General features: G+C 41.6%; 169 protein-coding genes, 1 tRNA gene and 1 CRISPR repeat array (1 of these 171 cut by a window edge). Of the genes, 74 read left to right on the top strand and 96 right to left on the bottom strand.

The features are described 5' to 3' along the window. The first annotated feature begins 130 nt into the window (after nucleotides 1–130). Together glyQ and HWQ39_RS10785 are read left to right on the top strand one after the other, a co-directional pair. Nucleotides 131–1,054 carry a glycine--tRNA ligase subunit alpha gene (gene glyQ / locus HWQ39_RS10780; RefSeq protein WP_292844060.1) on the top strand — a complete coding sequence of 308 codons (924 nt, stop codon included), beginning with the start codon at nucleotides 131–133 and terminating at the stop codon, nucleotides 1,052–1,054. 233 nt (nucleotides 1,055–1,287) lie between these two features. Continuing rightward, the gene (locus HWQ39_RS10785) at nucleotides 1,288–3,642 is read left to right on the top strand and encodes a ComEC/Rec2 family competence protein (RefSeq protein WP_292844062.1); all 2,355 of its coding nucleotides are present in this window, start codon (nucleotides 1,288–1,290) and stop codon (nucleotides 3,640–3,642) included. Between the two features lie 154 nt (nucleotides 3,643–3,796). Here HWQ39_RS10785 and mreD read toward each other — a convergent pair whose 3' ends face one another. The 3 genes from mreD to HWQ39_RS10800 form a co-directional block, all read right to left on the bottom strand. Then, nucleotides 3,797–4,414: a rod shape-determining protein MreD gene (gene mreD / locus HWQ39_RS10790; RefSeq protein ID WP_292844064.1), complete on the bottom strand. Its 618-nt coding sequence runs from the start codon at nucleotides 4,412–4,414 to the stop codon at nucleotides 3,797–3,799. Nucleotides 4,415–4,440: 26 nt separating this feature from the next. After that, nucleotides 4,441–5,235, bottom strand: a complete 795-nt coding sequence (gene mreC, locus HWQ39_RS10795; RefSeq protein WP_179065880.1) for a rod shape-determining protein MreC — start codon at nucleotides 5,233–5,235, stop codon at nucleotides 4,441–4,443. Nucleotides 5,236–5,336: 101 nt separating this feature from the next. Then, nucleotides 5,337–6,344: a rod shape-determining protein gene (locus HWQ39_RS10800; RefSeq protein WP_292844404.1), complete on the bottom strand. Its 1,008-nt coding sequence runs from the start codon at nucleotides 6,342–6,344 to the stop codon at nucleotides 5,337–5,339. A 375-nt stretch (nucleotides 6,345–6,719) separates the two neighbouring features. Here HWQ39_RS10800 and HWQ39_RS10805 point away from each other — a divergent pair, with 375 nt between their 5' ends. Next, on the top strand, nucleotides 6,720–7,082 hold the full coding sequence (locus HWQ39_RS10805) for a single-stranded DNA-binding protein (protein WP_292844065.1): 363 nt from the start codon (nucleotides 6,720–6,722) through the stop codon (nucleotides 7,080–7,082). 147 nt (nucleotides 7,083–7,229) lie between these two features. Here the strand turns inward: HWQ39_RS10805 and HWQ39_RS10810 are convergent, their stop codons facing one another. Continuing rightward, entirely contained in the window at nucleotides 7,230–7,970 is a 741-nt protein-coding gene (locus HWQ39_RS10810; RefSeq protein WP_292844067.1) for an SIMPL domain-containing protein, read from the bottom strand. Between the two features lie 62 nt (nucleotides 7,971–8,032). Between HWQ39_RS10810 and HWQ39_RS10815 the strand changes: the two genes are divergently transcribed. The 6 genes from HWQ39_RS10815 to sds all read left to right on the top strand — a co-directional run bounded on the left by HWQ39_RS10815 (nucleotide 8,033) and on the right by sds (nucleotide 18,092). Then, nucleotides 8,033–8,218: a hypothetical protein gene (locus HWQ39_RS10815; RefSeq protein ID WP_292844069.1), complete on the top strand. Its 186-nt coding sequence runs from the start codon at nucleotides 8,033–8,035 to the stop codon at nucleotides 8,216–8,218. 113 nt (nucleotides 8,219–8,331) lie between these two features. After that, nucleotides 8,332–9,810 (top strand): cation:proton antiporter, encoded by a 1,479-nt coding sequence (locus tag HWQ39_RS10820; protein ID WP_292844071.1) that lies wholly within the window; start codon nucleotides 8,332–8,334, stop codon nucleotides 9,808–9,810. A 678-nt stretch (nucleotides 9,811–10,488) separates the two neighbouring features. Continuing rightward, nucleotides 10,489–12,369: an N-acetylmuramoyl-L-alanine amidase gene (locus tag HWQ39_RS10825; protein WP_292844073.1), complete on the top strand. Its 1,881-nt coding sequence runs from the start codon at nucleotides 10,489–10,491 to the stop codon at nucleotides 12,367–12,369. Nucleotides 12,370–12,808: 439 nt separating this feature from the next. After that, nucleotides 12,809–14,713, top strand: coding sequence for an N-acetylmuramoyl-L-alanine amidase (locus tag HWQ39_RS10830; RefSeq protein ID WP_292844075.1), 1,905 nt, complete (start codon nucleotides 12,809–12,811; stop codon nucleotides 14,711–14,713). 129 nt (nucleotides 14,714–14,842) lie between these two features. Further along, complete coding sequence (gene murI, locus HWQ39_RS10835) at nucleotides 14,843–15,709, top strand: glutamate racemase (protein WP_292844077.1); 867 nt, start codon at nucleotides 14,843–14,845, stop codon at nucleotides 15,707–15,709. Between the two features lie 1,411 nt (nucleotides 15,710–17,120). Beyond that, complete coding sequence (sds, locus tag HWQ39_RS10840; protein WP_292844079.1) at nucleotides 17,121–18,092, top strand: solanesyl diphosphate synthase; 972 nt, start codon at nucleotides 17,121–17,123, stop codon at nucleotides 18,090–18,092. 672 nt (nucleotides 18,093–18,764) lie between these two features. Here the strand turns inward: sds and HWQ39_RS10845 are convergent. Further along, the gene (locus tag HWQ39_RS10845; RefSeq protein ID WP_292844081.1) at nucleotides 18,765–19,238 is read right to left on the bottom strand and encodes a hypothetical protein; all 474 of its coding nucleotides are present in this window, start codon (nucleotides 19,236–19,238) and stop codon (nucleotides 18,765–18,767) included. 205 nt (nucleotides 19,239–19,443) lie between these two features. Here HWQ39_RS10845 and hetZ point away from each other — a divergent pair, with 205 nt between their 5' ends. From hetZ to HWQ39_RS10860, 3 genes are all read left to right on the top strand, one after another. Beyond that, nucleotides 19,444–20,649, top strand: coding sequence for a heterocyst differentiation protein HetZ (hetZ, locus tag HWQ39_RS10850; protein ID WP_292844082.1), 1,206 nt, complete (start codon nucleotides 19,444–19,446; stop codon nucleotides 20,647–20,649). Further along, nucleotides 20,642–21,619, top strand: a complete 978-nt coding sequence (locus HWQ39_RS10855) for a PatU (RefSeq protein ID WP_292844083.1) — start codon at nucleotides 20,642–20,644, stop codon at nucleotides 21,617–21,619. The genes hetZ and HWQ39_RS10855 overlap by 8 nt, the downstream gene beginning before the upstream one ends. A gap of 440 nt (nucleotides 21,620–22,059) precedes the next feature. Beyond that, nucleotides 22,060–24,372, top strand: coding sequence for a DUF3488 and DUF4129 domain-containing transglutaminase family protein (locus tag HWQ39_RS10860; protein WP_292844084.1), 2,313 nt, complete (start codon nucleotides 22,060–22,062; stop codon nucleotides 24,370–24,372). A gap of 112 nt (nucleotides 24,373–24,484) precedes the next feature. On the opposite strand, the gene HWQ39_RS10865 is transcribed toward HWQ39_RS10860, so the two are convergent. The 5 genes from HWQ39_RS10865 to HWQ39_RS10885 all read right to left on the bottom strand — a co-directional run bounded on the left by HWQ39_RS10865 (nucleotide 24,485) and on the right by HWQ39_RS10885 (nucleotide 28,409). Beyond that, on the bottom strand, nucleotides 24,485–25,282 hold the full coding sequence (locus HWQ39_RS10865) for an ABC-2 family transporter protein (protein WP_292844086.1): 798 nt from the start codon (nucleotides 25,280–25,282) through the stop codon (nucleotides 24,485–24,487). Between the two features lies 1 nt (nucleotide 25,283). Next, nucleotides 25,284–26,072, bottom strand: coding sequence for an ABC-2 family transporter protein (locus tag HWQ39_RS10870; RefSeq protein ID WP_292844088.1), 789 nt, complete (start codon nucleotides 26,070–26,072; stop codon nucleotides 25,284–25,286). A gap of 4 nt (nucleotides 26,073–26,076) precedes the next feature. Next, nucleotides 26,077–27,033 (bottom strand): ATP-binding cassette domain-containing protein, encoded by a 957-nt coding sequence (locus tag HWQ39_RS10875; protein WP_292844090.1) that lies wholly within the window; start codon nucleotides 27,031–27,033, stop codon nucleotides 26,077–26,079. A gap of 87 nt (nucleotides 27,034–27,120) precedes the next feature. Continuing rightward, nucleotides 27,121–27,648, bottom strand: coding sequence for a GNAT family N-acetyltransferase (locus HWQ39_RS10880; protein ID WP_292844091.1), 528 nt, complete (start codon nucleotides 27,646–27,648; stop codon nucleotides 27,121–27,123). A gap of 80 nt (nucleotides 27,649–27,728) precedes the next feature. Further along, complete coding sequence (locus HWQ39_RS10885) at nucleotides 27,729–28,409, bottom strand: uracil-DNA glycosylase (protein ID WP_292844093.1); 681 nt, start codon at nucleotides 28,407–28,409, stop codon at nucleotides 27,729–27,731. Nucleotides 28,410–28,601: 192 nt separating this feature from the next. Here HWQ39_RS10885 and HWQ39_RS10890 point away from each other — a divergent pair, with 192 nt between their 5' ends. Then, nucleotides 28,602–29,288 carry a phosphoribosyltransferase gene (locus HWQ39_RS10890; protein ID WP_292844095.1) on the top strand — a complete coding sequence of 229 codons (687 nt, stop codon included), beginning with the start codon at nucleotides 28,602–28,604 and terminating at the stop codon, nucleotides 29,286–29,288. A gap of 99 nt (nucleotides 29,289–29,387) precedes the next feature. On the opposite strand, the gene HWQ39_RS10895 is transcribed toward HWQ39_RS10890, so the two are convergent. From HWQ39_RS10895 to HWQ39_RS10905, 3 genes are all read right to left on the bottom strand, one after another. Beyond that, the gene (locus HWQ39_RS10895) at nucleotides 29,388–30,416 is read right to left on the bottom strand and encodes a tetratricopeptide repeat protein (RefSeq protein ID WP_292844097.1); all 1,029 of its coding nucleotides are present in this window, start codon (nucleotides 30,414–30,416) and stop codon (nucleotides 29,388–29,390) included. Between the two features lie 281 nt (nucleotides 30,417–30,697). Further along, nucleotides 30,698–31,168, bottom strand: a complete 471-nt coding sequence (locus HWQ39_RS10900; protein ID WP_292844099.1) for an NADAR family protein — start codon at nucleotides 31,166–31,168, stop codon at nucleotides 30,698–30,700. Between the two features lie 145 nt (nucleotides 31,169–31,313). After that, nucleotides 31,314–31,451, bottom strand: a complete 138-nt coding sequence (locus HWQ39_RS10905) for a hypothetical protein (protein WP_292844101.1) — start codon at nucleotides 31,449–31,451, stop codon at nucleotides 31,314–31,316. Between the two features lie 202 nt (nucleotides 31,452–31,653). On the opposite strand from HWQ39_RS10905, the gene HWQ39_RS10910 reads away from it, so the two are divergent. From HWQ39_RS10910 to HWQ39_RS10920, 3 genes are all read left to right on the top strand, one after another. Beyond that, a complete protein-coding gene (locus tag HWQ39_RS10910) occupies nucleotides 31,654–33,123 on the top strand; it encodes an efflux RND transporter periplasmic adaptor subunit (protein ID WP_292844103.1) in 1,470 nt (489 codons plus the stop codon). Nucleotides 33,124–33,329: 206 nt separating this feature from the next. After that, complete coding sequence (locus HWQ39_RS10915) at nucleotides 33,330–34,547, top strand: ABC transporter permease (RefSeq protein WP_292844105.1); 1,218 nt, start codon at nucleotides 33,330–33,332, stop codon at nucleotides 34,545–34,547. Between the two features lie 39 nt (nucleotides 34,548–34,586). Continuing rightward, nucleotides 34,587–34,997 carry a hypothetical protein gene (locus tag HWQ39_RS10920; protein ID WP_292844107.1) on the top strand — a complete coding sequence of 137 codons (411 nt, stop codon included), beginning with the start codon at nucleotides 34,587–34,589 and terminating at the stop codon, nucleotides 34,995–34,997. Nucleotides 34,998–35,135: 138 nt separating this feature from the next. On the opposite strand, the gene HWQ39_RS10925 is transcribed toward HWQ39_RS10920, so the two are convergent. The 3 genes from HWQ39_RS10925 to HWQ39_RS10935 all read right to left on the bottom strand — a co-directional run bounded on the left by HWQ39_RS10925 (nucleotide 35,136) and on the right by HWQ39_RS10935 (nucleotide 41,295). Then, complete coding sequence (locus HWQ39_RS10925) at nucleotides 35,136–35,306, bottom strand: DUF4351 domain-containing protein (protein WP_292844407.1); 171 nt, start codon at nucleotides 35,304–35,306, stop codon at nucleotides 35,136–35,138. Nucleotides 35,307–35,379: 73 nt separating this feature from the next. Beyond that, nucleotides 35,380–39,327, bottom strand: coding sequence for a DUF2157 domain-containing protein (locus HWQ39_RS10930; protein ID WP_292844109.1), 3,948 nt, complete (start codon nucleotides 39,325–39,327; stop codon nucleotides 35,380–35,382). 387 nt (nucleotides 39,328–39,714) lie between these two features. Further along, nucleotides 39,715–41,295, bottom strand: coding sequence for a glycosyltransferase family 39 protein (locus tag HWQ39_RS10935; RefSeq protein WP_292844111.1), 1,581 nt, complete (start codon nucleotides 41,293–41,295; stop codon nucleotides 39,715–39,717). 772 nt (nucleotides 41,296–42,067) lie between these two features. Here HWQ39_RS10935 and HWQ39_RS10940 point away from each other — a divergent pair. Then, on the top strand, nucleotides 42,068–43,036 hold the full coding sequence (locus tag HWQ39_RS10940; protein ID WP_292844113.1) for a TauD/TfdA family dioxygenase: 969 nt from the start codon (nucleotides 42,068–42,070) through the stop codon (nucleotides 43,034–43,036). Nucleotides 43,037–43,991: 955 nt separating this feature from the next. Further along, a complete protein-coding gene (locus tag HWQ39_RS10945; RefSeq protein WP_292844115.1) occupies nucleotides 43,992–47,018 on the top strand; it encodes an SMC family ATPase in 3,027 nt (1,008 codons plus the stop codon). A gap of 13 nt (nucleotides 47,019–47,031) precedes the next feature. On the opposite strand, the gene HWQ39_RS10950 is transcribed toward HWQ39_RS10945, so the two are convergent. The 12 genes from HWQ39_RS10950 to HWQ39_RS11005 all read right to left on the bottom strand — a co-directional run bounded on the left by HWQ39_RS10950 (nucleotide 47,032) and on the right by HWQ39_RS11005 (nucleotide 57,808). Further along, nucleotides 47,032–48,450: a peptidoglycan-binding protein gene (locus HWQ39_RS10950; RefSeq protein ID WP_292844117.1), complete on the bottom strand. Its 1,419-nt coding sequence runs from the start codon at nucleotides 48,448–48,450 to the stop codon at nucleotides 47,032–47,034. Between the two features lie 400 nt (nucleotides 48,451–48,850). Continuing rightward, nucleotides 48,851–49,372 carry an SH3 domain-containing protein gene (locus HWQ39_RS10955; RefSeq protein ID WP_292844119.1) on the bottom strand — a complete coding sequence of 174 codons (522 nt, stop codon included), beginning with the start codon at nucleotides 49,370–49,372 and terminating at the stop codon, nucleotides 48,851–48,853. A 355-nt stretch (nucleotides 49,373–49,727) separates the two neighbouring features. After that, nucleotides 49,728–51,239 (bottom strand): AAA family ATPase, encoded by a 1,512-nt coding sequence (locus HWQ39_RS10960; RefSeq protein WP_292844121.1) that lies wholly within the window; start codon nucleotides 51,237–51,239, stop codon nucleotides 49,728–49,730. Between the two features lie 183 nt (nucleotides 51,240–51,422). Continuing rightward, a complete protein-coding gene (locus HWQ39_RS10965) occupies nucleotides 51,423–52,502 on the bottom strand; it encodes an AAA family ATPase (RefSeq protein WP_366932260.1) in 1,080 nt (359 codons plus the stop codon). Then, nucleotides 52,503–53,399, bottom strand: a complete 897-nt coding sequence (locus HWQ39_RS10970; protein WP_292844123.1) for an AAA family ATPase — start codon at nucleotides 53,397–53,399, stop codon at nucleotides 52,503–52,505. Between the two features lie 188 nt (nucleotides 53,400–53,587). Further along, nucleotides 53,588–54,106, bottom strand: coding sequence for a DUF177 domain-containing protein (locus tag HWQ39_RS10975; protein ID WP_292844125.1), 519 nt, complete (start codon nucleotides 54,104–54,106; stop codon nucleotides 53,588–53,590). A gap of 209 nt (nucleotides 54,107–54,315) precedes the next feature. Next, a complete protein-coding gene (locus HWQ39_RS10980) occupies nucleotides 54,316–54,843 on the bottom strand; it encodes a R3H domain-containing nucleic acid-binding protein (RefSeq protein ID WP_292844127.1) in 528 nt (175 codons plus the stop codon). Beyond that, nucleotides 54,840–55,991 carry a membrane protein insertase YidC gene (gene yidC, locus HWQ39_RS10985; RefSeq protein ID WP_292844129.1) on the bottom strand — a complete coding sequence of 384 codons (1,152 nt, stop codon included), beginning with the start codon at nucleotides 55,989–55,991 and terminating at the stop codon, nucleotides 54,840–54,842. Before yidC ends, HWQ39_RS10980 begins: the two co-directional genes overlap by 4 nt. Before the next feature lie 188 nt (nucleotides 55,992–56,179). After that, nucleotides 56,180–56,572: a PH domain-containing protein gene (locus HWQ39_RS10990; RefSeq protein WP_292844131.1), complete on the bottom strand. Its 393-nt coding sequence runs from the start codon at nucleotides 56,570–56,572 to the stop codon at nucleotides 56,180–56,182. Then, nucleotides 56,559–56,981, bottom strand: coding sequence for a ribonuclease P protein component (gene rnpA, locus HWQ39_RS10995; RefSeq protein ID WP_292844133.1), 423 nt, complete (start codon nucleotides 56,979–56,981; stop codon nucleotides 56,559–56,561). The genes HWQ39_RS10990 and rnpA overlap by 14 nt, the downstream gene beginning before the upstream one ends. Nucleotides 56,982–57,006: 25 nt before the next feature. Beyond that, nucleotides 57,007–57,141 (bottom strand): 50S ribosomal protein L34, encoded by a 135-nt coding sequence (gene rpmH, locus HWQ39_RS11000; RefSeq protein ID WP_099102484.1) that lies wholly within the window; start codon nucleotides 57,139–57,141, stop codon nucleotides 57,007–57,009. A 154-nt stretch (nucleotides 57,142–57,295) separates the two neighbouring features. Then, on the bottom strand, nucleotides 57,296–57,808 hold the full coding sequence (locus tag HWQ39_RS11005; RefSeq protein WP_292844135.1) for a DUF2808 domain-containing protein: 513 nt from the start codon (nucleotides 57,806–57,808) through the stop codon (nucleotides 57,296–57,298). A gap of 767 nt (nucleotides 57,809–58,575) precedes the next feature. Here HWQ39_RS11005 and HWQ39_RS11010 point away from each other — a divergent pair. The 3 genes from HWQ39_RS11010 (at nucleotide 58,576) to HWQ39_RS11020 (ending at nucleotide 61,563) form a co-directional block, all read left to right on the top strand. Continuing rightward, nucleotides 58,576–59,748, top strand: a complete 1,173-nt coding sequence (locus HWQ39_RS11010; protein WP_292844136.1) for a Re/Si-specific NAD(P)(+) transhydrogenase subunit alpha — start codon at nucleotides 58,576–58,578, stop codon at nucleotides 59,746–59,748. Between the two features lie 118 nt (nucleotides 59,749–59,866). Beyond that, the gene (locus HWQ39_RS11015; protein ID WP_179066403.1) at nucleotides 59,867–60,160 is read left to right on the top strand and encodes an NAD(P) transhydrogenase subunit alpha; all 294 of its coding nucleotides are present in this window, start codon (nucleotides 59,867–59,869) and stop codon (nucleotides 60,158–60,160) included. Beyond that, nucleotides 60,157–61,563, top strand: a complete 1,407-nt coding sequence (locus HWQ39_RS11020; protein WP_292844138.1) for an NAD(P)(+) transhydrogenase (Re/Si-specific) subunit beta — start codon at nucleotides 60,157–60,159, stop codon at nucleotides 61,561–61,563. The genes HWQ39_RS11015 and HWQ39_RS11020 overlap by 4 nt, the downstream gene beginning before the upstream one ends. A gap of 116 nt (nucleotides 61,564–61,679) precedes the next feature. Here HWQ39_RS11020 and HWQ39_RS11025 read toward each other — a convergent pair whose 3' ends face one another. The 5 genes from HWQ39_RS11025 to HWQ39_RS11040 all read right to left on the bottom strand — a co-directional run bounded on the left by HWQ39_RS11025 (nucleotide 61,680) and on the right by HWQ39_RS11040 (nucleotide 63,467). Next, entirely contained in the window at nucleotides 61,680–62,069 is a 390-nt protein-coding gene (locus HWQ39_RS11025; protein ID WP_292844140.1) for a hypothetical protein, read from the bottom strand. Nucleotides 62,070–62,150: 81 nt separating this feature from the next. Further along, a complete protein-coding gene (locus tag HWQ39_RS11030) occupies nucleotides 62,151–62,489 on the bottom strand; it encodes a hypothetical protein (protein WP_292844142.1) in 339 nt (112 codons plus the stop codon). A gap of 405 nt (nucleotides 62,490–62,894) precedes the next feature. Next, on the bottom strand, nucleotides 62,895–63,137 hold the full coding sequence (locus HWQ39_RS11035; protein ID WP_366932255.1) for a type II toxin-antitoxin system PemK/MazF family toxin: 243 nt from the start codon (nucleotides 63,135–63,137) through the stop codon (nucleotides 62,895–62,897). Beyond that, complete coding sequence (locus HWQ39_RS34380) at nucleotides 63,134–63,247, bottom strand: type II toxin-antitoxin system PemK/MazF family toxin (protein WP_366932256.1); 114 nt, start codon at nucleotides 63,245–63,247, stop codon at nucleotides 63,134–63,136. The genes HWQ39_RS11035 and HWQ39_RS34380 overlap by 4 nt, the downstream gene beginning before the upstream one ends. A 22-nt stretch (nucleotides 63,248–63,269) precedes the next feature. Continuing rightward, on the bottom strand, nucleotides 63,270–63,467 hold the full coding sequence (locus tag HWQ39_RS11040; protein WP_292844144.1) for a hypothetical protein: 198 nt from the start codon (nucleotides 63,465–63,467) through the stop codon (nucleotides 63,270–63,272). A 943-nt stretch (nucleotides 63,468–64,410) separates the two neighbouring features. Between HWQ39_RS11040 and HWQ39_RS11045 the strand changes: the two genes are divergently transcribed. Both HWQ39_RS11045 and HWQ39_RS11050 read left to right on the top strand, forming a co-directional pair. Next, the gene (locus tag HWQ39_RS11045) at nucleotides 64,411–65,052 is read left to right on the top strand and encodes a hypothetical protein (protein ID WP_292844146.1); all 642 of its coding nucleotides are present in this window, start codon (nucleotides 64,411–64,413) and stop codon (nucleotides 65,050–65,052) included. A gap of 113 nt (nucleotides 65,053–65,165) precedes the next feature. After that, on the top strand, nucleotides 65,166–66,476 hold the full coding sequence (locus HWQ39_RS11050; RefSeq protein ID WP_292844148.1) for a hypothetical protein: 1,311 nt from the start codon (nucleotides 65,166–65,168) through the stop codon (nucleotides 66,474–66,476). A 158-nt stretch (nucleotides 66,477–66,634) separates the two neighbouring features. Here the strand turns inward: HWQ39_RS11050 and HWQ39_RS11055 are convergent, their stop codons facing one another. The 5 genes from HWQ39_RS11055 to HWQ39_RS11075 all read right to left on the bottom strand — a co-directional run bounded on the left by HWQ39_RS11055 (nucleotide 66,635) and on the right by HWQ39_RS11075 (nucleotide 72,278). Continuing rightward, complete coding sequence (locus HWQ39_RS11055; RefSeq protein WP_292844150.1) at nucleotides 66,635–67,429, bottom strand: superoxide dismutase; 795 nt, start codon at nucleotides 67,427–67,429, stop codon at nucleotides 66,635–66,637. Nucleotides 67,430–67,848: 419 nt separating this feature from the next. Continuing rightward, a complete protein-coding gene (locus HWQ39_RS11060) occupies nucleotides 67,849–68,412 on the bottom strand; it encodes a 3'-5' exonuclease (protein WP_292844413.1) in 564 nt (187 codons plus the stop codon). A 180-nt stretch (nucleotides 68,413–68,592) separates the two neighbouring features. Further along, nucleotides 68,593–69,027: a hypothetical protein gene (locus tag HWQ39_RS11065; protein WP_292844416.1), complete on the bottom strand. Its 435-nt coding sequence runs from the start codon at nucleotides 69,025–69,027 to the stop codon at nucleotides 68,593–68,595. Nucleotides 69,028–69,089: 62 nt separating this feature from the next. Continuing rightward, nucleotides 69,090–70,361 carry a response regulator gene (locus HWQ39_RS11070; protein WP_292844152.1) on the bottom strand — a complete coding sequence of 424 codons (1,272 nt, stop codon included), beginning with the start codon at nucleotides 70,359–70,361 and terminating at the stop codon, nucleotides 69,090–69,092. 30 nt (nucleotides 70,362–70,391) lie between these two features. Next, complete coding sequence (locus HWQ39_RS11075) at nucleotides 70,392–72,278, bottom strand: ATP-binding protein (protein ID WP_292844154.1); 1,887 nt, start codon at nucleotides 72,276–72,278, stop codon at nucleotides 70,392–70,394. A 258-nt stretch (nucleotides 72,279–72,536) separates the two neighbouring features. Here HWQ39_RS11075 and petN point away from each other — a divergent pair, with 258 nt between their 5' ends. The 3 genes from petN (at nucleotide 72,537) to HWQ39_RS11090 (ending at nucleotide 76,101) form a co-directional block, all read left to right on the top strand. Beyond that, on the top strand, nucleotides 72,537–72,626 hold the full coding sequence (gene petN / locus HWQ39_RS11080; protein ID WP_012408302.1) for a cytochrome b6-f complex subunit PetN: 90 nt from the start codon (nucleotides 72,537–72,539) through the stop codon (nucleotides 72,624–72,626). A 7-nt stretch (nucleotides 72,627–72,633) separates the two neighbouring features. Further along, on the top strand, nucleotides 72,634–72,795 hold the full coding sequence (locus HWQ39_RS11085) for a hypothetical protein (protein WP_292844156.1): 162 nt from the start codon (nucleotides 72,634–72,636) through the stop codon (nucleotides 72,793–72,795). 153 nt (nucleotides 72,796–72,948) lie between these two features. Beyond that, nucleotides 72,949–76,101 carry a GAF domain-containing protein gene (locus HWQ39_RS11090; protein ID WP_292844158.1) on the top strand — a complete coding sequence of 1,051 codons (3,153 nt, stop codon included), beginning with the start codon at nucleotides 72,949–72,951 and terminating at the stop codon, nucleotides 76,099–76,101. On the opposite strand, the gene HWQ39_RS11095 is transcribed toward HWQ39_RS11090, so the two are convergent. Next, nucleotides 76,098–77,540, bottom strand: coding sequence for an ATP-dependent DNA helicase RecQ (locus HWQ39_RS11095; RefSeq protein ID WP_292844160.1), 1,443 nt, complete (start codon nucleotides 77,538–77,540; stop codon nucleotides 76,098–76,100). The two genes, HWQ39_RS11090 and HWQ39_RS11095, sit on opposite strands and share 4 nt — an antisense overlap. 154 nt (nucleotides 77,541–77,694) lie before the next feature. Here HWQ39_RS11095 and HWQ39_RS11100 point away from each other — a divergent pair, with 154 nt between their 5' ends. The 3 genes from HWQ39_RS11100 (at nucleotide 77,695) to HWQ39_RS11110 (ending at nucleotide 82,080) form a co-directional block, all read left to right on the top strand. Then, entirely contained in the window at nucleotides 77,695–78,132 is a 438-nt protein-coding gene (locus HWQ39_RS11100) for a GNAT family N-acetyltransferase (protein WP_292844162.1), read from the top strand. A gap of 132 nt (nucleotides 78,133–78,264) precedes the next feature. Further along, complete coding sequence (locus HWQ39_RS11105) at nucleotides 78,265–80,721, top strand: HEAT repeat domain-containing protein (RefSeq protein WP_292844164.1); 2,457 nt, start codon at nucleotides 78,265–78,267, stop codon at nucleotides 80,719–80,721. 453 nt (nucleotides 80,722–81,174) lie between these two features. Beyond that, on the top strand, nucleotides 81,175–82,080 hold the full coding sequence (locus HWQ39_RS11110; protein ID WP_292844166.1) for an amino acid ABC transporter substrate-binding protein: 906 nt from the start codon (nucleotides 81,175–81,177) through the stop codon (nucleotides 82,078–82,080). A gap of 137 nt (nucleotides 82,081–82,217) precedes the next feature. Here HWQ39_RS11110 and HWQ39_RS11115 read toward each other — a convergent pair whose 3' ends face one another. Together HWQ39_RS11115 and HWQ39_RS11120 are read right to left on the bottom strand one after the other, a co-directional pair. After that, nucleotides 82,218–83,822 carry a 2-isopropylmalate synthase gene (locus tag HWQ39_RS11115; RefSeq protein WP_292844168.1) on the bottom strand — a complete coding sequence of 535 codons (1,605 nt, stop codon included), beginning with the start codon at nucleotides 83,820–83,822 and terminating at the stop codon, nucleotides 82,218–82,220. A 95-nt stretch (nucleotides 83,823–83,917) separates the two neighbouring features. Beyond that, nucleotides 83,918–84,439 (bottom strand): NYN domain-containing protein, encoded by a 522-nt coding sequence (locus HWQ39_RS11120; RefSeq protein ID WP_196517317.1) that lies wholly within the window; start codon nucleotides 84,437–84,439, stop codon nucleotides 83,918–83,920. A gap of 738 nt (nucleotides 84,440–85,177) precedes the next feature. Here HWQ39_RS11120 and HWQ39_RS11125 point away from each other — a divergent pair. After that, nucleotides 85,178–87,523: a CHASE2 domain-containing serine/threonine-protein kinase gene (locus HWQ39_RS11125; protein ID WP_292844170.1), complete on the top strand. Its 2,346-nt coding sequence runs from the start codon at nucleotides 85,178–85,180 to the stop codon at nucleotides 87,521–87,523. A gap of 241 nt (nucleotides 87,524–87,764) precedes the next feature. Here the strand turns inward: HWQ39_RS11125 and HWQ39_RS11130 are convergent, their stop codons facing one another. After that, nucleotides 87,765–88,049, bottom strand: a complete 285-nt coding sequence (locus tag HWQ39_RS11130) for a hypothetical protein (RefSeq protein WP_292844172.1) — start codon at nucleotides 88,047–88,049, stop codon at nucleotides 87,765–87,767. Between the two features lie 200 nt (nucleotides 88,050–88,249). Continuing rightward, a complete protein-coding gene (locus tag HWQ39_RS11135; protein ID WP_292844174.1) occupies nucleotides 88,250–88,762 on the bottom strand; it encodes an outer membrane beta-barrel protein in 513 nt (170 codons plus the stop codon). Nucleotides 88,763–89,239: 477 nt separating this feature from the next. Here HWQ39_RS11135 and HWQ39_RS11140 point away from each other — a divergent pair, with 477 nt between their 5' ends. Then, complete coding sequence (locus HWQ39_RS11140; protein ID WP_292844176.1) at nucleotides 89,240–89,974, top strand: hypothetical protein; 735 nt, start codon at nucleotides 89,240–89,242, stop codon at nucleotides 89,972–89,974. A gap of 19 nt (nucleotides 89,975–89,993) precedes the next feature. On the opposite strand, the gene murJ is transcribed toward HWQ39_RS11140, so the two are convergent. Further along, nucleotides 89,994–91,598, bottom strand: a complete 1,605-nt coding sequence (murJ, locus tag HWQ39_RS11145) for a murein biosynthesis integral membrane protein MurJ (protein ID WP_292844178.1) — start codon at nucleotides 91,596–91,598, stop codon at nucleotides 89,994–89,996. A 441-nt stretch (nucleotides 91,599–92,039) separates the two neighbouring features. Between murJ and HWQ39_RS11150 the strand changes: the two genes are divergently transcribed. Then, nucleotides 92,040–95,078: a GAF domain-containing protein gene (locus HWQ39_RS11150; protein ID WP_292844180.1), complete on the top strand. Its 3,039-nt coding sequence runs from the start codon at nucleotides 92,040–92,042 to the stop codon at nucleotides 95,076–95,078. Nucleotides 95,079–95,192: 114 nt separating this feature from the next. Here HWQ39_RS11150 and HWQ39_RS11155 read toward each other — a convergent pair whose 3' ends face one another. Both HWQ39_RS11155 and HWQ39_RS11160 read right to left on the bottom strand, forming a co-directional pair. Next, entirely contained in the window at nucleotides 95,193–95,699 is a 507-nt protein-coding gene (locus HWQ39_RS11155) for a pentapeptide repeat-containing protein (RefSeq protein WP_292844182.1), read from the bottom strand. Between the two features lie 133 nt (nucleotides 95,700–95,832). Then, on the bottom strand, nucleotides 95,833–97,350 hold the full coding sequence (locus HWQ39_RS11160; protein ID WP_292844184.1) for an LCP family protein: 1,518 nt from the start codon (nucleotides 97,348–97,350) through the stop codon (nucleotides 95,833–95,835). A gap of 115 nt (nucleotides 97,351–97,465) precedes the next feature. On the opposite strand from HWQ39_RS11160, the gene HWQ39_RS11165 reads away from it, so the two are divergent. The 5 genes from HWQ39_RS11165 (at nucleotide 97,466) to HWQ39_RS11185 (ending at nucleotide 102,907) form a co-directional block, all read left to right on the top strand. Next, nucleotides 97,466–98,530, top strand: a complete 1,065-nt coding sequence (locus tag HWQ39_RS11165; protein ID WP_292844186.1) for a mannose-1-phosphate guanylyltransferase — start codon at nucleotides 97,466–97,468, stop codon at nucleotides 98,528–98,530. A 114-nt stretch (nucleotides 98,531–98,644) separates the two neighbouring features. Further along, nucleotides 98,645–98,806 (top strand): membrane protein insertion efficiency factor YidD, encoded by a 162-nt coding sequence (gene yidD, locus HWQ39_RS11170; RefSeq protein ID WP_292844188.1) that lies wholly within the window; start codon nucleotides 98,645–98,647, stop codon nucleotides 98,804–98,806. A gap of 82 nt (nucleotides 98,807–98,888) precedes the next feature. Next, complete coding sequence (locus HWQ39_RS11175; protein ID WP_292844190.1) at nucleotides 98,889–100,535, top strand: AarF/ABC1/UbiB kinase family protein; 1,647 nt, start codon at nucleotides 98,889–98,891, stop codon at nucleotides 100,533–100,535. Nucleotides 100,536–101,057: 522 nt separating this feature from the next. Further along, nucleotides 101,058–102,041 carry an ATP-binding cassette domain-containing protein gene (locus HWQ39_RS11180; RefSeq protein WP_179066376.1) on the top strand — a complete coding sequence of 328 codons (984 nt, stop codon included), beginning with the start codon at nucleotides 101,058–101,060 and terminating at the stop codon, nucleotides 102,039–102,041. A 77-nt stretch (nucleotides 102,042–102,118) separates the two neighbouring features. Then, nucleotides 102,119–102,907 (top strand): ABC-2 family transporter protein, encoded by a 789-nt coding sequence (locus HWQ39_RS11185; protein WP_292844193.1) that lies wholly within the window; start codon nucleotides 102,119–102,121, stop codon nucleotides 102,905–102,907. Between the two features lie 61 nt (nucleotides 102,908–102,968). Here the strand turns inward: HWQ39_RS11185 and HWQ39_RS11190 are convergent, their stop codons facing one another. Together HWQ39_RS11190 and HWQ39_RS11195 are read right to left on the bottom strand one after the other, a co-directional pair. Beyond that, on the bottom strand, nucleotides 102,969–104,690 hold the full coding sequence (locus tag HWQ39_RS11190) for a serine/threonine-protein kinase (protein WP_292844195.1): 1,722 nt from the start codon (nucleotides 104,688–104,690) through the stop codon (nucleotides 102,969–102,971). Between the two features lie 132 nt (nucleotides 104,691–104,822). Then, the gene (locus HWQ39_RS11195; protein ID WP_292844419.1) at nucleotides 104,823–105,659 is read right to left on the bottom strand and encodes an alpha/beta hydrolase; all 837 of its coding nucleotides are present in this window, start codon (nucleotides 105,657–105,659) and stop codon (nucleotides 104,823–104,825) included. 234 nt (nucleotides 105,660–105,893) lie between these two features. Between HWQ39_RS11195 and HWQ39_RS11200 the strand changes: the two genes are divergently transcribed. From HWQ39_RS11200 to HWQ39_RS11210, 3 genes are all read left to right on the top strand, one after another. After that, the gene (locus HWQ39_RS11200; protein ID WP_292844197.1) at nucleotides 105,894–107,426 is read left to right on the top strand and encodes a SagB/ThcOx family dehydrogenase; all 1,533 of its coding nucleotides are present in this window, start codon (nucleotides 105,894–105,896) and stop codon (nucleotides 107,424–107,426) included. Between the two features lie 520 nt (nucleotides 107,427–107,946). Beyond that, a complete protein-coding gene (locus HWQ39_RS11205) occupies nucleotides 107,947–110,271 on the top strand; it encodes a PAS domain S-box protein (protein ID WP_292844199.1) in 2,325 nt (774 codons plus the stop codon). 10 nt (nucleotides 110,272–110,281) lie between these two features. Then, a complete protein-coding gene (locus HWQ39_RS11210) occupies nucleotides 110,282–111,805 on the top strand; it encodes an ATP-binding protein (RefSeq protein WP_292844201.1) in 1,524 nt (507 codons plus the stop codon). 8 nt (nucleotides 111,806–111,813) lie between these two features. Here the strand turns inward: HWQ39_RS11210 and HWQ39_RS11215 are convergent, their stop codons facing one another. Then, the gene (locus tag HWQ39_RS11215) at nucleotides 111,814–112,728 is read right to left on the bottom strand and encodes a rhodanese-related sulfurtransferase (protein WP_292844203.1); all 915 of its coding nucleotides are present in this window, start codon (nucleotides 112,726–112,728) and stop codon (nucleotides 111,814–111,816) included. A 71-nt stretch (nucleotides 112,729–112,799) separates the two neighbouring features. On the opposite strand from HWQ39_RS11215, the gene HWQ39_RS11220 reads away from it, so the two are divergent. Beyond that, nucleotides 112,800–112,872, top strand: a tRNA-Ala gene (locus tag HWQ39_RS11220). 178 nt (nucleotides 112,873–113,050) lie between these two features. On the opposite strand, the gene HWQ39_RS11225 is transcribed toward HWQ39_RS11220, so the two are convergent. The 5 genes from HWQ39_RS11225 to HWQ39_RS11245 form a co-directional block, all read right to left on the bottom strand. Further along, nucleotides 113,051–113,479: a hypothetical protein gene (locus HWQ39_RS11225; protein ID WP_292844205.1), complete on the bottom strand. Its 429-nt coding sequence runs from the start codon at nucleotides 113,477–113,479 to the stop codon at nucleotides 113,051–113,053. Nucleotides 113,480–113,756: 277 nt separating this feature from the next. Beyond that, entirely contained in the window at nucleotides 113,757–114,356 is a 600-nt protein-coding gene (locus HWQ39_RS11230) for a tRNA(His) guanylyltransferase Thg1 family protein (RefSeq protein ID WP_292844207.1), read from the bottom strand. Then, nucleotides 114,289–114,504 carry a tRNA(His) guanylyltransferase Thg1 family protein gene (locus HWQ39_RS11235; protein WP_292844422.1) on the bottom strand — a complete coding sequence of 72 codons (216 nt, stop codon included), beginning with the start codon at nucleotides 114,502–114,504 and terminating at the stop codon, nucleotides 114,289–114,291. Before HWQ39_RS11235 ends, HWQ39_RS11230 begins: the two co-directional genes overlap by 68 nt. Before the next feature lie 16 nt (nucleotides 114,505–114,520). Further along, nucleotides 114,521–114,970: an ATP-binding protein gene (locus HWQ39_RS11240; RefSeq protein WP_292844209.1), complete on the bottom strand. Its 450-nt coding sequence runs from the start codon at nucleotides 114,968–114,970 to the stop codon at nucleotides 114,521–114,523. Further along, nucleotides 114,949–115,107, bottom strand: coding sequence for a hypothetical protein (locus HWQ39_RS11245; RefSeq protein ID WP_292844211.1), 159 nt, complete (start codon nucleotides 115,105–115,107; stop codon nucleotides 114,949–114,951). The genes HWQ39_RS11240 and HWQ39_RS11245 overlap by 22 nt, the downstream gene beginning before the upstream one ends. A 1,416-nt stretch (nucleotides 115,108–116,523) precedes the next feature. Between HWQ39_RS11245 and sigC the strand changes: the two genes are divergently transcribed. Together sigC and HWQ39_RS11255 are read left to right on the top strand one after the other, a co-directional pair. Further along, nucleotides 116,524–117,774, top strand: coding sequence for an RNA polymerase sigma factor SigC (gene sigC / locus HWQ39_RS11250; RefSeq protein WP_292844213.1), 1,251 nt, complete (start codon nucleotides 116,524–116,526; stop codon nucleotides 117,772–117,774). A 419-nt stretch (nucleotides 117,775–118,193) separates the two neighbouring features. Beyond that, nucleotides 118,194–118,649, top strand: coding sequence for a Fur family transcriptional regulator (locus HWQ39_RS11255; protein WP_292844215.1), 456 nt, complete (start codon nucleotides 118,194–118,196; stop codon nucleotides 118,647–118,649). A gap of 132 nt (nucleotides 118,650–118,781) precedes the next feature. Here the strand turns inward: HWQ39_RS11255 and HWQ39_RS11260 are convergent, their stop codons facing one another. Beyond that, nucleotides 118,782–119,933 (bottom strand): peptidoglycan-binding protein, encoded by a 1,152-nt coding sequence (locus HWQ39_RS11260; protein ID WP_292844217.1) that lies wholly within the window; start codon nucleotides 119,931–119,933, stop codon nucleotides 118,782–118,784. A gap of 9 nt (nucleotides 119,934–119,942) precedes the next feature. Then, nucleotides 119,943–124,361 (bottom strand): cobaltochelatase subunit CobN, encoded by a 4,419-nt coding sequence (gene cobN / locus HWQ39_RS11265; protein WP_292844219.1) that lies wholly within the window; start codon nucleotides 124,359–124,361, stop codon nucleotides 119,943–119,945. A gap of 94 nt (nucleotides 124,362–124,455) precedes the next feature. Here cobN and HWQ39_RS11270 point away from each other — a divergent pair, with 94 nt between their 5' ends. Beyond that, a complete protein-coding gene (locus HWQ39_RS11270) occupies nucleotides 124,456–126,489 on the top strand; it encodes a GAF domain-containing sensor histidine kinase (protein WP_292844221.1) in 2,034 nt (677 codons plus the stop codon). 51 nt (nucleotides 126,490–126,540) lie between these two features. Here the strand turns inward: HWQ39_RS11270 and HWQ39_RS11275 are convergent, their stop codons facing one another. Continuing rightward, nucleotides 126,541–127,812 carry an MFS transporter gene (locus tag HWQ39_RS11275; protein WP_292844223.1) on the bottom strand — a complete coding sequence of 424 codons (1,272 nt, stop codon included), beginning with the start codon at nucleotides 127,810–127,812 and terminating at the stop codon, nucleotides 126,541–126,543. Between the two features lie 518 nt (nucleotides 127,813–128,330). On the opposite strand from HWQ39_RS11275, the gene HWQ39_RS11280 reads away from it, so the two are divergent. From HWQ39_RS11280 to HWQ39_RS11300, 5 genes are all read left to right on the top strand, one after another. Beyond that, nucleotides 128,331–129,881: a DUF3131 domain-containing protein gene (locus HWQ39_RS11280; protein WP_292844225.1), complete on the top strand. Its 1,551-nt coding sequence runs from the start codon at nucleotides 128,331–128,333 to the stop codon at nucleotides 129,879–129,881. Between the two features lie 321 nt (nucleotides 129,882–130,202). Then, nucleotides 130,203–132,992 (top strand): DUF3131 domain-containing protein, encoded by a 2,790-nt coding sequence (locus tag HWQ39_RS11285; RefSeq protein ID WP_366932257.1) that lies wholly within the window; start codon nucleotides 130,203–130,205, stop codon nucleotides 132,990–132,992. Nucleotides 132,993–133,402: 410 nt separating this feature from the next. After that, nucleotides 133,403–135,409, top strand: a complete 2,007-nt coding sequence (locus HWQ39_RS11290; protein WP_292844229.1) for a glycosyltransferase — start codon at nucleotides 133,403–133,405, stop codon at nucleotides 135,407–135,409. A 46-nt stretch (nucleotides 135,410–135,455) separates the two neighbouring features. Further along, entirely contained in the window at nucleotides 135,456–136,169 is a 714-nt protein-coding gene (locus tag HWQ39_RS11295) for a PIG-L deacetylase family protein (protein ID WP_292844231.1), read from the top strand. A 107-nt stretch (nucleotides 136,170–136,276) separates the two neighbouring features. Continuing rightward, entirely contained in the window at nucleotides 136,277–136,603 is a 327-nt protein-coding gene (locus tag HWQ39_RS11300) for an STAS domain-containing protein (RefSeq protein WP_292844233.1), read from the top strand. Between the two features lie 125 nt (nucleotides 136,604–136,728). On the opposite strand, the gene HWQ39_RS11305 is transcribed toward HWQ39_RS11300, so the two are convergent. Beyond that, nucleotides 136,729–137,919 (bottom strand): SpoIIE family protein phosphatase, encoded by a 1,191-nt coding sequence (locus HWQ39_RS11305; RefSeq protein ID WP_292844235.1) that lies wholly within the window; start codon nucleotides 137,917–137,919, stop codon nucleotides 136,729–136,731. A 150-nt stretch (nucleotides 137,920–138,069) separates the two neighbouring features. Here HWQ39_RS11305 and HWQ39_RS11310 point away from each other — a divergent pair, with 150 nt between their 5' ends. Then, nucleotides 138,070–138,486, top strand: a complete 417-nt coding sequence (locus HWQ39_RS11310; RefSeq protein WP_292844237.1) for an anti-sigma regulatory factor — start codon at nucleotides 138,070–138,072, stop codon at nucleotides 138,484–138,486. 8 nt (nucleotides 138,487–138,494) lie between these two features. On the opposite strand, the gene HWQ39_RS11315 is transcribed toward HWQ39_RS11310, so the two are convergent. The 6 genes from HWQ39_RS11315 to HWQ39_RS11340 all read right to left on the bottom strand — a co-directional run bounded on the left by HWQ39_RS11315 (nucleotide 138,495) and on the right by HWQ39_RS11340 (nucleotide 151,262). Then, nucleotides 138,495–140,870, bottom strand: coding sequence for an ATP-binding protein (locus tag HWQ39_RS11315; RefSeq protein ID WP_292844239.1), 2,376 nt, complete (start codon nucleotides 140,868–140,870; stop codon nucleotides 138,495–138,497). 85 nt (nucleotides 140,871–140,955) lie between these two features. Next, a complete protein-coding gene (locus tag HWQ39_RS11320; protein WP_292844241.1) occupies nucleotides 140,956–141,480 on the bottom strand; it encodes a Rab family GTPase in 525 nt (174 codons plus the stop codon). 50 nt (nucleotides 141,481–141,530) lie between these two features. After that, nucleotides 141,531–143,717, bottom strand: coding sequence for an OmpA family protein (locus HWQ39_RS11325; protein WP_292844243.1), 2,187 nt, complete (start codon nucleotides 143,715–143,717; stop codon nucleotides 141,531–141,533). A gap of 114 nt (nucleotides 143,718–143,831) precedes the next feature. Beyond that, complete coding sequence (locus tag HWQ39_RS11330; protein ID WP_292844245.1) at nucleotides 143,832–144,488, bottom strand: hypothetical protein; 657 nt, start codon at nucleotides 144,486–144,488, stop codon at nucleotides 143,832–143,834. A gap of 546 nt (nucleotides 144,489–145,034) precedes the next feature. Beyond that, on the bottom strand, nucleotides 145,035–149,726 hold the full coding sequence (locus HWQ39_RS11335; protein WP_292844247.1) for a response regulator: 4,692 nt from the start codon (nucleotides 149,724–149,726) through the stop codon (nucleotides 145,035–145,037). A 216-nt stretch (nucleotides 149,727–149,942) separates the two neighbouring features. Beyond that, nucleotides 149,943–151,262 carry a hypothetical protein gene (locus tag HWQ39_RS11340; protein ID WP_292844249.1) on the bottom strand — a complete coding sequence of 440 codons (1,320 nt, stop codon included), beginning with the start codon at nucleotides 151,260–151,262 and terminating at the stop codon, nucleotides 149,943–149,945. 337 nt (nucleotides 151,263–151,599) lie between these two features. Between HWQ39_RS11340 and HWQ39_RS11345 the strand changes: the two genes are divergently transcribed. Then, on the top strand, nucleotides 151,600–152,187 hold the full coding sequence (locus HWQ39_RS11345) for a Uma2 family endonuclease (RefSeq protein ID WP_292844251.1): 588 nt from the start codon (nucleotides 151,600–151,602) through the stop codon (nucleotides 152,185–152,187). A 2-nt stretch (nucleotides 152,188–152,189) separates the two neighbouring features. Here HWQ39_RS11345 and HWQ39_RS11350 read toward each other — a convergent pair whose 3' ends face one another. The 4 genes from HWQ39_RS11350 to HWQ39_RS11365 form a co-directional block, all read right to left on the bottom strand. Then, on the bottom strand, nucleotides 152,190–153,665 hold the full coding sequence (locus HWQ39_RS11350) for a hypothetical protein (RefSeq protein WP_292844253.1): 1,476 nt from the start codon (nucleotides 153,663–153,665) through the stop codon (nucleotides 152,190–152,192). Nucleotides 153,666–154,010: 345 nt separating this feature from the next. After that, nucleotides 154,011–155,738, bottom strand: a complete 1,728-nt coding sequence (locus HWQ39_RS11355; RefSeq protein WP_292844255.1) for a ShlB/FhaC/HecB family hemolysin secretion/activation protein — start codon at nucleotides 155,736–155,738, stop codon at nucleotides 154,011–154,013. Nucleotides 155,739–156,195: 457 nt separating this feature from the next. Next, the gene (locus tag HWQ39_RS11360; protein ID WP_292844257.1) at nucleotides 156,196–156,750 is read right to left on the bottom strand and encodes a hypothetical protein; all 555 of its coding nucleotides are present in this window, start codon (nucleotides 156,748–156,750) and stop codon (nucleotides 156,196–156,198) included. Nucleotides 156,751–157,001: 251 nt separating this feature from the next. Then, a complete protein-coding gene (locus tag HWQ39_RS11365; protein WP_292844259.1) occupies nucleotides 157,002–161,366 on the bottom strand; it encodes a filamentous hemagglutinin N-terminal domain-containing protein in 4,365 nt (1,454 codons plus the stop codon). 380 nt (nucleotides 161,367–161,746) lie between these two features. Between HWQ39_RS11365 and HWQ39_RS11370 the strand changes: the two genes are divergently transcribed. Together HWQ39_RS11370 and HWQ39_RS11375 are read left to right on the top strand one after the other, a co-directional pair. Then, nucleotides 161,747–164,593 carry a CHAT domain-containing protein gene (locus HWQ39_RS11370; protein ID WP_292844261.1) on the top strand — a complete coding sequence of 949 codons (2,847 nt, stop codon included), beginning with the start codon at nucleotides 161,747–161,749 and terminating at the stop codon, nucleotides 164,591–164,593. Further along, on the top strand, nucleotides 164,593–164,730 hold the full coding sequence (locus tag HWQ39_RS11375; RefSeq protein ID WP_292844263.1) for a hypothetical protein: 138 nt from the start codon (nucleotides 164,593–164,595) through the stop codon (nucleotides 164,728–164,730). Before HWQ39_RS11370 ends, HWQ39_RS11375 begins: the two co-directional genes overlap by 1 nt. An 86-nt stretch (nucleotides 164,731–164,816) precedes the next feature. Here HWQ39_RS11375 and HWQ39_RS34385 read toward each other — a convergent pair whose 3' ends face one another. The 5 genes from HWQ39_RS34385 to HWQ39_RS11400 form a co-directional block, all read right to left on the bottom strand. After that, on the bottom strand, nucleotides 164,817–165,350 hold the full coding sequence (locus HWQ39_RS34385; protein ID WP_366932261.1) for a hypothetical protein: 534 nt from the start codon (nucleotides 165,348–165,350) through the stop codon (nucleotides 164,817–164,819). A gap of 122 nt (nucleotides 165,351–165,472) precedes the next feature. Then, nucleotides 165,473–166,129 (bottom strand): DUF928 domain-containing protein, encoded by a 657-nt coding sequence (locus HWQ39_RS11385; protein ID WP_292844265.1) that lies wholly within the window; start codon nucleotides 166,127–166,129, stop codon nucleotides 165,473–165,475. Nucleotides 166,130–166,295: 166 nt separating this feature from the next. Further along, the gene (locus tag HWQ39_RS11390; protein ID WP_292844267.1) at nucleotides 166,296–168,176 is read right to left on the bottom strand and encodes a CHASE2 domain-containing protein; all 1,881 of its coding nucleotides are present in this window, start codon (nucleotides 168,174–168,176) and stop codon (nucleotides 166,296–166,298) included. Between the two features lie 31 nt (nucleotides 168,177–168,207). Then, a complete protein-coding gene (locus HWQ39_RS11395; protein ID WP_292844269.1) occupies nucleotides 168,208–168,918 on the bottom strand; it encodes a response regulator transcription factor in 711 nt (236 codons plus the stop codon). A 609-nt stretch (nucleotides 168,919–169,527) separates the two neighbouring features. Further along, nucleotides 169,528–170,247 carry a hypothetical protein gene (locus tag HWQ39_RS11400; protein ID WP_292844271.1) on the bottom strand — a complete coding sequence of 240 codons (720 nt, stop codon included), beginning with the start codon at nucleotides 170,245–170,247 and terminating at the stop codon, nucleotides 169,528–169,530. A gap of 557 nt (nucleotides 170,248–170,804) precedes the next feature. On the opposite strand from HWQ39_RS11400, the gene HWQ39_RS11405 reads away from it, so the two are divergent. Beyond that, nucleotides 170,805–171,170, top strand: a complete 366-nt coding sequence (locus HWQ39_RS11405; protein WP_292844274.1) for a DOPA 4,5-dioxygenase family protein — start codon at nucleotides 170,805–170,807, stop codon at nucleotides 171,168–171,170. Between the two features lie 342 nt (nucleotides 171,171–171,512). Here HWQ39_RS11405 and HWQ39_RS11410 read toward each other — a convergent pair whose 3' ends face one another. From HWQ39_RS11410 to HWQ39_RS11440, 7 genes are all read right to left on the bottom strand, one after another. After that, the gene (locus tag HWQ39_RS11410; RefSeq protein WP_292844277.1) at nucleotides 171,513–171,821 is read right to left on the bottom strand and encodes a hypothetical protein; all 309 of its coding nucleotides are present in this window, start codon (nucleotides 171,819–171,821) and stop codon (nucleotides 171,513–171,515) included. A 238-nt stretch (nucleotides 171,822–172,059) separates the two neighbouring features. After that, on the bottom strand, nucleotides 172,060–172,650 hold the full coding sequence (gene coaE, locus HWQ39_RS11415) for a dephospho-CoA kinase (protein WP_292844280.1): 591 nt from the start codon (nucleotides 172,648–172,650) through the stop codon (nucleotides 172,060–172,062). Nucleotides 172,651–172,788: 138 nt separating this feature from the next. Then, complete coding sequence (gene cobA / locus HWQ39_RS11420) at nucleotides 172,789–174,378, bottom strand: uroporphyrinogen-III C-methyltransferase (RefSeq protein WP_292844425.1); 1,590 nt, start codon at nucleotides 174,376–174,378, stop codon at nucleotides 172,789–172,791. 98 nt (nucleotides 174,379–174,476) lie between these two features. After that, on the bottom strand, nucleotides 174,477–175,706 hold the full coding sequence (locus HWQ39_RS11425; RefSeq protein WP_292844283.1) for a tetratricopeptide repeat protein: 1,230 nt from the start codon (nucleotides 175,704–175,706) through the stop codon (nucleotides 174,477–174,479). 848 nt (nucleotides 175,707–176,554) lie between these two features. Beyond that, on the bottom strand, nucleotides 176,555–177,028 hold the full coding sequence (locus HWQ39_RS11430; RefSeq protein ID WP_292844286.1) for a tetratricopeptide repeat protein: 474 nt from the start codon (nucleotides 177,026–177,028) through the stop codon (nucleotides 176,555–176,557). A 3-nt stretch (nucleotides 177,029–177,031) separates the two neighbouring features. Next, nucleotides 177,032–178,015, bottom strand: a complete 984-nt coding sequence (locus tag HWQ39_RS11435) for a homogentisate phytyltransferase (protein ID WP_292844289.1) — start codon at nucleotides 178,013–178,015, stop codon at nucleotides 177,032–177,034. A 563-nt stretch (nucleotides 178,016–178,578) separates the two neighbouring features. Beyond that, nucleotides 178,579–178,728: a nicotinate phosphoribosyltransferase gene (locus tag HWQ39_RS11440; protein WP_292844292.1), complete on the bottom strand. Its 150-nt coding sequence runs from the start codon at nucleotides 178,726–178,728 to the stop codon at nucleotides 178,579–178,581. Between the two features lie 451 nt (nucleotides 178,729–179,179). Here HWQ39_RS11440 and HWQ39_RS11445 point away from each other — a divergent pair, with 451 nt between their 5' ends. From HWQ39_RS11445 to HWQ39_RS11460, 4 genes are all read left to right on the top strand, one after another. Beyond that, nucleotides 179,180–180,586, top strand: a complete 1,407-nt coding sequence (locus HWQ39_RS11445) for a nicotinate phosphoribosyltransferase (protein ID WP_292844295.1) — start codon at nucleotides 179,180–179,182, stop codon at nucleotides 180,584–180,586. Between the two features lie 4 nt (nucleotides 180,587–180,590). After that, on the top strand, nucleotides 180,591–181,190 hold the full coding sequence (locus HWQ39_RS11450; RefSeq protein WP_292844428.1) for a nicotinate-nucleotide adenylyltransferase: 600 nt from the start codon (nucleotides 180,591–180,593) through the stop codon (nucleotides 181,188–181,190). Further along, entirely contained in the window at nucleotides 181,151–181,897 is a 747-nt protein-coding gene (locus HWQ39_RS11455; RefSeq protein WP_012411955.1) for an NUDIX domain-containing protein, read from the top strand. The genes HWQ39_RS11450 and HWQ39_RS11455 overlap by 40 nt, the downstream gene beginning before the upstream one ends. A 231-nt stretch (nucleotides 181,898–182,128) precedes the next feature. Next, nucleotides 182,129–183,883 (top strand): NAD+ synthase, encoded by a 1,755-nt coding sequence (locus HWQ39_RS11460; protein ID WP_292844298.1) that lies wholly within the window; start codon nucleotides 182,129–182,131, stop codon nucleotides 183,881–183,883. Nucleotides 183,884–183,975: 92 nt separating this feature from the next. Here the strand turns inward: HWQ39_RS11460 and HWQ39_RS11465 are convergent, their stop codons facing one another. From HWQ39_RS11465 to HWQ39_RS11475, 3 genes are all read right to left on the bottom strand, one after another. After that, a complete protein-coding gene (locus tag HWQ39_RS11465; RefSeq protein ID WP_292844301.1) occupies nucleotides 183,976–184,509 on the bottom strand; it encodes a DUF2085 domain-containing protein in 534 nt (177 codons plus the stop codon). Nucleotides 184,510–184,543: 34 nt separating this feature from the next. Continuing rightward, nucleotides 184,544–186,655, bottom strand: a complete 2,112-nt coding sequence (locus tag HWQ39_RS11470; RefSeq protein WP_292844304.1) for a TIGR00300 family protein — start codon at nucleotides 186,653–186,655, stop codon at nucleotides 184,544–184,546. Between the two features lie 397 nt (nucleotides 186,656–187,052). Beyond that, the gene (locus HWQ39_RS11475) at nucleotides 187,053–188,711 is read right to left on the bottom strand and encodes a DUF1565 domain-containing protein (RefSeq protein ID WP_292844307.1); all 1,659 of its coding nucleotides are present in this window, start codon (nucleotides 188,709–188,711) and stop codon (nucleotides 187,053–187,055) included. An 891-nt stretch (nucleotides 188,712–189,602) separates the two neighbouring features. On the opposite strand from HWQ39_RS11475, the gene HWQ39_RS11480 reads away from it, so the two are divergent. The 4 genes from HWQ39_RS11480 (at nucleotide 189,603) to HWQ39_RS11495 (ending at nucleotide 194,627) form a co-directional block, all read left to right on the top strand. Further along, nucleotides 189,603–189,971, top strand: coding sequence for a hypothetical protein (locus HWQ39_RS11480; protein ID WP_292844310.1), 369 nt, complete (start codon nucleotides 189,603–189,605; stop codon nucleotides 189,969–189,971). A gap of 671 nt (nucleotides 189,972–190,642) precedes the next feature. Continuing rightward, on the top strand, nucleotides 190,643–190,858 hold the full coding sequence (locus HWQ39_RS11485) for a hypothetical protein (RefSeq protein WP_292844312.1): 216 nt from the start codon (nucleotides 190,643–190,645) through the stop codon (nucleotides 190,856–190,858). A 135-nt stretch (nucleotides 190,859–190,993) separates the two neighbouring features. Then, nucleotides 190,994–193,180: a peptidase domain-containing ABC transporter gene (locus HWQ39_RS11490; protein ID WP_292844314.1), complete on the top strand. Its 2,187-nt coding sequence runs from the start codon at nucleotides 190,994–190,996 to the stop codon at nucleotides 193,178–193,180. 70 nt (nucleotides 193,181–193,250) lie between these two features. After that, nucleotides 193,251–194,627: an HlyD family efflux transporter periplasmic adaptor subunit gene (locus tag HWQ39_RS11495; RefSeq protein ID WP_292844317.1), complete on the top strand. Its 1,377-nt coding sequence runs from the start codon at nucleotides 193,251–193,253 to the stop codon at nucleotides 194,625–194,627. A gap of 62 nt (nucleotides 194,628–194,689) precedes the next feature. Here HWQ39_RS11495 and HWQ39_RS11500 read toward each other — a convergent pair whose 3' ends face one another. The 4 genes from HWQ39_RS11500 to HWQ39_RS11515 all read right to left on the bottom strand — a co-directional run bounded on the left by HWQ39_RS11500 (nucleotide 194,690) and on the right by HWQ39_RS11515 (nucleotide 200,198). Further along, nucleotides 194,690–194,905 carry a hypothetical protein gene (locus tag HWQ39_RS11500; RefSeq protein WP_366932259.1) on the bottom strand — a complete coding sequence of 72 codons (216 nt, stop codon included), beginning with the start codon at nucleotides 194,903–194,905 and terminating at the stop codon, nucleotides 194,690–194,692. Between the two features lie 332 nt (nucleotides 194,906–195,237). Beyond that, on the bottom strand, nucleotides 195,238–197,619 hold the full coding sequence (locus tag HWQ39_RS11505) for a phosphoketolase (RefSeq protein ID WP_292844320.1): 2,382 nt from the start codon (nucleotides 197,617–197,619) through the stop codon (nucleotides 195,238–195,240). A 430-nt stretch (nucleotides 197,620–198,049) separates the two neighbouring features. Next, nucleotides 198,050–198,793, bottom strand: a complete 744-nt coding sequence (rimM, locus tag HWQ39_RS11510; protein WP_292844323.1) for a ribosome maturation factor RimM — start codon at nucleotides 198,791–198,793, stop codon at nucleotides 198,050–198,052. Nucleotides 198,794–198,914: 121 nt separating this feature from the next. Then, on the bottom strand, nucleotides 198,915–200,198 hold the full coding sequence (locus HWQ39_RS11515; RefSeq protein ID WP_292844326.1) for a valine--pyruvate transaminase: 1,284 nt from the start codon (nucleotides 200,196–200,198) through the stop codon (nucleotides 198,915–198,917). A gap of 327 nt (nucleotides 200,199–200,525) precedes the next feature. Between HWQ39_RS11515 and HWQ39_RS11520 the strand changes: the two genes are divergently transcribed. Next, on the top strand, nucleotides 200,526–201,635 hold the full coding sequence (locus HWQ39_RS11520; protein WP_292844330.1) for an S-(hydroxymethyl)glutathione dehydrogenase/class III alcohol dehydrogenase: 1,110 nt from the start codon (nucleotides 200,526–200,528) through the stop codon (nucleotides 201,633–201,635). Nucleotides 201,636–202,874: 1,239 nt separating this feature from the next. On the opposite strand, the gene HWQ39_RS11525 is transcribed toward HWQ39_RS11520, so the two are convergent. Continuing rightward, nucleotides 202,875–204,554 (bottom strand): ATP-binding protein, encoded by a 1,680-nt coding sequence (locus HWQ39_RS11525; RefSeq protein ID WP_292844333.1) that lies wholly within the window; start codon nucleotides 204,552–204,554, stop codon nucleotides 202,875–202,877. A 438-nt stretch (nucleotides 204,555–204,992) separates the two neighbouring features. Beyond that, a complete protein-coding gene (locus HWQ39_RS11530; protein WP_292844336.1) occupies nucleotides 204,993–206,903 on the bottom strand; it encodes a GTPase family protein in 1,911 nt (636 codons plus the stop codon). A gap of 403 nt (nucleotides 206,904–207,306) precedes the next feature. Here HWQ39_RS11530 and HWQ39_RS11535 point away from each other — a divergent pair, with 403 nt between their 5' ends. After that, on the top strand, nucleotides 207,307–208,110 hold the full coding sequence (locus tag HWQ39_RS11535; protein ID WP_292844339.1) for a PEP-CTERM sorting domain-containing protein: 804 nt from the start codon (nucleotides 207,307–207,309) through the stop codon (nucleotides 208,108–208,110). Between the two features lie 605 nt (nucleotides 208,111–208,715). On the opposite strand, the gene ebsA is transcribed toward HWQ39_RS11535, so the two are convergent. Continuing rightward, nucleotides 208,716–209,090 (bottom strand): type IV pilus biogenesis protein EbsA, encoded by a 375-nt coding sequence (ebsA, locus tag HWQ39_RS11540; protein ID WP_289797664.1) that lies wholly within the window; start codon nucleotides 209,088–209,090, stop codon nucleotides 208,716–208,718. Between the two features lie 630 nt (nucleotides 209,091–209,720). Between ebsA and HWQ39_RS11545 the strand changes: the two genes are divergently transcribed. After that, nucleotides 209,721–211,127 carry a glycosyltransferase family 2 protein gene (locus HWQ39_RS11545; RefSeq protein WP_292844342.1) on the top strand — a complete coding sequence of 469 codons (1,407 nt, stop codon included), beginning with the start codon at nucleotides 209,721–209,723 and terminating at the stop codon, nucleotides 211,125–211,127. Between the two features lie 168 nt (nucleotides 211,128–211,295). Here the strand turns inward: HWQ39_RS11545 and dnaX are convergent, their stop codons facing one another. From dnaX to HWQ39_RS11565, 4 genes are all read right to left on the bottom strand, one after another. Next, nucleotides 211,296–214,757 (bottom strand): DNA polymerase III subunit gamma/tau, encoded by a 3,462-nt coding sequence (gene dnaX / locus HWQ39_RS11550; protein ID WP_292844345.1) that lies wholly within the window; start codon nucleotides 214,755–214,757, stop codon nucleotides 211,296–211,298. Between the two features lie 519 nt (nucleotides 214,758–215,276). Further along, a complete protein-coding gene (locus HWQ39_RS11555) occupies nucleotides 215,277–215,582 on the bottom strand; it encodes a hypothetical protein (RefSeq protein WP_292844348.1) in 306 nt (101 codons plus the stop codon). Nucleotides 215,583–215,861: 279 nt separating this feature from the next. Beyond that, on the bottom strand, nucleotides 215,862–218,084 hold the full coding sequence (locus tag HWQ39_RS11560) for an adenylate/guanylate cyclase domain-containing protein (RefSeq protein WP_292844351.1): 2,223 nt from the start codon (nucleotides 218,082–218,084) through the stop codon (nucleotides 215,862–215,864). An 82-nt stretch (nucleotides 218,085–218,166) separates the two neighbouring features. Further along, nucleotides 218,167–218,940: a DUF928 domain-containing protein gene (locus tag HWQ39_RS11565; protein ID WP_292844354.1), complete on the bottom strand. Its 774-nt coding sequence runs from the start codon at nucleotides 218,938–218,940 to the stop codon at nucleotides 218,167–218,169. Nucleotides 218,941–219,313: 373 nt separating this feature from the next. On the opposite strand from HWQ39_RS11565, the gene aroA reads away from it, so the two are divergent. Further along, complete coding sequence (aroA, locus tag HWQ39_RS11570) at nucleotides 219,314–220,594, top strand: 3-phosphoshikimate 1-carboxyvinyltransferase (RefSeq protein ID WP_292844357.1); 1,281 nt, start codon at nucleotides 219,314–219,316, stop codon at nucleotides 220,592–220,594. 365 nt (nucleotides 220,595–220,959) lie between these two features. Beyond that, entirely contained in the window at nucleotides 220,960–221,283 is a 324-nt protein-coding gene (locus tag HWQ39_RS11575; protein ID WP_179064500.1) for a hypothetical protein, read from the top strand. 357 nt (nucleotides 221,284–221,640) lie between these two features. After that, a CRISPR array of direct repeats spans nucleotides 221,641–221,895; the repeat unit is 38 nt; unit sequence ATTGCAATTAACTAAAATCCCTATTAGGGATTGAAACA. Nucleotides 221,896–221,950: 55 nt separating this feature from the next. On the opposite strand, the gene HWQ39_RS11580 is transcribed toward HWQ39_RS11575, so the two are convergent. After that, nucleotides 221,951–222,652: an SDR family NAD(P)-dependent oxidoreductase gene (locus HWQ39_RS11580; protein WP_292844362.1), complete on the bottom strand. Its 702-nt coding sequence runs from the start codon at nucleotides 222,650–222,652 to the stop codon at nucleotides 221,951–221,953. Between the two features lie 875 nt (nucleotides 222,653–223,527). Between HWQ39_RS11580 and HWQ39_RS11585 the strand changes: the two genes are divergently transcribed. The 6 genes from HWQ39_RS11585 (at nucleotide 223,528) to HWQ39_RS11610 (ending at nucleotide 228,597) form a co-directional block, all read left to right on the top strand. After that, on the top strand, nucleotides 223,528–224,022 hold the full coding sequence (locus HWQ39_RS11585) for a DUF2231 domain-containing protein (RefSeq protein WP_292844365.1): 495 nt from the start codon (nucleotides 223,528–223,530) through the stop codon (nucleotides 224,020–224,022). After that, complete coding sequence (locus tag HWQ39_RS11590) at nucleotides 224,019–224,624, top strand: DUF2231 domain-containing protein (RefSeq protein ID WP_292844368.1); 606 nt, start codon at nucleotides 224,019–224,021, stop codon at nucleotides 224,622–224,624. Before HWQ39_RS11585 ends, HWQ39_RS11590 begins: the two co-directional genes overlap by 4 nt. A 32-nt stretch (nucleotides 224,625–224,656) precedes the next feature. Further along, on the top strand, nucleotides 224,657–225,580 hold the full coding sequence (locus tag HWQ39_RS11595) for a cytochrome c oxidase subunit II (RefSeq protein ID WP_292844371.1): 924 nt from the start codon (nucleotides 224,657–224,659) through the stop codon (nucleotides 225,578–225,580). Beyond that, the gene (locus HWQ39_RS11600) at nucleotides 225,570–227,231 is read left to right on the top strand and encodes a cbb3-type cytochrome c oxidase subunit I (RefSeq protein ID WP_292844374.1); all 1,662 of its coding nucleotides are present in this window, start codon (nucleotides 225,570–225,572) and stop codon (nucleotides 227,229–227,231) included. The genes HWQ39_RS11595 and HWQ39_RS11600 overlap by 11 nt, the downstream gene beginning before the upstream one ends. Nucleotides 227,232–227,648: 417 nt before the next feature. After that, nucleotides 227,649–228,314, top strand: a complete 666-nt coding sequence (locus HWQ39_RS11605; protein ID WP_292844377.1) for a heme-copper oxidase subunit III — start codon at nucleotides 227,649–227,651, stop codon at nucleotides 228,312–228,314. A 37-nt stretch (nucleotides 228,315–228,351) separates the two neighbouring features. Continuing rightward, nucleotides 228,352–228,597: a hypothetical protein gene (locus HWQ39_RS11610; RefSeq protein WP_292844380.1), complete on the top strand. Its 246-nt coding sequence runs from the start codon at nucleotides 228,352–228,354 to the stop codon at nucleotides 228,595–228,597. A gap of 73 nt (nucleotides 228,598–228,670) precedes the next feature. Here the strand turns inward: HWQ39_RS11610 and HWQ39_RS11615 are convergent, their stop codons facing one another. Continuing rightward, a complete protein-coding gene (locus tag HWQ39_RS11615; RefSeq protein ID WP_292844383.1) occupies nucleotides 228,671–229,555 on the bottom strand; it encodes a pirin family protein in 885 nt (294 codons plus the stop codon). Between the two features lie 721 nt (nucleotides 229,556–230,276). Here HWQ39_RS11615 and HWQ39_RS11620 point away from each other — a divergent pair. Then, nucleotides 230,277–230,686: the 5' end (the start) of an NAD(P)/FAD-dependent oxidoreductase gene (locus HWQ39_RS11620; RefSeq protein ID WP_292844386.1), read on the top strand. Its footprint extends 958 nt past the window's final position; 410 of the gene's 1,368 nt are visible here — the first part of the coding sequence; it begins with the start codon at nucleotides 230,277–230,279; its stop codon lies off the right edge, out of view.

The following is a 230,686-nucleotide window of genomic DNA, read 5'->3' on the forward strand; positions in this document are numbered from 1 at the left end:
CAACTTCATTGTGTCAACTACTTTTTCCAAAATAATTTGGAAATGCTTTCATGTCTCCTGAAACTAGCTACAGTGTTGGGTTGTAGGCAACAATGGTTTATGCACTGTGTTAAGTAGGGAAGGGGGAAGCGTGAATTTTCAGTCAGTAATAGGTTTATTGCATCAGTTTTGGGGCGATCGCGGTTGTCTTATTGCCCAGCCATACGATATTGAGAAGGGGGCTGGTACTAAGAATCCTCAAACTTTTTTAAGGGCGTTGGGGCCGGAACCCTGGGCTGTGGCTTATGTTGAACCGTGTCGTCGCCCAACGGATGGGCGCTATGGCGAAAACCCCAACCGCTTCCAACACTATTATCAGTACCAAGTTTTGATTAAGCCGTCACCAGATAATATCCAGGAGATTTATCTTGATTCGTTAAGAGCTTTAGGTATTCGTCCTGAAGACCACGATATTCGGTTTGTAGAGGATAACTGGGAAGATGCGACGGTGGGAGCTTGGGGAACTGGATGGGAAGTATGGTTAGATGGAATGGAAGTTACTCAATTTACTTACTTCCAACAGTGTGGAGGAATTGATTGCCGTCCGGTGTCGATTGAGATTACTTATGGGTTAGAGCGGCTGACAATGTATCTCCAGCAGGTAGAAGCATTTACAAAGATCCAATGGACAGACAATATTACCTATGGAGATGTTTTCCTGCAAAGTGAGATTGAGCAGTGTACGTATAACTTTGAAGCTTCAAATCCTGAGTTGCTACTGACACTATTTAACTTATATGAGCAGGAAGCTACCCAATTGACGGAGCGAGGATTGGTCTTGCCTAGCTTAGATTATGTAATGAAGTGTTCGCACACGTTTAATCTGCTGGATGCTAGAGGTGTGATTTCGGTGACGGAGAGAACTCGCTATATTGCCAGGATTCGGCATTTGGCTAGGAAGGTGGCTCATTTATATGTTGAGCAAAGGGAGAAATTGGGTTTTCCGTTGCTTGAAGTCATGCCTGGGCAACTAGAAGTCACGGCTACACAGACAAAACCTGCCTCCGCAGGTTAAACCCCTGATTTTTGCATTCTTTAAGCTAAGTATATCTTTATGATGTGGCTGTTGCTAAAGGTCAAAAATCCCGTTAAATCTTGAGTCTAGAATATTAAAGCTACAAGGATAAGGCCCGCCTGTGCGGGCTTTGTTTGTATAAACTTGATGGACTATACTTCAGCACATTGCTACTTTATCTATATTTAAGTCAGCTGCAAATTACCGTTGCCAGGTGCTTTTACAAAAATCTTATGATTCAAACCAGTGGTGTAATTATTTGTCTTGGCTATATTTTTGGGTTGCTATTTACAGCAGTTCCTTGGGGTGGTATATGGATTTTGGTTTTGGGGATAGTGGGAGCAATTATTTTTAGAAGACGCACCAATTCACGGCAATTTGCTCAGAAAGCAGAAAATGCTGGAAGCAAAAATAAGGCAGTGCCGAACACTTGGCAAACTAGTCCCCATGCTCGAATATGGCTAGCTGCTGGCTTGGTGGGATTATTGGCAACTCTATATTTTCAATGGCGAGTACCGCAACCGGGTGTAAAAGATATTAGTCAATTCGTCCCGCTTGGAAATAGCAGCAATCAAGAACAACTTGTGATTGTACGCGGCGAAGTGGCCAGTAATCCCCGCTTGACTCGCAGTCAACGAGGACAATTTTGGTTAGAAGCGACTCAGTTAGATGAGGTCAAAAATGAAAAAGGTTCAGCGGGTGTTCCACAAGGTGTGTCAGGCAAATTATATGTGACAGTACCCATACTTCAAGCTACTGGGTTATACCCTAGTCAACAAATTGCTGTGACTGGGATTTTGTATAAACCAAAGGCGGCTTCCAATCCTGGTGGTTTTGACTTTCAGAAGTTTCTCAAGCAAGAAGGAACTTTTGCTGGTCTAATTGGGCGACAAATAAATGTTTTAGATCAGGAACGTAAATGGGGATGGTGGCAAATTCGGGAGCGAATTGTGCGATCGCAAGTTCGTTGGTTGGGTGTCCCAGAAGGGCCTCTTGTCAGTGCAATGGTTTTAGGTAGCAAAGCTGTTGATTTACCCTACGATATCCGCGACTTGTTTGTGCAAGCTGGATTGGCTCATGCTTTGGCAGCTTCCGGGTTCCAAACTTCCTTGATTTTAAGTGTGATCTTACAGTTAACCAGGCGGACAAAAAAAGGAACGCAATTTACCGTTGGTTTTTTGGCTTTAATCATTTTTCTGAGTTTAACAGGTTTTCAACCTGCGGTTCTCAGAGCCGTAATTATGGGTTTTGCGGCACTAGTTGGTTTGCTATTAAAAAGGAAGGTAAAACAGTTTGGATCGTTACTATTAGCGGCAACTCTGCTATTAGTATTTAATCCTCTATGGATTTGGGATTTAGGTTTTCAATTAAGTTTTTTAGCAACACTGGGATTAGTTGTTACAGTAACCCCACTAGTTAACCGCCTAGCATGGCTACCACCTGCGATCGCTTCTTTAATTGCCGTTCCTCTAGCTGCCACTATTTGGACTTTACCTGTGCAACTTTTTGTCTTTGGAGTTGTACCATCTTACAGTTTGTTCCTGAATGTGGTTAGTACTCCATTAATTTCGGTCATTAGCATAGGTGGAATTATCAGTGCGTTAGTAGGTTTAGTTTGGACTGAAGCCGGAAGCTTCCTGGCTGGCGTATTACATTACCCTACTGATTGGTTAATTAAACTAGTGGAATTTTTTAGCAAGTTGCCAGGAAATTCTGTTGCTGTGGGTAGTATATCTAGTTGGCAACTTTTGACAATTTATGTACTGATTCTATTGGTTTGGCTAGTGCCTTGGTGGCAGCGACGGTGGTGGTTTGCTAATGTGATTGCGATTGCTTTAGTATTCATTCCCCTTTGGCATTCTACAAATACATTATTTAGGATAACGGTATTAGAATCTGGTACGGAACCAATTGTAGTTGTTCAAGATAGAGGTAGTGTAACTGTAATTAATAGTGGAGATGAAGGTACAGGAAGCTTCACAATTCTACCGTTTTTACAACAACAGGGTGTAAATCAAATCAATTGGGCGATCGCAACTGATTTTCAAGGCAATGAAAGTAATGCCTGGTTTGAATTAATGCAACGTTTACCAATCAATAATTTTTATGAATATTCACCCAAAACAGATGATTCTATTACAACTCAGGCAATTCAACAGGAACTACAAAAACATCAAGGAATTTATCAATCTTTGGCAGTTGGTCAATCTGTGAAAGCTGGTTCGACAGTAGCACAATTAATCAACGACCAATTACCTATCTTACAATTGCAAATTTTAGACCAGAGTTGGTTATTAGTAGGTAACGTTAAATCTAAAGAGGTACAACAACTAGTTAAAAATGGAAGTTTACCTCACCCCCAAGTGCTTTGGTGTGCGCCTGAGTCATTGAAAGATTTAGTTATTGCCCTGCGACCACAAGTAGCGATCGCTTCTTCTGCTAACTTTGATCCAAAAACTTTATCTGAACTGAATCAAAGCCAAACCAAACTTTTTTTTACAGGAAGAGATGGGGCTATTCAATGGACGCCTAATGGTCAGTTTGAGGCATTTATTGAAGCAACAGAAAACAAGTCTTCTCTGTTATGAAAAAATAAAAAATGAATCCTCAATCAACTCTTAGGTGCGGTGACGTTATACGCCAGCACAACTTTGTTGTACGCGTAGACGTATTCCACCGCAGGCATCGCATAAATTGAGGGTTTACAAGCACGCATCAGTTGATAACCCGCAACTTAGGTTACTACTGCTCCAACAATTTTATTCGCTGCCACCAAAGATTTAGGGGATAATAAACCACCGGTGCCCATAAACTACTCAGAATGGCAGAAGCAAGAGCGACACGCTGGTAATATGTCCAAATATCTGTCACGTTACGCTCATGACCAAGCAAAGTTAATTGCAACCCAAAGATAGTTTCTGATAAAACTGCCATCACAAAAACAATTACAGCAATCGAAATAAAATCTTCTTCAATAAAACGCTGTTTTTGGAGTAGACCAGTTAAAACTCCCACTATACCTAAACTAAGGGCATGAGTAGGGTTAGGTGATGTCATTGAATCTTGAAGCAACCCTAGAACTATGCCTGCCAATGCTCCGGCAAACACCGTGCGCTTCACACTCCAAGCTACTACCCAAATTAACAGCCAATTAGGGCCAATTCCCAATAATTCCATACCTGGGAACCGAGTTGGCAATAATAGTAAACATAACAATACAGATCCAACCGTCACTATCCAACCCAACAACTGGCGTATACCGGGATGCCAACGAGCAAGCGGCTGGATTCGGAATTTCGATTTTCGCTCTGACGATTTTGGCTTTTTCTGCCTGCTACCACCAAATGCAGGAATCTTCATTTTTCTATGGATTTTTAAGGAAGAATTTACTTAGACTTTTGCGGCACTTGATTTGCCGACTCTTGGTTTTCCGGCTTGGGATAAACAGCTACCCAATCAAGAGAGCGGATTGGCGGAAAAAGCTCAATTTTCGCGACTGATGCTGGAAGTTTCTTTAAATCCAGCGACTTGATTCGTCCTACCGCCAAACCAGAGGGAAATTTCTGACTATAGGTAGACGTGGAAACTAAATCTCCTACCTTGACATTTGGAACTTTTTCATAAAACTCCAGCACTGCTTCGGCAGAAGAATCTCCTCGCAAAACGCCTTTAGCTGCCGTGCGGCTAACTGATACACCAACTTGACTTTTGAGGTCACTTATTAACAACACACGGCTAGTATTGGGAGTTACACTCTCCACCAAACCTACTAATCCGCCTTCTGCTTTGACTATGAAGCCTTCCTGAATGCCTACATTCGCACCGCGATTCAGGGTAACTTGTTGCCACCACTGGTCAGCACTACGTCCTACCACGCGTGCTGGAATTGGCCGTGATGCCAGTGGCTCTTTTTCTACATAGCCTAATAAATCTTGTAGCTTTGTCTTTTGACTTTCCAAATCTACTATACGGGTTTGCAATTCTAGTATCCGGGCATCTCTGAGACGTTCTTCTGGAGTTGGCCCTGACTGCAACATCTCTAACGGCCGGGTAATTGCCTGGTATGTCTCAAGCACCAACTCACCTTGAGTCTGTCGCAATATCCAAGCACTACCAACTACTAGAGCTAATAAACCGATTTGTAACCCTTTACGATCCCACCAACGCCGTATTGTCACCATATATACCTTTGTATATCTATACAAATTAAGTTCTACTTGGATTCTATTTATATAGAACCCAAATAGAACTCAAATAGAACTCAGGTCTGATATTTTTTTTGCTACATATTGCGAGAGCTTTCGGTAACAACTCGTTCTAACTGTTTAAAGTTTTCTAACACACGACCTGTTCCCAGCACAACACAGCTTAAAGGATCAGCAGCAATGTGGGTAATAATCCCTGTTTCATGGCTAATTAGGGTATCTATGCCTTTGAGCAAAGCACCGCCGCCAGCTAACATAATACCTCTGTCAATAATATCTGCTGCCAATTCTGGAGGTGTGCGTTCCAGTGTCCGCTTCACAGCTTCTATAATTACTGATAGCGGTTCCAACATGCTTTCACGGATTTCTGGGGATTTGATTGTTACAGTACGCGGTAGACCAGAAAGTAGGTGTAAACCTCGGACTTCCATCATCGCGTCATTATCATCGTTAGTGGGATAGGCAGAACCAAGCCGAATCTTGATTTCCTCGGCAGTACGTTCACCAATGACTAAGTTATGAACTTTCTTAATATACTGAATGATTGAATCAGTCAGTTCATCTCCAGCAATGCGAACTGATTCGCTGATGACTGTACCTTGAAGACTCAGCACCGCAACTTCTGTTGTGCCACCACCAATATCGATGATCATGTTGCCAGTAGGTTCAGCAACGGGTAATCCTGCACCAATCGCCGCGGCTACGGGTTCATCGATTAAATATACTTTTCTTGCTCCTGCTTGGTGAGCTGCATCCATCACAGCTCGCCTTTCTACTCCTGTGACACCACTGGGAATACCAATGACAATCCGGGGTAAGATTAAGGATCTACCTTCATTTACACGCTGAATAAAGCTTTTCAACATTAGCTCGGCGATATCGAAGTCAGCGATTACACCATCCCGCAAGGGACGGAGGGCAATCACATTTCCAGGTGTGCGACCGAGCATCTTTTTGGCTTCTTCTCCAACTGCTAGTGCTACCTTTTCGTTTACGTCGATAGCAACTACAGAAGGTTCTTGTAGTACAATACCTTTACCAGATACATAAACTAGAGTGTTTGCGGTACCGAGGTCGATACCCATATCCCATGATGTGCGAAAGTTCCTAAAAATACCCACGCGTCTGTAAGCCCCCTATGTGCGATACTTTTTGACTACAACGGTTAAGAGTTAATTTGTGTCGGATTCGATAAAGTTCGTATCCTGAGTTGAGTCAACTAGACTATATTTTTATATGATTCCCAGGAATATTTACTATGTCTCAAGCCCCGTATGTTTTGATATTCTCTGGTTAGATTAGTATATCCGTATATTTTTATGTGTTTCTCCATATAGTGTGTATAATTTTTCAAGTCAATTATATTGTTAACTGTTTAACACATTATTTTCAAGTCTTTCACAATTCGCTATGATGAAAGTCAGAATTTGTTAAGTACGTTTGTACTAAAAGGTAACGTAATGAGTATCAATGTTGTCAACCTCATTGGTCGTGTAGGCGGCGACCCAGAGATTAAGTATTTTGAGTCTGGTAGTGTGAAGTGTAGATTGACACTAGCAGTAAAAAGGCGATCGCGTAACAGCGATCAACCTGACTGGTTCGAGTTGGAACTATGGGGAAAGACAGCAGAGTTTGCCAAGAATTATGTACAAAAAGGTAAACAAATTGCCGTTAAAGGTTCCTTGAAGTTTGACGCTTGGAGCGATCGCCAAACAGGAATTAGCCGCTCTAAACCAGTTATTCTAGTAGATCAGGTGGACTTATTGGGTTCTAAGCAAGATGGAGACGGAGGAACGGGAGATATGTCTCCAGAACATTTTTAATTGGGTATTGGGCAAAACAGTTCCGAGTGCTGAGTAAAGAAATTAGATTTCCTACTCAGCACTCTTGAGGGACATTGGGCATTGATTATTAGTCCTTTGCCTTTACAAATGACAAAGGACTAATGACAAAGGACTAATGACCAATGACTAATAACTAATTTGCAGCGTTACCGATGCTTCTACTTGTTGTTCACCACCAATTACAGGGGTGGAAGCATCAGCTGACTTGGCAGCTTCAGCACGTAAAAACATGGGTGGTGGTGGCGCAGTGGCATTATTAACTTGAATGCTTACGATTTCTTTGGATTTAAAACCCAAGGCACTAAAAACGGCATCAGCTTGCTGCCGGGCGTCTTGAGTGGCTTCTTTTAATGCTTGTTTTTGAGCAGTTGCGATCGCTTCATCATTCGCCACAAAACTAATACCGTTAATTTGTGTTGCACCCGCTTTCACTGCATCATCCAATAATGTCCCAGCTTGTTCGGTAGGAATTCTAAAACTCACGGTGTTATTGGCAGCATAGCCTGTAATCTGCTGCACATTATTGGTATAGCTGTAAACTGGGTTGAGCCGGATACCAGTAGTTTGTAATTTTTCAACATTTTTGCTCTTTAAGAACGCAACTACAGCAGATGACCTCCGAGCGGCTTCTTGCTGTACTTCCTGTGCTGTTTTTCCTTGAATCTCTACTCCTAAACTGACTTGTGCCAGAGTTGTCGGAATTGTTTCTACTCCGCGACCACTGACACTAAGGGTTCGCCACAATTTATCTTTTTCTTGTGCGAATGCAGGTAGTACAAAAGTTGCACATACTAGCATTGCTAAAGGTAGTATTTTCCACAAGTTTCCAGATGGAAATCGAGAACCGGGTAAAGTGGCTCTAGTCATAATATTTGCACTCCTCAAAGTATCCACAGATGTTTTGAATAAACGTATGTAGCAATCTTCTGGTGGTTGTTGAGAGCCAACAGCCACCACAAGTTTTTCACAACTCAAGTGCGATCGCTAGATACGATTTGTATGTTCTTACTTTGACACTGCGATCGTCAAAAGCTGGAATGGTTACATTTTTTGAAACTAAAAAAATTACATTAGTGCAACACAGTGTAAATCAACTACTTATTCCAAATCAATGAAATGTTTACGTTGTATACCTTTGTGAATTTTTAATTTTGAATTCAGATTGCGTCTTTATAGGATGTTTTTCAGAAACGCGTCAGAATCAAAGAGAAGGATTTTCACAGAACCCATGCATTTGTTAGATCCAATCAACTTCTCTTTTCCTCTGCTGGCCAGCGCAACACAAGCCGCAGACAGTTCAATGGTAGTCGAAGCAGTGCTACTAAGCTTAGTAGTCATTTATCTCGCCAGCAAAGTTGGTGGAGAGTTATCAAACCAAGTGGGTTTGCCACCTGTCTTAGGCGAACTCGTAGGTGGTGTGGTAGTAGGCATCTCTGTTTTCCACCTTTTGGTGTTTCCAGAAGGCGGCACAGACAGTTCTAACTCTTTGATCGTGTCCTTCCTTCAAACCACTGCTGGTTTAACACCTGAAGCGACTCCAGCGGTTTTTGCAGCCCAGTCTGAGGTTGTTTCCGTTTTAGCCGAATTGGGTGTAATCATCCTGCTCTTTGAAATCGGCTTGGAGTCGAACTTAAAAGATTTAATGGCAGTTGGCATTCAAGCCACTGTCGTCGCAGTAGTGGGGGTAGCAGTACCCTTTGCCGCTGGGACTGTAGGACTAATGACTTTATTTGGTATTAGCGCTGTCCCGGCAATTTTTGCAGGGGCGGCTTTGACTGCTACTAGTATTGGCATGACTTCTAAGGTGCTGTCAGAATTGGGGCGACTCAATTCTAAAGAAGGACAGATTATTTTGGGTGCTGCCGTAATTGACGACGTTCTGGGAATCATCGTTTTAGCGGTAGTAGCTAGCCTAGCTAAAGATGGTGTGGTGGATGTAAGCAAAGTCATTTACTTGATTATTAGTGCCACTGGTTTTATTTTGGGAGCAATTCTACTAGGCAATGTTTTCAATAAATCCTTTGTAGCGATCGCCGATCAACTTAAAACCCGTGGTGGACTGGTAATACCAGCATTCATTTTCGCCTTTGCAATGGCATACCTTGCCGCCGTCATCCACTTAGAAGCAATTCTGGGAGCTTTTGCGGCGGGTTTAGTTCTAGAAGAGACAGATAAACGTAAAGAACTGCAAAAGCAAGTCTCTCCCATTGCCGATATATTAGTGCCAATTTTCTTTGTGACTGTTGGCGCAAAAACCGATTTGGGAGTTTTAAACCCAGCAATTCCCGAAAATCGCGAAGGTCTAATTATGGCAACCTTCCTGATTACAGTAGCCATTATCGGTAAAGTGATCACAGGTTTAAGCGTGTTTGGTCAACCAGGAATCAACCGTTTAGCGATCGGTGTAGGAATGATTCCCAGAGGCGAAGTTGGGTTAGTGTTTGCTGGTGTCGGCGCTGCCAGTGGCGCTCTCTCGAAACCATTAGGGGCAGCAATTATCATGATGGTTATCTTGACAACCTTTTTAGCTCCTCCCTTGTTAAGATTTGTATTTCCAGATCCAAAAACTGTGGAGGTAGGCTCAGAGCAACTAATTTTAGACGGTTCCTCTGGGACTTCGTTGGTAATTGAACCACTTCAACCAAGGGTGTCAGCATCAAATGATAGTGGCAATTTGGAAGTAACCCCTGATTCTAGCGATCGTTAATTATTGGGAATGGGGAATTGAGAAGAGGCAGAGGGGCAGGGTGCGGGGGGCGGAAGGGAAAACTTTTCTCCCTTGCTCCCTGCCTCCCTACTCCCCCATTGTGCAATGGAAACTTCTATCCCCAAATCTCCGTCGCGTGTGATTGTAGAATAATTGTTTGTTTCTAATTTTTACCAGCATTCAAAATGTTAGTTATTTCTAGTTTCCCTCGGCTTGTAAGCCGTTATCTGAATATTTTCCAGATAATTGGGGAGTAACACCCATAAATTTTGCTAGATCATCTGACAGTAATGGGAATTATTTACTCAGTGCATCGATGGCAACAAAAAACAAACACTTATCATTGAACAGCTATCAATTATCAGTTTTCTAGCTTGGTTAGGGAGTCAACCCCACCTCTACAGGTGGAAGGTTTCGTGTGGAGATTTATACCTAAAATTAAACTTGATAACTGATTTAAATGTGTATTAGAGCAGTTTTTAGGTATTTAGATCGCCATTGAGATGGGGAATGGGGAGTAGGGAGTGGTGTAGTTAAATTACTTGAAAAATGCTGTTAATAACAGCTTAAAAATCAAAAAAGGCATCAGAGGTCAAGTTTAGGTGGTGACGGTGTGATGATTTACCAATGAGTTGAAATATTGACGGCTCCCATGAACGTGAATTAGGAGAAATGATTGTGAAATTACACTGGTTACTACCCAGCACTATTGGAACTATCTTCATGCTATCGTCGCCGGTAATGGCAGCGAGACTTGAATCTTGGCGCTTTGATGCTAATCAAAACAGGCTAGAAATTAATACTGTCGGAACAGTTCAACCGCAAGCACAACTAATTTTCAACCCGACTCGGCTGGTAATTGATTTGCCAGGAACTACATTTGGGCGTCCGCAGCTAACCCAGCAGGTGGGCGGTGGAATTCGCTCGATCCGTGTTGGGCAGTTTGATATAGATACAACACGTATAGTTGTCGAACTGACTCCTGGTTACACGTTAGACCCCAAACGAGTACAATTTGTTGGTACAAGTGGCGATCGCTGGACGGTGCAATTACCTAGACCAGAAGTTGAGAGAGTAGCTTCATCTCCCAGAAGTGCTTACAGTGTAGTTACTCCGGATTCTGAACCTCAACCTAGTATTTCAAGGGTTGCTACTACTACGCGAGGGGCTACTCAAGTCGAGCATTTACAAGTAACAGGTGATGGGTTGTTCATTCGTACCAGTGGTGGTAATCCTCCAATTCAGGTAATTCGCAGCCGCGATCGCGCTACCATTTTTGTGGATATCTCTGGCGCATCTTTATCACCAAGTCTAGCGCAACGGAATAATATACCCGTCAACAAACATGGTATTAGCCGCGTCCAATTCACCTCATTGCAAACCCAACCTCCCGGTGTCCGCCTGACTTTGCGCGTAGATAAAAATAGCCCAGACTGGCGAGCAACTAATAGTAACGGCGGTGGTTTGGTAGTTTTACCTAATCGCGTTGTCACATTGCTTGGAAGTAATAATTCGGACAACCAATCAGAAGCTATTTCCTTTCCTAGTAGACCATCTGCCAATAACTCGCCAGCAACAATTGAGTCTGTGCAACTGGCTGATAATGGTACACAACTGCTAATTAGAGGCAACCAACCTTTATCCGCAACAGGAACTTGGGATAGATCCTCTGGTCTGTTCCGCGTCACTATCACTAATGCTAACCTAGCTCCCAGAGTCACAGGCCCTACTTTTGCTACCAATAGCCCCATTCTTCGGGTACGTCTGCAACCCCAAGCACCCAACACTGTTGTTGTTTTAATTCAACCAGCAGCCGGAATCCAACTTGGGCAACCCAGGCAAATCGACGGGCAGCTTTTGGCTCTACCAATACAAGGTTCTCGGCGAGTGGTTGCCCTCTCTGGAAGACCACCTTTTGCTTTACCTGGGCTACCACCGCCAAATCGTGGGCCATTCCCAGATCCAAACAACCCCAATCCCCAGCCCATAACACAACCACAGCGCCGAGTTACCAATGGGCGAGTGGTAGTTATTATTGACCCCGGACATGGCGGTAAAGATTCAGGAGCGCTTGGCATTGGGGGGGCACGTGAAAAGGATGTGATCTTGCCTATTGGTAAAAGACTTGCTGAGATTTTGCAGCAAAATGGCGTACAAGTAATTATGACGCGGGATTCTGACTATTTTGTTACTCTTCCGGGACGGGTGCAATTAGCAGAACGAGCTAACGCTGATGTGTTTGTTAGCATACATGCCAATTCAGCCGGTGCGAGTCGTCCCGATGTTAATGGCTTGGAAGTCTATTATTACGACAGTGGACTGGATCTAGCTCGCGTTGTCCGTAGTAGTATTCTGCAAAGTATTGGTACTCTCAAAGACAGGGGAGTGCGACGAGCCAGATTTTATGTCCTCAGAAAAAGTTCTATGCCCTCCATTCTCGTGGAAACGGGTTATATGACTGGTCGAGAGGATATGGCTAGACTGAGAACTTCAGCTTACCAAAATCAAATGGCAGAAGCGATCGCTCGTGGTGTTCTTCAGTATTTAAAGAGAAGATAAGTGATTTAGTCTAAATTTCTAAATTATTGAGTAAGTACATCTCATCTTTACCATTTTTATCCAATTTAGTAGTAAAACAATTTAAGTATTCTTGCGGCGGGGTAGAAGTAGCTTCTTTGTTATTGTCATTTGATGCAATGCTTGTCAGTCAACAAATTTTGGATTTTAGATTTTGGATTTGTATCATCTACAACAGGTGTTAATGTAGCAAAACGCTAGTCTGGCAAAAAACTAAAATCGGGAATCTAAAATCTAAAATTGGCAGTCAAATATATATAGGCTAATGGCATGGCAAAACCAGAGGAGCGTGCTATATTTTACGCCATTAGCTGTGTCTTAATAACAGCGCAAAACTCAAGTGGCGCGGTGACGGTGTGAGGATTTGCCAATATGTTGAGATGTTGACGGCTCCCATAAATGTGAATCAGGAGAAAAGACTGTGAAATTACGCTGGTTACTATCCAGTACTATTGGAACCATCTTCATGCTATCGTCGCCGGCAATGGCCGCGAAACTAGAATCTTGGCGTTTTGATGCCAATCAAAACAGGCTGGAAATTAATACTTTCGGAAATGTTCAACCCCAAGCACAATTAATTTTTAACCCCACTCGTTTGGTAATTGATTTGCCAGGAACCACATTTGGGCGTCCGCAGTTAACCCAACAGGTGGGCGGTGCAATTCGTTCGATCCGTGTTGGGCAGTTTGATGAACAAACAACGCGCATAGTCGTGGAATTGACTCCTGGTTATACTTTAGACCCCAAAGGAGTGCAATTTGTCGCCACAACTGGCGATCGCTGGACAGTTCAATTACCTACGCCAGAAGCCGAAAATACACCCTCAAGAAACACTGAAGGGCAGCAAGAACAAGCTATAGCCACAGCAACTTCACCCAGGACATCTACACCAGCATTCCCTCAAAGGGATATTTACAATGTGGTGAGAACTGACTCTGTTAATCGACCTAACAACAGAATGGCTGTCGCCAGAGTTACTCAAATTGAGAAATTACAAGTCACAGGCGATGGTTTTTTCATTACTACAAGTGGTGGCAATCCTCAGGTTCAGGTAAATCGTAGCAACGATCAAAAAGCAATCAACATCGACATTGCGGGCGCAACTTTATCACCAAATCTAGAGCAGCGGGATTTGTCGATTAATCGCTATGGCGTCAGCCGTATCCAATTCACCCAACTGCAAACCATTCCATCTGTTGTTCGCCTAACTTTACAGGTAGATCAAAATAGTCCAAATTGGCGAGCAACCGCTAGCAGCGTTGGTGGTTTTGTGATTCTACCCAGTCGTGGTGTTGCCCAATTGCCTGGAAGTAACACTCCACGTCCCATACTACCTAGTAACTCAACTGCTACTATTCAGTCTGTGCAGCTGGCTAATAATGGCACACAACTGCTGATTAGAGCCGACCAAACTTTATCTGCTACAGGAGGCTGGGATAGAACCTCTGGTTTATTCCGCATCACTATTAACAATGCTAAGTTAGCTCCCAAAGTTACAGGCCCTACTTTTAATCCTAATAGCCCAATACTGCGGGTACGCCTGCAACCACAAGAATCCAACACTGTCACCGTCTTGGTTCAACCAGCAGCCGGAGTACAAATTGGGGAACTTAACCAGGTTGGCGACGAGCTTTTAGCTTTAGAATTACGACGCTCTGGTAGCAGCAGTATCACACCGTCCATTACTTTACCTCCCCTGCCATCCCTAGACCAAGGTCAATTGCCAAACTCCACAGATAATCCTCGTCCCATCTCCCAGTCACGGCCACGCCCCTCCGTTCCTAAAGGGAAATTGGTAGTAGTTATTGACCCAGGACATGGTGGAAAAGACTCAGGTGCCCCTGGTTTGGGCGGACTTTTAGAAAAGAATGTAATTCTGCCTATTGGTAAAAGGGTAGGAGCGATTCTAGAGCAAAATGGTGTACAAGCGGTGCTAACGCGGGATGCCGACTTTTTCGTAGAACTTCAGGGACGGGTAGACATTACCAAGCGAGCTAATGCGACTTTGTTTGTCAGCATTCACGCTAATTCCGTTGATAATCGCCCTGATGTCAATGGGTTAGAAGTATATTATTACGATAGTGGTTATGGTCTGGCTGAAGTAGTTCGTAAAACCATCCTCCAGGAGATCGGTACTATCAAAGACCGAGGAACCCGCAAAGCTAGATTCTACGTCCTCAGAAAAAACTCCATACCTGCTATTCTCGTAGAAACAGGCTATATGACTGGTTATGAGGATAATCCCAGATTGGGAACACCAGAATATCAAAATCGGATGGCAGAAGCGATCGCTCGTGGCATTCTAAAATACTTACAGCAGAGGTAATATAGTACAAATTACTCATTAAAGAGGTGGTATTTAAACTTCTTTGACGTGCATAATTTAGTAGTCAATTTGGAGATTGTCTGCTAAATTCTGTATTTTAAATCCCAAAACCTAAATTAATATCTGCCTGTGTATTCATCTTCCATTTTTGAAGGGCATCTTGACGATTTTTCCGATCAAGAACCCCAACGTGCCCCAATTGGCATCTTTGACAGTGGTGTTGGTGGGCTGACAGTATTGCGACAACTATATCGGCAACTCCCCAATGAATCAATTATCTATTTTGGGGATACAGCTAGACTTCCTTACGGAATTCGTTCACAAGCAGAAATTTTACGATTTACCCGTGAAATTATTACCTGGCTACAACAGCAGCAGGTAAAAATGGTAATTATGGCTTGCAACACTAGTTCCGCCCTCGCACTAGAAACCGTGCGCCAAGAATTCAACATACCCATTTTGGGAGTGATTCTACCGGGTGCAAAAGCTGCCGTGCAGCAAGGAAAGCGGATTGGTGTAATTGCCACTCCCGCTACAGCTAAGAGTAATGCTTATAAGCACGCCATACTCGAAATTGCTCCTGATGTCCAAGTCTGGCAAGTTGGGTGTCCAGAGTTTGTGCCACTGATTGAGCAAAACCGCATTCATGACCCATATACAGCTGAAGTAGCACGAGCTTACCTAGAGCCTTTATTAGAGCAGGAAATTGATACCTTAGTTCACGGCTGTACCCATTATCCCCACCTTACACCAATACTGCGATCGCTCCTCCCCTCTCAAGTCCAATTAATTGATCCAGCTGTTCATGTTGTGGCAGCTTGCGCCCAAGAGTTAGACTTGTTAGGGTTAAGAAATACTCATCTACCATTACCAACTCGCTTCGCCGTCAGCGGTTGTCCGCAACAGTTTTCTCAGTCAGGAGTCCAATGGCTAGGCTATACCCCAATGGTTGAAGAGGTTTCCTTCACTGATATCGCTATTTCCCAACTCCAATAAAACTAATTAGTCCTTAGTCCTTTATCAAAACAAATGACCAAGGACTAATGACTAATGACTAATGACTAATGACTAATGACTATTAACTGATATCTCCTGCTTGTGTTTTCCTTCGGCAGATGAAGGAAAACTTGTCGGAACAGTCTTTGTACCCGTTCGCTTCGCTAGTGCTAATAACAAGTAGACTGTGAACAAATATCCAGACGCTAAAATAAAAATCATCATAGGCATACTTCCGTAAATCATTGTTCTACTACCACGCTTCTAAACGAATATAAAATTCCATAAAATTAGTAGAACCTCAACCAACCAAGTGCATTCTTGATGGCTGTAGTTTCATATAGTAAAATTACCCATAGAGATCAAAACCTCTAAGGACAAAGAATTTATAATTTAATGCGACTTTTTGCAGACCATAGATCCCACAGTAGTTAGGTTGCCGTCTAGCAATCTAAAACTACGATTCTCAGCGGTCTACTCGATCTGCTTTATTTTTGCTCAAACTGCTGTGAAAAGAGCAATGCTTGCGCTCAACGTGCGCTGAAGACGTGTAGCGGCTTCCCATAGGAATATCACATAGCTCCAAACCAGGAGTTTTGCGTATCGTAGGAAAAATTAAAGAATTTATTCCCTTAATCTCACCGACGAATATTTATTTTAGCCTCACAACACTAATTCAGTAAAATCAACTACTAGCTGACTTACTTTTGCGGTTTGAATATCTTACAAAATTTAAAATTCCTACATTTTAGCGTAACACAAAGACCCTGAATTTTGAGCCTATTCGGCTGCTAAATTTCAAATTTTTTGAAGAGCTACACCATCAATCTGGATAAATTTAGCCTGAATCATTGGCGACAAATTTAAGTTATATTCTTTTTGTCAATAAGTAATATTGCTTAAATCATGATTTTAACTGTGGCGGGAAAAGTGAGATGAGAAATTACTTAACATAATTTAATCTCATATTTATCCCCGTTTACCACACTCAGTCCTAAGTGCTGTTAGCGATAGCGGGGCGTTTAGCCTGTGCTAAGTGCTGAGTAACAAGTCATACTTAGTACTTTCACGCTATGGTAAAAGCCTTGCCCGAAGTCAAGCGGAATCTTTTAATGTGGGAGAAGGTTGATACTCCGCTCGCAAATGGCGCGGTCTTTACAGATCACCACTCTCTTTGCCGCGGAACTCAGCACTATTCATTGAGAATTCATGTTTTAAGTTAGTTTAAAGCCTAAGTTTCCATAAATTAAGCATAATTACTTATTGACAAAAATGTTAGTAACCTTAAATATCACCCATAGACTCATAAAAACGGGATTACCTTATGAAAACTTTGCGCTGGCACAGGGTTATCTTAAAATGAGTATAGGATATGTAAACTTTCGTAACCTAAGTCAGAGTCCGCCCATCCATGACCCCAGCCACCTCCCTGTTTACCCCTGTGGAAGCAGACCTGCGACTACTAGCAGATAACCTAAAGCAGCTAGTTGGAAATCGTCACCCCATTCTGTTTGCAGCAGCCGAGCATTTATTCGGTGCTGGGGGAAAGCGTATCAGACCAGCAATTGTCCTGCTAATATCGCGGGCAACAATGTTAGAACAAGACATTACACCCCGTCATCGTCGCCTTGCTGAGATTACAGAAATGATTCACACAGCAAGCTTGGTACATGATGATGTCGTAGATGAATCAGACGTGCGGCGAGGCGTTCCTACCGTTCATAGTTTGTTTGGGAACCGCATTGCCATCTTAGCAGGAGATTTTCTCTTTGCCCAATCGTCTTGGTATTTAGCAAACTTGGACAATTTGGAGGTGGTGAAATTACTCTCAGAAGTCATTATGGATCTGGCTACCGGGGAGATTCAGCAGGGACTAAATCGTTTTGATGCTGGTATCTCTATTGAAACTTACATTGAGAAGAGTTATTACAAAACAGCTTCGTTAATTGCCAACAGTTCTAAAGCTGCTGGGTTACTCAGTGAAGTCTCACGAGAAACTGTTGAGCATCTGTATAGCTATGGTCGTCATTTTGGTATAGCATTTCAAATTGTTGATGACATTCTAGATTTCACTAGTACAACAGATACCTTGGGTAAACCAGTGGGGTCGGATCTCAAAAGTGGTAATCTGACAGCACCCGTTTTATTTGCTTTAGCCCAAAAACCATCTTTAGAAGTGCTGATTGATCGAGAGTTTGCTCAAGAAGGAGATTTAGAGCAAGCACTAGAATTGATTCAAGATAGTGAAGGTATACAGCAGGCGCGAGAGTTAGCTGCTCACCATGCTAAGTTGGCAATTGAACATCTTGCAGTTCTCCCACCCTCAGAATCTCACCAGGCATTGATTAACATAGCTGAGTACACACTGAGTCGCCTCTATTAAATTAGTTTTTAGGTAGAAAGTATGGATTTAGGTTTAGACTTACGCAAAATATCTCTCAACCTCTGATTTCTCCGTGTCTCTGTGCCTCTGCGGTAGCCTGCGGCAATCCCACCGGCTGACGCTCCTAACGTCGCTAACAGCACTCGCTTATGGGGTAAACTCCCAGACGCTCACGGACTCGCTAACGCTGCGCTATCGTCCTTGGCGTCTCCGCGGAAAGGCTAACGCCAAGGGAGAAGACCGCGCTGCTTCACCGTTTTGCGTCTACGTTATTCCGTAACTCGTGTGTAATTCCTGTAGGTTTTTGGTGTGTTATGACTTTCGTAACACACCAAAAACCTGAAATGTTGTGATTTAATGACGCTTCAACACACTAAAGCAGTTTGATATTTAATTCAGGCCACTTATTTACCGGGTAGAAAGTAGAGTTTTTTATTTTGAAGTTCTTAAGTGTAAAACTCTGGTTCACTGCGAAATTAAAACTAAAAAATGTTCACTGATAACTGTTTTTTAACAAATTTTAGGTTCTACCAAAAATTTAACCAGTCGCATGGTCTAAGGGAAAGAAAAAATTTCTTTTTTAACTGATTTAGAAAACTTTTTTCAAAGAATTTGAGATTTAAAATTTTGGATGTGGGGTTGTATCTAAAAAACTCCACATCCAAATTTTTTCTATGCAATATCAGGGGGTATGTGTTTTGGCGATCGCTGTTGTCGTAACTGTTTCTGCATGAGTTTTTCTAGTTCAGTTCGCTGAACTTCAAGGGTATGAGTGGTCTTACCCGGCGTCTCCAAAAAAACGATACTATCTACGGGTTCTAATGCCACCATTTGGAACAAAATATGGGTGACAGGAGTAATTTTAGCTAGCATTTGAGGGTCAAGCCCATCAGGGGAAATTAGAGAGACATCCTGTATGGTAGGGAAAGCGTAAATCACACGTTTTTCCAATCCTGGATTAGCACGATTGCTCAACGTAGTTACAACCCAGCTTGACTCCGAATTTTGGAGAACATAATACTGGGAGTAGCGTAATTTTTGAGCGATCGCTCTAAGGGCAGGAGCAATTGCTGCAACAAGATGTGGTATTACACCATCGTCGGGTGCATTGTCAATCAGCAATTGAATTTGTGCTTCTAAATCCATAATGACTTGTATACGGCTCCTGGGTAACGGCAATAACATCTATCAAGTGCGAACAATCCCATCAGAATTGGGAATAATAAAATCAGCCACATCCTCAATAGTAGGATTGGTCTGCGTTTAGCTTATACGTAAAACCAAAAAAGCCAATACCCACAGTCGTACAGGTTGTATTTAAGTAAGTTAGGGTCTTTTGAAAACCGAGACTATGAATTCAGCCGCAACCGCAACTATTCCATCTGCAACTATTCTGGGAGAAAATTCTACAGGCGTGGAGGTGATCTTTCAACTCCTGTCCAAGGAGTTTCAGCAGTCAACCAAAGCTTCGGAACAGAATTGCCACGACGTAGCAAGACGTATCACCACCGAAGTCTACCGGATTTGTCATGAAAGCAAACGTATCCAAGCTTCTGGAACTGTAGAAAGCTCGGCGTTGACCCTGGCTCGGCATCGGCTGCAACAGTGTCTCAGGTACTATCAGTTGGGTTCAAATCGGGGCAGGGTCGAATTACACAGTACTCTGAGTGCAATTGTTTATCGATATATTAATCCTCCTCAGAGGCAACTGAGCTATCAAGGGCGGCTGACGATCATTGAAGATTTCCTCCAGAGTTTTTATCTGGAAGCGTTGAACGCTTTCCGACGAGAAAATCAACTCGGTGCCACTTATCGCCCGCAAACGCTCTTGGAATTGTCCGAGTATATGGCATTTACCGAGCGCTACGGCAAGCGACGCATTCCCTTACCAGGTCGTCAGCAGCAGCTAATTATCTTGCGGGCGCAAACTTTTTCCCAACAGCAGCCCCCAGAAACCAGCGTAGATATAGAACAAGCCTCAGAGGGTAGCAATAATGAAGGTGATGGTTCTTGGGAAGAGCCAGTAGTTCATCAATTGCGCTCCACAATGGCAACGCAAGCCGAACCCGAACCTGAAGAAGACACCTTGCGCTCCGTTGTGGTTACGGAATTAATGAATTATCTCGAACAACGACAACAATCAGACTGCGCTGATTACTTTTCTCTCCGCCTCCAGGATTTATCAGCACAGGAAATTGAGTCAGTGTTAGGTTTAACCCCTCGTCAGAGAGATTATTTGCAACAGCGCTTTAAGTATCATTTGATTCGATTTGCCCTGTTGCACCGTTGGGAATTAGTTCACGAATGGCTGGAAGCTTCTCTGCATACAAATTTGGGCTTAACTCCCCAGCAATGGCAAGTCTACACAGCACAGCTGGACAATAAGCAACGGTCTTTATTAGAGTTGAAGCAACAAGGACAAGCTGATGAAAAAATAGCAAAAACTTTAGGGCTGTCAATGGCACAACTGCAAAAAAGATGGTTTAAGCTGCTTGAGCAAGCTTGGGAAATTCGTAACTCATTAGTTTCCGGATCAGGTGCATCTACTCATGAATAGTGACTCAGAATCTTTACAACACCGGTGTCTCGATTGGTTATTGACAGATGATGTCAAAAATCATGAGCGATCGGTAGAATGTGAGGAAAATGACGGGGTAAAAAACCTCCTCAATGAAGCCACTGCTTCAAAAAACAGTGAGCCAAAATTGGGAGGAACACCCCAGACCTTTCAATTGGGAGAAATTCCTACTGTGCAAGATCGTTTTCAAGCTGTCCTTAAGCGTCGGTTACAAATCCAAGCCCAAGACCACCCACCGTTGTTTCCCTGGGAAACACAATTAATCGACTATCCTGATTTTGTTGATGAGCCGTCAATGACACTCGTTCCTAGCTGGGGATGGATGGTACAACAGTCTAAGTTGACCTTGCCAACTCGCTTACCGGAAAGAGTTTTCCAGCAATTGCTAGAACAGTGTCAGGCTTTGGTGACATCTTCAGTGCCGTTGGGGGCAAAATTAGTTCAAGTGGTGGAGAACTTTTTTCCCAATGAGTCTCAAGCACTAAATGATATTGCTGGGTTGGTGCTAAGAAGCACCTATCGGTCTGTAAATACTCTGGAGACAATGCCTGTAATTCAGAGCGATTACTCAGATTTACAACCACGTCAACAAATGGCTTTGTCGTTGCTAGCAGCTAAACAACTGCTAGAAAATCTAACTCTGCCAGTTTCAGCAACCAGTCCAGTAGTAGAAAGACAATGGCTAACCAGTGTTGGTGCTTTGAATATCAGAGTAGAGTACCAGTCTCTAGGTAAACTTACGAAGCTACTTGTTCAAGCTGAGTTACCTGTTAAAGGAACTTTAACGCTGCGGGGAAGTGGCACTTTAGCAATGACAACATCTTCGACTTCGGGATACTTAAATGTAGAGTTAGGCTGCGAGCAACTTAACCCAATTTATACTCTGGAAGTTGAGTTTCCAGAAATAGATGAACAGTCTTTGTTGTTTGTGATTAATCCCACGATTTAATTTAAATTTCCACCGCTAGCACACTACGTCAATCAACGCCGATATATATTAAGAGGATTTTCCTGGTTTTGAAGCTCATCCTATTTTTCAACAAACGGTCATTAGGGTGTCTACGAGAAGCAGTTATTACAAAGACACAGGGACACGGGGATATGGGGACATGGGAATATTGAGAAAGTATTTGATTATTTCTCAATTCACCGTGTCACCCATTTCTCGTTTCTCTCCATCTCTAACCCCTATCGGTCATTTTTTTAACCGTGCCGATTTTAGATTTTAGATTTAAAATCCTTGAGGCAATCGGGGTCAATCCAAAGTCGGTAATCCAAAATCCAAAATTTTTTGACACAGTAGTAGGGTAGGCAATTATGTCCCCCGCATTGTGTTTTTTGCATCTACATCATTGCTTCTACTAGACTCAAATGTTTAACTTATCCAGGATGAATCGGTTTTGGCGTCTCCCTGTAGGTAATTTCTGGCGGCAAAATCCGCAGGGTTCGCCTTTGATAGAAGTGGAAGATTCTATTTCTTTGCGGGTGCTGGTGCTAGCGTTGGTTATTTTGGGAATTGTGGCGACGGATATTGCTGCTGAAACTTCATTCAGTTTTTGGGCGTTACCCCTGAGTATAGTGGGTGCGATTTGGAGTTACTATCGTCGCCGCGATCGCAATGTTGCAGTTCAATTCGGCATCGCCATTGGGATGTTAGTAGCATTGGGTGCTTTCTTTGGGCAATTAGTGGGAGAGTTGAATGATACGCGGTTGGGTTTGGCAGAGTTATTAATTCAACTCCAGGTGTTACACAGCTTTGATACACCCCGTCGCAAAAATTTGGGCTATTCGATTGTTATCGGACTAATTTTATTGGGTGTGGCAGCAACCCTAAGTCAGACTTTAGCATTTGCACCTGTGTTGCTGTTATTTTTAGCGATCGCTCTGCCAACTTTAGTATTAGATTACCGTTCGCGCTTGGGTTTGCAGCCATTAAAAATAAAAAATGAAAAATTAAATCAGAATAATTCCGCAACTATTAATTTTAAATTTTTCATTCTGAATTTTTTGCTAATTGTCGGTCTGGGACTGGCAATTTTTGCTGTTTTACCTAGATTTCCCGGCTATCAATTACGAAATTTTCCTGTAAGTTCTGGTATTCATGTCAAAGGTAATTTCACAGGACGTAGTATCATTAATCCCGGTTATGTCCGCCAAGGTAAAGGTGAGAATCAAGGCAGTGGTAGCGGTGGTACGGGACAAAATCAAGCTGGTGAACCAGGTAAAGTAGATAATAACTTTTATTACGGTTTTAATAGTCAAATTAACCAAAACCTGCGGGGCGAGATGAAACCCAAGGTTGTAATGCGGGTGCGATCGCAAGCTGAAGGTTTTTGGCGAGTATTAGGATTTGACCACTATACAGGTAAGGGATGGGAAGTTTCTCGCAATGAAGATGTTATGACTGTTAGGCGATCGCCTTGGTCTTACCAAATTTTTATTCCCCCATCCATACTCACTGCTAAAACCCAAGAGGTAGTACAAACTTATACAGTGGTGTCAGATTTGCCTAACCTCATTCCAGCGATGGCTAATGCCAAGGAAGTTTATTTTCCAGCACCAGTAATCGCTGTTGATAAAGAAGACGGATTGCGATCACCTGTAGAATTATCAGAAGGATTCACCTATACAGTAGTTTCAGAAGTACCATACCGCGATCGCACTTTGTTAGGTGAAGCTTCTACTAAATATCCACAACATATTAAAAAACATTATCTGCAAATTCCTCCCGAAATTGCCGAAAAAGTCCGGCAACGTACCGAAGAAATTCTTGCTAACTACAATCAGGAAGGAGTCACAAAGTCTGCGAAAAGACTCGATTCACCTTATGAAAAGGCTCTGTACTTAGCTCAATATTTAAAGCAACGCTACTCTATTCCCCGAAATCCCTTAGAACTGCCTTATTTGAGTGAGAAAGAAGACTTGGTAGAAACTTTTTTGTTTAAGCAAAACGGGGGCTATCCAGACCACTTTTCAACAGTTCTGACGGTGATGTTGCGTTCCATTGGCATCCCAGCGCGGTTAGTAGCAGGGTTTAGTGCAGGAGAATTTAATCCATTTACAGGGCTGTATGTTGTCCGTAATACTGATGCTTATGCGATGACGGAAGTGTATTTTCCGAAATATGGTTGGTTTGCTTTTGACCCTATTCCCAATCATCCTCTAATACCACCTTCAATTGAAGATACCCAGACTTTTAGTGTGTTGCGTCAGTTGTGGAACTGGGTTGCTGGCTGGTTGCCTTCTCCGGTAACGGGTTTGTTAAATAATGTATTTGAGACAATATTTAAGTGGGTAATTAGAGCGATCGCTTGGTTTATCGCTTTATTCTCTCAAGGTTGGTTTGGTGTCTTAACTGGCTTAATCTTGGCAACTACAGCAGCTTTCTTTGCTTGGCTGGGTTGGGGACAATGGCAAGAGTGGCGCAACCGCCGATGGTTAAAGAAATTGCCAGCAATGGAAAGCCTTTATCAACAAATGCTGCAATGGACAACCCAAAAAGGTTTGGGTAAACATCCAGCACAAACACCTTTAGAGTACGCCAGACGATCATACCAACATCATGCCCCAGCAACCGCTGAAGTTATAGATGAGATTAGCCAAGCCTATGTTAGTTGGCGCTATGGTGGTCAAACTCCTAACTTGAAGCGATTGCGAGAAAGATGGCAAGGTTTGAAAAAGACTGCTAAGGCTGCTAAGTAATTCATTGATAAATTACATAAGAAGGTTGTCCAGTGGGCAACCTTTTTAATTTCAACAACTGCATCTCAACGAGAGACGAACGTAAAAAGTAGAAAACTCGCCAACACTGAACTCAACCTCGCATCTGCATCAAATTTCCTGAGGAGTAGCGACGCAAACCTTGGTAAAACACACCTGTACCAACCAACAGCACAGTAGTTGATCCAGCTACAGCTAGCACAGCATGAATCAAAGATAGCGATCGCAATGCCTCAATTGGCAAATAAGTCACAAATCCCGCCGGAATCAAGGTGTACAGCAGTAGTTTCACCGTTCCCTCAAACAAAGTCGCTGGATAGGTACTGAAGGTAAGCATGGCATTTCGCCATTGTTGTGTTATTCCTTCGGAATTGCCCAGATAAAAGCTGAGGCTACCTGTCAAAATATTAAAGCCGACAAACAATGTCGCCACCGAAACTGTCAACCCAGTAAACAACGCCAAATGCACTGCATCAGGCTTGACAAAAAACAAATAAACCCCATACCCAAACAGCATATCTCCCCAAGATGTGGCATTCATCCGTCCTAGTAATAGGTGCGGTAAAAGGGCACGAGGGTACAACATCCACACATCCAACTGTCCTTGGACAATTAAGCTTGTCAGTTGCATAGCGTTGCCGCAGATAGTATTAGCCAGACCAAATCCTGTTGCGGCGATCGCCCAGAGAGTAACTACATCCTGTACTGTCCAGCCGCGTAGCACTGGAAAACGTGTGAAAAATAGCCCCCAAAATGTTACCCACACTAGGTTATTCAGTACCATCGCTAACACTTGCGTCAGGAATGCGCCGCGATATTCTAAGTGAGCGTTTAGATTGAGGCGAATATAAGCACCAGCTAATTGTAGGTAGGAAAGTAAACGCCAAAACATATCAACCTCCATGCGCGTGGATGCGTTTAACTGCCGTGCGGTACACAAGGGCTACTAAGAGAGCCAGCACACCTATAGCAACTGCCTGACGCACTAACAATTGACTGGCAAAAGCCAGGTTGGGATGCACAAATAAACGCGCCGGGCCATACAAAATACTGGCAAAGGGTAGAGCTTGTAGTACTGGCTGCCAGGCTTCTGGTATTAGTTCCAAGGGAATCAGTATTCCACCCAAAATCATCGTCAACCGAGAGTAAATGAGCATTAGCCCTGTGGTATTTTCCAGCCAGAAAGCTCCTAAACCCACTAAGAAGGTTGCCAAAAAATCTAGGACAAATGCCAGTGGTAGCGCCACTACGAATAATAAAATCCCTCCTAAACTTAGAGGAATTGTGCCGACAAATAGTAATGCAACTAAGGATGCGATCGCTACATTCAACCCGAAGCGCACTGTCCGCTCTCCCAAAGTAGTCCACAGGCGATACAAAGGGTAGGATAGAGGGCGTATTAGTTGCACTGCCAGCGCCCCCGTCCGTACATCCTCGTCTACCTCTAAAGCAACCTGGGGGCTGGAGAGGACAATAGATTCAGTGATACCTAAGTACCAAAGCATCTGAGCCAGTGTTAAACCTCCCAACTGTTCAGCATCCGTCTCGGCATAGGTGACACGCCACAGTTGTAAAAAGATGTAGAGAATGACAAACAAAAAAATTCCTCTGGAAGCAACTTCTCCGAAATAAGCCAGGTTGGAGCGAGCTGCCGTCCAACCAATCCAGGTATATTTGTTCACTGAATTATGAGGCTGCCTGAGCATAAATGTGTGCAATTACCTCTTCTAGCGGTGGGTCTTCAATCGCAATATCAGCCACCGAACCCGCCTGGAGAATTTGAGTCATCACGGTTTCAATTGGTGTAATGCTGGTATTAACCTCCAGCTTGAGTCCATATTCGCCCGCTTTGAGTTGCGTCACTCCTGGGAGACTGATTTGGGCGGGGGAGGTATGAAATTTGACGCTGATAATCTTTGAGCCAAGGTATTGGCGACGCATTGCCGAAACTTTGTCATCAAGTACCACACGCCCGTGATTAATTACCACTACTCGCTGCGCTACTTGTTCAATGTCGCCTGCATCATGGCTGGTGAGAAACACTGTTACTCCCTCATCGCGGTTCCACTCTCGGATGAGATCGCGTAATTCCTGACGAGCAATGACATCCAGTCCAATTGTGGGTTCGTCGAGGAATAGTACTTTCGGTGCATGGAGTAAGCTGGCTGCTACTTCTGCCCGCATCCGCTGACCTAAAGACAATTTACGTACTGGGGTATTCCAAAACGGGTTGAGGTCAAAACGCTCAACTAGTTGGTCACGACGTTTAATGTATTCTTGCCGATTAAGATTATAGATTCGCGCCAGTAATTCTAAGGTATCGCGGGGAGGTAGATGATACCATAGCTGCGATCGCTGTCCAAACACCACCCCAATTTGATACGCTAGTTCGCGCCGATTTCGCCAAGGGTTTAATCCCAGTAACCTGGCTGTCCCAGATGTAGGCTGTAGTATGCCTGTCAGCATCTTGATTGTAGTGGACTTCCCCGCGCCATTGGGGCCAATGAAGGCGATCGCTTGACCATCAGGAACGGTCAGACTAATGCCATCTACGGCGACAATCTCTTTGTGAGTGCGGTTGCGTCCCCAACCCCTACTCAAAGTAAACGTCTTAGATAAATTTTCCAGTTCTACGGCTGCCATCACCGATGAACCTCTTGAGGTAATTGAATGCTACAAGTGTAATACAAAACGAGCAGCATGATAAAACTTATATTTTAAATAAATTGCTCATATCACTACTGCACGCTTATCAGTATTGTCGAAGTACTGCACTGTTCCTCGCCAATCGTCAACCTCCATTACTGTTTCTGTAAATTTTCCAGCTGTGTAGTCTGCAATCACACAACCCCAGAATTTTCGAGCAAGTACATTTGTGGTTATCTGATGGATTTCCCATTTCCCACAGAATCGATCAAAGGTTTGAAAGGCGACATTTTTACCAATTCCTTGTTGTCTGTACTTTCGTAAGATAAAGAACTCTGCGATTGAATACTGACTACCTGGAATGTAAGTGTACTGATTCACCAAAACGAATCCGGCAAGCTTTCTCCCAACCCGCACAATGAAGGGGTAGCGATCGCGAAGCGTGTGCGAAGCACTCTCGCTCTCAACCCAGTAGTAATCTAGGTATGGATAGCCAAAGTAACCATGCTCATTAAGATCCTTGTGTTCAAACTCTGAAAAGTCATATTGGTAAAGCTCCATCATCTGCTGGATGAGTGGTTTTTCGTCTATTGAAGCTGATAAAACTTCCACATACATGAGCAATGGAGCTAAAACACTATTCCTTTGACGACTTCAAGCTATGACTAGATATTTTTAGTGAGTTTACCACATTAGTTGTTATTTTGGATTTCGTCTAACTTGGCACGCACTGCCTGAATATCCTGCCACATCAACCATTTTGGCGCGCCTTTTTCTTTAGAAGGATTACGCAACAAGTAGGAAGGATGAAAAATTGGCATACATAAACGCCCTTCCCATTCCAGCCATTGTCCGCGAATTTTTGTAATCCCCCGCTTATCGCCAGTAATGCCTTTAACAGCTGTTGCGCCTGTTAACAAGATTATTTTGGGGTCAACTAAGCGAATTTGTTCTAGTAAGTAGGGTAGACAAGCCGCCACTTCTACAGGAGTGGGAACTCTATTATCTGGTGGGCGACATTTATTTATATTGGCAATGTATACATCATCCTCAGTAGTCAGATTCACAGATGCGAGAATTTTCTCTAACAACTGCCCCGATCTACCTACAAATGGTAAGCCGGTTTCATCTTCATTTTGACCTGGCGCTTCCCCAATAACCATAATTGGGGCTTTAAGATTGCCACGTCCAACAACAGCATGAATTCGAGTGTCTCCTAATGGACAACGGTGACAGCGATCGCAATGCTGTGTCAACTCTGTGATGCTGGCATAAGTTCCGGGAGTTATGGGAATTTTCGCGTCTGTCGGAATCAGTTCTCGTTCGTTAAAGGTTGAGTCGTCAAAAAGGCTGAGTTGGGTTTCGCTGCTCATGAAAATCAGGATTTTGGCATCAGCGCCAGTTGTTATGTCTGAGTGAAATACCGTTTTTGCTGGAAACTTACTAAAATAAATAGATTTTTGCTGAATACTTAGTTTTTTATATAAATCTTATTGTATCAGTTAATTTCAGACAAAATTCAGTCATGATAAAAGCAGTGCCGTCCTAAGATGCTGGGGGAAACTATGTCACATACCCCACTTTTCGCCGATCGCACCCATGCGGGTGAGTTATTGGCGCAAGTGATTCATGATATTTTGACTCAGCAAACTATTGATTCTGGGGTAAAGCCCGTACCAATTGTTTATGCTTTGCCAAGAGGGGGTATACCAGTAGCAGCACCAATAGCAAGTCTTTTGGATTGTCCATTGACGATTGTTGTGGCGAAAAAGATTAGCCATCCAGAAAATCCAGAGTTAGCAATTGGTGCAGTGACTACTTCGGGAAATGTTCTTTGGGCCGATCAAAAGCTACTTCGCCTTAAACATGATGGGCGATGGCGGGAAGTGGCTTTAAATAAAGCGATAAACCAAGCTAAGTTTCTTGAAGCTCAATTAATTTCTGCTTGTCCGCAGTTCAATGCACGGGATGCCACGCTGATCTTAGTTGATGATGGCATTGCTACAGGTATGACAATAGCGGTAGCGGCAATTGCCTTGAAAGCGCTTTCTCCGGCAGCAGTTTGGCTGTGTACTCCAGTAGCGCCACAAAAATTGCTACCCTGGTTAGAACAGTGGGGCGATCGCACAATCATCTTGGAAACACCGGAACCCTTTTGGAGTGTGAGTAATTTTTACGCCCAATTTCCCCAAGTCGATACATTAGAAGTTCTCGCATATCTCCAACAACAAAAGACAATGAGAGAGAATTGATCGTTTTGTGGATCTTTCTAAATCCCCATTAAAAGTTACGTTAGCGAAGCGGTAGCGAGTCTTCTCCCAAGGGGAGACGCTAAGAGCGAACGAGCGTCATTACAAATTATTTGAAGATGTTCCCTGCTGATATTGCATAGCTTTGGCATAATCACCTAAGGCATAGCAGGCAACTTTTAGACTGGCAAGGGCTTGTTCTTCACTGCGGCGATCTTTGGTATTTCTAGCTAACAGCAAACGTTCTTCATAATATATAATTGCTTTGTTATAGTCACCCAAAGCTTCACAAGCAACCCCTAAACTGCTTAAAGATTGTTCCTCGCTACGTTTATCTTGAATTTCTTTGGCTAATTGCAACCGATCTTCATAATATTTAATGGCTTTGGGATAATCACCTAAAGCATAACAAGCATTACCCAGATTTTTTAGCACCTGAGAAGCACTGCGAACATTTTTTAAAGAGCGTGATAGTACTACACATTGCTCATAATAGGCGATCGCTTTTGAGTAATTGTTCAAAGCATACCAAGCATTACCCAAATTCTTGAGTACCTGTTCCTCGCCCCAGTTGTCTTTGAGTTCCCGCACAATCTCTAGACTTTGCTGTTGATACTCAATTGCCTGTGTAAAATTACTTAAAGCTTTATAAACCAATCCCAAATTATTCAGTGCTGCCACTTGACTGCGTTTATCTTGCAGGTGTTGGGTTATTTTCAAACACTTTTCTAGAAACTCAATTGCCTTTTGATGATCGTTCAAGTGACGGTAGGCATTACCTAAATGGGAAAGTGCTTGCATTTGCAATGTTAAATCTGAGGTGTTATTAAGCAAAGACAAACACTGTTGGGAGTAGGAGATAGCACCTTTGTAGTCTCCAGCGCTGTAAGTTACCAATCCTAAAAAAGAAAGTGCCTGAGCCTGTTTTTGCAAATCCCCAGCTGCCTGAAACAGTGCCAAGGATTGTTGTAAAAACTTCATGGCTGTTATTAATTCGCCAGCTTGCTGCTGTTGAATTCCTTGCCGTAATAGCTTGGAACCTTCCGATGAATGGTCGTCACTTTCCTGTGGAGGTAGTATTTCTGCTTGTGAACCAGAGTCAAATTCATGGGTAATTGTATTACGCTTCACTGGTTTTAGGTATGTTATGGGTAGTTGCGGGGGAACTATAGCAATCCGATTTAATTCAGAAAACTTGCTTGCGTAGGAAGGGAACAGGAAAGAAGGGAATAGGAAAGAAGGGAATAAATATGTACTGGTATTTTTCAAAAAATACGAGTCCTATATATATTTCGATCTGTATTCCTTCGTCTTGAGGCAAGTCTGGTACTAAATTTAGTGTTCCCCAAACCAGGATGCATCTTTCATCAGGCTGGTTTACTACACTAGGGCAAGCATTCATCGCAACAATATTATTTAAAATTTGTATTATCAATATCTGCACTGTATGTATGGTGCAGGATCTCTCGCACCTCCATTAAAATTTTTCCTAGCATATTTTTACCACTACCATCGGCTCCACAACCCCAGTAAAAATCAATAGGGGAGTTCTCAACAATTTCTGCATTGCCTGTGGAAAGTAAAATATTCCTGATATCTGTATGAGTTTGAAATTTACACAGTACAGCTTGCCGCATAATGTCATCTTTAACATTCTCCCAATCTTGACGTAGGGGACGGGTTCTCTCACGCCCCATTTTTGCCGCGTCTTTGGGTGTTTTAACTAGACGGAGCTTTTCTACATGAGGTGTACCGACAAACTTTTGTGCCTGAAAATAGTGTTCGCTAGTTGACCAATACAATCCATCTAATTCAAAGCCGTGGGGGGAAAAATTGGAGAAACAGCCATATTCTTCACGAGTACTATAAAAGTAGATTGTCACGTCGCTTCACTCCGAATTAAAAATTAATGATTCCCATAAATAAATTTAGGGGCTTGTATCCTTTACATTTTCAGTCAAGCTGATCATTATGAGTCAATTGAATAGCCTTATATAGTCTTGTTAAGGACTGTTTTTTTGCGTTAATTTAGGTCAGATAAAGTTTTTCGCTCAAAATTGGTATTAAGCAGGCGATCGCTACTTGTGGTTGCAGAGTCAGAACTAAATATTTCAATGATTTAGAAGTACGCCAAAGTATTTCCGAGGGAGGCGGTACTAGTGACAAAAGTCATCCATTCAGGTGAAGACATACATAAAAAGCACTGCCTAGTATGAAGGAAGATTAAGCAACGATGAAGCTAATTATGCGTCTAGTTGTCAATTGACTCATAAAAATTTAATCCCAAAGGTTTAACATCTCCGTATTCTAAACTTACCCTCGAAGCAAAGGCTACTTCTATACAAGAATATTTACAGGCTTTTATAATATGGCTACTCACATAGAAATTCCAGTTATTGGCAAAGTTAAGTATCCATTACGCTGGCTAATTGGGCTGATAGCGGGGGGGGTATTGGTTGTGGGTACAGTAACAACTTACACCTTGATAAATCAAGGGTCAAATAAAGAAGACATTGCTGAACTAACTGTTCCAGTTACAGCACAAAACGTGACGTTGCGGATTACAGCTAGTGGCAAAGTTGTACCAGTTAAAAGCGTAAATATTAGCCCGAAGAATCCGGGAGTGCTATCGCAATTATACGTAGAACAAGGCGATCGCATTCAACAAGGGCAAATTCTCGCCCGCATGGATAGTGCCAGTATTGAAGCCCAAAGGAGTCAATATCGTGCCAATTTAGCCCAAAGTCAAGCACAACTAGCCGAAGCCCTCGCTGGTAGTCGTCCTCAAGAAATCGCTCAGGCAAAGGCGCGGTTAGCACAATCTCAAGCCCAGTTAGCCGCAGCTAAGGCTGGTAATCGTCCCCAAGAAATTGCTCAATCTCAATCGCAAGTGGATGCGGCTCAAGCAAAGGTGAATTACACCAATGAACAGGTAAAGCGTTATCAATATCTATATCAAGAGGGAGCAGAGAAAAAACAATTACTCGATCAAGCCATCAGTGACGACAAAAGTGCTAGAGCCAATTTAGAAGAAGCTAAAAAACGATTGTCTTTAGTCCAAAGTGGCACTCGGACTGAGGAAGTTGACCAACGCCAAGCCGCTGTTAACGAAGCACGAGCCGCATTAGTTCTGTTGCAAGATGGCACTCGTTCTGAAGAAATTGCCCAGCGTCAAGCCGCCGTTGCATCTGCTGAGGCTCAATTGAAGGGTATACAAGTGCAATTGGAAGATACTATTATTCGCGCTCCTCTTTCGGGAATTGTTACCCAAAAGTATGCAGAACCAGGGGCATTTGTCACACCCACAACTTCTGCTTCTACTAGTGCATCGGCAACTTCTAGTTCAATAGTTGCCGTAGCCAGGGGTTTAGAAATATTAGCTCAAGTTCCCGAAGCCGATATTGGCAGAATTAAATCGGGACAGCAGGTGGAAATTGTCGCTGATGCTTATCCCGATCAAGTTTTTAAAGGTCATGTGCGGCTGATTGCTCCCGAAGCAGTGGTGGAACAAGGTGTAACATCCTTCCAGGTGCGGATTGCTCTCGATACTGGCACAGATAAACTACGTTCTGGCTTAAATGTGGATCTGACTTTTTTAGGCGATCGCGTTAATAATGCTTTGGTGTTACCAACGGTGTCAATCGTCACCGAAAAGGGTAAAACGGGTGTACTCATCCCAGATGCCAAGAATAAACCCCAGTTCCGTGAAATTACAGTCGGGGCACAAATCCAAGACCAAACTCAGATTTTAGGCGGAGTTCAAGAAGGCGATCGCATATTTGTGAACCCACCCAAAGACTACAAAATCGAAAAGGCCAAAGAGAAACAGAATAAATAAAGAAGGCAGGAGGCAGTAAATAGAAACTCTTTATGTCTGATCTTAAGTCCTACATTTTGTACCTTATCTACTTGAAAACAGCCGTATTATTCCTACCCAATGCCTTCCTTGATAAACCTAAATTGAATAAGTAGTATTGTTTGAAATTTCACCGAACAGCCTTTTAATACAGACTTTTAATCCAAAATCTCAAATCCAAAATTGGCATGAATCTCCTCGAAAGTATGAATATGGCGGGGAAAACCCTGCTATCAAATAAACTCCGTAGCGCACTCACTATGCTGGGTATAGTTATTGGTAACGCCTCAGTGATTGCCATGATTGGTATTGGCGAAGGTGGGCAAAAATTCGTTAATAAACAACTCGAGTCACTAGGGCCAAATGTGCTATTTGTACTGCCAGGTAATCAAGAAACTCAGCGAATCTCCTTTGAAGTACCAAAAACTCTGGTGTTGCAAGATGCGGAAGCGATCGCTTCTCAAGTACCAACAGTAGTAGGAGTTGCGCCAGAGTTAAACAGAAGACAGGTAGTTACATACCGCAACAGAAATACTGATGTCAATATTATTGGCACAACTCCCAGCTTTCTATCTGTGCGGGATTTTGAAACTGCTAAAGGCAGATTTTTCTCTGAGGTAGACATCAAGCGAAGCAACCAAGTGGTAGTACTTGGTGCAGACTTGGCAGAAAAACTATTTGGTAATAGTAACGCCATTGGCCAGCAATTGCGAGTTGGAAATACCAGCTTTCAAGTGATTGGGACGTTAATAGCCAAAGGTTCCAGCGTGGGAGCAGATTATGATAATGCTGCCTTAATACCAATCACGACATCAGCAAACCGACTTGTGGGCAAGAATTCTCCCTATGGTATCGCCTTAGATTACCTCGTTGCTGCCGCTCGTGATTCAGATAGCGTGGATGCAGCAGAGTTTCAAATTACTAATTTGCTGCGTCTACGGCACAAAATTAATGGTGAAGATGACTTTACTCTGCGTTCTCAAAAGGATGCCTTGCAAACTGTCGGTCAAATTACAGGTGCATTGACAATTATGCTAGCAGCGATCGCAGGTATATCGTTGTTTGTCGGCGGCATTGGGATTATGAATATTATGCTTGTCTCCGTCACCGAACGCACCCAAGAAATTGGATTGCGAAAAGCGATCGGGGCAACTGAGCAAGATATTTTGCTACAGTTCATCATTGAGGCAGTGATAGTTTCCGCTGCTGGCGGTTTAGTTGGGACTGCAGTTGGTGTTAGTGGCATCCTAATAGTGGGAGCCTTGACTCCTTTAGAAGCGAGTCTTTCTCCTGTAGCGATTACTATGGCAGTTGGTGTCTCTGGAGGTATTGGTTTATTCTTTGGCGTTGTTCCTGCACGTCGCGCTGCTAAACTCGACCCCATTGTGGCCTTAAGAAGTGCTTAATGATGGGGATGGCAAAACTTAATCTTCCTGATTAGCACTATGAATATCGATCGATTGCAGGAACTTAAGCAAAAACTGACGAATGAAGCAGACTTGTCCCATATCTGGTTATTTTATATGGATCATTTTGCGGATCATTCAGAATTTACTGAACTGGGTGAGCCTGCCTATAATGAATACCTAGATAATGTCCTCCACAAAACTTGTGAGCAAATGTTTAACAGGGCAATAAAGATTACTGACTTTTTGCTGATCTACATTGCACAGTATCGTTTATTTCATGGGACTTTCCAACTTAAAGGACGTATTGGCGGTATGATTTATTTCGAGGATATAAAAGTTGGGTTACTTGCAGTGTCAGTAGATTATCCTACTACCGATGCGGTTAAGTATTCACGTTTTTCTGAGATTATTTCACTGTCGGCATCTAACCACAGCGATCGCAATTGAGAGAAGCACAACTTATACGTGTTTTCAAAAAGTGCGATCGCTGTAGGTTAACTATCCGATCAAATAATTACGAATTACGTAGCTTTCTTCTCGCCCTCTCTACGAGACGCTACGCGAATGGCGAGTATTACGAATTATTTAATCTTCCTGATTGGGTTGAGCTAAAGAGATATTTCCTAAGTAATTTACTAGATCGCTTTGACTGGAGAAATCTAACAGTGCCTCCGCTAAGTCTTCTAGTTGAGCGATGGAGAATGTGCGAATCTGCTGTTCTATCTCCGGCTCAATTACACTAAACCGACGGGTCAGATGCGGTTAAAGGTGCGACTATCAACTCCAAGCAGAAAAAGAGAGTCCGCTTATCCCTCTAAAATATCTATCGCTATTGCCATGATTGAAATTCATCAATGGCGCTACGAATTAGGGATGTTATTTGAGCGCGGCGGGTTTCAAAGTTGGCGGCGATGTAAATTAGCAAGATGCCAACTAGTAAGCCAATAACCCATTTTAAAAAAGAGTAATGCAAACTTAAAATTACCGATTGATTGATTGTAGTAATTAAAAAAGTGGCTGTACCAATGTAGAGAAAAGCCCGTACTCGCAAAGCTAATCCAGCAAAAATAGCGATAAGACTGAAAATTCCAGGTATCCAGGCTGTATCTTGATTAAATAAAATTGCCCACCCACAAATTAAACCACTCCCTAGCACTCTCAGAAGATGACGAGATTTTTTGTACTCTAGTAGCTTCAGCTGGGTATCTACTTGAGCAATATAAAGCAGTGATAATCCAATTGGTGTGACATACCACAAAGTATCAGTTAGATGTAAGGAATTAAACCAACGGTAAAGCGCCCAATCAATCAACGCGACACTAACATAAGTAAAACGGATGTTTCCACCCACCTTTGCGAGGAAGATGTAGAATCCGGCTGCGAGTACTAAGGTAATTGGGTAAGTTTGCAGTCTGGTTTCCCACAAAATTATTAGCGGTATGATGTAAGCTGCTTGTTGCCAAGGTCTTTTAGACCAACCCCACCTTTCCCAAGGTAGGATGTACAGAAAGTAGGCAACCACACAAGCGATCGCACCATTCCACGGAACTAATGGCCCAGCCCAAAATTTTCCGACTGCTGTCTCGCGCCAATAAACCCTCATACCGGCTACCTCTAATAAGCCAAGGTAAACCCACATCTCGGCGATTGTGATTCCTCTGAAGACGCTGGGGGAAGTGCGCGAATTTCGTCCTCGGAAGATGGCATAACGAATCAAAAATACTCCTGTTGCCAATCCCACCAAACGGTTAACTGCAATGGGAAGAGGAATGGCAGCCATTAATAAACAGCTACTCCAAGCCCAATGAATATGGGCAATTCCTTCCAGTTCTTGGGGAGTTAGGCGTAAGTAGCTGACAAGCCAAGGTGATAGAATGCGGTAAGCATACATGATACTTGCACCAAGGGTAGACATGGCGATTAATCCATCACCTAATGCTCCTCCTGATGCTTGTGACATTTGATAAAACAAAAGTTCATAAGCAGAAATTGATACGCCAATAATTCCTAAGTACAGCAAGGGTTTGAAGTTCTCGCGCCGTCGCCCCACGCCAATAATAATTAAAGCTACACCTAAGGAACACAACCCTGTCCACTCGGTAAAGGTGTCCAAACGCAGCAATACACTGAATGCACCGTAGATTAATGGCAAAATGTGAAGGCTGCTAGGAAGCTTTTCTAATTGATGTCTTCGTCGCCACCACTCGCCGACAAGTTGAGCAATTAAACCTAAGGCAATATTGGCGATCACTATTTTAACAATTGAGCGTTCCCCCAACCCCAATACCTGGGCAATCAACAATTCTAAACACCAACCAATACCATAAAATGCCCAATTTGTCGGTTCTCGCCAACTGCGGTAAATAATGGCTACTAAGGTGATTGCAGTGGCAATTAAGAACAAAAATACCGAAGTGGTAAACCCCTTATAAATCAGTATTGAGTGCAGCGTCAAACCCAACAATTCAAAACCACACAAGGCGATCGCCCACTGATCGCTAGCGGCTGCATAGATAGCTGCTAATTCGTTACCACGTCGGCTTAAAACAGCCCGTGCTAACCATAAACTTAAGGTTGCGATCGCTCCTGCAACAAACCAACCTCCTACGACTAGGCTAGGCAAACCAGGCACACCTGTCCACAGCAATGCCCCAATAAAACTTAAAACAAATCCTTCTGTAATTACCGCAGATGCTTGGTTTCGCAAATAGCGAGTATTGGCAAACATCAACCCAGCACCTACAGCCAAACCGATTAATCTGATTCCTGGTAGTTGTAACGTCAATAACTGTGCAACTACTACAGTTAAGACACTTAAGTAACGGCTAGTAATTCGACGCTCGATAATTGTGGCATTGGCAACACCCGTGAGAGCTAAAGGCGTAACTAGCCATAAGACTCCCCAATTGCCTTGACTTTCAACTATGCCATACCAAGATGATTCTGCATTCATCCACAAGATTAAAAAACTAGCTGCGGCTAGTCCTAAACCGATGTCCCATGCACTACGCCGCCATAGTCCATTGCTGAGGCTAAATCCCCATTCTGCAACCATCAGAGCCAATAAAATACTTGCCCAGGCTTGTGGACTCAGGTTTGGTAACAGCCAATTAATGGTAGAGCAAAATGCCAGCACCCCCATGATGTGAGTTAGGTATATCAAGGGAAGGGATGAAGGGGAACGGCGTTGAGTGACGAATGCCAGAGTGGTGGTGGAGAATAGCAGATTTAGCGATCGCAATGTCGGATTTATCAGAGTGATCGTTGTTAAAAAAGTTCCTAATAAGAGGGTGAGTAGTTCGCCAAATTTAGATAATTCTCGCTTTTGACTGCGATGCAAGCTATCTGTGAGCGCCACCATCAAAATTACGTAGGGAAATAAAGCTATACCCAATAAAGCCCAAGGTTCATTTTGAGAATTGGTGAGTTGAGTACTAGTTGCGATCGCTAATTTCTGTAAGTTATCAGGTACTAACCGCCAACCTAGCCAAATTGTCTCTAAGCCAATGACGAAAACCGCTGCCAAGTCTACCTTGAGACTGTACTGCCGCAAGCAACTTCCCACAAACCATAAACCCAAACCACTGACAGCGATCGCTTGCCAAGGATAATTTACTACCGATACCAACCAACCCAAAAAAATTAAAATGCCACCGAGTTTTTCCCAGAGTAAAAGAAATGAGGAGGATATTAATGTTACTTCCCCTGCTCCCCCTGCCTCCTGCCCCCTGCCCCCTGCCCTTTGTACTAACCAAGTCACCAACCAGCCGCAAATACCAATTGCTAACCCCAACTGCGTGATATCTACCTTGGCAACAAAAATTGCTCGCACTAACAGCACTATTAGAGCATAAATAATTACAGCAGCAGTTAAACTAATACTTAACCTACGGCGTAGGCGTAGCCCGTCGTAGACATCGCCTCGATTTTCCTCACTGATAGTATGAGGCTGTTGGTAAAGATTGTGATAGATAGTAATAATAGTTGTGCCGATCATTGCCACATAAACAGCGATTAAGGGAAATCCTCTTAATTGCCAACCCCAATGCAGATAACTCAGCCCCAAAATATTCGCTAGAGGTAATTTGCCAGGATGTAAATTAGCAAAAATAGTCCGATTTTTGGAGAGTAAAACAGTTATAGCAGTGAGGGTAGGACAGGCGATCGCAACTACAATCCAATCAACAGGATTTCGCCACAATTGAAAGCTATCAATTGCCCAAAAATTCACTGGCACTAACAAAAGAGTGACAATCAGCAATGTCTGAGCCGTCAATCTGAGGTTATTTTGCCTAGTCGCCCAAAAGCTTAACCCCCAAAAACTTAAAGTATAAGCAAATAAAACCCCATACTGTCCAGAAGCAGGAAACCTCTCCCACTGACTAGCAGCCAGTACGCCAGAGGATACCACTACCAGGAAAACGCCTAGAAAAAGCAACCAACGTACACTCAGTTCAGCCCCCAAAGACTGCAACATTGTGCTGATAAAGTTGGGTTTAGGTGGTGTTTGTTGCGATTGTCTACGGCTACTAGATTGTAAAGCTGCTGTAGATAACTGCTGTACGGGGTCATAAGTTGCAAATACTACCTTTGTTTTCGCTTCAGCTTGGGGTTTTAACACCACCGCACACACCAGAAACTCTTGGCATAGCTGCTTAACTTGGGTATCAGATATTAAACCTAAGCGCAGCCATATATCTAGTCCTTCTAATAAATGAGGATGGGAAGATGGCAGTCTGACTTCAATTATCAGCGGACGCTCAAGGGGCGATGACATAAGCGGCGGGAGTACAAGTATATACTTAAATTATTTGTTTAATTAAAGTATATTTTTGCTCTGATGTGCCACTTATTAGGCTAATTGATATTAATTTTTAATCTACTAGGACTTACGCATTGACAATAAACATCAAAAGAGATTAGAGAGGAATGTTTTGAGCAAAATTTTAACTCACCTTGAAAGGGCTAGTACCCTAATGCGGAATTAAAAATTAAAATTAATACAGCGTAAGCGTTTCATTGATTTTGAATGGATGGTTTATTTACGCCGTGTTGTACTAGTGATATAGACTTTCAACTCTGTTGCCTCTTCCCTGCTGTAAATTCTGACTTCTGACTCCTATTAGCAGATAGCTAGGGTTGAACCAGTGCTGAATTCTTACGTTTAACTAGGCTTTATTATTTTCCAGAGAAAGTTATTTACCTTCTGTAACTTTGAGTTATAAACTTTTTCAATTCCAGTTTTTAAGAAGTCAGACGGTTCGTACAAGAATACAAATATGTCAGTAAAGCCATCAGTAATTTTTGGTAACTGATTTTCTTTGACAATTTGAAATTGCACTTTTGAATTAACTAAGTGACCAAGTATTTGTATTGGTGGAAGTAGATTTTTCTCATCACTAATTATCAAGGGTTTATTACCTTGACTAATAATATTAGCAATTTTAGGAAATTCCTGGTATTTTTCAGGGAATTGGTTCCACCAAATCTTAGATTGAGAGTGGTATACACAAGAGACAACTCCGCCCGTAATTATTATGAACGCTACAATTGACCAGAGTTGTTTTTGCCAAATTTTAGGAGAAATAGACGTGATTTTAGTGGTAAGTAGGTAAGCAACAGCCAACTGTATACCTAAAACAGAGGGAAGTGTATATCGACTAGTAGCGTATCGCTTTTGAAAGATGAAATCCGTTATCAGTAGGGGAAGCACTACAGACCCAATCAAGGTTAAGATAAATAACCAAACTTCTTTAGATGTTCTTCGACAGAGAACATAAATTGAGTAGCTGATTAGAGCTAAAATAATGAAAATAAAAGGAATAAAGACAATCTGAATTTTTTCTATATCGATAGGGCTAACACCGAAATCAACAAACGTCCGGCTAAAGATGCCAGCCCACCTTACCCCTGACCCAAATAATGTTTGTTTAGCATTTGTCCAAGCTACTGCTACTGGCTGAGGATTGCTATAAATAATCCAAATCCAAGGTACAAAAGTTATAAAACCCGCCAGCGATGATATTAGGTAATAAATTGATGTTTTACTCAATCGGAAGCGTTCAATTGTAAGTACATAAATTCCTTGTGCAAAAGCAACCAAGGTAAAAAACACATGAGAATAAAACCCTAGTACCAATGTTGCTGTATAAATACACCAACTAACCTTTGTTTTTAGGCGTATAGCTCGCAGCAGTGCTACGCTCGATATTAATATGGCAACTATCCATAAACTGTATGCTCGCGCTTCTTGTGCATACACCAAATGAATAGGTGAAACGGCTACCAACGCAATGGCTACCCACCCCACTAGTGAAGACTTAAATAATTCTCGACATAGCCAATAAATACAAGGAAATGTGAACAGACTCAGGAATGCCGAAAAACTTCTCGTCACTGCTACAGAATTGCCAAAGCACTCTACCCAAAATCGGGCCAGTAGGATATATAATGGCAAAATCTGCGAGTCTTCTAAAACAACCCCTTTAAGTGTATCAATTGTGTTTTTATCAGGATTGGGATACTGATATTTATGCAAATCTTCTATGCTTAACAAGTTACCATTGTCTAACTGCTCCTTCATTTCTGACTGCATATAGCCAGATATGCGTAAAGATGAGAAAACTTCATCACCCCAATAAAGTTTTTTGTCAAGATTAGTGAAGCGAAAAAATACGCCTATTACTAATAGAATAATGATTAAAAAATGTAACCCAGATTTAGAAATAATCCAGCTCTGTGACAATTGCTTTTTCATGTAGTTTTTAATATCCTCAAAGCCTTAATAAACGGTGGCAAAGTTTTATTACTTTTTATCGCCAGAGAAATAAAAATCTCCTATTTCTACAGAATGAGTTTCAAGGACTTTGCAGCTTTTGACAACAAAATCCCATAATAAATATAATTGTTTACCTGTCATCGTATAGTATAAATTAATCAAGACATGAAATACTTGTGTTGAAAATAAAAATATTTCATAAAGTTTATATAAAAATACTATCAACCTGCGTGCGAGTAGCAAGCAACACGAAGATGCGATAGGAATCAAATCGGATTCCTGAACTTACTTGCGTAGGATAGGGAACTCTTAACTCTTAACTGCGAAGAGGGAACAGAACACAAACGAATAAACGTGATGTGTACTGAGTTTTTTCAAAAATAAACCACCTATTCCAAATCAATGAAACGCTTACGCTGTGTTAATTTTTAATTCTGCCTTGCGGTACTAAGTGCCAAAATATAGCGATGTCCAGCTTTGTACTACTGGTGTGGCAAGTCTCAATTAGTACTTGTAGGTCTATTTAAACTTGACTTTACCGGAATACAATCAAGTATTGTTCTAGCAGGCTAAAATATGATAATTAAATACTACGGTAAATTGATAGATTTGCCGTATGATAGTATTTTGAACTGCGATCGCTTCCTTTGGTATGTAGCCATTTGAATACAAGCAACGTACCAGAGTAAACCGACGAGTGCGAACACCGTCCATATCGATCAAACTCTGGAGAATTGACATGAGCAACAAACACATTGAAGTCAAACAAGTAGCAGGTTTCATCGGTGCTGAAATTAGCGGCGTAGATTTGTCGCGCCCTTTGCACGATGATGCAGTCAAAGAAATTCGTCAAACACTGTTGAAGTGGAAAGTCGTATTCTTTCGTGGTCAAAACATCGATCATGCTGCACAGATTGCATTCACAGCTCGTTTCGGCGAAGTAACTTACGCACATCCCCATGAAGATGAGCCGATTGAAGGCTTTTCAGAAATTCTACCCATTGACCGCAGTCGTTACGAGCGGCGGAATGGTCTACGCCGTTCCAGCTACGAAAGCCGTTGGCACACCGATGTGACAGCAGTTGTCAACCCACCGGCTGCATCGATTTTGCGTGCGGTTAACGTGCCCAGCTTCGGTGGTGATACACAGTGGACAAATTTAGTTGCAGCCTACGAGGGTCTGTCAGCACCCTTACGGGCGCTTGCAGACACATTGAAAGCCGAACATCGCTTCAATGCACGTTTGAATTTGCCTAGCAACAGCAAGATTGCCCAGCGCATTGCAGCCAATCCGCTGGTTTCAATCCATCCAGTGGTTCGGGTTCATCCTGAGACTGGTGAGCGCGCATTGTATGTTAACCCTGGCTTCACCTCGCACATTCTTGACGTATCACGACAAGAGAGTGACCTGCTGCTTGAGTTGTTCTTCAACCAGATCACCAAGCCCGCCTACACTACCCGCTTCCGTTGGAACAACGGAGACATTGCCTTCTGGGATAACCGCGCCACCTCGCATTTGGCCCCTCAAGATTTGGATCACGTGGAAGTTGAGCGTGTACTTTATCGCACTACCATCACAGGTGACGTTCCAGTTGGGCCCGATGGTTTCCGATCGCAAGTGGTTGAAGGTGAGGCCTTCAGTAGCGAATTACCAACCATCTTGAAGAAGAAAGCCGACAATTTGGAAGCGGTACCAGCGCTTTCATAACCTATAGAGTGGTAATTTATCCCACGGCTATGATTGTTTATCTAGCGACATGCCCGCGCGATCGCTTGTTTTCATAAAAAGCCGTGGGATTTTGAGTCATTATTAGAACTAGCACTTTCAAAGTGGGCGGGAATTTTAGTCCATAAATTCCTCTTTAACGTATCGCGGAAGGTTAAATTAAGTTGCTGTGATGACACAGCGACTTGTCTACAGAATCGGACATGAGAGACTTTTGACCTCATCCGGCTCCTCAATGATTTGGCGCTTGTCATGCGTACCTACAGCCGAACCATCCACAGTATTGTGAAACCTTTCTGCTTTTTAGAAAGTTGCTGCTGTTTGAGTTTTAATGCTCCTTATTGAGAATATATCTAATAAATTTTCTTATCCAAAATCTTTTTTGTTGAGCTAAATGTAATTTTTTACTCCTTTTTCATTAATCAACTTCCGTAATAACCGATTGTGACTTTTCACGGTATCTGGAAAACCTCTTTCTAAATCTCTCCTTTTAGGAGAGAGACTTTGAATTTTCCCCCTTCCCGCGTCGGGAAGGGGGTTAGGTCAATCGTTGGCTTTTCCACATAACGTGAAAAGTCAGGCTGACAGTTAAGGGTGCGGAATGTGGGCTATGGCAATCCTAAATAATTCCTAAGAGACAAGATCCCCGACTTCTCAAAGAAGTCGGGGATCTGTAACTTTCAATTCTCACAAATCAAAAAAGAATGTTTTCTTCTTAGACAACAGAAAGAAATAACAAAAGCCTCCTGGAGAGTTTCATTTTTCTCCGAAGACAGTAAAACTTTTTCATGCAACAAGAAAAATTCACTCATCATATTGTAAATTTTTGTAAAATTGATGTCTTCAAGACTAGAAACCTGATATCTAGATAGCTAAACTAACAAACAGTGCATCTGTACTGTTAATTATTAAAAGTAGATGTGGCGCTATAGCGTGAATGATCCCAGTACAACTTATCCTCAAAAACTTCCTCAGTTACCGTGATGCAACTTTAGATTTTGGTGGTTTGCATACGGCTTGTATTTGTGGTTCCAATGGTGCGGGTAAATCTTCTCTTTTAGAAGCAATCACTTGGGCAATTTGGGGTGAAAGCCGCGCCACTGCTGAAGATGATGTCATCTATTCTGGTGCGAAAGAAGTTCGGGTTAATTTTACTTTCCAAAGTAACCAGCAAAAATATCGGGTGATTCGCACCCGAATTCGGGGAGGTACTAGTGTTCTCGAATTTCAAATAGAAATACCATCTGGGTTTCGCTCACTCACTGGCAAAGGGGTAAGAGCAACCCAAGATTTGATTTTAGAACACATCAAACTCGATTACGATACATTTATTAATTCTGCCTACTTACGTCAAGGCCGTGCAGATGAATTCATGCTCAAGCGTCCCACAGAACGCAAAGAAATTTTAGCGGAGTTGTTGAAACTCAATCAGTATGATGATTTAGAAGAACGAGCAAAGGAATCTTCTCGCCAATTTAAAGCAAGGGCAGTAGAGTTAGAGCGTTCTCTGGAGTCGATTAAAATTCAGCTGCAACAACGCGAAATTACCCAAGCGCAAAGAGTGGAGTTAGAAGCCGAACTCAACCAACTGCAACAGGTACAAGCTTTTGATAATATTCAATTACAAAGTTTGCAAGTTGTCCAGCACCAGCGCCAAAATTGGGAACAACAACTCAATTTTGTAAAGCAGCAATACCAAAATCTTACCCAAGATTGCGATCGCCTCCAACAAGAACAGTCAGCTATTGGCTCTCAGCTATCAGATTTAGAAAAAATATTACACCAAGAAGCTGAGATTAAAGCTGGATACGCCCAATATCAAAGTTTACAATCTCAAGAAGAAGCTTTTGCTGTCAAATTTGAAGAACACACCCGCGCCGGGCAGAATCGCCAACAAAAGCAACAACAGCTTACCAAACAAATTCACGAAATCGAACGGCAACTGCAACAAGCCCAAGCGCAGCTAGAAGCTTTGCAGCAACAAGAGCGAGATATTCAGCAAACTCTGACTAAATCAGGTGAAGTAGAAGCCGCTTTGTCACAACTAGCGGCAGCCCGTCACCATGTTGCTCGTTTAGATCAACTGCAAATGCAAGTGACTCCCTTGTTGCAACAACGAGCAACTTTACAAAGCCAACTCGATCGCACTCATGCTGGTTTAGTAGCGCGACTCGAACAACTCCAAAGCACTGAGAACCAATTGCAACGCCAGCATGGTCGCCAACCGCAACTACAACAAGCGGTGATGGATGTGGCAATCCAGATTGAGGAACTGGAAAAAAAGCGGGTTTATTTGCAACGAGTCCAAGAAAAAGGGCAAGAAAGGCGGCACTTTATCGAACGTTTGCAAGCTCACCAACGGGATTATGAAAAACTGCTGGGAGAATTAGAGCAGAAATTGCAAATGCTCCAAAATCCTGAAGCACTTTGTCCATTATGCGAGCGTCCTTTAGACGAACATCACTGGAGTCGGGTGGTGGAAAAAACCCAAAGTGAGTTAGAGGATACTCAAGGGCAGTTTTGGGTAGTGCGGGAACAATTGGCTGTGTCTGACAAAGAAATTCAGACACTCAGGCAGGAATATCGTGATATATCCCAACAATTGGCAGGCTACGATGGTTTACGCGAACAACGGGGACAGTTAGCAGCCCAGTTAGAAGCGACAACTGATGTGCAACAACAGTTACAGCAAATTGCTGCTGAAAAACAGCATTTAGAGCGATCGCTCCAAGCTGGTGATTACGCTCCGGATAAACAAGCCGAACTTCGACAGCTAAACCAATATCTGCAACAAGCTAATTATAATGAACAAGACCACGCCCTGGCGCGGAGCGAAGTTGAGCGGTGGCGATGGGCAGAAATTAAACAAGGGCAAATTAAAGATGCAACTAAGCGACAAGCGCAACTATTAGCCCGAAAACCAGAATTACAAGCGAGTATTGCTCAATTACAAACCAGAATCCAGCAAGATCAGATTGATTCTGAATGTGCTAAACAAATCGCCGCTCTTGAGCGTCACATTGCCGAAATTGGCTACAGTTCTGAACAGCACAACAATTTGCGTATAGCTGCAAAGAAAGCTCAATCTTGGCATTTGCGGTATCAACAATTGCTATCAGCCCAGCAGCAATATCCGCAACTCCAGACGAGATTGCAAGAGTTAGGGGAGTCTAGAAGCGCCAGATTAACCGAGCGGCAAAAACTCGGCGGACAAATTGAAAGCATTATTCAGCAATTACAAGCAACAGCTAATCCATCTGCCCAAATTCAAGCTTTAGAGCAGCAGTTAGCAATACGCAGACGGCAACTCGATGAGCAAATTACCAAGTTAGGGCGTTTAGAACAGCTGGCGCATCAACTGGAAACGTTGCAAATTCAGTATGAACAACAGCAGCAGCAATTACAATCTTGCAAGCAAGAATATCGTGTTTATCAGGAATTAGCGCAAGCTTTTGGTAAAAATGGTATCCAAGCACTGATGATTGAGAATGTGTTACCGCAACTGGAAGCCGAGACAAATCAACTACTTTCGCGGTTGAGTGGGAATCAGTTTCATGTACAATTTATTACTCAAAAAGCTGGACGTAGTGCTAAATCAACCAAGAAAAACGCCAAGCTGATAGACACCTTAGATATTTTAATCGCAGATTCTAGAGGAACACGAGCTTATGAAACTTACTCTGGTGGGGAAGCATTTAGAATTAACTTTGCCATCCGTTTAGCTTTGGCAAAATTATTAGCGCAACGGGCGGGGGCGGCATTGCAATTGTTGATTGTGGATGAGGGTTTTGGTACACAGGATGCCGAAGGATGCGAGCGCTTGATTGCTGCAATTAATGCGATCGCCTCTGATTTTGCCTGCATCCTCACTGTAACTCATATGCCCCACCTCAAAGAAGCCTTCCAAGCCAGGATTGAAGTGAATAAAACTCAAGAAGGTTCACAGCTGAGTTTGTCAATTTAACTGGAAGAATTAGTTAATTGAATTTTACCCGTGCATCAAGACCTAATGAGCGGAGCTTTTTCGTTAGCGTTTCTGCTTGGGTGCGATCGCTAAATGCTCCAGCATTCACATAATCCCCTAGATTGGATTGCTCTGCTATAGCATTGGGTATATATTGTTGCACTTTACTCAGAGTATCATTATTGGAAATTGGAATTATGACTCTGTAAGGATTATTAGCAACTAACGTGTTGCCATTGGTAACAGGTACTACATTGTCATTGGCAGGAGGTAATGCATAGCGATTAGTGTCAGCTAATACATAATCATTATTCTCAGTATAATTACCCCCAGTTGCACCATTTAACCCCAATGCTTCCCAAGTTTGCCAATCTACATTTCCAGTCGAATTAATTCGAGAAGATTGCTGGAATGCAATCACAGATTGTCTGGTATAATCGTTGAAAATTCCATCAGGATTAGTATTAGAGAAGCCCAATTGCCCCAAACGCTCTTGAACTAATCTGACATTCTCTCCGCGATCGCCCAAAGTTAGATAATCTCTGCCCGATTGTTGAGTACCACCGGAGACTCTACGTACTGAGTCTAATAGTTGGGCATTGGCGATGCCATCAACAGGTAGGCGGTTATTTCGCTGGAATGCAATTACAGCTTCTCTAGTCATTGGGCCAACATTCCCAGTGGCATCAGCATTTAAATAACCTAGCTGCCGCAAACGCACTTGTAGTTCTCTTACTTGTTGAGTAGAGAGACTCGATCTAACTGGAGTTAGAGAGGAACCCGCTAATGCGTTCCAAGTTTGTCGATTGACAATGCCGCTAGCAGGTATGCGATAGTTCCGCTGGAATGCAATTACAGCATCTTTAGTAATTCGTCCAAAATTCCCGGTGGGATTAGCATTAAAGTAGCCTAACTGCCGTAGACGCTGTTGCAATCTTGTCACGGCTGCACCAGTTTTACCTTGAGAGAGAGTAGGATATTGACCAACTGGCGATTGTGATGTCCTACCAATATTCTGACTAGAAGTTTTACTCTGACATGCTCGTTGCAAGGCTCGTTGAGTACTAATACCCACAACTCCATCAGCAGATATTCTATTGGCTTGCTGAAATTTAATCACAGCATTTTGAGTCAAGCTAGCAAACTTGCCACTCACCGGGCCGTTAAAGTAGCCTAATTTTTTTAAACACCTCTGGCTGGTGCTAACTTCAGGCCCATTACTTCCTATTTTCTGAAGTGCTAAAGCTTGCCCAGTAATACTCAGAAGCCCCGTAATCAGTGCTACAGATAAAAGACGTATCGCCGCACTGCTAGATAACTTTTTCCAATTCAAAAATTTGAAATTAGGTACGGTAGGAACAACCTTGACGCTTTCAGATGCCTCATATTCCAAGGCAATCTCAGTTAAATAGCTATCTAACCCTGTTTTCACTTGCTTTTTTCAAGTCGTGGCTAAACAAGATTATACCACCTTCTCTGTATTATGCTTTTTTTTAGTATGATTCTTTACAATAAATTCCCAGGTGAATTATGATACATAAACTTCTGTAAAGGGAATAATAACCGATCTAAAGCAAGGCTGGTTTTCTATTTGCCTGACAAAATTTTTGCTATATCCATTTGGGTTTTGAGCATGAGCAACGCAGATAAATAGTGGATCTAGTCTTCTATTGAATTGGGGATGATATTCAACCTAATGCTTAAATTACTCATTTTAGGATAGACGCTGCTTACATCTTTTTTCAACGAAATTGAGCGTTTAACTAGTCAAAACAGCCGATCTGAAAGAAAGCCAGATGAAGCTATTGAGTAGACACTTATGATTTTTTAGACTATTGTCCGTCAACTTTTCCATCAACTTTTTCAGTATTACCTGCTTTTACCCAACCTTCTTGTTCGCTACCTTCCAAACGGATCTTTTGCCAAGATTTGTCATCGCTTTCTTCCAAAATAATAATTTTTTGATTAAAAGCAACCCCACCAATCTTTTCAGCTTCTTGATTTGGTTGCGATCGCAAACTCAAACCTTCAGCCCAATTCACACGCCCTCGGTAAGCTCCTGCTGGCAATGGTTTTGGCGATGGAGTAGCCTTTGGTGATTCTGTGGGAGTAGGAGTTGGACTTGGAGACGATTGAGCCTGATTTCCAGGTGCTAGGGTGGGTTTACCTCCTCTAGGCTCAGTTGCTTTTGGAGCTTGAGCTTTCACCGAGGGACTATCGTTAGAAAAAACGGGTTTGGCAGGGGGTACACCGGTGCGATTCATGAAGTAGAGTGCAACTGCAACGCCGCTACCGACTAACACAGCGATCGCTAAGAAAAACCCCAGTATAAACTTTGTGAAGCCAGACAACATAATTAAAACCTGATTATCAAGAGTTAAGGGTGGAGGAGAGCAAGTTATCTGCGTATTTTCCTCCCATTGAGAGGAGTCGCGTTAAACTGGCTCCCAAAGGTTACAGCAAGTAACCGAGCCGATAAGAATCAATAGTCCATAATAATTCATCATTAACTATTGGCTATGGGCTTTTGACTAACTCATTATTGTAGCTATGGCTAAATAGACATCGACCGAATGTAAAAGGGACTGGGGACTGGGGATTAGGGATTAAGTGCCAAACCCTTAAAACTATGGTGAGGGCTTTTACGCACCACCATAATTTTAAAAAACTTTTTCCAGTACCCAATACCCAGTACCGAACTTTCGTCTATCACGTATTCCGCCGGAGGCGTTCGCTTAAAGGACTGTGTTTCGATGCTAAACGCGCTCTCCCAGCAGCCGCCCATTCTTGGAGTTGCTGAATTTGCTCTACGGCAGTTCGCGCCAAGGGTATAATCTGACTGGCTGCTTCTAAAATATCGTCGGTAGCAAAGTCGCGGTTTTGGCTAAATCCAATATGCATCGCTTCAATTAAAGTTTGCTCAATCTCTGCCCCAGAAAAATCAGGTGTTTCATAAGCTAGCCTGTCGATGTCATAACTTTTCAAGTTATGGGGGCGCAATCTGGATAAATGAACATCATAAATTGCTTTTCTCTCTTCTTGAGTGGGCAAACCTACAAAGAAAATTTCATCAAATCGCCCCTTACGGAGCATTTCCGGCGGTAATGCTTGGATGTCGTTGGCAGTGGCGACGACAAACACGGGTGAGCTTTTTTCGGCTAGCCAGGTAATAAAAGTGCCAAACACACGGCTGGCTGTTCCGGCATCCCCTTTGCTACCAAGTCCCGCAAAGGCTTTATCTATTTCATCAATCCACAAAATACAGGGGGCGAGGGCTTCAGCAACTTGGATCATTTGGCGAGTCCGAGATTCTGATTCACCCACTAAACCACCAAATAATCTGCCCACATCCAAACGTAGTAAGGGTAAATGCCAGTGATGAGCGATCGCTTTTGCCGTTAACGATTTACCTGTTCCCTGAATACCCACCAACATTAAACCACGGGGGTGCGGTAATCCGTACTGTCGCGCCTTATCTGTAAATGAGCCTCCCCGACGAATCAGCCAGTCTTTCAAGTTATCCAGTCCGCCAATATCAGAAATTTGCTCAGTGGCGGGGTAGAAGTCCAGGATTTGGGTTTGGCGGATAGTTTGGCGCTTTTCTTCCAAAACCAGATCCACGTCTTCTGGTTGTAATTCACCGTGGGTAGCGATCGCTTTTGCCAAAACCCGGCGAATCCGTTCCATCGAAAGTCCTTGACAAGATAGCACTAAGTCATCTAAAACTTTGCCAGAAAGGGAGTTACTAGTACTTTGCAGTAAGCGTTCCACCTCAGTTTTAATTTCTGGGGCGGCGGGTAAGGGAAACTCGACGACTGTCAGCACTTCCGTTAAATCGTCAGGAATGGCGATGCGCGGCGACAGTAGGACAATATTTTTTGGTTGCGACTTCAGGAGTCGAGACAGGTTGCGGAGTTTGCGAGCGATCGCTACATCATCTAAAAAGCGATGATAATCTCGGAGAATCAATACTGCTGGTGCGGAAGCTGGTAATTTCTCGATAAATTCTAAAGCTTGTAACGGGTTACGTCGCCCAAACCCAACGTCATTGGGATTTCCTTGGTAGCCATCGACAAAATCCCAAGTATACACTGGGCGATTACCCTGGTTGCTTGCTTCTTCTCGGATCGCTGCTTCTACCCGCTCCTCTTCATAAGTGGGAATATAAATCAAGGGGTAGCGGGCGCGTAGCAACAGTTTAAACTCTTCACGGAAGTTCATATTTAGCTGTGGTTATTAGTTATCCTCTCATTGTTCAGGTTTGTATCGCCTCTAACAACTAAAAACCAACATTTACTACTTTATAGCGGTTGGCAATGCGATCGCTCTATGTGAGATATTCACTCAAGGGTGAGCGATCGCTACAAAAGCGCGATCGCGATTAGATAATTAGTATAAAAATAACTACTGATTTTTATTTAAGGAATTTCTTAATTCTTCAGCCAGTTCAGACAAGAAATTAGGTTTATTTTCAACTAGCCATTCTGTAAGCTTATAAGAGTGTTTAGTTTTTCTAAATTCCAATTTATTGTCACATAATTCTTTAAACATACTTTCAAGTATATTTGCACCGTGAATCTTCTCTAACCAATTATTATCTGAAACTTCTTCTCTTTTTACACCTTGAAGCAGACAGGCTTTTTCCTGTTTTATTTTGTCAATATGTTGCTGAACCTGAGTAATGCTAATAGGTATTTCTAACCATGTAGCTTCTTCATTTATTGTCACCGATATAGCTTCAGAATCAAGTAGATAATTCTCATACATAGGTAGGCGTAAAAAGGTCATGCCTCTATTCTTTAATTCTTGAATCTCTGTTTCTGTTTTACTTTCTCTATCGAATATAAATCCAATGGCTGGCGGAAACAGGCTTGCTCTCGTTGTGAGTTTTGTGTAAATATCAAAAACAAGGTCAGACCGTTTTCCATCCAAAAGAGCATCAGTGCTATTGACAGATAAAATTTTAATACCCATTAATATTATTTTTGCAACTTTCTCCAATATCAGTGGAAAACATTTCTCCTCAGTTTGTCCTTCCACCCAGAGAATACTATCAGCACCAAAAACGTCGGATAACCTAACTCCAAGTTCAGCTAATATATGGTTTTGTGACTTTATCTCTTTTGGATTTATTACTGATGCACTTGTTTCACAATCTTGATATTGAAGCTTGATAATAGTAGATGGATTCGCAGATGCGATAATTTCTGGCGAATGAGTAGCAATAAAATATTGGTGCTGCGGAAATTGTTTAATGGTTTCTATAAGTTTTTTAGCTGCACCTGGATGTAAAAAAGATTGCGGTTCATCAATAATCAACGTTCTATGTTCTTCAGAAGAAACTAGAATATACAAAATGGCTAGTACTTGACTTACTCCACTTCCACAGGATGAAAGAGGAAGTGATAAATCATTTCTGTGAAGATTATCTGTATTCCAAACCAGGATTTCAACATTTTTATCATCTCTTATTACAACAGATATTCATTTTATTTCTGATAAAACATCTGAAACTAATTTATTGAACTGAGCAAACATGCCTGGAATTTTACCCTGCAATATAAAGAGTACTTCCGCAAGATTAGAAGCGTTTGATGTTAGGTTTATATCAGCTTTATTCTCATATTTGCAAATACCAATATTTAGACGTTCAGCCTGAAATCTATAAATACGACTTAAAAATATTTTGAATATCTTGCAACCTATGCTTTCATAAATTTCTGCTTCATACTGACGAGGCTTTACTATAGAAGCATCATCTTCTTGCGTTTGAACATCTAATGAGAGCGAAATCTCTCCCAATTCATCAGATTCAATTCTATAGAAAAATTTACTATTAAATTTTGCTTCAAATGACTCAAAACTAAGTAATTTTTTTAAACTGATATCATCTATTACTCTATTAGAGTATAAAGATATTCTTATTTCCAATAACTTCTGATTTTCTAATTTATTTTTAAAGTTGCTTAATGCTTCATTTAGATATTCCATCAATGTATCAGAATAGTCTTCTTGAACTAGTTGTTGTAGATTTAGATCATCTTCTTGATGATTTTCAGAACCAATAAAAGACAGTTTTTTGGGTTCAGGTATTCCAATATTAGGAGACCAGTTTTTTATAAACTTTCGGACTTCTTCCGTCTTAATCTGCCAAATAATTTCTACTCTAGATTTATTTTCCTTTATAATAGAAACCTTATTTGGCAATGTTTTTATACTTCTATGAGGATAATTATCGAAATCTAGTGAGAGGACTTCAAGTAAAGATGTTTTACCCGCATTATTTCGCCCAACAATAATATTAATACCTGGTGAAAATTCCATTAATCCAGAGTCGAGATATGACTTATAGTTAAATACTTGCAGCTTCTTGATAAACATTTTGTATTATTTATTGACTAAGTTAATTCTATTATTGGCAATTTAACTTATTTTGCCAAGTAAAACTGAAGAAACCCGGTTTCTTAGAGAAGCCGGGTTTCTATGGAAATGTCATAGATTAGCATAGTAAACTACTGTATAAGTGGTAACACTTAAAGTCAACAAGTGATGCACCGTAACGGGTCTTACTATCCTGGAAGTTGCTTTTTCAAAGCTTCCAGAGAAGCCCAACGGTTATCAACTGGAGTTTCAGGACTATCAGAACTCTCAACAGTACTACTTACAGGAATACCTGGACAATTGCGATCGCACAGTTGCCGTTGTGGTACTGCCAAGCACATCTGCTCATACAGCCATTCGTTGGGATAAAAATAACCATCAGGCGGTAAGCTTTCCAGCAACTCTTCCATAACTACTTCCCTTTCTAAGGGCAAGTCATTTGCCTGATTTGCAGTTTCGTCTAACCAGATGATTTCCTTCGTATCAAGCCCTAAACGTCGATTGTATTGCTGCAAACAGCGGTTGCAGGTACAAGTAATAATTGTTTCTGCCTGACTAGACACTTGCAAGTAATTACCATGATGCTGTACGCGCACGTGGCCGCGAACTGGCGTCAAGGTTTCCAGACCAGGCAGAAATTCATTAACCTGAACTTCCTCTGTCCGCTCCGGGGCTTGAGTTAGCTGCGGAATATAAATTGCGTCCATAGGATTCGTGAGATATCCTCACTAAAAGTTATCTTCATTATCAGCAATTATACTGACAATACATCTTTATTTTATCTCTTAAGAACAAGAGAAATTTTGAAATTATATAGTTATGAGTTTTCAATTAACTCCTAACTCTGACAATTTGAGATTTTGAATTTTGGATTTTGGATTGAATAAAAAATCTAAAATCCAAAATTGAACGACTCCTAACCCTCAACTCCTTCCAACGAAGCTGGACGGACAACCAGATGACGATGCGGTTCTTTACCGCGACTGAAGGTTTCTAAATCTCCAAATTCCTTCAAGAAGGTATGGACTTGGCGCCGTTCAGCAGAACTAAGAGATTTGATTTCCACTTCTCTACCAGAAAAGCGCACTTCATCGGCTGCTGCTTCTGCTAATGCGCGAATTTCGGCTTCTCTTTTGACGCGGTAGCCATTCAACTCAATGGTGTAAGAGGCTTGTTCCTCTGGGGGTTGACTGAGGTTTAGAACCGAATTTGCTAGATACTGAATCGCATCTAGCACAGAACCATCAGCACCAATTAATACCTGGATTTGTTCTGAGGTTAAATTAGTTTGGTCAATTGTCAACCAGTAGTTATCTGGTTCCGGGGAATCGCCCTCTTGAGATTGGGCAGTTTCTAAATGACCCTGAATCTCAGATGGTATTCCAGTGAGTTCTAGCAGTGTTTTTAACCACTGCTGGCCTCGCTGCATTGAAATGTTGCTCATGATCCCCCTGTAGCCTTTTTCTTGGCACTTTTTGGTTCAAATGGGAGTGCCTTTTGTTCTGTAACTGTGGCTTCTTTCTCCTGGGTTTCCACGATTTTTTGCAGTTCTTCTGGTAGAGGCTCGCGGGAGAGAAGATAAGTTTGGGCGGTTTGGAATATATTACCAATCACCATATACATCAGCACTCCAGCTGGCAGAGGGAAGAATAAAAACATCCCAGAAAAGATGACGGGAGTGATTTTGTTAACTGTATCCTGCTGCGGATTGCCACCACTGGAATTTTGCCCAGAAAGCATTTGGCTAACATAAAGGCTGATTCCAAAAAAGACGATCATGGCGACGATATCCCAGTGGATTGTGCCATCTGGATCTTGTGCGCCAACCCTGCCTAAAGCATCAATGAATAGAAAGCCTTTTTCTGCTGCTAGTCCGGGAATTGTTCCTTGAATACTAACTTCTCCCGGTTGCAAGGCTTCTACATTGCCCTGGGCATCAATTTTTATCTTATCTTCACCTTTGGTAATTTTCCAATCAGGAATCAGCTTATTTTCTGGGTGTTCTGCTAAAAGTACCTGAAATGGTTTACCTTCAGTAGTCTGATACTGTATCTTGGTTTGTTCTCCAACCGCTAGTTTAGTACCGCTGGGAATGATTGCAGCTACTTTAACGTGTTCCCCATCGGCAACATAAATATTTTGAGGAGCAGTAGCAAAGGCTTGCGGTTGAATTTGTTCGATTTGTTCTGCGGGAAGAATTTGCAGGTTAACGCTGTAGCTTGCACTTGCAAAAGGTGAACCCCGCAAAGTGGCAAACAGCGCTAATAAAACCGGCATTTGTACTAGTAATGGAAAACAACCTGCCAAGGGGTTGCCAAATTCTTTTTGAACATTGACCATTTCCTCCTGCTGCTTTTGCGGTTCATCCTTATAGCGCTCTTTGATTTCTGCCATCCGCTTCTGCATCAGAGGTTGTACAATTCGCATCTTCCGCATGTTGCGAATTGAGCCAGCACTCAGGGGATAGAGCGCGAAGCGGACTATCAAGGTCAAAGCAACGATCGCTAATCCGTAGCTAGGCACTATACCATAGAAGAAATCTATGATTGGCAGCATCACGTTGTTCGAGAGAAAGCCGATACCAAAATCCATTATTCTGAATTCAACCTGAGGTACTGTAAACTGAGTCTAATTTATCTAAATACATGATTTGTCGGCGACTATCTTTCGCTACGGATAGCCGCACATTTAAATGGGGAAGGTGGGGCCCCCTCTGGGGATAAGGGGTAATGGGGATTGGGCATTGATTCTTCCATCTCCCTAATCTCCCCCTACTCTCATCACTTGTTGGCAGCAGCGCTATATTCGGGATTTTTCGCCGCAATTCTTTCGTTGATGTAGTCATAGACTTCCCGAAAGTTGGGAATTGCACGTAATTCGAGACGACTGCCATTTTTTAGGGTGATAGCCATATCTCCCCAAAAGCCAATGCCACGGGGGACTTTGACGATTTTGACAATTTCTGAATAAATTACGTCAGTGCGATCGCGCCCTTGCCAACCTCCAATCACCGTAATTCGGCGATCGGTAATGCGAAAACGCAGCCACAATGCCCTGACAATTGCCCCGACTGTTAATGGTATGCCAACAACAGTTAGCCCAATCAACAGGTTGATAATTAAATCCCCAACGTGGGGGCCACCTTCATAATAGACATCTTCACGAATTCCCATCGAACACCTCAGCTTGTGCCAACAACTGCTCTAATTCTTGCAGAAATTGTGGGCTTACGCACTTAGATTCTGCTGCTGTGGGTTTGACAATGACCACTAGCCGCCATCCTGGTGATAATTTTGGTAATAAATTGTGTAAGGCAGCAGTAATTTGCCGCTTGATTCGGTTGCGAACTACTGCCCTTTTGCTGACTTTTGTGCTTATGGAAATCCCAAATTGCGTGCTGGCAAGATGTGCTGAGTCAGTTGCTTGTGTAGTCTGATTGACAGTATCTAATGCAGGTTTGATTGAATGCAGCGGTTTTAAGGCTCTTAATGTTAAATAAGAGCCATGACGCCGAATTCCTTCCCGGAAAACTGCCTGGAAATCCTTTCGGGATTTTAGCCGATTTGCTTTGGGCAAAGCCACAGATGCTCTTTTAGCTTGATATTCCCTAAACGCTCAAACGGTGACGCCCTTTTTTTCTTCTGGCGCTAATCACGTTTCTTCCATCTGGTGTCCGCATCCTAGCGCGAAAACCAGAGGTTCTTTTTCTCTTACGGCTAGTACCGCCCAGTGTTCTTTTCATACTCTTCTCCTCTTAGGTGATTTTTATAAAAACTCACAATCTCTAATTGTATCACTTTCTTAGAAAATTGGGAATTGAGAAGAAGCAGAGGCGCAGGGGGGAAAACTTTTCTCCCTTGCTCCCTGCTCCCTGCTCCCTTGCCTCTTCTCTGCTCCTAACTGATGCTCAAAATCCATGTTCCCAAATAACGCAGCAGTGGCACATCGCCAGGGGAGAGGACTTGACAGTTAAAATAGTAAACTCCACCGAAGGATGGGTTTTGTACGTTAGATAAAACTAACTCAACCTTACTACCTGCTGGCACAGGCTCTTCGGGAAAAATATTAATCAGCTTACCTTCTTTGTCCCACTTCACTTCCGAAAGCTTAACGGCTTTGCCTTTGACTCGGACTTCAATGTTTTTCGGGTCAAAAGTTCCTTTGTAATAATCGGGGTAGGTAATCGCAAATTGACCAACTGCCAATTTCATTTTTTGGGCTGGAATCCTCAATATGTATCGATCCCAACCATTAGCTTGTCCACCAAAATCTAACCGAAAAGGTAGCTGGTTCTCGCCTTTGACGCCGCTAAACAGGGTTAATCCAGGTAAACTTTGTGCCCAAGTCAGGGCTGGTAATCCCGTAACCAAAAAGCTAGTCACGGCTAAAGCAGAAAGTAAACGTCGCATAATTCGGGCTTCCTCTTACCAAAAGATAAATCTGTTATCTAAAATAACTGTGTGTTAGTATTCTTTACTAAACTTTACTACTGACTTCCTAACAATGGACGTTTAATTGTAATAAAAAGTGCCATTTTCTCCAAAGTTTGCTTAGTAGTAAAATTACTTAGTATTAAATTCAACTTAGGATATTAAATTTACTTCATTACCCTTGTAAAGTCTTGATTTGATTAGTTTAGTTGGTCTAAATTTGAACTAGATAGAAACACAGTTGGGATTAGATTGTATTTCTAAATATGTATAAGTGTATCTAAATTTGATAATTTTGTTATAAAAATTGAGCCGCGCCATCAGCGATCGCCAGTTAAGTTGAGATAAATTGATTAAAATAAGTTGGAATGAAAGTCGTAATCATTAAAATTTAATTGGGAAATTATCAAGCTTTCAAAATTCTGTCAATATTACTCTATAAGAAAGGAATACCAAAATTTCTCAATCCCGAAAACAAGCTGAAGATAAAGATGCAAAATTTGGGAATCAATTTAGGATGTGCAATACGTAACCCTGTTTGCAACTATCTGAAAATATGACATCTGCAAGCGGTAAATTCAGGCTTTGCCTAAAGAGCTAAGAGTGGGAGAGGAAAGATTTAAGGTTCAATCTACAAGTAAAAGTCATGGCTGATATTGCTGCCTAAGTACTATGAGCGTAAAACACCCATCGTCTGGACAATCGCTTACTTGGCAGAGATTAAGTATTTATCTTCAGGAGATTTCATGAGAATAGCAGTTGCTAAAGAAATTGAAGTTTGTGAACGTCGTGTGGCATTAATTCCTGACACCGTTGCCCGATTGGTAAAACAAGGTTTGGAAGTGTGGGTAGAAGCAGGTGCAGGAGAGCGATCTTTTTTCAGCGATCCTGACTATGAAGCAGCAGGAGCCACAATTATCAGCGATACTGCCAAATTATGGGGCGAAACAGATATCTTACTGAAAGTCAGTCCACCACAAGAACGAGAAGATGGACGCTCAGAAATTGATTTGTTAAAGGAAGGGGCTGTTTTACTCAGTTTCCTCAATCCTTTGGGAAATCCTGTTGTAGCACAGCAATTAGCAAATCGGAAAGTCACAGCCTTGAGTATGGAAATGATTCCCCGTACTACCAGGGCGCAAAGTATGGATGCTTTGTCCTCGCAAGCTTCATTAGCAGGTTACAAAGCAGTATTAATTGCCGCAGCTGCGTTACCAAAATATTTCCCGATGTTAACCACAGCCGCAGGTACGATCGCACCAGCGAAAGTATTTATTATGGGCGCTGGTGTCGCTGGATTGCAAGCGATCGCTACCGCCAGACGTTTGGGAGCAGTGGTAGAAGCCTTTGATATCCGTCCTGCTGTTAAAGAAGAAGTGCAAAGCTTAGGGGCAAAATTCGTTGAAGTTAAATTAGACGAAGAAACCGTCGCCGCAGGTGGTTACGCCAAGGAAATTTCTGAAGCTAGCAAACAACGCACTCAAGAAGTTGTCGCTGAACACATTAAGAATTCTGATGTGGTGATTACTACTGCTCAAGTACCTGGGAGACAAGCACCACGACTAGTTACAGAAGAAATGGTGGCACAGATGAAACCCGGTTCAGTGATTGTAGATTTGGCTGCTGAACAAGGTGGTAACTGCGCCTGTACCGAACCCGGCAAAGATATTGTTTGGAATGGTGTAACAATTATCGGCCCCATCAATCTCCCATCATCGATGCCAATTCACGCCAGCCAATTGTATGCCAAGAACGTAACTTCATTGATGCAACTGCTAATTAAAGACAAAGCTTTACAGGTGGACTTTGGCGACGACATTGTTGATGCTGCTTGCGTTACCCACGCAGGTGAAATTCGCAATCAACGAGTACGGGATGCGCTACAAGCTTTGAATACTCAACAACAGGCGGTTAATTAGGGAATGGGAAGTAAGAATTTAGATTTTAAATTTTAGATTGAAATTTAATCCAAAATTTAAAATCCAAAATCCAAAATTGAATCGCCCCATTCCCATTTACACAAGGAGTTTTGATTTCATGACAGAGGCATTACTTGCTGCTTTGTTTGTATTTGTTTTGGCATCTTTTATCGGCTTTGAAGTCATCAACAAAATACCACCGACTCTACACACACCCTTAATGTCAGGCTCAAATGCGATTTCTGGCATTTCGGTACTGGGAGCAATAGTTGCTGCTGGTGCTAGAGAAACGAATGTGTCGGTAATTCTCGGTTTGATTGCTGTGGTATTAGCAACAGTCAACGTTGTGGGTGGTTTTTTAGTGACAGACAGAATGTTGCAAATGTTCAAGAAGAAGGAGATTAAGGCGTGAGCGACTTTTTACCAACTGGCATTCAGCTGACGTACTTAGTCGCTGCATCGTTATTTATTCTGGGCTTGAAAAAGCTGGGATCGCCTGCTACAGCGAGAAACGGTAATCTCGTCGCGGCTGTGGGGATGCTACTAGCAATTGTGGCGACAATGCTCGATCAACATGTGTTGAACTACGAGATGATATTGTTGGGCTTGGCGATTGGATCGGGAATTGGTGCGATCGTTGCCTACAAAGTCCAAATGACTGAAATGCCCCAAATGGTGGGTTTACTCAACGGTTTGGGCGGTGCGGCTTCGGCATTAGTAGCCGTTGCCGAATTTTGGCGATTATTGGATAGTTCTCAAGCAATACCCCTAGATGTCAACATTTCCATACTATTGGACGTGTTAATCGGTGGTGTTACCTTCACCGGTAGTTTTCTCGCCTTTGCCAAATTGCAAGGTTTAATTAGCGGTTCCCCGATTACATTTCCATTCCAGCAACCATTTAACCTCCTGCTTTTGGGTGCTTATATAGTAGGTAGTGCCTACTTAATCATCACACCAGATAGCTTACCCATATTCTTGGGAGTGGTTGGCGTTTCTTTAGTGTTGGGCGTGATGTTCGTCATCCCCATTGGTGGCGGCGATATGCCAGTGGTAATTTCGCTGTTGAACTCGTTGTCAGGTGTGGCGGCGGCGGCTGCTGGGTTCGTGGTGATGAACAATATGTTAATCATCGCTGGTGCTTTGGTAGGAGCATCTGGCTTAATCCTCACCGAGATTATGTGTAAGGCGATGAACCGCTCGTTATTTAGTGTTCTGTTCAGCGCTTTTGGTACAGGATCTACTTCTGGTGGTGGTGCTGCTAGTGGTGGTGCAACGGATCAAACCGTCCGCAGCATTGATCCTGAAGAAGGGGCGATGATGTTGGGTTATGCCCGTTCTGTGGTAATCGTACCTGGTTATGGTATGGCAGTTGCCCAAGCACAACATAGCGTCCGGGAATTGTCAGATCAGTTAGAAAAAATGGGCGTTGATGTTAAGTATGCCATTCACCCCGTTGCTGGAAGAATGCCGGGACACATGAATGTATTACTTGCAGAGGCAAATGTGCCTTATACGCAGTTGTACGATATGGATGATATTAATCCCCAGTTCGATCAAGCTGATGTCGCTTTAGTAATTGGGGCAAATGATGTTGTAAATCCGGCGGCGCGAAGTGATACAAATAGCCCGATTTATGGTATGCCGATTTTGGAAGTAGATCGGGCAAAGCAGACAATTGTAATTAAGCGCGGGATGAGTACGGGTTTTGCCGGTGTAGATAATGAGTTGTTCTACAAGGATAAAACTACGATGCTTTTTGGTAGCGCGAAGGATATGGTGGCGAAGTTGGTTTCGGAAGTGAAGCAACTTTAAGAGAAACGAACCGCAGAGGGCGCGGAGTAAAGAATTTAAAGAGTTGGCTTGCCTTCAGATTTAAAAATCTGAAGGTAAGTTTTTTAGTCAAACAAGGAATCTGAAAATTAGGGTAATCAATTTGAATTAAGCCAAAAAGCTCCAATATGATGACCATCTAGGTCTTTTACAGAAGTAGTATAACAGTTGTTTTCTCTTAAGCCTGGTTTTTCAATTTCAGTAGCTCCATTTATTATGGCAGCCACAAAAAATCTATCTACAGCACTCTGATTTTTAGCTGGGAAACTAGACAAACTAGTAAAAAGTTGGGTAGTTCCTGAAGGATAGTCTGGGGTTTCAATAATTGACAAAACTTTTGAATCTTCGTCAAAACAATATTGTGCTTCTCTTCTACCATTTGCTTCAAAGTTATTGCATCGAGTAAAATCTAGTGCTGTCATTATAGCATCATATAATATTAAGCTGCGCTCAAAATCAGATACGAATAACACAGGAGATGTGTTCATTATAAATCTCATTTTTTGTTTTCTATGTCAACTTATTTAATCGAAATCCTGCAAAACCAAAACTTTTTGGGAGAGACAACTTTAAGCTAAATCCTTATTGCATTGAGGACAATGATAAATTGAGGCATTAACATCTGTGCTGAAAGCCATATTGCAAAAAGGACAAATAGCCATAGGATGATGGCATTGTTCACAGCCTATAACATCAATAGCATTTGTTGCACTAAGTAAATCTACAAAAGATTTGCCTTTAGTCCAAAAAGTTTTAGTCACTTCAGAAAATATGGCAAATGCAATATTAGTATCAAAGTACTGGTGATTAAAAAGACGCTCTTTTTGACATATAGGGCATACTCCTTTCCATACAGATTCCAGTCTTTTACCAGAACCTTCATGCAAGGTAAGTTTTACGATAGACATTAATACACCTGACTCTCAATTTTACGTTTTTTATTATACTTCATGTAACTTCGGAAGTCCTTGTAGCTTTCTTAGCGATCGCCTGAAAAATCTCTACAGTGCGATCGCCCCTCTTCTTCCTCTGTGCCTAGAAAGGTTCGTTAAAAGAGTGATCGCCTGAAAAATCTCTAAAGTGCGATCGCTCCTTTTTTTCCTCTGTCTGCTCTGCGCCTAGAAAGGTTCGTTAAAAATAGCGATCGCCTGCAAAATCTTCAGCGTGCGATCGCTCTTTTCTTCCCTCTGTCTTCTCTACGCCTCTGTAGTTATTTAAAAAGAGCGATCGCCTGCAAAATCTGCACAGTGCGATCGCCCTCTGCTTCCTCTGTGTCCTTTATGCCTTGAGTGGTTCGTTAAAAAAAGCGATCGCTAATATATTGGGTGAGAAATATTTAAGACAACAGCTAATGCTTGACAAACAAGTTGCATTTCTGAGTCAGAGAGTTGACCTAGTTTTCTAACTAATCTTGTTTCTGAAACTGAACGTATTTGAAAAGTATCTATACCAGAAACTTTAGCTAAACTGTTCTCTGTGCTTGGTTCCAGCCGCACCATCCAAGGTCTAACAGCATATCTTTCTTTCCAATCCGTAACTGGGACAATGACCTTCAAAGGCAAAATTCCAAAGCATCATCATTTACTATGATACAAGGGCGTTTTTTGCTAATTTCTGTCCCTACTGTTGGATCTAAATTAACTAACCAGACTTCACCTCTATACATAATTTCCTGAGTTGTGGAAGTCTTAATCTGGATAGTCGCAAAAGTCTTCTCCTTGTAAGTCAGAGAATGTATCTAATTCACTACCAGGTGCATAATCTGCAATAGCTGTCACAGCCGCTAGTGTTAATTGGCGTTTTTGCTCATCTTTGGTAAGTGAGTTTTTTTCTTGAAGAACTAATTGCAGGGCTGACTCAGCTATCTTCAGGCGATCGCTTTGCAATTTCCCGCACTTAGTATATATTTATAACATTGTTCTAAGTACTTCCCTTTGTCTGCTATCCGGGGCGATCGCACCATGTCAATAAGATTGAAATATTATCAATAAGTCTAATAATCTCATTAATCCTTGCTTACCGACAAAGATTTTAGCGTTGGCGTAGCTCGGCTTAGTAATCATTTTGAGACTTGAAAAATAAATAAAACTGGAAATACTGATTTTTTGTTGCTTCTTAGGGTTGGTTGCGATTGAGAGTAATTTAGATGTGTTTACCCTGTATATCTCGCCTATTTGCCATGAAATTTAATGAAGAGGTGGTGACAATTGCCAGTGTACAACTTTGATAACTGTCCACAATACTGTTGCACGTCTCAAGCTCATGGTAATATTATTTTACTGTCAGGGAGATATTATTTTATACATTAAATTGCAACCATGCTGAAACAACTAGTTAAGTGTGCTGCTTCCAAAGAGGAAAAAATTATTCGACCTATCCAGGAAATCAACGAAAGCGCCAATTTGTAAGGCACGGAGCTTTTGGAAATTTGCTTATATAAGGTACTAAAGAGCTAAATAAAGCCTTTTTAGGAATCATGTTAGCCAGCTAAAAAGGCATAAAACTCTTTTAGAATGGCAAAAAATTAGACAAGAGTAAATAGAAAAATTTTGACACAATGTCAACTGTTTTTTGTATATGTAAAAATATCAAAAAGCCCGATTTATGTTGTCAACAATACATGAATATTGTGTGTTTTATTTAGATATTGATTATTTTTGTATTTAGTTACCTATATATAAAAGTTCTATTTGATTGATGAAAACTTAAGCTACCTCTAGCAAATGAGGCAAATACTTAAATTCAACAAATGATTTAGGACTGCTAGATCAATCTTGATTTAGTAAAAAATCGATTATTAACAACGTAACTAAGAGTAACAGGAAAAACATGAATATCATTGTTAGTTTGTTTGGAGCGATCGCTCTCCAAGTATCTTTTTTGGCTGCCATGTCTAGTATGGCAATGGCTGATGACAGACCTCTACGCGTCCGTCTTCGGGAAAATCATGCTGTTTCTCAACCGAAAGCAACACAGAGGATTTGCTCTTTAGATCCCATTGAGGACTTATTGCCTCCACCACAGACTAAGACAAATAACTCTTTCCTTTCTTACCTTGCTGAACAGGGTTTTACACAGAATAAAGAGGGTTCTTGGGTCTGCTATGCGAACGATCCTAAAAAAGAAGGGCGTTACTTTACTCTATTTAAGGTTAAACAAGTTGATAACAGGCTTATAGCAAGCTCTTTCCTTGATGAGGGGAGTCTGATTCAAGGGCAGGAAAATCGTAGCTTGGACTTCTTTATGATGCTGATTGAGCATCATACGAATACTACTCAAGAGAACCGTCAAGGTATCCGTAGATATTTAGAAACCTTCGTTTCCTTAGTAAAGCAAGGGAAGATCAAACCCACACGTCGGGGGTTTCTTTTCGACCAACCAAACCGGGGATTGGTCTTGTATCACTCACTCTCATCAGGAAATCTCAAAGGTACAGGAATCACGATCAACATTTATTTACCTAAGAGTTGAATTGGGGACTGGGGACTGGGGACTAGGGGAGATAGAACTTGAAGTATTCACATCAAAGACTCATTGATTTCCCAATCCCCAATTAAATCGTTGTCGTTTAGTGGAGGTGCATCTTGCCTAAATCAATTGTTCAAAGAATTGCGATGTCGAAAGCGAGTCGGTTTGCAGCGATCGCATTTTCATCTGTTGCAGTAGTACTCACTACATGTCAATCTGCTTTTGCACAGTTAAATGTTGGACGCTATGGTATCCAACAAGGGCTGGAGTCTGAGTATCTCCAGTACCAACTCAATAACCAGAATTTGAATCAGATGCGAGTCATTCCTGCATGTGATGTGGGATTTGGTCTGACCTGCAATAAAACAGGATCGGTAATCCAACAATTAGTAGAGTTAAATAACGGAACTAGTTATCAAAATCTCCTGATGCGAGCAGCCGGTGGTGAGAAAAACTTTCAGAATTTCGCTAGCTTCTACGGCAATAATCCTAATCTCTCTGCGGTGCCTTACGCCTCATTTTGGAGAAACGCATCTCCCGCAATCATGGATGGATCTCAATACCTTCTTGGACAACCTTTTGGTCGCAATCCAGTAGAAGGACTCGGACTTGTAACTAAGCAGTTCTACTGGGCACCATACTCAGGAGTAGATAACTCAGTCAGTCTCCGCAATGGATTACTAGACCTAAAATTGTCATACGGACGACTGCTGTTTGAAGAGGCCTCGAAAATTTCCAATATTAAGGAGCAGATTCAATCTCTAGGTCTATCGCCGGAGATGACAAATTTTTATTTAAATAAAATCTCTACAGGCTTGGATGCATTGAGTTCTGGAGATCAGAACCAACTCCAACAGAAGATTTTTGAAGTACTATCCTTTCCATACTCCGAAGACGGTGGGGAACTCGGACGCCCCAATAACGGGATTCCACAAGAATTTAATCAGATATTAGGAGAAGATATTGCCGGAGATACTTTACTAAGTGACAATCCAGTACCGTTGGATGGAGAAACAATTGCTTTCGATGGTTTCCCTGGTTCTGATGGAGATGTTTTGACACCCGACAATTCTGATTCATTTCCACTAGGGCCAATAATCGGAGTTGCAGGTCTTGGTTTAATTCTGCTTCTACTACTGAGTGGTGATAGTTCTTCAGCTAAATCATCAGTTTCTTTAGGAAATACACCTTCTCCAACAAATACACCTTTGTCTCTCACCAACAAAGGTGAATGCGATCTGACTCCTAGTGGTAATGGTTCCGATCACACACAGATCATCGAGATTCCGTGTAATGTTACTCCTAAACCCCCTACGGAAGTGAGAAAAGTAGTGGAGCCATCAATGATGAAAGCGCTTATATTGCTAATTGTTCTACTATGTATAGTGCGTTATAAACAGCAGTCTTTAAAAACTCGTAATTCATAATTATGTTACGGGGATTTAGAATTTATCTAAACAAAGCTACCTCCATAGTTAGCTCTGTTTAGATGTCTATAAGCGGTTTGGCATTCTTGACAGTTATTCCTATATCCCTTTGGGGATTTTGCTACGCATAGCCTCCCGTAGAGAAGAGAAGCTTACCGTTAGCGTGGCGTTCCCAAGGAAAGATATCGCCTGTTAATCTGCGGCCAATTCACCACATTCCACCAATTATTCAAATACTCAGCCCGACGGTTGCGATATTTCAGGTAATAAGCATGTTCCCACAAATCATTACCGATAATCGGATATGAACCGTCCGTAATCGGGTTATCTTGATTTGCTGTAGTGACAATCTGGAGTTGATTTTGGGGGTTACGTACTAGCCAAACCCAACCACTACCGAAACGAGTAGTACCCGCTGCATTAAACTGTTTTTTAAAGGCGTCAAAACTGCCAAAAGTTCGGTTAATTTCTTGAGCGATCGCTCCTGATGGTTCTCCTCCACCTTGGGGACTCATCAGTTGCCAAAAAATCGTATGGTTGAGATGACCACCAGCGTTATTACGTACCTTTGTCCGAATATCTTCAGGTACGCTGTTCAAATCCAGTAGTAAACTTTCAACACTTCTTTTTTGCAAATCTGGATACTGCTTCAATGCGTCATTTAAGTTTTTGACATAGGTGGCATGATGTGCATCATGATGCAATTTCATCGTTTCTGCATCAATAGCTTTTTCTAGTGCCCCATAAGCATAAGGCAACGGTGGTAGCTGTGCTGGAGAAGCACTTAATGACCTATTAGGATAAGCTACAGTGGTAAACGATCTAGCAGCTGTTGGTGTTGGTGTAGAAGATTGTGCCTCAGCTATTAGTACTAGTTCATGAGAACTTAGCAGAATTGTCAAAATGATTGTTGTGAAGAAAAAAACTATTGTTTTTCCCCAAAATTTTATCATAAATTGCGGCCTCAAAATCAATATTATTGGCTTCTGATCTGATCGTAGACTGTTGTTTTGCAGCTAAATCAAGCCAAATAATACGTATATTACCTCAGTTGTCAGGTAATTAGAGCAAAAATAAAATAGCTAATGCCATTTTGGATTTAAGATTTAAGATTTTGGATTGGGAATCGCCTTCTCTGTCTGGGTTCTATTAATCCATCTGTCGTAATCATTTTTCAAATTAGTATAAACTTTTATTTTGTTAAATCTATAATTCAAACCTTGTAACCAAAAAGTTTCTTTGTTAAGAATAATAATAGTTCTGTTATGTGTGGGCGTCTCGCCTGTATTTTATGAACATCTTGTCTACACCATAATAGCTAAATACTATCCACTACTTTAGCTAGGCTACACAACTAAGAATTTTCGATTATTCAGCTTAGTTGTTTGTTTTTCATCTGTCTGTAGATAGCTGCAATGTTGCGGGCATCATCAATACCACGATGGTGTGTGCCTTTTAATTCTATTCCCAACTCATTGAGAGCCTGTGCCATACCAAATTTTTTAGACACGCCAAGATATTCTGAAAATTTCTCTTTGATATTTATGTGTTCTGAAGTAAAAGGATAAGATAAATTATGAAACGCGCAATCTTGAATAAATTGCTTTTTGTCGTAATTACCCCAAGAACAAAAAATATGGTTGGGAAATGAATAAATCCATTCTTTTAAGCGAGAAATTGCCTCTAAAAATTTTGGTGCTTCGTCAACATCTTGCTGGCGAATACTAGTCAATTCGGTGCAAAAATCTGTCAGTTGGGCATGTCTCACAGGTTGGATGAATTGCTGAAATTCAGAATCAATTTCCCACGTTGTTCGATTGAGCATCACCGCACCAATTTCGATGATTTCCATTTCGTGACGGGGAATAGTTCTACTGTTACAGCACGTAGCTTCAAGATCGATTATCAAATAATAGTGGGATATTTTAGTATTCATATCATGTAATTGGGTATTGATAATTATCATTAGTTATACTATTCATACGTATTTTTTGGAAGATACGTAAATTACTGTAACTTTATTGTATTTATTGTAATACAATGACGTGATGCTTACAGTCTTTTTTATCTATTTGAACCACAACCCTCTACCAAACAAGAACTTGACAAAGAGAATTTAGATTGATGAAAAAGGTTTAACCCAACGGAATTGAATAGCGAGATCAAGAGCGATCGCAGCCAACACAAACCACAATAAACTTTCTGCCGCCAATATCAAAAAAGGCCAAATCGTGCTATTAGAATTCCAGCCAAGTTCTATCTGAGTTAATCCCCGCACCAAGCCAAAAGCCAATACACCGCCAGCTTTGAGTTGAGGATTTTGATCTGAGCGAATGATATAGCGGTAGGTAACACCAAATAGGAAACCAATAAAAGTTGCGATCGCACCACTTACCCACAAGTGCCAATTCACATCACTTTGCAGACTTACGAGTGTCTGAAAATACTTCGCTAGTACAAAAGTATTCAAAAGACTGGCGATAGCGAAGGCAGAAAATAGGGAAAAACCTCCAACTATTCCAGCCTTGAGGGATTCTAGGCGCTCTGCCATTAATTGAGAATCTAAAGTTGCCTTCACTGCTTCAATAAACTTACTCAAATAATTGTAATTAATTAAATGCTGTCATCGGGCATTTTGATGATAAATTCGGTTCCCCCACCTGGTTGAGAATTTACTTCTAATACACCGTTGTGTTTTTCTACAACTATTTCATAAGCGATCGACAAACCAAGTCCAGTACCTTTACCAACAGTTTTTGTGGTAAATAACGGCTCAAATAAGCGTTTTTTCAGCCGTTCAGGAACACCAATTCCATTATCAGCAATCCGAATTATAATCAATTGTTCCGAATCTATTTCTGTAGTAATTTTAATCCGAGGAATTAGATTACTGATTTTGCCTTGTATGATAGCGTCATCAAGGGCATCAACTGCATTTGCCAGAATATTCATAAATACTTGATTCATCTGTCCTAAATAGCAGTTTATATGTGGTAATACACCATAATTTTTAATAACTTCAATCTGGGGACGATCGCCATTAGCTTTAAGGCGGTGTTGCAAAATCATGAGTGTACTATCTAATCCTTGGTGCAAATCAGCAGAAATTTTTTTATCACTATCTGAGCGACAGAAGTTGCGGAGTGAATTAGAAAGGTTTTGAATTCGTTCGCTTCCTAGCTTGAGTGAGTTCAAAATTTTTACCATATCTTCGAGAACAAAGTTTAGATCCAAGTCCTCAATAGCAGTGGCAATTTTAGCTGTTGGGTTTGGATACTCTTGTTCATACAGTAGAAGCAACTTAGTTACTCCGGCAATGTATTCTTGCAAAGGTGGAATATTGCTAGAAATAAAGTTGACGGGGTTATTGATTTCATGGCCAATCCCAGCGATTAACTCTCCGAGTGTTGATAGTTTCTCTTGCTGCACTAGTTGGACTTGGGCTTGTTGCAAAGCCCTAGTGCGATCGCTAACTTGTTGTTCCAAAGATTCATTGAATTGTTTAAGTTGTAAATGCACGCGCACTCTAGCAATAACTTCCTCTTGTGCAAAGGGTTTCGGGATATAGTCTACTGCACCAAGGGAAAATCCCTTCGTTTTGCTCTCTGTATCTGCTAAGGCAGTGGTGAAAATAATTGGAATGTTTTGGGTGACAGGATTGGCTTTGAGACGACGACAAGTTTCAAATCCGTCAATACCTGGCATTTGTACATCCAGCAAAATCAACTCTGGTTGATTCCGTTCGGCTTGAGCGATCGCACTTTCACCATCGACTGCAACACGGAAACGAAAACCCTCACTATTGAGCGCTTCACATAGGAGAGATAAATTTGTTGGATTATCATCCACAATCAAAATAAATCCAGTATTTTGCTTCTTGTTCATGATCCATTTAAAAGTAAAATTCAACTCAAATTAATTGATGTATTGTTCAACAAAAGTTTCCAAGCGTTTGAGTTGGAAATTACTAGCAAGCTGGCTCAGATGTTGAGTAAAAATGTTTAGTTTTTCATCAGATGCAGAAAGTTGTTCAGCCAGTTCCAAAACTTTTTGAATATCGCCGTCTTGGATGAGTTCGAGTAACTGTTGTAAAACCTCATTGGCGGGATAAATTATCTCATTTTTTTGATCCATATCACCTGCCTGATTTTTTTGAATCGCGTCTACCTTGCCATCAAAAATCCATTCCAGTTGCAAAAACTTCCGTAGAATTTCCAATAGCGCTTCAGCTTCTACAGGCTTTGGTAGAAAGGCATCTGCACCTAGATCAATGCTCTTATATTGGTCGGCTGCAAATACACTTGCTGATGAAGCAATGACAGTAATATCTTTAAACTTTTCAGATTTACGCAAACGACTAATAAATTCAAATCCATCCAATATAGGCATCACTAGGTCAGTGATAATCAAGTCTGGTTTATGTGCTATAGCCTGTTCCCAACCTTCCTGACCATGACTAGCTTCTACAACAATAAACCCAACTGGCTCTAGTAAATTTACAATTACCGATCGGTTTTCCCATTTGTCATCTGCAATCAAAATGGTGCGGCGTTGTCCCTGATAACCAATAATAGTTCCCTGCTCAACTATTCTCGAAACCTTTGCCCAGTCTTTAGATTCTGAGAATTTTGCTTCAAACCAGAAAGTACTACCCTTGCCAAGTTCACTTTGCACCTGAATTTGACCACCCATCAACAACACAATTTTTTGGCTGATTGCTAATCCCAAACCTGTACCTTCCGATTGTCGTTTCTGATTTCCGACTTGCTCAAAGGGCTGGAAGATTTTTTCAGCTTGTTCGGGGATTATACCTGTGCCAGTATCTATCACCTCAAAGCGAATTTTGTAGTTAGTTTTTTCATTAGTCTTTAATTCTTTCTCAATGACTTGAACCTTGAAAGTGACATTGCCTTGATTAGTAAATTTAATGGCATTACTAAGTAAATTAATCAATACTTGTCGTAAGCGTTTTTCATCACCATGAATACCTGTTGGCAAATTAGGATCGAGTTGGACATCAAAGGCAATGACCTTTTGTTCTGCTCGGATGCGGCAAATTTCAGTCACACTATCTAGAAAGGAAGGTAAGAAGAAATCAACAGAATGCAGTTCCAGTTTTCGAGCTTCTATCTTGGAGAGATCCAGGACATCATTAATTAAGGTTAAAAGATGAGAACCACATTGATAAATAATGCCGACTCCTTTACGTCCTTTTTCACTTAAAGATTCTGTGCGTTGGAGAATTTGGGTATAGCCAAGGATGCCGTTGAGGGGTGTGCGTAGTTCATGACTCATATTTGCAAGAAATTCACTCTTTGCTTGGCTGGAGTTTTGAGCGATTTCTTCTGCAAGGCGTAGTTCTTTCTCGATGCGCTTGCGTTCGACAATTTCAGTTGAAAGCACTCGATTGATCGCTTCTAATTGGGAAGGGCTAGGTAGCGTCAGAGCTTGAGGCATGAGATCAATTAACGCGAATGCCGTATATATTGAAATAATGGCAGTTAGAGCTTTTAAAGCACCTGCAATCCAATAATCTGGATGCCAAAGCGTCCAAATTTCCATCAAATGTCCAGTACCGCAGGCAATGATAAAAGCACCAAATAATAGAAATACTCCATTAAAAGGAACGTCTCTGCGTTTGTAAATAAAGTAAATTAATAGGAAAGGAATTGAATAATAGGCAAGAGCGATCGCGGCATCAGAAATAATGTGCAGCCAAACTAATCCAGTTTGCCAGAGATAACAATGTCCGTGGGGAATAAAATCGTTAGTTTGGAAATAATTGTTGAAAAATGTCGGCATGATACTAAGGGTTACGAGATTTGAAATATATACCCATTGCCCTAGTATTCCCAAATCATCAATTGAAAAAGCGCGATCGCTACTTTTTTACATTCGTCTTTATAATTACGTAAAGTAGGAGGGTATCAATAAAAGATAGTGTCTCCTTGGCGTGGGATCGCCAAAGTTCCAATGTCATTAGATAAAAAATCTGAGCCTGCCCAATCCCTGTATGATAAATATTAGGAAACCTTTTGTAATTACTTGAAAAGTGGGACTATGGAGATTTTGACACTAGGTTGGGTATCGCTGTTAGTTGTGTTCACTTGGTCAATTGCAATGGTAGTGTGGGGACGTAACGGACTGTAGAGGCATTGTGGAAAGTCCATTTTTGAGTATTTTAGCTTTAGTAGCCGTACTGCTACTCGTAGTAGTCACTGGTGGTATTGGTTATTTAACCCTGGCAGATTGGCGCGATCGCCGTCGCCGAGATGAAGAGAAACGCACCACCCGCAGCGCCCCTCCTAAGCGGCGATAATTCCTTTGTGGTTGAACAATCTTTTTGTAGGGACATGATATTATCGTGTCCCTATATTGTTTTTTTGACATTCCCAGGAAATAACTGTTACCTTTGCGATCGCAACGGGAATCATGAGATAGAAGACTTTCAATACTTAAAGTCCCACTGGGAATGGAAAACTCCTCTACTACTCAACCCATAGAACCAAATTCAGAACAGCAACAATCTCATTCAGATGTGACATTCTCTCTCCGTCAGAATGAGCAACAAAAAGCCTTGTCTGGAGTTATTGCCCATATTCGGGAATCTCTAGATATAGAAACCATCTTCAAAATTACAGTCACCGAAGTACGTCAGCTGATGAAAAGCGATCGGGTTGGCGTATTTCGTTTTTATCCTGAGTTGGCATGGGAAGGGGAATTTATCTATGAAGATGTGGGAACAGAATGGGGTTCAGCACTAGCAGCCAAACTATCTGACCGCTATTTTGCTGAGGAGTTTGCAAGACTCTATCGGCAAGGTCAGATTAAAGCAATTGCTGATATATATCAAGCTAGTGTCAGTGATTCTTACCTCCAGATGCTAGAAAGATTTCAAGTTCGTGCCAACATAGCTGCCCCCTTGATGAAAGGTAAAGATTTATGGGGCTTGTTGTGTATTCATCAGTGTAGTAGTCCTCGCCAATGGGAAGCGTCAGAAATTGAGTTTGTGCAATTGATCGCCGAACATCTCGAAGTTGCCTTGCAGCAAGCAGATTACCTAGAACAAGTAAAACTACAATCGGCAGAACTAGCACAAGCAAAAGCCAGAGAAAAAGCAGCCGAATGGCAGAAAACCATAGCCATAACCATTGAGAAAATTCGTCAGTTCCTAGATTTAGAAAACATTTTCCACACAACCACCGGAGAACTTAGGCGGCTGCTAAATGCCGATCGCGTCGCCATCTACCGCTTCAACCCCGATTGGAGTGGTGAATTTGTGTTTGAATCAGTAGCAGAGGGTTGGATTTCTCTCATCCATGAACAATCGCAGCGCCCGGAATTGAAAGAAAACGTCAGTGAATGTAGTGCTAAAGATTTAGCTAAACCCCCCGTTGCTGATACTTACTTACAAGATACAGAGGGTGGTAGTTTTAGTAAATGTGAAGTTTACCGTGTTTGTAATGATATTTACAATTCAGGCTTTAGCAACTGCTACATTAAAATCTTAGAGATATATCAAGCCAGAGCTTATGTAATTATTGCCATTTACCACGGTCAAAAGCTCTGGGGGCTGCTAGCAGTGTATCAGAATGCTACAAATCGTGATTGGCAAAAAGATGAGGTTTACTTGCTTACCCAAGTGGGCACTCAATTAGGTGTAGCTTTGCAGCAAGCAGAATTTATCCAACAAATGCAGATTCAAGCCGCAGAGATTAGCAAAGCTGCTGAAAGGCAAAGGGCGCTGGCAAACACCGTAGAAAAAATTCGTCAGTCTCTTGATATTGAAGCCATCTTTAAAACCACTACTCAAGAAGTCCGTCGGCTATTGGAAGTGGAACGAGTCGCAATTTATCGCTTCTATCCTGATTGGAGTGGCGAATTTGTGGCTGATTCTATTGTTGATGGCTGGACACCAGTGGTTAAGCCGCAGCCTGTAACCGAACGCATTCTTGTACAGGGAACGAAAGCAGGTAAGTATGCACGTAATGAAGTTTTTGTCCCAATTTCTCAGGGCGAAAAGCTGTGGGGATTGCTAGTAGCTTATCAAAATTCCCAGCCCCGTTATTGGCAAGATGAAGAAATCAATTTGCTAGCACAAGTTGGCATTCAATTGGGGGTAGCATTACAGCAAGCTGAGTCCTTGAAACAGATGCAGGTGCAAGCCCAAAAACTGGCTAAAGCCGCGGAACGAGAACGGAAAGCAGCCCAAAGGGAAAAGGCTTTAGCCACAACGGTGGAGAAAATTCGCCAGTCTCTTGATATTGACACCATCTTTGCTACCAGTACAGAAGAAGTCCGGCGGCTATTGGAAGTCGATCGAGTGACAATCTATCGATTCGGGGCTGATTGGAGTGGGGAATTTGTTGCTGAGTCCCTAGCCCAAGATTGGACAGCAGTCAAGGATATTATTGTACCTGCGATGTCTACGACGGGCTACGCCTACGCCAGTAATTACTTGCAAGAAATCCAAGGCGGAGATTTTACTAATAGTAAAACTCTTGTTATTAAGGATATTTACAGTACCGATGATTCTATTCCTTATCTTGCCCTAATAGAGCTAATGGAGGCTAGGGCATATATGATTGTGCCGATTTTTCAGGGTGAGAAACTTTGGGGGTTACTAGCAGCTTATCAAAATATCAAACCCCGTGATTGGCAAGAAGATGAAGTAGATTTGCTGATGCAAATTGGTACTCAGTTAGGAGTAGGGCTTCAGCAAGCGGAATTACTCGAACAAACTCAACGTCAAAAAGAAGAAATCACACAGACTCTTAAAGAATTACAGGACACTCAAAGCCAGTTAATTCAAAGTGAGAAAATGGCAGGCTTAGGGCAGTTAGTTGCTGGTGTAGCACATGAAATTAATAACCCGATTAGTTTTATTTATGGCAACATCACTTATGTTACAGAACATGCGGAAAATTTATTGAAATTACTACACCTTTATCAAAAACAGTATCCCAAAACAACAGGAGAAATTCAAAAGCAAGTAGCAGCATTAGATTTAGATTTTATTAGTGATGACTTTCCTAAAATTCTGACTTCAATGAAGATAGGGGCAGATCGAATTTCTCAATTAGTCTTGTCGTTACGAAGCTTTTCTCGACTTAACGAAACAGGAATGAAGCCAGTAGATATTCATGAAGGCATCGATAGTACTTTGCTAATTTTACAACATCGACTGCAACCCGAGACTAATTCTTTTGTGATTGAAGTAGTTAAACAATATGGTGAAGTACCTCCAGTAGTCTGCTATGCAGGCCAGATAAATCAGGTATTTATGAATATTCTCAACAATGCGATCGATGCACTAGAAAACTCAGCAACTAGTAGAAAAAAAATTCAAAATCCCAAAATTTGGATTCGTACAGAAGTCATAAAAGAGAATACTATTCTGATTTGGATTGCTGACAACGGTTGTGGAATTCCAGAGAGGATGCGATCGCGTATTTTTGAACCTTTCTTTACCACCAAACAACCTGGACAAGGCACTGGTTTAGGGTTATCTATTAGCTACCAAATTATTGTCGAAAAACACGGTGGTAATATCAAGTGTGTTTCTGAAGCTGGTAAGGGCTGTGAGTTCTGGATAGAAATTCCAATGAAACGGACTGTTAGTTAACAGCAATTATCGCAATGTCCGCAACGCCAGTTAGCTGCTTCTTTGTCAAAACCAAAAGCGTTTAACAAAAATTGCCAACGACACTGCTTTGTAGTCAGATATTGCTGCATCTGTTTGGCGGCGTGTAATTGCGTCGGTGGCTGATTTCCGGCTTTTTGCCCAATCGTGTAATGAAAAGGGTCAAGCCAGTTTAACTGACCACTGCTGTGGAGTAAAGCCAGTGCCGTCGCACCTTCAGGAAATTGTCGAGTTACTGCACTCACTTCTCCCTGTTTTGGTAATTTTTTCACAAGTTGCTGCGCTATTTGTTGCTGCGATCGCATTTGTTCTTGAAAAAACTCCTGTCTTTGCTTATCCCCTGAATCTAACCACCCCGTAGGTTCACTTACCAATGTCAACGCTTCGGCTGGTTTCCCATCCCTTCCAGCGCGGCCAATTTCTTGCACATATTCAGATAGCAGATGCGGCGCGTGAAAATGTGCCACCCAGCGAACATCACTTTTATTTATCCCCATACCAAACGCACAGGTACACACAACAAAGGGCATTTTGCCACTTAACCAGCTTGCTTCTACTTCACGGCGTTCTGTTGCACCCAATCCCGCATGATAGCTAGCTGTGGCATAACCCATCTCTGCTAACCATTCAGCTAAATCTTCGCTATCTCTCCGAGTGCGAACATAAACTAATCCCGATTGTTGCGGTCTATTTTGAATAAACTTTAATAATTGTTGTTTTCTACCTCGTGGTGTCCAAGCAATGCGAACGCTAGGATGCAAATTCGGACGGTAAGGATTCAAGCGAAAAATCTCTGGTTGCTGTAATTGTAAAACTGTTTGAATAATTTTTTGGGCTGAAGGGTCAGCAGTAGCGGTAAAAGCGGCGATACTAATTTTTGTTCCCGGTAGTTTTGATTTTAGCAATGCCGGACGCACCGCCCCTAATCTGCGATAAGCTGGGCGAAAAGTATCACCCCACTGCACTAAACAATGAGCTTCATCCAAAATTAAGCCATTAATTTGCAATTTTGGTTGAGATAATTTTTCCCACACTGGCGGACTGAGTAAAGTTTCTGGCGATAAATAAAGTAATCTTAGCTGTTGACGTTCCAAAGCTTGCAGAGTTGTACGGCGTTGGAATGAAGATAATTCACTATGCAAAAGTGCTGCTTTTTGACCGCTTTGTAGTAGTTCCTGTACTTGATTTTCCATCAACGCCACTAAGGGCGAAACTACCAAGGTTAGTCCTGTTTGTAGAAGTGCAGGAAGTTGAAAACAAATCGACTTCCCGCCACCTGTGGGCATAATAATCAGCGCATCTTTTTGTGCCAATAAACTGCTGACAATTTCTCCCTGTGGCGGACGAAAATCTTCATAACCCCAGATTTGTTTGAAAGCAGCGAGGACTTCTTGCCAAGATTTTGTTGTAGGCTGATTCATAATCAATGGTAGATGCACCCATATCCTTGAATACTGAATATAGCCTTTGTTATCCAGCTAATGGTTCAGTAATTTCATCATTTGACACTACAAAACCATTGACCCCAAAAATGAATTATAATTTTTCAACCTATTAAATAAAAGATGTAGCAAGATGAATGAGGAATTAAAACATCGATTTTACATTAACACCGATAAATCTAAATTAGATATTCAAATGATTCATGATTTTTTACAAACTTCCTATTGGGCTGAAAATATCCCGTTAGCCACTGTTGAAAAGTCAATAAACAATTCTTTATGTTTTGGAATTTATGAAGATAATCAACAAGTTGGCTTTGCGAGAGTTATTACTGATTATGCAACTTCCGCGTTATTAAAAGATGTTTTTATTCTGGAGCCTTATCGAGGACATGGTTTAGGAAAATGGTTTGTAGAATATATTTTGGAATATCCAGAATTGCAAGATGTTCAAAGATGGATGTTAGGTACAAAAGACGCTCATGGACTTTATCGACGTTATGGATTTAAAAATTTGACAGAACCGGAAAAAATCATGATGCGTTTAAATCCCAATGCTAATCAAGCTTGAGCAAAGCGGGAGCAAACCAGTGCGTAGGCGTAGCCCGTCGTAGACATCGCTAACCCGCATTCACAGTTAGATTACAATCTAAGTGTAGTTTCTCTGACTGGAGTTGTTCATCGGGTAATTCAATCCGATTCAATGACAAAGCACACCAGACAAGTATTACTTAGTGCGCTCAAGGTGGTTGTCTTATGCCTGACACTGTTCCTACTATGCACAAGCAATAGTTGGGCGCAAATCACTACTGACAGCAAAATTGCTCCCCTGATTCAGAAGCTAATAGATAACGATGCCCACATCAGTAGCATTGCCGCAGATGCCTTAGTTAATATTGGTTCGCCAGCAGTACCGTCTTTGATTGAAGCTTTGAAAAATCAGGATATTAATCTTCGTTGGCACGCCGCTTCGGTTTTAGGAGATTTGGGTGCAGAAGCAGCACCAGCAGTTCCAGCCTTATGTGCGGCATTGCACGATGAGGATGGACAAGTCCGCCTGTACGCCACCTTAGCTTTAGGAAATATCGGTACAGCAGCCAAAGCAGCAGTTCCATCGTTGATGGCGGCATTACAAGACAAGGAGCAATTCGTTCGGATTTATGTTCCTTCTGCACTCAGAAAAATTGGTGTAGAAGCGAAAGTAGCTGTCCCAGTATTAACTGCTGCCTTAAAAGATCATAACCCCACTGTACGTTACAATTCAGCCTACGCTCTGGGTGCAATGGGTACAGAAGCAGTATCTTCTGTCCCGAATTTAATTGCCCTGTTGAATGATAACCAGTTTTACGTGCGTTTAGGTGCTATCAAAGGTTTAGGAGGAATAGCAGCAGGCTTTCAGGATAAAGCAAATGCTTTACCTACCTCCAAGTTGCAGAAAGTCATCTCAGACTTTGAGCAGGTATTAATAACTATACAAAAATACAAAGACAAATTCACAGAGACGGACATTAAGCTGATACGTCGCCCTCTAAATGCCTTGAAAGCAGAAAAAGAAACTCGCCTCTTTGATAGAGTTCTAGAATGGCTATCTGGGCATAAATTACTCTTAGGAATTGCCGCCTACCTGATCTTATTACCTTCCGTGTGGTTAATTCTCTTACGATTAGCCCCTTTATGGTTGTTGAAAATTAACAACGCCCTCAAACCCTACACAGATTTTTCTCTCCCATTTATCAGCGTTAATGTACCTCTGCGATATGTGTTATTTGTTGGCTGGTTTCATTACCATCCCAGAGTATTAGATGCGTGGGTAGCTAAATATATCAAAGCAGCCCGCGAACAATTTCCCAAAAAGGATACATTTAGCAGTCGCGCCTGTTACATTCCCATTCCCGTTGTTCTGGATGGTACAACAGTTCCCCAACTGATGTATGAGAATTTGCGCTCAACTTTTGAGAAACAACGTAGCTGCCTAGTAATTGGCGGCGAAGGGGGTGTAGGTAAAACCAGTTTAGCGTGTCGAATCGCTGGATGGGCAATGGCTGAGGATAAAGACCAACAACTCTGCAAACATTTGATGTTACCAGTGCTGTTAGAAGAAGAATTTCGGGTAACTGAAGGTAAGTCGCCGCTTTTATCAGCTATCAGAGGACAGTTGCAAGCTTTAATTGATGAACCAGAGCCGATTTGTCAAGAATTACTCTTACGTTTGCTAAGAAAGAAACGCATTCTAGTGATTGTAGACCGTTTCTCAGAAATGAATGCAACTACACGAGAAGCAATTGAGCCGGAATCGCCAGAGTTTCCAGTGAATGCATTGGTGATTACTTCCCGAATTGAGGAAAAGCTGGGGCGGGTTAATAAGACGATAATTAAACCTCTGCGGATTGAGGCTAATAAACTATCGTCCTTTATGGAAGCTTATCTCATGCAGCGAGGTAAACGCGATCGCTTTACTGACCAAGAATTTTTTGACGCTTGTAACCGTCTTTCTCTGATGGTCGGTCAAAATAATATCACTGTCTTGCTGGCTAAACTTTATGCTGAACAGTTAATCGCCAGTAAAGACGTTACATCGAATATTTCTGCGTTGCCAGAGAATATTCCTAATTTGATGCTGGGTTATATCAATGAACTCAATCGTGATGTTACAGACAATCAATTTGATGACCGCACTGTTCATCAAATTGCCAAAACCATCGCCTGGGAATGCTTGCAGCAAAGTTATCAACCAGGAACCGCCAAGTGTGCCGATGCTATTGCTGCATTAGCAAATTTGGGTATTGATGACCCCGAAGTACACCTCAATTATCTGGAAAAGCGCCTGTACCTAATTCAAACTATCGGTTCTGCTAAAGATAGAATCCGTTTTTGTCTTGACCCTTTAGCTGAGTATCTTGCAGGTTGGTATTTAATCGAATTATATGGGAATAACGATGGTAAATGGCGATCGCATTTTTTCAAAAAGGCAGATGATTTAGTCAAAACAGGCACACCAGATGCCATAAAAGGCTTGTTGTTGGCGGTGCGAGATTGCTACTTATCTGAGGTTCAAAATAGCAAAGAAACGGACTTTGTACCCCAGAAGTTGGGTAAACTAGCTGGGTTTACACCTTCTGTTAATACATCAGCTACAACTGTGCAAACATTAATACCATGAATATAGGATTTAGCTCTGTACGAATTTACGATATTGTTATGTGTGAGTCATACCATATTCGCAGAAAGACGCGATAAATCGCCGTCTCTACAGAGAATGTATTCGTCAATTATCCCTTGACAGACGACTATTTACGACTTGTGTGTACACCGTAGCCTTAGCAAGAGGTTGGGGTGCAATGACTGTGGGAATCATCACTAATTATGCGGACATGATATCATTCCCAAGTGTATATTTTATTTTCTGGAAGTAGCTGATGTAAAGAATAATTACTAGATAACCTGACTATGTACTTGATAGTGATAATTTCTTGACCTTGATATATACAGCAGATTTCAAAGAAGGTGAAGTACACAAGCTAAATCTGTTATCCAGATATAAAGCGTGTTTTATTCCTGAATTCTGTTGTAAATCAGATTTAATTTTTGAAAAAAGTACCTACTCTTAAAGCTTATGTATAAAAAAATTGCTATTCCTATTTTAAGTCTCATGTTTGCAACGCTCATACCTAATGTGGTCGCTGCTGAGACTGTAATGCAAAAAGTAACGAGAACAGGGGTATTAACCGCTGGTACTAGTAGAGATGCGCTACCTTTTGCCTATGTGGATAGTCAAGGAAAGTTAAATGGCTATTCTGTAGATATGCTAACTCTGATTAAAGAGCAATTAGAAAAAGACTTAGGAAAAAAAATTAAACTGCAATTAGTTGGTCTTAGCCCTTCTGAACGGATTCCTAAAATAGTTAATCAACAAGTTGATATTGTGTGTGATGCTAGTAGTTTTACATGGAAGCGAGATAAAAAAGTAGACTTTTCTGTTAGCTACGGTGTGACTGGAACCCAATTATTAGTTAAGAAAGGAAGTGATCTAGGTTCTGCTGAATCCCTTATTGGTAAGCAAATTGGCGTGCTGGCAGGAACCACAAATGAGCAGGCGATCGCTCGTGTACAACCTCAAGCTAAACTGGTGTATTTTAAAACTAGGGCAGAGGGATACACAGCTTTGCAAAAAGGTACAATTGATGCTTTCTCATCCGATAGTATTATTTTAGAGGCATGGCTGCAACAGCAAAAAAATCCAGATGATTTTGCGATCGTACCCGATCGCCCTTATTCACGAGAAGGTATCGCTTGTATGGTACCAGAAAATAACTCGAAATTATTGGATACAGTCAATTATTCTCTAGTCAGGTTCATGCAAGGATTCGTCAATGGTAATCAGCGATATGTGACTATTTTTGACCGCTGGTTTGGATCTCAAGGCGCTGTAGCACTCAATCGGGATTTACGCGATTTGGTGGTGGAAACTATGCAATTGCTCATAGAATTTCGTGAGGAAATTCCCAAAAGTGATCTGTGAAATAATGGATTTTCACCGCAAAATCATCTAGCTAACTATTTCTTAGGAGTTTTCTCATTAGTCATTAGTGCTAATGACTAATGACTTCGATTTTCCCCCGGCTTGAAGCCGGGAGATGAATTAAAACATGCGTTTTTTTACACTTTCTGTGCAGATACTTCTTCTTGCTTTTGTTGAGTTTGCAAAGATGCATACAACCTATTCAACGCATTTACATAAGCTTGCGCGGATGCCACGATGATATCTGTGTTCGCTGCATGACCAGAAAATACTTTAGATTCATAACGTAAACGAATCGTCACTTCGCCAATGGCATCAATACCGGCTGTTACTGACTGCACAGAAAACTCAATCAACTGGTTGGGCACATTTACCACCCGGTTAATGGCTTTGTAAACTGCATCCACTGGCCCAGTACCGATCGCAGCATCGGTTAATTCTTCGCCTTGTGGGGTACGCAGAGTAACTGTAGCGGTGGGACAAGCGTTGCTACCGCAGGAAACTTGCACTAACTCTACTCGGAACAAATCGGGTGCTTGTTGGATTTCATCGTTAACGATCGCTTCCAAATCCCAATCAGAAATCTCTTTCTTTTTATCTGCTACTTCTTTGAATCTGACAAATGCTTTATTTAATTCAGTATCCGACAGTTCAAAACCTAATTCTTTTAACCGAGTACGGAAAGCATTTCTACCGGAATGTTTGCCCAAAACTATTTGATTGTCTGACAAGCCAATCAATTGGGCATCCATAATTTCGTAGGTTAGCTTGTTTTTTAACACACCATCTTGGTGAATCCCAGACTCATGGGCAAAGGCATTGGCCCCCACGATCGCTTTATTTGGTTGTACTAACATTCCCGTCAAATTAGAAACTAAGCGGGAGGTTTTATAAATTTGTCGGGTGTCGATATTTGTCAGGGATTCTTGAGAATCTGCTGGTCTTCCCAAGAAGGGGTTAAAATATTGCCGTCGGACGTGCAGCGCCATTACTAATTCTTCTAGTGAAGCATTTCCGGCACGTTCGCCAATACCATTGATGGTACATTCTAGTTGCCGTGCGCCATTTTTCACGGCTTCTAAAAAGTTAGCAACTGCCAAGCCTAAATCATTATGACCGTGAACGGAAATAATCGCTTGGTCGATGTTGGGGACATTTTCGATAATGCCCTTAATGATGGCTCCAAATTCGCTGGGGGTGGTGTAACCTACTGTATCGGGAATGTTAACTGTTGTTGCACCAGCTGCGATCGCACGCTCTAAAACTTGGTACAAAAATTCTGGATCGGTACGGGCCGCATCCATCGGCGAAAATTCGACATCTGTCATGAAGGACTTGGCATAAGCTACCATTTCTTCGGCGATCGCTAACACTTCTGCCCGTGACTTTCGTAACTGATACTCTAAATGAATATCAGAAGTCGAAATAAATGTGTGAATTCTGGCATTAACTGCTGGCTTTAATGCTTCGGCTGCCGCTTCAATGTCTGCTTTAATTGCTCTTGCCAAACTACAAATTACTGGGCCATTTTCTGTCCCGACAATTTGAGCAATTTTCTTGACTGCTTCAAAATCCCCAGGACTAGCAAAGGCAAACCCTGCCTCAATGACATCTACACCCAGACGCGCTAATTGTTTGGCAATAACTAGCTTTTCGTCTATATTCAAAGTCGCTCCCGGACACTGCTCTCCATCTCGCAATGTCGTATCAAAAATGATGATTCGATCTGTTTGGTTGGTCATTTGCCCTTTGTTGTTTAGTGTTTACTTGTGGCTTAATATATCTTCAACCTTAGTTTTTCTTTTACTCTTACTTTTGTAAATAATTGCTAAGGATACTAACCTTCGGTTTTTTCTATTTGTTCTCTGATATCATTTAAATCTATATATCTATCAGTAGCATTCCGCAGCTCTCTAGCGATCATTCCTTCAGTTGATACTACCGTAATATGTGTATTTTTTGAGCGTAATAGTTCGATTGCTCGTTCAAAATCTCCATCGCCACTGAATAATACTACTCGGTCATACTGGTCTACTGTATTAAACATATCTACAACAATTTCAATATCTAAATTCGCTTTTTGCGAGTAGCGACCGGACGTATCATCATAATATTCTTTCAGAATTTTAGTCCTGACGGTATATCCTAGACTAATGAGAGCATCTCTGAAACCTCGTTGATCTTGTGGGTCTTTTAAGCCAGTGTACCAGAATGCATTAATTAATGTTGTTTCTGATTGCTCATGTTTGAAGTATTCTAAGACCCGCCGTGGGTCAAAAAACCAGCCATTTTTTTGTTGAGCATAGAACATATTGTTTCCGTCTACAAAAATAGACAGACGATTCATTGGAGAACCCATACAAATTTACACCTAATAATATAAATGAATTTAGATGGAACAATAGATTATAGCAATTTTCAAATGCCTTGTTTGCTAATATCTATAAAGTAGCTCTTTATCTATAGCTTTTATCCTACCTCTTTCAAGGCATAAAAACGCCCGCAACATTGGAGTTGAGATCCTGGGTGCTAACCTTATTCACCTCCAGCACTACAAGAGCTACCCTGCGATCAAAATCTACCAATAAAATTGACTAAGTAACAGCATTCATCGCTGCATAACATTAAAGTTTACTCCTAAAGAGGTATAGCATAAGCTTAGGGTAGGATATAAATTAATGCCTATCTGGAGATAAAGCTGTCAGTATCAGGATAGGCTTTGTGGAGATTAACAACATTGCGCTAGAGACAGAAGACAGACTTGGGAGAGCCTTGGGTAGAGCGCCCAGTTGGGAGCGTAGCTGTTGGTTAGATTATGGTAAAATCTTGCCACAACAAATGCACAGACAGAGTATATCCGGCTCCGATCTATGAGACAATCACTACTTGTAACTCACTCAATCCAAAAATAATAAATTAGGTAGTGCTTGAGTAGAAATCTCTTGGGGGCTAGCTCTGTCAATAAAAGTTTGTTGAACGATAGAAGATACTTTACAAATGTATAAGATTGTCATTTAAGTCTTATTTCAATGTGCTTACACTAAAACGTGGTCTGAATAAATAAAAGTGTTGGACTTAAATCAATCAGTAACACGACATGGCAGAAGAACCTACATCTACCTTAACTAAAAACTATGTCTCTACTGCCAAAAGACTGTCAAGTAAACCGACAAAAGTAACTTCGACAGCATCCGCTCGCCAATCCAGATGGATGGTTCGCTTAGGTCATCTCCTGGCTGGCGGTTGGGCAATCGGTGCAGGGCTGCTGAGTGGTTCTGGGTGGGAATTGGTTCAATTGATGGATAATCAGGTGCTTTCTGGCTTTTTTCAACTGCGTGGGCCGATTGTGCCTCCAGAAGACATTGTAATTTTAGCAATAGACGATCAGTCAATATCAGTTCCCGAACAGTACTATAAAACAGATCCAAAACAGTATGCCTACCTAAAAACACTGAAATCTTATCCTTATCAACGTGCTGCATACTCCCAGGTAATCACAAAATTAATCCAAGCAGGTGCCCGCTCTGTAGCCTTAGATATTGTTTTTGATACAACTAGTAGCTATGGAGTTACGGACGATCGCCAATTCCAAGCCGTATTGCAAAAATATGGTAGTAAAGTTACCTTAGCAGCCGTTTACGAAAATTCCCAGACGCACCAAGGGTCTTTTATGCAGCTAACAGACCCACACCAAATGTTTCGCACTGGGTCAGTGTCCATTGGCTCAGTTAATTTTCCCTTAGAAGTAGATGGAAAAGTTCATCGATTAGCGAGTGAGTTTCCCAAGTTATTAGGTGAAGATAATTTATTTACTCAGAAGCCACTTTCCTTTGATGAAGCAGCCCTCAAAGCAGCACAAGTAAATTATCCCCGATCAAAGGGCGATCGCATTTATTTTTGGGGGAGTGCGGGTACATTTGAGCAAATACCCTTTTGGCACGTATTAGACCCAGAAAACTGGAACACCTATTTGCAACAGGGAAAGTTCTTCAAAGACAAGATCGTGCTAATTGGTGCAACAGATAAGTTAAACAATGATTATTATCCAATCGCTGCGAGCAAAAGTACTGAACCCATGTCCGGCGTGGAAATTCATGCCAATGCGATCGCAACTCTGATGACAGGTAAAGCGATCGCCCCAGGAATTAACAATTTACCATTGCAGGGTTTGTTCGTGCTAATGCTAGTTGGCAGCACAGCCTTAATGATTAGCAGACGCAAGCGTAGTATTAATAGATTTCTCTATAGCCTTGCCTTATCTGGCATTTGGGGAGGAATTAGCTATGGGTTATTTGTCTATAGTCAGTTAATTTTTCCCACTATTGTACCAATGATTGCGATCGCCATGACTGGATTTTGCTACTTGGGAACTTCTGTGGCGAGGGAAAGCATCAGAAAACGCCAATTAATAGATATTTTTCAGAAGTATAAAACTTCCCCCGTTGTCCAAGAAATTATCAGCCAACAAGATGACTTTCAAGACCTAATCCAGCAACGAGATTTAGCCTTATGCGGCAAAATCTTGGCTCAACGCTACAAAATTGTCAAAGTTCTTGGTTCCGGTGGATTTAGCGAAACCTACATTGCTGAAGATACTCAACGTCCTGGGAATCCGCGATGTGTCGTCAAACAACTAAAACCAGCCAGCAACAAATCAGAAGGGTTGCAACTTATGAGACGTTTATTTAACTCAGAGGCGCAAACATTAGAAAAATTGGGAACGCACCCACAAATCCCTCAACTTTTGGCGTATTTTGAAGAAGACGAAGAATTTTATTTAGTCCAAGAACAGATAATTGGTCATCCTTTAAATCAGGAATTGTTAATAGGTAGAGTAATTGGAGAAATTGCAACGATCAGAATTGTCAGGGATTTATTGCAAACATTAACATTTGTCCATGAAAACAACGTGATTCACCGGGATATCAAACCCAGCAATATTATCCGGCGACATTCAGACGGTAAATTGGTGTTGATTGACTTTGGTGCTGTCAAAGAAGTAACTATCAAACCGCTTGACGATCAAGAGTCAACGGCTTTTACCATTGGCATTGGTACTCAGGGTTACGCACCAAACGAACAATGTTTTGGGCGTCCGCACTACAGTAGTGACATCTATGCAGTCGGTATGGTTGGAATTAAAGCCTTGACAGGTGTAGCCCCCCGCGAGTTAGGTAGAGATATTAATGGAGAGATAAAATGGAGCGATAGCACTCAAGTAAGCCACTCCCTAGCTAAGATTCTCAGTAAAATGGTGCTGGATGATTTCAAACAGCGATATCAGTCTGCATCAGAGGCCCTTGAGGATCTGGAAGTTTTTGATGATATTGTAAATTCCCAAAGCAGACACCCCATGCTACGGAATGACTCATTAACGAATACCTTAGACCAAGTAAACGCTACCACAAAATATTGCTCAGAATCATCCTCAGAAACTCCTTGAAGCAAAGCCTCAACGACCAGCATTCCCAGTCTCAGACTAGGAACGAGACTATACCCAATACAGTTCAGATAACCTCAAAACACTTGTAGAGACGTCGATTTATCGCGTCTCGAAAACCCAAAATTGTTGCCAGTAGCCCTTATCAGAATCGTATTGGACTATAGCCAATAAACGGCTATATCTGAATAGATTTTGTTCCAAATTTTCTAATACTTGATAGATTTTCGATTTTCTGCTGGGTCTAAGGACTTGGGACGACTTGACAATCTACCGCACAATTCCTTGATGCACCACCAGGTATTCTCAGGTTGGCATAGTCACCGCCTAGTTGAACATGTGATGGTAGTTGGTGTAGGGTTACACAGCATCTATGAACTGCGGCTTGGTACTCCCGCCATTGCTTACGGATTGCAATGCTTTCAGCATCTTCGCCTAAATCTGAAAATCTTAGCCCTGCTCGATTCAGCCAAGATTCTACATCAGTTGTTTCACCAAGTATTTCGGAAATGGGATTAATGTTTTTCATGAGTAATATCTTATACGTGTATTTACTTCACTGTAAAAGAAAGTATCAATACTAGCCAATATCATTTCTTATCAAAATCATCAATAAAAATGATTCATGTCCGAGTATAAATACTCAGACATGAAAGAATGTATTACTATTACGGCTGATAAACATCATTGCTTTAGCTTCCGAATAAGCCGTTTTCTAGCTCTTAATCACTAGAAGCGATAGCCTAATCCAGCTTGGAAGCTGACGGCATCAGCATCACTATTTCTGTAAGCGTCAATACCCCATTTAGTATCGCCGTAGGCAATGACATTGTTGCTAACTTCTGATTCAATCCCAAGGGTGACTACAGGTGAATTCTGATTACCCAATGGGGTTCTTTGACCTTCGTCAGTTACAAAAGAATAACCACCACCGAAGTAAACGTTAGTATTTTTGGCGATGGGTGCATCGTAAGTCACTATGGGCATAATTGCAGCAGCATCACCACCATACAGTATAGAACCCCGCAATGAAACAGGGGCATTGGGAACGGCGTAGCGTCCTTGAATATTACCACCAAGTTGTGCTTCATCGTTTCCTTGTCCGCCGTTGGTTGCACCAGCCGCAATACCAGCACCGATGTAGTTACCGTTAGTACCTGCTGTTTGAGCAGATGCAATACCAGCAGAAAGGACAATGGAAGCAACAGCAAGTGCAGACGCAGCTAATTTTGTAAGTTTCATAGAATCGTTCTCACTAGAGTTAAGTAAAATCAATGTTCTCTAGTACTAGAATCTCTTTTTTTACATAATGTAACCTCGCACACCTGGCTCACCCAAGTGGCTGAATTATTTCTCACCCACTTGGATATAGCAACTGAAATATTTCCCAATTAGTTAGAAAATAATTAAGCAATTATGCTATATAACATAGATGAATATCTTAAATAATAATACCAGTATCTATTGAGAAATATTTGATAATTGATAGGACTTAATAAAGTATTAAAGTCAAGTAAAGCCCCCTTGTTGCCAGCTTTGTGTTCTATACAGCCTTAGTCACAAGGAGACTAGTACCGCACGGCGTAAATAAGCCACCCATTTTAAATGTCTGAAACCCTTGTAAACAATTAATTCCGAATTCCGCCTTGCGGTACTAGGTTAATTTTTTTAATTAGCTCTTCCCAATTAAAAATTAAATTTCCACAGAGAAAAAAGCAAATGAGCCAAAGTCTAAATATTCAGGAAATTGTCATTGCGATCGCAGCGAAACAGCACAATCCGACAATTTTAACTCCAGACTTTCTTAAATATAGTGGCATTGTTCCTAGTGATTGGGAACTTGCTCAACCCCCGATTCTCACAGATTCGGCTGCTCAGGTAGTGTTTCAAAACAGCATTAATATAACTGCACAAGTCAATCGGATTATTTTTACTGAGGTGATTGCCACCAAAGAAGCCACAGATGTGGAAATTCCGGCTCTAGCTCGCAAATATCTAGAGACATTGGCGCAAATAGACTATCTTGGGGTTTCCATTAACTTTCGGGGACATGTTTTCTTCGAGCAGCCAAACAATACAGCAGGCAACTATATCTTGGCCACACTACTGAATCCTGGCCCCTGGCATGAGTTTGGCACAGCACCGGTGCAAGCGGCAATGCGGTTCGGTTACACCCTAGAAGGAGCGCAACTGAGCTTGGATATCAATGAAGGAGGGTTACAATTGCCAGATAAAACAGTGCGGCCTATTGTGCTGTTTACCGCTAGTTTTAATCACGCAATTGTTCAAGAAGAACAAAGTCAGCGCCTAGCTGTCATATCACAAATCATTAGTAACTGGCGGACAGACTTAGAGGCTTACACAGAACTTGTCGATACCAAGTTTCTCAACTCACCATATCAGATAAATCTAGCACCAAATCAATCTATTATCCCCACAGCAAGAATTTTTTGATGCCATAACTTATCGTCAGTTATTTCTTCAAAAAGCGCTGACGTAGACGAGATATAAATATATTCACCTCTGGTATTTTCAGCCATGAAGCGATCGCAGCAAATACTGCAATCCCTACGAAGCCAGATATACACAATTGCAACACCAGAATCAGTAAACCCGTTTTACCTAACAAGTGCTGAGAACCAAGTAGTGTCCCATAGCTTGCCACCCCAGCAACTAAGCTACCAGCAGCCAAACCCAAAATCGGCAAACTCCACTCACGCCAAGGTAAACCGTTGAGTTTGCGATCGAGTAACCATAACAGCATTAACATTGAACTGCAATTTACACCCACCGTTGCTAATACCAAACCGGGAGCGCCAAAAGGTTTCACAAAAAACCAATCTAATAGAATGTTGAGCAAGATGTTAAAAACACTGATGCGAAAAGGTGTTTGTCCATCCCCTAAGGCGTAGAATACCCGCACCAAAACATCACGTCCCAAATAGACAAACATCCCAATTCCGTAAGCGACTAATAAGGATGAAACTAGCTCTGTGGCTTCTGGTTTGAAAGCACCGCGTTCATATACCACCTGCACAATGGGTACTGATAGCGACACCATCAGCGCCCCTAGCGGTAGCATGGTGAAGGCAGTGAGTAGCAGTCCTTGGCGAATGCGTAATTTTAAATCTGGCCAATTTTCGGGGCCGGCAAGTTTAGCAAATATCGGTAATAGAGGCAGTAAAATGATATTAGAGATAATTCCCAAGGGAGTTTGGACTAGTAGGTTTGCATAGTTAAATCCTGCCGCCGCACCAGGGATAGGACTAGCAAAATAAAGGTCAGTGGCAACATTAATTGGCATCATGCCAGAAGAAACTGTCGCCGGAGTCATGATTTTGATGACTTCTTGAACGCCTGGGGATTTAAACTCAAACCGTAGGCGTAATGTACCCAATCCTAACCGCCACTGGACAATTAGCTGCACTAACCACTGGAGAACTGCTCCTGCTAAAGTTCCCCAAGCTAACACCATTCCACCAATTAAAGCGTACTCCGGTTTAATAATGTCTTTGCCTAATTGCATAGCCAAGATCCCAAGACCAGCAACAACGGTAATACTAGATAATAGAGGACTAATGGAGAGTAACCAATATTGATTGGCTGCATTGAGAGTCCCGAAGCCAATGCCAATTAAACCGGCAAATAAAGCCATCGGTGCCATAATGCGGAGTTGTTGAATGGCGATCGCTCTGGTTGTTTCTTGCAAACCATGACCGACTAAATCAATGATCGCATCCGCAAAGAAAATTTGAGCAACTGTCACCAGCAACAGCACTCCAGCTACCAACGTTGTCACGGTTTCTACTAGGGGAGCCGCTTCTTCTCGCCGACGCTTGGCTAAAACGCTGACAAGCGCGCTGTGTAATGGCCCATTAACGCCACCAAGTAAGATCAATAGAAAGCCAGGGATAATATAGGCATAACTATAGGCGGTGGCAGCAGCACCAACACCAAATGCGGCAGCGATCGCTTGCTGCCGCACTAAACCGAAAATTTTACTAATTAATGTGGCTGCGGCAACAATGCCAGCAATTCCAGCGAAAGAACGAGAAGGTTTTTGGTCTTGTTGTGTCACGAATAATACCCGACAACTCTTGCAGAGTGCATACTTTAAAACATTTAACCTGAAATTCCGCAGTCTGTCAGGTAAATTTCCACAAATTAGTTATTTTAAATGCTTTTACCCTTGGTATTGGCAAAGCGAAGGCTGAAAATTGAATTCCTGAGATTGCTATGATACAGCGAATTGCTAGTTAGTCGAGTCGCATCTTGATTCTGACCGGAGCTTTCGGAATTTCCGGCTCCGATCCTGAATTCTTCTTCAATGTGTACAAGCCAAAATTATTTTTAACTTATTACGAGGATAGATCGAGAAAGGGGAACTATAACAATAACCATCTTCTGGGAAATAGTTAAACTCTGTAAAAAATTGCAGGTTGTCATATTTTTAACACCCTTTAACTCCGTGAAGTTTGGCGTGAGGAACCCTTGTATAAAAACAAAATAATCCAGCGCAATGGAACCCAATTCAAATTTCACAGAAAATCAACTTCTCTTGTCTAGCGCTCAACTTCAAGAACAACTAGAGCAACAAAAGGCTCTGGCGAGTGTAATTGTACGAATTCGGGAGTCTCTTGACTTAGAAACAATTTTTCAAACGACCGTTACACAAGTGCGTCAATTGCTAAATGCCGATCGAGTGGCAGTCTTGCAGTTTGAACAAGGAAAAGATTGGGAAGGAGAATTCATTTCTGAGGATGTTGCACCTGGCTGGGACTCAGTAATGGCAGTGAAGGTGTACAACTACTGCTTTGGAGAACAGTTTGCTTCCAGTTATCAAGAAGGTCAAGTGGAAGCAGTAGCAGATATTTACAAGGCGGGACTGAGTGATTGTCATCTGGCAATTTTGAGTAAATTTCAGGTACAGGCTAATCTTGTTGTCCCTCTAACGTGGAAGAAAGAACTGTGGGGATTGCTTTGTATTCATCAGTGCAGTGAGGCTCGTAATTGGAAAGAATCCGAAATTGAGTTTATTAGTCAAATTGCGGATCATCTTGCCGTTGCGATTCAACAAGCGAAGCATCTCCATGAAGTCCAACTGCAAGCTGCAAAATTAGCTCAAGCAGTTCAGCGCGATCATGTAATAGCTAAAATTGTTGATGAAATTCGCTCACCCCTTGATATTGAAACCATTTTTAAAACCACAACTCAAGAAATACGTAAGCTGCTGCAAGCTGACCGAGTTGCCATTTTTAGCTTCAATCCCGATTGGAGTGGTAACTTTGTTGCCGAATCATTTACTCAAGGCTGGACTGCTTTAGTTGGCCTTGAGCCTGCGATGTCTACGACGGGCTACGCCTACGCTGATACTTATTTACAACAGACGCAAGGTGGACGTTACGTTAACAACGAGACATTTACAGTCAATGACATTTATCAAGCCGGATTAACAGACTGCCATATCACCTTGTTGGAGCAATTTCAGGCAAAGGCCTTTGCAACTGCGCCTATTCTCCAGGGAGATCAACTTTGGGGAATCATCGCTGCCTACCAAAATTCCTCACCCAGAGAGTGGCAATCTTATGAAGTCGAATCACTGAGCAAAATCGGTACACAAATTGGTGTAGCGGTTCGACACCATAAGTTACTGGCATACGCTCAGTACCAAGCAGAGCAACAAAAGACATTAACTACCGTGATTACTCGAATTCGGGAGTCTTTAGATTTAGATACAATCTTCCAGACTACTGTTACCGAAGCACGGAAAATGCTACAAGCAGACCGAGTGGCAGTCTTTCGTTTTGACCCGCAAAAAGATTGGGAAGGAGAATTTATTTCTGAGGATTTTGTGCCTGAGTGTAACTCGGTAATGGCAGAAAAAGTTTATGATTACTGCTTTGGGGAAAACTTTGCACACCTTTACTCTCAAGGTCGAGTCAATGCGATCGCTGACATTTATCAAGGAAAGTTTCCCGGTTGTTATATCCAAATTTTAGCAAAATTTCAAGTGCGGGCAAATATGGTTGCACCTTTATTAAAAAAAGGTGAACTTTGGGGATTGTTGTGTATTCACCAATGTACTGCTCCTCGTTACTGGCAACCCTCTGAAATTGAATTTGCCAGTCAAATAGCCGAGCAATTGGGAGTCGCATTAAAACAGGATTCTTATTTAAAGCAAGTTCAAATGCAGGTTGTTCAGTTAGCAGAAGCCACTGAACGCGAGAAAGCAATGGATCGACAAGAACTTCTAGCTGCAACCATTGATAAAATCCGCCAATCACTTGATATTAAAACTATTTTTAGAACCACTACACAAGCTGTGCGGGAGTTGCTTGAAGTCGAGCGAGTTGCAATCTACCGCTTCAACCCAGATTGGAGCGGTAAATTTGTGGCAGATTCCTTTAAAGATGGTTGGAAGCCTGTTACACAAGCTCAACCAATGATTATAGAAACTTTTGAAGATACAGACGACGATAACGAACTTCCGCGTAACGAAACCTTTGTGCCGATTCGAGAAGGTGAGAAATTATGGGGATTATTAGTTGCTTATCAAAATTCGCAACCGCGTTATTGGAAAGAGGAAGAAATTAATTTACTGGCTCAAGTCGGGGTGCAATTGGGAATTGCGATTCAGCAAGCGGAATTACTCGAACAAACTAAACGTCAAACCTTAGAACTTACTCAAACTCTGCAAGAATTAAAACAAACTCAAACCAGGTTAATCCAGGGCGAGAAAATGGCAGGTTTAGGACAACTACTTGCTGGAGTCGCTCATGAGATTAACAATCCGATCAGTTTTATTTTTGGTAATCTTATTCATTTAAATGAATATTCTCAAGAACTGTTAAACGTGGTGAAAGTTTATCGAGAAAACTCCTCTCTATTGCCAACTGTCCAAGATAAAATTGACAAGACTGATTTGGACTTTCTCATCGAAGATTTACCGAAAACCCTTGAGTCAATGAAAGTAGGAACAGAGCGCATTTGCGAGATTGTGCTATCACTGCGAAACTTCTCTCGTACAGATGAGGCTGAATTGAAGCCTGTAGATATTCATGAAGGTTTGGATAGTACTTTGCTGATTTTAGGGCATCGGCTTAAAAATAATAATGAACGCCCAGCTATTGAGGTTGTGAAAGAATATGCTAATTTACATTTGCTCGAATGCTATCCCGCACAATTAAATCAAGTGTTTATGAATCTTTTGAGTAACAGTATTGATGCCTTAGAGGAGAAGTTTAAAACTATCCAGCAAAGGTATTTGAAATTATCCCAAACGTATCCGAGAATACCCTTGACTATCTGGATTAGTACGCAAGCCGTTAATAATCAGATTGTAATTAGAATAGCTGATAATGGTCTTGGGATTCCTGAAGAGGTGCGATCGCACATATTTGACCCCTTCTTCACTACCAAAGCACCAGGCAAAGGTACAGGGTTAGGATTATCTATCAGCTATCAAATAATAGTTGAAAAACATCATGGTCAAATTAAATGTTCTTCTAAACCAGGAGAAGGAACAGAATTTTTAATTGAAATTCCTAACGGTAATTAAAGGCGATTGATTTTTGACAATTTTAATAATACTATTGCACAAAATACCTGGTACAAATATATGGGTAGTGGCGTACCTGACTTTTCACGGTATCTGGAAAAACGCGGAGATTCTTTATCGACAACCTAAACTATCTCGCGTTGACACACCCGTAACCGGATTTACGCCATCGGCTCTTTCACACAGAAGCGACACTTGATAACGATCAATTAAAGCATCGGTAAAATCAGCGCCAGTGACATCAGCTTCGTAAAAGCGGCTGCGGGTTAAAGTTGCTTCCGCAAAGATGGCATTCTTGAGGTTAGCACCATCCATAGTCACGCGATCGACTAAAGCGCCACTCAAGTTCGCACCTTCCAAATTTGCCTTTAACAAAACCCCTTTAGTCAGAATTGCGTTAGTTAAATTTGCTCCTTGAAAATTTGTCCCCCGCATTTCTGCTGCTACAAATGTTACACCTGCCAAATCAGCATGAGAAAAGTCACGATTTTCTAAATTTATATTATTGTAATTGATTGTGTTTTCTTGAGCAAAAGCTGGTTTGGGATTAAGTATTATCCACCCAAATGCTAGTAGCAAAATTACAATCAAACCTAAAAAGCGCAGTAAAATCTTTTTCATAACTTTATTATTTTTCAGCAGTCCTTTGTGATTAGTCCTCTCTTACAAAGTTCTGAGCGGAGGTTTCCTCCGCTCAGACTTTTCGCTTTGTCATTTAACCAATGACCAATGACTAATGACTAATGACTCCTACCTATTTCCAATCTTTACCAATGCGGATTGTCAGATCAGATTCTAAATCACCAATTGCTGATACTTCTATTTGACCCAAGCCTAAGACTTTTTTCAAATCAACTCCAACTCGTCGGTTGCCTTTTTGGACAACAATCTGAGTTTGGCGCTGGGTATCTGGCCAATCAGGAACTTTGTAAATATTAGTAAAGCCTTTCTGTTTGAGATAAGCAATAACTTTTTCAGTTAGCTGAGGTTGATTGGAAGCATTTTGAATAGCAATTTTGAGGTTAGGAACCTGACGCATATCTGGTTTCAGACCAGGTACATTTACCCCAACATAATCATTCAGTAGGCTCTGTTGTCCAGTCATATTTAGCCAATAGCTATTAGGATCTTGGCTAAAACGGCTAAATGTACCAGGCAACACGGTCATTTGGAAATTATCTCGATCTAAGTTAAGTCCGAAATTTACCAACGCCATCATTTCTTCCATCTTCAGGTTGGTATCAAAGTATTTTCGCATTAAGCGAGTTAATTGAGGCAACCTGGGTAAGATGGTGGGACTCTTGAGGCGTTGCAGCAGGGCTGCTGTTAGTGCTTGCTGACGCTGCACTCTTGGCAAATCTCCCAAACCTGGTTCGCGGAATCGGACAAACTGTTCTGCTTGTTCGCCGTTGAGGGTTTGCCAACCACTGACTAAATTAATCGACAGCCGACTGCTAGAGTCTTTATATTCCATTGATTTTGGAACAAAAACCTCTACTCCGCCTAACTGATCGACTAACTGCCGTAATCCGCTAGTAGAAATACGGATATACCGATCGATTGGGGCGTTATTTAAGGTACGGCTAACTACCCGTGCTGCCAAGACTGGGCCGCCTTTGGCATTGGCATCAGATACCTTAGTTAATCCCTTTTCTCCCTTTTCGGGGATAGCGATCATCGTATCTTTGGGAATCGAAAGCACCCTTGCAGATTTTTCACTAGGGTTAAGCCGTACCAACAGCATGGAATCGCTTTTCCCGGCAAAGCTTTCTGGTGAACCATCAACAGTACCGCTGAGTGGTTCAATCCCCATAATTAAAATATTCATGGGTCGTGAAAGCTGATATTGGGAAAGTTTGCTCCATAACTCCCCTGGTAGGGGAATTTTTTGCTCGTCTTTACCAGCAGTTCCTAAATCTTCATCTGTTCGATCGAGATTGCTCCATAAAGGAGTCCACAGCGCTAACGTTGACACTAGCAATCCAGATAAGATGATGCCAATGACAACCGTTGTAATCAACAACAGCCATCGAGGTATGGTTAAGCCCAGTCTCTCAGAAAGCTGATTGGGAATCGCGCCTACTGATTCGACAACGCTACGGTTCGGATTCGCCGGCTGGTTTAGTTCTACATCCTCCTCCTCTGAGTCGGGTATTGGTGCAGGCGCTAGTTGACTTTCCGTCCGTTGAAGTTGCGACGATCGCACTTCATTTTCAAATACTACTTGTTGAGATGTAACCGGATTTTCTGACCATTCGACTTGTTTTATCACAATTATCTCCCCACTCAACCACTCCCTAAAAGTATGTTAATCCAAGCTACAAATATTGCCAGTGGAAAAGCTCACTGTAAACTTGTAATGTTCTTCGGTAGGCGTGTATGACAACATGAATACTTTATTGTTCCCCGTAATCCTTGCTGGTGGTAAAGGTGAACGTTTTTGGCCCCTGAGTCGCAAAGACCGACCCAAGCAATTTTTAAGTCTTGATGGTAGCTCTAGAAGTCTATTACAAGCAACCGCCGATCGATTGATAGAACTCGGTGGCGGGTGGGATTTCTTGTGGGTGATTACTTCTAGTCAGATAGCTGAAGGGGTACGTCAACAATTACCTGATCTACCATCTCAGAACTTATTAATTGAGTCGGAAGGAAGAGACACTGCCGCAGCCGTTGCTTGGACAAGTTTAGAAATCAAACAGCGCTATGGAGAAGACGCTGTGATTGGCTTTTTCCCTGCTGACCACTGGATTGCTGATCAAGAAGCGTTTGCACACACATTAAGCGCGGCTACGCAACTGGCAGCAAGCACAGCAGCGATCGTTACACTGGGGATCAAGCCTACTTTTCCATCAACCGGTTACGGCTACATTGAGCAAGGTGAAAAAATAGGTAGCTTTAATGAGTTGCCAGCTTATCACGTGAACCGCTTTACTGAAAAGCCCGACCGGGAAACGGCAGAGACTTTTTTATCTACGGGACGTTTTAGCTGGAATAGTGGAATGTTCGTTTTTCGGGCAGGGGTTGTTCTCAAAGAACTACATACCCATGCTCCAGAAATTATCGAACCTTTAGAACAACATGGCCCTGATATCTATCCCCAGTTGCCTAAGAAGAGTATAGACTATGCGTTAATGGAAAAGACAACTCTAGCATACGTTTTGCCAGTTGATTTTGGTTGGGATGATTTAGGAGATTGGAATGCAATCGAACGCTTACTGAAGACAGAGGAGACTCCCAATGTAGAACTCGCTACCCACATAGGGCTAGATACCCAGGGGGCGATTATTTATGCCTCAAATCCAGAGGATGTAGTTGTTACTATTGGTTTAGAGGACGTGGTGATTGTGCGCGATCGCAATGTCACACTCGTTGTTAAAAAAGGACGTACCCAGGAAATTAAGCAGATCCTCAAAATTCTCCAAAGCGATTCCCGTTTTACCGACCTGCTATAAAAGTTAAAACCCCTGGCAGAGGCGAAAAAGTCTATTTTCCTATTATAACTTGACTGTCTGTTATTCAATCTGACAGTTATGGACATTATTAGCTTTGAGCCTCTCGCCAAGACAATGGCCATCGATTCTATTACTGCGTATCAAAAATATATTTCTCCCTCCAAAGGATTTTCTTGTTTCCATCGCTTATTACACGGCGGAGATTCCTGCTCTAATTACGTCAAAACTCTTCTGAGTGAACAGAAGATCCAAGAAGCCGTACAATCCCGCAGCTAGCAAGACTTTAACAAGCACCAAAGCTAGAGCCGACTTCCGTTGTATTGTTATCCCCTGCTGCTTACCTTCTTAACTTACAAAAATGTTCCTCACCCAAACTGTTCCCCGTCAACGAGAAATCCTGGAAGTTTTCCTTCGCAATGGCTGGGACTATATGCGAAGGTTACTTACTGGTGGTAAAGCTGATGAACCACAGCTACCGACACCTGCGGTTTTAAAAAATATTCTGGTAGACTTGGGGCCAGTTTACGTCAAACTTGGACAGCTACTCTCTACCCGCCCAGATTTACTGAGCGCCTCCTATATTGAGGAACTATCAACTCTTCAAGATGAAGTGCCACCAGTTCCTTGGTCAGAGATCGAAATAATTCTCCGCAAAGAATTAAAACGTCCCTTAGCAGAAACTTTCAGCACAGTTAACCCGATCCCCGTAGCAGCCGGATCAATTGCCCAGACCCATCGTGCTACACTAGCAGACGGTCGAGAAGTCGCTCTGAAAGTGCAACGTCCGGGAATTGATACTACTATTGCTCAAGATATTGCTTTAATTCAAGGTATTGCCGATTTAGTGGCGCGGACTGATTTTGGGCAAACCTACGAAATCAAATCTATCGCTGAAGAATTTACCAAAGCTCTAGAAGCTGAGTTAGATTTTACACGGGAAGCGGGTTTTACAGACCAACTGCGACGCAACTTATCTAAAAGTCGTTGGTTTGATCCTACACAAATAGTAGTTGCAGAAATTAACTGGGAATTGACCACAGAAAAATTACTGGTGATGGAATGGCTGGATGGGGTGCCATTCCTGGCGGCAGATTTGAATAGCGACCCCAACGTTAAAGATCCTGCCGAAAAGCGTAAAGAAATAACTACATTGTTATTTCGGGTATTTTTCCAACAACTATATATTGATGGCTTTTTTCACGCCGATCCCCATCCAGGAAACTTATTTTATCTCAAAGATGGTCGTGTCGCCCTCTTAGACTGTGGCATGGTGGGAAGACTTGATCCCCGCACACAGCAGATATTAACAGAGATGTTGTTAGCGATCGTTGATTTAGATGCTCAAAGGTGCGCTCAATTAACTTTGCAGCTATCAGATTCGGCTCAACCAGTAATTTTGTCGCGGTTAGAAAATGATTACGATCGCATGTTGCGAAAATATCATAATGTCAGCCTCACGCAAATAAACTTCAGTCAGATAATTTATGAAGTTTTACAAGTTGCCCGCAACAATAAAATTAGGTTGCCTAGTAATATGGGTTTGTATGCCAAAACCTTAGCAAATTTAGAGGGTGTGGCGCGGACATTCAACCCAGAGCTTAATTTTTTTGATGAAGTCAAACCATTAATTACAGACTTGTTTCGTCGCCAGTTAATAGGGGATAATCCAGTGCGATCGCTCCTACGGACAGCCTTGGATCTGAAAAGTCTGTCTCTCCAATCTCCTCGTCAAATCGAACTGTTATTAGACCGTGTTACCTCAGAAACCTTACAGTGGAATCTATCACTACGGGGTTTAGATGGTGTGCGGCGCACTATGGACGATGCCGCTAACCGACTATCTTTTAGTATTTTAGTGGGTTCGCTGATTATGGGTGCGGCAATTATTTCTACCAGAGCGCAGACAACCCAGCTATCTTTTTTAAGCACCATCCTGTTTGCAGTCGCTAGTTTATTGGGTTTGTGGTTAATTATCAGTACACTGCGATCGGGACGTTTACGGTAAAACCATCTTAAATTTTGGATTTTGGATTGAAGAAAAATCTAAAATCTCAAAATAATTAAAGGTCTGTAGTAAGCTGTCCTAGCTCTTAAAATAGGTTTAGAGCCGTTTACTACAAACTCATTTAATTAATACTGTATTACGTAACATCGCTTGATTTATTCTTGATCGAAAACCAAAAGGATACAAGCTCCAAAATTTATTTATGGGGATCATTAATTTTGAATTTTGAATTCGGAGCGTACCCCTGCGGTGAAGCAAGCTACACGCAGCATCTCGTAGAGAAGCAACGTGACCATTTATTTGTACTAATTTCCCCCTAAGCTTGCACTTAATATCGGCGTAATTTGCGGTTCGTTTAATAAGCTAAAAAAATCTAATTTGCATAATCAAATTAAACATAAATCTTGTGGGGTGGGCATCTAGCCCGCCCAATATATGCAATTTAAATATATATAGAACAGCTTAATTAAATGCATCCTCATAGCTAATCAGTCTTACATCTGCGATTCTAATATAAAAAATATGTCAATCATCATTGCAGAGAATCTGAGTAAATCTTATCCAGTAGCAGTTAAAAATCCGGGAATTAAAGGTACGATTACACACTTATTTCGCCGTACCTACCGCTCAATTAAAGCAGTTCAGGATGTTTCTTTTGAAATTGCCCCTGGTGAAATAGTGGGATTTTTAGGCCCAAATGGTGCCGGTAAAACCACCACACTAAAAATGCTCACAGGGCTGATTCATCCCTCTGGCGGTACAGTCAGAGTCGCTGGACAAATTCCGTTTCAGCGTAAAGAAGCATTTTTGCAAAAAATTACCTTGGTAATGGGGCAAAAACAGCAGCTAATTTGGGACTTACCAGCACTCGATTCTTTTAAAATTAATGCCGCTGTATACAACATATCTGATAAAGAGTTCCAGCGACGGGTGGGAGAATTAACAGAGATGCTTTCCCTAGAAGGCAAGCTTACCCAACCAGTACGGAAGCTGTCTTTGGGTGAGCGGATGAAGGCAGAATTGTTGGCAGCACTTTTGCATCATCCCCACGTATTATTCCTAGATGAACCGACGCTAGGATTAGATGTAAATGCTCAGGCAGCGGTACGCGAGTTCTTGCGCGAATACAATCAGCGTTATCAGGCTACAGTGCTATTAACAAGTCACTACATGGCTGATATCACAGCTTTGTGTCAACGAGTGCTGTTGATTCATCAAGGAAGGTTGATGTATGACGGCAGCTTAGATGGACTGCTGGAACGTTTTGCTCCTTACCGAGAAGTCTACATAGAGTTAGCCCAACCTCTACCAATAGAAAAACTTATGACTTATGGTGATGTGAAACTTTTAGAAGGACGAGCAGTGCGTTTTATGGTATCGCGAGAGGCACTCACCCGCACAGTATCTCAGATTTTGGCGGATTTGGAGGTAATTGATTTAACTGTCACCGAACCGCCTGTGGAAGAAGTAATTGGACGAGTTTTTCAGGCAGGTGTTGTGGAGTAGTGACGCGATTTCTTGCGTCTTTATACCTTTATAAGAGTGGAGAATTCTGGGTAATTTTTGTAGTGGGAACTGAATAAATGAAGCAGATAATCAGAAAAGCCCTAACTTTCCTATCAGTATACTACGCCTATATGGTTGAGTATCGGGCAGAACTAATCTTATGGGTTTTAGCTGGCTCTTTACCAATTATCCTTATGGGTGTTTGGATACAGGCAGCACAAGGAGGGCAGTTTGGGCTATCACCCGTGGATTTTGCTCGTTATTTCATTACAGTTTTTATTGTCAGACAACTAACTGTTGTTTGGGTAATTTGGGAATTTGAACAAGAGGTTGTGGAAGGCAAGCTTTCGCCCAAGTTACTACAACCGCTTGATCCAATATGGCATCACGTTGCAGGGCATATTTCTGAAAGATTTGCTCGTTTAAGCTTTGCTTTTCTATTAGTGGGATTATTTTTTATTCTCTATCCCCAGGCTTTTTGGATACCAAGTTTGGATAGATTTTTGCTCTTTATATTGGCGGCAGCGCTAGCTTTTGCTTTGCGATTTTTGATTCAGTATACCTTTGCTATGTTCGCCTTTTGGACAGAACGGGCTAGCGCTTTAGAAAATTTCTGGTTGTTATTTTATCTATTTTTATCTGGTTTGATAGCACCTTTAGAGGTCTTTCCAGAAGCAGTGCGAAAAATAGTTATGTTTACGCCTTTTCCCTATTTAATTGATTTTCCTGCGAGTCTTTTGATAGGGCTACCTGTGGATATAGGACGGGGATTTTGGTCAATGGTGGGTTGGATATTAGTATTTTTGGGTGCGAATCGCTTGCTTTGGCGTATGGGTTTGAAGCGGTATTCTGGGATGGGAGCATGAACCATTTATCGAAATAGGATTCAGGAGTTGGGAGTCAGATCATGTCCGGTTAAACACTTATCTATAGATTGCTCGGTATTGTTTTAAACTTCTGTGCCGACCCTAAAGAATAATCTTCTAATCTAAAATCAGCAAAAGGCTTCTTTTCTAACCTATTTCTTAGCGCCTCGTCAAGAATCACACCTGCTGATTTCTTTTTGACGCCAATGATTACAACACTTCTCTGATATGCAGTTAAATCCTGAATTTTTTGACAATTACTTCGCTGAAATTGTCCCAAATTCAATAAGCGATATTTCTTGACATTTGGTGTATTAGTAAATATTTTTTTCACTAAAAGTTGTATTTGCTTGGAACGTTCCAAAGCTACACGTTCTTGAACTGCTGTATCACTTTTGCAAGAAGCTGTGCCTACAGAGATGATTTCATTAGGAGATTGCATTATTTTCTCTATACCTTCTTGCTCTAGATTCAATTTTAAAAGGTCAACACTAATAATTTCATCATTATATTTTATTTGAAAGTTACTATCTAAAAGCCATTTATATTCTGGTGATAAGACTGCTATATTAAACTCAGCTATTCTTCCTTGACTATCTTTACCTTCTTTATAAGAAAAATAATCTATATCACCTTTTTTTTCTGGATACTGTTTATAATTTGAGACTTCAGAAACGTCTGAATTTCGCATTGCTAAAGCTACTATACTCAGTAATCCTAACACTAATAGTAGTGCTGCAAAAAATGCTAATAGAGGCACTTTTTCTATTTGCTTATTTGAAGGTAATAAGTTGTCCTTAATCGGTACAGGTGAACTTTCAATTTCAGAAAATTCTCGTGTATTAATATTTATAGTATTAGGTTTTATTAGTTGACTTTCTATTTCTTCTAGGTAAAGCAAAATTTCTTGAGCATTAACAGGACGTTTTTCTATATCAGTTGCAGTTAGCCAATCAATTAAATTTAATAGTAAAGGTGAAATATGGATGGCATGATTTTGCCAGTGCAATAAATTGTGCTGGACATCATACATTTCTAAAGGATGGTATCCCGTCAGCAAAAATACAAAGGTGCGTCCCAAAGCAAAGAAATCTGATTGCGGTACTGCTTGACCATTCATTTGTTCTGGGGCGCTGTAGCCAGATGACATCAGTGCTGTCATCTTGTCGCTGTTGCTAAGTTGGTCTTGGTAGGTTTTAGTAATTTCACTGGCGGTGCCAAAATCAATCAGTACTAGATTTCCCCAACTTTTATCATGGGAGGATCTAATCATGATGTTAGATGGCTTAATATCTCGATGTAGGTAATGTTTGCTATGTACTACATTCAAAATTTCTATTAACTGTTTTAACCAGTCTATGGCTTGTTCTTGGGATATGAGGCTATTTTGTTGCTGTAGCCACTGTTCTAAGTTGTAGCCATCGATTTTTTCCATTGCGATGCAATGCACTACTAAACCATTTCGGGTTTGATACTGGAAGTAACTATCTTCTTTGGGAATGCCGGGATGTTTGAATTGTCCCAACACGGTTACTTCTTGCTGAAATAGTTCTACTGCTTTGGTGTCGCCTGATAAATCCTCTTTGAGTATCTTGAGAATCTTGGGGGTATCTTGTTCGTATGCTTCATAAACTTTACTAAAACCTGTTTTGTCACTCAACAGAGACTTCACCCGATAACGCCCTAGCAATTCCAGATGGGAACCACAACTTTGACAGAAGCGGTTTTGATGATTATTCGGGTGATTTGGTTTGCGGCAAATGGGATTGATACAAAGGCTCATGAGTCGGGAATGGAGAGTGGGGAGTGGAGGAGATGGGGGAAGTGAGGAAGAATAAGCGATGCCCAATGCCCAATGCCCCTATTAATTCTTCTGTTGGTGTATGATAATCCCGTCCAATAATGATGAGATTTTTTATCTGTGTTCTGCCAAGAAAGCTGCCACTGTTTGATTAAATGCCTCTGGTTGTGTCAAAAATGGCCAATGATTGCCGGGAACTTGGCAGATACGTAAGTTTTGAAGATAGGTTTTGTAGGGTTGGATTTGCCAATTTTGGCGGTTCAGTCCTTGTTTTGGCTGGACGAATAGGGCACGGGTGTCAAGGGAAATTGTAAAACCGGGCACTTGCATTACTGCCTCAAAAATCCCATCGCGGGCGGCTATGGTAAATTTGCTACCCCAACTCCCATCGGGTTTTTGTTCTATTCCTGCTTGGAAGACTTGCTGCTGTAAGGAACTCCATCCTTCATATTGCTTTAATTGCCGTGCTTGTTGTTCGGCTTCTTCATGGCTGGGGAAGGGGCCCATACTTTTGAGAAAAGGCAAGAAGCGATATAACATCGGGAAAGTTAGCCTAAGAAGGCTGGGCATTTTCCAGATGAAAATCGGATCGACTAGAATTATACTCCGTAAACGCTTTGGGTTTTGTCTTGCCCAGATGGCGGCTAATTTGCCTGTCCACGAGTGACTTACAATGTGGGCAAAATTCCATTCAAGATGATCCATGAGTGCTTCAAGGTCTGCGATCGCACTCTCAAAGCTATAATCTATCTCTGGTTTACTACTTTGGCCATGTCCGCGCATATCTGGCGCAACAATGTGGTAGTCTGCCGCCAAGTAATCTCCTAAACTAGACCATACAAGGGCATGGTCGCCTAAGCCATGTAACAGCAATAAAGGTTCTTGACCTTGATTCCACTCCAAATAAGAAAGTTGGATATCAGGCTTTGATAAAGTTTGACGTACAGGCATCATTGCACATTCGACCATAGATAGTTTTGCGCTTATATGTTATCGCGGAAGATGGGGAGCAGGGGACAAGGGGACAAGGGGACAAGGAGAATAACCATGTCCAATGCCCAATTCAATTGTTACTAAATACCACTTTATGACTCTGAGGATTGTATTAATTGACACGAAACAATGAGGCTAATGAATGCCAAGATCAAGAAAAGGATGGGATGCCCCAAGGATATTAAAAGTACTATGCCAGAATTACACCAATCAATTGCCCAGCATTATCACGAACGGACTAAATACAACCCTGAGACTCTCGCCTCTAAAGGTCAGCGTTTAGACTGGACTAAACAACCAGTGCCCTTTAAAGAGTACAAAATTGGCTCTACTTTTGATCTCAAACCCTATATCCAAGAAAAACCAGATGCTTATGCTAATAACCCGGATGCTCAATGGTGGCAAAGACTTTCGCGGTTGTTGTTTCGCAGCTATGGATTAACGGCGAAAATGCCTTCTATGGGTAGTGCGGTGTATTTACGTGCTGCTCCCAGTGCAGGCGGATTATACCCTGCTGAGGTGTATGTGGTTTCCCGTGGTACGTCGTTATTACCACCTGGTCTGTATAACTACCAGTGTCGGACTCATTCTCTCATGCATTATTGGGAAAATGATGTTTGGCAAAATCTCCAAGCAGCTTGTTTCTGGCATCCTTCTTTAGAAAATACCCAATTAGCAATTATTGTGACTGCGGTTTTCTATCGTTCTGCGTGGCGCTATGAAGATCGAGCTTACCGTCGGATTTTTCTGGATACGGGACACCTGTTGGGTAATATCGAATTGGCTGGTGCGATTACTGACTATCGCCCCCATCTAATTGGTGGCTTTGTGGATGAATCGGTTAACGATTTACTTTATATCGATCCGCAACAAGAAGGTGCGATCGCTGTCTTACCTCTGGCAGACTTGTTAGATATTAATCAAAATTTGCCATTGGGATGTACTGCTTTACCTTCCGCTACCGAAACTAGTTATCCCCAAATCCCCGATGGCGAACTACTAACATATTTTCATCGACACACTCATATCCAATCTGGTGTAACTGGCAATCTCAATCTACCAACTATTAAACAAGAAAAATCTTTGGAGGATAAATACAATTTTCCTTTCTGTTTAAAAATTCCCACCAATACTGCACCTATAGATTGGGGACAAAAGCTGTCAGAACTAGAAATCACCATGTACAAGCGACGCTCTACCCGCGCCTACAATGGTGATGATTTAAGCTTCGATGAATTGAAAAGCTTACTCGATTTCACTTACCAGCCACAAAACTACATTGACCAAAGTTTAGATATTTCTCCAGACTACTTCGATCTAAATTTAATCGAAACATTTATCGCTGTTTGCGGAGTCAAAGGATTGGAGGCAGGTTGTTATTATTATGCACCGAAAGCCCAAGAATTACGCCAAATTCGGTTTAAAAACTTTCGCCGAGAGTTGCATTTTCTCTGTTTAGGACAAGAATTAGGGCGGGATGCAGCAGCAGTATTGTTTCATACAGCCGATTTGAAATCTGCGATCGCACAATATGGCGATCGCGTTTACCGTTACTTACACATGGATGCCGGTCATTTGGGGCAACGCCTGAATTTAGCAGCAATGCACCTGAATGTAGGCGTCAGTGGTATCGGTGGATTCTTTGACGATCAAGTAAATGAAGTTTTGGGTATTCCTGCTGATGAAGCTGTTTTATATATAACTACACTGGGACGCCCTAGATAAAAGATAACCCAGGCTACCGTAAATAATACAAAGTCCACAAAGATTCTTTGCGAGAAGCTGTGCGTAGCTTCTCCGTAAGAGTATGCGCTATTTGCATTTTTTCAATCGATGAGGTTGCAAAAACTGACCATAGTTTGCTAAGAATACTGATGATGAATATAATTTTTCTTTAAAACCTACCCTTAAGCAACCCAAGTACTCATTCAAATGGAGTAAATTTTTACTGCGAAAAAATAAATATTTTTAACAATCTCATAGAGTAAAAACATTGGTTAATTTCAGTCTATGCTTTACAGCAATTCTTTGTGAAACTTTACAATATCAGGTTTGATGAGGGAAGTTACTTAAGCAACCTGTTCTATGGAACCTCACAGGTAATCGGTACTAGCTAATCTAATGTGGTATTACAAACGTTAAGAAAAATACAATTTTTATTTTACAGATTTTACAAAAACTCAATTTTTTAAATTTCCACAAATTAAATCTGGCATTTAACAAAAATTTTGTCACAAAATCACCAATGCTATTTCCTGAGAATGAAAGTCAAAAGAGTTTTAATCTCCTCTTCTCTAAAAATCCTAACCCAATGTGGGTATATGACCAGAATGATCTACAATTTTTAGATGTAAATGAAGCTGCTGTTCTCCATTACGGCTACTCACGAGAAGAGTTTTTGCAAATGCGAATAACTGACATTCGCCCTTCCGAAGATGTCTCTCTATTGCTGGAATATTTAGAACAAAATCACTCTAACTTACATTTTGTGAAACAATGGCGACATCGGCGAAAAGACGGACAGATTATTGATGTTGAAATTTTCACACAGACAATAGACTATAGCACTTGTAATGCTCGTTTAGTTAATATAAGAGACATTACAGAACACAAACAAATAGAAAAAACTCTTCAAGAAAGTGAAGCTAGGTTTCGAGTTATTTCTGAAGCTATTCCTGTTCCATTCACTATTTCGCGTGTGTCTGATGGATTAATATTATACGCTAATACACAATTGTTTCAAACATTTCGGCTTTCTCCAGAGTATTTAGTTAATCGTAAATTTTTTTTAGATTTATATCATGATTTGGCAGATTTAGAAGCACTTTTAAAGATTCTTAATCAACAGGGCTTTATTCATAATTATGAACTTAAATTAAAAAGGGCAGATGGAACTCATTTCTGGGCGATCGCTTCATTGCAATATTTAACCTTTAATAATGAATTAGCAATTTTAACAGTATTTAATGATATTAATGACCGCAAAAATATTGAAACAAAACTCCAAGAGCAAAATGAGTTTTTGCGGACAATTTTTGAGAATATACCTTTAATGATTGCCCTTTTTGATGCTAATGGTAAACTTCAGTGGGTGAACCAAGAATGGGAAAATATTCTTGGTTGGCAATTTCAAGATTTCCAAACTCGTGATGTATTGGAAGTGTTATATCCTAATCCTGAATATCGACAGTATGTAATTAATTTTATTCAGTCTGCACAACGTAATTGGGGTGACTTTAAAACTCAGGTGCGCGATGGTCGTTTATTAGATACATCTTGGACTAATGTTTACCTTTCAAATGGTCAAATTATCGGTATTGGGCAAGACATTACAGAACGTAAGCAAACTGAACTAGCTCTAAAAGCTCAAGCCGAGCGGGAGCAATTAATGCGAACTGTTGCTCAACGAATTCGTCAATCTTTGAATCTTCAAGATATTCTGAATGCAACAGTTCAAGAAGTACGAGATTTACTTGGTGTCGATCGAGTAGTAGTTTATCAGTTTGACTCAGAGATGATCGGCACAATTATGGCAGAATCGGTGGAAGATGGATGGACAGTTTCTTTGGGCGTAGAGATTCATGATACGTGTTTTCAAACAGGCACAGGAGTAGAGTATCATCAAGGACGCAAGCGAGCGATCGCTAATATTTATGAAGCTGGACTAACTGATTGCCATATTCGCCTGCTAGAACGGTTTGAGGTGAAAGCAAATTTAGTTGTGCCCATTTTACTAGAAGCAGGCTCTCAAAACCCTGGCTCTCACCTTTGGGGTTTACTGGTTGCTCATCAATGCTCTGGTTTTCGTGATTGGGAAGAAAATCAATTAGATTTGCTCGATCAGTTGACAGTCCAATTAGCGATCGCAATTCAACAATCTAGCATTTTAGAGCAAGCTCAAACTGAACTTGTTCAAAGACAAAAAGCTCAAGTCAAATTAAAAGCTGCCTTAGCTGAAAAAGAAGTTCTCTTAAAAGAAGTTCATCATCGAGTTAAAAATAATTTGCAAATTGTCTCTAGTTTATTACAACTTCAGTCACAAACACTCAAAGATCCAGAAGTCATCAAAGTTCTGCGAGAAAGTCAAAATCGAATTGAATCAATATCTCTAATTCATAAAAATTTGTATACTTCAGCTAATATTGGACAAATTGATGTTGCTGATTATATCCACAATTTGGCTGCAAGCTTACTAATTTCCTATGAAATATGGCCTAATAGAATCGCTTTAGAAACTGATATAGATCCATTGAGTTTGAATGTTGATCAAGCCATTGCCTGTGGATTGGTGATTAACGAATTAATCTCCAATGCTCTCAAGCACGCTTTTACCGATCAACAAGTAGGCACAATCAGTATTGCTTTACGTAATGCTGGCAATAATATCGAAATGACTATCCGAGACAATGGAATTGGTTTACCAGATAATTTAGATTGGAGAAATACTGATTCTTTAGGTCTATCGTTAGTACATGACTTGGTTACAGAACAACTGGAAGGCGATATCACTCTAGAACGCAATCATGGAACAGTATTCAAAATCAAATTCACGCAGTTCACTTTGCATTAGTAAATATCAAATGGGTCAAGCTAGGATTTTAGTCGTTGAAGATGAAGTGATTGTGGCTAGAACTATTGCCAGCCAACTGAGTCAACTAGGATACATTGTTACAGGTACCGCCTCATCTGGAAAAGTTGCCATTGCTAAAGCATCGGAAACTCAACCAGAACTAGTATTAATGGATATTATTCTTAAAGGTGAGATGGATGGGATTGCTACTGCTATTCAGATTCGCGAGCAGTTAGATGTACCTGTAATTTATTTAACCGCTTATGGCGATGAGCATACTTTAGAAAGAGCGAAAATTACCCAACCTTTCGGATATATCGTTAAACCATTTACTACAAAAGATTTAAGAATAGCGATCGAAATCGGTCTTTTAAAACACCAGTTAGAACGCGAACTACGGGCGAATCGAGATCAGTTAGCAACCCTTTTAAACTCAATGAGTGATGCCGTAATTGCCGCAAATGAGCAGGGAAAAGTGACATTTATGAATCCTGCCGCTGAGGCACTGACTGGCTGGCAGCAAAAAGATGCTTTAGGAAATGAGGCGGCAAAAATTTTCCCTATTGTCGATGAAGTGACAGAGACGACATTAGAAAACCCTGTGACAAAAGTGCTGCGCGAGCAACAAGTTGCTTATTTAGGGGAATTCACATCTCTAATTACAAAAAACGGCAAAAGAATTCCAATTGGTGATAGTGCTTCACCAATAAAGGGACGACCTGACCAGATAAATGGTGTAGTAGTTGTTTTCTGGGATCTTAGCGAACGACGGCAAACCAAATTGCTAGAGCAAGCATTGGAGAAGGAACAAGAACTTAACCGTCTAAAGTCATTATTTATCTCTACTGTATCTCATGAGTTTCGTAATCCTCTGACTGTTGTTCAAACGGCAGTAGAACTCATAGAAATGCAAGGAGCAAATTTGACCGATGTAAAAAGAGGCATTTATTTAAAGCGAATTCAAGGTGCTGTGCAATCTATGGAAAAGCTCATGGAAGAAGTGCTGTTTATGGGTAGAGCGGAAGCAGAAAAACTCATATATAACCCTACTCCCCTTAATTTAGAGCAATTCTGTCTAGACTTAATCGAAGATTTTTCAATTATTGAAAGCAACGTATATGAAATTATTTTTACCTGTCATAGCGACAATACGTCTGCTGTCATGGATGAAATACTCTTACATTATCTGTTTGCAAATATTGTCTCAAACGCGCTTAAATATTCTCCCAGAGGTGGCAAGATTCAGTTTGATTTAATATGCGATCCGATTGAAAAAGTAGCAATTTTCTATATTCAAGATCAAGGTATGGGCATTCCCGAAGCAGACCAACCTCGAGTATTTGAATCATTCTACCGAGGCTCAAATGTCAAAGCAATTAAGGGTACTGGATTGGGATTAGTAATCGTTAAAAGGTGCGTTGATGCCCATAGAGGTCAAATCAGTGTCACCAGCCAAGTTGAAGTCGGTACTATATTTACAGTTATTTTGCCTTTAAATTCCGAATTATCCTTGACGGAAACTTCTGAATTATGAATTATTCTTCAACTCAAATCCTGATTTTTGTTACCAATTTGGGTTTGGTAATGACACCATTTTGCCTGCTGACGCGCTCTTTTCTCTTCGGTGAGGCTATCAAAACAATAGGGACAAGAGAGACCTTGCTCATATTTGGGAGACGCTTTATCTTCCTCAGAAATCGGACGTCCACAACAGAAACACCGCTCACAACTCCCTTCCTCTAACCCATGACTCACAGCTACCCGCTCATCAAAAACAAAGCATTCCCCTTCCCACAAACTTTCTTGTGCTGGAACTTCCTCCAAATACTTCAGAATGCCACCTTTGAGATGATAAACTTCTGCAAAGCCGTGGGCAAGCATGAAAGATGAGGCTTTTTCACAGCGAATGCCCCCTGTACAAAACAGAGCAACCTTTTTGTGTTTAGTTGGGTCGAGATTATTTAGCACATAATCGGGAAATTCCCGGAATGATTCAGTTTGGGGATTTTCCGCCCCTTGGAAAGTACCGATATTCACCTCATAATCATTACGGGTGTCAATCACGGTTACTTCTGGGTCGGAAATTAAATCATTCCATTCTTGGGGATTGACATAAATGCCAACTTGCTCACTTGGATCAATTTCCGGCAACCCCAAAGTCACAATTTCTTGCTTTAACCGCACCTTCATCCGCTCAAAGGGTGGGATTTCAGTATAGGACTCTTTGGATTCTATATCTGCTAGACGACGGTCAGAACGCAGAAACCGGAGAACAGAGTCAATAGCCTGGCGCGAACCAGCAATTGTACCGTTAATCCCCTCTAGTGCCAGCAAAATTGTCCCCTTGACACCTTGCTCTTGGCAGTAAGATAGTAGAGGATCTCGTTTCTGGGCAAAATCTGGCAGTTTGACAAATTTATACAGTGTTGCGACAACTTGGAGCTTTTCTGGCTTCATCCCTTTGGTAATTACACAATATAAGTTACAATAGCAACGACAATAAAAGTTATCTACTATTTTAATTTTATGGGGGTTTAGCTCAGTTGGTAGAGCGCCTGCTTTGCAAGCAGGATGTCAGCGGTTCGAGTCCGCTAACCTCCATTTGAAATAATGTTCGATGCCTGCAGCGGACTACGCCTACGCATATACATCAATAAAAACCCCATTCCTTTATCGGCAATAGGGTTATTTTACGTGATAGGGAAAGGGTTGAGTGGAACGTAGTAAAACTCAACATCAACCCTCGATATTTCCGAACACCTTTTACAGTGACATGTACTTAGTTAGAGAAATCTCTAGATAAGGAGGTTAACTGTGATCTGACAGCACTCAGGTAATTTTGATCGTTCAAAAATTGTGGTGGTAATTTGTTAGCACTGACAGCAGCCCTAACTAAATCCTCCGCAAGAATCTTTCGGTTCTGGCGTTCAAAGATTAGAGTTCCTGCACTGGGAATGCCCTGCTGCTCCAAACCACCTTGGTAAGCAAGAGAAACAAGATTGAAGGGTTGGAGATAATGATTAGTCGTGGAATTACTATATAAAGTGTTAGAATTGATTGCAGCTTTTATTGGCTCCTTCTTTGCATCACTGGTAACACTAGCACTACCGTAGTTGTTATTTGTGGCTGGTTGAGCGTTAGCAATTCCAGATGTGAGAGCAACTGAAGCAATCAGAATTCCAGAATTGATCAAAGTTGCAAGTTTCATAGCTTTATCCTTACTTAAGTTAATTAGGTAGGTGCGATTGAATTAATTTTTTCTTCTATTAACAGTGTCTCTTTTGTTATAAACGTTAACCTCCTGCGTTTAGTTCACCCGATTGGTTGAATTGTTTCTCACCCATTCGGGTGAGATTCTGAAATTGTCAGGAATAGTGTAGTAAAAAATATTTCACTTTTGTAAAGATATGCCTAGACCTAGCGAGTAGAACTCCTTGTTTCATGGGGTGATAGCTTTTACCCCCCATTTATTCGCCAACAGTATCTTAGAAATCGCCCGGATTATTCAAAAATTTGGCAATAAATTTGCTGTACTTATCCTTCATTGGCAAGTCCAAATCTTGCCTGATGCGTCGCCGTAGCGTTGGGATAGTTTCACCGCTGATCGGGTTGAATCCCTGCTTTTTGTATTCTTCCCAATACAGTCCCACACCTCGTTTTTGCCAATTGGGCAGATGATTAAAATTAATCCCATACTCGAATAATAGTTCGTTTTTATCGGCAACAGATAACCCTTTCATCATGCTGGTTGCTTCAGTTGCACTTTTGCCATCTAGACGCAAACACCAGTAACAATGAGCATTGAGAGCATTTCTGTGGGCATCCTGACTGCGCCAACGAAAATAATTTACTACTTCTTCTATATTAGGAAGCTGCGAAATGCGACAGTCAAAGCAGCCAATAGCACCTAATAATAAAGAAAATTTGGCGCTGGCTTCACCTGCTAAAACCGAATTTAGTTTTCTTACTTTTCGGTTAAAAGTGTTTTCTTGTTGAGCAAATAGTAGAGAAATTTCATCACTTTGGGTATAACCATAGGTGATATCTAACCCACAGTTGAACAAATGTTCGACAGTTGCAAGCAAGCATCAAATCTCGAAAACGAATATCGTAGGGAGCCTCAAATTGATGCACTTCTTTTGTCAGGCGAGTAAAGCTGCGTCCATCTAATCTTGCAACTATGTAAAGTCCAGGTAGCACACAATGATCGTGTGCTGTCTCAAACACCCGCATTTTGCTATCAAGTTCATCAAATTTCACGGTTCAATTCCTCAACAACGAATGAATTACTTAAGTCATTTTTCACCGAATAAAGTGCATCAAAATCTTCGCTCCAACTAGGTAAATCCAGCTTTTTATACGTTGCTAACAGTCCAACCAAAGGTACGATTTCTTCAGGAGGTCTCTGGCTATTTCGTTTCTTGCAGTCTTCGAGTTGAGACTGAAAGTAGTAACCTACAACCCGGAAACCTTTCGCTTTTGCTGGAGTAATATAGCGTTTTCTTTCTTCCACAGTCGGGTTAGTATTGTCCACAACGAACCGCTGTTTAGCTTCTAAACAAGCTTGAAGAAAAATTTGCTCTCTATGACGGGTTTTGAGCATATCAAGGTTAATGCGGATGTGAGTATTAAAGAAGCGATCGCGATAAAAAGTAGATTTACCTGCTCCCTGGATTCCTACAAAAATAATTGCTTCCATGATCGATCGCTTACATATTGTTCTAGCCTCGCACCGCGTCCCCGCACCAACTTCACAGGATCAACATCCAATAACAACGCCGCCGGACATCGCTCTAAATTAGCTTCTAGGTAGAAGATGTTTTTCTTTTTTATCAAAACTTTTAATTTTGCCTTTGATGAAAGTTTTTGTATTAATACCTATTTGTAGTATGTGTAGTATTAGTGCGTCAAGGGACACTACTATTTTTTGATCGGTTAGAGGACGGAGGTAGACTGCCCAACTCGAAACAAACAGTAGTATGAGGTGTATACTGTACAATCGCTTGTAAATCACTTATTAAGATGTAAACTGCAAAAAATTATTCTATTGTTATGACTATAAAGCTCCATGCCGAAAAAGACCTTCTCACGGCAAGCACTAGTATAAAGACAAATCAAGAAACAGAAAACGAAAAAGTTCTATGTTCTCATTGTCAGCGCACCGCTACGAACGGTATTAAATGTAAAGGTATTTGTGTGGCTGACAATGACTATTAAGAGTTGATTTATCAAACAGAATTCAGGAGTCAGAATTCAGTTGGGTATTCTGTATAACTAGCGGATAGCGCAGTGTAAAGCCTTCTCTTCTCCTTCTCCTATCGGAGACGCTGCGCGAACGGAGACGCTAACGCGAACGAGAATCTTGTCTGCAACACGCTATTCGCGAACGCCAATGGCATGGCAACGGCTCTGAGCGAGTCTGCAATAGCGAGTATTTTCGAGTCGCATCTTGATTCTGACCGGAGGCGGAGCATCTCCGGCTCCGCTCATGAATTCTGACTTCTGAATTCTTCTTCAAAAAGTTAACGATAAATCTTTGTGCCCTTAGCTGCCACCACCGAATCTAGCCTAGCGTTTCCCAGTTGCGTCAATTCTCCTAGCCCTAGTTTTTTGTTGAGGATCGCTTGACTTTTAACACAGTCGCTACAAATCTTCTTAACCTACACAGTATTAAATACAGTTGAGATGAGATTTCCGCCGATTCTTGTTGAAACTGACAAGTTAGTACGGCACTAAAAGAGTATTTAATAACTTCCCCACATCTTCTATCTCCGTATTTAGAGAATTTTTGCCGTTAATACTAATCACTTCCTCAATATCTATTAGTTCTACTTATACCTGAATAATCCTGAGAAAAAATTGGTAAATCGTCAGGATATTACTTTTGTGGGCATGTAAATGTGACTATGCCAATTATAAAGATGACATTCACTGAAGGATGTTTATACTGTGTTACAAAAGTTACAAGCAAAAGCCATCGAAGTTGAAATATTAACTAAGTAGTTGAAATATTGAAAGCCTAGCTGTGGATTGAAATAGCTATTGGTTGAATCAAAAATTTAGCAGCCGATTAAGTTCAGTAATACTGTATCCAATAAAACCATTACAGTTAATTTCTAAAAAAATTGTAATGGAACCTTCAACCATGTTAGTTCATCGTTAATCACGGGAACAATAGCAACAGTTGAATAGCTGACCGTAATCTAAGCTGACCGAAATCTATTGTTACCTGGAGCCATTGAGACGATCTTTATGCCAGCAACATCTTTTTATACAGACGCCCCCTACAACACCAAAAAGTCCCGTCAGGCTTTGGACTCGGATCTCACGGTTGATGACAGTGAGTTATCGGTAGATGACCTACAGGAGCTAGAACTGGCTTCTGTTGACAATGCTAACTTTGCTGCTAGCACTAACCGTCGGAGTACAGACCTAGTACGTTTATATCTTCAAGAAATTGGTCGGGTTCGCTTGTTGGGGCGTGATGAAGAGGTTTCAGAAGCTCAAAAAGTCCAACGTTACTTGCGGATGCGGATAGTACTTGCTAAGGCCGCCAAGGAAGGGGATGAAGTGATTATGCCCTATCTTCGGTTAATAGAAGTTCAAGAACGTCTTACTTCCGAACTAGGACATCGGCCGTCTTTGGAAAGATGGGCTGCTACTGCTGATATAGTTTTATCCGATCTTAGGCCAACTTTGGCAGATGGTAAACGTCGCTGGGCTGAAATCGCCAAGTTGACTGTAGAAGAGTTGGAGCAAGTTCAGTCCCAAGGACTCCAAGCAAAAGAACACATGATTAAGGCGAATCTTCGCTTAGTTGTGTCTGTTGCTAAGAAGTATCAAAATCGTGGTTTGGAATTATTGGATTTAGTCCAAGAAGGTACATTAGGTTTGGAGCGAGCTGTAGAAAAATTTGACCCAACTAAGGGTTATCGCTTCAGTACCTATGCTTACTGGTGGATTCGTCAGGGTATTACACGGGCGATCGCTACTTCTAGTCGCACGATTCGCCTACCGGTTCATATCACCGAAAAGTTAAACAAAATCAAAAAGGCTCAACGCAAAATTGCTCAAGAAAAAGGTCGCACCCCAACTCTAGAAGATTTAGCAACTGAGTTAGAGATGACACCGACCCAAGTACGAGAAGTTTTGTTGCGGGTTCCTCGCTCAGTTTCTTTGGAAACCAAAGTAGGAAAAGATAAAGACACTGAGTTAGGCGAATTACTCGAAACCGACAGTGTAACTCCAGAAGAGATGTTAATGCGAGAATCTTTACAAAGAGATTTGCATCATCTTCTGTCAGATTTGACTAGCCGGGAGCGCGATGTAATTTTGATGCGGTTTGGTTTGGCAGATGGTCATCCTTATTCTTTAGCAGAAATTGGTCGCGCTCTTGATTTATCGCGCGAACGAGTCCGCCAAATTGAATCCAAGGCTTTGCAAAAGCTACGTCAACCCAAGCGCCGCAACCTCATCCGCGACTATTTGGAGTCTCTAAGTTAGTCATTTGTCATTAGTCATTTGTCATTAGAAAACTACACTTGACAAATGACTAGGGACAAAAGGCTGATTTGATCCCTAAGTTAAAAGCCTTTTATTGGCTTACAGCAAATAATTAGCATTAAACTGTATAAGAGTTTTCCCCAATCTTTGCTCAGATATCTTGAAGGTGGGAAGCAACTAAGCAATTCAAATTTAACTTAGGCAAAATTCAACGTCAAGGGATGCAATTGTTACAAGTATCCTAATTATTAGCTGTATGCAAATTAAATGCACTACAGCTTATTACTTGAATTTTGCTCAAGATTTGATGAATTGTTCTTAAATATTTAGTAAGAATTCTCAATAGGCAATGATTGTTGCAAATTGCTCAAAAGATTTGTTATATTCTCAATTAACGATATTTGTTGAGAAATATTAGTATGACTGTCTACACAACTACTTCACTTAAGGCAGAATTGAACGACCGAGGCTGGCGTTTAACTCCCCAGCGCGAAACAATTTTACACATTTTTCAAGAACTTCCGCAAGGTGAACATCTGAGTGCGGAGGATCTTTATCATCGGCTAGAAACTGATGGTGAAGGGATCAGTCTGTCAACTATTTATCGGACTTTGAAGTTGATGGCCAGGATGGGAATTTTACGGGAATTAGAATTGGGCGAGGGACATAAGCATTATGAGATCAACCAGCCCTATCCTCATCACCACCATCACTTAATTTGTGTTAGATGCAACTCAACTATTGAGTTTAAAAATGACTCAATTTTAAAAATTGGGTCAAAAACCGCTCAAAAAGAAGGTTTTCACCTTTTAGACTGTCAAATGACTATTCATGCAGTGTGTCCCAAGTGCCAACGGGCGCTGATGCCGCTTTAGGGACTTGGGTAGATAAATAAGACGAAACTACTCAAATTTACCAAATAAATGGAATCTGAGCAGTTCGTAATTTGCTGTTACTGGAGGCAAGCAACCAGTTGGGAACTGATACTAACGACACCAAAGCGGATGTTAAAAGCGTCCGCTCTTAAGATCCTTGAGACTGATGCCATAGAATTCTTGGGCTTGCTTAATTGCTTTTTTGGTGTCATCTGCCATCACACCATTCAGTTTGCCTTTATAAAAACCCCGCTCCCGTAGTCGCGTTTGGATTTCTAGGGTATTAAATTCGCTTTTGCTAGTAGTATTAACTGAGCTATATAACTTAGCTCGCGTAGTTGGGCCTGCAACACCACTTGCTGTTAAGAAATTAGCTGTCTGAAATCTCTTTACAGCATCAGCAGTAAAGGGGCCATAGTAGCCATTTGGCTCTCCCTCTAAATATCCTGCTTGGATCAATTGTTCTTGAAGGATTCTAACAGGCTCACCGCGATCGCCTACACGAAGTTTGTCTCGATTGACTACCTTTTTAGGAGCCTCTTCGCCATCACCAATGCCAATTCCTGGCAGTTTACGTAATGTTGCTGGGCCTGCAATGCCATCAACGCTTAATTTGTAAGAATCTTGGAACCGCTTGACAGATTCTTCAGTAATTGGGCCAAATATTCCTGTAGCGTTTCCGTAATAAAAGCCTGCAACTCTTAACCGTTCTTGCAAAGCTCTCACATCTTCACCTTCATCCCCCTTAGCAAGGTAGCTGGGATTGCGGCGTTTGCTGGTAGCTGAACTAGCTGAACTAGCTGAAGTAGTAGTGCTGGGCTTTTTGGCTTGTGCGCTTACAGCAGTAGTTTTTTTAGTTTGTGTTGTTGCCACAACTGTGGACTTTTTGGCTTGCCAACTTTCTAATTTTTGCAGGGTGCTGGCTCCAACAATGCCATCCACTGGTAAACCAGCGGCTTTTTGGAAGCGCCGCACAGCTTCTTGTGTGGATACGTCATATACTTGGCTAACAGAAGTTTGGTAAAAACCTGCTGTTCTTAACTTTTGTTGTAGATTTCTGACAGAAGGGCCTTGATCGCCTTTTTCTAGTGCCATGACGCTGCTCACAGCACCAAGAATAGATAAAGACAGAGCAAGGGGCAACATATACTTCCAAGCCCTACCAGAAAGCCTTTTCCAGTCTGGCGCAGCTGCTTTGTTAAACAAAGAACTGAGGGATACCAATTCACTGGGTGTGCTGTCTTCGTAGGCGAAAGCTAGGTGCAAATACGCAAGATTTTCCATATTTGTTTCCTACACCATTGATTTTTCTTCGATAACTGCTTCAGCTTGATGTACTATGTTCCTCAAAGCTTCTAATGTTCCTATATCTACATCCTCCCACAAATTGCGCTGATGTGCTTCTAATAATTTTTCAGCAATATCACGCAGAGCATAAGGGTTCTTTTGCTGAATAAATTCTACAACAACTGGATCGAGTAAATAAGCGTCTACTATACCTTGATACATGTAATCTTCAACACATTTAGCTGTTGCATCGTAGGCGAAGAGATAATCTACTGTCGCCGCCATTTCAAAGGCTCCCTTGTATCCGTGACGCATAACTCCTGCAATCCACTTGGGATTAACTACGCGAGAACGATACACTCGTGCAATTTCTTCTTTCAGTTGGCGAACGCGTGGTTGTGCGGGTATAGAATTATCTCCAAAATAAGTTTGAGGATTTTTTCCCTGTAGAGAACGCACTGCTGCTGTTAAGCCACCCTGAAATTGGTAATAATCATCAGAATCGAGTAGGTCGTGTTCCCGGTTATCTTGATTGTGCAGGACAACTTGCATTTGTGCCAAGCGTTGTTTGAAGGCTTCGGTATTGGGGACTGGGGACTGGGGACTATTAAGAGGCAGAGGGGCAGGGGGCAGGGGGCAGGGGGAAGTAATTTCCTCTCCTCGGCTCCCTGCTCCCTGCTCCCCTACTTCTGTTCCTGAAGAGTAGGCGTAAGAACTCCAGTTAATGTAAGCGCGGGCTAAATCTTGGTCATCTGTCCAGTTTTGCGATTCGATTAAACCTTGGAGTCCAGCGCCGTAAGCACCTGGGCGAGAACCAAAGATGCGATAGCGCGATCGCACCGTAGCTTCTTGTATAGTTAATCCTTGGCTTGTCCACAAATCAGTTTCTTGGCGAACTGCATCGGCGAGGGGATTTTGTTCTGGCGGTTCATCTAAGTCTGCTACTGCTGATACTGCTTGATCGAATAAGTCAATTAAGTTGGGAAAAGCATCGCGGAAGAATCCCGAAATTCGCAAGGTGACATCTACACGGGGACGCCCCAAAATCGCTAAGGGCAAAATTTCAAAATCCACTACTCGCCGCGCTGCACCATCCCATACAGGTTGAACTCCGAGTAAAGCCAAGGCTTCGGCTATATCATCACCGCCTGTTCTCATGGTGGCTGTTCCCCACAATGATAAGCCTAGTGTTTTGGGATACTCGCCATGTTCTTGAGTGTAATATTCTACGAGGGTTTCGGCGGCTTTTCTGCCGATATCCCAAGCTGTCTCTGTGGGAATGGCGCGAATATCGACAGAATAAAAGTTTTTCCCTGTTGGTAGAACTTCTGGGCGGCCGCGTGTGGGTGCGCCAGATGGAGCGCTGGGGACATACCCGCCATCGAGTCCGTGTAATAAATGGGTGATTTCTTCGGGGGTTTTTTGTAAGGCTGGGAGGAGGCGATCGCTTATCCAGTTAAGGGTAGTGCTGAGTGGGGAGTTAGGAGTGAGGAGTGAGGAGTGAGGAGTTCTGAATTCTGAATTCTGATTTATTAATTGTTCTACTAAAAGGGCGGCGTGTTCTTCTAAAACTTCGACGATATCACCGAAGGTACGGCATTGTGTGCCATTGACTATTGAGTATTCACCACTAGTCATTGACAAATCGGCTGTGAGGGGATCGAAATCTAGTCCCCAATCTTGAGCGATCGCACGAGTAATACCTGAAGAATGGCGATTGGGGATGCGAGCGATCGCTACTATTAAATCTCGTAGCTGCCTTCCTTGGGGACATTTCCCAAAAATGTGCAACCCATCGCGGATTTGGGCTTCTTTCAATTCACACAGATAGCCACCGATAGAATTCAAAATTAAGGATTCAGACTTAAAAATTTCTGTTTCATTTTGGATTCCTAAATCTAGATGGAGATTTTCTTTGATCACCAGTTCGTGGATGCGATCGCGAATCACTGGCAAACGTGAAGGATCTAAACTGTCGGCTTCATAATACTCATCAATTAAATTTTCTAACTGTTGTAAAGAACCATAGAGTTCCGCGCGAGTCATTGGCGGCGTGAGATGATCTATAATCACCGCTTGAGCGCGACGTTTGGCTTGGGAACCTTCACCAGGATCGTTGACAATAAACGGGTACAGGTGGGGAAGTGCGCCGAAGGCTACTTCTGGATAACAATTGTTCGATAAAGCCACACTTTTACCCGGTAGCCATTCTAGATTTCCGTGTTTTCCCACATGAACTACAGCATCAGCACCAAAAGTTTCTCTAATCCAATAGTAGAAAGCTAAATAATCATGGGTTGGTTCTAAATCCGGCGCATGATAATTCAAACTGGGGTCATTATCATAACCCCTTGCTGGCTGAATTCCCACAAAAATGTTGCCGAGTTGAATTCCAGGAACGGGGATGGAGGCAGAGGGGCGGGGTGCAGGGGGCAGGGGAGAAGAGTTTTCACCTTTGCCTCCCGCACTTTGCCCCAGTCCCCACCTTTCAGTAATACCTTGCTGAACTGCTGGCGGTAATGAAGCGAAATATTCTTGATATTCTTTCCAAGAGACGCTTTGGTGTACTGGAAGCCATTCTCTACCTTCTGGATCGTTGGTTACACCAGATGTTAGCCGTTGAATCAACTCGTCTCCTTGAGCAGGTAGATTTTCTACTTCATACCCAGCCTGATGTAAAGCTTGCAGGATTTCAACACAACTAGCTGGGGTGTCGAGTCCCACACCATTGGCGAGGCGGCCATTGCGGTTGGGGTAGTTTGCCAGAATCAGGGCAATTCGCCGTTCTTGGGGGGGTTTGGAACGTAGACGCGCCCAATTTGCTGCTAGTTTAGCAACGAACTCAATGCGATCGCTCACTGGTTCATAAATTACCACATCTGTCTCTAAATGAGGATTACGAGTTTGCAATGCTTTAAAAGACACAGCACGAGTAATAATCCGCCCATCTACTTCTGGTAGCGCCACATTCATCCCAATATCGCGGGGAGAAAGCCCTTGAAACTGTGACTCCCACTGCTCAATTGATCCGCCACTGAGAATTACCTGCAACACAGGCACATCTAATTTTTGCCACAGTTCGGTTTGGGGTGTTTCACTTTCCAATCGTGCTAGAGAAAAACTGGTGGTATTTAGCAGCACAGCGATTGATTCGGCTTCTTTGGGTTGGAAAAATTCACTCAACTCAACTTGCACATCTGGTTCACGCAATGAAGAAACAAATACTGGCACTGGTTGTAAATTTTTCTGTACCAAAGCTTCGCATAAAGCATCAATTACTTTAGTATTCCCCGCTAAATAATGAGCGCGGTAGAAAAGGATGCCGACTTTTGGCATTGGGCATTGGAAGCTTTGAGGTTCAGAGGTGGATTCATCCAGTTCAAAGGTGGATGAACGGAGTTCCGAGGTGGATTCATCCAGTTCAAAGGTGGATGAACGGAGTTCCGAGGTGGATTCATCCAGTTCAAAGGTGGATGAACGGAGTTCCGAGGTGGATTCATCCAGTTCAAAGGTGGATGAACGGAGTTCCGAGGTGGATTCATCCAGTTCAAAGGTGGATGAACGGAGTTCCGAGGTGGATTCATCCAGTTCAAAGGTGGATGAACGGAGTTTTGAGGTGGATTCATCCAGTTCAAAGGTGGATGAACGGAGTTTTGAGGTGGATTCATCCAGTTCAAAGGTGGATGAACGGAGTTTTGAGGTGGATTCATCCAGTTCAAAGGTGGATGAACGGAGTTCTGAGGTGGATTCATCCAGTTCAAAGGTGGATGAACGAGTATCTGAGGTGGATTCATCCGGTTCAAAAGTGGATGAACGAAGTTCTAACTCTCCCCTGCCCCCCTGCTCCCCTGCCCCCCTGCTCCCCTGCTCCCCCACTCCCCACTCATACAATCCCACACGCGGAATCGGCTGAGGTGGCGCAGGATTGTATGCAGTTGATAAACAACTATCGGAGATAAATTGCAGAGCATTAACGAAATTTTCCACGCCGCCTTCGCTAAAATATTGCCATATTTGGTTAACAATAGCCAAGGGCACGGTAGACTGGGAAATTAAATCGGGATCAAAAGCGTCATCCCCTGGCATTACAATGAGGGTTCTACTATTACGTTGCACAATTTCCTGCACTACTTCTAAGCCATAACCCCAATAAGAGCGTCCTCCTAACAAGCGCAAAATAATTACTTGGGCATGTTCTAAAACTTGCTCTCCATAAGTATCTATACTTAATTGTTGCTGCAACTGCAACAGGTTGGCGACTCTTAATGCCGGAAAGCTTATAGGTAATTTGGGAACCGCAGCTGCCAAGGTTTGAATGTCGGTATCAGCAGCCGTAATCAACACGAAAGGCGCTGGAGTTTGTTCTAAAAAAATTAAACCTTCTGACTGATTCCATCCACCCGATGTGCTACTTATACGATGCATAATCCTGTGTTACCGTTTTAAGTTATTGGTTAGTACATAATCAAAACAAACTTTTTTCCCTGGATTCAGCCCTCTCTTACCAAAATGATTGAAAATGCTTAGTTTTCCTGATTTGAGCTTTTCTCGAACCTTGCCTATTGTTGTATTTAATCAGCTTGGGGAGTTGTTAGAACAGATGGCTCAAACGGTGGGAAGTGCCGTTTTGATACTGAGAGAAGCTGTGTTAGTGCGGGTTTACATACCTGTAAAGTGGCAAAGGCAAAGGTTTACATTAGTGGTTTCTGAACAGTTTAGCGTCCTTTTGGTAGGAACGTTTGAGCAAGGAAGTAGGGAAACAGAGGGGCAAGAAACTTACTCAGAAATCAATGCTCAGTTGACGTTTAATTTGGAGGCGATCGCTTCTTTTGTCTGCGAATTGAGAGATTTATTTGAGTGCGATTCTTCTACTCACCAAAATCTCGAACGCTATCAGCAAATTATTAGACCTAATGATGCCACGCTCCAAAGTCAATTTACGCTGTTGTTATTAGAATATCTCCTAACTCAGCCAAACCAAGAAATAATAGCATCTCCAAGCCCAGTTGGGCCAGCAGTTTATATCTGTCAGCCAGTGGAAGATGCTTTAAAAAAACAGATTTCCCAAGAGCGGTTGTTAAATCAGGTAACAACGCAGATCCGCAAAAGTCTGGATTTGCCTGTCATTATGGCAACGGCAATTACACAGGTGCGTGAGTTTCTGGAATTAGACAGATTAGTAATTTATAAATTTGAAGGTTCCCAAGTCAATAGTCAACAATACCAATCTGATAATATTCCCCTCAATGAAACGGCACTGGCAATAGGCATGGAACTATCAGTTAGGGAACCTTCTGAAATCGATTTTTATATACACGAGAACAACAATAAAGACTCACCTTTTATATCAGTAAATAATCAACCTCTACTAGAAGATTATCAAAAATATGGTGGTTATATTGTCTATGAAGCCCGTGCTACAGATGCTATTACATCGGTGTTGAATTACACGGAGAAAAATTGCTTTATCCGAACCTCTCAGTGTTGGGAGAAGTATCGACAAGGCTTTACCTTAGCTGTGGATAATGTCGAAAAAACTTATGCTCTGGAAGAGTGTTTGTTAAATTTTTTAAGGGAATGCCAAGTTAGGGCTAAGTTCGCTGCACCGATTATGTTTGAGGACAAACTGTGGGGATTGCTGATTGCTCATCATTGCGATGAACCCCACCAGTGGAATGATAGCGAAAAAAACTTGCTAATTGCGATCGCAGAACAATTAGCGATCGCTATTCACCAAGCTGAGTTAATGCAAACCCTCACCCAAGAAAAACAAAATCTCGAACAACGAGTGATTGAGCGCACAATGGCTCTGCGTGATGCGCTCCTCGCCGCCGAAGCTGCTAGCCGGATCAGAAGTGAGTTTCTCGCTACTATCAGTCATGAATTGCTCACGCCTTTAACTTATGTGATTGGGATGTCTTCGACATTATTACGCTGGCCTTTGGGCGAATTGAGCCAACGACAACGGGGTTATCTACAAACAATTCACGACAGTGGAGAACATTTATTAGAAATGATTAATCACATCCTCGATCTATCGCAAATCGAGGCTGGGAAGACAGCTTTAAATATTTCGGAATTTTCTTTAGTGAATGTTGCTCAAAATGCTGTAGAGTCACTGCGAAAAAAAGCAACAAGCGAACAAATTAATCTCATACTGGATTTACAAATCGATTCCAGTCGCGATCGCTTTATCGGCGATGCAGAAAGGGTAGAACAAATTCTCTGGAATTTATTAACTAATGCGATTAAATTCACTCCTGCGGATGGCAGCGTTACCTTACGTCTTTGGGTGGAAGATGACACTGCTATTTTTCAAGTGGAAGATACCGGAATTGGTATTCCTGAAGAACAATTACCATTACTGTTTGAGAAATTTCAGCAACTCGATACGCCCTATCGCCGCCGCTACGAAGGCACAGGAGTTGGACTAGCTTTAACGAAACAACTTGTACAACTCCACCGGGGTCGAATTGAAGTAGAATCAACTGTTAGTATTGGCTCAATTTTTACTGTATGGATACCAAGTCAGACAGTGAGAGTGGTGAGTTAAAAGTAATTCAATGTCATTTTTATAAGAAGAATTCAGAATTCAGCGATTTGTTTAGCGCTCGATCCAACGGCTCACTGCTGGCAATTGTGTAGAGAAGCATAGCGCACCTAACATACTCAAACTGCCACAGACAATCAAGGCATTAGTCGCACCAAAATTATGCGCCAAAGTTCCAGCTAACAGGTTCCCAAAGGGCATCATACCCACCATTGCTAAAGCATAAAAACTCATCACCCGTCCGCGCTTATCTTCGGCCACTAGGGTTTGGATAATCATATTACTACTGGTAATCATGAGGATGGTAAAGCAACCTGTAAACACTAGTATGACGATCGACAGCCAAACTTGACGCGATAGTGAAAAGGAGATCAGACTCATCCCGATCAAGGCTTGAGAAACTACAATCAAACGCTCTAAACCCTTAATCCCTCGCCTGGTACTCAGATAAAAACAAGCAAACAACGATCCAATCGGCGCTGAGGTACTTAGATGAGCCATTGTAGCTGCATCCCCATTTAAAATCTTAGCGGCGAAAATGGGCATGAGCGCAACATGAGACATTCCGACTAAACCTTGTAACGCCAGCATTAATAAAATTGCTCTAATGGGCTGGAATTTGGAGACATATTCAAAGCCCTCCCGCAATTTCTGTAAAGTATCGCTAAGGTTCGTCAGGGTCAGCGTGGGTCTGGCTTTCAGCCGCATCGCTAGCAGCGTAAAGATGGCAGGGATATAGCTGAGAGTATCGTAGAGAAAACAATATTTCACCCCTAGCGTCGCAATCAAAATCCCGCCCATAGCTGGCCCCAATACCAGCGAGGAACTTAACATCACTGAATTCAAGGCGATCGCATTACTCCAATCGGCGCGATCGCCTACGGTTTCGGTGACAATTGTATGGCGCACGGGCATATCTAATCCCTTGAGCAAACCATTGAGAACACTCAGTACCAGTAGGATGGGAAATGTAATCCAATTCTGAAAAGTCAGAATCGTTAAAGTCAGGGAAACGCTGATTCCCAATATCTGCACCACCATTAACAAGTCCCGACGACTCCAGCGATCGGACAATACGCCCGAAAAGGGAATCAATAATAATGTCGGTAAAAATTGTACAAACCCTGCAACTCCCAACAACCAAGCCGATTTAGTCAAATCGTATACTAGCCAAGGAATAGTCAACTGCTGGGTCATAAATGTCCCAGACATTGATAGTAACTGTCCCCCAAAAAACAGGCGAAAATTACGCCAACGAAAGGCGGGTAAATGGTGGTAAAGGGTTTTACTTATGCGATCGCCTACTTGTCCATTCCAAATTTTCATCAGGAGAAATTTTAATATGGTCTACGAACAATTAGATTAACTAACAATTATAGGATAACTGCGATCGCTTATCTGTCTGGGCTAACACATTTACCCAAATAAGCTGTTGTGATTATAGTTTGCACATTGAGGCGGCAGGGGAGCAGGGTGCAGGGAGCAAGGGAGAGGATTTACAGGTTTTGCCTAATCATGCTTGTGATGCAATTTGCAGGCGCAACAGCTTATCATCTGAATAAATTGGGTAATTTATTCTCTGGAAGTCCCCAATATTTGAGCATTGGATCGCTACCTAAGTAATACTATAATTATTTACACAAAAATTACATTTAATAATCATGACTTACGCACGGACTACGATTTTACGTCATTACGAGCAAAGCATTCGTGGAGCGCCTCGTAGAGAAGTAATCGCAAAGGCTTAGTTTTTGGTCGCGAGTGCGTAAGTTCTATGTTAGTTAGATTTTAAAGTTGGGAAGAATGTATTTAGTGAAACTACGCAAGCAACGCTAATTTACAATATGAGTTCTGATTTTCAACCGCCACCTAAGAGCTTGTCCATACTAGCTTCTGTAGGAGGAGTAGTTACTGCTGTAATCGCGATCGCAATTTTAAATGGTTGGTCTAAGCACCTTTCCAAGACTTCTATAGCAAAACCAGAAATATCAACATCCGAAACTGCTTCCCGCCAATTGCTACAACCAAGGAAACCCCAAACCCAAAGCCCTGTTTCTGATACTAAAGGAGCGGAAATAGTTGCCGATCTGGATGCGAAATCTGTAGTTTTGGCAGGTCAAGCCATTCCTAAGAACCAATTAACAGTAGCCATAATCCCATATACTGCTCCGGGAGTTGGAAAACTGACCCCAGAGGAGATAACAACTGCGCGTCAAGCTTGGTCATACTTCCAGCGCAATTGGAATGATGAAACTGGCTTGATCAATTCTGTGGATGGTTTTGCCTCTATCAGTATGTGGGATCAGACAGCGGCGATCGCAGCTTTAGTTAGCGCTAGAGAACTCAATATCGTGCCTGCGGCTGAATTTGATGCCAAAATGACCAAAATGTTGAATACATTAGCGTCTATCCCCTTGTATAAAGGAGAACTACCTAACAAGGTCTACAACGCTAAAACTCTTATACCCGTTAATTATGGTCAACTAGAAAAACGCGAAGAAATTGGTTGGTCAGCCATCGATTTGGGGAGAATGGCAATCTGGCTGAAGATTGTCGAGGCAAAGTATCCAGAAATGCGATCGCAAACAGCAGCAGTTTGGAAACATTGGCAAGTTAAGCGTCTAACCAAAAATGGCCAAATGTACGGTACTGCTGTCATCAAAGGTAAAGAACAGTATAACCAAGAAGGTCGCTTGGGCTATGAGAATTATGCCGCCTATGGTTTGAAATTATGGGGATTGGATGTTAAGCAAGCCTTAGATTATCAATCCCATACAGCCTTTGTTGACCTTTACGGACAGGGAATTCCTTACGACAAACGCGACTATAAAAACTCTGGAGCCAATAATTACGTTCTGAGCGAACCTTATATCTTAGATGGCATCGAAACTGGGTTTCAAGCTTTGCCGAAAGTCTATGCCGATCGGATTTTAGCTGCTCAAGTAGCGCGTTATGAAGCGACAAAACAATTAACCGCCGTCACCGAAGACAACTTAGATCGCCCTCCATACTTCGTTTACAGCAGCCTGTTTGTCAACGGAGAACCTTGGGCAACGATTGCAGATACCGGAGAAAAACACAACGATTTGCGATTCCTCAGTGCCAAAGCTGCGATCGGCTGGCATGTACTTTATAACACCGCATACACGCAGCAGTTATTTAATTTCGTTCAAAGCAACCTCAAATCAAAAGATGGCTGGTACAACGGTTTTTATGAATCTCTGCGTCAGCCGAATAAAACTCTTACCGCTAATAATAATGGCGTAATTTTAGAGAGTTTGCTGTACAAGCAAGTTGGACAACCGCTCACCGTTTGGGCAGGAGTCAAAAACTATAAGTCAACCAAAAGGGGTATCAGAACACCACAAGTTACAGCTAAGATTCTCAGACCATGAAAAACTGGCGTTGCATAATAGAGGTCATCTACTGTGCAATGTCCATATTTTACCCACATAAGTCTATTCAATAACGCTACTTGATGGCAAAAGTCTCTGAAGGGACACTGAAATATCTGTAAATGCTAATGGTGTAATCGTTCCTTGCGTAAGAGTATATTCTTCAACATACTTACCATTTTGAGGGTTTCTGAACACAATCATCTGTTTAGCAGATAAACAACTCAATATTCCTACGTACAAGCACCACTAATAAAACCTCAATTTATGAATTATAACTGTACAGACGGGCTATGACGCTCCTAACTCTTTCTTTACATTATGATATATAAACCCCCTCAACAAAAGCTGTTGAGATGGATTGCATTGTTCCTAATTGGAACATTTCTGCAATTTTTGTTTTACATCCCGACGCCAGTCTTATCCCAAAATTCCAATAGCTGTAGCAATATTACAGCCCCGCTCACACCTGAAGAACAAACTTATGCTCGTGCGGCTTGGCAGTATTTTGTCAAAAATTATCAGCCAGCAACGGGATTTACGAATTCTACTGGGGGTTATCCTTCAGGTACACTCTGGGATATGGGTAACTACCTGATGGCATTGAATGCTGCACGGTGGTTAAATCTGACTGACCAAGCAGACTTTGATTCCCGCCTCAATAAGTTTTTGACGACTCTCAACACCCTGAAGTTATTTGAAGATGCGCTGCCAAATAAAGTTTATAACGCGGCCACTGCACAGATGGTTGATTATGGTAACAATCCACTAGATCGGGGTATTGGTTGGTCGGCTTTGGATGTTGGGCGAATTCTGGCGGCGTTTGATGTCATCCGTACCTGTCATCCGCAATATAATGAGTGGCTCAAAGGGATTGTAGCAAAGTGGCAGGTGGCGCGATCGCTCAAAGATGAACAACTTTATGGCGCTACTGTTCTCCCAGACAACAAAACGTTACTGGTGCAAGAAGGACGACTCGGCTATGAAGAATACGGCGCTAGAGGTTATCAACTTTGGGGTTTCTCTGCATCCAAGGCTATTGCTTTAGAACCGTTTAAGTTAGTCGAAATTAATGGTGTCCAAATTCCTGTTGATAGCCGTGACTTTCAAAGCACCAATGCTAATAATTATGTTGTGAGTGAGTCTTATATCCTGGATGGGATTGAATTTGGCTTGCAAGGTGAGTTAGCTGATTTTGCTGCTAGGGTTTTAGATGTGCAAAAACGGCGTTTTGATACCACAGGTCAGTTAACTGCCGTCACAGAAGATAATATCGACCAAGCACCTTATTTTCTCTACAACACCGTCTACGCCAACGGTGTCAACTGGGCAACTATTACGGATGCCAATCAACCTTATCCACAGTTTCGCAGCATCAGTACAAAAGCTGCTTTTGGCTGGCATTATCTATTTCCAGATAATGCTTATGCCCAAAAAGTTTTTGATGTAGTCAAGGATCTTCGCAGTCCTGATGATGCTGGTTACTATGCTGGTATTTATGAAGAATCAAAACAACCCAATAAAGCTTTAACAGGTAATACTAATGGGTTAATTTTGGAGATTTTATACTACAAAGCTAGGGGAAATCACCCTTTAATTGCTTCTGGCTCTGCAAGTGTTTCTAATGGTAAGCCTAGCGAAAATGCTTCTCCAGTAACACCTGCAAATCAAGCGAATTCTACTGTTAAGACTCCGATCGCAACTCCTACGGACAATTCTAAACCGACAGAAGTCGCTGTTGCACCGATTCCAGCAGTGGGTAGTCCATCATCTAACCTGAAGCTAGATCGACCACTGACGGTTATTGAACGGCGTTATGCAGAGGCGGCTTGGCGATACTTTCAAGCCAATTATCATTCTAAAAATGGGCTGATAGACGATCGCAGTGATTTCAAAGGCGCGACTCTCTGGGGATTGGGAAATTATCTCGCAGCCCTCCATGCAGCGCGATCGCTCGATATAATTACCCCCAAGGAATTTGACGGGCGCACTCGCCATCTGTTGGCAGCCTTGATAAAGTTACCGTTATTTGCTGGTGAATTGCCAAGTCGAAGTTACGATACGCGATCGCTGCAACCAGTAGATTATGGTGGAAATCCAATTCCAGAAGGAAACGGCTGGTCAGCTTTAGATTTAGGTAGAATGCTGGCAGCGCTTTACAACTTAAAAACCTGTCATCCAGAATACACGGCTGCGGTAGATAAAATAGTGTTGGATTGGTCATACTTACGTGTAGTGCGCGAAGGTATTCTTTCCAGCGCCACTGTCACCAAAGGGCAAGATGGGCGATATCTAACGCGCGTTAACCCAGAAATCCGCTTGGGTTATGAAGAATATGCCGCTCGTGCTTTTCAATTATGGGGGTTTAATCTTGAGCGTTCTGCTGTTGGGGGTGAATATCAAACTGCCTCAGTGGAAGGGGTGAAAGTCCCAATTCAACGCCATCGTACAGATACTAATTCCAAAAACCAATATACAGTTAGCAATCCTTTTGTACTCTATGCACTGGAGTTTGGACTAGATCCACAAATGCGATCGCTCTTTGAGCCAATTTTCCAGGCGCAAGCCGAACGTTACCGTCGCACCAACACCCTCACAGCCTCAGCCACCACCTTGATTGACCGTAAACCTTACACTGTCCACAGTACAATTACTGGACAAGGTGAGCCTTGGGCAGCTTTAGGAGATGATGGTAAACCAGTACCAAAGGGGCGATTGGTCAGTACAGCAGTCGCTTTTGCTTATAATGTCCTGCTTCCAGAAAACAAGTATAGTCAACAGTTACTCCAAGGAACGACTGACTTATATAATCCATCGGCTGGATTTTATGAGGGCTTCTACGAAACCACCGGCAAAACAGCAATTGGTTTCACTAGCGACACCAACAGTATAATTTTGCAATCCTTGTTATACAGCGTGACAAATCGACAACCCTTAATTCGGCCGACTACCATCACGAACTCTCTTTGGTGGCAAGCTGTCACCGAGGGAAATTCTGGGCGGGGTCTACCTAGTACTGCCACACCACAAACCAAGTTAATTTCTGATAGTTCTGGAAGTTACTGGGTTTCAGATGGTAAAAATACCCATTTAGTAACTTGCACAAAATAACAGAATTCTTGTAGAGACGTAGCACTGCTACGTCTTTACATCCGATTTATCGAACAGAATTCAGGAGTCAGGAGCGGAGCCGGAGACGCTCCGCCTCCGGTCAGAATGGGCTAAACCTTAGCTATCCGCTAAAAGAATGAATTTTGTACCACTGGCGGATAGCGCAGCGTAAAGCCTTCTCTTTCAGAGACGCTAACGCGAACGGCATAGCAACTCTTAGAGAGGCTGCGCCAATGCTTAGAGCAAGTATTTTCGACTCGCGTCTTGATTCTGAATTCTGCATTCTTCTTCAAACCTCAATTCAGCAATGCCAATTTTGGGTTAATCGAGAATAAGTTGTTAGTTACAAATTTAACTAGGGAATACTTGTTTTGAGGGGAGATGCAGATACATTAACTATCGGTACTAAAATGACTTCAGTTTCCACTATTGATAATTCCGCAAACTTTTCCGGTAACAGCCGCTCGTTACTCAAAAAAAGAACGCTGTTATTTCGTTACCTGGCAGAAATCAATTTAATTTTTGGCATCTGGTATTTGCAATGGCGCATCACCCACTCCATCAATTTTGATGCCCTCTGGATTTCTATTCCTTTGCTGATAGCAGAGATTTATAGCTATTTCGGTGGCGTAATGTTTGTAATTGGCTTATGGCGACCTTTAGTCCGACAAATTAAGTCTCTCGACCAAATGACCCCACCTATACCCAGAGCCGACTGGCCAACAGTGGATGTGTTTGTAACCTGCTACAACGAGCCACCGGAAATTGTCGAAGAAACTGCTAAAGCCGCCCTAGCAATGGATTATCCGCCAATAAAGTTACGCGTTTATGTGCTGGATGATGGTAACTCGGCTGATATGCGAGCAATGACCGAAAGATTGTGTATTGAGGATTTGCAGTCTGCACAATTACAAAAAGAAGTAGTGCGAATTGATGCAGAACGCTCTTATCTATTCGAGCGTTTGAAGCAACTGGAAAATCTCACAACTAATGCTCAAGCTGCTGAACAATGGCTGCAAGCATCATCAAAATCAGTAGTTAACGATTCTGCTGCTGGATTTGTGCAAGGTCTGCGTCAGTTAGTTCTTTGGCTAGCTCCTGAACATCATACTATTAGCGATTCTCCTGCAAAGACGCTACGCGATCGCCTAATTAGCGAACGCAAAGCCTTACAAGAAGCTATTAGCAAGAAAGAAATAGAAATAGTTGAACTTGCTCGTTTTCGCTACATTGCTCGTCCCAAACCCGCTGGTGTACCCCATCATGCAAAAGCGGGTAATCTCAATTATGCGATTTTTTCGGGAGAAACTTCAGGACAGTTTCTTCTTACCCTAGATGCTGACCATATTCCCAAACCACAATTTCTCAAGCGAGTTCTGCCTTATTTCTACACTTATAATCTTTTCACAGGTAAATACGATCAGAATCAAATTGCTTTTGTTCAGACCCGCCAAGATTTTTACAATATTCCTCCAGGCGATCCTTTTGGACATCGAGCAAATTTATTTTATGGCCCACTTCAACAAGGTAAAGATGGCATGAATGCCGCTTTTTATACGGGCACAAATGCGATTTTGAGGCGAGAAGCACTGATAAGTGTGGGACTACAACATTTTGCTGATGAGTTTGCCAAAGATGAAAAACGTCTGAATGAATTTCAATTAATTGGTGGCGTATCCAGCAACAGTATTACAGAAGATATGAATACAGCGATGCGTCTGCATGGTGCTGGATGGAAATCTATTTATCACAATGAACTTCTAGCAGAAGGTTTAGCACCAGATGACCTGAGTTCTACTCTGAAACAGCGACTACGTTGGGCACAAGGAACTATCCAAGTACTATTGAGAGAAAATCCGCTCACCAAATCAGGATTAAGTTTTTGGCAAAGGTTGCACTATTTTAAGACGATGTATAGCTATTTCTCTGGTTTTGCAACTTTGGTTTTTATTTCTTGTCCAATTATCTATTTTTTTACGGATATTATTCCAGTTAAAACTTATGGCCCTGACTTTGCCTTACACTTTTTTCCCGCTTTTGTTATCAACCGTCTGACTTTTATATCAGCCACTTGGGGCATTCCAGCTAGAGAAGTTTGGCGCTCTGAACAATATGCGATCGCTTTATTCCCCTTATTAATCCAAGCTGTATGGAGTGTATTTACAGGACAAAAACTCAATTTTCAAGTCACACCTAAGCAACGGCAATCTGGCATTTATCTCCGGCTGGTTTGGCCACAATTAGTTATCTTTCTCCTGACCATTCTAGGAATATTATGGAGTCTTTATCAGTTTGCAATTGGTCATCTGAATTATCCTGGCGTTCACTTACTCAATGGTGCATGGGCCATCTATAATTTATTGCTTTTGTCGGCTATCATCCGCGCCTCTGTTTGGCAGCCTCCAAAAGAGGCCTAATTAAGAGTGCTGAGTTACTTGCAAATTCAATCTAGAAAAAACAGTTATGAACACTTATTCAGACTTACACAACTCTAGTCAGCGAAATGTCTTAACAATTTATGCTCATGCTGATGATGAAGTTCTACCTGCTGCTGGTACTCTCAGTTTGATGTCTAAAGCAGGGTGGAATGTTCGTTGCTTAATTTTGACTGATGGCGGTCTTTCTAGTTCGCCTATTAAAGGTACGCGTCATCAAGAAGCAGATGCAGCAGGTAAAATCATCGGTGCAACTTACGAGTTTCATGCACTTGAAGAGTGCAACTTCTCAACCCAAGCAGTAATAAAAGTGACTGAAGAAGTTTTGGGACGTTGGCAACCCGATCTGATTATTACCCACGCACCACAACCAGAAAAATATGGACATAGAGATCATGAAGTGTGTGCGATCGCAGTTTCTAATGTTGCTACTCGCAAAAACATACCTCTATGGTATTCAGCACCGCCTGTTTTTTTGCGTGGTTTTGAACCCAACTTTTTTGTAGATATCACCTCTGTAATTGAAGAAAAAGTTGCCGCTATTGGTTGTTATGAATCAGAGTTAAATAAAGCATTTATGCAGCTTGATGCCATCCTGGTTTTATCTCGCTTTTGGGCACGAGAGTTAGGTCAAAAAGATGGCTATTTTGAAGCTTTTGAAATTTCTCGACAATGGGTTGATGCTAACTTTTTTACTGCCATAGCAAATAATAGTCATCAGCAAGTAGTAAAACAGAGCTAAATACATACGAGACACAAAAGCATTGCTCTATCTATTGCAGTTTGCCTGATATCAATGCCAAAATATAAATACATAGTTTCCAAACCAAAAAACAGGAAAGCAAAACCATGAATTTGAGTGTAAAAATACTAGAATTGTCGGGAATCTTAGATGGTATTAGAGGTAATGAATTACGTCGTGAAGTTAGCAATATTCTGGAAAATGGAGCCGATGTTTTGTTGATTGATATGAAAGAAGTAAAGTTTATTGATAGCTCTGGTTTAGGTGCTTTGGTATCAGCAATGCAAATGGTACGAGCTGCTAATGGCAAACTGTTTGTTTGTTCAATCAGCGATCAAGTCAGAATGTTGTTTGAATTGACTAAAATGGATAGGATTTTTCAAACATTTGCCGATCAAGATGACTTCAATCGCAAAGTATTGGCAACACAGTAAGCTGATAGACAATACCAAATTTCAAGCTGTATACAACATAATTTAGGTAAATGAGGTACAAAATTTAATAAAAAAGTCATATTCCAAGAGACTTTCAACCCTGTTCCCTGCTTTATTTGACTATACTAACCAAAGTTAACTTTTACTAAAGATAAATCATCATCAAGATTATCTTGAGCATTTAAGGTGAGAATGTTCGCTAATAGTTGATTAAGATTACAAGTATCTTTTTGACTATATTTGGTTAGTAAGTCAATGAAAGCATCAATACCCCAAATTTTACCATCTGACTGATTAATTTCATAAGCACCATCACTAAAAATGTATAAAGTGCTGTTTGCTTCAACCTCAAAAGCAGCATCTTCAAATTGGACATCAGGTAAAAAGCCAATTGGTAAATCTAAAGAACTTAGCTGTTTAACTTCAATGCTGTTCGTAGAGGTATTAGATAATAATAAAGCTGCTGGATGTCCAGCGTTGGCATAAATGAGTTGACGTTTTAGGCGGTGATAAACTCCATACCAAATTGTGAAGTATTTATCACCGTGCTTCCTCATTTGGAAGGCGTGATTGAGCGCTTTCAACACTTTACTTGGTTGACAAAAGTTAGTGTTTGGTAGAGATTGCGATCGCAAAACATTCAGAACTGATACAGATAGGAGGGCTGAACCCACCCCATGACCTGATACATCTAACAAATAAATTGCCAAATGATCGTCGTCAATCCAATGATGGTCGAAGCAATCACCTCCTAGCTGTGCTGAGGGAATAAATAAATTTTCTGTAGTTACCGAGCCTACTAGGGGTGAGGGTAAAAGCGATCGCACATAGTCAGCAGCCTCAGACAATTCTGCTTCCAAAATTTGCTTTTGAGTTTGCAAATCCTGATTTAATGTCTCCAAAACTTGCTTTTGACTTTGTAAATCCTGATTTAGCTGGTGTAACCTTAATCCTGCTCTTACCCGTGCTTTCAATTCATTCATCTCTATTGGTTTAGAGATAAATTCATCTGCTCCAGCGTCAAGCCCCCTAACTCTATCTTCCTCCTCTCCTCGAGCTGCTCCTCTAGCCGTCAATAGAATAAAAAAAGTAGTTGCCAACTCTGGATCTGTTCTAATTCGACGACACACTTCTAGCCCATCTACCTGAGACATCATCCAATCACAGATAATTAAAGCAGGATGTAGCCTTTGTGCTTGTATAATTCCTTCTTCGCCATTGCTGGCTACAGTAGTATCATAACCCTGCCTTTGGAGTGTGCTTTTCAGTACTGCTCGCACTGTCGGGTCATCATCAATAACTAGAATTTTAAACATAGATTACACTTTAGGAAGTAAACTTATCAGTAATATCGTTGCTTTTATTCAAGTTATATGAAATTTAGATTTTAATGTATAGTAAAATTACTCAAATTAAAAAATTAATTAACGAATATGATGATTTTAAAATATTTTATTAGTTAACAAGTGAATAAGAAAATTTATCTCCAAGTCAACACAGACCTTAAAGCTTCACCTCAAGTTTTATCTTGGTTTGAGCAGATTAATGAACCACCTATTCTTGATAAACAAATTTGGTGGCAATGTCAAACACTGATGATAGAAGGCTTTACTAACATTGTTGAACATGCCCACAAAAATTTACCTATTGAAACTCCCGTTGAGATAGAAGCTGTGCGGTTAGATGAATACATAGAAATTCGTATCTGGTCTCAAGGCGAACCCTTCGACTTAGAACAGCAATTGCGTCAAACATCTGAATTTGAAGAGAATGAGCAGGAGCGTGGGCGGGGTTTAAAAATCATGTCCGTTATTGCCGACAAGTTGAGTTATGAGCCGACAGTAGATAATCGTTACTGTTTATTTATTAGTAAATGTTATTAAAGAATAATTCAGGAGTCAGAATCAAAATTTTTACTCCTGACTTCTGAATTCTTTGTTGTTAAAAATTCTTGGATACGTTTAAGAAACTCTTCTAACTCTACGATTAAGTCAGTTGTAGCTCGACGCTCTTGGTCGTCGTAAGCTATTTGTTCTATTTTTTCTGCTGCTAGACGCATGGTTGTAACTCCTATATTGGCACTGGAACCTTTAATTTGATGAGTTTGGAGCGCTATTTGCTCAAAGTCATGAGTTGCGATCGCTATTTTTATTACCTCTAGACGGGGTTGAATATCTTCAACAAATATTTGCAGTAGTTCTAATTCAAATTCTGGGTTATTTTCTGAAAGTTGATGCAAGCGTTTCCAATCAATTGGGAGGTCAACTAAATCTACATTTGTTGTGGAAACTGTCTGCTCTGTGGCATCTATTTCTTTTACTCTGAATATTACATTTTTCCAATGCTCAAGCATCGCCGCCAAATCTTCTTTCATCACCGGCTTGCTCAAATAGTCATCCATGCCGGCATCTAGACACATTTGTTGGTCTTGTTTCATGGCATTAGCTGTCATCGCAATTACTACCGGACGACGACCACTAGCAAAGCTGCTTTCTTGCCAACGATGAATTTGTTTTGTGGTTTCCAAACCATCGAGAATCGGCATTTGGCAATCCATTAGAATCAAATCGTAAGGAACTTTTTCTAATAGCTGCAACGCTTCTTTGCCATTATTAGCGACATCAGCACTGTAGCCGAGGTTTTTGAGTTGCTTCAAGGCTATTTTCTGATTTACCAAATTATCTTCAGTTAAAAGAATTCTTAATTTATAGACTTCAGGAGACGGGGAAGAAGCGGGGACGTTGAATAACTCCTGGCTCTTGAAGGCCAGTTGCTTCACTTGGGGAGACTCGATCGCACAGAAGGCTGCATTGGCTGTTACTGACTCCTCTGGAACAATAGAAGCGGCAATCGTAAAGTAAAATGTGCTACCTACACCAAGCTCACTTTCAACCCAAATTCTGCCGCCCATTAACTCGCACAGTTGCTTGCAAATGGCAAGACCTAACCCAGTACCGCCATACTGTCGATTAATTGAGGAGTTAACTTGACTGAAGGCTTTAAATAAACGCTCCACGCGATCGCGTGGAATTCCAATGCCTGTATCTTTAACACTAAACTGAATTTCGTCAGTATTTGCAGCAGAATGATTAATATTACTATTCTTGCGGATTATAACTGAAATTTCTATGCTTCCAGTTTCGGTAAATTTAATCGCATTACTGATTAAATTAATCAAGACTTGGCGCAGTCTGGTGATATCTCCCACAATCGTAGTAGGAAGCTCAGGAGTATCTAAAAATGTGAGTTTTAAACCTTTTTCTCTAGCTGTTGGCCCAAGCATATAAAGAGCCTCATGAATGCAGTTTCGCAAACCAAAAGGTTCTTCTTCTAGTTCCAAATGGCCTGATTGGATTTTAGAGAAATCAAGGAAATCGTTAATAATTTTGAGTAAGGAATTTCCACTTGTGTAAATGGTTTCAACAAAATCTTTCTGTTCGGCAGTCAATTCAGTATATAGCAACAAACTAGCCATACCACTTACTGATGCGATCGGAGTCCGAACTTCATGGCTAATCATGGCTAAGAATTCCTGTTTAGCAAGTTCTGCCTGTTTTCGTTCAGTCATGTCTCGCAAAATATAAACATAACCTTGAAAATGTTCAATTTCTGTCTTCACTATTGAGGATGAGAAAGCTACAGGAATTGTTGTACCATTTTTGGTATAGCAAACGGTTTCTACCTCTTTTACTAAAGTATTTATATCTTGACCATGAGATATATCAATACATTCTATATCTGCAACTACCAGTGGATGGTTATTGACTTCTCTAATAACTTTTGTGATGGATTGTCCAATTAATTCTACCTCGTTGTATTGCAATAAAATTTGTGCAGCATAATTTATTTTTTTTATCTCGCCTGATAGTGTGGTCACTAACAACGCGTCTGCCATTGATGTCACAATTTGGTCAATATATTGTTTAGAAGCCTTTAAGTTACGTAGCAAAAGATTTGCTTCGTTTGCACCTTGAAACAAAGATTGCTCAAGAACCATGCGTTCGGTTGCATCTTCGACAACAATGATAATTTGATTCCTAGAATGGTCTTCTTGGAGATTATTAGTAATCCGAATATCAATATACAAGGGAGAAGCTGAATCTTGCGATCGCCTAATTCCCTTTAATTCAAAATCATCTTGCTCTCCCCGTCGAATTGCATCGAAAATATCTTCAAGTCCCTCTAATTCGGGAACCACAATCCTAACATCCTGACCAAATTTCGCTTCATTAGGAATATCAGCAAAATGATTTACTCCCAAAGACATCTCTAGAATCTTCAAGTTTTCATCAATTATTAAATATTCAATCCCACATATAGATAATAGCTTTCTCAACAATGAGTTCATCTTACTAAATTAGCCGATTGGCTAAAGATTGAAATATTTTATCAACATTATTGCCAGTTTTAGCTGAAGTTATGTGTGTGTCTAATATATTAGCTTGATCGGTGAATTGATACATTTGCCGAATTTTCTCTAAATATTCGGCTGCAATCATATCTGATTTATTCAGCGCAACAACAATATAACTTTTGGGATTAACAGCTAAAAAAGTTTGAATATGCTCCTGGATATGATTGAGTGTTTCTGGTTGTGTCACATCACCAACTATTACAGCACCTTTAGAACCTTGAAAATAATTTTTAGCAACTTCCTTAAATTTATTGCTGCCTTCAATATCCCAAATTATCAACTGTAAGTTTTGTGTACTAAGTAGATTTTCTTCAGAGATACTAACCAATTTACGAGATATTTTTACTCCTACAGTTGAAAGGTATTCGTCACTAAATTGAGACTCTACAAATTGGCGAATTAGACTAGTTTTACCAACACCAAAATCACCAAATAAGCATATTTTTTTAGATATTGTAGACATAGTTTGGGAAAAGTAGAGAATATTTTATCCAAATCATAACTAATATAAATTTAAAATTGCTTGTTTATCGGTTCTAGAACGACACAGCGACTTAACCACAAGGGATGAGTTACATCAATTTGTGGTGGTAAATTTGTCCTACCAATGACTTGTAAACGAGATGGCTCGATACCTAATTTAATTAGTGCTTGTTGTACAGCTTTTGCTCGCGCCAGCGCCAATTTTTGAGATTTGTTCACGCTAGTATGGTCATAACTATAACCTATGATTTTTAAATGTTTATTTGGATGCTGATTTAGGAAAAACTTGACCTGTTGAACCTTATGCTGTGTATCCGTTTTCATTAAACTAGCTGAGTCGGGTTGAAAGTAAAATCGAATTTCAATCTGTGGGGGTTGCACTTGCACCGCGCTAGACACAGATTTTACGCCGGGAATTTGTGCAAATGCATTAGCAATAATCTGAGCATCTGCAATTCGGTTGACAGTTCCTTCAACAGCTACTTTACCAGCGATGTATTGAGCAGAAATAGCTATATCGTCAGTCTGATTTAAAACTGCTGTGACTCTTTTAACTTCAGCAGCCGCTAATACGGGGTCTGCTGGTACTTCTACTAATGAAATTTGATTGTCAATCAACCAATTTGGAGAGGTTATTTTGACAATTTGCTCGGCTTTCTGGCGAAGAAGTTGATTAGGTAATCGTCCTGTTAATTTTAATTTATTGTGTTCTACTTGTACATTAAGCCGATATACCGCTAGTTCTGGAACAGAAGTTAGAGCCAACGTAGTTTGATTTTCAACGGAATGTATAACTCCGCTACGATATTGCCAAATACCCCAAGGAATGAAAACACTGCCGATAACTGTTAAGACTAATATCTGTAACGGTGAAATTTTTAGTTTCTTCTTATCATGAGTACCTGTATTTTTCAGTTCTTCTAGAAGTGCATGAACTTCAATCGGAATTAAATCTGAATCACCGTCAAATTTTTCGATTAAATCACCATGCTTTTTAACAATTGTGCTGAAGACTTGCCGCATTTTTCCAATAAAATTTTTGCTTGCTTCTCCTTGTAGAACGATGGCTAAATAACAGTATCCTGCAACTTCTAAAATTATTTTGGATGTCCCATATTCAATTGCATCTAATTCTGTGATGCTTCCAGATTGATTGATGCAATCATTGGCAAAGCTGCGGATTGCTGTCAGCATTCCTGCTACCATTTCAGCCTCTAGTTGCTTTACATCGGAGTGCTGAATATCTGAGATAATTAAACCAGATGCTTTATGAATTAAGAAAATGGCTTGAATTTTAAATGGTAGAGCTTCTTTAAGAATTAATTCTGCTTCCGAAACTCCCTGTAACTTGGCGCGAATTTTACGTTTGATGCCTTCAATGCTGAGGGTTTCTTCAACTTGTCGGTTAATGGCACGGATTGTTTCTGCCATATATTTGGCGATGGTACTACCAATAATTGGGTAGAGTGCATCTACCACAATATTCTGTTCAATTTCAATTTGCTTTTTTATCGCTCGTCCCATTGCTGGAGCGATCGCATCTGAAACTTCTTCTGGAGCTATAATAATCTGCTGGGAAATAGCGAGAGGAATTACAGGTGCGATCGCACTACTCATGCTCATTTTATCCTGTTCAGTACGACTGCGGATAGCCTGATCGATAATTGGAGCAATTATCTGGACAATTTCTTCTCGCGACTCTGTAATTGTCAGCCTTAAAAGCTCAGAAATCCAGGGTAGTAGTAAATTTACTAGCTCTTTAGGGTCATAAATTTGATTCTCTATTTTTGTTAACTTTTGCTCAAGTTTAGCTGTAATATTGTCTATTTTTGCTAATTCATATCCGACCAATATCTCCCGTAATTTTTGCAATGCATCCTCTGAATTGTCTAATTTTTCCTCAAATTCTGCAAATATTTCAATAGATTCTTCTTGAGTAGTTTGTGAGTAATTCGATATGTCTTGAGGAAAATTAAAATCAAACTCTAAATAAGCTTCACATACTTCTAATGTCACTGGAGGAAGTTGCAGTGATTCAATTTCTTCTGGAATATACTCATGCTTACGATTAGTTTCCGATGGGAATAAAAAAAAAGATTGCTCAGGTGATTCAATAATTTTAAGTTCGATTAGCAAATGCAGCAAATTACCAAGCTGCACAGCATTTTCTCGCTTTAACTCAACAGATTGAGAAATCGAATTTTCCACCTGAGTCATCCTTTTAAGAGTGCTGAATATTGAGTGCTGAGTTAAGAGTTAGGAGTCATTATTTACCCCTGCTATCTCATCTTCCTTATCTCTATCATTTCTCTTTACCTTCTGGCTTAATAATTACGAATGTAATTCTGCCGTACTGTTAGAGTGAGTTAACACTTTTGACAACTTTGTAGTTTCTAGAAGTGGTACAGCAGTATATTCATCGTTGTGCTCATCGGCTGCTTCTCGCAATTTGGGAATAAATTCCGTTTCTTTCAGACGCATTCCCAAGGCAAACAAAGTTTCAGCCATATCGTCTTTAGAAACTTTAGTGTCTGTCAACTGCGAAAAGCGTCGCTCTATTTCTTCTAAAATTAAATCCCGTAATGCCGTGACATCATCTTGTAAGTGGACTTTAGTTTGAAAGATTTCATCTCGAATGGATGTAGTTTGGCTATCTAAGGTTTCATCAAGTGACTGAACGCTGCTAGAGAACTTTTTATTAAGTCTATCAACCTGTTGCCGTAAGTCAAGAGTTTCTTCTTGAGTTGCTAGGTTGAGTGATTTCAGCTTTTTATCTAGCGACTCAAACCCCGTTTTTAGTTCAGCCGAAAAGTTGGACTTGAGTTGATCGATATGCGATCGCATCTGTTGTTGTAGGAGAGATATATCTGACTCCAGCTTGCTAAACCGATTTTCGTAATCTCTTAGCTGTGTTCCAAGAATAATATCGCGGATCTGATCGATATTGCCAAGCCTTTCTCGTACATCGTCTCTACTCATCTGACTCATTAGGAAAACCTCGCTTTTCGGGAATCAATTGGGAATAGAAGGTGATGCATTTAACTGACATTTAGGCTAAAAATTCTTAGCTTATGATGTAGCTAACTCATCGAACATACTTTTAGTACATTAAAGTTATTATTCCCAATTGTTCACAAGTTATATCTAAATCCGGTTTAGTTAAGGGCTACTGGCAGCAATTTTGGGTTATTGAGGGTTTAGAGACGTGATAAATCGCCGTCTCTACAAGTGTTTTGGGCTTAAGTAGTCGGACAAAAATATTTACAGTCATTGCAATCGCATAGCGTCTCGTTGGCGCAGCCTCTCGTAAAGAAGAGAAGCAATCCCAGCCCTTGCGATCTAATTTTGTATCGCATCTGAGTGGGAACCGCTATAAGTAGACATCTCCAGAAATTAAAGATGCGTTACCCAGAAACCTTGTAGAGATGTAGCACTGCTACGTCTCTACATTCTTTTTCGGAGATGTCTAGTATCTTTCTTACTTACTTAGAAAAAATCGCTAATGTTAATTATTTCATAAAGATTATTATTTTTTCATATTTTGGCATTGCTATCTTTAGCGTTCAAAAATTGTTGGATGCGTTTAAGAAAGTCTTCTAACTCTAAGATTAAGTTACTAGTACCTCGACGCTCTTGGTTATAAGCTAGTTGTTCTAATTGTTCTGCTGCTAGATGCATGGTTGTAACTCCCATATTGGCACTAGCACCTTTAATTTGATGGGTTTCGTGTGCTATTTGCTCAAAGTCATAAGTTGCGATCGCTATTTTAATTAACTCTAGACGAGGTTGAATATCTTCAACAAATATTTGCAGTAGTTCTAATTCAAATTCTGGATTATTTTCTGAGAGTTCATGTAAACGTTGCCAATCAATTGGGAGGTCAACTGAATCGACATCTGTTGTAGAAACCGTCTGCTCTGTGACAGCTGTTTCTTTTACCATGAGTATCAGACTTCCCCAACGCTGTAGCGCCGCAGCCAATTTTTCTTTCATTACTGGCTTGCTCAGATAGTCGTCCATACCGGCGTTTAGACACATTTGTTGGTCTTCTTTCATCGCATTAGCTGTCATCGCAATTACCACAGGACGGCGACCACTGACAAAGCTGCTTTCTTGCCAACGATGAATTTCTTTTGTCGTTTCTAAACCGTCAAGAACTGGCATTTGGCAATCCATCAGAATTAAATCGTAGGGAATTTGTTCTAATAACTGCAAAACTTCTTTACCATTGCCAGCAACATCAGCACTATAACCAAGGCTTTGGAGTTGCTTCAAAGCAACTTTCTGATTCACCAAATTATCTTCGGCTAAGAGAATTCTTAATTTATGAGAATTAGAAGCGAGGAGTAGGGAGTTAGGAGTCAGCTTGAAATCCTGCCTTCTGCCTTCTACCTCCTTTTCTTCTAGGTGCCTTCCTAAGATATTCATGATGGTATCAAGAAGTCGGGATGGCTTAACAGGTTTGACTAAATAAGCCGCAAATCCTATTTTTAGCGATCGCTGGATTTCATCGCGTTGATTAGTAGAGGTAAGCATAATCAAAGGTAGCCCAGCGATCGCCGGATTTGCCTTAATTTGTTCTCCTAAAGTCATGCCATCTATATCTGGCATCTGCATATCAATCACAGCTATGTCATAGGGATTTCTTTGCTTGGCAGCCTCCTGAATAGCTTTAAGACCAGTAGTAGCCGAAGCCGCCTGATCCACCAGCATTCCCCAACGAGTAGCTTGATGGTGAATGATTTTACGATTAGTAGCATTATCATCCACCACTAATAAGCGCCGATTGAGCAAAAGTTCGGGATCGCTTTCTGAGGAAATAGGGTCAAGTTGCTTGGCGAGAGTTACTTCAAACCAAAATTTAGATCCTTTCCCCAAGCGACTTTCTACGCCCATTTCTCCTCCCATCAAGCTCACCAGTTGCTTGCAGATGGCTAATCCCAAACCTGTGCCGCCATATTTACGGGTGGTGGAAGCATCTACTTGGGTAAATGGCTTAAAGAGTTTGCATTGGTCTTCAGAGGTAATGCCAAGACCAGTATCTATGACGGCAAAATAGATGGTAGCTGTAGTAGAGGTTTGCGATGGCTTCGCCGACGCCGGAGGCGAGCGCAATTCTGCTCGTAATACTACCTCTCCGTCGCTGGTGAACTTGATCGCATTGCTGATTAGATTCATCAGAATTTGCCGCAGGCGGCCAGCATCGCCTTGGAGGTGGGTAGGGACGTTGGGATAAATTAACGCTGCAATTTCTAATCCTTTGTTATGGGCCGGGGGAGCCAATAATTCCAACACCTCTTCTATACAGGTAGATAAGTCAAAATCTAGAGTTTCTAGCATCATCTCCCCAGCCTCAAGTTTGGACAGATCCAAAATTTCGTTGATTAGGCTTAAGAGAGCATCGCCACTAATGCGAATTGTTTCGATAAAATCCCGTTGCTCTGAGTTTAAGGGAGTTTCTAACATTAAGCCTGTCATCCCCAACACAGCATTCATCGGAGTCCGAATTTCGTGGCTCATATTGGCCAAAAAGGCACTTTTGGTTTGAGAAGCTAATTCAGCTTGTTGTCGGGCAATTTCCAGTTCTCGGCGCTGTTGAGTTTCTGCATTTAACATTTGGGCTTGGGCTAAAGCAATACCTACTTGGTCAGCGATTTGCCGTAAAAGATGAGTTTCAAAGCTAGACCAGTGGCGAGTACTGCCACACTCATGGACAATCAGTAAACCGCAGAGTTCTTCTTTGACAAGCAGGGGTATGACTAAATTAGACTTGACTCCAAATTGTTGCAGCAATTCGATGTGGTTTTTTTGGGCTTCAACTATATCCAAGTCAGCAAGCCCCAGATTCCGTTTTTGACGGTACTGCTGTAGATAGTACTGCTGTATATATTCGGCTTGAAAGTAAGTATCGGTGAAGTTTTTCTCTTTGATTGCCAGCCAGCCAGAAACTACTGCCTCAACGACAGTGGTTCCAGATCCATCTGCTAAAGGTTGATAAATCAAAACGCGATCGCTATGGAGAATTTTTTGAACTTCAGTGACAGTGATTTGGAGAATTTCTTTGATTTGCAAAGACTGACGAATCTTGAGGGTGATTTCAGTAAATAGTTGCGATCGCAAGTTTTGGCGTTGGAGTTCTTCTTCTGCCTGCTTACGCTCGATAAACTGCCCCACTTGCTCACCAATCGAATTCATAACTTTTGCCAAATTTGAGTCAGCCTGCTGGATCTCATGGCTAAAGCAGGTAATGACACCAATGATTTTTTTACCGCTACGGATCGGAAAACCAAAAGCTCCATGCAGTTCTGCTTGGGCAGCGATTTCAGAGCGGATGAAATTCTGATCTTTAACAACATCAGCAATCCATACAGGTTCAACACTAGCCCAGACACGGCCAGGTAGCCCAATTCCTGGGGTAAATGTGGTCTGCCGACTGAGGATGTCAAATTCTTGCATTTGCAGCGAAATTTCATACCATGAATTTGACAGGAACAGTAGATTTACTTGCTGATCTACCATCCAAAATTCACTTAAATCCCATCCCAAACTTTCGCAGATTCCTTGCAGAATTTGAGGCATGGCTTCGTTGATTGTCGTTGACTCTGCTAAGACGCGGGTTGTAGCGTACTCTGCTTTTAGATGCTGTTCAGTTCGCTTGCGTAAGCGCAGTTCCTCAGAGGCATCGCTGATATCAATCCCTGTGGCAACAACATATTCAACGTCGCCCTCATAGTCTCGTAAGGTAGTGTTAGCCCAAGAAATCAGCCGCCGACTGCCATTTTTCGTTACCCAATAGTTTTCGTATTTTTTAGGGCCTTCACCGATTCGTAACTCCTCAAAAACTGCTCTCACCGACTCTATCTCTTCAGGAATGAGAAATAGATTCCAGAAACGCCTTCCTTTGACTTCATCAAATGAATAACCAGTGGTTTGTTCACAAGCTTGATTGAAGCGAACAATTTGCCCTTTAGAGTCAAGAACTATGACCAAAGCGCTGGTTGTATCCAGGACTGCTGAGATAAAGTTGCGTTCTTTTTTCAGTGTTTCCTCTGTTAATTTCCGCTCTTTTCCCTCACGATAGATAAAGTAGTAGACTGTAGCCAAAATCAGAAAACTTAGGCAAATAGCGATCGCCTGCATCAAAAGAGTATTACAGGCACTATTTTTGGTGGTTTTTAACTGCTGCTGAAGTTCTTCTGTCTCTTTCTTTTCCATCTCACGAATGATATTGCGGATATCACTCATTAAGTTATTTCCCTGATTTGTATTTATTACCTCCAATGCAGCATCTAATCCTAAATTCTGGCGTAAGTAGATGGTCTTTTTCAGTTCGTTCAGTTTTACTGCAATTAAGGGTTCAAGGGTATCGAGTTGACTCAGTAGCCTGGAATCATCTGCTGTTAATTTTCTTAGCTCCTTAATTTCAGGGGCAAGTTTGGCAATTGCTGTCTGATATGGTTTTAGATACACATCCTGTTTAGTGAATATATAACCGCGTTGTCCCGTTTCCGCATCCTTGATGCTAGAAAGCAGTTCTTGCAAGTTGTTGATTGTTAATTGGGTGTTGTTCAACTTTTTACTAGTATGAATTAACACTTGCGTACTTTGATACGAAATCGTGCCAATCAAGACTAAAATTGCCAATGCCAATCCAAATCCGGCGGCAACCTTTTTTAAAAATTCTTTGCGTGTCTTCTGCACCTGTTTGCGGGTATCACTTGCCAATACCAAACTTGCTAAACTGCGCCGCATTTCTAGTTGCTTAATTACCTGGCGGCCTAAAATTCGTAGTGCTTCAATTTGTTCTGAAGAGAGGTTTCTTGGTACATGATCAATTACACAAAGGGTTCCTAACGCATATCCTTCAGGATTAGTCAGTGGTACACCAGCATAAAACCGAACATTTGGGTCAGAGGTGACTAGCGGATTTGTCGCAAACCTTTCGTCTTCTGTGGCATCAGGCACAATAAAAACTTCAGGCTGCATAATAGCATGGGCGCAGAATGCCAAATCGCGGGATGTTTCGAGGGCATCCAAACCAACTTTTGACTTGAACCACTGACGATTAGTATCAACTAAGCTGATTAAGCCAATAGGAGTTCCACAAATATATGAGGCTAAATGGGTGAGGTCGTCAAAGGAAGCTTCCGAAGGAGTATCGAGAATCTTATACTGCAAAAGAGATTCGATTCGCTGTGTTTCGTTATCAGGTAATGGTGCTTTCATTCTTCAGCCTTATACCATTTTGGATTTTAAAAAAACAGAATTCATAATTCAGAATCCAGGAGTCAAAACAAAATTAAGAAGACTTTGATAGTCAAAGTTTATAATTTGGAGAAAATCAAAAAAACAAAAATCTATAGCACGCTTGATTCTATATTCATTCTGAATTCTGTTAGCGCAGCGGGGCGTAGCCCATTCTGATTCCTGAATTCTTTTTTGTTAAAATTTGACCCGCAACTGTCCCGTCAAAGAATCACTACCATAGGAACTTCCCCCGGTTTCTTGATTGCGGACATTACTAAAGCTATAGCCCAAGTCTGCTTCTATATTGGGCGACAGCTTTACCGTACAGCGTGTTTGGTAAGTATTAGCATTTTCAAATTCTCCTTTAAGTCGCTGTCGTCCTAAGTTGGCAGCGAGACGACAGCGTAAGAAATTAGTAATATCTCCTTCCCAAGCTAGCTCACCGTTGTAAACTAGAAAGTCTTGTGGAGAAAAGTAGCCACTTGTGCGTTCTAAATCGCGATCGAAACTCCAAGTGAATAAGTTAGCTGCCAGAGAGAATTGTCCAAACTTGCGCTCTAATCGGCTAAAAGACTGCACATCAGAATTACCATCGTTGTAGTTACCCAAACGCAATGATGAAAATAAACTGGTGTTACGGTCAATCTGCCAAAATAAATCAGGCCCAAATCGCCAAGCAGTAATTTGATTTTCTAAAGTTCGGACATTAGATTTATAAGGTCCTTGTTCTAAATTACCTGATAGTACTACCGCCGATAGCAATTGACCTGATGTCGAAACTTGCGCCGACGAAATGGGAGCCTCCACCTTAGCATTGAGATTAATAGCTGTGGGTAAACGATTGAACATATCAACCCCGGCTGCTGTTTGCAGAGTCACTTGCCCAATTTTTCCTTGCCATCCAACTTGCAAGGGAAAATTGGTAATTGATTCAACACCGCGTTGCCCAAAATAGTTAAAACCCGTCCTAAAAAATATTTTATTGCCATTACTCAATCGAAACTGAATCGTTGGTTCGAGGAAAAAATTAGTTTGCCCAAAGTTGTCTGACTCGTAGTGATAATCCGTATCAATACTTTCTAAAACAGCATCCGGTGTTCTTGGTTCTGTGGAAGTTTTTGGCGGGCTACTTTCCAAAACAGCATCCGGCTTTCCTGATTCTGTGGAAGATTTTGGTGGGTTGGAATTCTGCGGTGGTTCGGGTAGCGCTGGCGGTAATCGCAAATCAGGATTGAAGTTTTCGGGTGCTGCCATCAAAATGGGTAATCGATAGGGAAGGGGTCTTGAGTATTGCTCTACTGACTCAGGATTATTTACTGTGGGAACTCGCTCAGTCAATTCTGAAGATAATTTCCAGTCTTGAGGTGCTTGGGCAGCTTGTAACTTAGCTTCTGATAATATCCAAATACCGATGCTACAAATTAATCCCAATTTAATCTGTAGACATCCCAAAATAAACTCAGTGTAAAAACTAGATCGAGAAACAAAGAAATAACGTCTAAAACTATCTGCCATTGGTTGATACTATAAGTTGTAGATAAAAAACTTGCTGCCAAAGAATTTCCTGGCTGCTAGCTAGCTGATATATTCGGCTTGGGATTATGATGCCCACAATAGGCGCTTGTTAAAACATGGGAAAGAAAAAAGACGCTACTAAACGAAGGGATGATTCGCTCTGAATTTTCACGTCATGCGGAAAAGCCCATGAAAGTAATGGCAGGCTGACGCCAACGGGAAGGATAATTCTAAGTACTTGTACTATGCCTGTGTATGTTCGCACCTTAAAGTTGTAGTGAGTGCGATCGCAGCGCACACAGCACTACACTAGAAAGTAAGATGCTCAGAATAGCCTATGAACGCCACAACAACCACTTTCCCTTCTACACTCAAATTGAAAATTGACTTGACTGATGAGCAATTTTTTCAGATGTGTCAGAAAAACCGCGATTATCGATTTGAGCGCACAGCATCAGGGGAATTATTAATTATGCCACCTACAGGTAGTGATACTGGCAACCGTAACTTTGATATGGTTGTTGAATTAGGAATCTGGAATAAACAGACTCAATTAGGCAAAGGTTTTGACTCTTCAACTGGTTTCACCCTGCCCAATGGTGCAGAGCGTTCTCCTGATGTTTCTTGGGTCAAAATTGAGCGATGGAATGCTTTAACTCCAGAACAACAAGAAAAATTTGCCCCGATTTGTCCTGATTTTGTAGTAGAGTTGCGTTTTCGCACTGATTCTTTGAAAGAATTACAAGAGAAAATGCAGGAGTATATCGAAAATGGTACTCAATTAGGCTGGTTAATTGATCGTAAAAATAAGCGAGTGGAAATTTATCGCCCAGGTAAAAATGTAGAGAGATTAGACAATCCTATTAGTTTATCAGGAGAAAATTTACTACCTGGATTTTTCTTAAATTTACAGCAGATTATGTAGCTTTATCGATTAGGATATACATGGCGCATTTCAAAGCGACTTTGTTCCCAAAGTGGTAGCAAAGCCTGTTTACCAGCATTTAACTGAGCTTGTGAAAAAGAAATTTTCCCATTTTCTAGAATCCAAATAAATATCCGAGTTATTAAATCTGCATTTAAACTATTTTCATATTCACAATTATAGATTCTTGTTACTTGCTTATCTAAGCAATCTATAGCATATTTAAAAGTTAAGTTTTTCCAGTCTGTGAAATTACTATAATTTTCTTCTTGCGTATTTTTCCACTCAATTTTCCGCAAATTTCCGATAATATAGTCTATGCCTGTTATGGAAGAATCTGTATTACGCACTAAATTTGTATAGGCTTGGTAATATGGTTGCAAGAATGAAGCAGCAATATTTTCCACATATATATGTAGCCAATATTGGATGTCATGCAGATAAGGCACTAAATTCCTGATATTATCAATTTCCTTAATCAGCGCACGTTCACTTGTGTAATTTGTGATTTTGGCTAGCAATTCAGCTTCAGATAGTTGAGACGTTTCTGAATAATAATTAATTACTTGGGGAATATATTTTTCTAATAACCACTGTTTGGTATACCTAGCCGTCCAGGTTCCTCGTATACCGATATCTTGCTGCCATAAGCTAAATTTCTCTGTCTCAATAGATTGTAAATTAATATTATTTAGCTTATAGATTATATGAATTTGATTCTGAGGCAATAAAGATAAGTCGCTATCGAGTTTCGTGAAAATAAATGTATGATCGCGAATTCCTCGACTCACGCGAATTGATCTATTTTCTCTATGAAATAGATGCCATTCTGACTTACCTTTAGTATAATCAAATTCATTAGCAAACTGCTGCATTAGCTCCCATAATTCTTGTCTTACAGAAAAAAGGACAAACCCTCGATTTTCTGAAAGCTTGACCAATTCAAAATCCCATGTTTCTAAAGAATTTTCAAATTCTATTATTAAAGTTTTATATTCTTGGCAAACTTCATCAATACACAAACATAATTCTGTTGCTTCTAAGTTCGATAAAATGATTGTTGTTTGACCCAAATTTACTTGGAAAGTATTTTTATCTAACTGTTTCAAAAAATGACGACATCCCCAACATGGCTGGGTGTGCAATCCAGTCATTAATTGACCCAAAATATCTTGATGATTTAAGTTAATTTTTAGATATTTAAAAAGAATACTACTGAACTCTATTTGACAATTACCTTCGCTAAAATTTTTTGGTAAATTACAGGCGATCGCAACTTTTGGTTTCACAACAACTAAACGATATCCTTCACGCATTATAGAAGGCTCAAAATCATATTCTTCTAAAACATCCTGTAAATCTGGATAGCGTCTGATAATTTTCTCTATTAAATTATATCTAGTATGTATTAAACCTGTTGTATGGTCAAAACCTTGTATCCATGTAATGAATTGTTTAATTGATTCTGGAATAGTCATCAGATAATCTACCTGCTTGTATAAATTTGCTATGCCTTATTTTGTTCGTGTAATTAGCAATTTATCAAGTCAGTTTGGATTATATCGTGATTATAGATACTAGAATGAAACCATTAGTCTTAAACTTGAACTTGCCAAAACCTATACTAAGAAAAGCTACTTCGTATTTTGTTAGCAAATATACAGGAAGCACTCTCGGAATTGAATAAAGCCATTCGCCATTAGAAATCGCCCTTTTAACTCAATACGCTTGGCTTTTCGAGACGCGATAAATTGCCGTCAAGACAAGTGTTTTGTTGCTCATTCTGAACTGTATTGCCTTTTAATTTAAATATCAAAAAAATATCAAAATGGCTGATAGCGGATTGAAAAATTAAAGCCATTATCTTGCAGTGAATTACCGCGATCGCTTGTGCCTATCAATGGTATACCATAGTCTGCACGCAATACTAAACCGTTTAAAGGTTGCCAGTTTAAACTCAACCCTAAGCTAGCAATGGTTTGCGGGTCAGCATTAATAGCGCGATTGTTCCAAGCTGTACCAATATCAAAAAATGGTATTAGCTGTAGTGTTTCCACATTCGATGCTAGGGGAATACGAACTTCCACACCTCCAACTACTCCATTGTCGGCGACAAGTTGATTTTGACTATAGCCGCGTACTGTATCTACTCCCCCAATGCTAATTTTTTCTAGTGAAAGCAAGGAATCAGGAGTAAGTTGAGTGTTAACTTTGGCAAGCATCAAAATGCGGGGAGACAACCTTTGTACCCATTGAAATTGTCCCACCCAAGAGAAAAAACGCCCGTCAGTACCACTATCGTTGATAGTTGGATCAAAAGCATCAATGCCAAAACTAAATTGCGATCGCGCCGCTAAGACACTGTTAGCATTACGTTGTAACCAATTTTGGGAAAAGCGAATTACTGTAACTCTTGATTTCCCATTTTCGGGGCCTTCGGTAAAAGAGAAGGGAATATCATTGAGTATATAGGTTTGACTGCGCCGTAAATCGAATGCAAAACCTAGAGCAAATTCGTTGTTTGGGGTGTGGATTAACGGTTGACGGATATTAAAAGAAAGGGTTTCGGCTTCGCTGCGGATATCTAAGTCACGAAATTCGCTTTCAATAATCCGGCTAGCGCTGTTGCTGTAGCGGACACCAATGGTTCCATCTAGGGCATTAAAGGGAATAGAATAACTGATATTGTAATTGTCTAAACCTTCACTACCAGCATATTCAGCACTGAATTTATCCCCAAACCCCAAGAAATTATCGTGAGCAATAAAAATACTCCCTTGTTCTGAGCCAACGCTAGGGGATTGGTTATTGTCAAAGACAACCCCAGCGTGGAATGGTGGTGATTCGGTAATTGTCACCTGTAAAATATTGTTACCTGGGGTGCTACCTGCGGTTAACTCAGCATTAACTCGTCCAATCACGGGGTCAATTTGTAATAATTGCAGCGCTTCTTCGAGACGTTTTTGGTTTAAAGGTTTACCTGCTAGCCGTGCAATCCGGGAACGCACGTATGCAGTTTGCAATCTTTCTAACCCTAAAATTGAAATTCCTTCAAGTTCGCCTTCCACAACCTGAATTTGCACGACACCGCTAGCAATATTTTGATTGTTGGGAATAAATGCACCACTGGTGATATAGCCATTATCAACATAGAGTTTAGTGATTTGCGATCGCAGTTGTAATAACTGCTCAAATGTGATGTTTTTATTTTCTAGCGGGTGTTTTAACTTGATGATTTCATCTTTTAAAACAGAATAGCCTGTAACTTGAATTTCTTTGACAAAGAACTCTTCACCGCTGGGAAAAGTTGTATCGGGTAGATTTTCTTGTGGGGGTGATGGGAGTATGGGGACAGTTGGTGTCGGTGGTGTGGGAGGAAGAGTTGGTGTCGGTGATGGTTGGGGTAGAGTTTCTTCAACTTTCCCCGGTGTATTGGGGGGAATTGTGACTCCCGATGGGGGTGTCGATTGGGCAAATACTGCAAGTGGAGTGATGCTGATGCAGGTAAGTAATATGAAAAAAAGTTTTTGAAACCGAAGGTATGAATCCATTGTTTATTTATGATTTGAAAGAACAATCATTTGTCATTGGTAAGGTTTTTAGATATATTTATGCTGTGTGACACACGTCTATTTATTCCCAAAATCTGACTTAGCGATCGCATTACTAATTAGATAAGCTGTTTCATATTTAAATTGCATAGACTGGGCGGGCAAGATGCCCACCCCACAACAGTTATATTCAATTTGATTATGCAAATTAGATGTTTTTTAGCTTATTTAACAAGTATCATCACTTAATTAAAATACCATAAGAGGTTGCTTGATGATTGCACCTTTATGCGATCACCAAGATCCAATTTGATCACTCTAATATTTAGCACTTACGTGTTGATAAATAAGACAATAAATGCAGTAAGAAAAAAATACATGATAGCGCAAGTGCCGACTTGTCAGTTTACTAATCACCAGGGAACTTGAAAGGCAAATAATTTGCGCTATCTTTAATTTAGGATTGAGATACTATCTCTTCTACATCTACAGCCGAGCATTGTCGGAGATCATCGCAAGTATACGCTGTTAGAGAACCATCTGGCTCAACAGAAAACAAAAAATTATCAGCAGCATAAGTAGGGTGTCTTCTGGAAGTCCCAGCATAGACAGGGTTATATCCCAATAAAACTAATCCTTGAGGAGAAGACTTAAGGCTAACTTGCTGGTCTATAATCTGCTTCTTATTTATCCGAGGATCAAAATATTTAGTTCTCATCGTTCCTGAATATCCCTTCATCACCAGCACGCTTTGATAAACGATTCCATCAACGCTATATCTTAGCTTCCAACTTCCGTAAATTGGAGAATTTGCATCTACGACTTGCGCGATCGCATAAGATGAAGATTGAGAAACACTTGGTGTTTGTACTAAGGCATTTCTGGCATCTACTGACTTAATACCAAACAATCCAATTCCAGCTACTAAAATTGCAATCGAAGTAGTTTGTTTGAAATTTGGTAATGTCAAAGATGTTGCTAAAACTGTGTTGCGAACTAGTTCAGAAAACATAATCAACCTCTAATCTGAGTTAAAAAATAACGACAATTTCATCAGCAACGGTTGATAAATTGACGATTTTTGTTGTTTTTCGATTCATTAACCGTTTCTTTAATACTCAGATTAAGGGAAAGGACTAGGTAATGCATTTCACCATTTATGCATATATCGTTGCATGAATTGGATGGTGCGATCGCATGATTGTGCGTCCCATTTTGCAGAAAACTGCATATAAAATTTTCCCATGTATGCAATATTGCTGTTTAACAACTTCGACTTAAGATTAATTGCCCATTGGGTAATCGATACAATCCTTGTGGTTCAATTATTGGGTCGCCTTTTTTCCAAGGACGTGGTGTTGGTTCCACACTACGCACATCACCAGTTGTGTAGGCTGAAATTAATACATCTCCTGGACTGTTGCGTAAAGCACCGGAACCTGTAATTGTAAAAGAGTTTTCTTGTCGCTTGGTGCCACGTGAAATGCAGCTATTGGCAATGAGTGCATTGGTGTCAATGACGTTTGGTGGTAATTCGGTGAAGCTGTTTTGAATGGAACTGTTATCCGGTGTATTGATATTTGTTACACCAGAAACGCCTAACTCCGAACTTGCAGTAATATCGCTTTCTTGAGTTGGTTTTGTCCGCGCCTCAATACCAAAGATACCTTGTGAGTTGATTTGGATGTTTCCACCTGTTCCCGTAAAAGCGTTAGCACTGATATCGCTATTTTCATCGGGAATTGCAACGATAAATCTTGAGTTGATATTGATGTCACCGCCATCGCCACCTTTTTGCTCAGTACCTGCGTCGGTAGAAATTTGAGCGCCACGACGGAGGAAGAGTAAATCGCTGTTGGCGTTGATATTACCACCGTTACCTGATGCAGATTCGGCGTTGAGTTTGCCTTGGTTGTCTAAGGTAATTTGGGGTGAGTTGATTTCAATGTCGCCTGCGATTCCTGAACCTGTGGAACTGACAAATAAGCCACTGTTAGCGCCGATATTTCCTACTCTGCCAGGAAATTTAATATTTCTGTCATTGTAATTAGAGTCAATACCGCTAATTATTAGCTTATCGTCAGCGTTGACAGTAATTTTACCTGCACGTCCATTGCTTGAGGTAGTGGTGGTAAGTTGTCCGCCGTTGGGTGCTTCAAAAATCTTTGCATTTACCGTAATATCGCCACCCTTTTGATTATTTCTAGTGCGTGCATCTAGTAAAGCGCCGTCTGATACACGAAAGATATTTGTGTTTACGGTGATATCGCCACCTTTGCCTGTGGAAGTAGAATCAGTAAATGTAAATAAAGCACTAGAAAATTCCCTTTCTTGACTAGTTCCAGAAACAATTACGGCATCTTTTGCATTGACACGAATATTTCCGGCATCTCCCCCTCCAGAAGTTGAGGCAGAAAGTTGAGTGCCATCTCGTAATGAGAAAAAACCAGAATCGATGGTAATGTTACCCCCATTACCTACTGTTCCCGTCTCCACCGAACTGAAAATCCCACTGGTAAAACCATTTTTCTCCCCAGAAATATCAACATCACCAGTTACCTTAACATTGACATTGCCTGCATCCCCTCGTCCTGCGGGTTGAGTAGCAGATGCTCCACGAGTAATGGTTAGCAGGCTAGCACCATCAGTAAGTGACAGGGTTGCTGCATTGATGTCAATATTGCCACCCTCACCTACACCTCCTGCTTCCACCGTGCTGAAAATATAAGCGTTAGCTGCAAGGGAAATAGCATCATTTGCACGCACTGTTACATTCCCCGCATTCCCTTGTCCAAAAATTGAGGCAGAAAGTTGAGCGCCATCAGTGAGTGAGAGGGTTGCTGCATTGATGTCGAGATTACCACCCTGACCGGCACCTCCTACTTCCACCGTGGTCAGGATAGCAGTTTTTTGACCTGTAAGGGAAACAAAATCTGATGCACGCACTGTTACATTCCCCGCATTCCCTTGTCCCAAAGTTGAGGTAGCAAGTTGAGCGCCATCTCGTAATGAGAAAAAACCAGAATCGATGGTAATGTTACCCCCATTACCTACTGTTCCCGTCTCCACCGAACTGAAAATCCCACTGGTAAAACCATTTTTCTCCCCAGAAATATCAACATCACCAGTTACCTTAACATTGACATTGCCTGCATCCCCTCGTCCTGCGGGTTGAGTAGCAGATGCTCCACGAGTAATGGTTAGCAGGCTAGCACCATCAGTAAGTGACAGGGTTGCTGCATTGATGTCAATATTGCCACCCTCACCTACACCTCCTGCTTCCACCGTGCTGAAAATATAAGCGTTAGCTGCAAGGGAAATAGCATCATTTGCACGCACTGTTACATTCCCCGCATTCCCTTGTCCAAAAGTTGAGGCAGAAAGTTGAGCGCCATCAGTGAGCGAGAAGTCACCAGAATCAATGGTAATGTTACCCCCATTACCTACTGTTCCCGTCTCCACCGAACTGAAAATCCCACTGGTAAAACCATTTTTCTCCCCAGAAATATCAACATCACCAGTTACCTTAACATTGACATTGCCTGCATCCCCTCGTCCTGCGGGTTGAGTAGCAGATGCTCCACGAGTAATGGTTAGCAGGCTAGCACCATCAGTAAGTGAGAGGGTTGCTGCATTGATGTCGATATTGCCACCCTCGCCTACACCTCCTCTTTCCACTGAACTTAAAATAGAAGCGTTAGCTGCAAGGGAAATAGCATTATTTGTACGCACTGTTACATTCCCCGCATTCCCTTGTCCCAAAGTTGAGGCAACAAATTGAGCGCCATCAGTGAGTGACACTGAAGTAGCAGTGATATCGATATTGCCACCCTTACCCACACCTCCTGCTTCCACCGTGCTAAAGATAGCAGTTTGTTGTTTAAGGGAAATAGCATTATTTGCACGCACTGTTACATTCCCCGCATTCCCTTGTCCCAAAGTTGAGGCAAGAAGTTGAGCGCCATCAGTGAGTGAGAAGTCACCAGAATCAATGGTAATGTTACCTCCATTACCAACAGTCCCCATGTCCACAAAACTGAAAATCCCACTGGTAAAACCATTTTTCTCCCCAGAAATATCAACATCACCAGTTACCTTAACATTGACATTGCCTGCATCCCCTCGTCCTGCGGGTTGAGTAGCAGATGCTCCACGAGTAATGGTTAGCAGGCTAGCACCATCAGTAAGTGACAGGGTTGCTGCATTGATGTCAATATTGCCACCCTCACCTACACCTCCTGCTTCCACCGTGCTGAAAATATAAGCGTTAGCTGCAAGGGAAATAGCATCATTTGCACGCACTGTTACATTCCCCGCATTCCCTTGTCCAAAAGTTGAGGCAACAAGTCGAGCGCCATCAGTGAGTGAGAGGGTTGCTGCATTGATGTCGATATTGCCACCCTCGCCTACACCTCCTGCTTCCACCGTGCTAAAAATATAAGCGTTACCTGTCAGGGAAATAGCATCATTTGCACGCACTGTTACATTCCCCGCATTCCCTTGTCCCCAAGTTGAGGCAACAAGTCGAGCGCCATCAGTGAGTGAGAAGTCAACAGAATTAATGGTAATATTACCCCCATTTCCTACTGCTCCTGGAAAAACTCTATTGCCAATACCGCTTCCAGAATCAGCAATTTTGATTTTTCCGGTAGCATTTAGCGTAATATCTCCTGCAACAGTCTCAGGTGTCCCCAAACGCGCCCCAATACCAGCAAAAAGGGCACTTCCGCCTAATATCTCTACATTTTGAGCATTGACTGCAATATCACCACCACCAGATCCTTCCACAAACATAAAAGCTTGATTGGCAATTGATACATCTGCACGAGTCAAATTCTCAGGAAATTTCAAACTGAGATTATCCCCATTGAAAACAAGATTAATATTTCCAGGTGCTGCTAACCCTCCTAATTCAACTCTCCCACCTAGAGCATTTAACCACCCACCATCTATGCTGACATTACCGCCCACTAGCACTAGACTTTTACCATCTGGTACTCGTAAGCCAAACCGACTAAACCCCGATGAATCTATTCCTGCTGGTGCAATTGAGTTATTTTGAATCCCTGCACCTTGATTAAGCTGATTAAACCACAACGCCGAAGGATTTACCGTCAACAATGGTGGTGCTTGAGGATTAGTTGCACTAAAATTTCCCTGATTTCCAAACTGCACGCCATTGGCTGTTGTCCCAACAAAACTTCCTTGCACATCTAACTGTGCATTCTCTCCAAATAAAATTCCATTGGGGTTAATCAAAAACAAATTTGCTGCACCATCAACTCCCAAAGTCCCGAAAATATTCGATGCATTCCCACCTGTTACCCGGGTTAAAATATTTTTTACTCCAGTTGGGTTGTTAAAATACACCCGTTGCCCATCTTGGATATTAAACTCGCTGAAACTATGAAAAAGATTGCTTCCGCGTGTTGCACCACCATCAATTTTGTCGCCCAGTGCGCCATTAATTAACAGATTTTGATTGAGTTGAGAAGCTTCTGCACCAAGGGTATTATCAGGTGTGATTTGTGCTTTCGCTGGCAAAGCTTGGCTGAGTGCAGTAGATATTAGGCAGAAATGAAGAATACTTTTAATACTGACTGCTTGGGGATAACGTGCTTTATTCATAAGTCATTTTCCTTGGAGAAATTAAAATAAATCCACGAGATTGCTTATCTGAATGCTTTTTATCTATTGCGATAATTAGAGATGTGAGCATCATTAAATAATATCAGCAGAATGCTTTTTATATACATTGAATTAAATTAATTTGACCCAAGAACTTAAGAATAATAGTTGGTTAGCTTGAGGAATAGCAAAACCCAACAAAGCCTTGATAATGTTGGGTTTCGTTCTTAAACCAGTTTTATTTTTAGCCTGATGGGCCTTCTTGCTGTTTAGATAAATTGCAGAAAACTGCACACTTTGAAAAATTTCAGTTTTTTCTGCTGATTTCTGGTAGTTTAAACAATAAAAGCTAAATAAATATTTTCTCTATGTTTAGAAATATGAAAACTAAAAATAAATATCTCAAAATATTACCTTCTGTGCGTGGCTGGATGCAGATGTTGCTTAAAGTTGGAAACTTCTGCAAGAGGCTAATTTATTTCTCTACTGGGCAACACCAAAAACCAAATCGGCATCACAGGTTTATTCAAGTATTATTTTTGACAACATTATTAATATGTCTTTTGTTTGGACAAGTTGTATTTGCACAAACTCAAAATGCTAGTGGACTCGTCGAACAAGGAATTAAAGACTATGATGCCGGAAATTTTCACAATGCGGTAAAACACTGGCAAGAGGCATTAAATCAGTATAAAAATAATCCATCTGATGCGGCGGTTGTGAATGAAAATTTAGCACGTGCTTACCAACAAGTAGGAGAAAATAAAGAAGCGATCGCATCTTTATCAGCAGCAATTCATGACTATGGCGCTGTAGGAAATATCGAGCAAGTGGGACGGATGAAGTCAGAACTAGCCCAAGTTTACAGCAATTTGGGACAACCCCGCAAAGCGATCGCACTTTTGTGTGGTCAACTAGTAGATAAGCCAAAAATTTCCGAAAATCAAGCAAGTCAGGAAATAAAATGCACTCCAGAAAGTGCTGCACAAATCGCCATCAAATACAACGACAAACGCGGACAGGTTGCAGCTTTAGGCATTCTCGGTGAAGCATATCGCTTAATTGGAAGTTACGACCAAGCAATTTATTATTTAGACGCGGCACAAAAAATTTCACCAGAATATAAATCTTTGGTATTTAATAGTTTAGGCAATGCTTACAAAAGTCGCGGTCAATTACGAGAGTTACAAGCCGATTCTGCAAATAAGGCTAGTATTTTGAGTAAAGAAAAAGAATTTACTAAAAAGTCTGTAGATGACTACGAAAGAGCCAATCAATATTTTCAGGATAGTATCAAGTTCGCCCGCAATGAAAAACAACCTATAGCAGAGATGCGGGGATTATTAAATTTAATTCAGTTGGGTTCCCAGACAAATAAGAGCAAAATTATTAATGATGAAGAGTTTGACAAAACCCTTAAGGATGCTTTAAAAGTTCTTGAAGCTTTGCCAGATTCAGCCACAAAAGTCTATGGGGAAATTGATTTAGCATACTTGCAGCGCGATGCTAAAGGAACTTCACCCTTTACCGACTGTGCAACTCAACTAGTTTTATCTAGTAATATGCAGTTGAATTTGCTGGAAAACTCAATATTAACAAGTAAAAAATTACAAGATAATCGTCTAATTTCTTATTCTAATGGTGCTTTGGGTCATTTCTGGGAATGTAGCCTAGATAATGAAAAAGCATTAAAGAATAAAAAAGCATTAAAATATACTCAAGCGGCGATCGTCGCAGCAGATAACAAATTGAGTGCAAAAGATAGCTTGTATTTGTGGGAGTGGCAAGCCGGACGCATTTTAGATCGACAAAAGCAAAAAGAAGAGGCGATCGCATCTTATCAACGAGCATTTGATACTCTAGAAGATATTCGCAGCGATATTTTGACCGCCGAACGGGATGTACAATTTGACTTTCGCGATGTTGTGCGACCACTATACCAAACATTGGCACAATCGCGGCTCGATTTGCTAGGAGTTGGGGCAATTGCCGATAAACAACGTGCGAATGAATTATCCGCAGTAGTTAAAACCATTGATGCTTTAAAACTAGCAGAATTACAAAATTATTTTGGCAATGATTGCATTTTAAGTGCCTTGAATCCTAAACAAGTAGGAGAACTCCTCAAGGATAATAGTGTAGCCTTTCAGAATACTGGGTTTTTGAGTTCGATAATTTTAAAGGGCAAAACCGGGATATTATTGCAGTTACCCAATCAGGCAACTAAATTTAAGTGGATTGAAGACCCCAATCAAGAAGGTACAAACAAAATAGTTAGCAGCGACAAGCTACAGAAAAAGATTGCCGAATTTCGCACAGGATTAGTTAAAGGAAAAGAAGAATTTAACTACGATACAACAACTGCGGCAGAGCTTTATGATTGGATCATTCGCCCAATTCTATCGGATATCAAACCGGAGAAAGTCAAAACCCTAGTATTTATTCAGGATGGGTTTTTGCGGAGTGTACCAATGGCAGCACTTTATGACAGCCAAGAAAAAAAATATTTAGTTGAAACTTACGCAATTGCCACAACTCCCAGTTTACGACTTACCACACCCAAAGCACGCGATCGCAGTACCCAAAAAGCGTTAATTTTGGGTTTAACAGAAAAAGCCATAATCGACGGCAAAACTTTTGATGCACTTGCTGCTGTTCCCAATGAAGTGAGTGCAGTTCAAAGTATATTTCCTAATCATACCGACCTGATCGATCAAGACTTTTTCCCCGAAAGTTTTCAGCAAACACTTGACAAAACCACATATCCCATTGTCCACATAGCTAGTCACGCTCAATTTGGGATAATTCCTGAAGACACCTTTATTGTTACAGGCAAAAACCAAAAACTTACCATCAGCCAATTAGAAAACTCACTGCGAAACCTCAACAGTAAATCAGATAGCGTCGAACTACTGACATTGACTGCCTGTGAAACCGCAGTTGGCGACGATCGTGCCACACTAGGATTAGCTGGAGTTGCATTGCAAGTTGGAGTTAAAAGTGCGATCGCATCTCTGTGGAATGTCACAGATGAATCGACATCAGAACTCGTCAAAACATTTTACACCAACTATCGTAACGCTGGTATGAGTATTGCAGAGGCATTGCAACAAGCCCAAATTAAAATGATTCATCCTAAAAATTTACCACCATCTGAAGAGATGAACCCCAGGTATAATAATCCTGCCTATTGGGCACCAATGATTGCGATCGGTAATTGGCTTTGATGCTAATTACTATTCGGTTAAGACAAGACGCGATGAATCGCCGTCTCTACAATAATCTTTCTTTTGTAGAGACGGCGATTTATCGCATCTTTGTGATGATTTATCGCATCTCGAAAACCCAAAATTTTTGCCAGTAGCCCTTAACCCAAGCGTATTGAGTTATGGCAACGAAAAATGAGAACGACTTGTGTATACCCTCCAGCAAAAAATTACTCATTACTCATTACTCACATTCTCGACTAAGTACCAACCCTCCATTAGCAAGTCGATAAAGCCCTTGTGGTTCAACTATTGCATCGCCTTTTTTCCAAGTCCGCGATGTTGGTTCAACATTACGCACCTCACTAGTCGAGTAGTTTGAAATTAATCCGTCCCCCGGACTATTCCGTAAACCACCAGAACCAGTGATGAAGAATGTACCTTTTTGTTTGGGGCTGCGAACAATGCAACTATTAGCAATCAGTGCATTAGTCTCGATGACGTTTGGCGATAATTCGGTAAAGCTGTTTTGAATGGAAGTGGTATCGGGTGCGTTAATATTTGTTATCCCCTGTGGATTGGCGAAATAAACGCCTCGACCATCACCGACGTTAAAATCTTGAAAACTGTGAAATAGGTTAGTGCCACGAGATGCACCGCCTTCGATGCGGTCATTATTTTGATTAATAGGAATGATCTGCGATCGCTCTTGCCCAAGACTATTATCAGGAATTAACTGAGCAAAAGTAGGCTGAATACAAACTGCTAATGCTCCCACGCATCCCGCGACGCTAAACCGCAAAATCTTCACAATTTCTATTTCCCCATTTTTTCTGTAGGACTAGACTAGATCCTAAATCCCCGACAACTTTTAAGAAGTCGGGGATCTAAATCATCTATTTAGCGATCGCTAGCAATTTTCTGGAGGTATTCGATGCGTTGCTGAGTATTTTTTTGTACTACATCATTACCTATCAATATTTCGGACTCTGCAAGGTTTTTTACTAAAGTTGCACCAGTCTGCCCTAGTTTACCATTATCAGTTCCTTTCAATGCTTCTGCTAGTGCTTCATACCACAGATCGTTTTCAGCATAATAATTTACGCTTTCGGGAATGCTAGTAAATTGGTTTTTAGCAAGTGATTGAGGATTTGTGACGGTAAATTCTGCACGTCTAACAATTGTGTCGTTTTCGCAGTCAATTGCAATTTGCCATAAATATGTTTTACCCACTGTGAGTTCGGGGTAATCGTGGGGAAGTTCTAGCTTGTTAATCCCGACTATTGTGGGTATTTCTTTAACTTTGCCAATTTGTTTAGGGTTGTTGCTTGAATCAAATTCAGCTAATCGGAATCGCACATTTTGGGAACTTGACATATACCAAGCTAACATCGGGCGGGTGGAAGCGGTTTTACCAATAAATGTCTGAGGTGCAAGCTGTGTTAAAGGGATATCGCCGTTATTTGAACATCCACGCGAACCACCTGCACGGGAATGTCCGCTAGCTGGTTTGCGATCGCGTGGTTTAAACTGGGCAAATGCTGGGACTGTAGTCATGAGGAAAACTGCTCCCACAACTAAGCTTGTAAGTCTGTGCTGATTTCGCCAAAATACAAAATTTTGATGACTCATGGTGATGTTGTTGATTGTATGGTTATCTAAATAAAACTTTTAATTTTTGCACCTTTGCATAAAATGATTCATAAAAATCTCAAAGCTGAAATTATCTCAGAGGTTTCCAACTAATTTCGCATATAGTCCCGCAAGGAGAAACTGATTCGCGTCGAAACTCTCCTCCTAATTGTTTAGCAACTATTTTGAAATATTTTGTGCCTTTGCTTTCTAACTTTGATTTAATTCCTGAACCGTTATCTTTGACCCACAATTTGTATTTATTTTCACTATAAACACCTGATGCTTGAATGCGCTTAACTCCTTCGGCATGTTTACCAACATTACATAAAGCTTCTTCCAAAAACAGACATATTCCCCGCTTATCTTCTATAGTTAAATACTTATCATCAATTGGGTCAAAATTGCGTATTTTTACTTTTAAAGTTTTAAAATGCTCAAAATCTTGACGTTCTAATGTACTGGAGTAAACTTCATATAATAAATCATGTAGTGGTCTGTTTAATTCGAGTATTAATCCGCTACCTAAACGCAAGCTTTCTTCTGTGGTTAATGCTTCTAGTTTGAGAAATTCACCAATTTCCCGAATTTCTCGATCGAGTTTTTCAAATTGCCCAACTAGTTGTTCGTAAGGAACATCTTTAGCACGCAGATGCTTTAATCCATAGGCAAGGGTTTGTAAAGGCCCATTATGAATAATGCTAAAAGTGTTTTGAATGGTGTTTTGACGTTCGTTAATTTGCGATCGCAAAAATCTATCATGCTGGTAAAATGCAAAAGCACTCAAACCTACTCCATTGATGGCTAATATCAGAAAACTAGGTGCTACAGGAATCCATACACCCCACACCCACAGCATCACATACCCGCAGGCAAACAGACAAAATACTGCTACACCCACACTCAGTAAATTTCTCCACACAGATTGGGTAAGCCGTCCGATAAAGATGGGCAAAAAACCCCAAATAAATATCCATGTATATTCTCCGAACTCTCCCCAACTATGCAACATTGTTCGGCCATCTATTACACTACTAAGAATTTGACTAATGACATGAGCGTGATAGTCAATGCCATAAATTTGACCGCTTAATTTTAAATTAGGCAAAGCAGATGTATAAAAAATATCGCCTGCACTCATATTGCGGTTGCCAACTAAGACAATGCGATCGCGCAATAATTCGGCATTAACTTGACCAGTGAGAATATCGCGCAACGACACAACATTAAAAGGTTGCTTCTGGTTGCGGAAGTTCATTAAAATTGATACTCCCCCATCATCAACACTGACGTATCCGCCAAAATTACGGTTAATTCGAGGTAATTCAATCTCACTGAATCTGATTGTATTCGGGTCATTTTTTCCAGTTTGCAATTCAATTCCTGTCGCCTTTAAATACTTAATAACTAACTGCAATGCCAAGGAATATTTATCTTCACTGATATTCTGAGGATTCGGCGTATATAATAAATAGCGTCGATTTTTGCTATCCTCATCATTAGGTAAATCGACAAATCCAACCCGTTCGGGTGGTAAATTCTGGGGTGGTGAAATTTCACCGGGTTGTAAAACTTTTTCAATGCCAATAATATTAGAATTTGTTCGTAATATCTGCGCTAGTTGTTTGCCACCAGGTTCTACAGGCACATTTTTGAAGATATCCAGCCCAATCGCTAGCGGTTTATAAGTTTCCAACTTGGACAGTAACTCTGCAATTTTCTGATCTGGAATTGGATATTGCTTAACCCATTCAATATCTTTTTCGTCAATACCTACAATTACTACACGTTCATCAAGTTTTTCTACCGGACGCAGACGTAACATGGTATCTAAAAACATCCATTCTAAAGATTGCATTCCTCCAACCATACGTATTAAGGTTGCCAAAATCAATACTACTATTCCTGGGCGTGCAGCAAGAGACCACAACCCAAATTCTTGGTAAATGCGATTCCAGATTCTCCTTCTCATCTAGTTTTTTTCCGCATTCATTTTCTCTGTATTAATCAATTAAGCCTTCTTCACGGGAACGAATTTCGGTTTGGATTCGCATATTTTTACCACCTTGCTTGCAGTCTTCAGGGTACACTCCTAAAACATCCTGAATTTTCGTCCAGTAAGTACGTACTGCTCTTTCTGATTTATACATTTGCTCGGCGATCGCTTTATCTGTCAAACTCTCTTCAAAAGCCAACCGCAATACTTCCAACCATTCTGGTTTGAGTTCTATACTCTTTTTGATATCTTTCGTGTGAGTTCCACCATTAAGGGCCAAATTAAGGCGCATTAGCATTTCATCTTCGGGTAATCCTTTATCTGCGATCGCAAACCCACCCTGATGATTATCAATCTCGTGTTTGATCCGAATTAACGCCTTCACATAACTAGTTTGCACCATGACATTCTGATGGGTAAATTCTTGGAGTAAAATTTGCAACAGCTTAATTCCAGTATCAATTTCTGCTGTCTCCCCTTGCTGATCGGGAATGGATAAATCCATCACAATCAAGTGAAACTGGTGAAAATTAAGTTGAGAAAGTGTCTCTTTTCCAGTCTGAGCCTTAATAATAGTAGCTTTGGGATACTCTCGACTTAATACATCAAGAGTACCAGTTAAAATTAATTGATGGTCATCGACAACAAGAATATCCAGTTGTTTTTCCACTGACAAATTTCCATAAAATTGATGTTCTTTGAAATTTATGCTTACCATGTTTTCACTTAAATTAATTTAAATTAAAGTTTCCTTAAGCTTTATGAGAAATCTCGTCCTTTAAGAGGATATTTCAAAAGTTTTGGGCGAATATAATTCGCTACTACACTGGCATTGTTCGCCTCCGTGGACTAACACAAAATCAACTTATTCAACCCACGGAGGTGGGTTTTGTTTGTGTAGCCGCGATTTCTAATCGCCAAGGCTGGTATTAAATTAGACCTTTCAAACAGCCTCTAAGGTGTTTAGCTTATCTTGTATCTTTGCTCCTTAACTTCACTTTTTGAAGTATGCGCTTATTTTAATTGGATATGAATTTCCAAGCTATGCAGAAAAGTGCAAGAATATATACCACTAATAATATTTTGTTAATCCAGATGCAATACAGTTCAGAATGAGCAACAAAACACTTGTCTTGACGGCGATTTATGGCGTCTCGAAAACCCAAGCGTATTGAATCCAGATGTGGATTGTCGCAAAGCCAGTAAACAGAAATTAAATGAAAGTAGTATTAAGCACAAAACACTGATTAAACGCCCCGCTACCACTAACAGCACTTTCAAGTCAGGAGGCATGAGGAATCCCCATAAATTTGTTTTCTCAAGACGCTCACTGATTTTTGATTTGTTTAGATGTAGCTTCCATAAAATCTAGAAAAACTTTTATGAGCTTATGGATACCTTCGCTACCTCCTGCGATTAAACCTCCCGTCAGTAATGCATCTAAACAACGAAAAATAACTACTTGTATGGGATTATCTAAATCAATAACTACAAGTGGTTCAATTGAGCGAATACCGATTGCACTAATTAAAAGACCGAATAAAAGGGATGTCCATAGAGCAATTATTCGCGTATCAGATTTATAGGCTGTTCTTTGACGCTCTTTTTCATTTATTCCATCCATTTGTGGCTTGAATATGTTTAATGCGTCTTGTTGACTTTGTGTAAAATTTTGAATGATTTGCTGTTCTAAAGTCATTCCTTCAGGCGGTAATCCACTGCTTTGATTTGATTCCCAAGAAGAAAGCTGTTTTTGTTGGACTTCCATAAGTCTTATCTTCTCAGATACTAGAGCCTTTTCTTGCTGAATACTAATATCTAACTGTTCGACAAATGCACCACGCCAAGTAGTTAGAAAAACTTCTAAAGAGCGTTCCAATAACAAAGAAATAAATAATTGTAAGGTAAGTAACTGAATAATATCATTAACCCCAAATGGTTTTAAAAGGAATGGTTTAGATGATAACCAAGTGGAAAAAGTTACTACTAGAAAACTAATAATGATTAATACAATAAATAGAGGAGATTCTGGAGAAAGCTTTCGCAACGTATCTATACTCCTGTTTCGCGTCACAATATCTAACACAGCCTAGAGGTGGGAACTACACCTGCTGAGTAACTTAACAACGTTAATTTGATAGAACAGTAAATAATTTATTACCCAACTCTTTTTTCTAGGAGTGTAATGGCTACGTCACGCACCCCCACTTTCCTCTCGAAAAGATGCCTTGAGGACAGGAAAGCGATTAGAACAAGCAGCAACTAAAAACCCCTCCAAGCTCGGCTACCGTGTATACACAAGTCCAGCCACGAGTTTCCAGCCAAGAAAGATAGATTCAAATTCCCAGATAAGCTGTTGTGATTATAGTTTGCACATTGAGGCGGCCGGGGAGTAGGGTGTAAGGTAGAGGATAATCATGCTGTGATGCAATTTGCAGGTGCAACAGCTTATCTAGGTTACTTCAATCGATAACCTCTGTGAGTCAAATTTCCACAATCTATCTTTAACTGCACGGTATTGGGATAAAATTGATTGATCGCTTTTTCAGTAAGAAAGAAAAAGTCCACTACCCTAAATTAGAGTTGAGAGCGAAAAGTGGATCTATGAAAGAAGATGCTATAGAGATCGCTGGTTTTCACGCTCATGTTTACTTCGATACTGCCAGTCAGGATGTAGCTGCGCGTGTACGTGAAGGATTGGGCGCTAGGTTTGACGTGCAACTCGGACGCTGGTTTGACCACCCCATTGGCCCCCACCCACAGGGGATGTATCAAGTTGCTTTCTTACCGAATCAATTCGATCGAGTCGTTCCTTGGTTAATGCTCAATCGTGAGGGATTGGATATTCTTGTCCACCCAAATACAGGCGATGCTGTCTCCGATCATACGGAGCATTCTTTATGGTTAGGAAAAAAGCTAGATTTGAATATTGAGTTTCTTCGACAGGTTAGTTCAACTTCATCTAATTAAGGGAAGTAACCGACTTTATTGAGTAAAAGTTCTGAACTGGGGCGTGAAACTTTTTCTATTGTGATTAATAAAGTCCAATTTCTTGATAAATATAAGTTTCAGCCTATACTTAAGAATAAGAATTAAATAACATACAATTGATGTCCCTGGTTTACCTCACCCTCAATCCCTCTTTTTATAAAAGAGAGGGAGGCTAGAGACAGGATGAAGTTTTCCATCTTATTTAATTCACGTTCCTTAAGTTAAGTCTAGCGGAAAATAACTCCTCTTGTAGAGATGGCAAGAGGAGTTATTTTCTAAGAGATCTGTGGTATTGTAACGTTCTGCATCCGCAATAAATAGTTATTCTTGCCTACTTACTTGCTTGAGTAAAGCTATCCACATATCAGATGGATCGGAATAGTAATCAATTTCTTCAACTTGATATTGATAAGATTCACAACCTTCTCGTAAGATAATGCGATCGCAGGGTTTGATGCCTATCCCTACTCCAGTCATGTAGCCAATCATTCCTTCATTGAGGCGCTCAAATACGTAGTCGCTCCCCCAAATTTGTTGACTATAATCGTGTATTCTATTCTTCTGTTTTAATTTTGTGGCTGAAGAGATAACCAAAGATAATTTATTTAAAAAACTAAAACTTAAGTTCATACCTATCCTAATTGAAGAGAAGGCACTTAATAAAAATTAAAAAGTAGAATTGATAATTTATAAAGCTAACTTACTTAAAGTTACGGTAATTTTAACCGTAAATTCAACTGTAAAACCACCTAATTATTAGATAAAGTTTTGTGAGATATGAGTGTTGATTACTTAACAATATTATAAAGTTTTTGGATCTTGAAAATGTCGTTTAGGTATATTTTTTAATATAAATAGTATTTAGTATCTACTTGTGGGTTTTTAGGGCTACATCTATCTGCTTCAGTAATACTTCTAGGGTGGAGGAGTTATCTAAAACAACATCTGCATGAGCCACTTTTTCTTCAATAGATAATTGGCTGTTAATCCTAGCTTGTGCCTGATCTCTATTTAAATGGTTTCGCTGTATCAATCTTTGTAGTTGTTGCTCTTGAGAACAACGCACTACCCAGATTTCTGTAACTAAATCAGTCATCCCAGCTTCAAATAATAGAGGCACTACTAACACCAATATTTGTGAGGAAGACTGGGAAATTGCTTTGAGGAAGCGATCGCGCACGTCAGGGTGAATCAAATTGTCTATCCAGTTGCGTTCATCTTGACGATTAAAGATAATTTCGCCTAGCTTTTGGCGGTTGAGGCTGCCATCTGGTAGTAAAATTTGTTCGCCGTAACGCCCTGCAATCGCACCCAGAATCGGCGAACCTAAAGATACTGCCTCTCTAGCATAAATATCTGCATCCAAAATCGGCAAATTATAAACGCTAGCTAAATAATTGGTGACAGTGGTTTTGCCTGTGGCAATACCTCCAGTTAAGCCGATTATACGTTTAGGCATTGGGGATTAGGGATTAGGGATTGAGGATTGAGGATTGGGGATTGGGGATTGAGGATTAGGGATTGGGAACAGACTTCTTCAATAATTCTTCCTTGTCCTTGATTCCCAGTACCCAATCCCCAGTCCCCAATCCCTCATCTAAGAATTTGTCGCCCATAGGATCAGTGCTTCGGTTAAACCATCTAAAGTATATTCTTCAGCTTCTACATCCACACGTCCGAATAAAGTATGGCAAGTTTTGGAGGTTTGGGGGCCGATAGAGGCAATACAAACGCCCTCTAAGAGTTGGCTAGCATCAGAGTTGTGGGAAAATATGTTGTTAGTAAGTTGACAGAAAAATTGCACAGTTTTAGAACTGGCAAAGGTAATTATGTCTACCTTGCGGTTTTGCAGAGCCAACTCTGCTGCACGTGGAATACTACTAGGACAACAAGATTGATATGCAGCAACTTCTGTTACCTTTGCTCCCTTGATAGTTAATTCCTTAACTAAAACTTCTCTTCCACCGCTTTCAACTCTGGGAAATAAAACCGTTTTACCATCCAGTTGCTCTGGGAAATTTTCTACTAAAGAATCGGCAACAAAATTGGGGGGAATAAAATCTGCTTGCAGAGAGCGTTGTTTGAGACTTTGGGCTGTTTTCTCACCAACAACGGCAATTTTGACACCTGCTAAGGCACGGGTATCTTTACCTTGGGCATTTAGCCTTTCAAAAAAGTAGTCTATGCCATTGGTAGAAGTGAGAATTAACCAGTCGAAGTCAGATAAATGAGCGATCGCACGATCTAAAGCTTCCCAATTGGAAGGCGGGCCGATTTCTAAGGTAGGCATTTCGATGACTGTTGCACCTAATGCGATCAGGCGATCGCTAAATTGACTCGACTGGCTAACTGAACGTGTCACTAAAATTATTTTACCAGTAAGAGGAGATTGGGAGAAGTTGCTTGACATAGCAGGGAGGCTAAAAGTTTTGGCTGTAGTCGAATCCTGACAATCTATTTTCTCAGGTTGTAAGTACTTGCGTAGCCCAACAACTTCGCCAATCACAATTACCGCTGGAGAAAGGGATAATCCGGTGGTTTGTTCCAAAATATTGCCTAGTTGCGCTGTCCAAATTTGTTGATTAGGAGTTCCCGCCCAACGGATGATGGCAATGGGTGTTAAGTGTGATCGCCCGTGCCGCATCAGTTGATCTACAATCTCTGCTAGATGCTGCCCTCCCATCAAAATTACCAGTGTCTCTAACCGTGAAAGTGCCTCCCAGTCTAAAACCTCTGGTTCATGCGCTGTCAATACTGCAAAAGCGCGGCTTAACACCGGATCTGTCAGGGGAATTCCTGCTAACAAAGGTGCTGCAAGGGCTGAGGAAATTCCTGGTATCAGTTCAAAATCACAACCGGATGCTTTCAACGCTTCAATTTCAGAAGTGCAACGCCCAAAAATCAACGGATCGCCTGATTTCAGCCTTACAACTTGTTTTCCTTGCAGACAGTGGGTTACAAGTAACTTGTTAATTTCTCCTTGGCTTGTACTGGGTTTACCACCGCGTTTGCCAACATCCAACTTGAGGCAATCATCTGGTACGCACTGCAATAATTGAGCATCTACTAAAGCATCGTAAACCAACACCTGAGCAGCAGCTAAAAGATTGTAGGCTTTTACTGTCAGGTATGCCACATCTCCAGGCCCAGCACCTACGAGGTAGACTTTCCCCCTTTCTTGATTCACAATCATTTGTCATTTGTCAATAGTTCTTCTTCCCCAATTCCCAGTCCCCATTACCCCTTATCCCCAGAGGGGGCCCCACCTTCCCCAATCCCCTTTCTTCAATTCGTTCGGGTATTAATTTTTTGAATGAGCTGATCGACTTGCTCAACCATCTCCTTGTTTTCTTCTGCTTGGAATAACTCTCTGGCTTTTTTGAAATTTAAAATCGCTTCTTCTAGCTGTTTTTCTCTGCCCAAAGTGATGGCTAAATTATAGTAAGCATAAGCATAGTTGGGTACGAGGCTAATAGCTTTTTTGTAATGTGCGATCGCTTCTTGTGGCTTACCTTGATCGTCCATCGCATTTGCCAAACCCGTGTAAGCTTGTGCATGTTTCGGATCGAGGCGAATCGCTTGAGTATATTCGGCGATGGCTTGGGGTAACTGCTCTTGAGCGTATAAAGCACTTGCTAAATTATAGTGAGCGTCTGCATACTTGGGATTGAAACTTATAGCTTTTTTGTATTGTGCGATCGCATTTTCTAGCTTGCCTTGAGCGTATAGAGCATTTCCCAAGGCGTTATAACCTGCTGGATTTTTCGGATCGAAGCTAATGGCTGCTGTATATTCTGCGACTGCTTCTGTTGGTTTTCCTTGAGCGTACAAAGCGTTACCTAAATAATAGTGAGCGTCTGCATACTTGGGATCAAAGCTTATGGCTTTTTTGTATTGTGCGATCGCTTCTTCTAGTTTGCCTTGATCGTATAAAACAGTTCCCAAACGTGCGTAAGTCGGGGCATAATCTGGTTTAAGGCGAATCGCTTGAGTATATTCGGTAATTGCTTCTGTGAGCTTGCCTTGAGCGTAGAAAGCATTTCCTAAGTTATAGTGAGCTTCAGCATACTTGGGTTCGAGGTTAATGGCTTTTTTGTATTGTGCGATCGCTGCTTCTAATTGATCTACTCTCGCTAAAGTCAAACCCAAATTAAAGTATGCTCCAGAATCTTGAGGATCGAGGCTAATGGCTTTTTTGTATTGTGCGATCGCTTCTTGTGGTTTACCTTGATCGTCGAGGGTATTTCCCAAACCAATATAAGCTTGTGCAAAGTTGGGTTGCAGTTCAATTGCCCTCCGAAAAGCCGCCTCCGCTCCTTTGAAATCTCCTTGTTTATAGAGATTATTTCCTTGCTCAAAGTTAGCCTCTGCGTTTTTGTTCTGAGGAAGTGCTGCTCGATCTGAGTCTGGAATTTTTGCTAAAACAACGCCAACATCTTTACCAAAGGTAGTATTTCCATTGCTCAAACACAAGCAGATAATAGCTGCTACCAGTAGATTCTTATTTCTCAGCATTTTTCTTACCTTACCTGCTTGCTTTACACTTAATATCAAGTTCGGCTAATGGCCATCACAAAATACCCTAACCCCTCTGTGCTGGCTCCGAAAGGAGCAAAAGCGTAGCTTTGGGTTATAGTACAAATTATAAGTGATTAGGCTAACTTGATACAAGTGTACTCTCATATAATTGTTTATTTGTACACAATAGATGGAGCTTTATTAGGAGTAAAAAATCGTTTTTTAGGTAATTGCTGATACTTTTATTCCCATAAGTTTAATACAGCAGTTTTCATGTATTTGAACTACATCTGTCGTAAGGGCACAGCAATGCTCATTAGTTTAAACTTAACGCGAAACCGATTGTCCGCCCGGAATTAAAATTCCCGTCTCATAACCAAAGTCATCTGAAGATGACTAAATATCGCCAAAAATCTCCAGTCTACTTCAGTAAACTTAAGCTAAAATCCAAAAAAATTTATTTCCGGGCGGGCATGGAAGGCAACAGATAAGCTATTTCCAGCTTAAGTTGACACCTATGAGCAATGCTGTGCCCCTACCGCGTAGTCTATTTACCTGAAAATAGCTGTAATGTGAATGCGGTTAGTTAAAAAAATGACTTTAAATCAAGAGTTAAACTTTAACTTACCTGTATTGCAATAGACTTGGGTTTTCGAGACGCGATAAATCGCCGTCTCTACAAGTGTTTTGGACTGAACTGAACTGTATTGACTTAATATTGGAACATAATTAAGATAGACACTCGGAAATTCCCAAATAAAAACCATTCCCATCATTATGGTGAGAATTGCAAAAAAATTAGGAGACAGAACAGGAAAATTTAATCTTCACAATTCTCATTCAACTTAAGATTCACTTGACTTAATACTCATTTTATCTAACAATTTAGTGATTTTTTGAGCTTTTTCAGGTTGCCGCTGTTTTTGTAATAAATCTTTAGCTTGTATCAGGTTAGTTTTCGCTTCTTCTTCTCGCTTTTGCTGCATGAGAATGTTTGCCAGACGCAAGTAAGCATCAGGATTTTTCGGGCTGCGGCGAATTACTTCTTGGAATAATTCTGTTGCTTCTTTTACTTGTCCTTGCTGGTTTAAAACATCTCCCAAAAACAAACGCACGACATCATTTGTAGAGTTGATGGAAATCACTTTGCGAAAGGCTGCTTCTGCACCTTGGTAATCTTTTGCTTGAGCAAGATTGATGCCTTTTTGAAACAAGTCTGAGGTTATCAAAGTTTTCCAAGCGAAATAACCAAGGATTGACAGACTGAGAACAACTACAACAGCAGCGATAATCGAACTAGTGGGAAAGGTTTCTAGCATTGTCTAAGCCAAAAGACAGGCGATAGGAAAAATCAGATATTCCATAAAAAAGAGTTTCCAGATAAATTGGTAGAATTGAGCGATCGCACTTTTATCTTGTAAGTCTACCGTCAAACTCCGCAACCACAGCCAAGCCAACAGCCCCAAATGAGTAACTATCAAGAATATGGGATTAACTGAGGCGACGTGTAGCACCCCAACCAGAATAATTCCCAAATAGCAGGCAGTTATTACCCAAAGAGACAAATTAAACACAGCTTGCGAGCCGAGTTTGATGGTGAAAGTAGTAATATTGTAGAGGCGATCGCCTTCCATATCGGGGATATCTTTAAAAATCGCGATCGCAAAGGTAAACACCAAAATAAATAACGTCAGCACCCATACCACAGGCGGAATTGTTTGGCTTTGGTGCAACGCCCAACTGTAATGCAGATATAACCCTAAGTTCACAATCGTACCGCGCACCGAAAAAATACACAGCGCCGCCCAAACGGGAAACTGTTTCAAGCGAATTGGCGGTAAAGAATAAGCAGTACCAATGGCCAAACTAATCGCCACCATCCCCAATAAGAACGGGCCAGTTAGCCACGCCACAACCAGCGCCAAAATCCCAGTAGAAGCAACAATTAATTGCCCTGTTTGCTGAGAAAACTCACCAGATGCTAGGGGTAAATGAGGCTTATTAATCTTGTCAATTTCCACATCTTCTAATTGATTCAGCCCCACAATGTAGACATTGCCACACAGACAAGCAATCCATGCGCCCAACAAAGGGAGTAGTGAATACCTTGTAGAGACGCGATTCATCACGTCTATATTTATCGCACCTGTACTAATGGCAACAGCAATTAAATATAAACCCAAAACACTTAGGCTTGTACCAATAATTGTGTGCGGGCGAGAGAATTTCCAGAAAGCGTATAACCACTGGAAATATGATTGAACGGGTTTGCCTGATAAAGGGCTGTTTTGAGAACTCTGGCTCATGAGTAGCTTAAATACTGTATTCTGGCTAGTTGTTAATCATTGTTACAGAATTTGGTCATTAACAAGAACCAAAAACCTACATAGTATCTAAGTAAGCCGATGAGAAAAATTTAATGTATATTATGAAGAAATATAAATTAGCTGTAGGGTGTGTTATGCCGTAGGCTAACGCACCTGAGATTGTTGACGATGGAGCGCTTGGCGACAACACACCCTACATTAAAATTCCTTAATATAGCTGGAAATATTACCACAAAGTTACTTATATCTTCGGTTCTTCAGTACCTTTGATGCTCAAGTTCCAGTTAAAAATCTCAGAAGTCTCGCCATTTGCAGGTGGAGCTTTTACCATAGTGCTGAGTACTGATCTTACTCAGCACTCAGCACTCTAAGCCGTTGCGCTTTGCTTCACACAACCGACATTTTTCACAAAGCCAAGCGTATTGAACTATAGAATTGCTATTTGATTGGCTCTCCACCAAGATAAAAATATCCCCGACTTCTTTAAGAAGTCAGGGATCTTTTTGTTCATAACTATTTTTTAAATGCTGTATCAGCACCTACTAATTATCATCTTTACGCTTATCGTAAGGCTCACCTGTAAAAGGTTGTATCCCAATAACAGGATAGGCATCATCCGTAGGGCCAAAAATCCGCATCGCAGCTTCAGAAATATACTGAGTTATGTTAGCAATGATTTTGGAAATAGCCATAATATTTGACTCCTCTTTTCGAGTCACTTCAATGGTGATGCCTATACTGTAATGCTAATATTTAAAGCTGGCTCTAATTCTCAATATATTGAGAATTTATGCAATGTTTATTTAGATAAGTTCGCAATACTTTAGCTTCTTAAAAAGCCAAACTTTTATCTTCGATTCTAATTGTAACATAGTTATTTCTTCAACCCTAGTCGAGGAAAGAGGCTGGCAAACAAACTTTCTCTGACAGAATCTTGTTTTTTTCATTAGCCGCCCGTTCCGATTAACATTATTGCTAGCTATTACTATTAAAAAATATTAAATATTTGATAAAGTTAGTATTAATTTGACTATGAATCTGCCTTTTGACAGCGATCTGAGAAAATATACTTGCTGGGAGTTGACATTATTTATGGTAAATATTACCATAAATGAAAGAAGCATCTTGTAAGGAAGCTCTTGCATGACAACTTTGCCAGATTTGAATTATGTACATAAACAGCAAAGCCAGCAGAACCAGGAATTAAACCTCTCTGCGGATGACTACAGCTTGCTGACCGACCTTTACCAGTTAACGATGGCAGCTTGTTACACAGGTGAAGGTATAGAACAACGACGGGCAAGCTTTGAATTGTCTGTCAGACGATTGCCAGAGGGTTTTGGTTATTTAATTGCAATGGGGCTAACACAGGCATTGGAATATTTAGCCAAAATCCGCTTTAGTTCCGCGCAAATTGCGGCATTACAGGCAACGGGAATTTTTGCTCACGCAGGCGATCGCTTTTGGTCACTTTTAGCTGAGGGAAAATTTACGGGTGACGTTTGGGCAGTACCAGAAGGGACAGCTGTGTTTGCCAATCAACCACTGTTGCGGGTGGAAGCACCCCTGTGGCAAGCCCAACTAGTAGAAACTTACCTTTTAAATACGATTAATTACCAGACTTTGATTGCCACAAGAGCAGCGCGGCTGCGGGATATTGCGGGGGAATCAGCAACACTTTTAGAATTTGGCACAAGACGAGCATTTAGTCCCCAAGGGTCTTTGTGGGCGGCGCGGGCGGCGTTGGCGGGTGGGTTAGATTCCACTTCCAATGTGTTAGCAGCGCTACAACTGGGAGAAAAGCCAAGTGGTACGATGGCACACGCCCTGGTGATGGCGTTGTCAGCAATAGAAGGCACTGAAGAACAAGCCTTTAGTGCATTTCATCGATATTTTCCGGGTGCGCCATTGCTGATTGATACTTACGATACCATTGCTGCTGCCGGGCGCTTGGCCGAAAAAGTAAATTCTGGGGAAATGCAATTAACAGGAGTGCGATTGGACTCAGGAGATTTAGTTACCTTATCAAAACAGGTGCGATCGCTCCTTCCCGGTGTGCCAATTTTTGCTAGTGGCGACTTGGATGAGTGGGAAATTGCCAGATTAAAAGCTGCTGGGGCGCAAATTGATGGTTATGGACTGGGAACGCGACTAGTTACAGGTTCGCCTGTAAATGGAGTCTATAAACTTGTAGACATTGATGGCATCCCAGTGATGAAGCAGTCTAGTGGTAAGGTTACTTATCCGGGACGCAAGCAGATTTTTCGCTCATTTACAGGAGGTAAGGTAAAAGCAGACAGGTTGGGACTCTTAGGTGAAAGTTTTCTGGACGAAGAACCTTTGTTGCAGTTGGTAGTGCAAGAAGGTGAACGAGTGCAGCCGTTGGAGTCGTTGGCAACAATTCGTCAACGTACCGCCGCCTCAGTTGCCAGTTTGCCACAACAAACACGGCGCTTGGATCATCCTGTAGCTGTAGAAGTGGAGATTTCTGAGGGGTTACGGGTGTTAACTGAAGAAACTAAGAAACGAACCGCCAAGGACGCAAAGTAAGATGATGAGAGTTGCTTTGTTTGGTACTAGTGCCGATCCACCAACTGCTGGACATCAAAAAATTCTGAGTTGGTTGTCTGAGGGTTATGATTGGGTAGCGGTTTGGGCCGCGGATAATCCATTTAAGTCCCATCAAACACCTTTGGAACATCGGGCGGCAATGTTACGATTGTTAATTGCGGATATAGACGCACCACGCCACAATATTGCTTTAGAACAAGAATTGAGTAGCTTTAGAACACTGGAAACAGTAGAAAAAGCAAAGGTTATTTGGGGTGAGGATGCTGAATTAACAATGATCATTGGTTCAGATTTACTGAGTCAGCTACCACGTTGGTATCGCATTGAAGATTTGTTACAGGAAGTGCAACTACTGATTGTACCGCGACCCGGATATGCAATAGATGAATCTAGTTCAGAGGTAGTGCAAAAGCTGGGAGGGAAAATTGCGATCGCTAGTCTGACCGGTCTAGATGTTTCCTCAACAGCGTACCGCGAACATGGAGATTCTCAAGCCCTCATAGCCCCTGTAGTTGCCTATATTAATCGAGAGCATTTGTACGAATGCCAGGACGTTCACAAAAAAAGATACCAACTCCGTTAAACCAACAACCTTTGGCCGATTTCAAGGTTGGTGTTGATAATGTAATTTTTTCTGTAGATACTGTACAAAATCGGCTGTTAGTTCTCCTAGTAATGCGACAGCAAGAACCATTTTTAAATCATTGGAGTCTTCCCGGTACTTTGGTACGTCCCGGAGAGTCTTTAGAAGATGCCGCCTATCGCATTATGGCAGAGAAAATTAAGGTCAATAATCTCTACTTAGAACAACTGTATACATTTGGCGGGCCGAATCGCGATCCACGGGAAGCAACTGATAGTTATGGTGTGCGTTATCTATCAGTTAGTTATTTTGCCCTAGTGCGATTTGAAGAAGCCGAATTAATTGCCGATCGCATGACTGGTATAGCTTGGTATCCAGTCAAACAAGTGCCGCAACTAGCTTTTGACCATAATGAAATTCTGGCCTATGGACATAGGCGGTTGCGAAATAAATTAGAGTATAGCCCGGTGGCTTTTGAAGTCTTGCCAGAAATGTTCACCTTGAATGATTTATATCAGTTATACGCCACAGTTTTAGGTGACAATTTTTCCGATTATTCTAATTTTCGGGCACGTCTACTCAAGTTAGGTTTTTTATGCGATACCGGAATTAAGGTATCGCGGGGTGCTGGCCGTCCAGCTAGCTTGTACAAGTTTGACGCTGAAGCTTTTGCCCCCTTAAAAGATAAACCTTTAGTGTTTATTTAGCAAATCAGTTTGCTGAGTCCAAAATCCTGCAATACCCTTCGGTTAAGATCCCCCCGCCTGCGGCGACCCCCTTCTTAAGGGGGTAAAAGAGGGTTATAAACCCCATTTTTAAGGGGGGTTGGGGGGATCTTCAAAATATTAAAACGTTAACCGAACCGTATTGCAAAGTCCTGAGTAACTTCTTTTGACTCTTGACAAATGACAAATGACCAATGACTAATAACAAATAATATGAAAATAGCGATCGCTCAAATTAATCCTACTATCGGTGATTTACTTTTAAATGCCCAAAAAATCCTGGAGGCGGCACAACGAGCAGCATCTAGCGGTGCGCGTTTGTTGTTGACACCAGAACTTTCTTTGTGCGGCTATCCACCAAGAGATTTATTACTAAATCCTAGTTTTGTGGAAGCGATGGGCATTACTTTACAAAACTTGGCTCAGGATTTACCACCAAATTTAGCTGTGTTGGTAGGAACTATTGAACAGAACCTCGAAGCGTCTATTACTGGCGGTAAAAGTTTATTTAATAGCATGGCTTTGTTAGAAAATGACAAGGTTAAGCAAGTTTTTCATAAGCGACTTTTGCCTACTTACGATGTATTTGATGAACGTCGCTATTTTGAACCAGGCTTGCAAGCTAATTATTTCACTTTAGATAATATCGATATTGGCGTAACTATTTGCGAAGATTTATGGAACGACGAGGAATTTTGGGGCAAACGTAGTTATGCAGTAAATCCGATTGCTGACTTAGCTATTTTAGGTGTAGATTTGATTGTAAATTTGTCTGCTTCGCCTTACACGGCTGGCAAGCAGCAGTTTCGTGAAACTATGCTCAAGCATAGTGCAATACGTTTTCAACAACCAATGATTTATGCTAATCAGGTTGGCGGAAATGATGACCTAATTTTTGATGGGCGAAGTTTTGCTTTGAATCGTCAAGGTGAAGTTATATCTCGCGCCCGTGGTTTTGAGACTGATTTATTAGTCGTGGAATTTGACGAAGCACAACGTGATTTGCAGTTGGGTTCTGTAGCACCGATATATGAATCGGAAGATGAAGAAATTTGGCAAGCATTGGTTTTAGGAGTGCGAGATTACGCTCGTAAGTGTCGCTTTTCTAAAGTAGTGTTGGGTTTAAGTGGGGGGATTGACTCTGCAATAGTAGCTGCGATCGCCACGGCTGCACTTGGTAAAGAAAATGTCCTCGGTGTTCTCATGCCTTCCCCTTATAGTTCGGAGCATTCCATCAGTGATGCTGTGGCATTAGCCGAAAACTTGGGGATTAAAACTAATCTTTTACCAATTGGCGAGTTAATGCAAGGCTTCGATCAAACATTAGGTGAATTGTTTGCGGGTACGGAGTTTGGACTGGCTGAAGAGAATATCCAATCGCGGATTCGCGGTAATTTATTAATGGCGATCGCTAATAAATTTGGTTATCTGCTTTTATCTACCGGTAACAAATCAGAAATGGCGGTTGGTTACTGTACCCTTTACGGCGATATGAATGGCGGGTTAGCGGTGATTGCAGATGTTCCGAAAACCCGTGTGTATTCACTTTGCCAATGGTTAAATCGCAATAATGAAATCATCCCGCAAAACGTCTTAACTAAACCACCCAGCGCCGAACTCAAACCAGGCCAAGTGGATCAAGATTCTCTACCGCCTTACGAAGTTTTGGACGATATTTTGCAACGCCTGATTCACAACCACCAATCAGCAGCGCAAATTGTCGCAGCCGGTCACGATGCGGTGATTGTAGATAGAGTAATCCAAATGGTAGCGCGGGCTGAATTTAAACGGCGACAAGCACCCCCCGGCTTAAAAATCACCGATCGCGCCTTTGGAACAGGTTGGCGAATGCCAATTGCTAGTAACTGGGTTGGTGTCAAAAACGTTTACCAGGCTAAAACCATAGCTACACCTACCTTAGTCTATCGGGATGGACAAGATGCCCATCCGCAAATCAATATTGGTTAAGGGAACTCTAAGAAATAAATTATCCAATATTGTGGGGTGGGCGACACGATAACCTAGTCCATAAGGCGGCCGAGACGCCCACCCCACAAGAGTTAATTGGATACTTTTTTATTTGGAAGTCCCTTAGCACCCTGCCACCCATGCAAGATTGGCATAGTAAACAATCCCCATGCCAAACCCGTAATTAACCCAAAAGGCGTAACTAGATAATTATTAAAATTCCACAAACCAAAAACTTGTGCTGCCAATTCCAAAGGATAAGACATCATCAGCACACTTGCGATCGCCACACCACTCCAGCCATACTGACTCAACCAGTAAAATCCCTTACTACCAGTTATGCCATACAGCAGACGAGTAATCAGCAAACCCGTGACAGTGCCGTAGCAGCGCATACACACAGCCATAATAAACGGTGGTGCTAAATCTAACCCCATATCTGGTTGCGGACAGACATGATTACCCATGAAATAAATGATGTCCGCAATTCCAGGAAGCAAAGACACTCCAGACGCAGCCAAAAAGGGAGCGATAGGCGGGCCAAAAACCATTCCTATCAACAAGAAATCAGCAATCAAACTGACCCAATTAACCTGCAACTCTTCACTAAAAGCTACTCTTGTCATCTCCCTTTCTCTGCGTCCTCTGCGGTTCGTTCTTTTAACCTACCTTATTCACATAAGGACTTGTCAACTTATCCAACTGCTGAATTAGCAGACTGAGGAATAAACCCACATCTGTCACCACACCCACCGATTCTACAGAACCGCGATCGCTTAACTTAGTTACCACAGCTGGATTAATATCTACACACACCATCTTCACACCCGCCGGGGTCATATTCCCCACGCCAATGGAGTGCAGCATCGATGACAACATCAAAATCATCTCTGCACCTTCTAAATGTTTGGCATATTCCTCCTGTGCTTGAATCAAATCCATTACGGTATCAGGTAAAGGCCCGTCATCCCGAATCGATCCCGCAAGCACAAAAGGTATATTATTGTGGACACATTCATACATCACGCCACTTTTAATTGCTCCCGCCTCCACAGCTTTCGGAATGCTGCCATAACGGCGGATACTATTAATTACCTTCAGGTGATGGCGGTGTCCACCACGAACGGCGACACCCCGCTTCATGTCCACACCTAAAGAAGTGCCCATGATATTTTGTTCGATGTCGTGAACTGCGATCGCATTTCCACCCAACAACGCTTGCACATATCCTTCCCGAACTAGTTGCGCCAGGTGTTCGCCGCCACCAGTGTGAATCACCACCGGGCCAGCCGTGACAACTACTTTACCACCAGCATCGCGGATTTTACGCAATTCCCAAGCCACTTGCTCAACGACTAATTCCACGCGCCGCTCGCTGGAAACTCCCGCCGACATAAAGCTGAATTCTTGAGTGCTGCGGACTTCGCGCGATTCAGTTTTGCGGATGGTGCGGATACCTAAAACGTCTACAATTACCTGTTCGCCAACTTTTAAATCACGTAGTATTTTACACCGAGCAACTAAACCTGTGGGAGATTGAGTAATGGCGATCGCGCCATCCATTCGTTGATTTTCTACCTTCACCCACTGACCACTAATGCGTACTTCCGTGGGATAAATGGTACTGACGTAGAAATCATCAGGCGCAACACCATCTTGGATTACCGGCTCCAAGATAGCATCTCGCTCATCATGGGGTAAATTTACTGCACCCAAATCAATCAACATTGAGATGATTTCTTCCATCACCTCATGAGATGGTGCTGATACCTTCACCTCTGCGGCTGAGGTACTTTGCCGTTGTTCTCCCAAGTTGAAATTTAAGACTTGGAAACTTCCCCCGGCATCTATAATCAAATCCAAAGCGCGGTTGATTAAGCCAGCATCTAGCAAATGCCCTTCCATGCGAATAACGCGGCTTTCTACCGAGACATTGGCATGAATTTCATCTCTAACTGGTTCTGTAACCCGCAGAGTTAAGCATTTAGCCGCACCACCAGCTTTGAGAAATTCCGTCAGTGGAGTTTCCAGAACTTGGAAACCTGCATCTGCAAGGCGGGTTTTCAAAGCATCACTCGCCTTGTTCATAATGACGATGCTATCCACATTCACCGTATTACAAGCGAAGTTGACTGCATCGGCTTCAGCAATGGCGATTCGCTTTTCTGGCGCGACTCGCATTTCAATTAAGCGGTTGGAGTAAGAATCAAAAGCACCGGGATAGTACAGCAAATAGCCGTTTGTTAGGGGACAAAAGCAGGTATCCAGATGATAGAAACGTTCATCTATTAATCGCAGGGATAGCACCTCAATATCTAGCCATTTAGCTAGATAAGGGTGAGAATCTAATTCTGAGCGGAAACCGTATCCCGCCCATAACCAGCGTCCTTCCCGATCTAGCAGTGCGTCTCCTGCTCCCTCAAAGGGTAAATCTTTGGGAAGTTCATTGACTGTATAACCATTTGCCTCAAACCATTGTTTGAAGAAAGGCTCCTCGCCCTGACGTTCTTTGTGCAAAAAGCGACTGAGAACGACATTATCGCCCAGAACTAAGCCAGCGTTGGCAGTAAAAACCAAATCAGGCCAGCCTTTTTCAGGTGGTACTAAATCTACAATGGCGTGTTGTTTGAGGATTTGATGTAGTCCCTGCCACTGTTCCACGGCGCGATCGCGCGATGACTTGTGAATATTCCCTTCCATCCAAGGATTAATCACATAGTCCACATCGTAGTGGTCAGGAGGGCACATTAAAAAGCGAATCCGGGAAGTCATAAAAATCTTAGCGTTTTATATGCTACAAGCTTACTTTGAATACAGATTTTTTTCTCTACAGGTAAAATCTGCTACTAGAGCTTCTATCTTTTGATAGACTTTACAAAGCCTTCGCGATCAATTCTATTACTGGAAGATGGTAATAATACTAATTCAAAATTAATAAAACCTGCTTTAATCCGGGTTTCCAGGAAAGTGGGGCAAGTAAAAACACCATTAAAAGCAGCAAATATTGTTAGCGATTGCTCTTTTCCTCTTCCTTATCCTTTATAAGAGAAGGGATGAAGCTGTGAAAAAGCAGGGGAGCAGGGGAGAAGTTGCAGTAAGTTTTTCTCCTCCGCACCTTTTTGTTTTGTCCCAATCCCCAATCCCCAGTCCCCAGTCCCCAATACCGAGTTCAAGCAGTTACTATATACGATGAGTTGATCGCTGCTACACGCCCAGCATCCACCAAAGCTTGATACACGATCGCCGCTACTTCACCACGCGTAGCATCGCGGGTAGGATTAAGTTGTTTCAGGTTTGGGTAATTGACGATAATTTCCTTGTCTATAGCTTTTACTACCTCATCCTTGGCATATTCAGGAATTTTGGCTTGGTCATCGAAAACTTTGATAGTTGCCGTACCATCGCTAGATAGCCCCAATCCATTCACCAGGGAGACAATCACTTGCACGCGCTGGATGTTTTTGTTTGGGCCAAAGGTATTATCGGGAAAACCAGAGAGAAATAAACCTTGATATGCCTGCTGAATTACCTTGGATGCCCAGAAGTCTGCTGGTACATCTTTGAATTTGCTTGCTGCACGATTTGGCGATGGATTGAAAGCTTTTACCAATAATGCCGCGTATTGTGCGCGTGTCATCGTTGCATCGGGCTTAAATGTGCGATCGGGAAAACCATTAATTATCCCCAATTTGACTAATTCCCGAATAAACCCACCTGCCCAATGATTCGCAATATCAGTTAATTCGATTGTAGGCGTTGGAGTTGGAGTTGTTGGGGTTGGGGTTGGAGTTGTTGGAGTTGGAGTTGTCGGGGTTGGAGTTGTCGGGGTTGGAGTTGTTGGGGTTGGAGTTGTTGGGGTTGGAGTTGTTGGGGTTGGGGTTGGAGTTGTTGGGGTTGGAGTTGGCGTTGTAGGCGTTGGTGTTGTTGGAGTTGTAGGCGTTGGCGTTGGCGTTGGAACCGGACTATCTGCAAACTCTATGTTTCCGGTGACTTTAGATGCATCTATTTTATTTCCTAGAGAAACCAGCTTGTTAGAACTAGCATTTTGCAAATCAAATTTACCGTTATTGCGTAGAGTATTACCCCCTGGATTATTGTTACTGCCGATATCCGGTAGAGCAGTTCCAATTACTGTGATACCATCATCAGTGTTATTTTCACTGACATTATTACGTAATACGGGACGAGCGCTACCAGAGATGACAATCCCAGAACGGTTTTCATAAATTCTGTTATCTCGAAGGATAGGTGATGCAGTATCACTAATGGCAATGCCAAAACCCGTTTTCGAGTAGGTATTATTTTCAATTTGACCTTTAGAATTTTTAGCGATCGCAATTCCATTAGCTGCATTATCACTGAACACATTACCTAGAACAACTGGATTAGCATCGCCTGTAGCAAATACTCCCTCCCGCTTATTATTGATAAAGGTGCTATTAGCAACAGTCGGGGCAGTTGATTCAATCCAGACGCCACTACCACGGCTAGCCAAATTTGTTACAGTCACTCCCCGCAGTTCGGCTTTGTCCAGCAACACAAATGTGACATTCTGACCAGCAAAAGTACGGCTCAGGTAGTTACCACTTCCTTCAATCAAAATACCATTACCTTTGTTGGTTTCATTCCCCACCACTGTCACACCAGACGGAACCGTTAGCGGAAACACTTCACCGCTAGCAGCATTGTAATTACCATCTGCCAGCTGAATCTTAGTATCAACAGTTGCTACTTTGAGGGCTTGGGTAATGGTTTTGAAGGGGGCTTGTTGACTACCGACGTTAGTATCGCTTCCTGATGCTGGATTTACGTAAAAAGTTTGAGCCATATTTATACTTTAATAAAATACATAGCTATCCTAGCGCTAACCGTGAAAGTGGGTAGCTTCTGATGCGTTAAGTAACTTAAAGTACTTCTCACTGCAAAGTTAAAAACTTATGCAAAAGCATTTGTGTAAGTTTTTATTCTCGCAAAAGCTATTAAAGAAGGATAATCTGCAATACCTCTTTTAGGGAACGAGAATCTAAGTAGGTGGGTGAGAAAATTTATAACTATGTCATTGCGTTGGCGTAAGCCTTCCCGCAGGGTATGCAACGAGGTGGAGTGAAGCAATCGCAAGGACAGGGATTGCTTCTCTTCGAGACGCACTCGCGTTCGCAATGACTGTAATTAATTCTGTACGCTTACTTATTTTTTTATTTGGAAGTCCATAAACGAATTTACTATCAAACCTTCTTTGCATACATCTATTACATTGATATAAACCTACTAATACTTACATTTTCTCTATCCACATAAGTTGTATTTTGTCAAAAAAATTAGATGCGTTTCTCTTGGGTAGGTGAGATGTTTATAGAGGGGTCTTTCAGATTCCGTGAAAAGCAAAAGAAAAAATAAAATTTGTAGAATTCGGATTGACAGATATTCTTTTCATCATATATTAAGGACATGGGAGTTTATCTCATCCTCTCGAAATAAATCCTGACACTAAAAAGTTAAATTCTATTGTTCTGAATAGAGATAACTTTTGTTTTGCCTTAATGTCTTCTCTGCAAGAACGACTACTGCTTGGGAACTGCTAGTCTTCTATGACATTAAGGGTAAACCCCGTATAGGTGAGATTTACATATTATCTATCAACAACACCTAACCTATCGGCGGTTATCGGTGATAAATATCGAGCGTATTTCCTAAACACCAACTTTTAGGAGAAAATCACATGGTCTTCACAGTAGAAACAGCCCAGTTAAACAACCAAAACATCTTACAAAATTTTGGTTTGGTTGAAGAAATTGACGCGCAATCTGCGGAAATCATTTCTGGTGGTTACGAAGTGTTTACGATTAGAAACAACACAGGATATTACATTAAGCATAAATTAGATGGTAAGTTATTCAAAATGGAACCAAACCAAGAATCGGTATATACTACCTACAATGGAGGAATCATTCAATTTGATGCTGATATGCGGGGTGGGTACCAAAGATGGAAATCATATAATTTGCGTGATGGTAAAATATATGAATTTAAAGACAATGGCAAAACTCCTGGCAATCCCTATGACATCAACATCTATCGGGTATGCTAATCTGAATTTTCACATTAAGTAGGTGGGTCTAAATAAATATAAGATAATTCGTCATTGCGTTGGCATAAGCCTTCGCCAGGGTACGAAGTGTTCGCGGAGCGTCTCTAAGAGTTGCAATCGCAAAGACTGAGATTGCCACCCTTCACTTGATTCCACTCGCAAAGATATCTTATATTTAATTGCGTCTACTTAATTATGTGAAAAAATCAATCAACGCATGATCTAAACCCCTAACTATAGCAAGGGAGATTTCCAAATATCTCCTCTTCTCTACCCTACAATAAGGGGTTGATAAGATGCTTATAGAGGGGTTTTTAAGATTCCGTGAAAAGCAAAAAAAACATAAAATTTGTAGAATTTGCATTGATAAATATTGTTTTTCTCATATACTAATAATAGGGGAAGTTAATCATATCCTCTTGAAATAAATCCTGGCACTAAAAAGTTAACTCCTATTACTCTGAATAGAGATAACTTTTGTTTTTTGCCTTGATGTCTTCTCTGCAAGAATGACTACTGTGTGGGAACTGTTAGTCTTCTATGACATTAAGAGCAAACGCCGTGTAGGTGAGATTTACATATTATCTATCAGCAACACCTAACCTGTCGGCGGCTATCGCTGATAAATATCGAGCGTATTTCCTAAACACCAACTTTTAGGAGAAAATCAAATGGTCATCACAGTCGAAAAATCCCTGTTAAATAACCAAAGCATCTTACAAGATTTTGGTTTGGTTGAAGAACTTGACGCCCAATCTGCTGAAATAATTTCTGGCGGTCATCATGGTCATCACCATCACCATCATCACCATCGTCACTGCGGTCATCATGACTGGGATCGCGATCGCCGTGATAACGACAGAGAATATAGCTATTCGATACGCTAATCTGACTTTTGACGTTATGTGGAAAAAGCCCTTTTAGCCACCCTCAATGAATCATCTTTCTGCATAAATCCTAATTCAATACAGTCAAGTCATTTGACTTGACTGTAATTTTCTCTCCAAAGATTACCCTTAGAAATGAAATACAAAATTGTCCTTCAACACAGTGAAGAAGACTGTGGTGCCGCCACTTTAGCCACAATTTCTCAACATTACGGACGCACATTTACCCTCAACCGAGTGCGTGAAGCTGTTGGTACTGGGGCGAGAGGAACTACGCTATTGGGATTAAGGCGGGGTGCAGAAGCCTTGGGATTCCATAGCCGGCAAGTTAAAGCCACTCCTCAACTCATCAACCAATTAGATCAAGCTCCTCTACCTGCGATTATTCACTGGAAAGGCTACCACTGGGTAGTATTATACGGGCAAAAAGGCAAAAAATATGTAATTGGCGATCCTGGCGTTGGTATTCGTTACCTGACTCACCAGGAGTTAATAACAGGTTGGAGTAATGGCGTGATGCTGCTACTCCTTCCCGATGAAAGCCGCTTTTATCAACAGGAATCAGATAAAATTGTCGGTTTTGGACGTTACCTGCAACGGGTTTATCCCTATCGGTTTATTTTAGCCCAAGCAATTTCCCTCAACATTGCGATCGGTCTACTTTCCCTTGCATCTCCCTTCATGATGCAACTACTCACCGATGATGTCCTAATCCGGGGAGATACTCAATTATTAACCACTGTTGCTATTGGCGTAATCACCCTGAATTTAATTAAAAGTGCCATTGGTTTAGTACAATCGCACCTCATCGGCTATTTCGGTCAAAGGTTGCAATTAGGACTAATTCTAGAATACGGGCGCAAACTCTTGCATTTACCCCTATCTTATTTTGAAGGGCGACGCAGTGGGGAGGTAGTCAGCCGCATTGCAGACGTTCACGCTATCAATAACTTAGTTTCTCAAATTGTTCTCGGATTACCCAGTCAATTTTTTATTGCTGTAGTCTCTTTGGGCTTTATGCTTTTTTACACTTGGGAGTTAACTCTAGTTTCTATAGTTGCATTTCTCATGATTACGGCTATTAACTTGCTTTTCTTGCCAGCACTGCGACAGAAAACTCGCAATATGATTGTTTCTGGTACAGAAAACCAAGGCTTTTTGGTAGAAACATTTCGGGGAGTACAAGTCTTAAAAACTACCCAAGCTACACCCCAAGCCTGGGAAGAATATCAAGGAAATTTTGGTCGTCTGGCTAACTTGGGCTGGAGTACCATGCAGCTAGGACTTTACAGCAGCACTATTACTAGTGTTCTTTCAACATTTATTAATATTGGTATTCTCTGGATTGGTAGCTATTTAGTAATTAATCGAACTTTGACAATTGGACAATTGATTGCCTATAACGGCATGAGTAGCAATTTTCTCGGCTTTTTGAGTTCTGCCATCGATTTAATCGATGAGTTTATCACTTCCCAAATAGTTATTCAACGTCTGACAGAAGTTATTGATGCTACCCCAGAAGATGAAAATGATCTTAAAAAGCAGTGGGCAGAAATTTCTGCTAATGCAGATATTACCTGCACAGAAATTAATTTTCACCACACAGGGAGAGTTGATTTAATACAAGATTTTTCCATAACTATTCCTGGGGGAAAAGCAATTGCTCTAATTGGTAAATCTGGCTGTGGTAAAAGTACCCTAGCAAAATTGATTCCTGGTTTATATACAATTCAATCAGGCAATATTCGCTATGGTTTTTATAACCAGCAAGATATATCTTTGGAATGTTTGCGTCAACAAGCAATTTTAATACCACAAGAAGCCCATTTTTGGAGTCGCTCTATTCTGGATAATTTCCAATTTAGTTATCCTAACCTTAGTTTTAGAGATATTATTATTGCCTGTCAAATTACTGGTGCTGACGAATTTATCAGGGAACTACCTGATAAATACCAAACTGTCTTAGGAGAATTTGGGGCTAATCTTTCTGGTGGACAAAAGCAAAGATTAGCTATAGCGAGAGCCATAGTTACTAACCCACCTATTTTAATTTTAGATGAGTCTACCAGCGCCCTCGATCCAGTGAGTGAAGCAGAAATACTAGATAGGCTTTTAGAGTATCGCCAGGGTAAAACTACTATTTTCATTAGTCATCGTCCTAGAGTGATCCAGCGTGCAAATTGGATTATTTTTTTAGAACAAGGGCGGTTAAAAATTCAAGGGACAGTAGAAGATTTGCGACAAGTTAATGGAGAGCATTTAGACTTTTTGGATGATGTAATTTTGAGTATTTCAGACGCGATAGATCGCGTCTCTACATGAGGATTTTGGGCTGAAATGAACTGTATTGGCTAATATCTTCACCTGTTTTTAAATTTTGAAGTGTCTAACTATGGTTAACGTTCACAACACAGACTTTTTACAACCAATTCAAACAGATGAATTTCTCCCACCGATTAGTCGTTGGATTACCTTTGGTGGACTCTTTGTTCTCTGCGCTTTAGGACTAGCGATTCCCGTCGCCACAGTTGCCAAATATAAGGTGACAGTGAAAGGGCAAGCATCTGTCCGTCTATCTGGGGAATTGCAGATTGTGCAAGCGGCAACTGAAGGCCAAGTTATGCAGATTTATGTCAAAGAAAATCAAGTTGTCAAAGCCGGAGATGCGATCGCCATTATTGACGACTCCCGCTTACAAACGAAAAAAAGCCAACTGCAAACTACTATTGAGGAAGCGAAGTTGCGACGAGAGCGAATCAAGGCTCAAATTCAAAGCCTTGACAATCAAATTAGAGCCGAAACCGATAAAATTAAGCGGATTATTAATGCAGCCTCGGCTGCATTAAGCGCTAGCCAGCGCCAATATCAGGATAAAAAAATTACTGCTATGGCTGAATTCCAAGAAGCTCAAGCTAATCTCCATTCTGCTAGGGCAGCTTTGAATGCAGCGAAGTTAAAGCAAAAGCGATATGAGAGTGTAGCCCAAGCATTGTCTAGGGATAAATTAGAAGAAGCACAGTTAGCTACAAAACAGCAAGAACAAGCTGTATCTGCTGCGATCGCTAAAAAGCAACGTGCAGAAGCAGCCTTAAATCCCAGTCATGCAGAAGTAGAAATTGCTACTGAGCAGATAGCCCGAGAAAAATACGCAGGTGAAAGTAACAAAGCTGCTTTAGAAAAAGAATGGCAAGGAATGAGCAAGCAACGGATGGAAGTAGAAAAACAGTTAGAGCGTGATACTAGAGAACTACAGCAAGTGGAAAATGAACTTAATCACACCACTATCACTGCTACTGCTGATGGTATTATTTCTAAGATAATCTTGCGTAACCCCGGTCAAACTGTGCGTCCTGGCGAAGAAGTCTTGCAGATTGTCCCCAGTCATGCCAAGCAGATTGTCAAGGCAGTAGTGGCATCTGAAGATAAAAGTAAGCTCAAAATTGGTCAACAAGTTCAAATGCGGGTTAGTGCTTGTCCCTACCCAGATTATGGCACTCTCAAAGGTAAGGTCGAGGCGATTTCTCCAGATACCATGACTTCCCCAAACAATACAAATGGATCTCCTTCTTATGCCAATAGCATTCCGAAAGAGGCTGTTTCAGGTGCTTTTTATCAGGTGACTATTGAGCCGGAAAGTCTGTTTTTAGGTAAAAGTAAAAATCTGTGTCCCATTCAGTTGGGAATGGAAGGTAGAGTAGATATTATTTCTCGTGAAGAAACGGTACTGCAATTTTTCTTGAGAAAAGCCAGGTTAATTGCAGATGTGTAATGCTAAACAAAATAATTACAATTTCAGGACTTCTCAGGCAACATCTTTGTTTATGTCATTTCTTATTTCGTTTTGAATTTCATCCCAAGACACAGTACCATTAATGCGTATATCTTCTCTAGCTTCTTTACTTTAATGGCTTTTAAGTCTTCGTCATCGTCGACATCATCGATTCTTTTCAAGAGTGCGTGAATTTCATCTAAAGTACTGTCATAAGCTTGAGTTAGCAGTACGTTAATATCTTTAATTAACTGTTCTCTTTCGTGTGATGATTTCATTTTTAATCATCGGAGCGTGGTTTGACTTTTTTTGTCACCATCTCTAGTTTCGCCTAAATACTATCTTATTATCAATAAGACCCACTTTTTAAGTGAGTTAAAGAATCTCTTCTGCGTAATACCAATTCTTTATGAAGCTGCATAGAATTCGATCCCCCCTAGCCCCCCTTAAAAAGGGGGAAACCGGAAAAACGTCTATCAAAGTCCCCCTTTTTAAGGTGGATTTAGGGGGATCAAGATATCTGCAACTTCACATTAAATTGGTATAAGTTATAAAAAAGGGAGAAGCAGGGAGAATAGTTTCCCCTCTGCTTCTTTCCCCTCATCTCCTTTTAATAAGGCCACTTCCAATCGCGGATTTCCGGCACATCATCGCCGTACTTCTGAATGTAATGCTTGTGTTCAATCAGCTTATCCTGCATCTGCTGTTTCACATAAGCTGCCCTAGATCCTAGTTTGGGAACGCGATCGATTACATCAATTACTAAATGGAAGCGATCTAAATCGTTGAGAACAACCATATCAAAGGGAGTGGTGGTAGTTCCCTCTTCTTTGTAGCCACGCACATGGATGTTTTGATGATTAGTGTGGCGATAGGTTAGGCGATGAATTAGCCAGGGATAGCCATGAAAGGCAAAGATAACAGGTTTGTCGGTGGTGAAAATTGTGTCAAAATCTTTTTCACTCAAACCGTGGGGATGTTCGCTTTTTGGCTGGAGTGTCATCAAATCGACTACGTTCACTACCCGCACTTTTAAATCTGCGAAATGCTGACGCAAGATGTCTACGGTCGCCAAAGTTTCTAAGGTGGGAACATCCCCAGCACAAGCTAGCACTACATCTGGATCGCCGCCTTCGTCGTTGCTTGCCCATTCCCAAATGCCGATGCCTTTGGTGCAGTGCTTGATGGCTGCATCTATGTTGAGATATTGCAATGCTGGCTGTTTTCCAGCAATGATGACGTTAACATAGTTGCGGCTTTTTAGACAATGGTCAGTTACCGACAGCAGAGTGTTGGCATCGGGCGGCAAATAAACGCGAACGATCTCGGCTTTTTTGTTAAGTACATGGTCGATAAAACCGGGGTCTTGGTGAGAGAAGCCATTATGGTCTTGTCGCCAAACGTGAGAGGTGAGTAGGTAATTGAGGGAAGCGATCGGTCTACGCCAGGGAATATGTCTGGTGGTTTTCAACCATTTGGCGTGTTGGTTGAACATGGAATCAATGATGTGGATGAATGCCTCGTAACAAGTGAAAAATCCGTGGCGACCTGTGAGAAGGTAGCCTTCTAACCATCCTTGGCAAGAAGTTTCAGCGAGAACTTCCATCACCCGACCGTCGGGGGAAAGGTGGTCATCTTCGGGGTAAATCTCGGCTACGGAAACTCTGTCAGTAACTTCCAGTACAGGATCTAAACGATTCGATGCTAATTCGTCAGGGGCGAAGATACGGAAATTGCGACTTTCTTGGTTAAGTCGCATGATATCCCGCAGGAATTTGCCGGTGACTTTGGTAGCTTCTGCGATCACTTTCCCTGGTTCAGCGACATCTACAGCATAGTCTCGAAAGTCCGGCATCTTCAGGTCATACAGCAAAATACCGCCGTTAGCGTGGGGATTGTCACCCATGCGTCGATGCTTTTTGGGGGCTAGTTCTGCTAGTTCAGGAATCAGCTTACCGTTAGCGTCAAAGAGTTCTTCTGGTTTGTAACTCTTCATCCAATCTTCTAAGAGTTTCAGGTGTTCTGGCTGTTTCGCTATGTTGGTCAGGGGAACTTGGTGCGATCGCCAAGAACCTTCGGTTTTTTTGCCATCCACTTCCTTAGACCCTGTCCAACCTTTGGGGGTTCTCATGACAATCATCGGCCATTGAGGACGTTCAGTGAAACCATGTACGCGGGCTTCTCTTTGGATGCTTTGAATTTCGGCGATCGCTGTTTCTAGAGTCGCCGCCATCTGCTGGTGGACATCTGCGGGATCGTCACCTTCTACAAAGTATGGTTTGTAGCCGTAACCCACAAATAAACTCTCCAACTCATCATGGCTAATCCGTGACAGTATAGTTGGGTTAGCAATTTTATACCCATTTAGGTGCAGAATCGGCAATACAGCACCATCACGTACAGGGTTAAGAAACTTGTTGGAATGCCAGCTAGTTGCTAAAGCACCTGTTTCGGCTTCACCGTCACCCACAACAGCAGCAACAATTAAGTCAGGGTTATCAAAGGCAGCACCATAAGCGTGGACGAGGGCATAACCTAATTCCCCGCCTTCATGGATTGAGCCAGGAGTTTCCGGTGCTACGTGACTGGGAATACCACCGGGGAAAGAGAACTGTTTAAAGAGTTTCTGAATTCCTTCAGCATCTTGGGAGATGTTGTGATAATACTCAGTGTAAGTTCCTTCTAGGTAGGTGTTGGCTACCAGTCCAGGGCCTCCATGACCAGGGCCAGCAATATATATTATGTTGAGGTCATATTTTTTGATGACCCGATTCAGGTGAACATAGATAAAGTTCAGCCCTGGCGTTGTGCCCCAGTGCCCTAAAAGTCTAGGTTTGACGTGTTCCAGCTTTAGGGGTTCTCTGAGTAGCGGATTGTCGAGTAGATATATCTGCCCAACCGAAAGATAGTTAGCTGCACGCCAGTAGGCATTTATCTTACGTAATTCTTCGTCTATTAAAGGCTTTGTTTGTGGAGTCGTTGCTAATGTCATTATCGACACTCCATTCCAAAAGGTTTTTGATGGATTCATCAGTAAGCAATGGTACTTGTTTTCCAGATGACGGCCATCTACCCATGATGAATTTTTTCAGCCTTCGTGTTCCATCTCCATATGACCGTGTTACATGTCGATATTGTAAACATAATGTTAGAAGCGACCGATTAGAAGAACACATCAAAAATAAGTGTGTAGTAAAAAATAGTCGCGTAAATGCAATTACCAACAAGAAGCAAATTGTTTCTACTAAATTTAATCAGCCAAATAATCATGTTTCGTGTCCTTATTGTAAGCAAGGTATTAGAAAAGACAGATTACAAACCCATATAAACAAAAAGTGTTCCAAATTTTTCCGTAAGTAAATACAAATCAATCTGTCGCCTGGTGGGTCCTCAGAGGCTATGGAGGCAGATCACGGAATGACCTAATTATTAATTTCCAATAACCCAGGCGGTGGCGTGATTTCAATACGATTAGATTTCAAGTCTACTATTGGTGCGATCGCTTCCACAAATGGAATCAAAACAGTCTTTTGCTTTTTGTCGCCAGCCAATGATTCATGCAACTTTACTTCTAACAAATCATTGCCGACAGGGATGATGTCTACCACCGTACCAACGAGTTCGCCAGATACCTGCATGAAAACTTCCAAGCCAATCAAATCGAGGACATGATATTCATCTTCGCCTAATTGGGGGCGATCGCTAGCTGGCACCATTAACGTACAACCACGCAACGCCTCCGCCTGATCGCAATTTTCCACACCAGCTAATTTGATTACATACAAGTTTTTGTTACTGATATAACGTCCTGTTAATAATTCGATTGGTTGCGGTTCTGTGTCACCTGAACGCAACAACCAACGTTTTCCCGGTACCTCAAATCTTTCGGGAAAGTCTGATACAGGATAAACCCGTAATTCTCCCGACAATCCTTGAGGGGAAACAATCTTACCAATTTCTAGCCAATTATCGAGATTGGGGACTGGGGACTGGGGATTGGCGAAGGTGGGGCTCTCTCTGGAGATAAGGGGTAATGGGGATTGGGGACTACTGGGGATTTTTGAATTTCCTCCTACTCTCTTACCCCTCTGCTTCTCTGCCCTTTTGCTTCTCTGCCCTTTTGCTTCTCTGCCTCCAATCTCTTTATTAGCTTCTTCGTGTTTCATTTCGATTTTTCCTACTAGTACAACATGGCGGAAATAAAGCACTCATTCCAAATCAATGAAACGCTGATGCTGTATTCATTTTTAACTTTTAATTTTTAATTTTTAATTCCGCCTTGCGGTACTAGGCAGTCACAGCCGCACGCTTATAAGCTTCTTCAGCTACTTTTGCTAAACGTTGCATAGCAGTAGCAATCTCCTCATCGCTGCCGGTGAGGCTGATGCGGAAGCATTGGTGCTTGTGCGCCCACTCTTCCTCTAAACCGGGGAAGAAAGTACTTCCAGGGACAATAATCACACCTACTTGCTTTAATTGTTGGTAAAATTCCCAATCAGTGATGGGTAAATCTTGTAACCACAACCAAGCAAAAATTGCTCCTTCACCGCGATGGAGGAACCAAGGTAAATCCTTGGGCATCGCTTCTTCTAAGCTGGTTTCTAAAACGGTAAATTTATTTTGGTAAAAGGGACGGATGACAGTATGAGAAATTTCCACTAAGCGGCCAGAATTGATTGCATAAGCTGCGATCGCTTGGCCGTAACGTGAAGAATGGAGACTCATATTTGCCTGAAAACACTCCAGCACTTCAATCCACTTTTCATCCCCAATCGCTATACCAATTCTTTCCCCTGGTAATCCGGCTTTGGATAAACTCAGGCAGTGGAGAATGTTATCGCCAAACACTGGTGTCATTTCGGTAAAGTTCAATGCGGGGAAGGGAGGCGCATAAGCGGAGTCAATTAACACGGGTAAATTGTAAGGCGCAGCCAGCGCGGCAATCTTTTTCACCTCATCATCGGTGAGGACGTTACCAGTAGGATTACAGGGGCGAGAGAAAAGTACACAACCAGTATTTTGTGTAATCGTAAGTTTGCTGAAGTCGGGGCGATATTTAAATCGGTGGGCAGCTGCATCAATATCGAGAGTTGGTTTGTAGGCAGTTAAGGCTTTTGGAACTAAGCAGATACCGCCGTAACCTGTGTAGTCAGGGCTGAGGGGCAAAACGATTTGTTTTAACTCGCCGCTGGGGGTGTAGCCACCGAAGGTATTAGCAGCGTAGAAGTAGAGGGTTTGACTACCGGGTGTGATCAGGATATTGCGATCGCTCAAGTTTAACCCGTAGCGTTTGTTAAAATCGTTAGCGATCGCTTCAATCAATGGTGCATAACCCTGACTTGAGCCGTAGCGGCAAACTACCTCACCATATTCTGGACTAGCAAGAAGTTGTGCAGTACAATCCCGCCATAATTGCTCTACCTCTGGCAAAATCAACGGATTACCAGCACTCAAATTAATAAACTGCTTCCCTGCACCCGCTCGTAATGTTTCGATAATATCCTTCATGATTGCTCTGACGCCAGTCAGGTTGGACATTTGAGCGCCAATTTGAGTTAGGGCAGGGTTCATAAGCTGTAATAAAATATATTAATTGAGGGGTGGACAAATTATTTGGGGTTTGCTGCTGACATCCAGTTTACATCGTTGTCAAAACAGCTGTTGCCGCCTTTAACCAATCTAGCTAGAGAATGATATTTTAACAAAGGTAATAATATTTATCGTTATAGCGGCGATCGTGCTGAGTAAATTCAATGAAGTAATACAAAAGTTTATCATGTGTTTAATATTTATGAGGGAACTGGGTACTGGGGATTGGGGACTGGGACAAAGAGAATAACCAATGCCCAATCCCCAATGCCCAATCCCCAATAAAAAAACGATAAAGGAGCGCTGAAATTGAAAGTTAAAGCAGCAGTAGCTTACAGCGCAGGTAAGCCGTTAACGATTGAAACCGTTCAACTATCGGGGCCAAAAGCTGGCGAAGTGTTAGTTGAAGTGAAAGCAAGCGGGGTTTGTCACACCGACGCTTTTACCTTATCTGGTGACGATCCAGAAGGTTTGTTTCCGGCTATTTTGGGACATGAAGGTGCTGGTGTGGTAGTGGAGGTAGGCGCTGGTGTCAGCAGTCTCAAACCAGGAGATCATGTGATTCCTCTCTACACTCCCGAATGTCGCCAGTGCGAATATTGTTTGAGTTTCAAAACTAATCTCTGTCAAGCCATTCGCTTAACTCAAGGACGCGGTGTGATGCCTGATGGCACCAGTCGCTTTAGTGTGGATGGGCAGATGATTCATCACTACATGGGTACATCCACTTTTGCTAACTATACGGTGTTGCCGGAAATCGCTTTGGCAAAAATTCGCGAAGATGCCCCATTTGATAAGGTTTGTTACATTGGTTGCGGTGTGACTACTGGTATTGGTGCAGTCATCAATACTGCCAAGGTGGAACCTGGAGCAAATGTCGTGGTTTTCGGTTTGGGTGGTATAGGTTTAAATGTCATCCAAGGGGCGCGGATGGTAGGGGCAAATATGATTGTCGGAGTAGATATTAATCCCAACAAACGCGCCTTGGCGGAAAAGTTTGGCATGACACACTTTGTTAATCCTCAAGAAGTAGAGGGTGATTTAGTTTCCTATCTAGTTGATTTAACAAAAGGCGGTGCTGATTACAGCTTTGAATGTATTGGTAATGTCAAATTAATGCGTCAAGCATTAGAATGCTGCCACAAAGGTTGGGGTGTCAGCGTGATTATCGGTGTTGCTAGTGCTGGACAGGAAATCAGTACTCGTCCTTTTCAACTAGTAACTGGGCGCGTTTGGAAAGGTTCGGCATTCGGTGGTGCTAGGGGACGTACAGATGTGCCAAAAATCGTTGATTGGTATATGGAAGGTAAGATCAATATTGATGATTTGATTACCCATGTAATGCCCATTGAGCAAATTAATGATGCTTTTGAATTGATGCACAAAGGCGAATCAATTCGGAGTGTGGTGACTTTCTAACTCGTAATTCGTAATGGGCTACGCTAACGGAATTCGTAATTAAAAAGGCTTTGTAGCTGATGGAATGCCACTAAAAAAAGCCTAATACCAATTCTTTATGAAGCTGCATAGAATTCAATCCCCCCTAGCTCACGCCAGTCGCTCATGGGGGAAACCCCCAAGACCGCGCTGGCTCCCCTTAAAAAGGGGGAACCGGAAAAACGTCTATCAAAGTCCCCCTTTTTAAGGGGGATTTAGGGGGATCAAGATATCTGCAACTTCACATTAAATTGGTATAAAGTGTTATGTCGCTTCGTTCCCAGCCTCCAAGCTGGGAATATATTAAAAAGAGTCTGCTGCCGTCTGGTAAAGCCGCAGAGCATTTCCGGCTTTGCTCCTGAATTCTGATTTCTAAATTATGAATTTTTCTTCAAGTATATTTGCTGATTACTTTATCAAAATACCTAATTACTTTATCAAAATACTTAATTAAGTTATTAAAATACCTAATTACTTTATCAAAATGGCATTTGACTTACTCAAAAGCTCATTCGACTTACTCATTTTGGTGTTTTCCGCAAGTAAAAGCTTATTTGACTTACTCAAAAGCTTATTCGACTTACTCATTTTGGTGTTTTCCGCAAGTAAAAGCTTATTCGACTTACTCAAAAGCTCATTTGACTTACTCATTTCGGTGTTTTCTGCAAGTAAAAGCTCATTCGACTTACTCTTTGGGTAAATCACGCACTAGTTTTAGTGTAAATAGGTAGGTGTGAATAATTAAAGGACTTTCGTTTAGGCTAAAGCACCCTAAAATTAAGAAAGGTTCACAATACTTTTCGGTTAAGACAAAAGACGCGATAAATCGCGTCTTTGCGATCTAGAATTTTCATCAAAAAACCTTAACCGAACCGTATTGGGAAGGTTCAGGGACTTCCCGAAAATAAATTATCCGATTGACTCAGATAATATTTTTCTTTCTCCCCTTGCCCCCAGCTAGTAGCCCCCTGCCTACACTGCGATAGAATATTTTTTTAGTTGGAAGTCCCTCACCAGGTTTTGAACCCACTATGCAAACACTACAAACCAGACAAACAGAGGAAAACCTGATGCAAAACTTGTATGAAGCAGGCTTCTCCTCTGCAATGTTTATATCTTTTTGAGGAAATTCTGAGCGATCGCTTTTATCCCGGTGAGTCTACCACAGATGATTTAATGAATTGACACTCCTCAGTCAAAATCCACAAGTAGCAAAATTTGTCAACTTGATAATACTCCATCAAAGTATCGATCAATTTCTGCTGTCAGTATTTCAAAGTCCACAGGCTTGGTCAAGTGGGATTTGAACCCAGCCTGAAGCGCAAGTTGCCGATCCTCCTGGCCACCGTAGCCGGTGAGTGCAATCAGAATTGAGCGATTAAATTTGGAGTCTTTACTTAGTTCCTGTGCAACGGCGAATCCATCCATTTCAGGCAGTCCGATGTCACAAATAATCACATCAGGCTCAAGCTTCCTAGCAGTTTCTACCCCTAAAATTCCATTGTTGGCAATGGAAACTTCATGCCCAAAATGCTCAAGTACTGCTTGTAATGATACGGCTGAATCCTCGTTATCTTCGATGACTAAAATCTTCAACGATTTTTGAGCCGATTCTGTAATCTCGATGTCGTTGTCTAAGGCTGTAATCTCTTCACATACAGGGAGAGTGACTTTAAATTCGGCTCCCAGATTAATCCCTCTACTTGAGGCTTGAACATTACCACCATGAAGTTCCACAAGACTTTTTACTACCGAGAGTCCCAAACCTAGCCCACCTCTTGAACGGTCTAAGCTGTGATCGGCCTGGGTAAACGGCTCAAAAAGTTTTGGTAATATTCTCGGGTCTATCCCTATGCCTATATCTCTTACGGATAAGGCCGCCACACTACCTGAGCCATTCTCACCTGGAATAACTGAGAAATCAACCCAGATCGTCCCATCTGGCTTTGAGAATTTTAAGGCGTTATCAAGAAGGTTCCCAAAGATTTGGAAAAAGCGAGTGGAGTCAACATAAGCCCACACGGGCGTGTTTGGCAGGTCATGTACTACGTTAAGATTCCATCTCTTGATTGCTTGTGCATGGTCATTGAGACTCAGCCGAACCAATTCCACCAGATTAACCTTCTCAAGGTTTAATGAAATCTTCCCATAAGTGATAGACGATACGTCAAGTAACTCATCGAGCAATTTCGAGAGGTGCTTAATCTGGTGCTGCATCATTAAAACTGTTTCCCCGACTGCACCAGTCTCACCCAGCTTTAACTTGAGTAGCTGAACGCCGTTGGAAATAGGAGCAACAGGATTCCTCAACTCGTGAGCCAGCATCGCAATAAATTTGTCTTTTAGGGCGTTTTGGTTTGTAAGTTTCTGGAAAAGTTGCACGTTAGCGATCGCAACTGCTGTAGTATCTGTCAAAATCTCAAGGAGTCCGATTTCTTCGGGTGTGGCTAGGTGTTGTGTACTCCAGTAGGCTCCAATTGCACCCAATGGTTCGGAAACCCTGATCGGAACCATCACTAAACTCTTGACAAAAGTCACTTGGTATACATCAAGACGAATTCGTGCATCTTGGTAAATGTCCTCAATTACGGCTGCTTGTTTATTAAGCATTGCCCAACCGGAGATGCAAGACTTGAGCGGAAAACGCATACCTTTCCAAAGCGGCCCAATGGCGTTTTCATCGACATAGTGGCAACACTCACCATCCCGCAGTACAAAAGTGACTCCATCCGCATTTGTGAGATCGCGAGCTGCTAAACGCACAATCTCAATAATTTCCTCTATAGTCCGCACACAAGCCAAATCCTTGACGACCGAAAGCAGCCTGTTGTAAGACGAAATGTTATAGCTTTGAGGTGAATTCTGTTCTTGAGAGATGGAGGTTTGTAATATATTTTTCATAAAAGACTCCAAACAAAAGGGATGTCTGTATAAAAACTCAGGTAAAGCGGGTAAGTTTTAGCAGATACTTACTATTAATCGTAATCTTAACTTTAGATATTGAGAGTACAATTTTTTAACGCATTTTTTCTCATGTTGTAGTATAAATGTTTTTAAGGCAATCAGTGAATATTCTGAAAAAAGCTCGTGTGTTTTAATGCAACCTCTGATGTTTAAGATACTGCGGTTACGTAATTAGGAATAAGAATTAAATAAAATACAGTTTATGTCCCTGGTTTACCTCACCCTCAATCCCTCTCCGATATATTGGAGAGGGAAGCTAAAGACAGGATTGAAATTCAATTAACTCTTGTGTGGTGGGCATCTTGCCCGCCCAGCTTATATCGCGGGCAAGATACCCACCCCACAATATTGGATAATTTATTTCTTGGAGTTCCCTTATTTAGCGATCGCCAAATAATACTCAAATCGCTCCCGGAGTTGTTCAACCGTTAAATTTTGAGTCCAGTACTCTACTAGGGCGTGACCGAATGCCCAGGCGTTGCGATCGGGTGCAGCAGAGTTTTCTAGCAGTAACGGCCAAAGGGATAGCAATTCAAAGTTGAGTGAGTTGGAGTTGCCTGTATTCAAGAGCGAGAAAAGTTCATATCCCATTTGAAGTTTGCCAATCACAATCGGCAACTGTTCCACGGGAATTTGCTCTGCCAACATATATGCTAAAGCTGGAGATCCGGTTGAGAGCGTAGAAACAAACTGGAGGACGGGACTTTTGAGCAATGATGTTAGTCCCTGTGTTGTCGTCATTTGGAAGGTGTAGTGGTCGATGATTTTGGCGGTGGCGACGATACGGGCTTCTAAGTTACGCAAAAAGCGGGCGAGACGGAGTTGCTTGGTAGGTGCGATCGCATCGACTAATCCCAACGATAGCGCCTCCACTCCCCAAGGAATTCGATTTGTTTTGCTGTCACTTGTAACCACAGGTAAAACTAGATTACAGAAGTTTCCTAGCAGTTTGGCGCGATACTCAGTGGCTTCACGAATGGCAATTTCTTTGGCGCGATCGCCCCATTCCCAATCATAAGGCGGTTGCCATTCGCGGATGGGACGCAAACGATCTACCTGGGTGACGATCGCGATCGCAGGTAAATCTGCAACTTCTGCTTTGATATCTTGCAAAAAGTCCACATCCATTTGCAGGGCAGGATCGAGGGCAGGGGTAGCTAACAGCAGCAAATCTGCGTTGATGGCATAATCAAGCACCAAATTTCGGAGTTTGGCACGGTTGACTTGTTCGTAACCAGGTGTATCCCAAAGCGTTAGGGTTTCCCCACCTTGAGTTTGCCATTGATAATTTTGAATGCGATCGGTACTGGGTAAAACATCAACGGCTGCAAGATCCGCCTGAAATAGCGTGTTAATCAGGCTACTTTTTCCCGATCCTGTGCGCCCTACCAATAGAATATTAACGGGCTTTTGCCCAACCGCCTCGGCTGGTTTAGCTTGAGTTAAGATTTCTCGCAGTGTTTGGGTTTTTGCCTGGGGTAAAGTTGGCGTGGAAACTACGGTTGCTGAAACTGGGCTGCGTCCATAAAGTGCGATCGCCTGCCCACATAAGTTTCTCAGGGCAGCTTCTCGAAATAACTGACTTAAATTTCCCAACAATTGCTGAGTTGCTTGGTTACTAGAACCCTGGCTAGCTTGTTTTGCCACCGCCGCCACCGGATTTAAAACCCACTGTGCCCAATTCCAAACACGCCAGAATTTTCGGGCCGATGGTTCCAACTTCCGGTAGACTTCATATCCTTGGTATGCTTGTCCCACCGTAACCTGATTGAGGATAGGGGATAACTTTTGCATCCACTGATCCATATCATCCACCGTTCCGCGAATCAGCCCATAAGCTTGGGGAACGTAGATATTCAGCAGAGGATATTGAATTTGAGGATTGTAAATATGAGCGATCGCCACGACTAAATCTTGGCAGCGCGTCCAAAAAGTTTGCCAGTCTTCCCAAATGGGGCGATCGCTTTGTGCTGCTTGCAGAATTTCTTGGAGTGCGGTTTCTGCAAGCTTTGTAGTGTCACTTCCCACTGGTTGTACTGTATCTTCTGCCGTCGATTCTAGTTCTTCACGAACTTGAGTTAATACAGCTTCTATTTGGTTAACAGCTGGTTGAGTCCATTTGACTAGCAGCCAACGCCAACCCACGAATAAAAGGGTAAACACACCCCAAATCCAACTAATGCCCCACACGTGAATTTGCGAACCGGCGGATACCAGTAAAAAAAGGATGATAAACGCGATCGGGATTGCTAATACAACCCACTGCCACGGTTTTAATCGCACCATTGCCCCATACCTGCTTTGGTTAGACTGCTTATATTGCTATTGTCTATCTAAATCTGGTTGTGAGTTCTGGATTACTGCATGTATTAAAGTGTAATAATAGCTCACGCTGGCTGCTAGTAGTCTGTCAAAAATTAATTGACGAATAAATTTTCTCTAGAGACGGCGATTTATCGCGTCTCTCTAACTGTCAAAATGAAACGACATTTGAATTGAGTAATCAGGTGATTGCCTCCGACACGCTCCACAAAAGCAAGAATAAAAATAGGGATTGACAAGGCTTTTTGTTGCTGATGAAACTTCCATCAGAAGCTTGGGAATAATAAATCGTGCTAGAGAAACATTTGCAATGAATCTCAGCAGCTTAGGTGTGTTTACCATCGGCAATTAAAGGAACAATTTGTTAATGAAAGTGAGTTCATCAGGGATCAAGCTAGGTTTTGCAGTTATTAGCAGTAGTTGTTTAGCAACAGTAGCGATCGCTTTCAGTAGCGCCAGTGCAATTGCTGCTCAATTCATCACAATTGAAAGTAGCGGTACTTTATCAGGGACAATCGAACTTCCCAGAAATAATCCCAATTTCAATAACAGTATTACTCGTATTGATACGGATGAAGCTGGAACTTATTATCGGAACTTAGGTACTAATAATAATCCTAATTATGTTCCTGTATACCAGTCAGACTATTTAAAGGTACAAACACGCTCTGATGGAAGTCTGCATTACTTTGTTGACTTTAAAGGTATTCCAATTGTCTCCTTTGATGGTGTTCTCACATCGCCAGTTCTCTCTGGTGGTCAGTTGACACCCTATAAATATCAGGGGCAATTGGCAGGAACTACATTTCAAGGAGTAGTTCAGGATGAATTTAATCTCACAAAGGCTTTCTACACTGGCACTGTCACCGACCCAGACACCGGAAAGCAGTACCAAGGCACTTTTGAAGTGAGTGGATATGGACAGCGATATAGTAATCCCAATGGTAGTTTAACTCCCACAGTCTTTGATTTTCAGTCCGATATTCCAGGTTTGCCAACCATAACATCCTTGACCATAACTAACGCTACCTTGGCAAATCTGAGAATTAAAGTACCTATAGATGAAACTTCTATTCCAGAACCCGCTAGCCTTGTGGGAATCTTGATGGTAGCTGGTTGCGGTATTCTTTTGAAAAGAAGAAAAGACATCGAACCTAAGAAGATGTTTTGAAACTGAGAGGCTGTTATGAAGAGTGCTGAGTTACAGCTATTTTCAGGTAAATAAACCACGCGGTAGGGGCACAGCAATGCCCATAGGGACTTCCAAATAAAAAAATATACTATCGTTTTGACGGCAGGGGGCAGGGAGCAGGGCGCAGGGGGAAAGAAAATCGTTTTGATTTGGTTAAATTGGATAATTTATTTCTTGGAAGTCCCATACGTGTCAACTTAAGCTGAAACTCCTTTAAAACCTCGTTTCCAGCCGGAGGCTGGAAATGCAACTCAAAAGCGACTCTGCCGCCAGTAAGGAAGGCGGAGCCTCAATGATGAGCATTCCCAGTCGGAGACTGGGAACGAGGCAAAACGGCTTATCTGTTAGCTTCCTTACCTGCCTTGAAATAAATTTCTTTGGCTTTTAGCTAAAGTCTACTGAATTAGACTGGAGATTTTTGGCGATATTTAGTCATCTTCAGATGACTTTAGCTATGAGGCGGGAATTTCAATTTCCGACGGACGAGCGGTTTCACGTTAAGTTGACACCAATGGGCATGTTCTCTACGGGTGTACCTTACTTACTAGGTCGGGAAACACTATAGAAGTCCGGCTGAATTGAATCTAATCATCTATACGCAAGAGCTTGCGGTAAAACGGTTGTGAAAAATCGGTTATGCGATAACGTTTATAGTTGTCCATAAGTTCAATTAAAAAATTAATAAACTCGAAACTAGCCATCATCAGTTCATAACTTAGGTCAGCGTTGCCATCAAACTGAATTCGGCAACGAGTTAAGTCTGAGGGTAGGGTGGCAACATTCCAGGAGGCGACAAAGGGGACATGTTCACTGGCTTCTATCTTCCGATGTCCCTCCAAGACCCCTTTTTGATAAAGACTGATGGCATAGGGTAAGAAATTGCGCCTAGCGCCCTGAACGTAAGGTAAGTAAACACTGGCTTGCTGTTGAGTGGCCGGCTGAAGTTGCTCAATAGACATTATTAAATATTCCTCAAGTTAGTTTGCAATTAGGGCATTAGTGGCTGTTAGTAGTATTCCCAAAAGACATATCTAAAGCACATGAGGGAGCGGGGAAGAAGCAAGGTAGCTGGGAGCAGGGAGTAAGGGAGAAGAGTTTTCCCCTCTGCCTCTTTTCAATACCCAATACCCAAAAAATGAAGTTCCTGCTAAGAAATATTAAAATTTCGGTTACAATGATGCTGCATTAACTGTTATCGAAGCTGGGAACGATAACACTAAAAATCCCGACTGTAAAGTGGTGGATAACGTTATTGCAGTTTCTCCCAACAAAAAGCTGCTGCTATCTTGCTATTACTTTGCCTAAACCGGAGTTCTCTTTAGAGAAAGTCCGACTCTACAAGCTTCCTGCCGAAGTGGCTATCAAAGGAATCAAGCCTCTGTCTAAGAGTAGCAAACGTGGTTAATGTCAAGTAATTACGCACAGTGGCGGTGACAACAAAGGTAGTCCCAGTGGCTTTTGGCTTAGGGATAGCGGGTATTGCAGTTTGCCCATTCCGATTAAAATCGGGAAAAGTAGCTTAGGGATATTTGTCCGTAAAATTACTAACTGTAGACAAATAGTGGTTTTTGAATCAAGCAACCTAACCTATGCCAGCGAATTCCTGGCCCGAAGAAGATTCTTATCAAGAGCTTGATCCGCTCAACTCCTTGTTATCTGACCTATCAGTAGATGAGGAGTCGGTGTTAGAGACAGATCCGGTGTCTCTACCATCGCGGTTTCAAGGTCGTAGAGGCAAAGCGGCTCTAGTCTTGACTATCGTCTGGAGTGGCACGATCGCTCTACATTTAGTTTCTTGGGCTTCCATTTTTATTCTAGGACTAACCACCATTCTAGGATTCCATGCTTTGGTGGTAGTGTTTACTAAATCCCGCCGTAACCCAAAAGAAATACAAGGAGATTTGCCTTCTGTATCTGTGCTGGTGGCTGCGAAAAATGAGGAAGCGGTAATTGCTAAATTAGTCAAAAATCTTTGTAATCTGGAATATCCAGGTGGGCAGTACGAAATTTGGATAATTGACGATCACAGCAGTGATAGCACACCACATTTATTAGCAGAACTCGAACAGAAACACAACCAGCTGAAAGTACTAAGGCGTTCAGCAGAAGCTACTGGTGGCAAATCGGGGGCGTTGAATCAGGTATTGCCGCTGACAAAGGGCGATATCATCGCAGTATTTGATGCTGATGCTCAAGTGACACCAGATTTGCTGCAACAGGTAGTACCTTTATTTCAGAGAGAAAATGTCGGGGCGGTGCAAGTGCGAAAAGCGATCGCCAACGCTAAAGAAAACTTTTGGACTAAGGGTCAAATGGCAGAAATGGCACTTGATACCTGGTTCCAGCAACAGCGGACTGCTCTTGGTGGCATTGGCGAACTGCGGGGCAATGGTCAATTTGTCCGGCGTTCCGCGTTGGAAAGCTGCGGTGGCTGGAATGAAGAAACCATTACCGATGATTTGGATTTGACAATCCGTTTACATTTGGATAAATGGGATATTGAGTGTGTTTTCCATCCAGCAGTGCAAGAAGAAGGTGTGACAAGTGCGATCGCACTCTGGCATCAGCGTAACCGTTGGGCAGAAGGTGGTTATCAGCGCTATTTGGATTATTGGGATTTAATTCTCAAAAACCGCATGGGAGGGCGTAAAAGCTGGGATTTGCTGATTTTTATGCTGATTATGTATATCTTGCCGACAGCAGCAATCCCAGATTTATTGATGGCGATCGCTCGTCATCGTCCACCAATATTAAGTCCCATCACAGGCTTGTCCATTTCTATGTCGATGGTAGGGATGTTTACAGGTCTGAAACGAATACGTCAAGATCAAAAATTCCCACTTTCTACATATTTTATAATGCTCGTGCAAACCCTGCGTGGCAGTTTATATATGTTGCACTGGTTAGTCGTTATGAGCAGTACTACTGCCCGCATGTCAGTAAGACCAAAGCGGCTAAAATGGGTGAAAACTTTGCATACTGGGCATGGGGAATAGCCCCATTGGGGAATTAAAAATTAAAAATTAAAAATGCAAAATTACCAAAAATAATTTTGCATTTTTTTTAGTGACTGACAAAAATAATTGTCCAAAATTATTTGTATGTTCATAGGGGCGCAAGACCTTGCGCCCCTACAATGGGATATTTTTTTAACTGAAAGTTCTTTATTCATCGTCCACGTCTGCTTCTTCTACCCATTCTGGTGTAGTTATGGAATCGGAGAATTCTGGGAAATCATCTGCAAAACGGATAATTTGTCCGTTGAAAAATTCTGCTATACGTTGAGCTGCGATCGCTACTTCGTCAGGTTCCCAATCAGGTGCGGGTGTTTGTTTTGGGGGTGGAGGCAAAGTTTGCGCCCCATTTCCATTTACCCCATTTCTATTTATGCTATTTCCATTTACGCCGTTTCCATTTGCCCCATTTCCATTTATGCTATTTCCATTTATGCTATTTCCATTTTTTGCTGCTGTTGGTGCTGGTGGTGGAGTGGTTGGCTGTGGTACTGGCGCTGGTGACGGAACTTGCTGGTTGTAACTAGGTGTGGGTGGTTGCTGAGGGCGAGTAGAGTCTTTTGGCAGAGGATTTTTTTTGGCTGAGGTAGAGTTTGAAGAAATTCCTTTTTCTATATTTATCTGGATTTCACGCTGGAAAGTCTGCTGGAAAGCTTCCGTAATCATCGGTAGATAAGATTTTCCCTTGTCATACCATGCCTGTTTAATCGCAATTCGAGCCATAACACCGTCGAACTCAATGAGTTGGCTCATTTGACGCAGCATTTCTTGCCTTGATTTTGGCTGGAGGTTAGCAAGTACCTGTTGCCAAACCTGAGTTAAATCATAAGTTGCTTCCCCAACAACTTCTGAAGTTACTGGTTCAACGTTTGCAGGTGGCACAGGAACGGATATCGGTTCTGGGGTTGGTTGTGAAACTGGGTTAGTAGCAGAATTGTGATTCGTTTGCTGTTCAACTGGGGCAGATGAAGTGACGGGCTGATTTTGGGCAGCCGCTTGATAATGGTTTGCAGAATTATGATTTGTTTGCGGTTCAGCTAGAGGTACAGAAGAGACAGGCTGATTTTGGGCAGCCGCTTGATGATGGTTTGCAGAATTATGATTTGTTAGCGGTTCAGTTAGAGGTACAGAAGAGACAGGCTGATTTTGAGCAACTGCTGGAAGATAATTTGGAGATACAGCAGGTGTATTAACTCGTGGCGCAATACTTGGGGCTTGTGGCTGAATATTCGTCGCAGTGGGTAACAATCCTAGTAATGTTACCTCTAACCACAAACGCGGCTGGGTGGTATTCTTAATTTGCACTTCAGCTTCTCGCAAGTGTTTCTGTCCGGCTAAAATTCCACTCATATCGAAGTATTGAGCAAACTCAACCAGCGCTGTCCAGGTTTGCTGAGTACAAGCAACCAAATCGTGGCGGTTGGGTGCTGTTTTAGCTATGAGTAAATCGCGGTAGAAGGCGGCGAGATTTTGCAGAATAGTTAGGGGTTCTCGACCACGATCTAGGATGTAGTGAGTACAGTCTAGAACCGCTTCCGGTTTATCTTGAGCGATCGCATTTAAAAGACTCAGCAAGTCCTGTTCACTGACTGTCCCAACTAAATCCCAAACTCGCTCTGGTGTGACTTCACCCGCTAACAAACCCAATTGATCGAGTAGACTCTCAGCATCCCGTAACCCTCCCTGAGCAAGTTGGGCTACCAGGGTGACAGCATCATGTGAAATATGAATGTTTTCAAAAGATGCGATCGCACTTAAATGCTTCACCATCGCCTCTAACTGAATGCGTCTAAAATCAAACCTTTGACAGCGTGAAATAATCGTTGGTAACACCCGTTGCGGGTCTGTTGTCGCCAATACAAAAACTACGTGTCTCGGTGGTTCTTCTAGTGTTTTGAGTAGCGCATTAAATGCCTGAGTACTGAGCATGTGGCAATTATGTACCAAAAGCCCATTTGCTACAAAGTTATGATTATCTGCTACTTCAATATCATAGACTCGCTCAGTCCCAGCGAGGTGAACAGATTCGACAGTCTCCAAACTTGTAATCCATCGAGGGGATGGAATATTGTTTAAGGTCTGCCAGCCATTTTCTACTGGTGCTTGCACCCATCTGGATGTAGTAGTATGTCTTGCCTGTACTACTCCTGGTGTAAAATTTTGTTGCAACTGGATATCCCATTGCTGTAAGCCAACTGGCAATGAGTTGATTTTCTGCGCCAGAGAATCCTTCTGTATGCAATTGAATTCGTGGACTCCCTTCTGGACTGAGACTGAGTGAGCCATCATCCATGTACCACCAAGCAAGTCCTTCTGGGGTAATTCGATTAAGCCAGTCCATAGAGAGGAGTTTTTCATCCCTATTTGGTTTAACGATTTCAAAGACATCTTTGAGTTGGGGATGACAAGAAGTGTTACAGGTAACTGAGATGTTTCTGTATCCTTTGTTAGCTGTAATTCGCAGTTTTGGACGCAATTCTTGAAGGCGATAGGCTTTGTATTCCAACCATTCTTGCTGCTTTTCTGAGTGTGTCTAACACAATCTGGGAAATCTACTGTATTTATTGGGATAACTGATAGAGCAATCTCCAAGTAAGGTTCCGTAGATAAGTCTAAGTGCATTTGGTTGGATAACTGCCGCATCTGCAAGGAACTTTTCTGTTCTAAATTCCCAAATTCCGTGTCCTTTTTTGTATGGATGTTTTTCCCAGCGAGACTGGATGCTAATGATTCATCGGACTTTTTTTTGTAAAAAGGTTGGAATATCAAGCTTTTCACCACACCCGCAAGCACAGAAAGGTCGGAGTAATTCAGCTTGTTTAAGGATAGATTCCAGGTCGTATAATTTTTGCCCAGATGTATTGCCTTTAAACTGGTGTCCGCTAACAAATCTCCGGGTGCGTCCATCAATACCGAATTTGTAAATGAGGATGCCACATCCACATTCACAGGCGATAGTATCTTCACTCCTTCTCTTACGTCCTTTGCTGGTAGCCATCCCTGGTTTGTCCTAATTAAATGATTACCCGTACATCTAATTTCTCGGTTAGTTGTTTTGATAACGAAGGTTTGACGTTCTCCTTGATCTAACCACCTGACAACTTTCTTGAATTCCCATTTACCTGATGAGTCGTTGTAACTAAGAACCCTCTTGCCTTTGATTTTGGGATCATCGATTCTGTTAAGTCCGTTATCAGTCAATACCAGAGAATCTCCTGTTAGGCATTCGTCGATTACATAAACCTTGTAGCGACACTGTACAGGAGCAAACTGGGCTTTTTCAATCAACTCGCGGATATTATCGACACCAGTATTACTAGCGGCGTCTATTTCAATTACATCTAGGGCGTAGCCCTTGGTTATCCCCTGACAAACTTCACACACACCACAAGGTTCAGCCGTGGGCTTATCACCTTTGAGACAATTGAGGGATTTAGCCAGAATCCGGGCACTAGAAGTTTTCCCCGTACCTCTTGGCCCAGTGAATAAGTAGGCGGGGGCAATTTTGGATGTGCCGATCGCGTTCGTGAGGGTGGTGGCGATCGCCTCTTGGCCCACCAGTTCACCAAAACTTTTGGGGCGATATTTGTGGTGCAGGGGTTCATAAGACATGGAAATATAGACTTCAATGCCTTTCAACGTTAATTAGTAGCACCGAGTCGAGTTTAGGATTCAATATATTTTAAACTCTCATACCTGGCTTTATTTATCGATGTTGCCATAGCCCTTGCACTCAACTCATGCCGTATATTTTGGCACTCAGGAAAGCAAGAAACTAGAGCTGATCCTCTACTATCATTTCAACATCAATGTATGAGAATTATAGCATATCATTTAGTACATTTGTTCTATTTTAGATTGGGGGCTAGAGACTAAGGCGCGTTTTCAACCTGTAGCCACAACAAAATTGAAAAAGGGACTAGGGACTGAGAAAATTGTTCGGGGATTCAGACCACTCACTCACTACCCAAGTTTTGTTCGCGCAGCGCTCGCACGAGAAGAAAACTCTTCCTAGTCCCCAGTCCCCAGTCCCCAGTCCGCGACATATTGATGCGATTTATCAACACACCCTGACTAGAATCGCCTATTTTAGAACACAGCGTGTTTTTAAACACGCTCTAGGCTTGTCTGCTAGCTAACAAAATCTTTGTGGGCAGTGACAAGCATCTGAGCTTGTCTTAAAACGTTTCCAAATAAATAAATAGGAATCTGCCAAGCTGCAACAGTAACTTCTTTGACAATATCCTGTACACTAATTGCAATTAATTCATGCTCTGGCGGCTCTCCCTCAACTGTACCAGACCAAGTAAAAGCTAATAAAAAGTCATCGTCTCCAGGCAAGGATGCAATCAAACATTCCTCTGGTGTTGGCTGGCAAATAATTCCATGATCGTTTGCAAGTTCTACTAGTCTTTGAAATTTGTTTACGTTCATCATTTTTCTTTTAGATGTGATTCAATCTCAGTTTTAAAAGAAATCATATTTTGAACTCCACAACTCAACTTAGTTGCTTCATACCATAAATTACGAACTACGAATTATTAAGGAGTTATTGGAGTTGGATCGGGCTTAAGTTCAGAATCTTACCGCGATCACCTGGTTCTATCAGCAACATTTGTTACTTTTTTAAAAAATCTCAACTACCTACTTTTTCGGGCTACCCCATTTATATACACCTCTGTTTGTTAGCGTTTCAATATGATTGATCCTCTCATCTCACCCAAGCTGACGCAGTGTATTTAAAATTGCGATCGCTTTTGGCGGAACAGCTGTAAACCGAAGCAGATAAAGATGCTCGTCAATATTAGATTGTTGGATCACCTTGGCATAGATATATTCTTCTTCTATGGACATTTCTGCTTCAATCAATAACTTGAGTTTGAGATTGCTCAAAAGATGTAAAGAATGTGGCGATTGCAGCTGCGCCCCTTTTTCTGAAAGGCTAATCAGGTTCCTTATAAATACTGTTCCCACGGCATATTTACCCTGTAAAATGGTATATTCCACAGGTACTTCTTGATTGAGAATGACTATTTCTTCATCATCTTCAGGCAAGAATAAATTATATTTACCGCCAATGCCACGAATTTCACAAATTGTCACAGGATGCTTTATCCCTTTGGGTTCTATTTGTAGTTGTCCAGCAATTTGGAGGTCAATATTGGCATCTTTACAGGTATTTTCGGAAATTAAAATCTGTCCTCCCACTGTATAAGACTCAATTCGAGCAGCTAAATTAACATGGCTGCCAATAACTGTATATTGAGCGCGTTTTTGAGAACCAACATTTCCTGCCACAGCCTCACCTGTATTAATCCCAATTCCCATTTCGAGGATTGGAAAATTCATTTGCTGATTTTGTTTGTTTACTTGCTCCATTGCTAACTGCATGGCAATAGCACAGGCGATCGCTCGTTGAGAATCATCTTTGCGACTAATTGGCGCACCAAAGATCACAAAAATACCATCACCCATAAACTCATTAATCGTGCCTTTATACTGATTAATTACATCTGTCATTGTTCCCAAATAAAGATTCAAAATCTTTACTACTTCTTCCGGGGGCAATTGTTCAGAAATAGCTGAAAATCCTCTTAAATCAGATACGAGAACCGTAACTTTTCGGCGTTCTCCCCCTAGCTTTAAGCCAGAAGGAGTTTCGAGGATATTGGCGACGATTTCATCCGTGAGATAGCGACCGAGGGTTTTTCGCATCTCGGTAGCACTTTGAGCAATATACTGAGTGAGTGCGATCGCAGAACCGACAAATGCCAGCAATGAAGGTACAACAGGAATCCACCAACCAACAATAAATGCCAAAAAACTGCCACCAACTAAACCACCACCCGCCAGAAAAACACTAACAGCCATCAGGCTTTTCTGATTGCTACTGTGGCGTTGTAGCCAACACAAGCTAGCACCAATAATTGACCAAATCAAAATCAATAGCCATTCTAGCGGGTCAGGTAAACACTTTATCGGTGGACGACCTTCTATTGCCGCACTTAAAATTTGACTAATGACATTAGCATGAATTGTTACACCTGCCATTCGTTCCGGGTCAGTCAATACATTACTGCTGTAAGGCGTATAGAATAAATCCTTTAAACTCTCGGCGGTAGCACCAATTAATACCACCTTGTCTTGCATTAAATCGCGTGGGATGCGGTTCTCTTGCACTTCGGTAAGAGAGACTTTAGCAAACTGCTGTACTCGTCCTCGGTAGTTCAACAGCACTTGATAACTCCCGGCATCTGCTCGGACGTAACCACCATCATTAGGTTCAAAAATCGGGAAAACACCCCGATTTAACTGCAAGTAATTAGAGTTAGTTACTGATGGCTTTGCGGTAATACCTTCAGGTTTCAAGTACAACAATGCTAGTTTTAACCCAAAGCTTTCTAGAATCTCGTTATTATTTAAACTTACGTACAATAATGCTCGTCGAATTTTGCAATCTCCATCTATGGGTAAATCATTCGACCCAACTTGATGAAGTTTCTTGAGTTCTGGAGACGAATCAACCGCCGAACTATCAATAGTATCAGAGACTTTTTGGACTCCAATCAAATTAGGAGTAGAGTTAAATACTTTAAGTAATTCTTGATGACCGGGATTGACAGGTAAATCACGATAAATATCTAAACCGATCGCTCTGGGTTTTTGCTGTTTGATTTTCTCTAACAAACTGGCAAGTTTTCCATCAGACATAGGCCACTGACCCTGTTTGCGGATATCTGCCTCATTAATCTCAACTATGACAATGCGGGTATCAGCCGACTCTTGTGGACGGAGGAGAAAAAATTGATCTAGTGCAGCCAATTCCAACAATTGCAGTAATCCAGTCAAGCGTATTGCAATTACCAGGGCTGTAATATTAGGAACAGCCAGTAAAACACCACGCCATTGCCAGATTTGCGGTTTCAGCTTTGCCCACATAATATTTAGTGCTGTTAGCGGTAGCGGGGCGTTTAGCCCGTGCTGAGTTAGGAGTTAGGAATTGGGAGTTGGGAATTCTCCCTCAGCCCCGTGCCCCATGCCCTTCTTTCCTAGATGTGCAACAATCGATCAATGGTTCGGAAGCGATCGCACTCAAACCAACTGACTTGAAAAATTGCCTCCAATCCAGCCTTGCCTTAAAATTATTCGGCTCAATCTGGCGTAACTTCACCAAACTAGTCAACGCTTCATGCCAAATCCCCGCTTCTGCATACATGCTGGGCAACTTATGCAAATTTGCCTTTGTTAAAGCCTCCGACAAACCTAATTCTGGTTGAGTGCGTTCCACCCAACCATCTACAGTGGGGTTTTCACTAGAGTCTTGAGTATCACAAGAAATTGTTAGATACCAATGATAAGTTTTACCTACAGCGAGTGCAGGGGCAGTGTCAGGAAGTTTGAAGTTAATAATTCCGGGTTTATCTGGAAGTGTAAAAGATGTTTCATAAAATACGTTCTCGTCTTTATCCAAGAGCAGAAACTTGGCTGCTTTGACTGGAGATGGAGGTATATACCAGAAAAATGTTGGATGTTCAGCAAATGTCAACCCTAATTTATCTGGAGGGATTAAGGGAATTATTAGTTTTTTGCCGGTTAGGCAAGAACTACCACGGGTAGAACCACCAGCACTTGCAGGAGGTTTTCCCCGCTGTGGCGGCTTAAATGTCTGACTAATTTGCCAAGTTTTATTGGGATGGTAGGACTGAGCCTGTACCTCTGCTGTTAAATCAGAAAACAAAGACAAAGGCAAGGAAAAGGTTACAAAATATAATATATATGGTTTAATCCATTTCATATTAAAAATGTCTGGGTGCTAGATTAGTCGAGTGAATAAATAAAGTATTCCCAAAAGCAGAGCCAGATTTTTCACTTACAGCAGTTCTTAATGTATTTGAACCACATCTGTCGTAAGGGCACAGCATTGCTCATTGGTGTCAACTTAACGTGAAACGGGCGGTTAGAAACCGCGTCTACACAAACAAAACCCACCTCCGTAGGTTTCAAAACCTGGATTTGACCTTACTTACAGTATTGGCGAGAGTATCGAACTTACCTGTTTGTCACTTGTAGAGAGCGTCATTTTGAATTGATTTTCCCCTGTTCCTTATCGCTCAAGATATGGGAATATATTATAAGGTTGTAGGTAATCGCCTACGTAGAGGTCTAAAGTGGATACCATTGCAATTCCTGCTCTAAATCGGCTAGTGGATGCCACGGTAGAAATTCCTGGTTCTAAAAGTCTTACCAATCGGGCGTTGCTTGTCGCTGCTTTGGCGCAAGGTGACTCCATTTTAGAAAATGCCTTATTCAGTGAAGACAGCGAGTATTTTGCTAAATGTTTAGAGCAATTGAGTATTCCCATAACTCTGAATCCTCATCTGGCTCAGATTCAGGTTGCAGGAAGGGGAGGTGATATTCCAGCTAAACAGGCAGATTTATTTGTGGGTTTATCAGGTACTACAGCACGGTTTATTTCGGCGCTGGTAGCACTGGGTAATGGCGAATATCGGCTAGATGGCGTTCCTCGGATGCGAGAACGACCGATGGGTGACATGCTGACGGTGCTACAAACAGGTGGAGCCACTGTTAACTTTGAGGGAAACCCTGGGTTTATGCCCTACACCCTCTATAGCCAGGGATTCGCTGGCGGAAATTTTCGCTTGAAAGCCAACCAAACAAGTCAGCAACTTTCGGCATTGCTGATGATTGCACCTTACGCTCAACAGGATACGATTTTTGAGGTTGAGGGTACACTGGTTTCTCAGTCTTATATCAAAATGACTTGTAGCCTCATGGCCGATTTTGGCGTAGAGGTGATTCAAATTGGCGAGAATCAATTTCAGATTAAAGCAGGTCAACGTTATCAAGCTCGACATTACACAATAGAACCCGATGCGTCAAATGCTTCTTACTTTTTTGCCGCCGCCGCCGTCACGGGTGGACGAGTGCGCGTCAAATATTTGACTAAACAATCCTGTCAGGGTGATATTCTCTGGCTGAATGTTTTAGAGCAGATGGGTTGCCAAATTAAGGATTCGGATGATTACACTGAAGTGACGGGGCCGAAGCAATTGCAAGGCATCGACATTGATATGAATGATATATCGGATTTGGTGCAAACATTAGCTGCGATCGCGCCCTTTGCCAGTTCACCAATTACTATTCGTAACGTAGAACATATTCGATATAAGGAAACCGATCGGATTCAAGCTGTTGTCACAGAATTGCGTCGGTTAGGGGTTAAAGTGGAAGAATTCGCCGATAAACTGAGAATTGAGCCTAGCCCCATTACTCCAGCGGCGATTGAAACCTATCACGATCATCGAATGGCGATGGCTTTTGCTGTCACAGGTTTGAAGGTTCCAGGGATTGTAATTAAAGATCCTGGTTGTACAGCGAAGACTTTTCCAGATTACTTTACCCGATTCTTCCAAATGTTAGAACAATAAGAGATTGACCAGTATTCTCGTAAGGTGTGTTATGCCGGAGGCTAACGCATCAACTGTTCTTACGGCCGCCACAACGCTGAATCAACTCAATTTACCTTTTTGCTTTATTTTGGGAATCCTAAATTAATGATAGTAGGGGCACACAGCTGTAGATGAGTGTCAACTCTAGGACGGCATTCGCAGTCTCAGACTGGGAACGAGACAACGAGACATAGTAGGGGCGTACATCTGTACGTCTCTGTCTATATACCACGCAAGTCATTCGTTGACAGCTATGGCAATTAGTGCAAAATATCAGATTTTTCCGGTTGAGGCAAAATATAAGTGAATAATTACTTTACATTGAATATGTATAGCTAAAACTCATGGATATACCCCAGCGCGTATCAGTCCGCTACAAAGACGCGTCCTTCAACAGTAATGAAATCCGCTTGAGAACTTTTCGGCTTGGGTTGCAAATATGGGATGAACAAACCAAACCTAGAAAAACAGAGCTTTATCAGTTTATATCCTCTTGCTTAAAACAAGTTGACCGCCAAGATCGTTTTATGTTTTCTCTGCTATTCATAGAATTAACAGACCTCATACGCAATTCTGCGCTGGAAAGGGGAACAAAAGAGGTTCTGATTAAAACAGCTTTTAGAGAATTTGCTTGTGCGATAACAGACTTTGAAGACGTTGCCAAATAAGGTTGATGAGGGTGTAGGTATTGCTTAGGCGTAGCTCATCCCAAGCATTGCCTATAACTCAGCTAACCTAATCTAGTAGGATATCTATAGTAAACAGCTTTCCTATCGGATTAGTTTTTTTTGGCTGAATGCGCGGATAGGTAGGTGTTGGAAATGGGGTAACTACAAAAATGCCTGAATTGCCCTATATGCAAGAATTTCAGAGCATTAGCATTTATAAATCATCCGCGCACCTTATGTAGACTAGTTTTCAGCCATTTGCCTTTAGCCAAATCACAACTCCTCGTGTTATGATTTCTCCATTCGCGCAACCGAACCTTGAAAACCAAATAAGACAAGGCTTTCAGAAGCCCGACAATTGCAATTAACTAAAATCCCTATTAGGGATTGAAACACTCCCCACACCAACAACGGAAGTTACTGTTGTAATTGCAATTAACTAAAATCCCTATTAGGGATTGAAACAGCACAATCTTCGATTGAGCGGCTTGAGCGAATTTCATTGCAATTAACTAAAATCCCTATTAGAGATTGAAACCATTTGGCAATCACCCTCTGGACAAGATGTTGTCAGATTGCAATTAAGCAAAATCCCTATTAGGGATTGAAACAAAACTTAGAAGTATTAGTAATTAAATCTTTTCTATAGCAATTCCCTAAAAACTATCTAAAAAGAAATTACTTTGCGATCGCGCAGAAACTTACCGCTTATATTGCGCGGAGCATCAGTAGCCAACCAGATTGCAGTGTCAGCACCTTCTTCTGGCGATCGGGGTGCTGATGAACCACCCATATCTGTTCTCACCCACCCCGGACAAATGGAATTGACGACGATGCCTTTGGAGTCTAAAGCTTGTGCCAACATAATTGTTGCGCCATTTAATGCCAGCTTCGATAGGCAATAACTTGGAACATCGGCAGATAAGTCTGATAATGCTCCATATCCACTTGAAACGTTAACAACTCTGGCATCGGAGGATTTTTCCAATAGGGGTAAAAATGCCTGTACCATCCGAATTGGGCCAAAAGTGTTGGCATTGATTGTGGAATCAAGCAACTCACGAGAAATAGTCAGAATATTTATATCCCTATCTGGATACACGCCAGCATTATTGATCAAAATATCTAACCGATCGATCCTTTGGTGCAGGGTTTTGACTGCTTGATTGATAGAGCGATCGTCGGTGACATTCAATTCGATGGGAATTACCTTGCCTGGAAGTTTCTCAGCCGCAAGTTTGGCGTTATCGAGCGATCGCGAAGTAATAATTATTTCATAGTCTTTTGCCAGTAAACCTTGAGCGATCGCAAACCCAATCCCTCTATTCCCACCTGTGATTAATACCTGTTTGTCTGGTATGGATTTCATCTCAGTATTTTATATCCAGTTATTTTTTGACTATTCTGCTAGTTATAGTTCACAAAATATCATAGACTTCATATCAAACCAAGTTCATGATATTTTTGCTTTCTGGACGTAGTATTATCTTTGACAATTTAGATTGTCAACTCAGTAATATCATGTCCGCTTAATCACTTATGATATGTCATTGCGAGTGGAACCAAGCAATCACAGAATCATTGCGATTACTTCACTCCGCTATCGCTGCGTACCCTTCTCTACGAGGGGCTGCGCCAACGGGAACGCCAGGGGCGAACGTAATGACAAGTATTTAGTCGGACATGATATAAATTATCGATTAAAAAAGCAAAACTTTTTATTATTTAGTTTAATAAAACTCTAATATTTTTCTAATCTATCCAGAGAAAGATAAATGAGTATACAAATACTGTTCGGTTAAGACAAGAGACGCGATGAATCGCCATCTTGACAATAATCGGTCTTTCGTCTTGACCCCGATTTATCGGAGCTTTGCGTATAATTTCATTAAAAAACCTTAACCGACCCATGTAGAATGAGTATATTGTTTGACTGAAAAATATTTCAGCTATTTGTCATTCTTGTGACAAAAGTATGTCTTTATTTTGAAGATTTGTAAAACTGAAATTTTAAAGTTTATATCAATCTTAAGTAAGACTTATGGTATATTCAGAGCAAGTTAGGTTGTTGATTAAATTAAAGTTTTAAGTTAATCAATCTATTATGACTTAAATAACAAAAACCTGATAAATAATAATTTGAATAGCCATTTTTTAGTTTTTGTAAATATCAATTTGGATATATATCAACTGAGATTATGGTTATTTTAGTGAATATTTGACATTTGGGAAAAATAATTAGCGATGCCTGCTCTGTCTCTAAATAACCAAAATTTACCATACCCTGACCCTCTACACCCTATCATTGTTCACTTCGTAATCGCGATGGTGCTTTTTTCTTTTGTGTGCGATGTACTGGGCTATTTCACACGTAACGTGCGTTTATTTGAGGTGAGTTTCTGGAATATGTTTGTGGCCTCAGCAGCTATCTTTTTAGCGGTGATTGTTGGTCAGTTTGAAGCAGGTTTGGCAAACATTTACCCAGCAGTTCAACCAACACTAAATTTTCATACGGTGATGGGTTGGTCGCTGGCGGCTATTGTCGTCGCCATTACAGCTTGGCGCTTTGTGATTCGCAACAGCAGTCCTCGGAAAGTACCGCCTGCTTATTTGGGTGCTGCAACGTTTTTAGTCTGCTTAGTATGCTTGCAAGTTTATCTAGGAAGCAAGCTAGTTTGGGTGTATGGGTTACACATTGAGCCAGTTGTGCAAGCGATGAAGCAGGGAGTTTCGCCATGAACTGGCAGCTTATTGATCAGTTGAGGTTAAGGCTGAATGCTAACGGATTACCTTATGAGATTCCCATACATCCACAACTGGTGCATTTAACATTGGGTTTGTTGATTATTGCCATTATTTTTGATATTGCAGGAGCGCTTTTTGCTTTAGAAAAACCAATCTTCAAATTTTTAGGTCTGCCTGCCCTGCGTTCTGGTTTCTTTGATGTCGGTTGGTATAACCTCATAGGAGCAGCTTTTATTACCTTTTTCACAGTTGCAGCAGGTTTTTTCGAGCTACTGCTAGCAAATCCACCGGTCGATCAAAAGAGCGTTTGGGGGTTAACTGCTGGTTGGACAATGCTTTTGCATGGTTTGGGTGGCATTTTGCTGTTGGGAGCGATCGCAGCCATGACAATATGGAGAGGTTTGCAACGCTATCGCTGGCGCAAGGATGCTTCCAGGCAAGTGCAGTGGAGTTACTTATTAGCAGGTATTGCAATACTGGGCATCTTGTTTGTCCACGGAACTTTAGGGGCGCAATTAGGAGAAGAGTTTGGAATTCACGTTACTGCTGCGAAGTTACTCCAAGAAGGTAAAAACCCAGACTTACTACTCAAATAATCAAGCGGGAAGTACTCTTAGATGAAATGATTATGTTTAGTTTTTGGGAATATGTACTAATAGCGTTTTATGTCGCAGGACTGCTAATTGTCAGTCGGTGGATTGGACAACAGGCGTTTTCTTGGATGCCTCCCCAGGCGACAGCAGAAGCACAGCGGGTAGATGATTTATTTAGCTTTTTAGTCTCAATTGGAGCATTTATCTTGCTGGGGCTAGTTGGTGTGATGGTGTATGCGATCGCCTTTCATCGCGCCCCCCCGGAAGACTACAGCGAGGGACACCCTTCTAGAGGTAATGGGAAGTTAGAAATATTGTGGACAGCTACCCCAACTCTGTTAGTAATATGGATTGCCTTGCAAAGCTTCAATATTTATCAGCAATTAAATATTCTGGGTTTAAACCAAATAGTGCATTTGCACACACCATTAGAATCTGCACCCGCCTACGCCGCAACCGTTAGCGATATTCCCAAACCTGCGTCTGAAACAATTGATGTTTTCGTTAGGCAGTGGGATTGGTCTTTCCGTTATCCAAATAACCTTACCACTAAGGAATTACACTTGCCGCTCAATCGCAGCACTCGCTTAAAGATGCAGGCAGAGAAAGTAATCCACGGCTTCTACATTCCTGAGTTTCGTTTAAAGCAGGATATTGTTCCAGGGCGGAACATTGAAATTGTGATTACACCCATTCGCTCAGGTAAATATCGACTGAAAGATTCTCAATTCAGTGGTGCTTATTTTGCCTTGATGGAGGCAGATGTATACGTTGAATCTCTCGATAAGTATAATCAGTGGCTCGCGCAAACAATCTCTAGCGAAACTACAAACACTAAAAATCAGGCAGTTGCCGAAAATATCCAACCACCAAAGACATTATTTAAAAGCGGCTGGTACACCGTCGCACCTGCTCAACCTGCTGTAGCAAATCAAAGGAAGATAGATAATGACACATGATTTGAGTGAAGCTATAGCCAACAATAGAGAACCTGAGAATAACTGGCGGGAATATTTCAGCTTCAGCACCGACCATAAGGTGATCGGTGTTCAGTACATGGTGATGACCTTCATTTTCTTTCTTCTCGGCGGGCTGTTGGCGATGATTATCCGGGCTGAGTTGCTTACCCCAGAAGCAAACTTAGTTGACCGTCCCCTCTACAATGGTTTATTCACCATGCACGGGACAATCATGATTTTCCTGTGGATTATTCCCTTCAATGCAGGTCTTTCTAACTTCTTAGTACCGCTAATGATTGGAGCGCGGGATATGGCTTTTCCCTTGCTCAACGCCATCTCTTTTTGGATTCTACCACCAGCCGGTCTGCTACTAATGTCTAGCTTTTTGCTACCTAACGGGACTGCACAAGCTGGTTGGTGGTCTTATCCACCAGTTAGTCTGCAAGTTCCAGCCGATCAGTTGATTAACGGTCAATTTATTTGGATAGTTAGCCTAGTATTAATCGGCATCTCCTCAATTATGGGGGCTGTCAACTTTGTTACTACTATCTTTTGGATGCGATCGCCAGGGATGACATTTTTTAGAATGCCCGTCTTTGTGTGGTCAGTTTTTAGCGCCCAGTTGTTGCAACTGATTAACTTGCCTTCCTTGACGGGTGCATTGATACTGCTGTTGCTTGACCTCTCCTTCGGTACACAATTTTTTAAACCGGAAGGAAGTGGCGATCCGATCATTTACCAACATTTATTCTGGTTCTACTCTCACCCCGCAGTGTATATCATGGCGCTACCAGCCTTCGGTATTATTGCGGAAGTTCTGCCAGCCTTTTCTCGCAATCCTCTATTTGGCTATCGGTCAGTGGCGATCGCAACTTTAGGTATCGCTGGGATTAGCATCTTCGTTTGGGTGCATCACATGTTCACCAGTGCAACCCCCGGCTGGATGCGGATGACCTTCATGGCCACCTCAATGTTAGTTGCTATACCCACAGGTGTGAAGGCATTCGCTTGGACTGCCACCATCTGGAGGAGCAAATTACACCTAGAGACACCAATGTTATTTGCAATGGGAGGTGCAGCAATGTTTATTTTTGGCGGTGTCACTGGTGTGATGCTTGCGGCCACACCATTTGATATCCACGTCAATAATACTTACTTTGTCGTGGGTCACTTCCACTACATCGTTTTTAATACCATTACAATGGCAATCTTTGCCGGAATTTACTACTGGTTTCCCAAAATAACTGGCAGGATGTACGCCGAGGGTTGGGGTAAGCTACATTTCTGGTTGACCTTTATTCCTGCCAATATCACCTTTTTCTCCATGCACCCATTAGGTTTACAAGGAATGCTACGCCGAATTTCTTCCTACGATCCTCAGTATCAGGGATGGAACGTCATCGCTAGCCTGGGATCGTTCTTACTGGGAGCATCCACGCTGCCATTTATTGCTAACATCGTCGGTTCCTGGCTATATGGAGCGAAGGCAGTTGATAATCCTTGGCACGCTACGGGATTGGAATGGACAACTTCTTCACCACCTCCGCGAGATAACTTTGAAGAGATTCCTGTTGTCACCAGACCTCCTTACGACTATGGCGATCCCAAATACTCATTCGTGCAAAATTCTAATGATGGTGAGTCTGACTAGAGATTGGGGACTGGGGAGTAGGAAGGAGATATAGTTACGCCGTGTGCAACTTTCTCTCAGACCTAACCCCCTTCCCTACAAGGGAAAGGGAGGAATGGCACTAAGAAAAGATACAGCCCTTGCCCTAACTGGTTCCCAGTCTCCAGCCTGGGAACCCATTCTGGGAGGCTCCGCCTCCTCTTTCTTGACCAGAGGCTCTGCCTCTGGAAATACATTCCCAGCCTCCAGGCTGGGAACGAGCCTGCACATGCTTTCGAGCTTTTCTTAGTGCCTATTCGGAAAGGGAGCAAAAATCAAAGCCTCTCCCCCACAGGGAGAGAGGTTTGGAGAGGGGTTCTAAGGATAAGTTGCACATTGCGTATAATTATAAATTTTTAAATCTCTAATCCTAATTCCCAATGCCCAATTCTCAAAATTATGCAACATCGCAGCATCCATTTAGATGAAAGTCCGATCCGTTTCGATCGGTGGCGACGACGCTTACCAAATTGGTTACAGCGCTTTCTGCCGAGTGGTGGCGGGAGTCATGAAGATCATCATGGCAAAGGAATGTTTGGGTTTACTGTGTTCCTCTTGTCAGAAAGTATCATTTTTTTGAGTTTTATCTTTACTTATGTTGCTCTGCGACTGAATACTACTAACTGGCTACCACCCAGTATTTCTGGGCCAGAATTGTCTAAGCTCGTGATTATTAATACAGTAGTTTTACTTTCTAGTAGCTTTGTTATTCAAGCAGCAGAAAATGCTCTCAAACGAAATCAACTCAGTAAATTTCGCTGGCTATGGCTAATAACGATCGTAATGGGAATCTACTTCCTAATTGGTCTATTAATTGAGTGGAAAAATCTCGATTTCAAACTCACCACAGGATTAGTTGGTTCCACATTCTACTTACTGACAGGTTTCCACGGTTTACACGTTTTGGCTGGTGTTGTGCTTCAGATAATTATGCTGATTCGCTCATTCATTCCCGGCAATTATCATAAGACTCACTTCGGTGCAAGTGCGACTACTCTATTTTGGCACTTTGTTGATGTAGTTTGGGTCTTCCTATTCTCGCTTCTCTACCTTTGGCGAGCATAAAAAGTTCAGTTCACCAAGTATTTTCAGGAGTAATTTTATGAATTTATTCATCCAAGAACTACCAACCTCAGAACTCGCCCCAAAAGCAGTTCAAGAAACTCCCGCACCAGGTAAAGACCCACTCATTGCAGAAGGTTTACAAAAAGAGCAATACATTGGCATTATTGGGCTAGCGATCGCTCTAATTGCTGCTGTCGGATTTTTTAGTCGCAGAGTCGAATATGCTATTGGGTTTGCTGTTATCCTCAGCGTCTTTTTAATTGCGTTATTTTTATTCATCTGAACCTCCATTCCTCCGACCACCAAATCTGTACTTAGATTGGTGGCTGGAATTTGTTCAGATGCGATCACGCTGACTAAAAGGGATTAGCCTCGATCGTCACTTCTGGCAGTGGAATAAACTCTGTTTCATCTGACACACTAGCAAAGTGCTTGTTGCGCCAATCGGCTTTTGCTTGCTCTATTCGCTCTGGTCGGCTAGAAACAAAATTCCACCATTTGTAGCGTGTACCCAATGGTTCACCACCAATAACAATACATCGAGCCGCAGCAGCAGCAGAAACTCTTATTTCATCGTCTGGCTCTAGGATAGCGAGGCGATATGGCTCTAGCGGTTGCTCATTAATGCTCAAACCTTCTGTGACGCTGTATACTGCCCTCTCTGAATAACCTGTGGGGATAGTAAAGTGAGCATTGGCAGACAGCACCACATCTAAATAGAGAATAGGTGAGAAAACTTTGACAGGTGAGGTGTAAGAGCGTGCAACTCCTGCAATGAGCTTGATGAGGGCGCCATTTTCTTCCCAGGTCGGAAGAGTTTCAGCAGGATAGTGAGTAAAGCTGGGATCGGTTTCTTCGTATTCTACAGGCAAGGCAACCCAGGTTTGAATGCCATGAATGGTAGCTTCTTTTTGACGATCAATGTCGGGCGATCGCTCTGAATGTACAATCCCCTTTCCCGATGTCATCCAGTTCACAGCACCCTGTTGAATTTCCTGCACAGTGCCTAAACTATCGCGGTGTATCAAAGCACCATCAAATAAGTAAGTTACGGTGGCGAGATTGATATGAGGATGTGGTCGGACATCGATACCTTTGTGGGGTGGCAAAACAGACGGGCCAACATGATCGAAGAAGATAAACGGCCCAACCATTTGACGATGAGGATATGGCAAACTACGGCGGGCAATAAACCCACCCAAATCTTTAACTTCAGGTTCAATCAGTTGAAGTATTGCCATAAGTGATAGGAGTAATTGGTAAATGCTGGAATCATTGTGACATTTCTCTGACCTGAAGTGCGGAAGCTCCCTAAAAATCACTTCTGAGATTTCCTAATTATTCCCTCGCGGGGTTTTAAACTCAACTTTCTGATAAATAGAAGGAATAAAAGAGCAAAATATCTCCAGTGGAAGATTGCGATTATAGATAGGAAGTTGGTTAATTGGGAGAGTTAGCGCACCCGCATTAGCTAGTAATTTGTAAATAAATAATTTATGGATAAATTACCTGTAGAGACGGCGATTTATGGCGTCTCTCTAACCATCAAAATGAATTTCACAGACTACTATAGTGGTTCCCATTCAGATGCGGTACAACATTACATCACGAGTGTAAGGGCGTGCCATGCCGCATCGGTGTCAACTTAACGCGAAACCACTCGTCCGTCGGGAATTGAAATTCCCGCCTCATAGCTAAAGTCATCTGAAGATGACTAAATATCGCCAAAAATCTCCAGTCTACTTCAGTAGACTTAAGCTATTAGCCCGAAAATTTATTTCCGGGCGGGCAGGAAGCCAACAGTTAAGCTATTTCCAGCTTAAGTTGACACCAATGCGCCATGCCGTGCCTTTACGGGTGTACCTCACGCTTGTCAATAAACGCTATAGGCTCAAGTTTTTTGAGTTTTCACGTGTAACATCCTAGCAAATCCCTGATTTCACAATACTCTGGAGATATTTTATGAACAGCCCAGTTTACCAAACTGTGATTGTCGGTGGTGGCTTCACCGGCTTATTTACCGCCTTAAACCTAGCTCACGAACATTATCCTCGCTCTGTAATTTTGATCGATCAAAATGAACGCTTTTGCTTTAAGCCCTTACTATACGAATATTTCAGTAGCGAGATGGATGCTTTTCAAGTAGTACCGCGTTTTGCAGAATTGCTTGAAGGTAGTGGTGTGATCTTTGTTCAAGATGCGGTGGAATCCATAGACTTGCATCAACAACAAGTTAAATTAGCTTCGGGAAACTCCTATAACTACAGTAACTTGGTATTAGCTTTGGGTAGTGTTACTGGTTATCATCATCTAGAAGGTGCTAAAGAATACGCTTTTCCATTTTGGACAGAAGCCGATGCGATCGCTCTTGA

This window comes from Nostoc sp. NMS8, assembly GCF_017115045.1.
GTDB lineage: Bacteria > Cyanobacteriota > Cyanobacteriia > Cyanobacteriales > Nostocaceae > Nostoc.

Bases quoted from the DNA above. Each gene is read 5' to 3' on its own strand.
- HWQ39_RS10785 (WP_292844062.1), top strand. From the start codon at position 1,288: ATGATTCAAACCAGTGGTGTAATTATTTGTCTTGGCTATATTTTTGGG.
- mreD (WP_292844064.1), bottom strand. From the start codon at position 4,414: ATGAAGATTCCTGCATTTGGTGGTAGCAGGCAGAAAAAGCCAAAATCG.
- mreC (WP_179065880.1), bottom strand. From the start codon at position 5,235: ATGGTGACAATACGGCGTTGGTGGGATCGTAAAGGGTTACAAATCGGT.
- HWQ39_RS10800 (WP_292844404.1), bottom strand. From the start codon at position 6,344: ATGGGTATCGACCTCGGTACCGCAAACACTCTAGTTTATGTATCTGGT.
- HWQ39_RS10805 (WP_292844065.1), top strand. From the start codon at position 6,720: ATGAGTATCAATGTTGTCAACCTCATTGGTCGTGTAGGCGGCGACCCA.
- HWQ39_RS10810 (WP_292844067.1), bottom strand. From the start codon at position 7,970: ATGACTAGAGCCACTTTACCCGGTTCTCGATTTCCATCTGGAAACTTG.
- HWQ39_RS10820 (WP_292844071.1), top strand. From the start codon at position 8,332: ATGCATTTGTTAGATCCAATCAACTTCTCTTTTCCTCTGCTGGCCAGC.
- sds (WP_292844079.1), top strand. From the start codon at position 17,121: ATGACCCCAGCCACCTCCCTGTTTACCCCTGTGGAAGCAGACCTGCGA.
- HWQ39_RS10845 (WP_292844081.1), bottom strand. From the start codon at position 19,238: ATGGATTTAGAAGCACAAATTCAATTGCTGATTGACAATGCACCCGAC.
- hetZ (WP_292844082.1), top strand. From the start codon at position 19,444: ATGAATTCAGCCGCAACCGCAACTATTCCATCTGCAACTATTCTGGGA.
- HWQ39_RS10855 (WP_292844083.1), top strand. From the start codon at position 20,642: ATGAATAGTGACTCAGAATCTTTACAACACCGGTGTCTCGATTGGTTA.
- HWQ39_RS10860 (WP_292844084.1), top strand. From the start codon at position 22,060: ATGAATCGGTTTTGGCGTCTCCCTGTAGGTAATTTCTGGCGGCAAAAT.
- HWQ39_RS10865 (WP_292844086.1), bottom strand. From the start codon at position 25,282: ATGTTTTGGCGTTTACTTTCCTACCTACAATTAGCTGGTGCTTATATT.
- HWQ39_RS10875 (WP_292844090.1), bottom strand. From the start codon at position 27,033: ATGGCAGCCGTAGAACTGGAAAATTTATCTAAGACGTTTACTTTGAGT.
- HWQ39_RS10885 (WP_292844093.1), bottom strand. From the start codon at position 28,409: ATGAGCAGCGAAACCCAACTCAGCCTTTTTGACGACTCAACCTTTAAC.
- HWQ39_RS10890 (WP_292844095.1), top strand. From the start codon at position 28,602: ATGTCACATACCCCACTTTTCGCCGATCGCACCCATGCGGGTGAGTTA.
- HWQ39_RS10910 (WP_292844103.1), top strand. From the start codon at position 31,654: ATGGCTACTCACATAGAAATTCCAGTTATTGGCAAAGTTAAGTATCCA.
- HWQ39_RS10915 (WP_292844105.1), top strand. From the start codon at position 33,330: ATGAATCTCCTCGAAAGTATGAATATGGCGGGGAAAACCCTGCTATCA.
- HWQ39_RS10920 (WP_292844107.1), top strand. From the start codon at position 34,587: ATGAATATCGATCGATTGCAGGAACTTAAGCAAAAACTGACGAATGAA.
- HWQ39_RS10930 (WP_292844109.1), bottom strand. From the start codon at position 39,327: ATGTCATCGCCCCTTGAGCGTCCGCTGATAATTGAAGTCAGACTGCCA.
- HWQ39_RS10940 (WP_292844113.1), top strand. From the start codon at position 42,068: ATGAGCAACAAACACATTGAAGTCAAACAAGTAGCAGGTTTCATCGGT.
- HWQ39_RS10945 (WP_292844115.1), top strand. From the start codon at position 43,992: ATGATCCCAGTACAACTTATCCTCAAAAACTTCCTCAGTTACCGTGAT.
- HWQ39_RS10955 (WP_292844119.1), bottom strand. From the start codon at position 49,372: ATGTTGTCTGGCTTCACAAAGTTTATACTGGGGTTTTTCTTAGCGATC.
- HWQ39_RS10960 (WP_292844121.1), bottom strand. From the start codon at position 51,239: ATGAACTTCCGTGAAGAGTTTAAACTGTTGCTACGCGCCCGCTACCCC.
- HWQ39_RS10970 (WP_292844123.1), bottom strand. From the start codon at position 53,399: ATGTTTATCAAGAAGCTGCAAGTATTTAACTATAAGTCATATCTCGAC.
- HWQ39_RS10975 (WP_292844125.1), bottom strand. From the start codon at position 54,106: ATGGACGCAATTTATATTCCGCAGCTAACTCAAGCCCCGGAGCGGACA.
- HWQ39_RS10980 (WP_292844127.1), bottom strand. From the start codon at position 54,843: ATGAGCAACATTTCAATGCAGCGAGGCCAGCAGTGGTTAAAAACACTG.
- yidC (WP_292844129.1), bottom strand. From the start codon at position 55,991: ATGGATTTTGGTATCGGCTTTCTCTCGAACAACGTGATGCTGCCAATC.
- HWQ39_RS10990 (WP_292844131.1), bottom strand. From the start codon at position 56,572: ATGGGAATTCGTGAAGATGTCTATTATGAAGGTGGCCCCCACGTTGGG.
- rpmH (WP_099102484.1), bottom strand. From the start codon at position 57,141: ATGAAAAGAACACTGGGCGGTACTAGCCGTAAGAGAAAAAGAACCTCT.
- HWQ39_RS11005 (WP_292844135.1), bottom strand. From the start codon at position 57,808: ATGCGACGTTTACTTTCTGCTTTAGCCGTGACTAGCTTTTTGGTTACG.
- HWQ39_RS11010 (WP_292844136.1), top strand. From the start codon at position 58,576: ATGAGAATAGCAGTTGCTAAAGAAATTGAAGTTTGTGAACGTCGTGTG.
- HWQ39_RS11015 (WP_179066403.1), top strand. From the start codon at position 59,867: ATGACAGAGGCATTACTTGCTGCTTTGTTTGTATTTGTTTTGGCATCT.
- HWQ39_RS11025 (WP_292844140.1), bottom strand. From the start codon at position 62,069: ATGAACACATCTCCTGTGTTATTCGTATCTGATTTTGAGCGCAGCTTA.
- HWQ39_RS11030 (WP_292844142.1), bottom strand. From the start codon at position 62,489: ATGTCTATCGTAAAACTTACCTTGCATGAAGGTTCTGGTAAAAGACTG.
- HWQ39_RS34380 (WP_366932256.1), bottom strand. From the start codon at position 63,247: ATGTATAGAGGTGAAGTCTGGTTAGTTAATTTAGATCCAACAGTAGGG.
- HWQ39_RS11045 (WP_292844146.1), top strand. From the start codon at position 64,411: ATGAATATCATTGTTAGTTTGTTTGGAGCGATCGCTCTCCAAGTATCT.
- HWQ39_RS11055 (WP_292844150.1), bottom strand. From the start codon at position 67,429: ATGATAAAATTTTGGGGAAAAACAATAGTTTTTTTCTTCACAACAATC.
- HWQ39_RS11060 (WP_292844413.1), bottom strand. From the start codon at position 68,412: ATGAATACTAAAATATCCCACTATTATTTGATAATCGATCTTGAAGCT.
- HWQ39_RS11065 (WP_292844416.1), bottom strand. From the start codon at position 69,027: ATGGCAGAGCGCCTAGAATCCCTCAAGGCTGGAATAGTTGGAGGTTTT.
- HWQ39_RS11070 (WP_292844152.1), bottom strand. From the start codon at position 70,361: ATGAACAAGAAGCAAAATACTGGATTTATTTTGATTGTGGATGATAAT.
- HWQ39_RS11075 (WP_292844154.1), bottom strand. From the start codon at position 72,278: ATGCCGACATTTTTCAACAATTATTTCCAAACTAACGATTTTATTCCC.
- petN (WP_012408302.1), top strand. From the start codon at position 72,537: ATGGAGATTTTGACACTAGGTTGGGTATCGCTGTTAGTTGTGTTCACT.
- HWQ39_RS11090 (WP_292844158.1), top strand. From the start codon at position 72,949: ATGGAAAACTCCTCTACTACTCAACCCATAGAACCAAATTCAGAACAG.
- HWQ39_RS11095 (WP_292844160.1), bottom strand. From the start codon at position 77,540: ATGAATCAGCCTACAACAAAATCTTGGCAAGAAGTCCTCGCTGCTTTC.
- HWQ39_RS11100 (WP_292844162.1), top strand. From the start codon at position 77,695: ATGAATGAGGAATTAAAACATCGATTTTACATTAACACCGATAAATCT.
- HWQ39_RS11105 (WP_292844164.1), top strand. From the start codon at position 78,265: ATGACAAAGCACACCAGACAAGTATTACTTAGTGCGCTCAAGGTGGTT.
- HWQ39_RS11110 (WP_292844166.1), top strand. From the start codon at position 81,175: ATGTATAAAAAAATTGCTATTCCTATTTTAAGTCTCATGTTTGCAACG.
- HWQ39_RS11115 (WP_292844168.1), bottom strand. From the start codon at position 83,822: ATGACCAACCAAACAGATCGAATCATCATTTTTGATACGACATTGCGA.
- HWQ39_RS11120 (WP_196517317.1), bottom strand. From the start codon at position 84,439: ATGGGTTCTCCAATGAATCGTCTGTCTATTTTTGTAGACGGAAACAAT.
- HWQ39_RS11125 (WP_292844170.1), top strand. From the start codon at position 85,178: ATGGCAGAAGAACCTACATCTACCTTAACTAAAAACTATGTCTCTACT.
- HWQ39_RS11130 (WP_292844172.1), bottom strand. From the start codon at position 88,049: ATGAAAAACATTAATCCCATTTCCGAAATACTTGGTGAAACAACTGAT.
- HWQ39_RS11135 (WP_292844174.1), bottom strand. From the start codon at position 88,762: ATGAAACTTACAAAATTAGCTGCGTCTGCACTTGCTGTTGCTTCCATT.
- HWQ39_RS11140 (WP_292844176.1), top strand. From the start codon at position 89,240: ATGAGCCAAAGTCTAAATATTCAGGAAATTGTCATTGCGATCGCAGCG.
- HWQ39_RS11150 (WP_292844180.1), top strand. From the start codon at position 92,040: ATGGAACCCAATTCAAATTTCACAGAAAATCAACTTCTCTTGTCTAGC.
- HWQ39_RS11155 (WP_292844182.1), bottom strand. From the start codon at position 95,699: ATGAAAAAGATTTTACTGCGCTTTTTAGGTTTGATTGTAATTTTGCTA.
- HWQ39_RS11165 (WP_292844186.1), top strand. From the start codon at position 97,466: ATGAATACTTTATTGTTCCCCGTAATCCTTGCTGGTGGTAAAGGTGAA.
- yidD (WP_292844188.1), top strand. From the start codon at position 98,645: ATGGCCATCGATTCTATTACTGCGTATCAAAAATATATTTCTCCCTCC.
- HWQ39_RS11175 (WP_292844190.1), top strand. From the start codon at position 98,889: ATGTTCCTCACCCAAACTGTTCCCCGTCAACGAGAAATCCTGGAAGTT.
- HWQ39_RS11180 (WP_179066376.1), top strand. From the start codon at position 101,058: ATGTCAATCATCATTGCAGAGAATCTGAGTAAATCTTATCCAGTAGCA.
- HWQ39_RS11185 (WP_292844193.1), top strand. From the start codon at position 102,119: ATGAAGCAGATAATCAGAAAAGCCCTAACTTTCCTATCAGTATACTAC.
- HWQ39_RS11190 (WP_292844195.1), bottom strand. From the start codon at position 104,690: ATGAGCCTTTGTATCAATCCCATTTGCCGCAAACCAAATCACCCGAAT.
- HWQ39_RS11195 (WP_292844419.1), bottom strand. From the start codon at position 105,659: ATGCCTGTACGTCAAACTTTATCAAAGCCTGATATCCAACTTTCTTAT.
- HWQ39_RS11200 (WP_292844197.1), top strand. From the start codon at position 105,894: ATGCCAGAATTACACCAATCAATTGCCCAGCATTATCACGAACGGACT.
- HWQ39_RS11205 (WP_292844199.1), top strand. From the start codon at position 107,947: ATGCTATTTCCTGAGAATGAAAGTCAAAAGAGTTTTAATCTCCTCTTC.
- HWQ39_RS11210 (WP_292844201.1), top strand. From the start codon at position 110,282: ATGGGTCAAGCTAGGATTTTAGTCGTTGAAGATGAAGTGATTGTGGCT.
- HWQ39_RS11215 (WP_292844203.1), bottom strand. From the start codon at position 112,728: ATGAAGCCAGAAAAGCTCCAAGTTGTCGCAACACTGTATAAATTTGTC.
- HWQ39_RS11225 (WP_292844205.1), bottom strand. From the start codon at position 113,479: ATGAAACTTGCAACTTTGATCAATTCTGGAATTCTGATTGCTTCAGTT.
- HWQ39_RS11235 (WP_292844422.1), bottom strand. From the start codon at position 114,504: ATGCGGGTGTTTGAGACAGCACACGATCATTGTGTGCTACCTGGACTT.
- HWQ39_RS11240 (WP_292844209.1), bottom strand. From the start codon at position 114,970: ATGGAAGCAATTATTTTTGTAGGAATCCAGGGAGCAGGTAAATCTACT.
- sigC (WP_292844213.1), top strand. From the start codon at position 116,524: ATGCCAGCAACATCTTTTTATACAGACGCCCCCTACAACACCAAAAAG.
- HWQ39_RS11255 (WP_292844215.1), top strand. From the start codon at position 118,194: ATGACTGTCTACACAACTACTTCACTTAAGGCAGAATTGAACGACCGA.
- HWQ39_RS11260 (WP_292844217.1), bottom strand. From the start codon at position 119,933: ATGGAAAATCTTGCGTATTTGCACCTAGCTTTCGCCTACGAAGACAGC.
- cobN (WP_292844219.1), bottom strand. From the start codon at position 124,361: ATGCATCGTATAAGTAGCACATCGGGTGGATGGAATCAGTCAGAAGGT.
- HWQ39_RS11270 (WP_292844221.1), top strand. From the start codon at position 124,456: ATGCTTAGTTTTCCTGATTTGAGCTTTTCTCGAACCTTGCCTATTGTT.
- HWQ39_RS11275 (WP_292844223.1), bottom strand. From the start codon at position 127,812: ATGAAAATTTGGAATGGACAAGTAGGCGATCGCATAAGTAAAACCCTT.
- HWQ39_RS11280 (WP_292844225.1), top strand. From the start codon at position 128,331: ATGAGTTCTGATTTTCAACCGCCACCTAAGAGCTTGTCCATACTAGCT.
- HWQ39_RS11285 (WP_366932257.1), top strand. From the start codon at position 130,203: ATGATATATAAACCCCCTCAACAAAAGCTGTTGAGATGGATTGCATTG.
- HWQ39_RS11290 (WP_292844229.1), top strand. From the start codon at position 133,403: ATGACTTCAGTTTCCACTATTGATAATTCCGCAAACTTTTCCGGTAAC.
- HWQ39_RS11295 (WP_292844231.1), top strand. From the start codon at position 135,456: ATGAACACTTATTCAGACTTACACAACTCTAGTCAGCGAAATGTCTTA.
- HWQ39_RS11300 (WP_292844233.1), top strand. From the start codon at position 136,277: ATGAATTTGAGTGTAAAAATACTAGAATTGTCGGGAATCTTAGATGGT.
- HWQ39_RS11305 (WP_292844235.1), bottom strand. From the start codon at position 137,919: ATGTTTAAAATTCTAGTTATTGATGATGACCCGACAGTGCGAGCAGTA.
- HWQ39_RS11315 (WP_292844239.1), bottom strand. From the start codon at position 140,870: ATGTCTTTGGGAGTAAATCATTTTGCTGATATTCCTAATGAAGCGAAA.
- HWQ39_RS11320 (WP_292844241.1), bottom strand. From the start codon at position 141,480: ATGTCTACAATATCTAAAAAAATATGCTTATTTGGTGATTTTGGTGTT.
- HWQ39_RS11325 (WP_292844243.1), bottom strand. From the start codon at position 143,717: ATGACTCAGGTGGAAAATTCGATTTCTCAATCTGTTGAGTTAAAGCGA.
- HWQ39_RS11330 (WP_292844245.1), bottom strand. From the start codon at position 144,488: ATGAGTCAGATGAGTAGAGACGATGTACGAGAAAGGCTTGGCAATATC.
- HWQ39_RS11335 (WP_292844247.1), bottom strand. From the start codon at position 149,726: ATGAAAGCACCATTACCTGATAACGAAACACAGCGAATCGAATCTCTT.
- HWQ39_RS11340 (WP_292844249.1), bottom strand. From the start codon at position 151,262: ATGGCAGATAGTTTTAGACGTTATTTCTTTGTTTCTCGATCTAGTTTT.
- HWQ39_RS11345 (WP_292844251.1), top strand. From the start codon at position 151,600: ATGAACGCCACAACAACCACTTTCCCTTCTACACTCAAATTGAAAATT.
- HWQ39_RS11350 (WP_292844253.1), bottom strand. From the start codon at position 153,665: ATGACTATTCCAGAATCAATTAAACAATTCATTACATGGATACAAGGT.
- HWQ39_RS11355 (WP_292844255.1), bottom strand. From the start codon at position 155,738: ATGGATTCATACCTTCGGTTTCAAAAACTTTTTTTCATATTACTTACC.
- HWQ39_RS11360 (WP_292844257.1), bottom strand. From the start codon at position 156,750: ATGTTTTCTGAACTAGTTCGCAACACAGTTTTAGCAACATCTTTGACA.
- HWQ39_RS11365 (WP_292844259.1), bottom strand. From the start codon at position 161,366: ATGAATAAAGCACGTTATCCCCAAGCAGTCAGTATTAAAAGTATTCTT.
- HWQ39_RS11370 (WP_292844261.1), top strand. From the start codon at position 161,747: ATGAAAACTAAAAATAAATATCTCAAAATATTACCTTCTGTGCGTGGC.
- HWQ39_RS11375 (WP_292844263.1), top strand. From the start codon at position 164,593: ATGCTAATTACTATTCGGTTAAGACAAGACGCGATGAATCGCCGTCTC.
- HWQ39_RS11385 (WP_292844265.1), bottom strand. From the start codon at position 166,129: ATGACTACAGTCCCAGCATTTGCCCAGTTTAAACCACGCGATCGCAAA.
- HWQ39_RS11390 (WP_292844267.1), bottom strand. From the start codon at position 168,176: ATGAGAAGGAGAATCTGGAATCGCATTTACCAAGAATTTGGGTTGTGG.
- HWQ39_RS11395 (WP_292844269.1), bottom strand. From the start codon at position 168,918: ATGGTAAGCATAAATTTCAAAGAACATCAATTTTATGGAAATTTGTCA.
- HWQ39_RS11405 (WP_292844274.1), top strand. From the start codon at position 170,805: ATGAAAGAAGATGCTATAGAGATCGCTGGTTTTCACGCTCATGTTTAC.
- HWQ39_RS11410 (WP_292844277.1), bottom strand. From the start codon at position 171,821: ATGAACTTAAGTTTTAGTTTTTTAAATAAATTATCTTTGGTTATCTCT.
- coaE (WP_292844280.1), bottom strand. From the start codon at position 172,650: ATGCCTAAACGTATAATCGGCTTAACTGGAGGTATTGCCACAGGCAAA.
- HWQ39_RS11425 (WP_292844283.1), bottom strand. From the start codon at position 175,706: ATGCTGAGAAATAAGAATCTACTGGTAGCAGCTATTATCTGCTTGTGT.
- HWQ39_RS11430 (WP_292844286.1), bottom strand. From the start codon at position 177,028: ATGCTAGAAACCTTTCCCACTAGTTCGATTATCGCTGCTGTTGTAGTT.
- HWQ39_RS11435 (WP_292844289.1), bottom strand. From the start codon at position 178,015: ATGAGCCAGAGTTCTCAAAACAGCCCTTTATCAGGCAAACCCGTTCAA.
- HWQ39_RS11440 (WP_292844292.1), bottom strand. From the start codon at position 178,728: ATGGCTATTTCCAAAATCATTGCTAACATAACTCAGTATATTTCTGAA.
- HWQ39_RS11445 (WP_292844295.1), top strand. From the start codon at position 179,180: ATGACAACTTTGCCAGATTTGAATTATGTACATAAACAGCAAAGCCAG.
- HWQ39_RS11450 (WP_292844428.1), top strand. From the start codon at position 180,591: ATGAGAGTTGCTTTGTTTGGTACTAGTGCCGATCCACCAACTGCTGGA.
- HWQ39_RS11455 (WP_012411955.1), top strand. From the start codon at position 181,151: ATGCCAGGACGTTCACAAAAAAAGATACCAACTCCGTTAAACCAACAA.
- HWQ39_RS11460 (WP_292844298.1), top strand. From the start codon at position 182,129: ATGAAAATAGCGATCGCTCAAATTAATCCTACTATCGGTGATTTACTT.
- HWQ39_RS11465 (WP_292844301.1), bottom strand. From the start codon at position 184,509: ATGACAAGAGTAGCTTTTAGTGAAGAGTTGCAGGTTAATTGGGTCAGT.
- HWQ39_RS11470 (WP_292844304.1), bottom strand. From the start codon at position 186,655: ATGACTTCCCGGATTCGCTTTTTAATGTGCCCTCCTGACCACTACGAT.
- HWQ39_RS11475 (WP_292844307.1), bottom strand. From the start codon at position 188,711: ATGGCTCAAACTTTTTACGTAAATCCAGCATCAGGAAGCGATACTAAC.
- HWQ39_RS11480 (WP_292844310.1), top strand. From the start codon at position 189,603: ATGGTCTTCACAGTAGAAACAGCCCAGTTAAACAACCAAAACATCTTA.
- HWQ39_RS11485 (WP_292844312.1), top strand. From the start codon at position 190,643: ATGGTCATCACAGTCGAAAAATCCCTGTTAAATAACCAAAGCATCTTA.
- HWQ39_RS11490 (WP_292844314.1), top strand. From the start codon at position 190,994: ATGAAATACAAAATTGTCCTTCAACACAGTGAAGAAGACTGTGGTGCC.
- HWQ39_RS11495 (WP_292844317.1), top strand. From the start codon at position 193,251: ATGGTTAACGTTCACAACACAGACTTTTTACAACCAATTCAAACAGAT.
- HWQ39_RS11500 (WP_366932259.1), bottom strand. From the start codon at position 194,905: ATGAAATCATCACACGAAAGAGAACAGTTAATTAAAGATATTAACGTA.
- HWQ39_RS11505 (WP_292844320.1), bottom strand. From the start codon at position 197,619: ATGACATTAGCAACGACTCCACAAACAAAGCCTTTAATAGACGAAGAA.
- rimM (WP_292844323.1), bottom strand. From the start codon at position 198,793: ATGAAACACGAAGAAGCTAATAAAGAGATTGGAGGCAGAGAAGCAAAA.
- HWQ39_RS11515 (WP_292844326.1), bottom strand. From the start codon at position 200,198: ATGAACCCTGCCCTAACTCAAATTGGCGCTCAAATGTCCAACCTGACT.
- HWQ39_RS11525 (WP_292844333.1), bottom strand. From the start codon at position 204,554: ATGAAAAATATATTACAAACCTCCATCTCTCAAGAACAGAATTCACCT.
- HWQ39_RS11530 (WP_292844336.1), bottom strand. From the start codon at position 206,903: ATGGTGCGATTAAAACCGTGGCAGTGGGTTGTATTAGCAATCCCGATC.
- HWQ39_RS11535 (WP_292844339.1), top strand. From the start codon at position 207,307: ATGAAAGTGAGTTCATCAGGGATCAAGCTAGGTTTTGCAGTTATTAGC.
- ebsA (WP_289797664.1), bottom strand. From the start codon at position 209,090: ATGTCTATTGAGCAACTTCAGCCGGCCACTCAACAGCAAGCCAGTGTT.
- HWQ39_RS11545 (WP_292844342.1), top strand. From the start codon at position 209,721: ATGCCAGCGAATTCCTGGCCCGAAGAAGATTCTTATCAAGAGCTTGAT.
- dnaX (WP_292844345.1), bottom strand. From the start codon at position 214,757: ATGTCTTATGAACCCCTGCACCACAAATATCGCCCCAAAAGTTTTGGT.
- HWQ39_RS11555 (WP_292844348.1), bottom strand. From the start codon at position 215,582: ATGATGAACGTAAACAAATTTCAAAGACTAGTAGAACTTGCAAACGAT.
- HWQ39_RS11560 (WP_292844351.1), bottom strand. From the start codon at position 218,084: ATGTGGGCAAAGCTGAAACCGCAAATCTGGCAATGGCGTGGTGTTTTA.
- HWQ39_RS11565 (WP_292844354.1), bottom strand. From the start codon at position 218,940: ATGAAATGGATTAAACCATATATATTATATTTTGTAACCTTTTCCTTG.
- HWQ39_RS11575 (WP_179064500.1), top strand. From the start codon at position 220,960: ATGGATATACCCCAGCGCGTATCAGTCCGCTACAAAGACGCGTCCTTC.
- HWQ39_RS11580 (WP_292844362.1), bottom strand. From the start codon at position 222,652: ATGAAATCCATACCAGACAAACAGGTATTAATCACAGGTGGGAATAGA.
- HWQ39_RS11585 (WP_292844365.1), top strand. From the start codon at position 223,528: ATGCCTGCTCTGTCTCTAAATAACCAAAATTTACCATACCCTGACCCT.
- HWQ39_RS11590 (WP_292844368.1), top strand. From the start codon at position 224,019: ATGAACTGGCAGCTTATTGATCAGTTGAGGTTAAGGCTGAATGCTAAC.
- HWQ39_RS11595 (WP_292844371.1), top strand. From the start codon at position 224,657: ATGTTTAGTTTTTGGGAATATGTACTAATAGCGTTTTATGTCGCAGGA.
- HWQ39_RS11600 (WP_292844374.1), top strand. From the start codon at position 225,570: ATGACACATGATTTGAGTGAAGCTATAGCCAACAATAGAGAACCTGAG.
- HWQ39_RS11605 (WP_292844377.1), top strand. From the start codon at position 227,649: ATGCAACATCGCAGCATCCATTTAGATGAAAGTCCGATCCGTTTCGAT.
- HWQ39_RS11610 (WP_292844380.1), top strand. From the start codon at position 228,352: ATGAATTTATTCATCCAAGAACTACCAACCTCAGAACTCGCCCCAAAA.
- HWQ39_RS11615 (WP_292844383.1), bottom strand. From the start codon at position 229,555: ATGGCAATACTTCAACTGATTGAACCTGAAGTTAAAGATTTGGGTGGG.